General features: G+C 51.5%; 180 protein-coding genes, 3 tRNA genes, 1 rRNA gene and 1 other RNA gene. 94 read left to right on the forward strand and 91 right to left on the reverse strand.

Annotation, left to right across the window (positions count from 1 at the left end; all coding sequences use genetic code 11):
• Positions 1-22: 22 nt before the first annotated feature.
• Positions 23-355 carry a tRNA-binding protein gene (locus FEK42_RS06515; RefSeq protein ID WP_000450588.1) on the reverse strand — a complete coding sequence of 111 codons (333 nt, stop codon included), beginning with the start codon at positions 353-355 and terminating at the stop codon, positions 23-25.
• Positions 356-573: 218 nt separating this feature from the next.
• On the opposite strand from FEK42_RS06515, the gene ebgR reads away from it, so the two are divergent.
• From ebgR to fadH, 7 genes are all read left to right on the forward strand, one after another.
• Complete coding sequence (ebgR, locus tag FEK42_RS06520) at positions 574-1,557, forward strand: transcriptional regulator EbgR (protein WP_130210420.1); 984 nt, start codon at positions 574-576, stop codon at positions 1,555-1,557.
• A gap of 183 nt (positions 1,558-1,740) precedes the next feature.
• Positions 1,741-4,833, forward strand: coding sequence for a beta-galactosidase subunit alpha (ebgA, locus tag FEK42_RS06525; RefSeq protein ID WP_135492995.1), 3,093 nt, complete (start codon positions 1,741-1,743; stop codon positions 4,831-4,833).
• Positions 4,830-5,279 carry a beta-galactosidase subunit beta gene (locus tag FEK42_RS06530; protein WP_001219950.1) on the forward strand — a complete coding sequence of 150 codons (450 nt, stop codon included), beginning with the start codon at positions 4,830-4,832 and terminating at the stop codon, positions 5,277-5,279. Before ebgA ends, FEK42_RS06530 begins: the two co-directional genes overlap by 4 nt.
• 62 nt (positions 5,280-5,341) lie before the next feature.
• Positions 5,342-6,775: an amino acid permease gene (locus FEK42_RS06535; RefSeq protein WP_135492996.1), complete on the forward strand. Its 1,434-nt coding sequence runs from the start codon at positions 5,342-5,344 to the stop codon at positions 6,773-6,775.
• Between the two features lie 133 nt (positions 6,776-6,908).
• Positions 6,909-7,979, forward strand: coding sequence for a protein YgjJ (gene ygjJ / locus FEK42_RS06540; RefSeq protein WP_130210416.1), 1,071 nt, complete (start codon positions 6,909-6,911; stop codon positions 7,977-7,979).
• Positions 7,980-7,995: 16 nt separating this feature from the next.
• Positions 7,996-10,347 carry an alpha-glucosidase gene (gene ygjK / locus FEK42_RS06545; RefSeq protein ID WP_135492997.1) on the forward strand — a complete coding sequence of 784 codons (2,352 nt, stop codon included), beginning with the start codon at positions 7,996-7,998 and terminating at the stop codon, positions 10,345-10,347.
• Between the two features lie 225 nt (positions 10,348-10,572).
• Positions 10,573-12,591 (forward strand): NADPH-dependent 2,4-dienoyl-CoA reductase, encoded by a 2,019-nt coding sequence (gene fadH / locus FEK42_RS06550; RefSeq protein ID WP_135492998.1) that lies wholly within the window; start codon positions 10,573-10,575, stop codon positions 12,589-12,591.
• A gap of 110 nt (positions 12,592-12,701) precedes the next feature.
• Here the strand turns inward: fadH and higA are convergent, their stop codons facing one another.
• The 3 genes from higA to rlmG form a co-directional block, all read right to left on the reverse strand.
• Positions 12,702-13,118 (reverse strand): type II toxin-antitoxin system antitoxin HigA, encoded by a 417-nt coding sequence (gene higA / locus FEK42_RS06555; RefSeq protein WP_135490382.1) that lies wholly within the window; start codon positions 13,116-13,118, stop codon positions 12,702-12,704.
• Positions 13,115-13,429 carry a type II toxin-antitoxin system toxin HigB gene (gene higB, locus FEK42_RS06560; RefSeq protein WP_135492999.1) on the reverse strand — a complete coding sequence of 105 codons (315 nt, stop codon included), beginning with the start codon at positions 13,427-13,429 and terminating at the stop codon, positions 13,115-13,117. The genes higA and higB overlap by 4 nt, the downstream gene beginning before the upstream one ends.
• A gap of 284 nt (positions 13,430-13,713) precedes the next feature.
• Positions 13,714-14,850, reverse strand: coding sequence for a 23S rRNA (guanine(1835)-N(2))-methyltransferase RlmG (rlmG, locus tag FEK42_RS06565; protein ID WP_130210408.1), 1,137 nt, complete (start codon positions 14,848-14,850; stop codon positions 13,714-13,716).
• A gap of 84 nt (positions 14,851-14,934) precedes the next feature.
• Here rlmG and FEK42_RS06570 point away from each other — a divergent pair, with 84 nt between their 5' ends.
• From FEK42_RS06570 to sstT, 5 genes are all read left to right on the forward strand, one after another.
• Positions 14,935-15,438 (forward strand): M48 family metallopeptidase, encoded by a 504-nt coding sequence (locus FEK42_RS06570; protein WP_001295542.1) that lies wholly within the window; start codon positions 14,935-14,937, stop codon positions 15,436-15,438.
• A 76-nt stretch (positions 15,439-15,514) separates the two neighbouring features.
• Positions 15,515-16,207 carry a vancomycin high temperature exclusion protein gene (locus FEK42_RS06575; RefSeq protein ID WP_130210404.1) on the forward strand — a complete coding sequence of 231 codons (693 nt, stop codon included), beginning with the start codon at positions 15,515-15,517 and terminating at the stop codon, positions 16,205-16,207.
• A 78-nt stretch (positions 16,208-16,285) separates the two neighbouring features.
• Complete coding sequence (locus FEK42_RS06580; protein WP_130210402.1) at positions 16,286-17,272, forward strand: Gfo/Idh/MocA family oxidoreductase; 987 nt, start codon at positions 16,286-16,288, stop codon at positions 17,270-17,272.
• A gap of 282 nt (positions 17,273-17,554) precedes the next feature.
• On the forward strand, positions 17,555-18,520 hold the full coding sequence (alx, locus tag FEK42_RS06585; protein WP_001098819.1) for a TerC family membrane protein Alx: 966 nt from the start codon (positions 17,555-17,557) through the stop codon (positions 18,518-18,520).
• A gap of 445 nt (positions 18,521-18,965) precedes the next feature.
• Positions 18,966-20,210, forward strand: coding sequence for a serine/threonine transporter SstT (gene sstT / locus FEK42_RS06590; protein ID WP_135410483.1), 1,245 nt, complete (start codon positions 18,966-18,968; stop codon positions 20,208-20,210).
• Positions 20,211-20,213: 3 nt separating this feature from the next.
• Here sstT and FEK42_RS06595 read toward each other — a convergent pair whose 3' ends face one another.
• The 3 genes from FEK42_RS06595 to uxaC form a co-directional block, all read right to left on the reverse strand.
• Positions 20,214-20,765 carry a YgjV family protein gene (locus FEK42_RS06595; protein WP_131160926.1) on the reverse strand — a complete coding sequence of 184 codons (552 nt, stop codon included), beginning with the start codon at positions 20,763-20,765 and terminating at the stop codon, positions 20,214-20,216.
• Between the two features lie 241 nt (positions 20,766-21,006).
• Positions 21,007-22,494, reverse strand: coding sequence for an altronate dehydratase (gene uxaA, locus FEK42_RS06600; RefSeq protein WP_130210396.1), 1,488 nt, complete (start codon positions 22,492-22,494; stop codon positions 21,007-21,009).
• 14 nt (positions 22,495-22,508) lie between these two features.
• Entirely contained in the window at positions 22,509-23,921 is a 1,413-nt protein-coding gene (uxaC, locus tag FEK42_RS06605) for a glucuronate isomerase (protein ID WP_130210394.1), read from the reverse strand.
• 483 nt (positions 23,922-24,404) lie between these two features.
• Here uxaC and exuT point away from each other — a divergent pair, with 483 nt between their 5' ends.
• From exuT to FEK42_RS06660, 11 genes are all read left to right on the forward strand, one after another.
• Complete coding sequence (gene exuT / locus FEK42_RS06610; protein ID WP_130210392.1) at positions 24,405-25,703, forward strand: hexuronate transporter ExuT; 1,299 nt, start codon at positions 24,405-24,407, stop codon at positions 25,701-25,703.
• A gap of 129 nt (positions 25,704-25,832) precedes the next feature.
• Entirely contained in the window at positions 25,833-26,609 is a 777-nt protein-coding gene (gene exuR / locus FEK42_RS06615) for a transcriptional regulator ExuR (RefSeq protein WP_138211772.1), read from the forward strand.
• 344 nt (positions 26,610-26,953) lie between these two features.
• Complete coding sequence (gene yqjA / locus FEK42_RS06620; protein WP_064529586.1) at positions 26,954-27,616, forward strand: DedA family general envelope maintenance protein YqjA; 663 nt, start codon at positions 26,954-26,956, stop codon at positions 27,614-27,616.
• A 3-nt stretch (positions 27,617-27,619) separates the two neighbouring features.
• The gene (mzrA, locus tag FEK42_RS06625) at positions 27,620-28,003 is read left to right on the forward strand and encodes an EnvZ/OmpR regulon moderator MzrA (protein ID WP_130210390.1); all 384 of its coding nucleotides are present in this window, start codon (positions 27,620-27,622) and stop codon (positions 28,001-28,003) included.
• Between the two features lie 146 nt (positions 28,004-28,149).
• The gene (gene yqjC, locus FEK42_RS06630; RefSeq protein WP_130210388.1) at positions 28,150-28,518 is read left to right on the forward strand and encodes a DUF1090 family protein YqjC; all 369 of its coding nucleotides are present in this window, start codon (positions 28,150-28,152) and stop codon (positions 28,516-28,518) included.
• A gap of 37 nt (positions 28,519-28,555) precedes the next feature.
• Complete coding sequence (locus FEK42_RS06635; protein ID WP_130210386.1) at positions 28,556-28,861, forward strand: YqjD family protein; 306 nt, start codon at positions 28,556-28,558, stop codon at positions 28,859-28,861.
• Between the two features lie 2 nt (positions 28,862-28,863).
• A complete protein-coding gene (locus FEK42_RS06640; protein ID WP_130210384.1) occupies positions 28,864-29,268 on the forward strand; it encodes a phage holin family protein in 405 nt (134 codons plus the stop codon).
• Positions 29,258-29,557 (forward strand): YqjK-like family protein, encoded by a 300-nt coding sequence (locus tag FEK42_RS06645; protein WP_130210382.1) that lies wholly within the window; start codon positions 29,258-29,260, stop codon positions 29,555-29,557. The genes FEK42_RS06640 and FEK42_RS06645 overlap by 11 nt, the downstream gene beginning before the upstream one ends.
• A gap of 186 nt (positions 29,558-29,743) precedes the next feature.
• A complete protein-coding gene (locus tag FEK42_RS06650; protein ID WP_135488730.1) occupies positions 29,744-30,136 on the forward strand; it encodes a DoxX family protein in 393 nt (130 codons plus the stop codon).
• A 246-nt stretch (positions 30,137-30,382) separates the two neighbouring features.
• Positions 30,383-31,369: a glutathionyl-hydroquinone reductase YqjG gene (gene yqjG / locus FEK42_RS06655; RefSeq protein ID WP_135410484.1), complete on the forward strand. Its 987-nt coding sequence runs from the start codon at positions 30,383-30,385 to the stop codon at positions 31,367-31,369.
• Between the two features lie 283 nt (positions 31,370-31,652).
• Positions 31,653-32,021 (forward strand): DUF805 domain-containing protein, encoded by a 369-nt coding sequence (locus FEK42_RS06660; protein ID WP_130218283.1) that lies wholly within the window; start codon positions 31,653-31,655, stop codon positions 32,019-32,021.
• A gap of 33 nt (positions 32,022-32,054) precedes the next feature.
• On the opposite strand, the gene yhaJ is transcribed toward FEK42_RS06660, so the two are convergent.
• The gene (gene yhaJ, locus FEK42_RS06665; RefSeq protein WP_001041008.1) at positions 32,055-32,951 is read right to left on the reverse strand and encodes a DNA-binding transcriptional regulator YhaJ; all 897 of its coding nucleotides are present in this window, start codon (positions 32,949-32,951) and stop codon (positions 32,055-32,057) included.
• A gap of 104 nt (positions 32,952-33,055) precedes the next feature.
• Here yhaJ and FEK42_RS06670 point away from each other — a divergent pair, with 104 nt between their 5' ends.
• Positions 33,056-33,757: a pirin family protein gene (locus FEK42_RS06670; RefSeq protein ID WP_130210374.1), complete on the forward strand. Its 702-nt coding sequence runs from the start codon at positions 33,056-33,058 to the stop codon at positions 33,755-33,757.
• 21 nt (positions 33,758-33,778) lie between these two features.
• The gene (gene yhaL, locus FEK42_RS06675; protein ID WP_130210466.1) at positions 33,779-33,943 is read left to right on the forward strand and encodes a protein YhaL; all 165 of its coding nucleotides are present in this window, start codon (positions 33,779-33,781) and stop codon (positions 33,941-33,943) included.
• A 137-nt stretch (positions 33,944-34,080) separates the two neighbouring features.
• On the opposite strand, the gene cyuA is transcribed toward yhaL, so the two are convergent.
• The 9 genes from cyuA to tdcA all read right to left on the reverse strand — a co-directional run bounded on the left by cyuA (position 34,081) and on the right by tdcA (position 45,803).
• Entirely contained in the window at positions 34,081-35,391 is a 1,311-nt protein-coding gene (gene cyuA / locus FEK42_RS06680; protein WP_130210816.1) for a cysteine desulfidase, read from the reverse strand.
• 27 nt (positions 35,392-35,418) lie between these two features.
• Positions 35,419-36,750 (reverse strand): amino acid permease, encoded by a 1,332-nt coding sequence (locus FEK42_RS06685; protein ID WP_130210814.1) that lies wholly within the window; start codon positions 36,748-36,750, stop codon positions 35,419-35,421.
• Positions 36,751-37,027: 277 nt separating this feature from the next.
• Positions 37,028-38,392 carry an L-serine ammonia-lyase gene (gene tdcG / locus FEK42_RS06690; protein WP_130210812.1) on the reverse strand — a complete coding sequence of 455 codons (1,365 nt, stop codon included), beginning with the start codon at positions 38,390-38,392 and terminating at the stop codon, positions 37,028-37,030.
• Between the two features lie 69 nt (positions 38,393-38,461).
• Positions 38,462-38,851, reverse strand: coding sequence for an enamine/imine deaminase (locus FEK42_RS06695; protein WP_064529572.1), 390 nt, complete (start codon positions 38,849-38,851; stop codon positions 38,462-38,464).
• Positions 38,852-38,864: 13 nt separating this feature from the next.
• A complete protein-coding gene (gene tdcE, locus FEK42_RS06700) occupies positions 38,865-41,159 on the reverse strand; it encodes a 2-ketobutyrate formate-lyase/pyruvate formate-lyase (protein ID WP_130218293.1) in 2,295 nt (764 codons plus the stop codon).
• 33 nt (positions 41,160-41,192) lie between these two features.
• A complete protein-coding gene (gene tdcD / locus FEK42_RS06705) occupies positions 41,193-42,401 on the reverse strand; it encodes a propionate kinase (protein ID WP_130259083.1) in 1,209 nt (402 codons plus the stop codon).
• Between the two features lie 25 nt (positions 42,402-42,426).
• Positions 42,427-43,758, reverse strand: coding sequence for a threonine/serine transporter TdcC (gene tdcC / locus FEK42_RS06710; protein WP_130210806.1), 1,332 nt, complete (start codon positions 43,756-43,758; stop codon positions 42,427-42,429).
• Positions 43,759-43,779: 21 nt separating this feature from the next.
• Positions 43,780-44,769 (reverse strand): bifunctional threonine ammonia-lyase/L-serine ammonia-lyase TdcB, encoded by a 990-nt coding sequence (gene tdcB / locus FEK42_RS06715; RefSeq protein ID WP_135493000.1) that lies wholly within the window; start codon positions 44,767-44,769, stop codon positions 43,780-43,782.
• 95 nt (positions 44,770-44,864) lie between these two features.
• Complete coding sequence (gene tdcA, locus FEK42_RS06720) at positions 44,865-45,803, reverse strand: transcriptional regulator TdcA (RefSeq protein ID WP_130210820.1); 939 nt, start codon at positions 45,801-45,803, stop codon at positions 44,865-44,867.
• A gap of 314 nt (positions 45,804-46,117) precedes the next feature.
• Between tdcA and tdcR the strand changes: the two genes are divergently transcribed.
• Entirely contained in the window at positions 46,118-46,354 is a 237-nt protein-coding gene (gene tdcR, locus FEK42_RS06725; RefSeq protein ID WP_240780566.1) for a transcriptional activator TdcR, read from the forward strand.
• A 348-nt stretch (positions 46,355-46,702) separates the two neighbouring features.
• Here tdcR and rnpB read toward each other — a convergent pair.
• The 5 genes from rnpB to garP form a co-directional block, all read right to left on the reverse strand.
• Positions 46,703-47,079, reverse strand: an RNA gene (rnpB, locus tag FEK42_RS06730) — RNase P RNA component class A.
• A gap of 32 nt (positions 47,080-47,111) precedes the next feature.
• Positions 47,112-48,257 (reverse strand): glycerate 2-kinase, encoded by a 1,146-nt coding sequence (gene garK / locus FEK42_RS06735; protein WP_130219249.1) that lies wholly within the window; start codon positions 48,255-48,257, stop codon positions 47,112-47,114.
• A 95-nt stretch (positions 48,258-48,352) separates the two neighbouring features.
• Entirely contained in the window at positions 48,353-49,243 is an 891-nt protein-coding gene (garR, locus tag FEK42_RS06740; protein ID WP_130260155.1) for a 2-hydroxy-3-oxopropionate reductase, read from the reverse strand.
• Positions 49,244-49,272: 29 nt separating this feature from the next.
• Entirely contained in the window at positions 49,273-50,043 is a 771-nt protein-coding gene (gene garL, locus FEK42_RS06745; protein ID WP_135407948.1) for a 2-dehydro-3-deoxyglucarate aldolase, read from the reverse strand.
• Positions 50,044-50,058: 15 nt separating this feature from the next.
• On the reverse strand, positions 50,059-51,393 hold the full coding sequence (gene garP / locus FEK42_RS06750) for a galactarate/glucarate/glycerate transporter GarP (protein ID WP_064529564.1): 1,335 nt from the start codon (positions 51,391-51,393) through the stop codon (positions 50,059-50,061).
• 374 nt (positions 51,394-51,767) lie between these two features.
• On the opposite strand from garP, the gene garD reads away from it, so the two are divergent.
• The gene (gene garD, locus FEK42_RS06755) at positions 51,768-53,339 is read left to right on the forward strand and encodes a galactarate dehydratase (RefSeq protein ID WP_130204644.1); all 1,572 of its coding nucleotides are present in this window, start codon (positions 51,768-51,770) and stop codon (positions 53,337-53,339) included.
• 62 nt (positions 53,340-53,401) lie between these two features.
• Here garD and agaR read toward each other — a convergent pair whose 3' ends face one another.
• Positions 53,402-54,226: an aga operon transcriptional regulator AgaR gene (gene agaR / locus FEK42_RS06760; protein ID WP_130204642.1), complete on the reverse strand. Its 825-nt coding sequence runs from the start codon at positions 54,224-54,226 to the stop codon at positions 53,402-53,404.
• 248 nt (positions 54,227-54,474) lie between these two features.
• On the opposite strand from agaR, the gene kbaZ reads away from it, so the two are divergent.
• The 12 genes from kbaZ to FEK42_RS06820 all read left to right on the forward strand — a co-directional run bounded on the left by kbaZ (position 54,475) and on the right by FEK42_RS06820 (position 65,076).
• The gene (kbaZ, locus tag FEK42_RS06765) at positions 54,475-55,755 is read left to right on the forward strand and encodes a tagatose-bisphosphate aldolase subunit KbaZ (RefSeq protein WP_135493001.1); all 1,281 of its coding nucleotides are present in this window, start codon (positions 54,475-54,477) and stop codon (positions 55,753-55,755) included.
• A gap of 22 nt (positions 55,756-55,777) precedes the next feature.
• Positions 55,778-56,251 (forward strand): PTS N-acetylgalactosamine transporter subunit IIB, encoded by a 474-nt coding sequence (gene agaV / locus FEK42_RS06770; protein WP_001295547.1) that lies wholly within the window; start codon positions 55,778-55,780, stop codon positions 56,249-56,251.
• Positions 56,252-56,261: 10 nt separating this feature from the next.
• Positions 56,262-57,041 carry a PTS N-acetylgalactosamine transporter subunit IIC gene (gene agaW / locus FEK42_RS06775; RefSeq protein WP_000406209.1) on the forward strand — a complete coding sequence of 260 codons (780 nt, stop codon included), beginning with the start codon at positions 56,262-56,264 and terminating at the stop codon, positions 57,039-57,041.
• Complete coding sequence (gene agaE, locus FEK42_RS06780; RefSeq protein ID WP_001295548.1) at positions 57,031-57,909, forward strand: PTS N-acetylgalactosamine transporter subunit IID; 879 nt, start codon at positions 57,031-57,033, stop codon at positions 57,907-57,909. The genes agaW and agaE overlap by 11 nt, the downstream gene beginning before the upstream one ends.
• Before the next feature lie 17 nt (positions 57,910-57,926).
• Positions 57,927-58,361, forward strand: a complete 435-nt coding sequence (gene agaF, locus FEK42_RS06785) for a PTS galactosamine/N-acetylgalactosamine transporter subunit IIA (protein WP_130260160.1) — start codon at positions 57,927-57,929, stop codon at positions 58,359-58,361.
• Entirely contained in the window at positions 58,358-59,491 is a 1,134-nt protein-coding gene (gene nagA / locus FEK42_RS06790) for an N-acetylglucosamine-6-phosphate deacetylase (RefSeq protein ID WP_135493002.1), read from the forward strand. The genes agaF and nagA overlap by 4 nt, the downstream gene beginning before the upstream one ends.
• 349 nt (positions 59,492-59,840) lie before the next feature.
• Positions 59,841-60,995 carry an AgaS family sugar isomerase gene (locus tag FEK42_RS06795; protein ID WP_135493003.1) on the forward strand — a complete coding sequence of 385 codons (1,155 nt, stop codon included), beginning with the start codon at positions 59,841-59,843 and terminating at the stop codon, positions 60,993-60,995.
• Positions 60,996-61,007: 12 nt separating this feature from the next.
• Positions 61,008-61,868, forward strand: a complete 861-nt coding sequence (kbaY, locus tag FEK42_RS06800; protein WP_100774560.1) for a tagatose-bisphosphate aldolase subunit KbaY — start codon at positions 61,008-61,010, stop codon at positions 61,866-61,868.
• A 166-nt stretch (positions 61,869-62,034) separates the two neighbouring features.
• Positions 62,035-62,511, forward strand: a complete 477-nt coding sequence (agaB, locus tag FEK42_RS06805; RefSeq protein WP_135493004.1) for a PTS galactosamine transporter subunit IIB — start codon at positions 62,035-62,037, stop codon at positions 62,509-62,511.
• Between the two features lie 38 nt (positions 62,512-62,549).
• Positions 62,550-63,353: a PTS galactosamine transporter subunit IIC gene (agaC, locus tag FEK42_RS06810; protein ID WP_130204632.1), complete on the forward strand. Its 804-nt coding sequence runs from the start codon at positions 62,550-62,552 to the stop codon at positions 63,351-63,353.
• Positions 63,343-64,134: a PTS galactosamine transporter subunit IID gene (agaD, locus tag FEK42_RS06815; RefSeq protein WP_130204630.1), complete on the forward strand. Its 792-nt coding sequence runs from the start codon at positions 63,343-63,345 to the stop codon at positions 64,132-64,134. Before agaC ends, agaD begins: the two co-directional genes overlap by 11 nt.
• 174 nt (positions 64,135-64,308) lie before the next feature.
• Positions 64,309-65,076 carry a galactosamine-6-phosphate isomerase gene (locus FEK42_RS06820; protein WP_135493033.1) on the forward strand — a complete coding sequence of 256 codons (768 nt, stop codon included), beginning with the start codon at positions 64,309-64,311 and terminating at the stop codon, positions 65,074-65,076.
• A gap of 54 nt (positions 65,077-65,130) precedes the next feature.
• On the opposite strand, the gene rsmI is transcribed toward FEK42_RS06820, so the two are convergent.
• Complete coding sequence (rsmI, locus tag FEK42_RS06825) at positions 65,131-65,994, reverse strand: 16S rRNA (cytidine(1402)-2'-O)-methyltransferase (RefSeq protein WP_135493005.1); 864 nt, start codon at positions 65,992-65,994, stop codon at positions 65,131-65,133.
• A 64-nt stretch (positions 65,995-66,058) separates the two neighbouring features.
• Here rsmI and lpoA point away from each other — a divergent pair, with 64 nt between their 5' ends.
• Genes lpoA through dolP form a run of 4 tightly spaced genes read left to right on the forward strand, consistent with a single transcriptional unit; the run spans position 66,059 to position 69,643 of the window.
• Positions 66,059-68,095, forward strand: a complete 2,037-nt coding sequence (lpoA, locus tag FEK42_RS06830; protein WP_135493006.1) for a penicillin-binding protein activator LpoA — start codon at positions 66,059-66,061, stop codon at positions 68,093-68,095.
• Positions 68,053-68,448, forward strand: coding sequence for a YraN family protein (locus tag FEK42_RS06835; protein ID WP_130204624.1), 396 nt, complete (start codon positions 68,053-68,055; stop codon positions 68,446-68,448). Before lpoA ends, FEK42_RS06835 begins: the two co-directional genes overlap by 43 nt.
• Before the next feature lie 19 nt (positions 68,449-68,467).
• Positions 68,468-69,058, forward strand: coding sequence for a DnaA initiator-associating protein DiaA (diaA, locus tag FEK42_RS06840; RefSeq protein ID WP_001158034.1), 591 nt, complete (start codon positions 68,468-68,470; stop codon positions 69,056-69,058).
• Positions 69,059-69,067: 9 nt separating this feature from the next.
• Positions 69,068-69,643 carry a division/outer membrane stress-associated lipid-binding lipoprotein gene (dolP, locus tag FEK42_RS06845; protein WP_000646037.1) on the forward strand — a complete coding sequence of 192 codons (576 nt, stop codon included), beginning with the start codon at positions 69,068-69,070 and terminating at the stop codon, positions 69,641-69,643.
• A 101-nt stretch (positions 69,644-69,744) separates the two neighbouring features.
• On the opposite strand, the gene FEK42_RS06850 is transcribed toward dolP, so the two are convergent.
• Together FEK42_RS06850 and FEK42_RS06855 are read right to left on the reverse strand one after the other, a co-directional pair.
• Positions 69,745-70,785 (reverse strand): permease, encoded by a 1,041-nt coding sequence (locus FEK42_RS06850; RefSeq protein ID WP_135493007.1) that lies wholly within the window; start codon positions 70,783-70,785, stop codon positions 69,745-69,747.
• Between the two features lie 72 nt (positions 70,786-70,857).
• Positions 70,858-71,493 carry an NAD(P)H-binding protein gene (locus FEK42_RS06855; protein ID WP_000084526.1) on the reverse strand — a complete coding sequence of 212 codons (636 nt, stop codon included), beginning with the start codon at positions 71,491-71,493 and terminating at the stop codon, positions 70,858-70,860.
• Positions 71,494-71,620: 127 nt separating this feature from the next.
• On the opposite strand from FEK42_RS06855, the gene yhbO reads away from it, so the two are divergent.
• Complete coding sequence (gene yhbO / locus FEK42_RS06860; RefSeq protein ID WP_000037608.1) at positions 71,621-72,139, forward strand: protein/nucleic acid deglycase; 519 nt, start codon at positions 71,621-71,623, stop codon at positions 72,137-72,139.
• On the opposite strand, the gene FEK42_RS06865 is transcribed toward yhbO, so the two are convergent.
• Positions 72,119-72,562 (reverse strand): YhbP family protein, encoded by a 444-nt coding sequence (locus tag FEK42_RS06865; protein WP_130204618.1) that lies wholly within the window; start codon positions 72,560-72,562, stop codon positions 72,119-72,121. The genes yhbO and FEK42_RS06865 overlap by 21 nt on opposite strands.
• A 50-nt stretch (positions 72,563-72,612) precedes the next feature.
• Between FEK42_RS06865 and yhbQ the strand changes: the two genes are divergently transcribed.
• Complete coding sequence (yhbQ, locus tag FEK42_RS06870) at positions 72,613-72,915, forward strand: DNA damage response exodeoxyribonuclease YhbQ (RefSeq protein WP_135493008.1); 303 nt, start codon at positions 72,613-72,615, stop codon at positions 72,913-72,915.
• Here the strand turns inward: yhbQ and FEK42_RS06875 are convergent.
• Positions 72,902-73,405, reverse strand: coding sequence for an N-acetyltransferase (locus tag FEK42_RS06875; RefSeq protein ID WP_000908553.1), 504 nt, complete (start codon positions 73,403-73,405; stop codon positions 72,902-72,904). The two genes, yhbQ and FEK42_RS06875, sit on opposite strands and share 14 nt — an antisense overlap.
• Positions 73,399-73,923 carry an SCP2 domain-containing protein gene (locus FEK42_RS06880; protein WP_046081285.1) on the reverse strand — a complete coding sequence of 175 codons (525 nt, stop codon included), beginning with the start codon at positions 73,921-73,923 and terminating at the stop codon, positions 73,399-73,401. The genes FEK42_RS06875 and FEK42_RS06880 overlap by 7 nt, the downstream gene beginning before the upstream one ends.
• Before the next feature lie 208 nt (positions 73,924-74,131).
• On the opposite strand from FEK42_RS06880, the gene FEK42_RS06885 reads away from it, so the two are divergent.
• The 3 genes from FEK42_RS06885 to FEK42_RS06895 all read left to right on the forward strand — a co-directional run bounded on the left by FEK42_RS06885 (position 74,132) and on the right by FEK42_RS06895 (position 77,102).
• Positions 74,132-75,127, forward strand: a complete 996-nt coding sequence (locus FEK42_RS06885) for a peptidase U32 family protein (protein ID WP_059270998.1) — start codon at positions 74,132-74,134, stop codon at positions 75,125-75,127.
• An 8-nt stretch (positions 75,128-75,135) separates the two neighbouring features.
• On the forward strand, positions 75,136-76,014 hold the full coding sequence (locus FEK42_RS06890) for a U32 family peptidase (protein WP_135493009.1): 879 nt from the start codon (positions 75,136-75,138) through the stop codon (positions 76,012-76,014).
• 80 nt (positions 76,015-76,094) lie between these two features.
• Entirely contained in the window at positions 76,095-77,102 is a 1,008-nt protein-coding gene (locus FEK42_RS06895; protein WP_000130415.1) for an LLM class flavin-dependent oxidoreductase, read from the forward strand.
• A 117-nt stretch (positions 77,103-77,219) separates the two neighbouring features.
• Here the strand turns inward: FEK42_RS06895 and mtr are convergent, their stop codons facing one another.
• From mtr to FEK42_RS06955, 12 genes are all read right to left on the reverse strand, one after another.
• Positions 77,220-78,464 carry a tryptophan permease gene (gene mtr, locus FEK42_RS06900; RefSeq protein WP_138211773.1) on the reverse strand — a complete coding sequence of 415 codons (1,245 nt, stop codon included), beginning with the start codon at positions 78,462-78,464 and terminating at the stop codon, positions 77,220-77,222.
• A 153-nt stretch (positions 78,465-78,617) separates the two neighbouring features.
• Entirely contained in the window at positions 78,618-80,519 is a 1,902-nt protein-coding gene (deaD, locus tag FEK42_RS06905) for an ATP-dependent RNA helicase DeaD (RefSeq protein ID WP_130204606.1), read from the reverse strand.
• Positions 80,512-80,592, reverse strand: coding sequence for a protein YrbN (yrbN, locus tag FEK42_RS06910; RefSeq protein WP_010723222.1), 81 nt, complete (start codon positions 80,590-80,592; stop codon positions 80,512-80,514). Before yrbN ends, deaD begins: the two co-directional genes overlap by 8 nt.
• Positions 80,593-80,698: 106 nt before the next feature.
• On the reverse strand, positions 80,699-81,583 hold the full coding sequence (gene nlpI / locus FEK42_RS06915) for a lipoprotein NlpI (protein WP_000802080.1): 885 nt from the start codon (positions 81,581-81,583) through the stop codon (positions 80,699-80,701).
• A gap of 108 nt (positions 81,584-81,691) precedes the next feature.
• Entirely contained in the window at positions 81,692-83,827 is a 2,136-nt protein-coding gene (pnp, locus tag FEK42_RS06920) for a polyribonucleotide nucleotidyltransferase (protein ID WP_135493010.1), read from the reverse strand.
• Between the two features lie 244 nt (positions 83,828-84,071).
• A complete protein-coding gene (gene rpsO, locus FEK42_RS06925) occupies positions 84,072-84,341 on the reverse strand; it encodes a 30S ribosomal protein S15 (protein WP_000059470.1) in 270 nt (89 codons plus the stop codon).
• Between the two features lie 148 nt (positions 84,342-84,489).
• The gene (gene truB / locus FEK42_RS06930; protein WP_130204602.1) at positions 84,490-85,434 is read right to left on the reverse strand and encodes a tRNA pseudouridine(55) synthase TruB; all 945 of its coding nucleotides are present in this window, start codon (positions 85,432-85,434) and stop codon (positions 84,490-84,492) included.
• Positions 85,434-85,835 carry a 30S ribosome-binding factor RbfA gene (rbfA, locus tag FEK42_RS06935; protein WP_001040205.1) on the reverse strand — a complete coding sequence of 134 codons (402 nt, stop codon included), beginning with the start codon at positions 85,833-85,835 and terminating at the stop codon, positions 85,434-85,436. Before rbfA ends, truB begins: the two co-directional genes overlap by 1 nt.
• Before the next feature lie 163 nt (positions 85,836-85,998).
• Positions 85,999-88,671: a translation initiation factor IF-2 gene (gene infB, locus FEK42_RS06940; protein ID WP_130204600.1), complete on the reverse strand. Its 2,673-nt coding sequence runs from the start codon at positions 88,669-88,671 to the stop codon at positions 85,999-86,001.
• 24 nt (positions 88,672-88,695) lie between these two features.
• A complete protein-coding gene (nusA, locus tag FEK42_RS06945; protein ID WP_130204598.1) occupies positions 88,696-90,183 on the reverse strand; it encodes a transcription termination factor NusA in 1,488 nt (495 codons plus the stop codon).
• Positions 90,184-90,210: 27 nt separating this feature from the next.
• Entirely contained in the window at positions 90,211-90,663 is a 453-nt protein-coding gene (rimP, locus tag FEK42_RS06950) for a ribosome maturation factor RimP (protein ID WP_001300397.1), read from the reverse strand.
• Positions 90,664-90,869: 206 nt separating this feature from the next.
• Positions 90,870-90,946 (reverse strand) — tRNA-Met (locus FEK42_RS06955).
• Between the two features lie 347 nt (positions 90,947-91,293).
• On the opposite strand from FEK42_RS06955, the gene argG reads away from it, so the two are divergent.
• Positions 91,294-92,637: an argininosuccinate synthase gene (argG, locus tag FEK42_RS06960; protein ID WP_135493011.1), complete on the forward strand. Its 1,344-nt coding sequence runs from the start codon at positions 91,294-91,296 to the stop codon at positions 92,635-92,637.
• 276 nt (positions 92,638-92,913) lie between these two features.
• Here the strand turns inward: argG and FEK42_RS06965 are convergent.
• The 6 genes from FEK42_RS06965 to rlmE form a co-directional block, all read right to left on the reverse strand.
• Positions 92,914-93,000: transfer RNA gene (locus FEK42_RS06965), tRNA-Leu, on the reverse strand.
• Positions 93,001-93,014: 14 nt separating this feature from the next.
• A complete protein-coding gene (secG, locus tag FEK42_RS06970) occupies positions 93,015-93,347 on the reverse strand; it encodes a preprotein translocase subunit SecG (protein WP_001295556.1) in 333 nt (110 codons plus the stop codon).
• A 227-nt stretch (positions 93,348-93,574) separates the two neighbouring features.
• Entirely contained in the window at positions 93,575-94,912 is a 1,338-nt protein-coding gene (glmM, locus tag FEK42_RS06975; RefSeq protein WP_000071137.1) for a phosphoglucosamine mutase, read from the reverse strand.
• Positions 94,905-95,753, reverse strand: a complete 849-nt coding sequence (gene folP, locus FEK42_RS06980; protein WP_135490397.1) for a dihydropteroate synthase — start codon at positions 95,751-95,753, stop codon at positions 94,905-94,907. The genes glmM and folP overlap by 8 nt, the downstream gene beginning before the upstream one ends.
• Before the next feature lie 89 nt (positions 95,754-95,842).
• The gene (gene ftsH / locus FEK42_RS06985) at positions 95,843-97,777 is read right to left on the reverse strand and encodes an ATP-dependent zinc metalloprotease FtsH (protein WP_064529531.1); all 1,935 of its coding nucleotides are present in this window, start codon (positions 97,775-97,777) and stop codon (positions 95,843-95,845) included.
• A 99-nt stretch (positions 97,778-97,876) separates the two neighbouring features.
• On the reverse strand, positions 97,877-98,506 hold the full coding sequence (gene rlmE, locus FEK42_RS06990) for a 23S rRNA (uridine(2552)-2'-O)-methyltransferase RlmE (RefSeq protein ID WP_000145975.1): 630 nt from the start codon (positions 98,504-98,506) through the stop codon (positions 97,877-97,879).
• A gap of 126 nt (positions 98,507-98,632) precedes the next feature.
• On the opposite strand from rlmE, the gene yhbY reads away from it, so the two are divergent.
• Positions 98,633-98,926 carry a ribosome assembly RNA-binding protein YhbY gene (gene yhbY, locus FEK42_RS06995; RefSeq protein ID WP_001054420.1) on the forward strand — a complete coding sequence of 98 codons (294 nt, stop codon included), beginning with the start codon at positions 98,633-98,635 and terminating at the stop codon, positions 98,924-98,926.
• Positions 98,927-99,081: 155 nt separating this feature from the next.
• Here yhbY and greA read toward each other — a convergent pair whose 3' ends face one another.
• On the reverse strand, positions 99,082-99,558 hold the full coding sequence (greA, locus tag FEK42_RS07000; RefSeq protein ID WP_064529530.1) for a transcription elongation factor GreA: 477 nt from the start codon (positions 99,556-99,558) through the stop codon (positions 99,082-99,084).
• Positions 99,559-99,805: 247 nt separating this feature from the next.
• On the opposite strand from greA, the gene dacB reads away from it, so the two are divergent.
• The gene (dacB, locus tag FEK42_RS07005) at positions 99,806-101,239 is read left to right on the forward strand and encodes a serine-type D-Ala-D-Ala carboxypeptidase (protein WP_135493012.1); all 1,434 of its coding nucleotides are present in this window, start codon (positions 99,806-99,808) and stop codon (positions 101,237-101,239) included.
• A 185-nt stretch (positions 101,240-101,424) separates the two neighbouring features.
• On the opposite strand, the gene cgtA is transcribed toward dacB, so the two are convergent.
• The 4 genes from cgtA to rplU all read right to left on the reverse strand — a co-directional run bounded on the left by cgtA (position 101,425) and on the right by rplU (position 104,294).
• On the reverse strand, positions 101,425-102,597 hold the full coding sequence (cgtA, locus tag FEK42_RS07010; RefSeq protein WP_000673561.1) for an Obg family GTPase CgtA: 1,173 nt from the start codon (positions 102,595-102,597) through the stop codon (positions 101,425-101,427).
• Positions 102,598-102,612: 15 nt separating this feature from the next.
• On the reverse strand, positions 102,613-103,578 hold the full coding sequence (locus tag FEK42_RS07015; RefSeq protein ID WP_138211774.1) for a DMT family transporter: 966 nt from the start codon (positions 103,576-103,578) through the stop codon (positions 102,613-102,615).
• A 126-nt stretch (positions 103,579-103,704) separates the two neighbouring features.
• Positions 103,705-103,962, reverse strand: coding sequence for a 50S ribosomal protein L27 (gene rpmA / locus FEK42_RS07020; RefSeq protein ID WP_000940595.1), 258 nt, complete (start codon positions 103,960-103,962; stop codon positions 103,705-103,707).
• A 20-nt stretch (positions 103,963-103,982) separates the two neighbouring features.
• Positions 103,983-104,294 carry a 50S ribosomal protein L21 gene (rplU, locus tag FEK42_RS07025; protein WP_000271401.1) on the reverse strand — a complete coding sequence of 104 codons (312 nt, stop codon included), beginning with the start codon at positions 104,292-104,294 and terminating at the stop codon, positions 103,983-103,985.
• A 258-nt stretch (positions 104,295-104,552) separates the two neighbouring features.
• On the opposite strand from rplU, the gene ispB reads away from it, so the two are divergent.
• Both ispB and sfsB read left to right on the forward strand, forming a co-directional pair.
• A complete protein-coding gene (ispB, locus tag FEK42_RS07030) occupies positions 104,553-105,524 on the forward strand; it encodes an octaprenyl diphosphate synthase (RefSeq protein ID WP_130204586.1) in 972 nt (323 codons plus the stop codon).
• Positions 105,525-105,750: 226 nt separating this feature from the next.
• Complete coding sequence (sfsB, locus tag FEK42_RS07035; RefSeq protein ID WP_064529526.1) at positions 105,751-106,029, forward strand: DNA-binding transcriptional regulator SfsB; 279 nt, start codon at positions 105,751-105,753, stop codon at positions 106,027-106,029.
• A gap of 47 nt (positions 106,030-106,076) precedes the next feature.
• Here the strand turns inward: sfsB and murA are convergent, their stop codons facing one another.
• From murA to mlaF, 7 genes are all read right to left on the reverse strand, one after another.
• Complete coding sequence (gene murA, locus FEK42_RS07040; RefSeq protein ID WP_130204584.1) at positions 106,077-107,336, reverse strand: UDP-N-acetylglucosamine 1-carboxyvinyltransferase; 1,260 nt, start codon at positions 107,334-107,336, stop codon at positions 106,077-106,079.
• Positions 107,337-107,390: 54 nt separating this feature from the next.
• Complete coding sequence (ibaG, locus tag FEK42_RS07045; protein WP_010379217.1) at positions 107,391-107,645, reverse strand: BolA family iron metabolism protein IbaG; 255 nt, start codon at positions 107,643-107,645, stop codon at positions 107,391-107,393.
• Positions 107,646-107,804: 159 nt separating this feature from the next.
• Positions 107,805-108,098 (reverse strand): lipid asymmetry maintenance protein MlaB, encoded by a 294-nt coding sequence (mlaB, locus tag FEK42_RS07050; RefSeq protein WP_130204582.1) that lies wholly within the window; start codon positions 108,096-108,098, stop codon positions 107,805-107,807.
• Positions 108,098-108,733, reverse strand: a complete 636-nt coding sequence (gene mlaC, locus FEK42_RS07055; RefSeq protein ID WP_130204580.1) for a phospholipid-binding protein MlaC — start codon at positions 108,731-108,733, stop codon at positions 108,098-108,100. Before mlaC ends, mlaB begins: the two co-directional genes overlap by 1 nt.
• A gap of 18 nt (positions 108,734-108,751) precedes the next feature.
• Positions 108,752-109,303, reverse strand: a complete 552-nt coding sequence (gene mlaD, locus FEK42_RS07060; protein WP_130223776.1) for an outer membrane lipid asymmetry maintenance protein MlaD — start codon at positions 109,301-109,303, stop codon at positions 108,752-108,754.
• 4 nt (positions 109,304-109,307) lie between these two features.
• A complete protein-coding gene (gene mlaE, locus FEK42_RS07065; RefSeq protein WP_000925792.1) occupies positions 109,308-110,090 on the reverse strand; it encodes a lipid asymmetry maintenance ABC transporter permease subunit MlaE in 783 nt (260 codons plus the stop codon).
• 7 nt (positions 110,091-110,097) lie between these two features.
• A complete protein-coding gene (mlaF, locus tag FEK42_RS07070; protein WP_130204576.1) occupies positions 110,098-110,907 on the reverse strand; it encodes a phospholipid ABC transporter ATP-binding protein MlaF in 810 nt (269 codons plus the stop codon).
• 209 nt (positions 110,908-111,116) lie between these two features.
• Between mlaF and FEK42_RS07075 the strand changes: the two genes are divergently transcribed.
• The 12 genes from FEK42_RS07075 (at position 111,117) to yrbL (ending at position 119,935) form a co-directional block, all read left to right on the forward strand.
• Positions 111,117-112,094, forward strand: a complete 978-nt coding sequence (locus FEK42_RS07075) for a calcium/sodium antiporter (protein ID WP_130204574.1) — start codon at positions 111,117-111,119, stop codon at positions 112,092-112,094.
• A gap of 13 nt (positions 112,095-112,107) precedes the next feature.
• Positions 112,108-113,094 (forward strand): arabinose-5-phosphate isomerase KdsD, encoded by a 987-nt coding sequence (kdsD, locus tag FEK42_RS07080; protein WP_130204572.1) that lies wholly within the window; start codon positions 112,108-112,110, stop codon positions 113,092-113,094.
• Positions 113,095-113,114: 20 nt separating this feature from the next.
• Complete coding sequence (kdsC, locus tag FEK42_RS07085) at positions 113,115-113,681, forward strand: 3-deoxy-manno-octulosonate-8-phosphatase KdsC (RefSeq protein ID WP_130204570.1); 567 nt, start codon at positions 113,115-113,117, stop codon at positions 113,679-113,681.
• Positions 113,678-114,253 carry an LPS export ABC transporter periplasmic protein LptC gene (gene lptC / locus FEK42_RS07090; RefSeq protein WP_064529518.1) on the forward strand — a complete coding sequence of 192 codons (576 nt, stop codon included), beginning with the start codon at positions 113,678-113,680 and terminating at the stop codon, positions 114,251-114,253. The genes kdsC and lptC overlap by 4 nt, the downstream gene beginning before the upstream one ends.
• On the forward strand, positions 114,222-114,779 hold the full coding sequence (gene lptA, locus FEK42_RS07095) for a lipopolysaccharide ABC transporter substrate-binding protein LptA (RefSeq protein WP_064529517.1): 558 nt from the start codon (positions 114,222-114,224) through the stop codon (positions 114,777-114,779). Before lptC ends, lptA begins: the two co-directional genes overlap by 32 nt.
• A 6-nt stretch (positions 114,780-114,785) precedes the next feature.
• Positions 114,786-115,511, forward strand: a complete 726-nt coding sequence (gene lptB / locus FEK42_RS07100) for an LPS export ABC transporter ATP-binding protein (protein WP_000224099.1) — start codon at positions 114,786-114,788, stop codon at positions 115,509-115,511.
• Between the two features lie 47 nt (positions 115,512-115,558).
• Positions 115,559-116,992 (forward strand): RNA polymerase factor sigma-54, encoded by a 1,434-nt coding sequence (gene rpoN / locus FEK42_RS07105; protein ID WP_105281056.1) that lies wholly within the window; start codon positions 115,559-115,561, stop codon positions 116,990-116,992.
• A gap of 22 nt (positions 116,993-117,014) precedes the next feature.
• Positions 117,015-117,302 (forward strand): ribosome hibernation promoting factor, encoded by a 288-nt coding sequence (gene hpf, locus FEK42_RS07110; protein ID WP_001176602.1) that lies wholly within the window; start codon positions 117,015-117,017, stop codon positions 117,300-117,302.
• 117 nt (positions 117,303-117,419) lie between these two features.
• A complete protein-coding gene (ptsN, locus tag FEK42_RS07115; protein ID WP_135493013.1) occupies positions 117,420-117,911 on the forward strand; it encodes a PTS IIA-like nitrogen regulatory protein PtsN in 492 nt (163 codons plus the stop codon).
• Positions 117,912-117,956: 45 nt separating this feature from the next.
• Positions 117,957-118,811 (forward strand): RNase adapter RapZ, encoded by an 855-nt coding sequence (gene rapZ, locus FEK42_RS07120; RefSeq protein ID WP_000243741.1) that lies wholly within the window; start codon positions 117,957-117,959, stop codon positions 118,809-118,811.
• Entirely contained in the window at positions 118,808-119,080 is a 273-nt protein-coding gene (gene npr, locus FEK42_RS07125; RefSeq protein ID WP_000216792.1) for a PTS phosphocarrier protein NPr, read from the forward strand. The genes rapZ and npr overlap by 4 nt, the downstream gene beginning before the upstream one ends.
• 222 nt (positions 119,081-119,302) lie before the next feature.
• A complete protein-coding gene (gene yrbL, locus FEK42_RS07130) occupies positions 119,303-119,935 on the forward strand; it encodes a PhoP regulatory network protein YrbL (protein WP_135410502.1) in 633 nt (210 codons plus the stop codon).
• Here yrbL and mtgA read toward each other — a convergent pair.
• From mtgA to FEK42_RS07150, 4 genes are all read right to left on the reverse strand, one after another.
• Complete coding sequence (gene mtgA / locus FEK42_RS07135; RefSeq protein WP_135493014.1) at positions 119,932-120,660, reverse strand: monofunctional biosynthetic peptidoglycan transglycosylase; 729 nt, start codon at positions 120,658-120,660, stop codon at positions 119,932-119,934. The two genes, yrbL and mtgA, sit on opposite strands and share 4 nt — an antisense overlap.
• Entirely contained in the window at positions 120,657-121,310 is a 654-nt protein-coding gene (elbB, locus tag FEK42_RS07140; RefSeq protein WP_130223766.1) for an isoprenoid biosynthesis glyoxalase ElbB, read from the reverse strand. Before elbB ends, mtgA begins: the two co-directional genes overlap by 4 nt.
• A 229-nt stretch (positions 121,311-121,539) precedes the next feature.
• On the reverse strand, positions 121,540-123,876 hold the full coding sequence (arcB, locus tag FEK42_RS07145) for an aerobic respiration two-component sensor histidine kinase ArcB (RefSeq protein ID WP_130219189.1): 2,337 nt from the start codon (positions 123,874-123,876) through the stop codon (positions 121,540-121,542).
• Between the two features lie 95 nt (positions 123,877-123,971).
• Positions 123,972-124,901: a TIGR01212 family radical SAM protein gene (locus FEK42_RS07150; protein ID WP_130260175.1), complete on the reverse strand. Its 930-nt coding sequence runs from the start codon at positions 124,899-124,901 to the stop codon at positions 123,972-123,974.
• 675 nt (positions 124,902-125,576) lie between these two features.
• Between FEK42_RS07150 and gltB the strand changes: the two genes are divergently transcribed.
• The 3 genes from gltB (at position 125,577) to FEK42_RS07165 (ending at position 132,764) form a co-directional block, all read left to right on the forward strand.
• Complete coding sequence (gene gltB, locus FEK42_RS07155; RefSeq protein WP_135493015.1) at positions 125,577-130,037, forward strand: glutamate synthase large subunit; 4,461 nt, start codon at positions 125,577-125,579, stop codon at positions 130,035-130,037.
• A 12-nt stretch (positions 130,038-130,049) separates the two neighbouring features.
• The gene (gene gltD, locus FEK42_RS07160; protein WP_135490401.1) at positions 130,050-131,468 is read left to right on the forward strand and encodes a glutamate synthase subunit GltD; all 1,419 of its coding nucleotides are present in this window, start codon (positions 130,050-130,052) and stop codon (positions 131,466-131,468) included.
• Positions 131,469-131,651: 183 nt separating this feature from the next.
• Positions 131,652-132,764 (forward strand): PDDEXK nuclease domain-containing protein, encoded by a 1,113-nt coding sequence (locus FEK42_RS07165; protein ID WP_135493016.1) that lies wholly within the window; start codon positions 131,652-131,654, stop codon positions 132,762-132,764.
• A gap of 59 nt (positions 132,765-132,823) precedes the next feature.
• On the opposite strand, the gene nanQ is transcribed toward FEK42_RS07165, so the two are convergent.
• From nanQ to nanR, 6 genes are all read right to left on the reverse strand, one after another.
• Positions 132,824-133,288 carry an N-acetylneuraminate anomerase gene (gene nanQ, locus FEK42_RS07170; protein ID WP_135493017.1) on the reverse strand — a complete coding sequence of 155 codons (465 nt, stop codon included), beginning with the start codon at positions 133,286-133,288 and terminating at the stop codon, positions 132,824-132,826.
• Positions 133,285-134,160 carry an N-acetylmannosamine kinase gene (gene nanK, locus FEK42_RS07175; RefSeq protein ID WP_135493018.1) on the reverse strand — a complete coding sequence of 292 codons (876 nt, stop codon included), beginning with the start codon at positions 134,158-134,160 and terminating at the stop codon, positions 133,285-133,287. Before nanK ends, nanQ begins: the two co-directional genes overlap by 4 nt.
• The gene (locus tag FEK42_RS07180) at positions 134,157-134,846 is read right to left on the reverse strand and encodes an N-acetylmannosamine-6-phosphate 2-epimerase (RefSeq protein WP_135493019.1); all 690 of its coding nucleotides are present in this window, start codon (positions 134,844-134,846) and stop codon (positions 134,157-134,159) included. Before FEK42_RS07180 ends, nanK begins: the two co-directional genes overlap by 4 nt.
• A gap of 46 nt (positions 134,847-134,892) precedes the next feature.
• Positions 134,893-136,383: a sialic acid transporter NanT gene (gene nanT / locus FEK42_RS07185; RefSeq protein WP_135493020.1), complete on the reverse strand. Its 1,491-nt coding sequence runs from the start codon at positions 136,381-136,383 to the stop codon at positions 134,893-134,895.
• A 108-nt stretch (positions 136,384-136,491) separates the two neighbouring features.
• Entirely contained in the window at positions 136,492-137,385 is an 894-nt protein-coding gene (gene nanA, locus FEK42_RS07190; RefSeq protein ID WP_130260181.1) for an N-acetylneuraminate lyase, read from the reverse strand.
• Between the two features lie 122 nt (positions 137,386-137,507).
• Positions 137,508-138,299, reverse strand: coding sequence for a transcriptional regulator NanR (gene nanR, locus FEK42_RS07195; protein ID WP_135493021.1), 792 nt, complete (start codon positions 138,297-138,299; stop codon positions 137,508-137,510).
• Between the two features lie 380 nt (positions 138,300-138,679).
• Between nanR and dcuC the strand changes: the two genes are divergently transcribed.
• On the forward strand, positions 138,680-140,047 hold the full coding sequence (dcuC, locus tag FEK42_RS07200) for an anaerobic C4-dicarboxylate transporter DcuC (RefSeq protein ID WP_130204538.1): 1,368 nt from the start codon (positions 138,680-138,682) through the stop codon (positions 140,045-140,047).
• 43 nt (positions 140,048-140,090) lie between these two features.
• On the opposite strand, the gene sspB is transcribed toward dcuC, so the two are convergent.
• The 6 genes from sspB to zapE all read right to left on the reverse strand — a co-directional run bounded on the left by sspB (position 140,091) and on the right by zapE (position 144,635).
• Positions 140,091-140,588, reverse strand: a complete 498-nt coding sequence (gene sspB / locus FEK42_RS07205) for a ClpXP protease specificity-enhancing factor (RefSeq protein WP_064529500.1) — start codon at positions 140,586-140,588, stop codon at positions 140,091-140,093.
• 5 nt (positions 140,589-140,593) lie between these two features.
• Positions 140,594-141,232 (reverse strand): stringent starvation protein SspA, encoded by a 639-nt coding sequence (gene sspA / locus FEK42_RS07210; RefSeq protein ID WP_000257293.1) that lies wholly within the window; start codon positions 141,230-141,232, stop codon positions 140,594-140,596.
• A gap of 268 nt (positions 141,233-141,500) precedes the next feature.
• A complete protein-coding gene (locus FEK42_RS07215) occupies positions 141,501-142,295 on the reverse strand; it encodes a DUF695 domain-containing protein (RefSeq protein WP_135493022.1) in 795 nt (264 codons plus the stop codon).
• 156 nt (positions 142,296-142,451) lie between these two features.
• Positions 142,452-142,844, reverse strand: coding sequence for a 30S ribosomal protein S9 (gene rpsI / locus FEK42_RS07220; protein ID WP_000829818.1), 393 nt, complete (start codon positions 142,842-142,844; stop codon positions 142,452-142,454).
• A 15-nt stretch (positions 142,845-142,859) separates the two neighbouring features.
• Complete coding sequence (gene rplM / locus FEK42_RS07225; protein ID WP_000847559.1) at positions 142,860-143,288, reverse strand: 50S ribosomal protein L13; 429 nt, start codon at positions 143,286-143,288, stop codon at positions 142,860-142,862.
• Positions 143,289-143,507: 219 nt separating this feature from the next.
• A complete protein-coding gene (zapE, locus tag FEK42_RS07230; RefSeq protein ID WP_138211775.1) occupies positions 143,508-144,635 on the reverse strand; it encodes a cell division protein ZapE in 1,128 nt (375 codons plus the stop codon).
• 193 nt (positions 144,636-144,828) lie between these two features.
• Here zapE and zapG point away from each other — a divergent pair, with 193 nt between their 5' ends.
• The 3 genes from zapG to degS all read left to right on the forward strand — a co-directional run bounded on the left by zapG (position 144,829) and on the right by degS (position 147,906).
• Positions 144,829-145,227 carry a Z-ring associated protein ZapG gene (gene zapG, locus FEK42_RS07235; protein ID WP_010345273.1) on the forward strand — a complete coding sequence of 133 codons (399 nt, stop codon included), beginning with the start codon at positions 144,829-144,831 and terminating at the stop codon, positions 145,225-145,227.
• A 154-nt stretch (positions 145,228-145,381) separates the two neighbouring features.
• Positions 145,382-146,749: a serine endoprotease DegQ gene (gene degQ / locus FEK42_RS07240; protein WP_130204532.1), complete on the forward strand. Its 1,368-nt coding sequence runs from the start codon at positions 145,382-145,384 to the stop codon at positions 146,747-146,749.
• Positions 146,750-146,838: 89 nt separating this feature from the next.
• On the forward strand, positions 146,839-147,906 hold the full coding sequence (gene degS, locus FEK42_RS07245; protein ID WP_064529496.1) for an outer membrane-stress sensor serine endopeptidase DegS: 1,068 nt from the start codon (positions 146,839-146,841) through the stop codon (positions 147,904-147,906).
• A 62-nt stretch (positions 147,907-147,968) separates the two neighbouring features.
• On the opposite strand, the gene mdh is transcribed toward degS, so the two are convergent.
• Complete coding sequence (gene mdh / locus FEK42_RS07250; RefSeq protein WP_064529495.1) at positions 147,969-148,907, reverse strand: malate dehydrogenase; 939 nt, start codon at positions 148,905-148,907, stop codon at positions 147,969-147,971.
• Between the two features lie 434 nt (positions 148,908-149,341).
• On the opposite strand from mdh, the gene argR reads away from it, so the two are divergent.
• Together argR and yhcN are read left to right on the forward strand one after the other, a co-directional pair.
• A complete protein-coding gene (gene argR / locus FEK42_RS07255) occupies positions 149,342-149,812 on the forward strand; it encodes a transcriptional regulator ArgR (protein ID WP_064529494.1) in 471 nt (156 codons plus the stop codon).
• Between the two features lie 365 nt (positions 149,813-150,177).
• Entirely contained in the window at positions 150,178-150,441 is a 264-nt protein-coding gene (yhcN, locus tag FEK42_RS07260) for a peroxide/acid stress response protein YhcN (protein ID WP_000695690.1), read from the forward strand.
• A gap of 55 nt (positions 150,442-150,496) precedes the next feature.
• On the opposite strand, the gene FEK42_RS07265 is transcribed toward yhcN, so the two are convergent.
• The 4 genes from FEK42_RS07265 to aaeX all read right to left on the reverse strand — a co-directional run bounded on the left by FEK42_RS07265 (position 150,497) and on the right by aaeX (position 154,138).
• Complete coding sequence (locus FEK42_RS07265) at positions 150,497-150,769, reverse strand: barstar family protein (protein WP_001028998.1); 273 nt, start codon at positions 150,767-150,769, stop codon at positions 150,497-150,499.
• A gap of 252 nt (positions 150,770-151,021) precedes the next feature.
• Positions 151,022-152,989, reverse strand: a complete 1,968-nt coding sequence (aaeB, locus tag FEK42_RS07270) for a p-hydroxybenzoic acid efflux pump subunit AaeB (protein WP_138211776.1) — start codon at positions 152,987-152,989, stop codon at positions 151,022-151,024.
• A 5-nt stretch (positions 152,990-152,994) separates the two neighbouring features.
• Positions 152,995-153,927 carry a p-hydroxybenzoic acid efflux pump subunit AaeA gene (gene aaeA / locus FEK42_RS07275; RefSeq protein WP_130223742.1) on the reverse strand — a complete coding sequence of 311 codons (933 nt, stop codon included), beginning with the start codon at positions 153,925-153,927 and terminating at the stop codon, positions 152,995-152,997.
• A gap of 7 nt (positions 153,928-153,934) precedes the next feature.
• A complete protein-coding gene (gene aaeX / locus FEK42_RS07280; protein WP_000051841.1) occupies positions 153,935-154,138 on the reverse strand; it encodes a p-hydroxybenzoic acid efflux pump operon protein AaeX in 204 nt (67 codons plus the stop codon).
• Between the two features lie 182 nt (positions 154,139-154,320).
• On the opposite strand from aaeX, the gene aaeR reads away from it, so the two are divergent.
• Complete coding sequence (aaeR, locus tag FEK42_RS07285) at positions 154,321-155,250, forward strand: HTH-type transcriptional activator AaeR (RefSeq protein ID WP_130204526.1); 930 nt, start codon at positions 154,321-154,323, stop codon at positions 155,248-155,250.
• 79 nt (positions 155,251-155,329) lie between these two features.
• Here aaeR and tldD read toward each other — a convergent pair whose 3' ends face one another.
• The 8 genes from tldD to csrD form a co-directional block, all read right to left on the reverse strand.
• Positions 155,330-156,775: a metalloprotease TldD gene (tldD, locus tag FEK42_RS07290; RefSeq protein WP_135493023.1), complete on the reverse strand. Its 1,446-nt coding sequence runs from the start codon at positions 156,773-156,775 to the stop codon at positions 155,330-155,332.
• A 156-nt stretch (positions 156,776-156,931) separates the two neighbouring features.
• On the reverse strand, positions 156,932-160,732 hold the full coding sequence (gene yhdP, locus FEK42_RS07295; RefSeq protein ID WP_135493024.1) for an AsmA2 domain-containing protein YhdP: 3,801 nt from the start codon (positions 160,730-160,732) through the stop codon (positions 156,932-156,934).
• 66 nt (positions 160,733-160,798) lie between these two features.
• A complete protein-coding gene (gene rng / locus FEK42_RS07300; protein ID WP_000123197.1) occupies positions 160,799-162,268 on the reverse strand; it encodes a ribonuclease G in 1,470 nt (489 codons plus the stop codon).
• The gene (gene yhdE, locus FEK42_RS07305) at positions 162,258-162,851 is read right to left on the reverse strand and encodes a nucleoside triphosphate pyrophosphatase YhdE (RefSeq protein ID WP_130260185.1); all 594 of its coding nucleotides are present in this window, start codon (positions 162,849-162,851) and stop codon (positions 162,258-162,260) included. The genes rng and yhdE overlap by 11 nt, the downstream gene beginning before the upstream one ends.
• Positions 162,852-162,859: 8 nt before the next feature.
• On the reverse strand, positions 162,860-163,348 hold the full coding sequence (gene mreD, locus FEK42_RS07310) for a rod shape-determining protein MreD (RefSeq protein ID WP_130204518.1): 489 nt from the start codon (positions 163,346-163,348) through the stop codon (positions 162,860-162,862).
• Positions 163,348-164,418 carry a rod shape-determining protein MreC gene (mreC, locus tag FEK42_RS07315; protein ID WP_135493025.1) on the reverse strand — a complete coding sequence of 357 codons (1,071 nt, stop codon included), beginning with the start codon at positions 164,416-164,418 and terminating at the stop codon, positions 163,348-163,350. Before mreC ends, mreD begins: the two co-directional genes overlap by 1 nt.
• 65 nt (positions 164,419-164,483) lie before the next feature.
• Entirely contained in the window at positions 164,484-165,527 is a 1,044-nt protein-coding gene (gene mreB, locus FEK42_RS07320; protein ID WP_000913396.1) for a rod shape-determining protein MreB, read from the reverse strand.
• Between the two features lie 305 nt (positions 165,528-165,832).
• Positions 165,833-167,773 carry an RNase E specificity factor CsrD gene (csrD, locus tag FEK42_RS07325; protein WP_135493026.1) on the reverse strand — a complete coding sequence of 647 codons (1,941 nt, stop codon included), beginning with the start codon at positions 167,771-167,773 and terminating at the stop codon, positions 165,833-165,835.
• A gap of 151 nt (positions 167,774-167,924) precedes the next feature.
• Here csrD and FEK42_RS07330 point away from each other — a divergent pair, with 151 nt between their 5' ends.
• From FEK42_RS07330 to FEK42_RS07385, 12 genes are all read left to right on the forward strand, one after another.
• Complete coding sequence (locus FEK42_RS07330) at positions 167,925-168,899, forward strand: MDR family oxidoreductase (RefSeq protein ID WP_135493027.1); 975 nt, start codon at positions 167,925-167,927, stop codon at positions 168,897-168,899.
• Positions 168,900-168,996: 97 nt separating this feature from the next.
• Positions 168,997-170,001: a protein-methionine-sulfoxide reductase catalytic subunit MsrP gene (gene msrP / locus FEK42_RS07335; protein WP_130204510.1), complete on the forward strand. Its 1,005-nt coding sequence runs from the start codon at positions 168,997-168,999 to the stop codon at positions 169,999-170,001.
• On the forward strand, positions 170,002-170,601 hold the full coding sequence (msrQ, locus tag FEK42_RS07340; protein WP_135493028.1) for a protein-methionine-sulfoxide reductase heme-binding subunit MsrQ: 600 nt from the start codon (positions 170,002-170,004) through the stop codon (positions 170,599-170,601). It begins immediately after the preceding gene.
• Between the two features lie 395 nt (positions 170,602-170,996).
• The gene (accB, locus tag FEK42_RS07345) at positions 170,997-171,467 is read left to right on the forward strand and encodes an acetyl-CoA carboxylase biotin carboxyl carrier protein (protein ID WP_000354618.1); all 471 of its coding nucleotides are present in this window, start codon (positions 170,997-170,999) and stop codon (positions 171,465-171,467) included.
• Positions 171,468-171,477: 10 nt separating this feature from the next.
• Positions 171,478-172,827, forward strand: coding sequence for an acetyl-CoA carboxylase biotin carboxylase subunit (gene accC, locus FEK42_RS07350; protein ID WP_000884639.1), 1,350 nt, complete (start codon positions 171,478-171,480; stop codon positions 172,825-172,827).
• Between the two features lie 108 nt (positions 172,828-172,935).
• On the forward strand, positions 172,936-173,178 hold the full coding sequence (locus FEK42_RS07355) for a YhdT family protein (RefSeq protein WP_000381170.1): 243 nt from the start codon (positions 172,936-172,938) through the stop codon (positions 173,176-173,178).
• A complete protein-coding gene (gene panF, locus FEK42_RS07360) occupies positions 173,168-174,619 on the forward strand; it encodes a sodium/pantothenate symporter (RefSeq protein WP_135493029.1) in 1,452 nt (483 codons plus the stop codon). The genes FEK42_RS07355 and panF overlap by 11 nt, the downstream gene beginning before the upstream one ends.
• An 11-nt stretch (positions 174,620-174,630) precedes the next feature.
• Complete coding sequence (gene prmA, locus FEK42_RS07365) at positions 174,631-175,512, forward strand: 50S ribosomal protein L11 methyltransferase (protein ID WP_130260191.1); 882 nt, start codon at positions 174,631-174,633, stop codon at positions 175,510-175,512.
• Positions 175,513-175,840: 328 nt separating this feature from the next.
• Positions 175,841-176,806, forward strand: coding sequence for a tRNA dihydrouridine synthase DusB (dusB, locus tag FEK42_RS07370; RefSeq protein ID WP_001219652.1), 966 nt, complete (start codon positions 175,841-175,843; stop codon positions 176,804-176,806).
• A gap of 25 nt (positions 176,807-176,831) precedes the next feature.
• Positions 176,832-177,128, forward strand: coding sequence for a DNA-binding transcriptional regulator Fis (gene fis, locus FEK42_RS07375; protein WP_000462905.1), 297 nt, complete (start codon positions 176,832-176,834; stop codon positions 177,126-177,128).
• A gap of 84 nt (positions 177,129-177,212) precedes the next feature.
• The gene (gene yhdJ, locus FEK42_RS07380; protein WP_131160894.1) at positions 177,213-178,097 is read left to right on the forward strand and encodes an adenine-specific DNA-methyltransferase; all 885 of its coding nucleotides are present in this window, start codon (positions 177,213-177,215) and stop codon (positions 178,095-178,097) included.
• Positions 178,098-178,180: 83 nt separating this feature from the next.
• The gene (locus tag FEK42_RS07385) at positions 178,181-178,360 is read left to right on the forward strand and encodes a DUF2556 family protein (protein WP_010345321.1); all 180 of its coding nucleotides are present in this window, start codon (positions 178,181-178,183) and stop codon (positions 178,358-178,360) included.
• Between the two features lie 2 nt (positions 178,361-178,362).
• Here the strand turns inward: FEK42_RS07385 and envR are convergent, their stop codons facing one another.
• Positions 178,363-179,025: an acrEF/envCD operon transcriptional regulator gene (gene envR / locus FEK42_RS07390; RefSeq protein ID WP_130204500.1), complete on the reverse strand. Its 663-nt coding sequence runs from the start codon at positions 179,023-179,025 to the stop codon at positions 178,363-178,365.
• Positions 179,026-179,420: 395 nt separating this feature from the next.
• On the opposite strand from envR, the gene acrE reads away from it, so the two are divergent.
• The 7 genes from acrE to FEK42_RS07425 all read left to right on the forward strand — a co-directional run bounded on the left by acrE (position 179,421) and on the right by FEK42_RS07425 (position 188,738).
• On the forward strand, positions 179,421-180,578 hold the full coding sequence (acrE, locus tag FEK42_RS07395) for a multidrug efflux RND transporter periplasmic adaptor subunit AcrE (RefSeq protein WP_135493030.1): 1,158 nt from the start codon (positions 179,421-179,423) through the stop codon (positions 180,576-180,578).
• A gap of 11 nt (positions 180,579-180,589) precedes the next feature.
• Positions 180,590-183,694 carry a multidrug efflux RND transporter permease subunit AcrF gene (gene acrF / locus FEK42_RS07400; protein WP_130204496.1) on the forward strand — a complete coding sequence of 1,035 codons (3,105 nt, stop codon included), beginning with the start codon at positions 180,590-180,592 and terminating at the stop codon, positions 183,692-183,694.
• 251 nt (positions 183,695-183,945) lie between these two features.
• Positions 183,946-184,167: a membrane protein gene (locus FEK42_RS07405; protein WP_000825639.1), complete on the forward strand. Its 222-nt coding sequence runs from the start codon at positions 183,946-183,948 to the stop codon at positions 184,165-184,167.
• A 417-nt stretch (positions 184,168-184,584) separates the two neighbouring features.
• Positions 184,585-185,610, forward strand: coding sequence for an amino acid ABC transporter substrate-binding protein (locus FEK42_RS07410; RefSeq protein WP_130204494.1), 1,026 nt, complete (start codon positions 184,585-184,587; stop codon positions 185,608-185,610).
• Positions 185,611-185,677: 67 nt separating this feature from the next.
• The gene (locus tag FEK42_RS07415) at positions 185,678-186,859 is read left to right on the forward strand and encodes an amino acid ABC transporter permease (protein ID WP_135493031.1); all 1,182 of its coding nucleotides are present in this window, start codon (positions 185,678-185,680) and stop codon (positions 186,857-186,859) included.
• A 9-nt stretch (positions 186,860-186,868) separates the two neighbouring features.
• Complete coding sequence (locus FEK42_RS07420) at positions 186,869-187,972, forward strand: amino acid ABC transporter permease (protein ID WP_138211777.1); 1,104 nt, start codon at positions 186,869-186,871, stop codon at positions 187,970-187,972.
• Positions 187,973-187,979: 7 nt separating this feature from the next.
• Complete coding sequence (locus FEK42_RS07425; protein WP_000078344.1) at positions 187,980-188,738, forward strand: amino acid ABC transporter ATP-binding protein; 759 nt, start codon at positions 187,980-187,982, stop codon at positions 188,736-188,738.
• A gap of 63 nt (positions 188,739-188,801) precedes the next feature.
• Here FEK42_RS07425 and rrf read toward each other — a convergent pair.
• Together rrf and FEK42_RS07435 are read right to left on the reverse strand one after the other, a co-directional pair.
• Positions 188,802-188,917, reverse strand: a 5S ribosomal RNA gene (gene rrf / locus FEK42_RS07430).
• A gap of 39 nt (positions 188,918-188,956) precedes the next feature.
• Positions 188,957-189,032: transfer RNA gene (locus FEK42_RS07435), tRNA-Thr, on the reverse strand.
• Positions 189,033-189,058 lie beyond the last annotated feature (26 nt).

Consider the following 189,058-nt stretch of genomic DNA (forward strand, 5'->3'; position numbering starts at 1 on the left):
ACGACGTCGCCATCCGATCTATTTATACGATACGTACGCCCGCAGGCATCATCCGCTCCGGCGTTAACAGCACGCTTTCACTGCCGTCATCGGTTTCCGCACACAACAGCATGCATTCCGACGTTTCACCGCGCATTTTCGCTTTTTGCAGATTGCATAAGACCACCACCGTTTTCCCCATCAGCTCTTCTTCGCTGTAGTACGGCACCAGGCTGGTCACGGTTTGCAGCGTTTTTTCACCCACATCAACCTGTACGATGTACAGCTTGTCGGCGTTTTCATGGCGTTTCACTTCCACAATCTTTCCGACGCGCATTTCCAGACGTGCAAAATCAGCGTAAGCCACGGTTTCCATTGCTTCCTCCCTTCGAGTAAAATTTTACTAAACTATAGCAAAAGTTTTTCTCAATCCTGTAGGCTAAAAATGGAGAATGCAGGCGTGATCACATTCGTAAGCCGCTGTGTTACCGTTACAGCGTCAAAGAAACGCGCTTTATTTACTGAAAACAGGTGACCCGATAAGCACTTCCTCTACAATGGGGGCGCACATCAGGGAAAGTAAAAAAGGTAAACATGGCAACACTAAAAGACATCGCAATCGAAGCTGGCGTATCCCTGGCGACAGTATCCAGGGTCTTAAATGACGATCCGACATTGAATGTGAAAGAAGAGACGAAACATCGCATTCTCGAGATCGCCGAAAAGCTGGAGTACAAGACCAGTAGTGCCCGTAAACTCCAGACAGGTGCAGTCAACCAACACCATATTCTGGCTATCTACAGCTACCAGCAGGAGCTGGAGATCAACGATCCTTACTATCTGGCGATCCGCCACGGCATTGAAACCCAGTGCGAAAAGCTGGCGATCGAACTGACCAATTGTTATGAACACAGCGGCTTACCAGACATTAAAAACGTCACCGGTATTTTAATTGTCGGCAAACCCACGCCCGCCCTGCGCGCCGCTGCCAGCGCGTTGACCGACAATATCTGTTTTATCGACTTTCACGAACCCGGCAGTAATTACGATGCAGTAGATATCGATCTGGCACGCATCAGTAAAGAAATCATCGACTTCTATATCGATCAGGGCGTTAATCGCATTGGTTTTATTGGCGGCGAGGACTTGCCTGGCAAGGCGGATATTCGTGAGGTCGCCTTTGCGGAATATGGCCGACTGAAACAAGTGGTACGCGAAGAGGATATCTGGCGCGGCGGTTTTTCCAGTTCGTCGGGCTATGAACTGGCAAAACAGATGCTGGCGCGGGAAGACTATCCGAAGGCACTGTTTGTTGCTTCCGATTCCATTGCTATCGGCGTACTGCGGGCAATTCATGAACGTGGTCTGAACATCCCACAGGATATTTCGCTTATCAGCGTGAACGACATCCCCACCGCGCGATTTACCTTTCCGCCGCTCTCCACCGTGCGCATCCATTCCGAAATGATGGGAAGCCAGGGCGTTAACCTGGTGTATGAAAAAGCCCGCGATGGTCGCGCGCTGCCGCTATTAGTCTTCGTTCCCAGCAAATTAAAACTGCGCGGCACGACCCGTTAAATCCCCTTACACACTGTCCGGCAATCTTTTTTGCCGGACAGTGCTGCCGTTTATTTTCGTGATCCAGTTAAAGTAAATGCATTTACTCGCTACATTTTAGTAAAAATTTTACTAAACTCCCCAGCAATTACACAAACTACCATCACCATGAATGGTTCCGATTTCTCTCTACCGGGAGGCCCTATGAATCGCTGGGAAAACATTCAGCTCACCCACGAAAACCGACTTGCTCCGCGTGCGTACTTTTTTTCATATGACTCTGTTGCGCAGGCGCGTACTTTTGCCCGTGAAACCAGCAGCCTGTTTCTGCCCTTAAGCGGTCAGTGGAATTTCCACTTTTTTGACCATCCGCTGCAAGTACCAGAAGCCTTCACCTCTGAGTTAATGGCTGACTGGGGGCATATTACCGTCCCCGCCATGTGGCAAATGGAAGGTCACGGCAAACTGCAATATACCGACGAAGGTTTTCCGTTCCCCATCGATGTGCCGTTTGTCCCCAGCGATAACCCAACCGGTGCCTATCAACGTATTTTCACCCTCAGCGACGGCTGGCAGGGTAAACAGACCCTGATTAAATTTGACGGCGTCGAAACCTATTTTGAAGTCTACGTTAACGGTCAGTATGTTGGTTTCAGCAAGGGCAGTCGCCTGACCGCAGAGTTTGACATCAGCGCGATGGTTAAAACCGGCGACAACCTGTTATGTGTGCGCGTGATGCAATGGGCGGACTCCACCTACGTGGAGGACCAGGATATGTGGTGGTCAGCGGGGATTTTCCGCGATGTTTATCTGGTCGGAAAACAACTCACGCATATTAACGATTTCACCGTGCGCACCGACTTTGACGAAGCCTATTGCGATGCCACGCTGTCCTGCGAAGTGGTACTGGAAAATCTCGCTGCCTCCCCTGTCGTCACGACGCTGGAATATACCCTGTTTGATGGCGAACGCGTGGTGCACAGCAGCGCCATTGATCATCTGGCAATTGAAAAACTGACCAGCGCCAGCTTTGCTTTTACTGTCGAACAGCCGCAACAATGGTCAGCAGAATCCCCTTATCTTTACCATCTGGTCATGACGCTGAAAGACGCCAACGGCAACGTTCTGGAAGTGGTGCCACAACGCGTTGGCTTCCGTGATATCAAAGTGCGCGACGGTCTGTTCTGGATCAATAACCGTTATGTGATGCTGCACGGCGTCAACCGCCACGACAACGATCATCGCAAAGGCCGCGCCGTTGGAATGGATCGCGTAGAAAAAGATCTCCAGTTGATGAAGCAGCACAACATCAACTCCGTGCGTACCGCTCACTACCCCAACGATCCGCGTTTTTACGAACTGTGTGATATCTACGGCCTGTTTGTGATGGCGGAAACCGATGTCGAATCGCACGGCTTTGCTAATGTCGGCGATATCAGCCGCATTACCGACGATCCGCAGTGGGAAAAAGTCTACGTCGAGCGCATTGTTCGCCATATTCACGCGCAGAAAAACCATCCGTCGATCATCATCTGGTCGCTGGGCAATGAATCCGGCTACGGCTGTAACATCCGCGCGATGTACCACGCAGCGAAGGCGCTGGATGACACGAGACTGGTGCACTACGAAGAAGATCGCGACGCTGAAGTGGTCGATATTATTTCCACCATGTACACCCGCGTGCCGCTGATGAATGAGTTTGGTGAATACCCGCATCCGAAGCCGCGCATCATCTGCGAATACGCTCATGCGATGGGGAACGGACCTGGTGGGCTGACGGAATACCAGAACGTTTTCTATAAGCACGATTGCATTCAGGGCCATTATGTCTGGGAATGGTGCGACCACGGGATCCAGGCGCAGGATGACAACGGCAATGTCTGGTATAAATTCGGCGGCGACTACGGCGACTATCCCAACAACTATAACTTCTGTCTTGATGGTTTGATCTATTCCGATCAGACGCCGGGACCGGGCCTGAAAGAGTACAAACAGGTTATTGCGCCGGTAAAAATCCACGCGCTGGATCTGACTCGCGGCGAGCTGAAAGTCGAAAATAAACTGTGGTTTACCACGCTTGATGACTACACCCTGCACGCAGAGGTGCGCGCCGAAGGTGAAACGCTCGCGACGCAGCAGATTAAACTGCGCGACGTTGCGCCGAACAGCGAAGCCCCCTTGCAGATCACGCTGCCGCAGCTGGACGCCCGCGAAGCGTTCCTCAACATTACGGTGACCAAAGATTCCCGCACCCGCTACAGCGAAGCCGGACACCCTATCGCCACGTATCAGTTCCCGCTGAAGGAAAACACCGCGCAGCCAGTACCTTTCACGCCGAATAATGCGCGTCCGCTGACGCTGGAAGACGATCGTTTGAGCTGCACCGTTCGCGGCTACAACTTCGCGATCACCTTCTCAAAAATGAGTGGCAAACCGACATCCTGGCAGGTGAATGGCGAATCGCTGCTGACCCGCGAGCCAAAGATCAACTTCTTCAAGCCAATGATCGACAACCATAAGCAGGAGTACGAAGGGCTGTGGCAGCCAAATCATTTGCAGATCATGCAGGAGCATCTGCGCGATTTTGTCGTTGAGCAAAGTGATGATGAAGTGTTGATCATCAGCCGCACAGTTATTGCCCCACCGGTGTTTGACTTCGGGATGCGCTGCACCTACATCTGGCGCATCGCTGCCGATGGCCAGGTTAACGTGGCGCTTTCCGGCGAGCGTTACGGCGACTATCCGCACATCATTCCGTGCATCGGTTTCACCATGGGGATTAACGGCGAATACGACCAGGTGGCGTATTACGGTCGTGGACCGGGCGAAAACTACGCCGACAGCCAGCAGGCTAACATCATCGATATCTGGCGCAGCAACGTCGATGCCATGTTCGAGAACTATCCCTTCCCGCAGAACAACGGCAACCGTCAGCATGTCCGCTGGACAGCACTGACTAACCGCCACGGCAACGGTCTGCTGGTGGTTCCGCAGCGCCCAATTAACTTCAGCGCCTGGCACTATACCCAGGAAAACATCCACGCTGCCCAGCACTGTAACGAGCTGCAGCGCAGTGATGACATCACCCTGAATCTCGACCACCAGCTGCTTGGCCTCGGCTCTAACTCCTGGGGCAGCGAGGTGCTGGACTCCTGGCGCGTCTGGTTCCGTGACTTCAGCTACGGCTTTACGTTGCTGCCGGTTTCTGGCGGAGAAGCTACCGCGCAAAGCCTGGCGTCGTATGAGTTCGGCGCAGGGTTCTTTTCCACGAATTTGCACAGCGAGAATAAGCAATGAGGATCATCGATAACTTAGAACAGTTCCGCCAGATTTACGCCTCTGGCAAGAAGTGGCAACGATGCGTTGAAGCGATTGAAAATATCGACAACATTCAGCCTGGCGTCGCCCACTCCATCGGTGACTCATTGACTTACCGCGTGGAGACAGACTCCGCGACCGATGCGCTATTTACCGGGCATCGACGCTATTTTGAAGTGCATTACTACCTGCAAGGGCAGCAAAAGATTGAATATGCGCCGAAAGAGACATTACAGGTAGTGGAATATTATCGTGATGAAACTGACCGTGAATATTTAAAAGGCTGCGGAGAAGCCGTTGAGGTCCACGAAGGGCAAATCGTTATTTGCGATATCCATGAAGCATATCGGTTTATCTGCAATAACGCGGTCAAAAAAGTGGTTCTCAAAGTCACCATCGAAGATGGTTATTTCCATAACAAATAACAACTACGGCGGCAAAAGGAGTTTGCCACCACCTCTACCCTACTCATTTTCGGAGATGTGTTATGTCTGATACCAAACGTAATACAATCGGCAAATTCGGCTTGCTCTCGCTGACTTTTGCCGCCGTTTACAGCTTTAACAACGTTATCAATAATAATATTGAGCTTGGACTGGCCTCGGCACCGATGTTTTTCCTTGCGACGATTTTTTATTTTATTCCCTTCTGCTTGATCATCGCAGAATTTGTTTCGTTAAATAAAAACTCAGAAGCCGGTGTCTACGCATGGGTAAAAAGTTCGCTGGGCGGACGTTGGGCATTTATTACTGCCTATACCTACTGGTTCGTAAATCTGTTCTTTTTCACCTCGCTGTTGCCGCGCGTTATTGCTTATGCTTCGTATGCCTTCCTCGGCTACGAATATATTATGACGCCGATTGCCACCACTATTATTAGTATGGTGCTATTCGCCTTCTCCACCTGGGTTTCCACCAACGGGGCGAAAATGCTGGGGCCAATTACCTCCGTCACTTCAACGCTGATGCTGCTGTTAACGCTCTCCTACATTTTACTGGCAGGTACGGCACTGGTTGGCGGCGTACAGCCTGCCGATCCGATCACCGTTGAAGCGATGATCCCGAACTTCAACTGGGCGTTCCTCGGCGTTACCACCTGGATCTTTATGGCCGCAGGTGGCGCGGAGTCCGTCGCGGTGTACGTTAACGACGTCAAAGGCGGTTCGAAATCGTTCGTTAAAGTGATCATCCTCGCCGGGATTTTTATCGGCATACTGTATTCCGTCTCCTCAGTGCTGATTAACGTCTTCGTCAGCAGCAAAGAGTTGAAATTTACCGGTGGATCGGTGCAGGTATTCCACGGCATGGCGGCGTATTTTGGTCTGCCGGAAGCGCTGATGAATCGCTTTGTCGGTCTGGTGTCCTTTACCGCGATGTTCGGCTCCCTGCTGATGTGGACTGCAACACCGGTGAAAATTTTCTTCTCCGAAATCCCGGAAGGCATCTTTGGTAAGAAAACCGTCGAACTTAACGAAAACGGCGTTCCGGCGCGCGCGGCGTGGATCCAGTTCCTGATCGTCATCCCGCTGATGATTATCCCGATGCTCGGTTCCAATACCGTGCAGGATCTGATGAATACCATTATTAATATGACTGCCGCAGCGTCCATGCTTCCGCCGTTATTCATCATGCTGGCTTACCTGAATTTACGCGCCAAATTAGATCACCTGCCACGCGATTTCCGTATGGGCTCCCGCCGCACCGGTATTATCATTGTTTCAATGCTGATTGCGATATTTGCCGTAGGGTTTGTCGCTTCGACATTCCCGACTGGCGCGAATATTCTGACCATCATTTTTTATAACGTCGGCGGTATTGTTATCTTCCTCGGATTTGCGTGGTGGAAATACAGTAAATATATAAAGGGATTAACGGCTGAAGAGCGCCATATTGAAGCGACGCCAGCCAGCAATGTTGATTAAGCAGACTAATAAAAAATGAGCAGGCATTTTCCCTCTTCCTGGATGGGGAGAGGGAAAATAGTTTCTGCCTTTCTATTTTTATAATTACAACGATAAAAGGCTGTACTTTTTCTTTAGCTCATGGATTAACACAATGAAATTAATCACTGCACCATGCAGAGCATTACTTGCTCTGCCGTTTTGCTATGCCTTTTCTGCGATGGGCGAAGAAGTACGTCCGGCAGAACATGACGACACAAAAACACCCGCAATTACCTCAACATCTTCTCCTTCATTTCGTTTTTACGGCGAATTAGGGGTTGGTGGATATATGGATTTAGAGGGTGAGAATAAACATAAATACAGCGACGGCACCTATATTGAAGGTGGCCTGGAGATGAAGTACGGCTCCTGGTTCGGCCTGATTTACGGCGAAGGCTGGACCGTGCAGGCCGACCACGACGGCAATGCCTGGGTGCCTGACCATAGCTGGGGCGGTTTCGAAGGTGGGATTAACCGTTTCTATGGCGGTTATCGTACCAATGATGGCACCGAAATCATGCTCAGTCTGCGTCAGGATTCCTCGCTGGATGACCTGCAATGGTGGGGCGACTTCACGCCCGATCTGGGCTACGTCATTCCCAATACCCGCGACATTATGACCGCGCTGAAGGTACAGAACTTAAGCGGCAACTTTCGTTATAGCGTCACCGCCACACCTGCCGGACATCATGACGAAAGCAAAGCCTGGCTACATTTTGGCAAGTACGATCGCTACGACGACAAATACACCTATCCGGCAATGATGAACGGTTACATCCAGTATGACCTTGCCGAAGGCATCACCTGGATGAACGGTCTGGAAATCACCGACGGCACCGGACAACTCTATCTGACGGGCCTGCTTACCCCTAACTTTGCCGCTCGCGCCTGGCACCATACCGGACGCGCCGACGGGCTGGACGTACCGGGAAGTGAAAGCGGGATGATGGTGAGCGCCATGTATGAAGCGTTAAAGGGCGTTTATCTCTCCACCGCTTACACCTACGCCAAACATCGCCCTGACCACGCTGATGATGAAACCACCTCTTTCATGCAGTTTGGTATCTGGTACGAATACGGCGGCGGACGTTTCGCAACGGCTTTTGATAGCCGCTTCTACATGAAAAATGCCTCTCACGATCCCAGCGACCAAATCTTCCTGATGCAATATTTCTACTGGTAATAAGGACAGTAATCTCATGAAAATCAAAACTATTTTAACACCAGTAGCCTGTGCCCTGCTGATGAGTTTTTCCGCCCATGCCGCCAACGCCGACAATTATAAAAACGTGATTAACCGTACCGGCGCGCCGCAGTACATGAAGGATTACGATTACGACGACCACCAGCGTTTTAATCCGTTTTTCGATCTCGGAGCCTGGCATGGCCACTTGTTGCCAGACGGCCCGAACACCATGGGCGGTTTTCCGGGCGTAGCGCTGCTGACGGAAGAATACATCAACTTTATGGCCAGCAATTTCGACCGCCTGACCGTCTGGCAGGACGGCAAGAAAGTCGACTTCACGCTGGAGGCATACAGTATTCCCGGCGCGCTGGTGCAAAAACTGACAGCAAAAGATGTGCAGGTCGAAATGACTCTGCGCTTCGCCACGCCGCGCACGTCACTACTGGAAACTAAAATCATCAGCAATAAACCGCTGGATCTGGTGTGGGACGGCGAACTGCTGGAAAAACTGGAAGCGAAAGAAGGGAAACCGCTTTCCGATAAAACCATTGCTGGCGAGTACCCTGACTATCAGCGCAAAATCAGCGCCACCCGTGATGGCCTGAAAGTCACCTTTGGCAAAGTGCGCGCCACCTGGGATCTGCTGACCTCCGGCGAATCGGAATATCAGGTGCATAAATCCCTGCCGGTGCAGACTGAAATCAACGGCAATCGCTTTACCAGTAAGGCGCATATCAACGGTTCAACGACGCTCTATACCACCTATTCCCACCTGCTGACCGCTCAGGAAGTTAGCAAAGAGCAGATGCAAATCCGCGATATTCTGGCGCGTCCGGCGTTTTATCTCACCGCCTCGCAGCAACGCTGGGAAGAATACCTGAAGAAAGGATTAACCAATCCGGATGCGACGCCGGAACAGACGCGCGTCGCGGTGAAAGCAATCGAAACGCTCAACGGTAACTGGCGCTCACCGGGCGGCGCGGTGAAATATAACACCGTCACGCCGTCGGTGACCGGACGCTGGTTCTCCGGCAATCAGACCTGGCCGTGGGATACCTGGAAGCAGGCGTTTGCGATGGCGCATTTCAATCCGGACATCGCCAAAGAGAATATCCGTGCGGTCTTCTCCTGGCAGATCCAGCCCGGCGACACCGTGCGTCCACAGGATGTGGGCTTTGTCCCCGACCTGATAGCGTGGAACCTTAGCCCCGAGCGTGGCGGCGATGGTGGCAACTGGAACGAACGTAACACCAAACCCAGCCTTGCCGCCTGGTCGGTGATGGAAGTGTATAACGTCACCCAGGATAAAACCTGGCTGGCAGAGATGTACCCGAAACTGGTGGCCTATCACGACTGGTGGTTACGTAACCGCGATCATAACGGCAACGGCGTGCCGGAATATGGCGCGACCCGCGACAAAGCCCACAACACTGAGAATGGCGAGATGCTGTTTACGGTGAAAAAAGGTGACAAAGAAGAGACGCAGTCTGGGCTGAACAACTACGCCCACGTGGTGGAGAAAGGCCAGTACGACAGTCTGGAAATTCCGGCACAGGTCGCTGCGTCGTGGGAATCGGGCCGTGATGATGCCGCCGTCTTTGGTTTTATCGACAAAGAACAGCTGGATAAATATGTCGCTAATGGCGGCAAACGTAGCGACTGGACGGTGAAATTCGCCGAAAACCGCAGTCAGGACGGAACATTGCTGGGCTACTCGCTATTGCAGGAGTCGGTGGATCAGGCCAGCTATATGTACAGCGATAATCATTATCTGGCGGAGATGGCAACCATCCTCGGTAAGTCGGAAGAGGCTAAGCACTATCGCCAGTTGGCACAGCAGCTCGCGGACTACATCAACACCTGTATGTTCGACCCGACTACACAGTTCTACTATGACGTGCGCATTGAAGATAAACCGCTGGCGAACGGCTGCGCGGGCAAACCGATTGTTGAGCGCGGTAAAGGGCCGGAAGGCTGGTCGCCGCTGTTTAACGGTGCGGCAACGCAGGCCAACGCCGACGCGGTGGTGAAGGTGATGCTCGATCCTAAAGAGTTCAACACCTTTGTTCCGCTGGGAACGGCGGCGTTAACCAATCCGGCTTTTGGCGCTGATATCTACTGGCGCGGGCGCGTATGGGTGGATCAGTTCTGGTTTGGTCTGAAAGGGATGGAGCGTTACGGTTATCGTGATGATGCCCTGAAGCTGGCGGATACGTTCTTCCGGCACGCCAAAGGATTAACCGCCGATGGCCCAATTCAGGAGAATTACAACCCGCTGACTGGCGCACAGCAAGGCGCACCAAATTTCTCCTGGAGTGCCGCGCACTTGTATATGTTGTATAACGATTTTTTCCGTAAGCAGTAATTTGCAACGACTGGCGGATGCGGCGTTAACGCCTTATCCGCCCTACATGTGCAATTCCCCAGGCCGGATAAAACGCGGCAAGCGTTGCATCCGGCGTTACCACCGGGCGTATTCTTTTTGAATCCCATCACAAACCCCGCACTCCCCTTTTCCCTTTTCTCCGGCGACGGCTAAATTAGAACTCATCCGACCACATAACAATTATTTTACATACTGGACAATTTTATGAGCTACCCGTCGCTGTTCGCCCCGCTGGATTTAGGTTTTACCACGTTAAAAAACCGCGTGTTGATGGGCTCAATGCACACCGGGCTGGAGGAATACCCGGACGGTGCCGAGCGGCTGGCAGCGTTTTATGCCGAACGCGCCCGTCACGGCGTGGCGCTGATTGTCAGCGGCGGCATTGCACCAGATTTAACAGGCGTTGGCATGGAAGGTGGCGCAATGCTCAACGACGCCAGCCAGATCCCACACCATCGCACCATTACCGAAGCCGTACATCAGGAAGGCGGCAAAATCGCCCTGCAAATTTTGCATACCGGGCGCTACAGCTACCAACCGCATCTGGTCGCTCCCTCCGCATTGCAGGCCCCCATCAACCGTTTCGTTCCTCACGAACTCACCCATGAAGAGATCCTGCAACTGATCGACGATTTCGCCAGCTGCGCACAACTGGCGCGGGAGGCCGGATACGACGGTGTAGAGGTAATGGGTTCCGAAGGGTATTTGATCAACGAATTTCTGACGCTGCGCACCAATCAGCGTAGTGACCAGTGGGGCGGCGATTACCGCAACCGGATGCGATTTGCCGTAGAAGTAGTGCGTGCGGTGCGCGAACTTGTTGGCAACGACTTCATTATTATCTACCGACTGTCGATGCTCGACCTGGTCGAAGGCGGCGGTACTTTTGCCGAAACGGTAGAGCTGGCGCAGGCCATTGAAGCGGCGGGCGCGACCATTATCAACACCGGCATTGGCTGGCATGAAGCGCGTATTCCGACCATCGCCACGCCCGTGCCGCGCGGTGCCTTTAGCTGGGTCACGCGCAAACTGAAAGGCCACGTTTCGCTGCCGCTGGTGACCACCAACCGGATTAACGATCCGCAGGTTGCCGACGACATTCTCTCGCGCGGTGATGCGGACATGGTGTCGATGGCGCGACCGTTCCTTGCTGATGCCGAGCTGCTATCAAAAGCGCAATCGGGACGAGCCGATGAGATCAACACTTGTATTGGCTGCAATCAGGCCTGTCTCGATCAGATCTTCGTTGGCAAAGTCACCTCGTGCCTGGTGAATCCTCGCGCCTGCCACGAAACCAAAATGCCAATCCTTCCCGCCATGCAGAAAAAAAATCTGGCGGTAGTCGGTGCAGGTCCGGCAGGGCTGGCGTTTGCCATTAACGCGGCGGCGCGTGGTCATCAGGTAACGTTGTTTGACGCGCACAGCGAGATCGGCGGGCAATTTAATATCGCCAAACAGATCCCCGGCAAAGAGGAGTTTTACGAAACGCTGCGCTATTACCGCCGCATGATCGAAGTGACGGGCGTGACGCTAAAACTCAATCACACCGTGACGGCGGATCAGTTACAGGCGTTCGATGAAACGATCCTCGCTAGCGGGATCGTACCGCGAATTCCGCCCATTGACGGGATCAATCACCCGAAGGTGTTGAGTTATCTCGATGTACTGCGCGACAAAGCGCCGGTGGGCAACAAAGTTGCCATCATCGGTTGTGGCGGGATTGGTTTTGATACGGCGATGTATTTAAGTCAGCCGGGCGAATCCACCAGCCAGAATATCGCCGAGTTCTGTAATGAGTGGGGGATCGACAGTAGCCTGCAACAGGCTGGAGGTTTGAGTCCGCAAGGCATGCAGATCCCCCGTAGCCCACGGCAAATTGTGATGCTCCAGCGCAAAGCCAGCAAACCAGGACAAGGGTTGGGCAAAACTACGGGCTGGATCCATCGCACCACCCTGCTCTCGCGCGGCGTGAAGATGATCCCTGGCGTAAGTTACCAGAAGATCGACGATGAAGGGCTGCATGTAGTGATCAACGGCGAAACGCAGGTGTTAGCAGTGGATCATGTGGTGATCTGCGCAGGGCAAGAGCCAAACCGCGCGCTGGCGCAACCGCTGATTGATAGCGGGAAAACTGTGCATTTAATTGGCGGCTGCGATGTGGCTATGGAGCTGGACGCACGACGGGCGATCGCGCAGGGGACACGGCTGGCGCTGGAGATTTAAATCGTGCATTGAAGTGCCGGATGCGACGCTTGACGCGTCTTATCCGGCCTCGGGGTAACGTGCTGAACGTAGGCCGGATAAGGCGTTTACGCCGCATCCGGCAGGCCGCGTTAATCAATAAACAATGCAGGGGAAATGCCGAATCGCGTTGCCAGCTTTTTAGCGTGTTCCAGCGTTAATTTTCTCTTTCCGTTCAAAACGCGTGACACCATCGATTTACTGCCAATTTCCGGCAGATCAGAAAGGGTTAAACCGTATTGATCCATCAGTGTACGAATCACAGCAACACCGCCAGGCATGGCTTGAGCCATGGCATTAAATTCAGCAAATTCAGGCGCTGCCCCCTCCCACGCTGTGATTTTGGCACACACCAGATCCAGCAAGGGGTTTTCAGGATCGTTGAGCAGCAGATGATCGACCAGTTCCAGCGCCTGGACGTATTGTTCTTCGTTCTGGATACCCGCCAGAAAAGGTGCCACAGCGGTTAGCTTTTCTCCTGCTTGCAAGATGTCGGCAATCGCAATCATTTTTTCCCCTTAGTACGATGAACGGCGGTAAAGAAATCGTATTCTTTGTGCGTCATAACTTCACGTATGTAGCACTTTTGCGATTCAAAAAAGACCATTGCTACAACACGTAATTCATTGCCCCCAACATTGAAAACATAATGCTTATCCAGATATTTGAAGTTATCCAGAGATGGGAATACTGCTTTTAATGACTCAGGTTTTTTGAAATATCCCTTAGCAATCGTGTTCCCCAGAGCCACCAACTCCGTTTTATGTTGCGGGTATTTTTCCGCAGCATCTTTCAATGTTTTTTGAGTTATCAGGTGCATTCTTCATCACGTCCGTTGACAAATTGGCAATATGATAACACCCGTTGACAGATTGGCAACGGATGATTTTATCTGCGTGACGGAAGAATAAACGTTGAACAACGCTAAACAAGAGAATGCAGAGGATGGTGACTGGGATTTTTTGTTTTATGGAAGCGCGATTCCAGAACTGGGCAGACATTGCCGGATGCGACGCTTGCCGCGGCTTATCCGGCCTGGGGGTAACGTGCTGAACGTAGGCCAGATAAGGCGTTTACGCCGCATCCGGCAGGTAACTCCCAATCTTATCGACGGCGCCCCAGCTTCACTGCTTTCAGCACCACAAATTTATTATTCGTCGCAATAGTGGTGCAGTTGCCAAAAATTTTCTTCAGTTTATGGAAGTAATCCAGGTGACGGTTGGCAACGATATACAGCTCGCCGTTGATTTTCAGGCAGCGGCGGGCGTGGTGGAACATTTCCCAGGCGACGTTATCGGTTAGCGCATGTTGCTGATGAAACGGCGGGTTGCAGAGCACAGCATTAAAGCGGAAAGGCTCCACGCCGGAGAGCGCGTTGTTGATCATAAACTCGCAGCGATCCAACGCCTCTGGCATGTTGGTTTCGACGTTCAAACGGCTGGAAGCAACCGCCATCGGTGATTCATCGACAAACACCACTTTCGCCTGCGGGTTTTTATCAAGCAGCGTCAGGCCAATAACGCCGTTACCACAGCCGAGATCGACAATCTCCCCTTCGAGATTTTCCGGCAGATGTTGCATAAAGAAGCGCGCGCCAATATCCAGCCCGGTGCGGGAGAAGACATTCGCATGGTTGTGGATAGTCCAGTCAGTACCTTCCAGCTTCCAGCTAACGGTCTGCGGCGCATCGGCCAGCGGCGGTTCATTGAAAGTGCAATTAATCAGGCGCGCTTTTTTCCATGCCAGCGTGGTGGTGGTCGGGCCGAGCACTTTTTCGAACAGTTCCAGCGTGGAAGTGTGAATGTCACGGGCTTTGGCACCGGCAATAATGCGTGTTTCCGGCGTGACCACTTTGCGCAGCGCACGCAGTTGCTGTTCCAGCAATGCCAGTGTTTTCGGTATTTTGATCAGCACCACGCCCGGCTGTTGCGGGTAGTCAGCGGTGCTGTCAAGAAACTTCACGCTCGACTCATCAATCCCGTTGAGGCGTAAATTCTCGCGTGTCGCCAGTTCGCTGATGTATGAGTCGCCGATGCTGTACGGCTTATGTTCCGCCAGCGCACAGCTTAACGCGCCAAAAGCATCATTCAGGATTAACACCGGGCCGCGGATTTCTGTATCGTCCAACTGTTGCAGCAAATATTCATCCGCCGCTTCCCACGCCTGTAGCGGGTTAACGTCATCCGTCGCCGGAAAACGTTGTAGTGTCAGTGAACGGAAACCGTTGTCTAAGTGGCTCATCGGCCCTCCTGAATGATAAAATTTCGACGTTGCCCCTGAAAAGGGTGCGTGAGTATACCCTTTTTCTCTTTTTCGTGGGCGGTTATGAGCAATCTTACTTATCTTCAGGGTTATCCCGAGCAGCTGCTTTCCCAGGTGCGCACGCTGATTAATGAACAGCGTCTGGGCGATGTGCTGGCAAAACGCTATCCGGGAACGCACGACTACGCCACCGATAAAGCCCTCTGGCAATATACCCAGGATCTAAAAAATCAGTTTCTGCGCAATGCCCCGCCGATCAATAAAGTAATGTATGACAATAAGATCCACGTGCTGAAAAACGCGCTCGGGTTACATACCGCTGTTTCACGTGTGCAGGGCGGCAAGCTGAAAGCGAAGGCGGAGATCCGCGTCGCCACCGTGTTTCGCAACGCGCCAGAACCGTTTTTGCGCATGATTGTGGTGCACGAGCTGGCGCATCTGAAGGAGAAAGAGCACAACAAAGCGTTTTACCAGTTGTGCTGCCATATGGAACCGCAGTACCACCAGCTTGAGTTCGACACTCGCCTGTGGCTGACGCAACTGTCACTGGGACAAGACAAAATCTGAAAATGATCTCAGGCGCTATCTTTTCCTCCTTTAGCGCCTAAAATCGACCTCCCCTCTATCGTTAAGGATAACGACCATGCTGCGCGCATTCGCCCGCCTTCTTCGCCGTATTTGTTTTTCTCGCCGGACTCTCAAAATTGCCTGTTTTCTGTTGCTTGTGGCAGGCGCGACGATTTTTATCGCCGATCGGGCAATGGTCAACGCCAGCCAACAACTCACCTGGAGTGACGTCAACGCTATTCCGGCACGTAACGTGGGTTTATTGTTGGGAGCAAGGCCAGGTAATCGCTACTTTACCCGACGTATTGATACCGCCGCAGAGTTGTACCACGCAGGAAAAGTGAAATGGTTGCTGGTCAGTGGCGACAACGGACGTAAAAATTACGATGAAGCGTCAGGCATGCAGCAGGCTTTGATCGCTAAGGGCGTACCGGCAAAAGTGATCTTCTGTGACTATGCCGGATTCTCAACGCTTGATTCAGTGGTTCGTGCCAATAAAGTGTTTGGGGAGAACCATATCACCATTATCTCGCAGGAATTTCATAACCAACGCGCCATCTGGCTGGCAAAACAGTACGGCATCGATGCTATCGGGTTTAACGCGCCAGACCTGAATATGAAGCACGGTTTGTATACTCAGCTGCGGGAGAAACTCGCCAGGGTTAGAGCGGTGATAGACGCAAAAATCCTCCATCGTCAGCCAAAATATCTCGGGCCGTCGGTCATGATTGGTCCGTTTAGTGAGCATGGTTGTCCGGCGCAGAAATAATGCGTATCCGCGCACGTCGAAGATGAAAAAGGCGTGCTACATTGACGGCAGAATCCCTTTATGGAGTATCCACGCGTTATGATACGTTTCGCTGTGATTGGTACGAACTGGATCACTCACCAGTTCGTGGAGGCCGCACATGAGAGCGGTAAATATAAGTTAACCGCCGTCTATTCCCGCAGCCTTGAACAGGCCCAGCACTTCGCCAATGAGTTTTCTGTCGAGCATCTGTTTACGTCGCTGGAAGCGATGGCGGAAAGCGATGCCATTGACGCGGTGTATATTGCCAGCCCGAATGCCCTGCATTTTGCCCAGACGCAGCTTTTCCTTAGCCACAAAATTCATGTGATTTGCGAGAAACCGCTGGCGTCGAATCTGGCGGAAGTGGATGCCGCCATTGCCTGTGCGCGGGAAAATCAGGTGGTGCTGTTTGAAGCATTTAAAACGGCCTGCCTGCCTAACTTTCATCTGTTACGCCAGGCGCTGCCAAAAGTCGGCAAACTGCGGAAAGTCTTTTTCAACTACTGCCAGTATTCCTCGCGTTATCAACGTTATCTGGATGGTGAGAATCCCAACACCTTTAATCCGGCATTCTCTAACGGTTCAATTATGGATATCGGCTTTTACTGCCTGGCGTCGGCGGTGGCGTTATTTGGTGAACCGAAAAGCGTGCAGGCAACCGCCAGTTTGCTGGCAAGCGGCGTGGATGCCCACGGCGTGGTGGTGATGGATTACGGTGATTTCAGCGTTACGTTGCAGCACTCAAAAGTCAGTGATTCTGTCCTGGCGAGCGAGATTCAGGGCGAAGCGGGATCGCTGGTGATTGAAAAACTCTCTGAATGCCAGAAAGTCTGCTTTGTGCCGCGCGGCAGCCAGATGCAGGATCTCACTCAGCCACAGCATATTAATACCATGCTCTACGAAGCAGAGCTGTTTGCTGAACTGGTGGATGAGCATCTGATTAATCATCCGGGGCTGGCGGTTAGTCGCATCACCGCCAAACTGCTGACCGAGATCCGCCGCCAGACTGGGGTGATTTTTCCGGCAGATAGCGTAAAACAATAATGGTTACCGTAAAGCAGTGTAAAAGGCATGTAACAGACCATTGACTGGATGAATGGTCTGTCATACTTTGTTACCTGCAAAGGGGAGTAACTTCATTGTCGGTCGATCGTCATTACGATGTGTGAAAAACCACATCCGGTCACCGGGCAACCCGAAAGGAATACGCAGACGTATTCCTTTTTTGTTGTAAGTGAGACCTTGCCGGAAGGCGAGGTCTATGCATAAAAAGCAGCGGCTGACGTCTTCCGACGTTGGCCGTTTTTTTATGTGTAAGGAACTTCTATGAATACTGTCGGCACGCCGTTGCTATGGGGCGGATTCGCTGTTGTTGTCGCCATTATGCTGGCTATCGACCTGTTACTGCAGGGGCGTCGTGGCGCGCATGCCATGACCATGAAACAGGCTGCGGCCTGGTCGCTGGTGTGGGTGACCCTTTCGTTACTGTTTAACGCCGCTTTCTGGTGGTATTTAGTCCAGACGCAGGGGCGCGAAGTCGCGGACCCGCAGGCACTGGCCTTCCTCACCGGTTATCTGATTGAGAAATCGCTGGCAGTCGATAACGTCTTTGTCTGGCTGATGTTGTTCAGCTATTTCTCTGTTCCGGCGGCATTACAACGCCGCGTGCTGGTATATGGCGTGCTCGGGGCGATTGTTCTGCGTACCATCATGATCTTCACCGGTAGTTGGCTGATTTCGCAGTTCGACTGGATCCTGTATATCTTCGGCGCCTTCCTGCTGTTTACCGGCGTGAAGATGGCGCTCGCCCATGAAGATGAATCAGGGATTGGCGACAAGCCGTTGGTGCGCTGGCTGCGTGGTCATTTGCGTATGACTGACACCATCGACAACGAGCATTTCTTTGTGCGTAAGAATGGCTTGTTGTATGCCACGCCGCTGATGCTGGTGCTGATTCTGGTGGAGTTGAGCGACGTGATTTTCGCCGTGGATAGCATTCCGGCTATCTTCGCCGTTACCACCGACCCGTTTATTGTGCTGACCTCAAACTTGTTTGCGATCCTCGGCCTGCGTGCGATGTATTTCCTGCTGGCGGGCGTAGCAGAGCGTTTCTCGATGCTCAAATATGGTCTGGCAGTGATTCTGGTGTTTATCGGTATCAAGATGCTGATTGTCGACTTCTACCATATTCCGATCGCCGTTTCGCTGGGCGTGGTGTTTGGCATTCTGGTGATGACGTTTATTATCAACGCGTGGGTGAATTATCGGCATGATAAGCAGCGGGGAGAATGATTCGCTGTATATTAAGCCATTACTGGAGATAACTCATTCCAGACAAAGATGAGCTACTAATTATGTAATCGGCTTATAGCTCTTTACAAAAAGACCGCACGGGTGCAGGGGGCGGCAGCGATTGGCCGCCCCCTGCGCGCTCCCCGCGCCAGTGACTTTATATGGCATTGCACATTAAAGGAGCGCAACCGTTCTCATATTCCAAATTGTTTTGCCCATATGTCATCTAATCAGGCCTTAGTAGCCAGTCCTTCCCTCTGCTTATGTCAAACAAATGTAACTATTAAGTTGCAAAATATGACCTCTCTTTAAAATCCAGCATTTTTCGCTTCCCGAAGCTGTAACTTTCCTTATACTCGACTTAGCAAACACTTTGTTACATCCTGAAAGATGCGTCGACAGAACGCACCAGGGATGTGCGACAACACAACGAAAGGATCGAAAAATGACTACGCAACGTTCACCGGGGCTATTCCGGCGTCTGGCTCATGGCAGCCTGGTAAAACAAATCCTGGTCGGCCTTGTTCTGGGGATTCTCCTGGCATGGATCTCAAAACCGGCCGCTGAAGCTGTCGGTCTGTTAGGCACTTTGTTCGTCGGAGCATTGAAAGCTGTAGCGCCAATTCTGGTGCTGATGCTGGTAATGGCTTCCATCGCTAACCACCAGCACGGGCAGAAAACCAATATCCGCCCTATTCTGTTCCTCTATCTGCTGGGTACTTTCTCTGCCGCGCTGGCTGCAGTTGTCTTCAGCTTCGCCTTCCCTTCGACCCTGCATTTGTCCAGTAGCGCGAGCGATATTTCCCCGCCGTCAGGCATTGTGGAAGTGATGCGAGGGCTGGTGTTGAGCATGGTTTCCAACCCCATCGACGCCCTGCTGAAAGGTAACTACATCGGGATTCTGGTGTGGGCCATTGGCCTTGGTTTCGCTCTGCGTCACGGTAACGAAACCACCAAAAACCTGGTCAACGATATGTCGAATGCCGTTACCTTTATGGTGAAACTGGTTATTCGTTTCGCACCAATCGGTATTTTTGGTCTGGTAGCTTCAACGCTGGCAACCACCGGTTTCTCCACCCTGTGGGGCTATGCGCAACTGCTGGTGGTGCTGGTTGGCTGTATGTTGCTGGTGGCGCTGGTGGTTAACCCGCTGCTGGTATGGTGGAAAATTCGTCGTAACCCATTCCCGCTGGTGCTGCTGTGCCTGCGCGAAAGCGGTGTATACGCCTTCTTCACCCGTAGCTCGGCGGCGAATATTCCGGTAAACATGGCGTTGTGTGAAAAGCTAAATCTGGACCGCGATACCTATTCCGTTTCTATTCCGCTAGGGGCGACGATCAATATGGCAGGCGCAGCCATTACCATTACCGTGTTGACGCTGGCTGCGGTCCATACGCTGGGTATTCCGGTGGATCTGCCCACGGCGCTGCTGTTGAGCGTAGTTGCATCACTTTGTGCCTGTGGTGCATCAGGCGTGGCAGGTGGTTCTCTGCTGCTGATCCCGCTGGCCTGTAATATGTTCGGTATTCCGAACGATATCGCCATGCAGGTGGTTGCCGTCGGCTTTATCATCGGCGTGTTGCAGGACTCCTGCGAAACCGCACTGAACTCTTCAACTGACGTGCTGTTCACCGCAGCGGCTTGCCAGGCGGAAGATGCACGTCTGGCAAATAGCGCCCTGCGAAACTAATGCTTAGCCCCTTTCGTCTACGGCGGAAGGGGTTTTCTCCACTTTAAACGGATCAATTCCCCTTCTCTGCATACGCCAGAAACGAATGATGTTCAGGCCATTCATTAGCAGAAAACTACCCTCAATCATCGTGCCACCAATCGACCCGGCCCAAATGTTGTGAGTTAACCAGCAACAAGTAGAAAACCACATCACGCAGCGCATGGTCAGTCCTTTAAAGCGAAATAGCGCCCAGGTACTGACAATCGTGCCAATGACTGGCAGCAGCTCCATCGGATGATGGAACTTCGCCAGACCAACTCCTCCCGTCAGCACGATGAAGATCGCCATTATCCATAAACTACGGGTACGCAGAGTAATTAACGTACGGATAGCATTGAGGATTGAGCTGGCCCCCGCCGGGAAGACGCCCATCAGAAAAAAATGTACGCCAATAAATACGCTATAAATGGAAAGCTGAATTTTGAAGCGACGTTCATCGCGGTTGAAGAATGTTGTAATACCAATCAGAAAGGCGATGACACCCACGCCCTGGGCCAGCCAATACGCGGTCATGATAAATCCTTAGCAGGTATGGAAAAGCAAACGGCGCTTCGAGTTAGAAACGCCGCTTCAGATTGCTGACAAAGTGCATCTCATTTCTTGCCGGATGCGGCGTAAACGCCTTATCCGGCCTACAAGATCGTGCAACTTTACTATATTGCGAAGCGCATCAGGCAATTATGCGTTTATCAACAATCTTAAACGACGCTTCATATTATGAAACGCCGTTTTTTATTCACAACTTATTTCGACTTTACAGCGTTACGCCGCTTTTAAAGATCGCCAGTTCGCGGAAGTCGTTACGCTCGTTGCAGGTTTGCTTACCGTTGGCAAACTCAACGATGGTATCGATAAATTCTTCCAGCAACTGCGGCATCGCTTTACCGTGGATCAGCTGACCCGCGTCAAAGTCGATCCAGTGTTTTTTCTTCGCTGCCAGTTCGCTGTTGGTAGCGATTTTCACCGTCGGTACAAATCCGCCGTACGGCGTGCCGCGACCGGTACTAAACAGCACCATGTGGCAGCCCGCACCCGCCAGGGCGCTGGTCGCTACGGCATCGTTACCCGGTGCACTTAACAGGTTCAGCCCTGGTGTTTTCAAACGTTCGCCGTAGCGCAGCACGTCTACCACCTGGCTGGAGCCCGCTTTCTGCGTACAGCCGAGTGATTTATCTTCCAGCGTGGTGATACCACCCGCTTTGTTCCCCGGCGATGGGTTTTCGTAGATCGGCTGGTCATGGGCAATAAAGTACTGTTTGAAGTCGTTGACCATGGTGACCAATTTTTCAAACGTCGCTTCGTCACGGCAATGGTCCATCAGTAACTGCTCTGCACCGAACATCTCCGGTACTTCGGTCAGCACGGTAGTACCGCCGTTAGCGATGACGTAATCAGAGAAACGCCCCAGCATTGGGTTAGCAGTAATACCGGAAAGGCCGTCAGAACCGCCGCACTCCAGACCAAACTTCAGTTCGCTGAGTTTACCCGGCTCGCGCTTGTCATTGCGCATGACGTTATACAGCTGATGCAAATGCTCGATCCCGGCTTCAATCTCATCATCCTGCTGTTGGCAGATCATGAAATGAACGCGTTCAGGATCGATATCGCCCAGCGTTTCACGGAAAGCATCAACCTGGTTGTTTTCACAGCCCAGACCAATGACCAACACGGCGCCTGCGTTCGGATGACGCACCATGTTTTGCAGCATGGTGCGGGTATTAATGTGATCGTCGCCCAGCTGCGAGCAGCCATAGGTGTGGCTGAAGAGGAACACACCGTCAGTACCTTCAGCGTTGTTCGTCTCTTTCAAAAAACGGTTCTGGATCTGTCGCGCGATGCCGTTAACGCAGCCCACGGTCGGCAGGATCCACAACTCGTTACGCACCCCGACATCACCGTTAGCGCGACGATAGATCTGCACTTCACGATCTGCCGCTTGCGCAGGCAGATCCTGAAAATCAGGTTGATAGCGATACTGATCCAGATCGCTCAGATTCGTGCGCGTATTGTGGGCGTGAACGTGTTCCCCCGCCGCAATATCCGCCAATGCATAACCAATCGGTAGGCCATATTTAATGACGTTGGCCCCTTTTTCGATATCTGTTAACGCAAATTTATGTCCACGAGCAACATCCTGGCGCAGCGTTACGGTCTGGTTATCGACACTGATTTCAGTGCCTTCCGCCAAATCCACTAACGCGACCGCGACGTTATCCAGCGCATGGATCTTGATGTATTGCATATCAACCCCAGACCTTAGTTCAGTTCAATGGCGAAGTAGTCACGCGCATTGTTAAAGCAAATATTTCTCACCATCTCGCCCAGCAGGTTGATGTCCGCCGGTGCTTCGCCCGCTTCCACCCAGCGGCCAATCATCTGGCACAGAATGCGGCGGAAGTATTCGTGACGGGTGTACGACAGGAAGCTACGGCTGTCAGTCAGCATCCCAACAAAACGGCTCAGCAGACCGAGCTGTGCCAGTTGGGTCATCTGACGTTCCATACCGTCTTTCTGATCGTTAAACCACCAGCCGGAACCGAACTGCATTTTGCCTGGCATACCTTCGCCCTGGAAGTTACCGATCATGGTACCCAGTACTTCGTTATCGCGCGGATTCAGGCAGTAGAGAATGGTTTTCGGCAGCAGGTTTTCTTCATTCTGTTTGCTCAGCAGCTTAGACAGTTCTTCCGCCATCGGACGGTCGTTGATGGAGTCAAAGCCGACATCCGGCCCCAGCAGTTTGAATTGACGCAGGTTGTTATTACGCAGCGCGCCAATGTGGTACTGCTGTACCCAGCCGCGACGTGCGTATTCGGCGCCCAGGAATACCAGCACCGCAGTTTTGAACTGTGCGACTTCATGCTCACTCAGGGTTTCGCCTGCCAGACGACGTGCCAGGATGCTATCCAGTTCCGCTTCGTTCGCTTCGGCAAACATCACCACGTCCAGCGCGTGGTCAGACACTTTACAGCCGTGAGCGGCAAAGTGATCCAGACGTTTGGTCAGAGCAGTTTGCAGATCAGCAAAGCGACGAATATCGGTATCGGAAACTTCACCCAGCTTCGCCATGTAGTCGTTAAAGGTCGCCTGTTCAATGTTGAAGGCTTTATCCGGACGCCAGCTCGGCAGCACTTTGATGTTGAAAGAGCCGTCTTTGGCGATCTCTGCGTGATGTTCCAGAGAGTCGATCGGGTCGTCGGTGGTGCCGACCATTTTCACGTTCATCTGCTGCATGATGCCGCGCGCGGAGAATTTGTCCTGCGCCAGCAGTTCGTTACATTCGTTCCAGATTTCATCTGCAGTAGACGGAGACAGCAGTTTGCCAGTGATGCCAAACGGACGACGCAGTTCGAGGTGCGTCCAGTGGTATAACGGGTTACCGATCGTGTGCGGAACGGTCGCCGCCCAGGCATCAAACTTCTCACGGTCAGATGCATCACCAGTACACAGGCGCTCAGCAACACCATTGGTACGCATTGCACGCCATTTGTAGTGGTCGCCTTTCAGCCAGATGTCATACAGATTCTTAAAGCGATAGTCTTCTGCGATTTGCTGCGGCGGTAAATGGCAGTGGTAGTCGAAAATCGGCTGGTCTTTTGCGTAGTCGTGATACAGACGGCGGGCAAATTCAGTATCTAACAGGAAATCTTCAGTCATAAACGGAGTCATTATCGTCTTCCTCTCAACGAGTGAGCTAGCTTGCTTAGGGTGCGATGCTGACAAAGTTATCACACCAATTTCCAGAGCCCGAAGATATTTTCGTGAGTTAGATCAATAAACGTAGTTAAAAAAATTACTCTCAAAGTGGTAAATCCCTCTGCAAGCCGCGCCAGTTCTGGCTTCGCTCTCATCCAGTAATGCCCCTACAAATATTCCCACATTTGTGATGGCTCTCACCTTTTAAAGTTGTATGACAAGTTATCTTTCTGCCGTCGCGAATCATAAGTCGACGGAATGCAAATTGCCGATTCATTCATTTTTTAGATGAATTGGGTTGACCGGTACGGAAGCCGAATTAGCACGAAACTTTCATGGCAGCGTTCGGGGTGTACCGGTTTTTTTTTCGGTCATCCGGTCGTAACTAACATCCTCTGCCCCAGGCAGGATGATGACCGCGCTTATTGCGGATATAACAAAACGATGAGGTTTTACATGCGTAAAATTAAAGGGTTACGTTGGTACATGATCGCATTGGTGACGCTCGGCACCGTGCTCGGTTACCTGACGCGTAACACTGTGGCGGCAGCTGCACCAACTCTGATGGAAGAGTTAAACATCTCCACCCAACAGTATTCCTACATCATCGCAGCCTATTCTGCTGCATATACGGTCATGCAACCTGTAGCGGGTTATGTACTGGATGTTCTGGGGACGAAAATCGGTTACGCAATGTTTGCCGTGCTGTGGGCGGTATTCTGTGGCGCAACCGCACTGGCTGGTAGCTGGGGCGGTCTGGCGATTGCCCGTGGTGCGGTAGGTGCGGCAGAAGCGGCGATGATCCCAGCAGGTCTGAAAGCCAGTTCTGAATGGTTCCCGGCGAAAGAACGCTCCATCGCAGTAGGTTACTTTAACGTTGGTTCCTCAATTGGTGCGATGATTGCGCCGCCGCTGGTGGTATGGGCAATCGTCATGCACAGCTGGCAGATGGCATTTATTATCTCCGGTGCGTTGAGCTTTATCTGGGCGATGGCATGGCTGATTTTCTATAAACATCCACGCGACCAGAAACATCTGACCGATGAAGAACGTGACTACATTATTAATGGTCAGGAAGCCCAGCACCAGGTTGGCGCGGCGAAGAAAATGTCCGTTGCTCAGATCCTGCGTAACCGTCAGTTCTGGGGTATCGCATTACCGCGCTTCCTGGCTGAACCGGCCTGGGGTACTTTCAACGCGTGGATCCCGCTGTTCATGTTTAAAGTTTACGGCTTTAACCTGAAAGAGATCGCAATGTTCGCCTGGATGCCAATGCTGTTTGCTGACCTTGGTTGTATCCTCGGTGGTTACCTGCCGCCACTGTTCCAGCGTTGGTTTGGTGTGAACCTGATTGTTTCCCGTAAGATGGTGGTAACACTGGGTGCGGTACTGATGATTGGCCCAGGTATGATCGGTCTGTTCACCAACCCGTATGTCGCGATTATGCTGCTGTGTATCGGTGGTTTTGCTCACCAGGCACTGTCTGGCGCGCTGATTACCCTCTCTTCTGACGTGTTTGGTCGTAACGAAGTGGCAACGGCAAACGGTCTGACTGGGATGTCTGCATGGCTGGCAAGTACGCTGTTTGCGCTGGTTGTAGGTGCACTGGCTGACACCATCGGCTTCAGCCCGCTGTTCGCAGTACTGGCGGTGTTCGACCTGTTAGGCGCGCTGGTTATCTGGACCGTGTTGCAGAACAAACCGGCAATTGAGGTAGCGCAGGAATCACATAACGACCCCGCACCGCAACATTAACGCTAAATGTAAGTTTTAGTTTCCCTTCAAAGCCGCCTTCTCAGGCGGCTTTTTCACCACTGCGAGTAGAGCTAAGCTCGCAAAAGTGGTATAACAAATATAGTCTGCCGTATCATGCCTGGAGCGCATATGGAAATCACTGAACCACGCCGTTTGTACCAACAGCTCGCCGCTGACCTGAAAGAACGCATCGAGCAGGGCGTCTATCTGGTGGGTGATAAACTGCCCGCCGAACGTTTTATTTCTGATGAAAAAAACGTCAGCCGCACCGTGGTTCGTGAAGCCATCATCATGCTTGAAGTCGAGGGCTATGTAGAAGTACGCAAAGGCTCGGGAATTCATGTGGTTTCCAACCAGCCTCGCCATCAGCAGGCGGCGGACGCGAATATGGAATTTGCCAATTACGGTCCGTTTGAACTGCTCCAGGCACGTCAACTTATCGAAAGCAATATTGCCGAGTTTGCTGCAACCCAGGTAACGAAACAGGACATCATGAAACTGATGGCCATCCAGGAGCAGGCGCGCGGCGAACAATGCTTCCGTGATTCCGAGTGGGATTTGCAGTTTCATATTCAGGTCGCATTAGCGACGCAGAACTCTGCACTGGCTGCCATCGTAGAGAAAATGTGGACCCAGCGTAGTCATAACCCGTACTGGAAAAAGCTGCACGAGCACATTGATTCCCGTACCGTCGATAACTGGTGTGATGACCACGATCAGATCCTCAAAGCGTTGATACGCAAAGATCCTCATGCCGCCAAACTTGCAATGTGGCAGCATCTGGAAAATACCAAAATTATGTTGTTTAACGAAACCAGTGACGATTTCGAGTTCAATGCCGACCGCTATTTGTTCGCCGAGAATCCAGTCGTTCATCTGGATACCGTGGCCAACAGCAACAAATAAACTCCCATTTCTGACAGGCGCAGCAACGCGCCTGTTCGCTTTATCAGTAAGCGAAAAGTATAAAGTGTCAGCCTGTGTAAATCCTCTCGCCACCCTCCTCTGCAATCAGCAAAATCAGACTCCACGGACATGTAATTTTGATAACGAACAACGTTGACCTTTGTTACAATTAGATTCAATTTGAATTTATGCTATTAAATGTTTTCTTATCTCACGTTTTAACAGGGAATAGTTCAGGCCGTATTGGTGTCTCGACCCGCAATATATACAACAACAGCAATAACCTGACGGGTGTGCATCATTTAAAACCGGCGTGGCGTTAACCGATTCACCAGGAATAATGAATGGAACTTTTGACCCAATTGCTGCAAGCCCTGTGGGCGCAGGATTTTGAAACCCTGGCCAATCCGTCGATGATTGGCATGTTGTATTTTGTCTTGTTTGTGATTTTGTTCCTCGAAAACGGCTTGCTTCCAGCGGCCTTTTTACCAGGCGACAGCTTGCTGGTGTTGGTCGGTGTATTGATTGCCAAAGGCGCAATGGGTTACCCGCAGACTATTATGCTGCTCACTGTTGCGGCCAGCCTCGGTTGCTGGGTCAGCTACATACAGGGGCGATGGCTGGGAAACACCCGTACCGTACAAAACTGGCTATCCCATTTACCTGCGCACTACCACCAACGCGCACACCATCTTTTTCATAAACACGGTTTATCTGCGCTGTTAATTGGTCGCTTTATCGCATTTGTCAGAACATTACTGCCGACCATTGCCGGACTGTCAGGGCTGAATAACGCCCGCTTTCAGTTCTTCAACTGGATGAGTGGCCTGCTGTGGGTGTTGATTCTGACAACCTTAGGTTACATGCTCGGCAAGACGCCGGTATTTTTGAAGTATGAGGACCAGCTGATGTCATGCCTGATGCTGCTCCCGGTGGTACTGCTGGTGTTCGGCCTGGCAGGTTCTCTGGTTGTGTTATGGAAAAAGAAATATGGAAATCGGGGGTAAAGGATGCAAATACCTCGCATGTCGCTTCGCCAGCTAGCCTGGTTCGGCGCTGCTATATTGCTGGCTGGCACGCTGCTGCTGGCCTGGTCTGCGGTTCGTCAACAAGAATCCACGCTGGCGATCCGCGCCATTCATCAAGGGACGACGATGCCGGACGGTTTTTCCATCTGGCATCACCTTGACGCTCATGGAATTCCTTTCAAAAGCATCACACCTAAGAATGACACTCTGTTGATTACGTTTGATTCCAGCGATCAAAGCGCCGCCGCCAAAGCGGTCCTCGATAGAACATTGCCTCATGGCTACATCATTGCGCAGCAGGACGATAATAATCAGGCCATGCAATGGCTGACCCGGCTGCGGGACAATTCTCATCGCTTCGGATAACTTCCTGTTATCCGAAACATATCACTCACTTTGGTGATTTCACCGTTACTGTCTATGATTAATAAGGCGGTGGTTAATACCACCGCCTCGTTGTCTGGACAATCGTTCCTCTGTAATGGGTCCGAGTCACAATGGAAGGTTCAAGAATGAAATACCGCATCGCTTTAGCTGTTTCTCTTTTTGCTCTTAGTGTCAGTAGTTATGCCACTACCCTTTGTCAGGAAAAGGAGCAAAATATCCTTAAGGAGATCAGCTATGCCGAAAAACATCAAAACCAGAATCGTATCAACGGCCTGAACAAAGCCCTTAGTGAAGTGCGGGCGAATTGTTCAGATAACCAGTTGCGTGCCGATCATCAAAAGAAAATCGCGAAGCAGAAAGATGAAGTGGCAGAACGCAAGCATGATTTAGCCGAGGCGAAACAAAAAGGCGATGCCGATAAGATTGCTAAACGCGAACGGAAACTGGCAGAAGCGCAGGAAGAGCTGAAAAAGCTGGAAGCGCGCGACTACTAATCCCCAATAGTTAATACTTACTCACCTGGAGAAAACTATGTCGAAAGAACACACTACGGAACACCTGCGTGCTGAGTTAAAATCCCTGTCCGATACGCTGGAAGAGGTGCTTAGCTCCTCTGGCGAAAAGTCAAAAGAAGAGCTGAGTAAGATTCGTAGCAAAGCGGAACAGGCACTGAAGCAGAGTCGCTATCGTCTGGGTGAAACCGGTGATGCGATTGCTAAACAAACCCGCGAAGCGGCGGCGCGTGCCGATGAGTATGTGCGTGAAAATCCGTGGGCGGGAGTTGGTATTGGCGCAGCCATCGGCGTGGTGCTGGGCGTTCTGCTGTCGCGTCGTTAATTATGGCGGACACTCATCACGCGCAAGGGCCCGGTAAAAGCGTTCTGGGAATCGGGCAGCGAATTGTCACCATCATGGTCGAAATGGTGGAGACGCGTCTGCGGCTGGCGGTGGTTGAGCTGGAAGAAGAAAAAGCCAATATCTTTCAGCTTTTACTGATGCTCGGCCTGACGATGCTTTTCGCTGCATTTGGTCTTATGAGCCTGATGGTGCTGATTATCTGGGCAGTTGATCCGCAATATCGCCTGAATGCAATGATTGCCACCACTGTGGTGTTGCTGCTTCTGGCACTCATCGGCGGTATCTGGACATTACGCAAGTCGCGCAAATCCACCTTGCTGCGCCATACGCGTCACGAACTGGCAAACGATCGACAACTTCTCGAGGAGGAATCCCGTGAGCGGTAAAGTCGAACGTGAACAACGTAAGGCACAGCTGCTTCGTCAGATCCAGCAGCAACGGTTGGATCTTTCCGCCAGTCGGCGTGACTGGCTGGAGGCGACAGGCGCCTACGATCGTCGTTGGAATATGCTGTTGAGCCTGCGTTCCTGGGCGCTGGTCGGCAGCAGCGTGATGGCTATCTGGACGATTCGCCATCCGAATATGCTGGTCCGCTGGGCCAGGCGCGGTTTTGGCGTCTGGAGTGCGTGGCGTCTGGTTAAAACCACCCTCAATCAGCAACAGCTTCGCGGTTAAATTCCTCTCTGGCCGGAACTATTCCGGCCTTATCCCTCAAATTTTTTGAAAATTTTTGACAGTTTTCCTTGCTAACAATCACCATTCACTACGTTTATGCTTCTCTCCATCGACAGCAATGACGCTAATACCGCGCCCTTGCACAAAAAAACAATCAGCAGCCTGAGTGGCGCAGTGGAGAGTATGATGAAAAAATTAGAAGATGTTGGTGTACTGGTAGCGCGTATTTTAATGCCGATTCTGTTCGTTACCGCAGGCTGGGGAAAAATTACTGGCTACGCTGGTACTCAACAATATATGGAAGCAATGGGCGTCCCGGGCTTTATGCTGCCGCTGGTGATCCTGCTTGAGTTCGGTGGCGGTTTGGCAATCCTGTTCGGTTTCCTGACTCGCACCACCGCGCTGTTTACCGCTGGCTTTACACTGTTGACGGCGTTTTTATTTCACAGCAACTTTGCTGAAGGCGTCAACTCGCTGATGTTCATGAAAAACCTGACAATTTCTGGCGGATTCCTGCTGCTGGCGATTACCGGACCGGGCGCGTATAGCATCGACCGTCTGCTGAATAAAAAGTGGTAAGCACGCGCTATACTTAACGATAAAAAACGAGGGGGAAACTCCTCGTTTCAGATTGTTGACAAAGTACGCGTTGTTCATGCCGGATGCGGCGTGAACGCTTTATCCGGCTTACAAAAACATGCAAATTCAATATATTGCAAGAACCTCGTAGGCCTGATAAGCATAGCGCATCAGGCAGTTTTGCGTTTGCCATCAGTCTCAAACGAGGAGAAACGCTCCTCGTTTTTGCTATTGGAGGAGAGAAAAATGGGTCAACTGATTGACGGCGTCTGGCATGACACCTGGTACGACACCAAATCCACTGGCGGTAAATTTCAACGTTCAGCTTCCGCATTTCGTAACTGGCTCACTGCCGATGGCGCACCAGGCCCCACTGGCAAAGGTGGATTTGCCGCAGAGAAAGATCGTTATCATCTCTATGTCTCACTCGCCTGCCCGTGGGCGCACCGCACGCTGATCATGCGTAAACTCAAAGGACTGGAACCGTTTATTTCCGTTTCCGTGGTGAATCCGCTGATGCTGGAAAACGGCTGGACCTTTGATGACAGTTTCCCGGGTGCAACCGGCGACACGCTCTATCAACATGAATTCCTGTACCAGCTTTATCTCCACGCTGATCCACACTACACCGGACGAGTTACTGTCCCCGTGCTGTGGGACAAAAAGAATCACACCATTGTCAGCAACGAATCAGCAGAAATCATCCGCATGTTCAATACCGCATTTGATGCGCTGGGCGCAAAAGCGGGCGATTATTACCCCCCGGCTCTGCAAACTAAAATTGACGAACTTAACGGCTGGATATACGACACCGTAAATAATGGCGTCTATAAAGCTGGTTTTGCCACCAGCCAGGAAGCCTACGACGAGGCGGTGGTGAAAGTGTTTGAATCACTGGCGCGTCTGGAACAGATATTAGGGCAGCATCGCTTCCTGACGGGTAACCAGTTAACCGAAGCCGATATTCGCCTGTGGACCACGCTGGTTCGTTTTGATCCGGTGTATGTCACCCACTTCAAGTGCGATAAGCACCGTATCAGCGATTACCTGAATTTGTATGGCTTCCTGCGCGATATCTATCAGATGCCGGGAATAGCTGAAACCGTCAATTTCGACCATATCCGTAATCACTACTTCCGCAGCCATAAGACCATCAACCCAACAGGAATTATTTCGATTGGCCCGTGGCAGGATCTCGATGAACCGCACGGGCGGGATGTTCGCTTCGGTTAAACAAAGGCACCCTTCGTGGTGCCTCTGGTTGTTGGCTAAGTGCGTGTTGTTCATGTCGGATGTGGCGGGAACGCCTTATCTGACCTACAAAACATTGTACATTCAATATATTGTAGAACCCGCCCAGGCCAGATAAGCGTAGCGCATCTGGCGATTTTACGCTTGCCCTTATCCTTCACAGCGCCTTATTAATTCATCGAGATAATATTTACTGCAAATTCATTCATGTCTATTCTTAATTTGCTGCTTTAAAAACAAGTGATTGAGCAAAATTGAGGCAAAAATGGACTGGTATCTGAAAGTACTAAAAAATTATGTCGGTTTCCGGGGACGTGCACGGCGCAAAGAGTACTGGATGTTTATTCTAGTCAACATCATCTTTACGCTCGTGCTGGGGCTGCTGGATAAAATGCTGGGCTGGCAACGTGCCGGTGGCGAAGGCATCCTGACGACTATCTACGGCATTCTGGTATTTTTGCCGTGGTGGGCTGTACAGTTCCGTCGCCTGCATGACACCGACCGTTCAGCATGGTGGGTGCTACTGTTCTTAATTCCGTTTATCGGTTGGCTGATTATCATCATCTTTAACTGCCAGCCGGGGACACCAGGCGAAAACCGGTTTGGACCTGATCCAAAACTGGAACAGGAATAATAATTAAGCACCTTGTGAAAGGTGCTTTATAGATTATTTTCCAGCGAACAACTTTGGAATTTCCCGCAGACACCAGGATTTTGCTTCTCCCATACTGTCGCGACGCCAGGCCATAATAATATCGATTTCGCTGGTCGATTCCGGACTAACTACACGCAACCGTCCTTCAGCGATATCTTTTTCTACCATCGGGTACGGCATCGTTGCGACGCCAAGCCCTGCCAGCAATGCCTGACGTTTATCTTCAATGGTGCTGACCGTCAGGCGAGGTTGTTTATCCAGTAACTGTACGGTCAATACCGGGCGTTCACGAGCAGTATCTGCCACTGCAATTCCGCGATATTTCACGCGCGTAACTTCAGAAAGCGGTTCCGGCTCCTGATGAATCGGGTGATCAGGCGCTGCCACGTAGACGTTCATCAAGGTGTAAAGCTTACGAGAGTTGATCTCCGACGAGGAACGAAAATGCATATCCGGCGCGATAACAATATCTGCCCGCCCCTGTTCCAGCCGCTCCCACGCCCCCGCCAGCACTTCGGTGATGATTGCCAGTTGGGTATTGGCTTTAGCCGCCAGTTTGTCGATCAACGGGAAAAAGGCAGGTGTGGGCACCAGCGCCTCGGTCACAATGGTGAGATGCGTTTCCCAACCACGCGCGAGGGCTTCGGCATCGGTGGTCAGTTTATCTGCGGCTTCCAGCAGAACACGTCCTCGCTCCAACAACATCCGCCCGACATTGGTGAATTTGGTGCGATGGCCCGAGCGGTCAAACAGCACCACATCGAGCTCTTCTTCCAGTTTTTGCATGGTGTAGCTAAGCGCGGAAGGCACGCGTCCCAGCTCATCGGCCGCCGCCGCAAAACTACCACGGCGATCGATCGCATCCATAACCCTTAGTGCTTCCAGCGTTAATGCCCTTTCTTTGGCCATTTCGTTCTCATTCAGGAAATTTGAACATACCGGGCAGAATATCTGGCTAACAATGTAGCGTCCAGCCCCTTACCATAAAAGGAAGTAAAGAGAGGTCAAGAATTATGATTACTACCCGAACTGCCAGGCAGTGTGGACAAGCAGACTACGGATGGTTGCAGGCCCGGTATACTTTTTCCTTTGGACACTACTTCGACCCTAAATTGTTAGGCTATGCCTCCCTGCGCGTGCTTAACCAGGAAGTGTTGGCCCCAGGAGCCGCCTTCCAGCCACGTACCTACCCAAAAGTTGATATTTTGAATGTGATTCTCGACGGAGAAGCAGAGTATCGGGACAGCGAAGGTAATCATGTTCAGGCCCACGCCGGTGAAGCCTTATTGCTTTCTACTCAGCCGGGCGTGAGTTATAGCGAACATAATATCAGCAAGGACAAACCGTTAACGCGAATGCAGCTCTGGCTGGATGCCTGCCCGCAACGGGAGAATCCGCTGATTCAAAAACTGGCGCTGAATATGGACAAGCAGCAATTAATCGCCTCGCCAGATGGCGCGAAAGGTAGCCTGCAACTGCGCCAGCAGGTGTGGCTGCATCATATTGTGCTCGCCGAGGGAGAAAGCGCGAACTTTCAACTGCACGGTCCGCGTGCTTATTTGCAATCGATCCACGGTCAATTTCATGCGATTACGCATCACGAAGAGAAAGCTGCGCTGACCTGCGGTGATGGCGCATTTATTCGTGACGAGGCTAACATTACACTCGTTGCTGATTCCCCGCTGCGTGCTTTGCTGATAGATTTACCTGTCTAGTTTTTTTACAGGGAGAAGATGATGAGTAAAAAATCGGCGAAGAAACGTCAGCCAGTAAAGTCCGTTGCAGCGAAAGAAACCACCCGCGCTACCAAAAGTTTTGGCTATGAAGAGATGTTGAGTGAGTTGGAGGCGATAGTAGCCGACGCCGAAATACGGTTAGCCGAGGATGAAGCTACCGCATAAAAACAGATTGCCGGATGCGGCGTAAACGCCTTATCCGGCCTACAAAACCAACAAATTGCACAATCCGTAGGTCGGATAAGATGCGCCAGCATCGCATCCGGCATCAGGTACCAGGTATGACCTCCGAAATCCGGTGCTTACCTGGCCTTACTGGCCATAATCTCGATAATCTGCCGATCCGTTTGCTGCATTGAATGGCTTGCCAGCGCACACAGGTTGGCGATTGACTGCTCAACATCATGCGCCACAATCCCTTCATTGCCAGTCACGGCGGTATCATCCAGCGCCATTAACACCGCTTTCCACGCCGCCGACGCACTGGTCGAAACCTTCATCGCGCAACTGTTCGACGCGCCATCGCAAATCATACCGCTAACATCACCGATCATGCTGCTGATCGCCATCGAGATGGTTTCATAACGCCCATCCACCAGCCATGCCATCCCGGCGGCGGCGCCCATTGCGGCGGTCGTTGCGGCACACAGCGCAGACAAACGCGGTAACTGGTTATGGATATAAATCGCGCTCAAATGCGAAAGCATCAGCGCGCGCGCCAGCCGTTCATCATCTGCCCCGAAGTGTTCCGCGACCACCACCACGGGCATTGTCGCGGTGATCCCCTGGTTGCCAGAACCGGAGTTACTCATTGCCGGAAGCGTTGCGCCACCCATACGCGCATCGGATGCCGCGCTGGTACGAATCACAATTGACGAGGAGAGATCTTTCGCCAGCAAACCGCGTGCACACTGTTTTTCCAGCGTCGCGCCAATATGCAGCCCCCAGTTCCCACTCAAACCTTCCTGTGATAACGCGCAGTTTAACTTCGCAGAATCGAGAATAAAGCGGATAGCCTCAAACGGCACTTCATTGACGAACTTCAGGATCTCGGCCAGCGTCGTTCTGGAGAGCACCGCCAGCGGCGACTCTTGCTCGCCCTCTGCCACACACGCCTGCTGGGTAAAAACCACGCCATTGTGCGTCTCGATATGCACAATGTTGGTATGTCCGCCGACGATGGTGACACAAGCCCACTGCTCGCCGTTCCAGACTTTGGCGCGTGAGAAGAGGATTTCATCGCAAGGTTCCTGGATCTTGACCGAGACTTTCCCCGCCGCCAGCAACGCCTTGGCATCGGCAATTGCCTGCGCCGTTGCGTCTTTCAGCACTTCCAGCCCGGCGTTGGCATTTCCACCTAACGCCCCCAGCGCCGCGGCAATCGGCAGCCCCACCATTCCCGTACCGGGAACGGTGACGCCCAGACCGTTCTTCATCAGATTTGGCGAAACCCAGGCTTCTACACGTTCAACCGGACCTTCCAGTTCTGCCGCAGCAACCGCCGCCGCCAGCGCCAGTGAGATCGGTTCAGTACATCCCAGCGCCGGTTTTACTTCCTCCTGAACTGCAAGGATGTAACGCTGCCATAACGGATTTAGAGTCGAATCAAACATAATAAAAACCTTAAAATTTCAGGTAAATCATGAAAATGCCAGGAACGGAGAAACGCAAAGCAACAAACCGGTGACGATAATCAGGTACAGAGAGGCACCTTTGTATTTGTGCAATGCCGGTACTTTGTAAACCAACCACGCCGGGATCAGGCACCCTACCATGCCGAAAATCGGGCTACAGATAGAGGTAAAGCTCAACACTGGCGCATTCAGTACGATGGCGCTCCAGGCCAGTAAAATGGCGAAAATCATGATGCCGCGCTGAACGAGATTTTCGTTAATCTTCTCAGCTGGCATCTTGCGGCGCAGGATGTTCATTACGATCCCTTGCGTTGCTTCGCGAAAGCCTAAATAGACGCCAAAGAACGCTGTCATTACGGCAAAGATATTGAGGATGACGCTGACCACTTTCACCCATGCTGCACCGTCGCCGCTAATAAACTGTGCGGCAATCGCCAGCGCGGAAATATTCTGCTCGTAGGCTTTTACTGCCTCGTCATGTCCCATCGCCAGAGTGAACGACACTGCGTAGAAAAAGACGGTGACAAACAGGATCCCAAACGCAATGTTCATCGCCCGCAACGCTTTGTGTCGTGCTACTTCGATCGATTTTTCTCGCGAGCGATAGGAAATCACCATCGGGCTTAACGTCTGAATAAACAGAATCGAGGTTAAGGTAAACGGCAGTGTGATAATGGCGTTTTTCACCAGCAGCCCCAGCGGCGGCAGCGAACCTACGTTATACAGATGCCACATCCCGACCATCGATACACCCAGCGCCGCCACCACCAGCAGTTTGGTCAGCACCATGCCGGTCGAAATTTTGAATAACAGTTTCTCGCCGCGTGAAGAGATCGCTACCAGAATACAAATCAGTACCAGGCCATAAAACGGACTGTCAGACAGCAATCCTTCCGTCACGCCGAAAGTATGCAGATAGGAGGCGCTATCGTTAGTGATGGCGGTGGAGTAAACAAACATCCAAATAACCAGCATCACAAAGTAAAGTGCACCTAACAAAATGCCCCAGTTTTTACCCAAATAACCACTAATGACACTCGGGTAATCTTTACACTCTGGAGATTCCGCCAGCGTATTAATAAACAATCGCTGAAATAGATACATTGCCGGGTAGCCAATCACTGATGAGAGCAAAAATACCCACAATCCCATCAATCCGACCTGCACCGGGAGAAAAACTATCCCCGCGCCAATCGCCATCCCAATACTCATAATCACCCAACCGGTGTCGGTACTGTCGAATTTGATAGCTTCACGCCATTCACTTTCACTCATTCCAGCACGACCCGCCGGGGTCGAAGCGTCTGCAATGACGCCTTTATTCGTTGCAATTTCCATAAGTTCTCGCTCAATATTTTGTAGGGCTTATTATTTTTTTCGAGCCGCATCAAGGCGATACGCGGTCTACGTTTTTTTGCAGGCGAGTTATTAGAATGAAGAAATGATACGCGTGAGGTCAGAGAAAATCTTCACAATCAAGACTTTGAAATAGCAATTATGGATAATAATTTTCTATCAAATCAATCTTAGAGAAATAGTTATTCTCTATTTGCGGCAGATCACAATAAAAAAGGGTGCACATTTTGTGCACCCCAGTATAAACGCGGATGAGATATCAGCCGCAGACCACTTTAATGGCCAGTCCTCCGCGTGAAGTTTCGCGGTATTTATCGTTCATATCTTTGCCGGTTTCGTACATCGTCTCGATAACTTTATCGAGAGAAACACGCGGTGCGGAAGTGCGTCCCATCGCCATCCGCGCGGCGTTCACGGCTTTAACAGCATTAATAGCATTGCGTTCAATACACGGAATTTGCACCTGCCCGGCAACCGGATCGCAGGTCAGTCCCAGGTTGTGTTCCATAGCGATTTCCGCCGCATTGCACACCTGCGCCGGGCTGCCGCCCAGCAGTTCGGTTAACCCTGCCGCCGCCATTGAACAGGCCACGCCAATTTCGCCCTGACAGCCCACTTCCGCACCGGAAATGGAGGCATTCATTTTATACAGTGCACCGATAGCGCCAGCCGCCAGCAGAAAACGGGCAATGGAGCGCTCATTGAGCGGGCGGCGGAATTTATCGTAATAGGCCAGCACCGCAGGAATAATGCCGCAAGCGCCGTTAGTTGGCGCTGTCACAACACGCCCGCCAGCGGCATTTTCTTCGCTGACTGCCAGAGCAAACATATTGATCCAGTCGATCACGTTCATCGGATCGTTAGAGATATTGTCGCTGGAAACCAGCAAACGCCGCAGCGCCACCGCCCGACGTGGCACATTGAGCGGGCCTGGCAACACACCTTCGGTATTCATACCGCGTTCAATACCGTCATGCATCACCTGCCAGATACGCGAAAAACCAGCATCAATTTCGGCTTTGCTACGTAGCGCCAACTCGTTTTGCAGCATCAAACCAGAAATAGATAACCCGTTGTAATCACACATTTTCAGCAGCTCACCTGCTGAATGGAAATCGTAAGGGACGAGCGTTTCAACATCCAGTGACAAGCCGAATTGTTCTTCTTCGACAATAAATCCGCCACCGACTGAATAATAGGTTTTGCTTAACAGTTCTTCCTGCTTTTTCCACGCGGTAATACGCATCCCATTCTCATGACGGGGCAGCGTTTCCGCATGGAAAATAATGTTCTTTGCCACTGGGAAATCAACGACATGTGCGCCCGCTGCCACCGGCAACCTTCCGTTGCGCGTCACTAATTCCATAAATGCAGGTATCTCATCAATAACAACGTCCTGCGGACTATTTCCTGCCAGTCCCATGATGATAGCGATATCCGTGGCGTGACCTTTGCCCGTCAGTGACAACGATCCATAAAGATCGACCACAATGTGGCTCGTCGCGGTTAATAAGCCGCTCTTCTCCAGTCGATCAATAAAACTTTTTCCGGCATTCATTGGCCCCACGGTATGAGAACTGGAGGGACCAATCCCAATTTTGAAAATATCGAATGCACTAATCATATCCACACCCTCGGATTGCCGTTCGTGAAGAGGAGCGGAGCGACCCTGCGATCGCCCCGCTCAGGAGCTTTATGCGTTGCGTACCGCGATAGCTTCAATTTCCAGCTTCACATCTTTCGGCAAACGCGCTACCTGCACGCAGCTGCGTGTCGGGTAGGTCGCCTGATGCTCGTCAAAAAACTGCTTGTAGACTTCATTGATGGTGCCAAAGTCATTAAGGTCGGTAATGAACACCGTCATCTTCACGATATCGCCAACGGTCAGCCCGGCAGCAACCACGATCGCTTTGACGTTTTCCAGACTTAAACGCGCCTGATCTTTCACGTCCGCAGGGATCTCCCCGGTCTGCGGACAAACCGGAATTTGCCCGGAGGTGAATACCATACTGCCTAAATCAACGCCCTGAACATACGGGCCGATTGCGCCTGGCGCACGTTGCGTTTCGATAATCTTTTTCATACATCCTCCGGCATCAAAGCGCCTGGGTAAAGGTACGTGAAATCACATCCTGCTGCTGTTCACGGGTCAGTGCGTTGAAGCGCACGGCGTAGCCAGAGACACGGATTGTCAGGTTCGGGTATTTTTCCGGGTGCTCAATGGCATCCAGCAACATTTCCCGATTCATAACGTTGACGTTGAGGTGCTGACCACCTTCCACATCAGCTTCGTGGTGGAAATAACCATCCAGCAGGCCGACAAGGTTGGTTTTGCGTACCGGATCTTCTTTACCCAGCGCCGCAGGGACAATTGAGAAGGTGTACGAAATACCGTCTTTGGCGTAGGTGAACGGCAGCTTGGCAACGGAGGTCAGCGAAGCCACGGCCCCTTTGCGGTCACGACCGTGCATCGGGTTAGCACCTGGTGCGAACGGTGTACCGGCGCGACGACCATCCGGTGTGTTACCGGTTTTCTGGCCGTACACCACGTTAGAGGTGATGGTCAGAATCGACTGAGTTGGTACGGCGTTACGATAGGTTGGCAGGGCTTTAATTTTCTTCATAAAGCGTTCAACCAGGTCGCAAGCAATGCTGTCTACGCGCTCGTCGTTGTTGCCGTACTGCGGATATTCGCCGTCGATTTCAAAGTCCACCGCCAGGCCGTTTTCGTCACGGATTGGTTTCACGCGAGCATATTTAATTGCGGAAAGTGAATCCGTCGCCACCGACAGGCCCGCAATACCACATGCCATCGTGCGATAGACATCACGATCGTGCAGCGCCATCAGTGAGGCTTCGTAGCTGTACTTGTCATGCATGTAGTGGATGATGTTCAGCGCGCTGATGTACTGCACTGCCAGCCAGTCCATGAAATGGTCAAGGCTGCTCATGACTTTGTCGTAGTCCAGAACGTCGTCCATCAGTGGTGCTGTTTTCGGGCCGACCTGAATCTTCAGCTTCTCATCCACCCCGCCGTTAATTGCGTACAGCAGCGTTTTCGCCAGGTTAGCGCGTGCGCCGAAGAACTGCATCTGCTTACCAATCACCATCGGGCTGACGCAGCAGGCAATCGCGTAATCGTCGCTGTTGAAGTCAGTACGCATCAGATCGTCGTTTTCATACTGCAAAGAAGAAGTGACGATGGAGACTTGTGCCGCATATTTTTTGAAGGCAATCGGCAATGCTTCCGACCACAGAATGGTCAGGTTAGGTTCCGGTGCTGGCCCCATAGTGTGCAGTGTATGCAGGTAACGGAAGGAGTTTTTGGTCACCAGTGTGCGACCGTCCAGCCCCATCCCACCGATGACTTCCGTTGCCCAGATAGGGTCGCCGGAGAACAGCGAATCAAATTCCGGCGTACGCAGGAAGCGCACCATGCGGATCTTCATGATGAAGTGGTCGATCAATTCCTGCGCCTGCTGCTCGTTGAGCACGCCGGCTTTGAAGTCACGTTCAATGTAGATATCGAGGAACGATGCAGTACGACCCAGCGACATCGCGCCGCCGTTTTGCGATTTCACCGCCGCCAGGTAAGCGAAGTAGAGCCACTGCACCGCTTCCTGCGCATTTTGCGCTGGACGAGAGATGTCGAAGCCGTATTTCGCCGCCATTTCCTGAATCTGCAGCAGCGCATGACGATGTTCTGCCAGCTCTTCACGCAGACGGATGGTGGCTTCCAGATCTTGCCCTTTTTCCAGACGAGACTGGAGATCGGCAAATTGCAGTTCGCGTTCACGGACCAGATAACTGATCCCGTACAACGCCACGCGGCGATAGTCACCGATAATACGTCCACGGCCATAACCGTCCGGCAGACCAGTCAATACGCCAGATTTACGGCAGCGCAGCATATCCGGTGAGTAAGCATCAAATACGCCCTGGTTATGGGTTTTACGCAGATCGGTAAACACGTATTCAAATTCGCTGTCCATTTCACGGCCATAGGCGTGGAATGAACTTTTAATCATGTTGATGCCGCCAAACGGATGCAGCGCACGTTTCAGTGGCGCATCTGTTTGCAGGCCAACAATTTTTTCCAGCGGCTGGTTGATATAACCGGCATCATGGGCAGTAATGGTGGTGGCGATATTGGTATCGAAATCAACCGGCGCATGGGTCGCGTTTTCGATACGAATACCTTCCATCACCTTTTCCCACAATGCCGTGGTGGCTGGCGTCGCTTCAGCGAGGAAGGATTCATCCCCTTCATACGGTGTATAGTTATGTTGAATAAAATCGCGGACATTAATTTCGTTTTTCCAGTCCGTACCTTTAAAGCCAAGCCATGCGTCGGCGTACAGCTTATCGCTGGTATCAATATCTACCTTCATGAAAAATAATCTCTCTACAATACTTCAACTAAATTATGCAAATTCTGCGGGTGCTTTAACTTTGCCTAAATGAATTGCATCTAGCGCAATCATTTTTTCTTCATTAGTCGGAATAACGGCGCAAATTACGCGCGCATTTTCACTGGACACAATTCTTTCACCGTAAGCGTTAGAGCGATTATTCATTTCTGCATCAATCTCTACGCCTAATACAGTCAAATGTTCCATGACCAGACGACGAATTAAACTTGAATTCTCACCTATTCCGCCGGTGAATATAATTCCATCCAGGCGATGTAATGAGGCAGCGTGTCCGGCAATATGACGGGCAATTCGGTGAACAAACGTTTTAATTGCCAGTTGTGCACGTTCATGACCTTCATGCCAGGCTTTTTCCAGTACACGCAGGTCGGAAGAAAGACCGGAAATCCCCAATAATCCCGATTCTTTATTCACCACGCGTTCCAGATCGCTAAGACTCTGGTTGGTTTGACTGGCCACCCAGGACATCGCGCCGAAGTCGACATCGCCACTGCGCGTCCCCATCATCAGCCCTTCCAGCGGCGTCATACCCATTGAGGTATCCACACTCTGCCCGTTACGAACCGCGCAAATAGACGCGCCATTGCCAAGATGCGCCACCACCAGGCCGGAGTCTTCTTCCGCCAGATCCAGCAGAGAATGCGCACGCTGGGACACATAGCGGTGAGACGTGCCGTGGAAGCCATAGCGGCGCACACCCAGCTCTTCGTAATATTTCCACGGCAGGCCGTATAAAAACGCTTCCGGGGCCATTGTCTGGTGGAAGCTGGTATCAAATACCGCTACCTGAGTTACGCCAGGAAATAATTGCTGGGCCGATTCAATGCCACTTAAATTGGCGTAATTATGCAGCGGCGCCAGTGGAGAAACGCGACGGATATTATCAATGACTTCATCGGTAATAATGGCGGACTCGGTAAAAATACTGCCGCCGTGGGCGATGCGGTGGCCAATTAAGGCCACGCTGTCATTTAAATTCCGTTTTTCCAGTTCAAACGCAATTGCCTTCAGTGCACCTTCGTAGCTGTGGTGAGCCAGCGGTGCTGGCTCTCCTCCATTTACGGATAAGAATGCATTTTCCGAATTAATACCGTCGGCAATACCTGACATTAATACTTCACAGTTCGAGGCATCCAACACGGAAAACTTAATTGAAGACGAACCACAGTTAATAACCAAAACAACCGGAAATTCATTCATCTCTTTTCTCATCCTGAGTTACGGATTAAAACAGTTTGTATACGATGTTCAGGATGGTCAGCAGACCAATCACGGTAACAAACACGTTATCCAGACGACCACGGTATTTCGCCAGCGACGGCGCTTTACGGATGGCATACATCGGCAACAGGCACAGCAGTGAAGCGATAATCGGCGCGCCCATGGCTTCAATCAGGTCCAGAATGTTCGGGTTGGCGTAAGCAACTACCCAGGTGGAACCCATGATGAAGATCATGCTGATGGTGTTCAGTTTGCCGGAAGACACTTTCGTCTTATCGCCTTTGTAGCCGAACTTCAGTACCAGACCGTTCAGACCTTCCAGCGTTCCCAGATAGTGACCGAAGAAAGATTTGAAGATAGCAACCAGTGCGATAATAGAAGCGGCATATTCCAGTACGGTGGCGAACGTCGATTTCTCGCCGGACATGGAAGCAAAGTGGTTAGCCAGATAAGAAAGCACCGGAATGTTCTGTGCTTTTGCTTCCGCCATGTTTGCCGGAGACAGCGTAAACAGGCAGCTGAAGGCAAAGAACATGACCACGGCAACCATCAGCATGCTGGCACGGGAGATGATCTGTGAGCATTTCTGCTCGGTGAAGTCGCGACCGAAGTCTTTCTCATACTCTTCACGCTTAGAAACCACGAAGGAAGAGACGATTGGCGAGAAGTTAAAGGAGAAGACCATGATGGAAATCCCCAGCCAGACGGTAATCAAGATACCGTCATGACCGGTTAACGTCAGCGCACTGAGGTCAACTTGATCAATAACAGCAGAGTTCCAGTAAGGGATCAGTGACAGAGAAATCAGTACCAGGCTGGCGATAAATGGCCATACCAGGTAACTCATCACTTTAACCATCAGATCCTTACCAAACCAAATGACGAACGCCATCAGCAGCAGCAGGAACAGCGCCACGAAGCCGCGGTTTAACGCCGCAAAGCCAAGCTGGTTTTCCCAGAACGTCATAAAGGTGTTGGTAATGGTTACGCCATAAATCCACAACAGTGGGCAAATCGCGAAGAAGTACAGGAACGTGATGACTACGCCACCCGTTTTACCAAAGTGCTCTTCCACCGTTTCCGTAATGTTGCCGGAAGGGTTAGAGCCTGAAAGACACAGACGCGCCAGCGCCCGGTGGCAATAAAACGCGATGGGGTATGCCAATACCAACATCAGAAGAATCGGGATCAGTCCGCCAAAACCTGCGCGGATAGGGAAGAACAGCACGCCGGCACCAATAGCTGTGCCGAACAAACCCAACGTCCATGTGGTATCTGATTTACGCCAGGACGATTGTTTTGTCTGGCTGGATACAATGCTATCTGAAGTACTCATATCCTATCCTCAACGAGATGATTAAGCGTCAACGAAACCGGTAATTTGAGAGACGCGAGAAAGATCGATATTGCCGCCGGAAATAATGCTGACGGTTTTTCTGTTTTGAATATATTGGTCTAATTTACCGCTTAATAACGCAGCACATGCCAGAGCGCCTGCGCCTTCGGTGACGACTTTATTACGCTGAATTAAGGCAATCATACTGTTTCTGATTTCGTCTTCGCTGACCAGCACGATGTCATCGACTAATTCACGAACGATTTGGTAAGTTAAATTACCCGGGCGGGCGACATCACAACCATCCGCCAGGGTGCCGGTAGTTCGGTGCGTGGTTATTTCTCCCGAGTGGAAAGAAGCCGCCATGCCGTGAACGTTTTCTGATTGCACACCGATAACACGAATTGTCGGGTTAATAGATTTAATCGCTACCGCAATACCAGCAATTAAACCGCCACCGCCAATTGGCACAATCACATTATCGACATCATAGAGATCTTCCATAATTTCCAGGCCAATCGTTCCCTGACCGGCAATCACTTTCGGATCATCATAAGGTGGGATAAAAATACGGCCTTCCGTTTCGACAATTTCGCTAACTTTGGCGATGGTGTCGTTAAAGTTGTCGCCGTGCAGAACAACTTCACCGGAGTAGTCACATGTCGCCGCGACCTTGGATTTTGGCGCGCCTTTCGGCATTACCACTTTCCCGTCGATGCCCAGCATTGCGCAGGAGAGCGAAACCCCTTGCGCATGGTTACCCGCAGAACAGGCCACCACACCTTTGCGTTTTTCAGCATCGGTTAAAGAGCTTAATTTATTAAATGCGCCACGAATTTTAAATGAACCAGTACGCTGCATATTTTCAAACTTAAGGAATATTTCACCTTTGCAACGTTCACTAAAATAATTGGATCGAGGCATGCCTGTTTTATAAATTCGCCCAGCCAATCGTTGTTTTGCTTCGATAATGTCATCAATAGCAACCGGGAGATCGTATGTAATATGCATGATAAACCTCTTAACCTGAATTAAATATGTAGGTAACCGTAACCGACACCCGAGAAAAGACAGGTGGATTATTTATGTTTGAGAAAAACAAATAACTAATCAGCTTCTATTAATTGTCTTCGTCTACACCCATTATAAGATGAATACTCTTTGGCTAGTTCAACCAAAACCGATGCTGCTTTTTTAATACGATAATTTTTTGACCATACCGCGGCATATCGCGCCACGGGCAACGTTTCTTCAACCGGAATAGTAATAAATTGATTAGAACCAAAAGGTGAAGTCATATCACAAGGAATCACGGTTAAGAAATCAGCATTGAGAACAAGATTATAAATTGTCACGACTGAGTCGGTTTTAACGATGTTTTCAATACTGATGCCATTTCTTTGTAACGTGGTGAGAAGTTCGCTGTAGTATCCCATATTAGTTTGCGGCAACACCCACTGTTCGTTTTTCAACGACTCCAGCGTGGTAGTGCCGGTGCATGTTCGGGACTTGCTGGCCACCAGCACAAACTCGGACTCGAACAGCGGCTCAACATGCAAATCCTGAAGCTTCATCTCTGCACTTAACGTACCAATCGCAAAATCGAGGCGTCCGTCGCGGATAGCAGGTAAGAACGAGGACAACTGTGCTTCATACATTGAGACTTGCGCTCTCGGGAACACCTCTTTGAATTTGTTGATCATCCCGGACATAAAGGTAAAGCCAATTAGCGAAGGAAAACCAAATGAGACTTCCACCACGGCTTCAGAGGACATACCGCTTATCTCATTAACCATATTTTTCATTTCGCGGGTAATGGATTCGGAACGTGAGAGCAACAATTGACCGGCTGGCGTCAGCGTTACACCGGTATTTTTCCGTACCACTAATTCCACGCCAAAATAATCTTCAATATCGTTAATGATTTTACTTACAGCAGGTTGAGTTAAACCTAATTCTTTTGCAGCCGAGCCAATAGAGCCACTTCTGATGACTTCCTGAAAGACTACCAGGTGCTGCGTTTTAGGAAGAAGAATAGTGCTCATATCGGCCTGCATTAATTACCTCATTGACGACATGAAGTGTATCAAAATGGAATGAATAGGATATGTGCGACCACTCACAAATTAACTTTCAATTGCTTTCCAGGCATCTACTTAAATCAATATAAATTTTTAATATCAATAAGTTAACATAATAAAATCCGCGTAAAGCCTGACTTTTATCAAAAAACAAAGGGGGGGATAACCATATTTTATGGCGATAACAACACGCTTTATCTGGCTTATTAAAAAATGTCCTGCGACGATATTTCAAGCAAATATCGTGTATTTCTCAGTCGAATTTTAAGTTAAATTTAATGAGCAAGTTATCAAATTTTATTATAAACAAATCATATTTACAGGTAAATAATGCGCCGCGTCACATTTTTTCGCGGAATTTGTTGGTCACAAAACATCTATTTTATCAATATTTTAAAAAGTCGAATACAGATATTGATCATCTCGAACAATTGATTAACGTCAATTTTTACCATCATAGCAGGATGTCATTTTGTGAATGCAATCGTTTTCCATGGTTTCTGCTGTCATCATAATGCACGGATAGCATTTTGTGTTGATGATCACAAAACTAATAATTCATATTTGCAGGTAAGTAATCTCGGGAGACAAAAAGGGTGACGAAAAAAGAGTATTTATACTGAAAAAAAGAAACTGACCGATAAGCCGCTTTCTTTTGGGTATAGCGTCGTGGACAGTCATTCATCTTACTGCCGCGCAAAAGCAAAAAACCCGCCAGTTTGCACTGGCGGGTTTTCGTTGAAGAGGTGAAACTGACCGATAAGCCGCTTTCTTTTGGGTATAGCGTCGTGGACAGTCATTCATCTTACTGCCGCGCAAAAGCAAAAACCCGCCAGTTTGCACTGGCGGGTTTTCGTTAAAATAGGTGAAACTGACCGATAAGCCGGGTTCTGTCGTGGACAGTCATTCATCTAGGCCAGCAATCGCTCACTGGCTCAAGCAGCCTACCCGGGTTCAGTACGGGCCGTACCTTATGAACCCCTATTTGGCCTTGCTCCGGGTGGAGTTTACCGTGCCACGGACTGTTACCAGCCGCGCGGTGCGCTCTTACCGCACCCTTTCACCCTTACCTGATCCCACTCGCGTGGGCCATCGGCGGTTTGCTCTCTGTTGCACTGGTCGTGGGTTTCCCCCCCAGGCGTTACCTGGCACCCTGCCCTATGGAGCCCGGACTTTCCTCCCCTCCGCCCGTCTCCCCCGAAGAGGACGACGACGAAGCGGCGACTGTCTGGTCAGCTTCGGCGCGCAGTATAGAGGGTTTACACGCCCTTGTCACCCCGCGTTGCGCATTCCAATCGCCAGTGTTGCAGCAATATTGCGCGAAGCTCGGTAAATATTGTCATAAGCCCCGCTGAAAGCTTCATCCAGCGTAACAATACTGTTTAACACGCTGAATACAGCATCGATACCATGCTGGTGCACAACGCCAACATCCTTCGTAAGACTACCCGCAATACCAATTACCGGTTTATTGTATTTCTTCGCCACATTAGCCACCCCAATCGGTACTTTGCCATGGATGCTCTGGCTATCAATGCGCCCTTCACCGGTGATAACCAGCGTGCAATCATGAATATGTTCTTCCAGATTGAGCGCCGTCGTCACAATCTCAATGCCGCTCTTTAGCTCTGCGCCAAGAAAAGCCATCAACGCCGCGCCCATTCCGCCCGCCGCACCTGCACCGGGGACGTCTTTCACATCAACATGCAGCGATTTTTTGATGACATCAGCATAGTGAGAGAGATTCTTGTCCAGCTCGACAATCGTGGCTTCATTCGCCCCTTTTTGCGGGCCAAAGATCCGCGAAGCGCCACTGTCGCCCACCAGCGGATTGGTGACATCACAGGCTACGCGAATCGTACAATTCTTTAAACGTGGATCGAGGCCAGTGATATCAATGGTATTCAGAGTATTAAGACTGCCGCCGCCAAAGCCGATTTCATTGCCATTGGCATCGCTTAACTTCGCTCCCAGCGCCTGCATCATCCCTGCACCGCCATCGTTGGTGGCGCTGCCGCCAATGCCAATAATGATACTTGTTGCACCGCTCTCCAGCGCCTGCAGGATTAACTCCCCTGTGCCGCGTGAAGTGGTTACCAGCGGATCACGTTTTTCCGATGGCACCAGCGCCAGTCCACTGGCCGCAGCCATTTCGATAAACGCGGTTTTGCCGTCGCCGGAGATCCCCCAACTGGCATTCACTTTCTCGCCCAGCGGCCCTGTAACCCAGGCGTGACGTTCAGCCCCCTGGGTGGCAGCAATCATCGCTTCCACCGTTCCTTCGCCACCGTCGGCAACAGGAACAGAAACGTACTGTGCATCAGGAAAAATTTCCCGAAATCCTTTTTCTATCGCCTGCGCAACCTCGCTGGCTGATAAACTTTCTTTATAAGAGTCTGGGGCGATTACGATTTTCATATCTTTGCCTGTTACCACATGACGCCGGGGGCGTTTCTCTTATTCGGCCTGGATTCCAGGCCCGGATAGCAATAAGCCATCCGGGCACGACGTCATTAGCGAGTAACTTCGACTTTCGCCAGTTTTTCGTAGTAGCACGCAAGGGCGCTATGGTCTGCTGTTCCCAGACCATCGGCACGCAGCGCTTGCATCATCTCCATAACCGCAGCCGTCAGCGGCAGTTGCGCGCCAACGCCGTGGGAGGTATCCAGCGCATTCGCCAGATCCTTAATATGCAGATCAATACGGAAACCTGGCTTGAAGTTACGGTCCATCACCATTGGCGCTTTCGCATCCAGCACGGTACTGCCCGCCAGTCCACCACGAATTGCCTGATAAACCAGATCCGGGTTAACGCCTGCTTTGGTTGCCAGCGTCAACGCTTCTGACATCGCGGCAATATTCAGCGCCACAATGACCTGGTTGGCCAGTTTGGTGACGTTGCCTGCACCGATTTCCCCGGTATGTACCACAGACCCCGCCATCGCTTTCATTAAGTCATAGTATTTGTCGAAAATAGCCTTATCGCCACCCACCATCACTGACAGAGTGCCATCAATCGCTTTCGGCTCACCACCGCTAACCGGAGCATCAAGCATATCAATGCCTTTCGCTTTCAGCGCTTCGCTGATTTCACGGCTTGCCAACGGTGCGATAGAACTCATGTCGATCAATACCGTGCCGGGTTTCGCGCCTTCAATAATGCCATTTTCACCCAGCGCCACTTCTTTCACATGAGGAGAGTTTGGCAGCATGGTAATGATGACGTCGCACTGTTCAGCGATCGCTTTAGCCGTAGAAGCTGTTTCTGCACCTGCAGCAATCACTTCTGCGATAACTTCAGGGTTACGGTCAGAAACCACCAGCGAGTAACCTGCTTTCAGAAGGTTTTTACTCATTGGTTTACCCATAATACCCAGGCCAATAAAACCAACTTTCATAGTCATATCAATCATCTCTCTTGTTGCAGTGGTGGTTATTTTTTAAAGGTATCAGCCAGTTTCTGGGTAGCAGAGCGGAACACGCCGAGATCGCTACCAACAGCCACAAACGTCGCGCCCCATTCCAGATAACGACGCGCATCGGCTTCGACCGGTGCGAGGATACCGCTGGGTTTGCCGTGCGCTCTGGCACGGTTAAAAATATGTTGAATCGCTTTTTGTACATCCGGGTGTGATGCATTGCCGAGATGGCCTAATGCCGCAGCCAGATCGCTGGGACCGACGAAGATACCGTCTACACCTTCGGTAGCGGCGATGGCATCGACGTTATCTACGCCTTGCTGACTTTCAATCTGGACCAGAATGGTGATGTTCTTGTTCGACTGAGCGAAATAATCCGCCACGGTGCCAAACATATTGGCACGGTGAGAAACGGAAACGCCGCGAATACCTTCTGGTGGATAACGAGTAGATGCCACTGCTTGTACCGCTTCCTCTTCTGTTTCGACAAATGGAATCAGGAAGTTATAGAAACCGATATCCAGAAGACGCTTAATAATTACCGGTTCGTTGGTCGGCACCCGCACCACTGGCGCGCTGGGGCTACCTTTCAGGGCCATCAGCTGGGGAATAAATGTGGAGATATCGTTTGGCGCATGTTCGCCATCCAGCACCAGCCAGTCAAAGCCAGCCAAACCAAGAACTTCAGTGCTTATCGGGTTAGAGAGAGCTGACCAGCAACCAATTTGTATCTGTTTCGCGGCCAATGCGGCTTTGAATTTATTGGGAAAAATATCGTTATTCATCGCTTATACCTTTGCTTATTTCTGCAATTCCATACGTTTAATGTCGCCAACCACGAAGAGGTAGCAGACCATCGCCATCAGCGCCGAACATCCCACGAAGACCAGTGCCGCATTGAAGGAGTGCAGTTCACTTACCAGGTAACCAATCACCAGTGGAGTGACAATGGAGGCAACATTGCCAAAGACGTTAAATACGCCGCCACAGAGGCCAACAATCTCTTTCGGCGCGGTGTCAGAAATCACCGGCCAGCCCAGCGCACCAAATCCTTTGCCAAAAAAGGCCAGCGCCATCAGCATGACCACCAGCGTGGTGTTGTTGGTGTAGTTACATAAGATGATGGTGGAAGCCAGCAACATTCCCAGTACAATCGGTAGTTTACGAGCCAGGGTCAGTGACAAACCGCGTTTGATCAGATAATCCGAGAAGACACCACCGAGTACGCCGCCAGCAAAACCACACAGTGCCGGAATCGAGGCGACCAGGCCTACCTTCAGAATCGACATGCCTTTTTCCTGCACCAGATAAATCGGGAACCAGGTAAGGAAGAACCAGGTGATGGTGTTGATAAAATATTGTCCGAAAAATACACCCAGCATCATGCGGCTGGAGAGCAATTGCTTGATGTAATGCAGTTTGGGACCGCTTGCCACCGCACTGCCCGGCTTTTTGTGGTCCATATCAACCACCGCGCCATTTTCAGAGATAAACTTCAACTCTTCCGCGGACATGCGTGGGTGATCTGTCGGGTTATGAATCAACTTGATCCACAGCGCCGTCAGCACAAAACCAATCACTCCCATAACGGTAAAGACGTGCTCCCAGCCCCAGGCAAAAGTCAGCCAGCCAAGCAGCGGTGAGAAGAGCGCCAGCGAGAAATATTGCGCCGAGTTAAAGATGGCGGAGGCAGTACCACGTTCTTTCGTCGGGAACCAGGCCGCGACAATACGGGCGTTCGCCGGGAATGACGGCGCTTCCGAAAACCCCAGCATAAAGCGCATAAAGAACATGGAGATCCCAGCCCAGGCCAGCGGAAACATATCGACAAAGCCTTGCAGGAAGGTGAACAGCGACCAGAAAAAGAGGCTGTAAGTGTAAACTTTCTTCGAGCCAAACTTATCAAGCAGCCAGCCGCCGGGGATTTGCATCAGCAAGTAGGCCCAGCCAAAAGCGGAGAAGATGTAACCCATCGAAACCGCACTTAACTGCAACTCTTTTGCTACTTCGGTACCAGCAATAGACAGCGTTGCACGATCGGCGTAGTTAACGGCGGTAACAATAAAAATAATCAGTAATATTAAATAGCGGGTATGCACGCCTTTCTTTTTTTCGTCAACGGTGTCCAGAATCATTTTATTTACCTCGGGTACTTATGCTGATTTTTATTATTATGGGGAAGATGTTATTTATGAGTTTCATTTATGCCGTAATGACAATGAACTCGGGAATCAGTATAAGCAGCGCGAGAATAATAATCATTGTGCAAATGCTAATTTAATTAATACGATTTAAATATTATTTTGAGCATATGCACATAAGGTTGCGCGCTAAAGCACAGATTTACGCATTGCCTTGCCGGGCGGTACTGCAATCCCTGAAATGATTGACATTGATCACATTTCTGCGTTTAAACTCCTGACATTCTTATTTCACCCAATGAAGTCATTTATTTTTAAATGAGACCAGGTCCTCATTTTAATAGTCCCTGGCTGGAGAATATTGCACAATGGCCAACATCGAAATCAGACAAGAAACGCCAACTGCGTTTTATATAAAAGTTCACGACACAGATAATGTGGCAATTATTGTTAATGATAATGGCCTGAAAGCAGGAACGCGTTTTCCGGACGGACTGGAATTAATTGAACATATTCCTCAGGGGCATAAAGTCGCATTGCTGGACATTCCAGCTAATGGAGAAATTATTCGTTATGGCGAAGTGATTGGTTACGCCGTGCGCGCAATCCCACGCGGAAGCTGGATCGACGAATCAATGGTAGTACTACCGGAAGCGCCGCCGTTACACACGCTGCCACTGGCAACCAAAGTCCCGGAACCCTTACCGCCGCTGGAAGGTTATACCTTTGAAGGCTATCGCAATGCTGATGGTAGCGTGGGAACCAAAAACCTGCTCGGCATTACCACCAGCGTCCACTGTGTGGCAGGCGTGGTGGATTACGTAGTAAAAATCATTGAGCGCGATCTGCTGCCAAAATACCCGAACGTCGATGGCGTAGTGGGACTGAATCACCTGTACGGTTGTGGCGTGGCGATTAATGCTCCGGCGGCTGTAGTGCCAATACGTACCATTCACAATATTTCGCTCAATCCAAATTTTGGCGGCGAGGTGATGGTGATTGGCTTGGGATGCGAGAAATTGCAACCAGAGCGCCTGCTGGTCGGCACGGATGATGTGCAGGCTATTCCAGTAGAAAGCGCCAGCATTGTCAGCTTGCAGGATGAAAAGCATGTCGGCTTTCAATCAATGGTCGAGGATATTTTGCAGGTCGCCGAACGCCATCTACAAAAACTGAATCAACGTCAGCGAGAAACCTGTCCTGCTTCGGAACTGGTTGTCGGCATGCAATGCGGCGGCAGCGATGCATTTTCTGGCGTAACGGCAAACCCGGCGGTTGGATATGCGTCTGATTTACTGGTGCGCTGCGGTGCAACGGTGATGTTTTCAGAAGTAACGGAAGTGCGTGACGCGATTCATCTACTGACACCGCGCGCCATTAACGAAGAGGTCGGCAAACGGCTGCTGGAAGAGATGGAGTGGTACGATAACTATCTCAATATGGGAAAAACCGACCGCAGCGCCAACCCTTCGCCGGGCAACAAGAAAGGCGGTCTGGCAAACGTGGTAGAGAAGGCACTCGGCTCCATTGCTAAATCGGGTAAAAGCGCAATTGTTGAAGTGCTGTCGCCCGGTCAACGCCCGACTAAACGCGGATTAATTTACGCCGCGACGCCAGCCAGCGATTTTGTTTGTGGCACGCAACAGGTGGCTTCGGGTATTACCGTGCAAGTGTTTACGACCGGTCGCGGCACGCCGTATGGCCTGATGGCGGTACCCGTCATTAAAATGGCGACCCGCACCGAGCTGGCAAACCGTTGGTTTGATTTAATGGATATCAACGCAGGCACCATCGCTACCGGCGAAGAAACCATTGAAGAGGTGGGCTGGAAGCTGTTCCACTTTATTCTCGACGTCGCCAGCGGGAAGAAGAAAACCTTCTCGGATCAATGGGGATTGCATAACCAGCTGGCGGTGTTTAACCCGGCACCGGTGACCTGATATACTCATCATACTTCAAGTTGTATTATGCCCGATATCGCTTGTTTATCGGGCATAGTGAGTCACAGCGAAGACGCGTACTCCTCGACCAGAATCACTTCAACCCCAACCTTTCGCAGCCCTTCCAGGCTATCTGCAGGAATGCCTTTATCGACAATGATCATGTCGATCCGCTGGGTATCGATGATCTTATGTAGGCTGGAGCGGTTGAACTTACTGGAATCGGTGACTACGATGATCCGTTCCGCAACTTCGCACATCCGACGGTTTAAACGAGCTTCATCTTCATTATGCGTGCTGACGCCACGCTCCAGATCAATAGCATCTACGCCAAGAAACAGCATATCGAAGTGGTAATTTTGCAGCGATTGTTCAGCCTGATCGCCGTAAAAAGATTGCGACTGACGGCGCAAATGCCCGCCGGTCATCAGCAGCTCAACGCCTTCCGCTTCCAGCAAAGCATTAGCCACGTTCATACCGTTGGTCATCGCAATTACGTCAGTGTGCTTGCGCATCAGACGAGCAATCTCAAAAGTGGTGGTCCCGGAATCGAGGATCACCCGATGACCTGGCTGAATCAACTCAACGGCAGCTTTCGCAACGCTGCGTTTCATCGCCGTGTTGAGCGCACTTTTATCTTCCACTGATGGCTCGACTGACGGCGTCGTGCTATCGCAGATCAACGCGCCCCCATAGGCCCGCACAGCGATCCCCTGCTTTTCCAGAAACGCCAGATCGTTACGGATCGTCACAGTAGATACACCATACAATGCCGATAGATCATTAACTTGCACACTTCCTTGCTGGCGCAGGCGTTGAATGATCTGCTCTCGTCGCTCACTGGTGCCAGTCACTCGCTTCTCGCCTGAAGCGTCGGTATTACTCATAGTAAGTCCTTTCGTAAAACTTTCGTTTCATTTCGTTTTGCCTATTAACGCCTTTCTATTAAGCAATTGCAAGCCCACCTTGCCCATTGACGCAAGCTACGCTTGTTTCAGTGGCTTTCATTATGTTTCTTTTGTGAATCAGATCAGAAAACTATTATCTTTCGTTTTATTTTTATCTCACCATGTCGCAGTATCAATTGAAACAAAACGAAAGATTAAAGTTGCAGTAATCTGAACTGGAGAGGAAAGTGAAACATCTGACAGAAATGGTGAGACAGCATAAAGAGGGCAAAACAAATGGGATTTATGCCGTTTGTTCCGCACATCCGCTGGTGCTGGAAGCTGCAATCCGCTACGCCTGTGCAAACCAAACGCCGCTACTGATTGAAGCGACGTCCAATCAGGTGGACCAGTTCGGCGGTTATACCGGAATGACGCCAGCCGATTTTCGCGGCTTTGTTTGCCAGCTTGCTGACTCGCTGAATTTCCCACAGGACGCGTTGATTCTGGGTGGCGACCATCTGGGGCCAAACCGCTGGCAAAACCTGCCTGCCGCTCAGGCGATGGCCAATGCCGATGATTTGATTAAAAGCTACGTCGCGGCAGGATTCAAAAAAATTCACCTTGATTGCAGCATGTCCTGTCAGGACGATCCGGTTCCCTTAACCGATGGCATCGTTGCCGAACGCGCCGCTCGTCTGGCGAAAGTGGCGGAAGAAACCTGCCGTGAACATTTTGGCGAGGCCGATCTGGTGTATGTCATTGGCACCGAAGTTCCGGTGCCTGGCGGCGCACATGAAACCTTAAGCGAACTGGCGGTCACCACGCCGGATGCCGCCCGCGCCACGCTGGAAGCCCATCGTCACGCTTTTGAAAAGCAAGGTCTGAATGCCATCTGGCCGCGCATCATCGCGCTGGTAGTTCAGCCTGGCGTCGAATTCGATCACACCAACGTTATTGATTATCAGCCCGCCAAAGCGGCTGCCTTAAGCCAGATGATCGAAAACTACGAAACGCTGATTTTCGAAGCTCACTCTACGGATTATCAAACGCCGCAATCGTTACGTCAGTTGGTTATTGACCATTTTGCCATTCTGAAAGTTGGCCCGGCGCTGACCTTCGCCCTGCGTGAAGCTCTGTTCTCTCTGGCGGCGCTTGAAGAAGAACTGGTGCCAGCGAAAGCCTGCTCCGGTCTGCGTCAGGTACTGGAAAACGTGATGCTCGACCGCCCGGAATACTGGCAAAGCCACTACCACGGTGACGGCAACGCGCGTCGTCTGGCGCGTGGTTATAGCTACTCGGATCGTGTGCGCTATTACTGGCCGGACAGCCAGATTGATGACGCTTTCGCTCATCTGGTTCGTAATCTGGCGGATTCACCGATTCCGCTACCGCTCATCAGCCAGTATCTGCCGCTGCAGTACGTGAAAGTTCGCTCCGGCGAGCTGCAACCGACGCCACGGGCGTTAATTATCAACCACATTCAGGACATCCTGGCGCAGTACCACACAGCCTGTGAAGGCCAATAACCAAAACAAAGAGGAAGACGCTATGCCAAATATTGTTTTAAGCCGGATTGATGAACGCTTGATTCACGGTCAGGTCGGCGTTCAGTGGGTCGGATTTGCGGGGGCAAATCTGGTGCTGGTAGCCAACGATGAGGTTGCCGAAGATCCGGTACAACAAAACCTGATGGAAATGGTACTGGCAGAAGGGATAGCCGTACGTTTCTGGACGCTGCAAAAAGTTATCGACAACATTCATCGCGCCGCCGATCGACAGAAAATCCTGCTGGTTTGTAAAACACCCGCCGATTTCCTGACGCTGGTGAAAGGAGGCGTTCCGGTGAATCGCATTAACGTTGGCAATATGCACTACGCCAATGGCAAGCAACAAATCGCCAAAACGGTTTCTGTGGATGCGGGCGATATCGCAGCATTTAACGACCTGAAAGCCGCTGGGGTGGAATGCTTCGTTCAGGGCGTCCCGACAGAGCCTGCTGTGGACCTCTTTAAATTACTTTGAGGGATTCATCATGGAAATCAGTCTGTTGCAGGCATTTGCGTTGGGCATTATCGCCTTTATCGCTGGTCTGGATATGTTTAACGGCTTAACCCATATGCACCGCCCGGTGGTCCTCGGCCCGTTGGTCGGGCTGGTACTTGGCGATCTGCATACCGGTATTTTAACCGGCGGTACGCTGGAACTGGTGTGGATGGGGCTGGCTCCGCTGGCGGGCGCACAGCCGCCTAACGTGATTATCGGTACTATCGTCGGCACGGCGTTTGCCATAACCACCGGCGTGAAACCCGATGTCGCGGTCGGCGTAGCCGTACCTTTCGCGGTTGCGGTACAGATGGGGATTACCTTCCTGTTCTCGGTGATGTCTGGCGTGATGTCCCGCTGCGACCGAATGGCGGAGAACGCCGATACACGCGGCATTGAGCGTGTGAACTATCTGGCGCTGCTGGCGCTCGGCATCTTCTATTTTCTCTGCGCTTTCCTGCCTATCTACTTCGGCGCGGAACATGCAAAAACCATCATTGATGTCCTGCCGCAACGATTAATCGACGGCCTCGGCGTCGCGGGCGGCATCATGCCAGCAATCGGTTTTGCCGTGCTGCTGAAAATCATGATGAAAAACGTCTACATCCCCTACTTCATCCTGGGCTTTGTTGCCGCAGCCTGGCTCAAGTTACCGGTGCTGGCTATTGCTGCCGCTGCGCTGGCGATGGCGCTGATCGACCTGCTGCGTAAATCTCCTGAACCGACTCAACCTGCGGCACAGAAAGAGGAATTTGAAGATGGCATCTAATCAAACTACCCTGCCTAACGTCAGCGAAAATGAAGAAACATTGCTGACTGGCGTCAATGAAAACGTGTATGAAGACCAGAGCATTGGCGCGGAGCTGACGAAAAAAGATATCAACCGCGTCGCCTGGCGTTCCATGCTGTTACAGGCTTCTTTCAACTACGAACGAATGCAGGCTTCCGGTTGGCTGTACGGTCTGCTGCCAGCACTGAAAAAGATCCACACTAATAAACGCGACCTGGCGCGCGCCATGAAGGGGCATATGGGTTTCTTCAATACCCATCCGTTTCTGGTGACGTTTGTTATCGGCATTATCCTCGCGATGGAGCGTTCTAAGCAGGACGTTAACAGTATTCAGAGCACCAAAATTGCCGTCGGTGCGCCACTTGGCGGGATTGGTGATGCGATGTTCTGGCTAACGCTACTGCCAATTTGTGGCGGGATTGGTGCCAGTCTGGCGTTGCAAGGTTCCATCCTCGGCGCTGTGGTATTTATTGTGCTGTTCAACGTGGTACATCTGGGACTGCGTTTTGGTCTGGCGCATTATGCTTACCGTATGGGCGTGGCGGCGATTCCACTCATTAAAGCGAATACCAAAAAAGTCGGCCATGCTGCGTCTATCGTTGGGATGACGGTAATCGGCGCGCTGGTGGCAACCTATGTTCGCTTAAGCACCACGCTGGAAATCACGGCGGGCGACGCAGTGGTTAAGTTACAGGCTGATGTTATCGACAAACTGATGCCTGCCTTCTTACCGCTGGTCTACACCCTGACCATGTTCTGGCTGGTACGCCGCGGCTGGAGTCCGCTGCGCCTGATTGCAGTTACCGTGGTTCTCGGCATCGTCGGTAAATTCTGCCATTTCCTTTAAATACAATGAGGTATTAGATGTTAAGTATTATTTTGACAGGGCATGGCGGATTTGCCAGCGGCATGGAAAAAGCAATGAAGCAAATCCTCGGCGAGCAATCGCAGTTTATCGCCATCGATTTTCCCGAAACCTCAAGCACCGCACTACTTACATCGCAGCTTGAAGAGGCCATTGCCCAACTGGATTGTGAAGACGGCATTGTTTTCCTGACGGATTTGCTGGGCGGCACGCCGTTTCGCGTGGCTTCAACGCTGGCGATGCAAAAACCGGGCTGTGAAGTGATCACCGGCACCAATTTACAACTGCTACTGGAGATGGTGCTGGAGCGCGAAGGGTTAAGTAGTGAAGAGTTCCGTGTGCAGGCGCTGGAGTGCGGACACCGTGGGCTGACCAGTCTGGTGGACGAACTTAGTCGCTGCCATGAAGAATGTCCGGTCGAGGAAGGAATATGACACACGTTCTGCGCGCCAGAAGGCTGCTGACAGAAGAGGGCTGGCTTGATGATCATCAGCTGCGTATTGCTGACGGTGTGATCGCGGCAATCGAACCGATTCCACCAGGCGTGACTGAACGCAATGCGGAACTGCTCTGCCCCGCTTACATCGACACCCATGTGCACGGCGGCGCGGGCGTTGATGTGATGGATGACGCACCGGATGCGCTCGACAAGCTGGCAATGCACAAAGCGCGCGAAGGTGTCGGCAGTTGGTTGCCGACTACCGTAACCGCGCCGCTTAATGCCATTCATGCGACGCTGGCGCGTATTGCTCAACGTTGCCAACGCGGCGGACCTGGCGCACAGGTGCTGGGAAGTTATCTCGAAGGACCGTACTTCACGCCGCAGAATAAAGGCGCACATCCGCCGGATCTGTTCCGCGAGCTGGAAATTACCGAGCTGGATCAATTGATTACCGTTTCTCAGCACACTTTGCGCGTGGTGGCACTGGCACCGGAAAAAGAAGGGGCATTGCAGGCCATCCGCCATCTTAAACAGCAAAACCTACGGGTGATGCTGGGACATAGCGCAGCAACCTGGCAACAAACCTGCGCTGCGTTTGATGCTGGCGCAGACGGCCTGGTACATTGCTATAACGGGATGACGGGTTTACATCACCGCGAACCGGGAATGGTTGGCGCGGGATTAACAGACAAGCGCGCCTGGCTGGAACTGATAGCCGATGGGCATCATGTACATCCGGCGGCGATGTCGCTGTGTTGTTGCTGTGCGAAAGAGAGAATCGTGCTGATCACCGACGCGATGCAGGCAGCCGGGATGCCGGATGGTCGTTATACGTTATGTGGTGAAGAAGTGAAGATGCACGGTGGCGTTGTCCGTACCGCGTCCGGTGGGCTGGCGGGCAGTACGCTGTCTGTCGATGCGGCAGTGCGCAATATGGTCGAGTTGACGGGCGTAACGCCTGCGGAAGCCATCCATATGGCGTCGCTGCATCCGGCGCGAATGCTGGGTGTTGATGGTGTTCTGGGATCGCTTAAACCGGGCAAACGCGCCAGCGTCGTTGCGCTGGATAGCGGGCTGCATGTGCAACAAATTTGGGTTCAGGGTCAATTAGCTTCGTTTTAATTGTTTGCTCCGTTATTCGGCCTTCACTTCCCCCGTAAGGCCTTTCTTTTTCTTTCTTTTTAGGCTGCGTAGCGGTGTCGGATGCGACGCTAACGCGTCTTATCCGACCTACGGCGGTGATTGCCAGGCCGAATAAGGCGTTGACGCCGCATGCGGAAATCCCTTTTGCTTCCCTTGTCTTTTCTTTCAACGATCACAGATTTCGTTTTATTTCTTTTTTCTCCATTGAACTTTCAGTTTCTTTTCTATAGATTTTAATCAACGAAAGAAATCACCAAGTGAAATGAAACGAAAGGCTAACGAAAGCTACCACGCCGGAAGTCAAGTTCATCAGACTAAGGATTGAGTTATGTCAGAAAATTACACCCCTGCTGCCGCGACCACCGGTACATGGACCGAAGAAGAGATCCGTCATCAGCCTCGCGCATGGATCCGTTCCCTCACCAACATCGACGCGTTACGTTCCGCGCTCAGTAACTTCCTTGAACCGTTACTGCGCAAAGAGAATCTGCGGATCATCCTGACCGGAGCCGGAACCTCGGCATTTATCGGTGACATCATCGCGCCGTGGCTCGCCAGCCATACCGGTAAAAACTTCAGCGCCGTACCAACCACCGATCTGGTCACTAATCCGATGGACTACCTGAACCCAGCTCATCCGCTGCTGTTGATCTCCTTCGGGCGTTCCGGCAACAGCCCGGAAAGCGTTGCCGCCGTGGAACTGGCGAATCAGTTTGTACCCGAGTGCTATCACCTGCCGATCACCTGCAACGAAGCGGGCGATCTTTACCAAAACGCGATCAACAGCGACAACGCGTTTGCCCTGCTGATGCCCGCAGAAACACACGATCGCGGCTTTGCGATGACCAGCAGCATTACCACCATGATGGCCAGCTGCCTCGCGGTTTTCGCACCTGAGACGATCAACAGCCAGAGCTTCCGCGATGTGGCGGATCGTTGCCAGGCGATCCTGACCTCACTGGGCGATTTCAGCGAAGGTGTGTTTGGTTACGCACCGTGGAAACGGATCGTTTATCTCGGTAGCGGTGGCTTACAGGGCGCAGCACGCGAGTCGGCGCTGAAAGTGCTGGAACTAACGGCGGGTAAACTGGCGGCCTTTTATGATTCCCCGACCGGATTCCGTCATGGACCAAAATCGCTGGTCAATAACGAAACGCTGGTGGTGGTATTTATCTCCAGCCACCCTTACACCCGTCAGTATGATCTTGATCTGCTGGCAGAACTCCGCCGTGACAACCAGGCAATGCGCGTAATCGCCATCGCCGCGGAAAGTAACGATGTTATCGCCGCTGGCCCGCATATCATCCTGCCGCCATCCCGTCACTTTATCGACGTTGAACAGGCATTTTGCTTCCTGATGTACGCCCAGACGTTTGCACTGATGCAGTCGTTGCACATGGGCAATACGCCGGATACCCCATCCGCCAGTGGCACCGTAAACCGCGTGGTGCAAGGCGTAATCATTCATCCGTGGCAGGCATAAGAGGATCGCATTATGAGCATTATCTCCACCAAATATCTGTTACAGGACGCCCAGGCCAATGGCTACGCGGTGCCAGCCTTTAACATTCATAACGCCGAGACGATCCAGGCGATCCTCGAAGTATGTAGCGAAATGCGATCGCCAGTGATCCTCGCCGGGACGCCGGGGACCTTTAAACATATTGCGCTAGAAGAGATTTACGCTCTGTGTAGCGCCTATTCCACAACCTACAACATGCCGCTGGCGCTGCATCTCGACCACCACGAATCACTCGATGATATTCGCCGAAAAGTCCACGCAGGCGTACGCAGTGCGATGATCGACGGCAGTCACTTCCCATTTGCCGAGAACGTGAAGCTGGTGAAATCGGTTGTCGGCTTCTGCCACTCGCAGGATTGCAGCGTGGAAGCAGAACTGGGCCGTCTGGGCGGTGTTGAAGATGACATGAGCGTCGACGCCGAAAGTGCATTCCTGACCGATCCACAAGAAGCTAAACGCTTTGTCGAACTGACTGGCGTCGACAGCCTGGCGGTAGCGATTGGTACGGCGCACGGCTTATACAGCAAAACGCCGAAGATTGATTTCCAGCGGCTGGCGGAAATTCGTGAAGTGGTGGATGTTCCTCTGGTGCTGCATGGTGCCAGCGATGTCCCGGATGAATTTGTCCGCCGCACTATTGAGCTTGGTGTAACAAAAGTGAACGTTGCCACGGAATTGAAAATTGCCTTCGCAGGTGCGGTAAAAGCCTGGTTTGCGGAAAATCCGCAGGGTAATGATCCTCGTTATTATATGCGCGTCGGTATGGATGCGATGAAAGAAGTCGTCAGAAATAAAATTAATGTCTGTGGTTCAGCGAATCGAATTTCCGCGTAATCATTAATTTTATACGATTTTTCAGAATGCACTGCCCGATTAATATCGGGTAGTGCCTTAACGGCAAAGGAGATAACTAAACCTTAATAAATACATCAGTACAATATCGCAACAATAATATATTTAAAAAGATTATATTATTCAACTTTATGGTGAGGATTACACAATGAGCAGTCCAAATATTCTCTTAACCCGTATTGATAACCGTCTGGTTCATGGCCAGGTTGGCGTGACCTGGACATCCACTATCGGTGCGAATCTGCTGGTAGTCGTGGATGATGTCGTCGCTAACGATGATATTCAACAGAAATTGATGGGGATTACCGCAGAAACCTACGGCTTTGGCATTCGTTTCTTTACTATCGAAAAAACCATTAATGTTATCGGAAAAGCTGCGCCGCTTCAGAAGATCTTCCTGATTTGCCGTACGCCACAAACGGTACGTAAATTGGTAGAAGGTGGTATTGACCTGAAAGATGTCAACGTCGGTAATATGCATTTCTCGGAAGGGAAAAAGCAAATCAGCAGTAAAGTGTATGTCGATTCTCAAGATCTCACGGACTTACATTTTATTAAACAACGCGGCGTAAATGTTTTTATCCAGGACGTCCCCGGCGATCAAAAAGAACAAATTCCTGACTAAATTTAAAATCGCCTTAATATTGGTTTGAGGTAATAAAAATGCATGAAATAACCCTAATTCAGGGGCTATCCCTGGCGGCGTTAGTTTTCGTTCTGGGGATTGATTTTTGGCTGGAAGCCTTATTTTTATTCCGCCCGATAATCGTTTGTACCCTCACTGGCGCTATTCTCGGTGATATTCAGACTGGCTTAATTACCGGTGGTCTGACAGAGCTGGCTTTCGCCGGATTAACCCCTGCCGGGGGTGTTCAGCCGCCCAACCCGATTATGGCGGGTCTGATGACCACAGTCATTGCATGGTCTACGGGCGTTGATGCCAAAACGGCAATTGGTCTTGGCCTGCCGTTTAGTTTGTTAATGCAGTACGTCATTCTGTTCTTCTATTCGGCATTCTCATTATTTATGACCAAAGCCGATAAATGCGCGAAAGAGGCGGATACAGCAGCGTTTTCCCGACTTAACTGGACAACGATGCTAATTGTCGCTTTAGCGTATGCGGTGATTGCTTTCCTCTGTACTTACCTGGCGCAGGGCGCGATGCAGGCGCTGGTGAAGGCGATGCCCGCCTGGCTGACCCACGGCTTTGAAGTGGCTGGCGGCATTCTACCTGCCGTTGGTTTTGGTCTGCTGCTGCGCGTGATGTTCAAAGCGCAATATATCCCTTACCTGATCGCTGGTTTCCTGTTTGTTTGCTACATCCAGGTCAGCAACCTGTTGCCGGTTGCCGTGCTGGGCGCAGGCTTTGCGGTGTATGAGTTTTTCAATGCGAAATCCCGGCAGCAAGCGCAACCGCAGCCCGTTGCCAGTAAAAATGAAGAAGAGGACTACAGCAATGGGATCTGAAATCAGTAAAAAAGATATCACCCGTCTGGGCTTTCGTTCGTCGCTGCTGCAAGCGAGCTTTAACTACGAAAGGATGCAGGCGGGCGGTTTTACCTGGGCGATGTTGCCGATCCTGAAAAAGATTTATAAGGACGACAAACCGGGCTTAAGCGCAGCGATGAAAGATAACCTCGAATTTATTAATACCCATCCGAATCTGGTCGGATTCCTGATGGGATTGTTAATTTCGATGGAAGAGAAAGGGGAAAACCGCGACACCATTAAAGGCCTCAAAGTGGCGCTGTTCGGCCCAATCGCCGGAATTGGCGATGCGATTTTCTGGTTCACTTTGTTGCCGATTATGGCGGGAATTTGCTCATCATTTGCCAGCCAGGGAAACCTGCTGGGGCCGATTCTGTTCTTCGCCGTGTACCTGATTATCTTTTTCCTCCGCGTTGGCTGGACCCACGTTGGTTATTCGGTCGGCGTAAAGGCTATCGATAAAGTTAGAGAAAACTCGCAGATGATCGCCCGTTCGGCAACCATCCTCGGGATCACGGTAATTGGCGGGCTGATCGCTTCATATGTGCATATTAACGTGGTGACGTCGTTTGCTATCGACAGTACCCACAGCGTCGCTCTGCAACAGGATTTCTTCGATAAAGTCTTCCCGAATATTTTGCCGATGGCTTATACCCTGCTGATGTATTACTTCCTACGGGTGAAAAAAGCGCATCCGGTGCTGTTAATCGGCGTGACTTTTGTGCTTTCCATCGTTTGTTCCGCCTTCGGCATTTTATAAATAAAACGAGGCACTGCGTCTGGCGGTGCCTCAGATTGTTAACAAAGATCGCTTTGTTCATGCCGGATGCGGCGTTACCGCCTTATCCGGCCTACAAAATCATGCAAATTCAATATATTGCAGAAACGATGTAGGCCTGATAAGCGTAGCGCATCAGGCAATTTTGCGTTTGCCATCGGTCTGAGCATCGCACCTGACGGAGCCTCTTTACTTAAGGAATTTCATCCTGTGCAAATCCTTCAGCAAGTTGAAAACTATACGGCGTTAAGTGAACGCGCCAGCGAATATTTATTGGGTGTGATTCGTAGTAAACCGAACGCCGTGATCTGCCTGGCGACCGGAGCCACGCCATTACTGACGTATTATTATCTGGTGGAGAAAATTCACCAGCAGCATATTGATGTCAGCCAGCTGACCTTCGTCAAGCTCGACGAATGGGTGGATCTGCCATTAACCCTGCCCGGCACCTGCGAAACCTTCCTTCAGCAACATATCGTACAGCCGCTGGGGCTACGTGAAGACCAGTTCATCAGCTTTCGCTCTGAAGATATTAACGAGACGGAGTGTGAGCGGGTAACGAACCTGATTGCGCTCAAAGGTGGTATCGATTTGTGCGTACTTGGACTGGGGAAAAACGGTCATCTGGGGCTGAACGAGCCGGGAGAAAGCCTGCAACCGGCCTGCCATATCAGCCAACTTGATGCCAGAACGCAGCAACATGAAATGTTAATAACCGCGGGTCGCCCCGTAACCCGGGGGATCACCTTAGGACTGAAGGATATTCTCAATGCCCGCGAAGTTTTGCTACTGGTGACTGGCGAAGGAAAGCAGGATGCAACAGCGCGTTTTCTCACGGCTAAAGTCTCCACCGCTATCCCGGCTTCGTTTTTATGGCTGCATAACCATTTCACATGCGTGATTGATGAGATGTGTCGTCGTTAACTCGCCTGGTACAGGCGTTGTAGCTCTATTCCTGCTGCGACGCCTGTAATCAAATCACTCCCCTTGCTGCTCCAGCGCGTACTTATACAGCGCGTTTTTCTTCACGCCGTGAATTTCTGCTGCCAGCGCCGCCGCTTTTTTCAGCGGAAGCTCGGCCTGTAACAGCGCCAGCGTGCGCAGTGCATCGGCGGGTAAGTCGTCTTCCTGCGCCTTATGGCCTTCGACAATCAGCACCATTTCGCCTTTGCGGCGGTTTTCATCTTCCTTTACCCACGCCAGCAGCTTGCCAACGGGCGCGCCGTGAATGGTTTCCCAGGTTTTGGTGAGCTCACGTGCCAGCACCACGTAGCGCGATTCGCCCAATACCGCAACGATATCTTCCAGGCTATCTAACAGACGGTGGGTCGATTCATAAAAAATCAGCGTACGTGGTTCCGCTTCAATGGCTTTCAACGCATCGCGACGACCTTTTGATTTGGCAGGCAGGAAGCCTTCATAACAAAAACGATCTGATGGTAAACCCGCAGCGCTTAACGCAGTGATGGCAGCACATGGCCCCGGTAGTGGCACTATGCGAATCCCCGCTTCACGGCAGGTACGCACCAGATGGTAGCCAGGATCGTTAATTAGCGGCGTTCCAGCATCGGAAACCAGCGCAATGTTTTGCCCCTCTTGCAGCTTCGCCAGCAGCGTTTCGGCTTTTTGTTGTTCATTATGGTCATGAAGCGCGAACAACCGGGCGTTTATCCCAAAATGTTGCAGCAGTAAACCGGTATGACGGGTATCCTCGGCAGCAATCAGATCAACGGCCTGCAATACCTCAAGCGCACGCTGGGTAATGTCCGCCAGATTACCGATTGGCGTAGGTACAATATAGAGCTGGCCTTGAGAATTATCCGCCGATTGGTGTTGTTTCATTGTGTCGTCCGTATTGCCGATTTAATATTGAGCATTGCGTAAAAAAAATATCACTGGATACATTATGGTACCCTCAACATTTTCTCGTTTGAAAGCCGCGCGTTGTCTGCCTGTTGTTCTGGCAGCCCTAATTTTCGCCGGTTGTGGCACCCATACCCCCGATCAGTCCACTGCCTACATGCAGGGGACGGCGCAGGCCGATTCTGCCTTTTATCTACAGCAGATGCAGCAAAGCTCTGATGATACCAGGATCAACTGGCAATTACTCGCCATTCGTGCACTGGTGAAAGAAGGCAAAACCGGGCAAGCGGTGGAGTTGTTTAACCAACTACCGCAAGAACTAAACGATACCCAGCGTCGCGAGAAAACGCTGCTGGCGGTAGAAATCAAGCTGGCGCAAAAAGATTTTACTGGCGCACAGACCTTGTTGGCAAAAATCACGCCAACCGATTTAGAACAAAATCAGCAGGCGCGCTACTGGCAGGCGAAAATCGATGCCAGCCAGGGACGTCCTTCCATTGAATTACTGCGTGCGTTAGTCGCCCAGGAACCTCTGCTCGGCGCGAAGGAAAAGCAACAGAATATTGACGCTACCTGGCAAGCGCTATCGTCCATGACCCAACAGCAGGCGAATACGCTGGTGATTAACGCCGACGAAAATATCCTGCAAGGCTGGCTGGATCTGCAACGCGTCTGGTTTGATAACCGTAACGATCCCAACATGATGAAAGCCGGGATCGCCGACTGGCAAAAACGTTATCCGAACAACCCGGGCGCGAAAATGCTGCCAACACAGTTGGTAAACGTAAAAGCTTTCAAACCAGCGTCAACCAATAAAATCGCCCTGCTGCTGCCGTTGAATGGTCAGGCTGCGGTATTTGGTCGCACAATTCAGCAAGGCTTTGAAGCGGCGAAAAACATTGGCACTCAGCCAGTGGCGGTTCAGGTAGCTACCGCGCCTGCCGCTGACGTGGCAGAACAACCCCAGCCGCAAACCGTGGATGGCGTTGCCAGCCCGGCACAAGCCTCGGTTAGCGATTTAACGGGTGAAGAAACCGCAGCACAGCCGGTGCCTGTAAGCGCCCCTGCGGCAAGTACTGCGGCGGTAAGCACGCCAGCGAATCCAGCCGCAGAACTGAAAATCTACGATACCTCTTCGCAACCGCTTAGCCAGATCTTAAGCCAGGTTCAGCAAGACGGCGCGAGCATTGTGGTCGGTCCGCTGCTGAAAAATAATGTTGAGGAGTTGCTGAAGAGCAACACTCCACTGAACGTTCTGGCGCTGAATCAGCCGGAAAATATCGAAAACCGCGCTAATATCTGTTACTTCGCGCTATCGCCGGAAGATGAAGCACGCGATGCGGCACGTCATATTCGTGACCAGGGGAAACAGGCGCCGCTGGTGCTGATCCCGCGCAGTTCGCTTGGCGACCGCGTAGCAAACGCCTTCGCGCAAGAGTGGCAGAAATTGGGTGGCGGTACCGTTCTGCAACAAAAATTTGGTTCCATCAGCGAATTACGCGCGGGCGTGAATGGCGGCTCCGGCATCGCTTTAACGGGTAGCCCGATTACCCCCAGAGCGACAACTGATTCCGGCATGACCACAAACAACCCGACGCTGCAAACCACACCAACCGATGACCAGTTCACTAATAACGGTGGTCGTGTCGACGCGGTCTATATTGTGGCAACGCCGGGCGAAATCGCTTTCGTCAAACCGATGATCGCCATGCGTAACGGCAGCCATAGCGGTGCAACGCTGTACGCCAGTTCCCGCAGCGCACAAGGCTCCGCTGGCCCTGATTTCCGACTTGAGATGGAAGGATTACAGTACAGCGAGATCCCGATGCTGGCAGGCGGTAATCTGCCGTTAATGCAGCAGGCGCTCAGCGCAGTGAATAACGATTATTCGCTGGCTCGCATGTATGCAATGGGTGTTGATGCATGGTCGCTGGCAAATCATTTCTCACAAATGCGCCAGGTTCAGGGTTTTGAAATCAACGGTAATACCGGAGGTCTGACGGCTAACCCGGATTGCGTGATTAACAGGAAGTTATCATGGCTACAGTACCAACAAGGTCAGGTAGTCCCCGCCAGTTAACCACTAAACAGACTGGCGATGCGTGGGAAGTACAAGCGCGTCGCTGGCTGGAAGGCAAAGGACTGCGGTTTATCGCCGCTAACGTGAACGAGCGTGGCGGCGAGATCGATCTGATAATGCGTGAAGGCCAGACCACCGTTTTTGTCGAAGTGCGCTACCGCCGCTCTGCCCTATACGGCGGCGCGGTAGCCAGTGTGACCCGCAGCAAACAACACAAATTATTACAGACTGCCCGCTTGTGGCTCGCGCGTCATAATGGGAGTTTTGATACTGTGGATTGCCGGTTCGATGTGGTAGCCTTCACCGGGAATGAGGTTGAGTGGATTAAGGATGCCTTTAATGACCACTCATAATTAAGGTTTAAGGATTAGCGTGCAAGAAAGAATTAAAGCTTGCTTCACTGAAAGCATTCAAACTCAAATTGCGGCGGCAGAGGCGCTTCCGGATGCCATCTCCCGTGCAGCCATGACGCTGGTTCAGTCTCTGCTCAATGGCAACAAAATCCTCTGTTGTGGTAATGGAACCTCCGCTGCCAACGCACAGCATTTTGCTGCCAGCATGATCAACCGTTTCGAAACGGAGCGGCCCAGCCTACCTGCCATTGCACTAAATACTGATAATGTTGTCTTAACGGCGATTGCCAACGATCGCTTACATGATGAAGTGTATGCAAAACAGGTACGAGCGCTGGGTCATGCGGGAGATGTATTGTTAGCCATTTCTACTCGCGGTAACAGTCGCGATATCGTTAAAGCTGTTGAAGCCGCCGTTACGCGTGATATGACCATTGTGGCATTGACCGGCTATGACGGCGGTGAACTTGCAGGTTTGTTAGGGCCACAGGATGTGGAGATCCGCATTCCTTCGCATCGTAGTGCTCGCATTCAGGAAATGCATATGCTGACGGTAAATTGCCTGTGCGATCTGATCGATAACACGCTTTTCCCTCACCAGGATGATTAAGGAGAATACATGAAGGCATTATCGCCAATCGCAGTCCTTATTTCCGCGCTGCTGTTACAAGGTTGTGTTGCCGCTGCCGTAGTGGGTACCGCTGCTGTGGGTACCAAAGCCGCAACTGACCCACGCAGTGTCGGTACCCAGGTGGACGATGGTACTCTGGAAGTGCGCGTGAACAGCGCATTGTCGAAAGACGAGCAGATTAAGAAAGAAGCGCGCATTAATGTAACGGCCTATCAGGGCAAAGTGCTGCTGGTTGGGCAGTCACCAAACTCTGAACTTTCGGCTCGCGCCAAACAGATTGCTATGGGCGTAGATGGCGCGAATGAAGTGTATAACGAGATTCGTCAGGGCCAGCCGATTGGTCTGGGCGAAGCATCTAACGATACGTGGATCACCACCAAAGTGCGTTCGCAGCTGTTAACCAGCGATCTGGTGAAATCGTCCAACGTGAAAGTGACTACCGAAAACGGTGAAGTGTTCCTGATGGGGCTGGTGACTGAACGTGAAGCGAAAGCAGCGGCAGATATTGCCAGCCGGGTTAGCGGCGTGAAGCGTGTAACCACAGCGTTTACGTTTATTAAATAGCCGCTCTTGTAATGCCTGATGCGACGCTTGCCGCGTCTTATCAGGCCTACAACGATACAAAACGTAGGCCGGATAAGGCGCTCGCGCCGCATCCGGCATATTTAGAACAACAGCGCCAGCCCGCCGACAATCACTCCAGACACTGCCACCATCGCCCCCGTCAGCCATAAGGCTTTTGCCGGGAACGCTTTACGCAACATTATCAGCGACGGCAAACTTACCGCCGGGAGCGTCATCAACAATGCCAGCGCCGGAGCAGTTCCCATACCTGCCAGCATCATCGTTTGCACAATTGGAATTTCTGCCGCCGTCGGAATGACAAACAAGCATCCTGCTACCGCCATCGCCACCACCCACATCAGGCTGTTATCGACCGCACCATCAGCATGGGGGAATAACCAGACACGAGCGGCCCCCAACGCCAGTACAGCAAGGATATAAACCGGGATCGTGCTCCAGAAAAGCGTCCATAGCGCTCTGCCCCAGCGGCTAAAAAACCCGCCCTGCGATTCCGGTATGTCAATTTCGACCGGTGCCTGCGTTTGCGGTGTTTCACGCACCCATTTTTGCACCAGCGTCGCAATCAGCAACACCATCACCAGCCCCGCCACCAGACGAATCGCGGCAAAGCCCCAGCCGAGGACAAATCCCATAAACACCAGCGTCGCCGGGTTTAACAACGGATTCCCCATCCAGAATGCCAGCGCACCGCCCATCGACACTTGTTGGCGACGCATCCCCGCCGCGACCGGAGCCGCACAGCAGGTACACATCATACCCGGCAGCGAAAACAGCGTTCCCAGCAGCGTGCCGCGAAAGCGCGATTGCCCAAGCGTGCGCAGCAGCCAGTCACGCGGGATCAGCACCTGAATCAACGAGCCGAGGATCACACCCAGCACCGCCGCTTTCCATACCGCGAGGAAATAGATCATCGCGTAATCCCACGCCGCTTGCCACGGATTAGCATCCGCCTGCGCAAGGATAGATTTACCGATACTGTGGGTTTCAGCGGCAGTAAACGCTTTGCCGTAATAAAGTTGCCATTTCACATACCAGAGACCGGCAATGACAACGAGAAAGAAAAGCGCGGGTTTCCACCACTGAATGGGCGTTGCCGCCTGAGATGAAGACTGACCAGTCATAGCATTCCCCAGGAATAAGTTATGATAATTGAGCGCGTGAATATTACGCTCACCATCAATTCTTGGGAATAATTATTCAGCTCTTTTGCGTAATTCTGAAGAGCTTAAAATGGTCACACCTTCATGCTCTGGCCGCATCGCCTCTGCCAGCATGACCCGCGCCACGTCTCTCGCATCAATGGATTTCCAGTTACCGGGTAACAAACGGAACAGCGGCGCAAAAAGCGTTTCGTTCATCCGCTGTTTGCTACGATCGCCCAGCAACATCGACGGGCGAGCGATGGTTAGTTTCGGCCAGTTCTGGGCGATTAATGCTTCTTCCATCTCCCCTTTGACGCGGTTATAGAAAAACGGCGAGTGGGCATTGGCACCCATAGCACTAACCACCAGCATATGCTGAGCGCCCAGTCGCCGCCCGGTTAATGCGGTGTCCACAACCAGCGTGTAATCGGCATGAATAAACGCCTCTTTGCTCCCCGCTTCTCGCCGCGTGGTGCCGAGACAACAAAACACAATGTCGATGGGATCGGTGACCTGCGCCAGCGCGTCGGTCAGTTGCGGATCATGGGGATTAAACACGCCAGGCATATCGCCCAACGGGCGTCGCGTCGGCGCGGCTATGGCGTTAACTTTCGGTTCATTAATCAACATCCGCAGCAGGTGACCGCCCACCAGCCCCGTTGCGCCTGTAATCAGTACCTGACTCATCTTCGCTCCTTTACAGAATTGTCCGCCTTGCGCTCCCTGGTACATGCACCAGGCTTAATAGTCTACGAGGTAATTATCCCCGATCGTGAGAAATTCGCCTCATCCAATGCAACAACGCGGAGGAAACATGAGTAAGAAGATTGCCGTTTTAATCACTGATGAATTTGAGGATTCAGAATTCACTTCACCCGCAGACGAGTTCCGTAAAGCCGGACACGAAGTGATTACCATTGAAAAACAAGCGGGTAAAACGGTGAAAGGCAAAAAAGGAGAAGCCAGCGTGACCATCGATAAATCCATCGATGAAGTGACGCCAGCAGAGTTTGATGCCCTGCTGCTACCAGGCGGTCATTCACCGGATTATCTGCGTGGCGACAACCGTTTTGTCACCTTTACCCGAGATTTTGTGAATAGCGGCAAACCTGTTTTCGCCATCTGTCACGGCCCGCAGCTGCTGATCAGCGCCGATGTGATTCGGGGGCGCAAACTGACCGCCGTTAAACCGATCATTATTGATGTTAAAAACGCGGGCGCGGAATTTTACGATCAGGAAGTGGTGGTCGATAAAGATCAGCTGGTTACCAGCCGAACACCGGACGATTTGCCAGCGTTTAACCGCGAGGCGTTACGCCTGCTCGGTGCCTGAATTACGTAGCCAAATCATTTTTTTACCAAAGCCCAGCGTATTGTCGGTGAATTTGATTTCATCGAGCCGGATTTCCCACACCGGCGCCGACAGCATTCGGGCAACCGGAAAGCGACGATTGTACGCCTTGCGCGCGTGGTCGCTTTCCTCACCTTCCAGCCTGCGGATCTCGCCTTTAAACTGCACGCCACGGATTAACGCTACCGTTTTCGGCTGCCCGTTTACCGTTCCGGCAACCGCCGCCTGCGGCCCGCTCATCTGCGCGTGGCGCGTTTTTTCTTCCGTCAAAATGTAGAAGGCAACTTTCTGCGCATCAAAAAGATAAAAGGCATTAGCGCACCAGAGTTCCCCTTCCTGCTGCACACACCAGGTGACAACATGTTGTTTTGCCAGCCAACGGCTGATGGCGGTGAGTGTTTCCATTGCTGTTCTCTTTTATACTGTGGGCCAGACCTTAACATGTGACGCAGACGATGACACCCTGGTTTCTTTACTTGATCCGTACCACCGACAATAAGCTTTATACCGGGATCACCACGGATGTCGAACGCCGCTATCAGCAACATCAGAGCGGCAAAGGGGCAAAAGCACTGCGTGGGAAAGGTGAACTAACGCTGGCGTTTTCCGCGCCAGTGGGTGACCGTTCGCTGGCACTACGGGCGGAATATCGCGTTAAGCAACTGACCAAACGGCAAAAAGAGCGTCTGGTAGCGGAAGGCGCAGGGTTTGCAGAGCTATTAAGGAGTCTGCAAACCCCGGAGATTAAAAGCGATTGAAGTGATCGTGATACTCAACCAGCCCGGTTACGCCGTTCAGCGCGTCATCCGCTAAACGATGTACCTGGAAGGCGCTTTCAGTGCCCGGCCAGCGGCAACGCAGATCGTGATGCGCCGCCAGTTCAAAGCCGAAACGACTGTACAGCGCCGGATCGCCCAGCGTCACCACTGCGGCATAGCCGAACTCATTAAGCGAATCGAGTCCTTCATAGACCAGTTGGCGTGCCAGCCCCTGTCCACGGTATTTTTCATCAACCGCCAACGGAGCCATGCCGACCCATTGCAGGTCTTCGCCCTGCACATCTACCGGACTGAATGCCACATAGCCAATGACCTGACCTTCGTCATCTGTCGCCACCAGGCCCAGCGTCAGAAAGCCATCTTCACGCAGATCGTGAACCAGCTTCGCTTCCGCATCGCTTTCGAATGAACGACGCAGCAGGGCATCAATACCCGGCGCATCAATGGGAATTTCTACTCGAATTAGCATGGTTCACCTACCGATGTCTGTTTGGTTTCAGGCGCGGTTTTCATTCCCGCCTCAACAAAATCCGCCAGTTGCAGCAGCATCATACGTAAGGCTTTCGGCATCTGCTCCAGTTCAATGGCGTCCATCAGGTTTTTCACATACAGCCCCAGCTCCGTATCGCCTTCAATCATCAGCCGACGCTGGAAGAAGAGCGTGTCTGGATCTTGTTTACGCGCCGCAATCATCAGCAGATCGCTGGCGTCGGCACTAAAACTCACATCAGCTTGCGCGTTCTGGCTGACAACCAGTTTGCCATTCACCACCGAGGTAAACCATTGCAGGTCAATATCACGCACATGAATACTTAACCAGCGGCCTTCAAGAAACTCCAGCTCGCCGTCGTCCAGCGCCTGACGGAATTGCCAGCTTAAGACCTGCTCAAGAACCTGGCGTTTAAGCGCAAATGGCGTCAGTTTTACCGGTACACTCAACAGAGATGGCCCCAAATGCACAATGCGGGAACGCAGTTTATCCAACACGAGTTTTACTCCCTGCTTCAACAATCATCCTATTTTGCCATATTGGAAAAATAACATGGCGGTATAAATCAACAATTCCATATGAAATTGCTGCTACCACCAATACAACTTTAACTGCCTTAAATCAAAAATTGTCGCAGCAGGGTTAACTAAAATCCCAGTTCGTTAACATTTTTGCGCTTTGACTGCGCAACCTTCAGGAAAAATTATGGAGCTGCTCTGCCCTGCCGGAAATCTCCCGGCGCTTAAGGCGGCCATCGAAAACGGCGCAGATGCTGTTTATATCGGGCTAAAAGATGATACTAATGCCCGTCACTTCGCCGGCCTTAACTTTACCGAGAAAAAATTGCAGGAAGCGGTGAGTTTTGTTCATCAACATCACCGCAAACTTCACATCGCAATTAACACTTTTGCGCATCCGGACGGTTACGCCCGTTGGCAGCGCGCCGTGGATATGGCGGCGCAGCTGGGTGCCGACGCGCTGATCCTCGCCGACCTCGCCATGCTGGAGTACGCCGCCGAGCGATACCCGCATATTGAGCGTCATGTGTCAGTGCAGGCTTCGGCAACCAATGAAGAGGCGATTAACTTCTATCATCGCCATTTTGACGTTGCCCGCGTGGTGCTGCCGCGCGTGTTGTCGATTCATCAGGTGAAACAACTGGCGCGGGTTACCCCTGTACCGCTGGAAGTGTTCGCTTTCGGCAGCCTGTGCATTATGTCGGAAGGCCGTTGCTATCTGTCGTCGTATCTGACGGGGGAATCGCCCAACACCGTGGGCGCGTGTTCTCCGGCCCGCTTCGTGCGCTGGCAACAAACGCCGCAGGGGCTGGAATCCCGCCTGAACGAAGTGCTGATCGACCGTTATCAGGACGGCGAAAACGCAGGTTATCCGACGCTGTGTAAAGGGCGTTATCTGGTGGACGGCGAGCGTTATCACGCGCTTGAAGAACCAACCAGTCTCAATACCCTGGAACTGCTGCCGGAGTTAATGGCGGCAAATATTGCTTCGGTGAAAATTGAAGGCCGCCAGCGTAGCCCGGCGTATGTCAGCCAGGTGGCGAAAGTCTGGCGTCAGGCTATCGACCGTTGTAAGGCCGATCCGCAAAACTTCGTACCGCAAAGCGCGTGGATGGAGACGCTCGGGTCGATGTCCGAAGGCACGCAGACCACCCTTGGCGCGTATCACCGTAAATGGCAGTGAGAAAAGCAATGAAATATTCCTTAGGGCCGGTGCTGTGGTACTGGCCAAAAGAGACGCTGGAAGAATTTTATCAGCAGGCCGCAGCCAGCAGCGCCGACGTGATTTATCTTGGTGAAGCGGTATGCAGCAAGCGCCGGGCAACCAAAGTTGGCGACTGGCTGGAGATGGCAAAATCGCTCGCCGGAAGTGGCAAGCAGATTGTGCTCTCCACGCTGGCGCTTGTGCAGGCATCCTCCGAACTGGGCGAACTGAAACGCTATGTTGAGAACGGTGAGTTTCTGATTGAAGCCAGCGATCTCGGCGTGGTGAATATGTGCGCTGAGCGCAAACTGCCGTTCGTCGCCGGGCATGCGCTGAACTGCTACAACGCGGTGACGCTGAAAATATTGCTTAAACAGGGCATGATGCGCTGGTGTATGCCGGTGGAACTTTCCCGCGACTGGCTGGTGAATCTGCTTAATCAGTGCGATGAACTGGGCATTCGCAACCAGTTTGAAGTGGAAGTCTTGAGCTACGGTCATCTGCCACTGGCCTACTCCGCCCGCTGCTTTACCGCGCGTTCGGAAGACCGCCCGAAAGATGAGTGTGAAACCTGCTGCATTAAGTATCCGAACGGGCGCAACGTGCTGTCGCAGGAAAACCAACAAGTGTTTGTACTCAACGGCATTCAGACCATGAGCGGCTACGTTTACAACCTCGGTAACGAGCTGGCATCCATGCAGGGATTGGTTGATGTGGTCCGCCTGTCACCGCAGGGTACTGACACTTTCGCGATGCTCGACGCCTTCCGCGCCAATGAAAATGGCGCAGCGCCACTGCCGTTGACGGCAAACAGCGATTGTAACGGCTACTGGAAGCGGCTGGCGGGGCTGGAGCTGCAAGCCTAAGTATATAGCTCACTTTGTTAACAACGTTAACTACTCTTTAATGCAGTATTAAAGATTAATCGGTAACAAAGTGAGCTGTTATGACTGATAAAACCATTCCGTTTTCGCTACTCGATCTGGCCCCCATTCCCGAAGGTTCTTCAGCACGAGAAGCGTTCTCCCACTCTCTCGACCTCGCCCGTCTGGCTGAAAAGCGCGGCTATCATCGCTACTGGCTGGCTGAACACCACAATATGACCGGCATTGCCAGTGCTGCAACGTCGGTATTGATTGGCTATCTGGCGGCGAATACCACCACGCTGCATCTGGGTTCCGGCGGCGTGATGTTGCCTAACCACTCACCGTTGGTCATTGCCGAACAGTTCGGCACGCTTAATACACTCTATCCGGGGCGAATCGATTTAGGGCTGGGACGTGCTCCAGGTAGCGATCAGCGGACAATGATGGCGCTACGTCGTCATATGAGCGGCGATATTGATAATTTCCCCCGCGATGTCGCGGAGCTGGTGGACTGGTTTGACGCCCGCGATCCCAATCCGCATGTGCGCCCGGTACCGGGCTATGGTGAGAAAATCCCGGTGTGGTTGCTAGGCTCCAGCCTTTACAGTGCGCAACTGGCAGCGCAGCTTGGTCTGCCGTTCGCGTTTGCCTCACACTTCGCGCCGGATATGCTGTTCCAGGCGCTGCATCTTTATCGCAGCAACTTCAAACCGTCAGCACGGCTGGAAAAACCGTACGCGATGGTGTGCATCAATATTATCGCCGCCGACAGCAACCGCGATGCCGAATTCCTGTTTACCTCGATGCAGCAAGCCTTTGTGAAGCTGCGCCGCGGCGAAACCGGGCAACTGCCGCCGCCGATTCAAAATATGGATCAGTTCTGGTCGCCGTCCGAGCAGTATGGCGTGCAGCAGGCACTGAGTATGTCGCTGGTGGGCGATAAAGCGAAAGTGCGTCATGGTTTGCAGTCGATCCTGCGCGAAACCGACGCCGATGAGATTATGGTTAACGGGCAGATTTTCGACCACCAGGCGCGCCTGCATTCGTTTGAGCTGGCGATGGATGTTAAGGAAGAGTTGTTGGGATAGTGTGTTTTAACGCGGGAAGCCTTATCCGAGCTGGCAACGCTGTCCTACGTAGGCCTGATAAGCGAAGCACATCAGGCATTGTGTAGGCAGCAGACATGTCGGATAAGGCACCGCTGATTACTGATACACCGGCAGCAAATTAAAGCTCGATAAAATATGGATCAATGCGTTACCAACGCCAAACACCAGAATCAGCACAATCATCGGTTTGCCGCCCCAGACGCGGAATTTCGGGCTGCCAAAGCGTTTACGCGATGCGCGGGCCAACAGCGCCGGAACAATTGCCGCCCAGATGGTAGCCGCTAAACCGGCATAACCAATGGCGTACAGGAATCCGTTCGGGAACAGCAGACCACCAACGACAGGCGGGGCAAAGGTCAACAGTGCCGTTTTCAAGCGGCCCACAGCTGAGTCGTCGAAACCAAACAGATCCGCCAGATAGTCAAACAAACCCAGCGTTACGCCAAGGAACGAACTCGCTACCGCAAAGTTTGAGAACACGACCAGCAGAAGGTCCAGGCTACGGCTGTTCAGCACGCCGCTTAACGCCTGTACCAGCACATCAATATTACCGCCCTTCTCGGCGATGCCGATAAACTCCGGACGAGGGATGTTGCCCATCGTCGCCAGCAACCAGATAGTATACAGCGCCAGCGCCATCAGCGTACCGTATACCAGGCATTTCACGATGGTTTTCGGATCTTTGCCGTAATACTTCATCAGGCTTGGCACGTTACCGTGATAACCAAACGACGCCAGGCAGAACGGCAGGGTCATCAGCAAATACGGCGCATAAGATGCATTGCTTTCGGCGACGTTGAACAATGTCGCAGGCTGTACATGCCCCAGCAGGCTACCGAAGGTGAGGAAGAAGGTAATGACTTTCGCCCCCAGCACAATCGCCGTCATCCGGCTGACCGCTTTGGTGCTCAACCACACCACAAACGCCACCAACAGTGCAAAACCAAAACCCGCCGCGCGTGCCGGGACGTTCAGCGACATCTCCGCGAAGGTGTGATGCAGAATCGAACCACTGGCAGAAATATAGGCATAGGTCAGGATATAGAGCACAAAGGCAATGGAAATGCCGTTGACCACGTTCCAGCCTTTGCCCAGCAAATCTTTGGTGATGGTGTCAAAACTCGAACCGATCCGGTAATTCAGGTTAGCTTCCAGAATCATCAATCCGGAATGCAGCATGCAGAACCAAGTGAAGATCAGCGCCGCCATTGACCAGAAGAACCACGCACCGGACATGACCACTGGCAGAGAAAACATCCCTGCGCCAATAATGGTGCCGCCGATAATCACCACGCCGCCAAGCAGCGACGGTGACGTTTGGGTGGTGGTTAGTGTTGCCATGTGGGCTTCTCTCCAGTGAAAAATAGTGCGACTGCGTTGTTATGCATTGCACTGTACCAGTACACGAGTACAAAAGACAGAAAAAAAGCCCCGATTGTTAAAATCGGGGCTGTATATATTATTTTACAGATTGTGTTCGCTGTTCAGCGATGATTACGCATCACCACCGAAACGACGGCGACCGGTAGAGTCATCACGACGCGGTGCGCGGCCTTCACGACGTTCGCCGCTAAAACGACGACCATCACCACGACCACCTTCACGGCGTTCACCGCTGAAGTTACGACCGCCTTCACGACCACCTTCACGACGCTCGCCACTGAAACCACGACCACCGCCACGACGCTCACCGCCAGTATGCGGCTGTGCATCGCCCAGTAACTGCATGTTCATCGGCTTGTTGAGAATGCGAGTGCGCGTAAAGTGTTGCAGCACTTCACCCGGCATACCTTTCGGCAGTTCGATGGTGGAGTGAGAAGCAAACAGCTTGATGTTACCGATGTAACGGCTGCTGATGTCGCCTTCGTTAGCAATCGCGCCAACGATATGACGAACTTCAACACCATCATCACGGCCCACTTCAATGCGGTACAGCTGCATATCGCCAACGTCACGACGTTCACGACGCGGACGATCTTCACGGTCGCCGCGCGGGCCACGGTCGTTACGATCGCGCGGACCACGATCATCACGGTCACGGAATTCACGTTTCGGACGCATCGGCGCATCTGGCGGAACAATCAGAGTACGTTCACCCTGTGCCATTTTCAGCAGGGCGGCTGCCAGAGTTTCGAGATCCAGCTCTTCACCTTCTGCAGTCGGCTGAATTTTGCTCAGCAGTGCGCGGTATTGATCCAGATCGCTGCTTTCCAGCTGCTGCTGTACTTTAGCGGCGAATTTTTCCAGACGGCGTTTGCCCAGCAGTTCTGCGTTCGGCAGTTCTACTTCCGGAATAGTCAGCTTCATAGTACGTTCAATGTTGCGCAGCAGACGACGCTCGCGGTTCTCAACGAACAGCAGCGCGCGGCCAGCACGACCCGCACGACCGGTACGACCGATACGGTGAACGTAAGACTCAGAATCCATCGGGATATCGTAGTTAACCACCAGGCTGATACGCTCAACGTCCAGGCCACGGGCCGCAACGTCGGTCGCAATCAGGATGTCCAGACGACCATCTTTCAGGCGTTCCAGTGTCTGCTCACGCAGCGCCTGGTTCATGTCACCGTTCAGCGCGGCGCTGTTGTAGCCGTTACGCTCAAGAGCTTCAGCCACTTCCAGAGTCGCGTTTTTGGTACGAACGAAGATAATCGCCGCATCAAAATCTTCCGCTTCCAGGAAACGTACCAGTGCTTCGTTTTTACGCATGCCCCAGACAGTCCAGTAGCTCTGGCTGATGTCAGGACGGGTCGTTACGCTGGACTGAATGCGCACTTCCTGCGGCTCTTTCATAAAGCGGCGGGTAATGCGACGAATCGCTTCCGGCATGGTTGCAGAGAACAGAGCGGTCTGATGACCTTCCGGGATCTGCGCCATAATGGTTTCAACGTCTTCGATGAAGCCCATGCGCAGCATTTCGTCAGCTTCATCCAGAACCAGACCGCTCAGTTTAGAGAGGTCCAGAGTGCCACGTTTCAGGTGGTCCAGCAGACGGCCCGGAGTACCGACAACGATCTGCGGCCCCTGACGCAGGGCGCGTAATTGCACGTCATAACGCTGGCCGCCGTACAGGGCAACCACGTTTACGCCGCGCATGTGTTTAGAGAAATCCGTCATTGCTTCAGCAACCTGTACCGCCAGTTCGCGGGTCGGTGCCAGCACCAGAATCTGTGGTGCTTTCAGCTCAGGATCAAGATTCTGCAGCAGAGGTAAAGAGAATGCTGCAGTTTTTCCGCTCCCCGTCTGGGCCATACCCAGAACGTCGCGGCCATTCAGCAGATGTGGAATACACTCTGCCTGAATTGGAGATGGTTTTTCGTAACCCAGATCGTTAAGGGCTTCAAGGATAGGAGCCTTCAGGCCCAGATCTGCAAAAGTGGTTTCGAATTCAGCCATGTAGTACGTGTGCCTCAAAATTAATGGCGGCCAGTCTACATAACTCATCATGAAATTGATCAGCAATTTTCATTGAAAAGTGTGAACCGGCTCAAAGTAGGTGTATTAACGAACAACAACGCCCTCACCCGTTAAGGTGATGGCAATCAAATAAGATTACGGGCTGATGTGTACGTCAGCTATTGCTGGTCCGATTCTGCCAGGTCATCTTGGTCCTGGCCCAGGAGCGATAATTCCAACAATGCGTATCGGTGCTCAACAAAGTTATGAACGTTGTTGGCAACCGCCAGTTTGAACAGTGCCGTGGCGCTGTCCAAATCCCCCAGACTTAGGTAGTACTTACCTAAATAGAAGTTGGTTTCACTGAGATGCTCAGCGAGCGAGGTGTTATCCGTTGCGTCCGCCTTGAGCCTTTCCATTAACGTTTGTTCGCTAATGTTGCCCAGGTAGAACTCGACAATGTTCCATCCCCACTGTTCCTTGTCCGATTTTTCGAAGTGCTGTTTCAACACTTCTTTAGCCTGCTTCTCATCGAGCTTCTGCTCGGCGAGATAAAGCCACAGACTACGGAAAGGATCATTGGGATCGTCTTGATAAAACGCCAGCAGATCATCTTGCGCTAACTTGTCACGACCGCCGTAATATAATGCGATCCCGCGATTCAAGTGCGCGTAGTTGTAAGTTGGATCAAGCTCAAGTACAGAATCAAACGCTTCATAGGCAGCATCAAAATTGCCTGCCTGCGTTAAATATATGCCTAAGTAATTGAATACTTCAGGCATATCTGGTCGGATTGCCAGCGCTTGCGAAAAATCGTTACGCGCTAATGCCCTCAGACCGAGACTATCATACAACACTCCGCGCTCATATAAAAGCTGTGCGCGTTCGTCATCGGTTAAAGCCCGACTGGCAAGGATTTGTTCCATACGTGCCAGAATCACTTCCTGCTGTAAAGTCGGTTGCAATGGTACCGCGAGGACTTCACTTTTACGCCAGGAAGTATTACTGCATCCTGCAAGCGTAAGTGCTGTCGCAACGAAACACCAGCGCAAAAAAGGCTTCATTTCCCACTCCCGAAGACCACGGTTGAATGAACGTCCTGTTCCCGGTTGCTAACAAGGCGTCCTGCCCGGTTAAAAGCCCCCCGCCGCAGCGGAGGGCAAATGGCAACCTTACTCGCCCTGTTCAGCAGCCGGAGATTCCGGTGCTGCAGCAGGTTGAGACTGCTCAGTCGCTTCTTTAATGCTCAGACGGATACGGCCCTGGCGATCAACTTCCAGAACTTTCACCGGTACTTCCTGACCCATCTGCAGGTAATCGGTCACTTTCTCAACGCGTTTGTCAGCGATTTGAGAGATGTGGACCAGACCTTCTTTACCGCCACCAATGGCAACAAATGCGCCAAAGTCAACGATACGGGTCACTTTACCATTGTAGACGCGGCCCACTTCGATTTCTGCAGTGATCTCTTCGATACGACGAATTGCGTGTTTCGCTTTCTCGCCATCGGTCGCTGCGATCTTCACAGTACCGTCATCTTCAATTTCGATGGTGGTGCCTGTTTCTTCGGTCAGAGCACGGATTACAGAACCGCCTTTACCGATAACATCTTTGATCTTGTCCGGGTTGATCTTGATGGTATGGATACGCGGTGCGAACTCAGAGATATCGCCACGCGGCGCGTTGATCGCCTGTTCCATTACACCCAAGATGTGCAGACGCGCACCTTTAGCCTGGTTCAGTGCAACCTGCATGATCTCTTTGGTGATACCTTCAATTTTGATATCCATCTGCAGTGCAGAGATACCGTCGCGGGAACCCGCAACTTTGAAGTCCATATCGCCCAGGTGATCTTCGTCACCCAAAATGTCAGACAGTACAACGTAGTTGTCGCCTTCTTTCACCAGACCCATCGCGATACCCGCAACAGCGGCTTTGATCGGCACACCTGCGTCCATCAGCGCCAGAGACGCGCCGCACACGGAAGCCATAGAAGAGGAACCGTTGGATTCGGTGATTTCAGACACAACACGTACGGTGTACGGGAATTTGTCCATATCCGGCATTACTGCCAGCACGCCGCGCTTCGCCAGACGACCGTGGCCAATTTCACGACGCTTCGGAGAACCGACCATGCCGGTTTCACCTACGGAGTACGGAGGGAAGTTGTAGTGGAACAGGAAGGTGTCAGTACGTTCGCCCATCAGTTCATCAAGAACTTGCGCGTCACGTGCAGTACCCAGCGTTGCGGTAACCAGCGCCTGCGTTTCACCACGGGTGAACAGCGCAGAACCGTGAGTACGCGGCAGCACGCCAGTACGCACATCCAGACCACGGATCATATCTTTTTCACGACCGTCGATACGCGGTTCGCCTGCCAGTACGCGGCTACGAACAACATTTTTCTCGATAGCGTGCAGAATTTCACCCAGTTCGTTTTCGTCCAGGGTTTCATCTTCAGCAAGCAGCGTAGCGATGGTTTCAGATTTGATGACATCAACCTGCGCATAACGCTCTTGTTTGTCGGTGATGCGGTAAGCATCGCTCAGACGAGCTTCAGCCAGTGCAGCAACGCGCGCGTTCAGCGCTTCGTTTACCGGCTCCGGCTGCCAGTCCCAACGCGGTTTACCGGCTTCTTTCACCAGTTCATTGATGTTCTGAATAACAACCTGCTGTTGTTCATGACCGAACACTACTGCGCCCAGCATCTGGTCTTCGCTCAGCAGTTCAGCTTCAGATTCAACCATCAGTACAGCGGCTTCAGTACCCGCAACAACCAGATCCAGTTTGCTCTCTTTCAGCTCGTCCTGAGTCGGGTTCAGTACATACTGGTCATTGATGTAACCTACGCGGGCAGCACCAATCGGGCCATTGAACGGAATACCAGACAGAGACAGTGCTGCGGAAGCACCAATCATCGCGACGATATCTGGGTTAACCTGCGGGTTAACAGAAACCACGGTGGCGATAACCTGAACTTCGTTGACGAAGCCTTCCGGGAACAGCGGGCGAATCGGGCGGTCAATCAGACGCGCGATCAGGGTTTCGCCTTCGCTTGGGCGGCCTTCACGACGGAAGAAGCTACCCGGGATACGACCAGCAGCGTAGGTACGCTCCTGATAGTTAACGGTCAGTGGGAAGAAGTCCTGACCTGGTTTGGCTTTTTTCTGGCCGACAACGGTAACAAATACCGCGGTGTCATCCATGCTAACCATAACAGCGGCAGTGGCTTGACGCGCCATCATGCCGGTTTCCAGAGTCACGGTGTGTTGGCCGTACTGGAATTTACGAACGATCGGATTAAGCAATGTAATACCCTTTTCTTTCTTAGACAGCACCTTACGGTACTGGTGTTAATACCCGATCTTCTGCGCATCCTCGCGACTAATGACAACCCTAACCCAGCCAAATGTGGGTAAAGCCTCTCATTAGCCGCGCGAACCTCTGCAACGGAAGATCATTCATAGCAACAATACATTAGTTTCCAGTGAATTGCTGCCGTCAGTTTGAAAAAAGGGGCCACTCAGGCCCCTTTTCTGAAACTCGCAAGAATTAGCGACGCAGACCCAGGCGCTCGATGAGCTGGGTGTAACGTGCTACGTCTTTACGTTTCAGGTAGTCGAGCAGTTTACGACGCTGAGAAACCATGCGCAGCAGACCACGACGGCTGTGGTGATCTTTTTTGTGCTCTGCAAAGTGACCCTGCAGGTGGTTGATCTGTGCAGTCAGCAGCGCTACCTGAACTTCGGTAGAACCGGTGTCGTTTTCACCACGACCAAACTCAGAAACGATTTTAGCTGTTGCTTCAGTACTTAGAGACATTTTAAAACTCCAAAGTATATAGAATGAAAGGACGCCGATCTCTAATTCAGCGATCCCAGTGTACGTTACGCAAAGTGTTAAACAATTTACGCGACGTTAAGCGGCAGTATTCTACTCGTAGCGACCTGTTATCGCAAGATGGTTAACATTACGCCGGATATTCAACCACCAGGCGACGAGGCGCAACGCGGCCTTCATCGTCAATTTCACCCATACCGATAAACTTGCCATTCTCACCTTCTGTAACACGAACCAGTCCTTCCAGCGGCGCACCAGATGTACGAACTGGATTACCATTTTTGAAGTAAACAGAAGACGTTAACGGAAGATTCACCACCGGATAGTCCGAAGCTGGACTGTCCATTGGCATCAGTAATGGATCAAGTAACTCCGCAGCCGGAATATCCTGCTGTTCAGCTTGCTCAACAAGTTCACGCAGGTGCTCCAGGGTCACCATCCGTTCAACCGGATATTTACTTACCGCCAGACGGCGCAGGTAAATAACATGCGCGCCACAGCCGAGTTTTTCACCCAGGTCGTCAACGATAGTGCGGATATAAGTGCCTTTTGAGCAGTGAATTTCCAGCTCCAGCTCATTGCCTTCATGGCGAATAAACAGCAATTCATAAACGGTAATCGGGCGCGCTTCACGTGGAACTTCAATGCCCTGACGCGCGTATTCGTACAGTTTTTTGCCCTGATATTTCAGTGCTGAATACATCGAAGGGATCTGTTCGATATCGCCACGGAAAGTATCCAGCGCCGCCGCCAGTTGCTCTGCACTAAAGGTTACCGGACGCTCCTCAACGATTTGTCCATCTGCGTCAGAAGTATCGGTACGCTGTCCAAGACGCGCAATCACCCGATAGCGTTTGTCGGAGTCCAGCAGATACTGGGAAAACTTCGTCGCTTCCCCGAGGCAAATCGGCAACATGCCAGTTGCCAGCGGGTCCAGCGCACCGGTGTGTCCGGCACGGTTGGCGTTATATATACGTTTCACTTTTTGCAGCGCATCGTTGCTGGACATACCCTGCGGTTTATCCAGCAACAAAACGCCGTTAATGTCGCGACCGCGACGACGAGGACGACTCATTAGTCCTCCTTGCTGTCGTCCGGGTTAACACGACGTTCTTCGTCATGTTTGACCACGCTGGTCACCAGATTTGACATACGCATCCCTTCAACCAGTGAGTTGTCGTAGAAGAAGGTCAGTTCCGGCACGATACGCAGACGCATCGCTTTACCCAGCAGACTGCGGATGAAACCAGAAGCTTCCTGCAACGCTTTGATGCCCGCTTTAACCGCGTCTTCATCTTTGTCGTTGAGGAACGTCACATATACTTTGGCATACGCCAGGTCACGAGACATTTCGACACCGGAAACGGTGGTCATCATGCCCAGACGAGGATCTTTAATTTCACGCTGCAGGATGAGAGCGATCTCTTTTTGCATTTCCTGCGCTACGCGCTGCGGGCGACCAAATTCTTTCGCCATAATAAATTCTCCTGACAAAAAAGGGGCTGTTAGCCCCTTTTTAAAATTAATTTCAGGTGGAAGGGCTGTTCACATAGGCCTGATAAGACGCGCCAGCGTCGCATCAGGCAATCCATGCCGGATGCGGCGTAAACGCCTTATCCCGCATGGAACCCTAAAAACCTTAAGCGATGGTACGTTGGATCTCGATAATTTCGAATACTTCGATCACATCGCCAGTGCGGACGTCGTTGTAGTTCTTAACGCCGATACCACATTCCATACCGTTACGGACTTCGTTAACATCATCTTTGAAGCGGCGCAGGGACTCCAGCTCGCCTTCGTAGATAACCACGTTGTCGCGCAGAACGCGGATCGGGTTGTGACGTTTAACCACACCTTCGGTAACCATACAGCCTGCGATGGCACCAAATTTCGGCGATTTGAACACGTCACGAACTTCCGCCAGACCGATAATCTGCTGTTTCAGTTCAGGAGACAGCATACCGCTCATCGCCGCTTTCACTTCGTCGATCAGGTTATAGATGACGGAGTAGTAACGCAGATCCAGGCTTTCCGCTTCAATCACTTTACGTGCAGAGGCATCAGCACGAACGTTAAAGCCAACCAGGATGGCGTTGGACGCCGCAGCCAGGGTGGCGTCGGTTTCGGTGATACCACCTACACCAGAACCGATGATCTTCACTTTAACTTCGTCAGTAGACAGTTTCAGCAAGGAGTCGGAGATCGCTTCCACAGAACCCTGCACGTCTGCCTTCAGGACGATATTCACTTCGTGAACTTCGCCTTCGGTCATGTTGGCGAACATGTTCTCGAGTTTAGATTTCTGCTGACGAGCCAGTTTAACTTCGCGGAATTTGCCCTGACGGTACAGTGCAACTTCACGTGCTTTCTTCTCGTCACGTACAACGGTAACTTCATCACCCGCAGCCGGAACACCGGACAAGCCGAGGATTTCCACCGGAATGGACGGACCCGCTTCCAGCACTTCCTGACCCAGTTCGTTACGCATCGCACGAACACGACCGTATTCGAAGCCACACAGAACGATATCGCCCTTGTGCAGAGTACCTTCGCGTACCAGCACAGTAGCAACCGGACCACGGCCTTTATCGAGGAAGGATTCGATAACCGCACCGCTCGCCATCCCGTTACGTACGGCTTTCAGTTCCAGGACTTCAGCCTGCAGCAGGATAGCATCCAGCAGTTCATCAATACCGGTACCCGCTTTTGCAGATACGTGTACGAACTGGCTTTCGCCGCCCCACTCTTCTGGCAGGATGCCGTACTGAGAGAGTTCGTTCTTAACGCGATCCGGATCGGCTTCTGGCTTATCGATTTTGTTCACAGCAACCACCACCGGAACACCCGCCGCTTTCGCGTGCTGGATAGCTTCGATGGTCTGCGGCATTACGCCGTCGTCTGCAGCAACAACCAAGACTACGATGTCCGTTGCCTGCGCACCACGTGCACGCATTGAAGTAAACGCGGCGTGCCCCGGGGTGTCCAGGAAGGTGATCATGCCGTTTTCAGTTTCAACGTGGTATGCACCAATGTGCTGGGTAATGCCGCCCGCTTCGCCAGAGGCCACTTTCGTTGAACGAATGTAGTCCAGCAGAGAGGTTTTACCGTGGTCAACGTGACCCATGATGGTCACCACCGGCGCGCGCGGTTCAGCCGCAGCACCTGTGTCACGGTCGCTCATTACCGCCTCTTCCAGCTCGTTTTCACGACGCAGGATAACTTTGTGGCCCATCTCTTCGGCTACCAGCTGTGCGGTTTCCTGGTCGATAACCTGGTTGATGGTTGCCATTGCGCCCAGTTTCATCATCGCTTTGATGACCTGAGAGCCTTTAACCGCCATCTTGTTAGCCAGTTCGCCAACGGTGATGGTTTCGCCGATCACAACGTCACGGTTAACGGCCTGAGCTGGCTTCTGGAAGCCCTGCTGCAGCGAAGAACCTTTACGTTTTCCGCCTTTACCGCCACGTACCGCTGCACGCGCTTCTTCGCGATCAGCTTTTGATTCAGCGTGTTTGTTGCCTTTCTTCGGACGCGCTGCTTTCGCGTTACGACCACGGCCACGGCCGCCTTCGACTTCACGATCGCTTTCGTCTTCTGCCTGACGGGCATGTTGAGAGGTAGTAACGTGATAATCGCTGGAATCTTCAGTTGGTTCCGCGTTATCAGTCCATTTATTTTCTTCCGCCATACGACGTGCTTCTTCAGCAACGCGACGTGCTTCTTCTTCGAGTTTACGACGCGCTTCTTCTTCAGCTTTACGCTTGAGCTCTGCAGCTTCCTGCTCACGGCGGGCTTTTTCAGCCTGGGCGGTTTTAGTCATATCGTCTTGTTGATTGCTCACTTTGTCTTTTTCCGCAGCTTCACGTTTCGCTTGTTCAGCGGCTTCACGTTTAGCTTGTTCTGCGGCCTCACGTTCAGCTTTTTGTTGCGCCTCGCGTTTGGCCGATTCTTCTGCCTCACGACGGGCTTGCTCTTCCGCTTCACGCTGCGCTTGCTCTTCCGCCGCAAGGCGCTCGGCCTCTTGCGGGTCACGTTTCACAAAGGTGCGTTTCTTGCGGACTTCGATTTGTACCGATTTGCTTTTTCCACCGGTACCAGGAATGTTAAGGGTGCTGCGTGTTTTACGCTGCAGCGTTAATTTGTCCGGCCCTGAATTTTTCTGGTTCAGGTGGTCAATTAAAGCCTGTTTCTCTTGTGCGGACACAGAGTCGTCAGCAGACTTCCGGATACCTGCATCAGCAAATTGCTGTACCAGGCGTTCCACGGAGGTCTGTCGCTCTGCGGCCAGCGTTTTAATCGTTACATCTGTCATGCTGTTCCTTCCTGCTACAGTTTATTACGCTTCGTCACCGAACCAGCAAATATTACGGGCAGCCATAATCAGTGCTCCGGCTTTTTCGTCGGTCAACCCTTCGATATCAGCCAGATCATCAATGCCCTGTTCGGCGAGATCTTCCAGCGTACAAACGCCACGGGCGGCCAGTTTGAATGCCAAATCACGATCTATCCCTTCAAGGTTCAGCAGATCGTCAGCCGGTTTGTTATCACCGAGGCTTTCTTCCTGGGCCTGTGCAATGGTGGCCAGTGCATTTTTAGCACGCTCACGCAGTGCTTCAACGGTCGGCTCATCAAGGCCTTCGATTTCCAACAGCTCTTTCATCGGCACATAGGCCAGTTCTTCCAACGTTGAGAAACCTTCTTCTACCAGGACAGTCGCGAAGTCTTCGTCAATGTCGAGATAACGGGTGAAGGTGTCAATCGCTGCATGCGCTTCCGCCTGATGCTTAGCCTGCAGGTCGTCAACGGTCATCACGTTGAGTTCCCAACCGCTGAGCTGCGAAGCCAGACGCACGTTCTGACCGTTACGGCCAATCGCCTGCGCCAAGTTACCGGCTTCAACGGCGATATCCATGGTGTGTTTATCTTCATCCACCACGATAGAAGCAACGTCTGCCGGTGCCATCGCATTAATCACGAACTGCGCCGGATTATCATCCCACAGAACGATATCGATACGCTCGCCGCCCAGTTCAGTAGAAACCGCCTGAACACGCGCGCCACGCATACCTACGCAAGCACCTACCGGATCGATACGTTTATCGTTGGTTTTCACCGCGATTTTCGCACGAGAACCCGGGTCGCGAGCCGCTGCTTTAATTTCAATCACTTCTTCGCCGATTTCTGGCACTTCAATGCGGAACAGTTCGATCAGCATTTCCGGCTTGGAACGGGTAACGAACAGTTGCGCGCCACGCGCTTCCGGGCGAACGGAATAAAGCACGCCACGAACGCGGTCGCCAGGGCGGAAGTTTTCACGCGGCAGCATATCTTCGCGCAGGATCACGGCTTCAGCGTTGTTGCCCAGATCCAGAGAGATGTTGTCGCGGTTTACTTTTTTCACCACGCCGGTGATGATTTCACCTTCGTGTTCACGGAACTGATCAACCACCATCGCACGTTCGGCTTCACGCACTTTCTGCACGATAACCTGTTTTGCCGTCTGGGTGGTGATACGGTCAAAGGTAACAGACTCAATCTGATCTTCAACGTAATCGCCCAGGTTCAGGCTTTCATCTTCATAACGTGCGGCTTCAAGGGTGATTTCCTTGGTCGGCTGGGTGACTTCATCAACAACTAACCAGCGACGGAAGGTGTCAAAATCACCGCTTTTGCGATCGATCTGTACGCGGACGTCGATCTCTTGTTCATATTTTTTCTTTGTTGCTGTCGCCAGCGCGCTTTCCAATGCTTCGAAAATCTTCTCGCGAGGTAGCGCCTTTTCATTGGATACGGCTTCAACTACAGCCAAAATTTCTTTGTTCATCGCGGGCTTTTCACCTCATCCAGACTATTAAAAGTGGGGAACCAGGTTCGCCTTCTGGATATTACTCAGCGCGAACACTTCATCTTTACCTTCGACGGTAACTGTGATCATTTCACCGTCTACCGCTTTGATAACGCCCTGCCATTTACGACGGTTTTGTACCGCCATACGGAGAACCAGAGTCACCTCTTCTCCGACAAAACGGGCGTAGTGTTCAGCCGTGAACAGTGGGCGATCGAGACCCGGTGAGGAGACTTCCAGGTTATAAGCAACGGTGATGGGATCTTCAACATCCAGCACAGCACTTACCTGGTGGCTCACATCAGCACAATCATCAACATTGATGCCATCTTCACTATCAATATAGATGCGCAGTGTGGATGTGCGACCGCGAATAAACTCGATGCCAACCAGCTCAAAACCCAGGGCCTCAACTGGCGCAGTAATCATCTCTGTTAATTTTTGCTCTAATGTGGACAAGCCCACCCCCAAGACATAAAAAAAGGGCCTAAAGCCCAGTTATTCTGTAGTCAGATAACAAAAAACCCCGATAAATCGGGGCTTTATATAACTGAACCCTATAACCGCAACTGCGGTCTGGAGCACTTTCCAGAAGGATTTTTTCAAATCCCACTACGAAGGCCAAAGTCTTCACAGTATATTTGAAAAAGAACTCTAAGGGAAAGTGGTTGCGGGGGCCGGATTTGAACCGACGACCTTCGGGTTATGAGCCCGACGAGCTACCAGGCTGCTCCACCCCGCGCCTGAAACGTGGCAAATTCTACTCGTTTTGGGTAAAAAATGCAAATACTGCTGGGATTTGGTGTACCGAGACGGGACGTAAAATCTGCAGGCATTATAGTGATCCACGCCACATTTTGTCAACATTTATTGCTAATCACATGAATGAATATCCAGTTCACTTTCATTTGTTGAATACTTTTGTCTTCTCCTGTTCTCCCTTAAGCGCATTATTTTACAAAAAACACACTAAACTCTTCCTGTCTCCGATAAAAGATGATTAAATGAAAACTCATTTATTTTGCATAAAAATTCAGTTAGAGCGGAAATCCAGGCTCATCATCAGTTAATTAAGCAGGGTGTTATTTTATGACGACGATTCTCAAGCATCTCCCGGTAGGTCAACGTATTGGTATCGCTTTTTCTGGCGGTCTGGACACCAGTGCCGCACTGCTGTGGATGCGAAAAAAGGGAGCGGTTCCTTATGCATATACTGCAAACCTGGGCCAGCCAGACGAAGAGGATTACGATGCGATCCCTCGTCGTGCCATGGAATACGGCGCGGAGAACGCACGTCTGATCGACTGCCGCAAGCAGTTGGTCGCCGAAGGTATTGCCGCTATTCAGTGTGGCGCTTTCCATAACACTACTGGCGGCCTGACCTATTTCAACACGACGCCGCTGGGCCGCGCCGTGACCGGCACCATGCTGGTTGCTGCCATGAAAGAAGATGGCGTGAATATCTGGGGTGACGGCAGCACCTATAAAGGAAACGATATCGAACGTTTCTATCGTTACGGTCTGCTGACCAATGCTGAACTGCAGATTTACAAACCGTGGCTTGATACTGACTTTATTGATGAACTGGGCGGCCGTCATGAAATGTCTGAATTTATGATTGCCTGCGGTTTCGACTACAAAATGTCTGTCGAAAAAGCCTACTCCACGGACTCCAACATGCTTGGTGCAACGCATGAAGCGAAGGATCTGGAATACCTCAACTCCAGCGTCAAAATCGTCAACCCGATTATGGGCGTGAAGTTCTGGGATGAGAGCGTGAAGATCCCGGCAGAAGAAGTCACAGTACGCTTTGAGCAAGGTCATCCAGTGGCGCTGAACGGTAAAACCTTTAGCGACGACGTAGAAATGATGCTGGAAGCTAACCGTATCGGCGGTCGTCACGGCCTGGGCATGAGCGACCAGATTGAAAACCGTATCATCGAAGCGAAAAGCCGTGGTATTTACGAGGCTCCGGGGATGGCACTGCTACATATCGCTTATGAACGTCTGTTGACCGGTATTCACAACGAAGACACCATTGAGCAGTATCATACACATGGTCGTCAATTGGGCCGTCTGCTGTACCAGGGGCGTTGGTTTGACTCCCAGGCGCTGATGCTGCGTGACTCTCTGCAACGCTGGGTTGCCAGCCAGATAACAGGTGAAGTGACGCTGGAACTGCGTCGCGGGAACGACTACTCGATCCTCAATACCGTCTCTGACAACCTGACCTATAAAGCAGAGCGTTTGACCATGGAGAAAGGCGACTCTATGTTTACGGCTGAAGATCGTATTGGTCAACTGACCATGCGTAACCTGGATATTACCGATACCCGCGAGAAGCTGTTCGGTTATGCCAAAACTGGACTGCTCTCCTCCTCCGCCTCTTCGGGCGTGCCGCAGGTGGAGAATCTGGAAAATAAAGTTAAGTAATCTCAGAGCTTTCATGCTAAAGGCCGCCGATGCGGCCTTTTTTACGACCAATATAATGTGATCGCGCATAACGATTTAGATGTCTGTTCCAGCAAAGCTGGCCAATGTCATGAGTTGATTAATATCGCTTGTCGCATGCAAAACTGAAGCTGAACGAACTATTGCGCCGATTCGTTTGACGTTCGAAAGACTACGGAAATTGATCAAGTTGATGACATTCAGGACGGGTCATTAAAACGAAAAAATGACGCTTTTCAGCGTCTCTTTTCTGGAATTTGGTACCGAGGACGGGACTTGAACCCGTAAGCCCTATTGGGCACTACCACCTCAAGGTAGCGTGTCTACCAATTCCACCACCTCGGCACGGATACTACTTTTTAGTTCGGGATATCGCTGGTCGGCTTAGCCGGAGCAGCTGGCTGAGTTTGTTCGGTTTTTGCCGGCGCACTCAGGTTTTCCCATTCGCTACCTTTATTGGTTTTGTTGCTGTTGATGTTACCCAGCACCAGACTGATGATGAAGAATAACGTTGCCAGCAGCGCCGTCATGCGGGTCATGAAGTTACCAGAACCACTTGAACCAAACAGCGTAGCGGAAGCGCCTGCTCCGAAGGAGGCTCCCATATCAGCGCCTTTACCTTGCTGCAGCATGATCAGACCTACAAGGCCAATTGCTACAATAAGGAAAACTACTAAAAGAGCTTCGTACATAATCAACCTGTTCCTTGCGGAGTTGCCGCGTACCAATGCTTCAACCAATAAAGCGGGAGTTTTTAATCTTTCCCACTGAAGCGGGTGTGAATACTAACCAAAGCGAATGACCTTCGCAAGGGCAATTTTATTGCATTGTATCAACTGCGGAAAAAAACAGCAAAACCGATGTACTTAAGAAGAACAAAGGCGACAATCGCCGCCTTTTTAGCCAGTTAGCTATCGAATTAAACGGCTTTTACCGCGTCAGCGATGCGATGCGCAAATTCGGTTACCTGCGCTTCGTCTTCACCTTCTACCATCACGCGAATTAACGGTTCGGTGCCGGATTTACGCAACAGCACACGTCCACGGCTACCCAGCGCCGCTTCAACTTCTGCGGTCACAGCTTTGACTGATTCATGCTCAAGCGGATCGCCGCTACCTGCGGTGTAACGCACGTTTACCAGAATCTGCGGGAACATTTTCATACCACTGCAAAGGTCGTGCAGGCTCATATGGTTACGCGCCATCGCCGCCAGGACCTGCAAACCTGCAACAATGCCATCACCGGTGGTGGTTTTATCCAGCAGGATCACATGACCGGAGTTCTCGGCACCGATGCGCCAGCCTTTCTCCTGCATTTTTTCCAGTACGTAGCGATCGCCCACTTTCGCACGAGCAAATGGAATACCTAACTGTTTCAGCGCCAGTTCCAGCCCCATGTTGCTCATCAATGTACCCACCGCGCCACCACGCAGCTGGCCCTGACGAAGACCTTCGCGCGCGATGATATACATGATCTGATCGCCATCGACTTTATTGCCTTCATGGTCAACCATAATCACGCGGTCGCCGTCACCGTCAAAGGCGATACCGAGATCTGCTTTTTCAGCCAGTACGCGCGCCTGTAACGCACGAACATCAGTTGCGCCCACTTCGGCATTGATGTTTACGCCGTTCGGCTCACAACCGATAGCGATAACATTCGCTCCCAGCTCGCGCAGCACGTTCGGCGCAATGTGATAAGTCGCGCCGTTGGCGCAATCCACCACAATTTTCAGTTCGCTCAAACTAAGTTCATTCGGGAACGTGGCTTTACAAAATTCGATATAGCGCCCCGCAGCATCAACGATACGGCTGGCTTTACCCAGTTCTGCCGAATCAACGCAGCTGATCTCTTTTTCCATTTCAGCTTCAATGGCTTCTTCAACTGCATCCGGCAGCTTGGTGCCGTCAATAGAAAAGAATTTGATCCCGTTATCATAGAATGGGTTATGTGATGCAGAAATTACAATCCCAGCTTCGGCGCGGAAGGTACGCGTCAGATAAGCCACGGCCGGTGTTGGCATTGGACCGGTAAAGAGCGCGGAAAGACCGGCAGCCGCCAGACCCGCTTCCAGCGCCGACTCCAGCATATAGCCAGAAATACGGGTGTCTTTACCGATAATAATCTTGCGGGAACCATGACGTGCCAGCACTTTACCCGCAGCCCACCCCAGCTTAAGCACAAAATCAGGCGTGATCGGCGCATCCCCAACACGACCACGAATCCCATCGGTACCGAAATATTTACGATTACTCATAGCGTTTGTTTTCCTTTGCAGACAGAGTGGCTTCCACCACTCGCATCGCTTCTACGGTTTCTTTGACGTCATGAACACGAATAATGTGCGCGCCTTGCATTGCGGCAATGACCGCACAGGCCAGACTACCGCTCAGGCGCTCGGACGGCCCCACGTTCAACAGCTGTCCAATCATCGATTTTCGTGACATACCCACCAACAGCGGCAGGTTGAAATGATGAAATTCAGCCAGACGCGCCAGTAATGCATAGTTGTGATGGAGATTTTTACCGAAACCGAATCCGGGGTCGAGCAACAATTTCTCTTTTGCGATACCAGCCTGTTCGCAGCGTGCTATTTGCTCAACAAAGTAGCGATTTACCTCGGCAAAGACATCGTCATACTTTGGTGCTTCCTGCATGGTCTTTGGGTTTCCCTGCATATGCATCAGGCAAACTGGCAAACCAGTTTCAGCGGCAGCTTCCAGGGCGCCGGGTTCGGAAAGGGAGCGGATATCATTAATGATGTGAACGCCTGCTTTCGCTGACTCACGGATCACTTCCGGTTTGGATGTATCAACCGAGATCCAAACTTCAAATCGTTGCGCAATTGCCTCAACGACTGGAATAACACGCTGCAACTCTTCTTCAACGCTCACTTCCGCAGCCCCTGGACGTGTGGACTCGCCGCCAACGTCAATGATCGTTGCGCCAGCATTGATCATCAGATTCGCATGTTTCACCGCATCAATCAGCGAATTATGCGTGCCGCCATCGGAGAAAGAATCAGGCGTGACGTTGAGGATCCCCATTACGTGAGGATGGCTAAGGTCCAGTGAAGTGCCCTGGGCAAAGAGTTTCATGGTGTTATCCCTGGTATGAATTGATAAGAAAAAACCCCGGAGCACGCCCCGGGGTTTTCGGTACAAATACAGTCATCTGATGCGGGAACTTACTTGTCGCCTAACTGCTCTGACATGGTGTTACCCGGGTTCGGCGTACGCGGTTCATCAACCGGACGCGGAGCCTTTGGACTACCATTGTCGCCAGAATTGTTAGAAGCGCCTGGTTCTTCCCAGCCCGCTGGCGGGCGTACATCGCGACGTGCCATCAGGTCGTCAATCTGCGGTGCATCGATGGTTTCATATTTCATGAGCGCATCTTTCATCGCATGCAGAATATCCAGGTTGTCGTTCAACAACTGACGCGCACGATTGTAGTTACGCTCAATCAGTAACTTCACTTCCTGGTCGATGATACGCGCAGTTTCATCGGACATATGTTTCGCTTTCGCCACGCTACGACCGAGGAACACTTCACCTTCTTCTTCCGCGTACAGCAGCGGACCAAGTTTTTCGGAGAAGCCCCACTGAGTCACCATGTTACGTGCCAGGTTGGTCGCAACTTTAATATCGTTGGACGCACCGGTAGAAACATGTTCCGGCCCGTAGATGATCTCTTCTGCCAGACGACCACCGTACAGCGTAGAAATCTGGCTTTCCAGTTTCTGACGGCTGGCGCTGATTGCGTCGCCCTCAGGCAAGAAGAAAGTCACACCCAACGCACGTCCGCGCGGGATAATCGTCACTTTGTGCACCGGATCGTGTTCCGGCACCAGACGACCGATAATCGCATGGCCTGCTTCGTGGTATGCAGTCGATTCTTTCTGCGCTTCCGTCATCACCATGGAGCGACGTTCCGCACCCATCATGATTTTGTCTTTCGCTTTTTCGAACTCAACCATCGACACAACGCGTTTGTTGCCACGAGCAGCGAACAGTGCCGCTTCGTTCACCAGGTTCGCCAGGTCAGCACCGGAGAAACCAGGAGTACCACGGGCAATGATTGCCGCGTCAATATCTGGTGCCAATGGTACGCGACGCATGTGAACTTTCAGGATCTGCTCACGACCGCGAACATCTGGTAAGCCAACCACAACCTGACGGTCGAAACGGCCAGGACGCAGCAGCGCCGGGTCCAGAACGTCCGGACGGTTAGTCGCGGCGATAACGATGATACCTTCGTTACCTTCGAAGCCATCCATCTCAACCAGCATCTGGTTCAGAGTCTGTTCACGTTCATCGTGACCACCGCCCAGACCTGCGCCACGTTGGCGGCCTACGGCGTCGATTTCATCGATAAAGATGATACACGGTGCCGCTTTCTTCGCCTGTTCGAACATGTCACGAACACGGGATGCACCCACACCGACGAACATTTCTACGAAGTCAGAACCGGAGATAGTAAAGAACGGAACTTTCGCTTCGCCTGCAATCGCTTTCGCCAGCAGCGTTTTACCGGTACCCGGAGGACCGACCATCAGGACGCCTTTCGGGATCTTACCGCCGAGTTTCTGGAAGCGGCTCGGCTCGCGCAGATACTCAACCAGTTCAGCAACTTCTTCTTTTGCTTCGTCGCAGCCCGCAACGTCAGCAAAGGTCGTTTTGATCTGATCTTCCGTCAGCATGCGCGCTTTGCTCTTACCGAACGACATGGCACCTTTACCACCGCCGCCCTGCATTTGACGCATGAAGAAGATCCAGACACCAATCAGCAACAGCATCGGGAACCAGGAGATGAAGATAGAAGCCAGCAGGCTTGGCTCTTCAGGCGGTTCACCGACAACCTTGACGTTCTTGGTCAGCAGGTTATCCAGTAACTTCGGATCCTGAACCGGAATGTAAGTGGTATAACGGTTACTATCTTTCTTGGTAACGTTGATTTCACGTCCGTTGATACGCGCTTCACGAACCTGGTCGTTATTGACCTCTTGTAGGAAGGTAGAGTAATCCACCTTACGTCCATTAGACTCGCTGGGCCCAAAGCTCTGGAATACTGACATCAGCACAACGGCAATGACCAGCCAGAGTATTAGGTTTTTCGCCATGTCACTCAAGGGATTAACCTCTTATTACAACTGTGTTAAAAACAGCGTCAGGATACTCTATATCCAGCATCTTTCAAACTTTCGTCTGAAATCTCCCGGTTAGGGTTTACGCCCGGTCGCTACAATATACACTTCCCGCGAACGTGCACGAGAAGAGTCCGGCTTACGAACTTTGACCTTCGTAAACAGGGAGCGAATTTCCCTTAGATACTCATCGAAACCTTCGCCCTGGAACACCTTCACTACAAAACTGCCACCTGGCGCTAATACATCACGACACATTTCTAGCGCCAGTTCCACCAGATACATGGCACGGGGGATATCCACCGCCGGTGTTCCGCTCATGTTTGGTGCCATATCGGACATGACAACCTGGACTTTGCTGTCGCCTACGCGCTCCAGCAGTGCTTTCATCACCAGTTCATCACGAAAATCGCCCTGAAGAAAGTCCACACCAACGATAGGATCCATAGGTAAAAGATCGCAAGCGATGATACGGCCTTTGCCGCCAATTTGGGTGACCACATATTGTGACCAACCACCTGGCGCAGCACCAAGGTCGACAACCGTCATTCCCGGTTTAAAGAGTTTGTCACTTTGCTGTATTTCATCAAGTTTAAACCAGGCACGGGAACGTAACCCCTTTTTCTGTGCCTGTTGAACATATTTATCGCTAAAGTGTTCCTGAAGCCAGCGACTGGAGCTGGCAGAACGCTTCTTACCTGTCATTTAACTTTCCCATTGGGATAACTCATCGTAACCAATTGCGTAAATTTTTACGCGCCTATTTGGCGATATATGGGAGATGGCGGTAGAATGACCCGTTTTCAATCCCAACGTAAGCAAAAAAATACGATGAATCTGAGTACTAAACAAAAACAGCACCTGAAAGGTCTGGCACATCCGCTCAAGCCAGTTGTTCTGCTTGGCAGTAATGGTTTGACCGAAGGGGTGCTGGCCGAGATTGAACAAGCGTTAGAGCACCATGAACTCATCAAGGTGAAAATCGCCACTGAAGATCGCGAAACTAAAACCTTGATCGTGGAAGCTATCGTGCGCGAAACCGGCGCCTGTAATGTACAGGTCATCGGTAAAACGCTGGTGCTTTATCGTCCAACTAAAGAACGTAAAATCTCGCTGCCACGCTAAGATTATCCTAAAGTTACACACATTTGCTGTGTAAAACGAGGGATTTTCCGCAAGCAGGAGAGCAAAATGCCACGCTCTGTTCGTTGATAAAAGGCCGCAGAGCGGCCTTTTTCCTTTCTTTACAATACATCAACATTTTGAGTATTGGGTAATTCTTACAGGTATTCCACCTTAATTACTTCAAATTCTACATCGCCGCCCGGCGTTTTGATGACCACTACATCATCTTCTTCTTTGCCAATCAGTCCACGAGCGATAGGCGAGTTTACAGAAATCAGGTTCTGTTTAAAGTCAGCTTCGTCATCGCCTACGATGCGATAGGTCTGTTCTTCATCAGAATCCAGATTCAAAACCGTCACGGTAGCGCCAAAAATCACGCGACCATTGTTTGGCATTTTGGTGACATCAATTACCTGCGCGTTCGACAGCTTGGCTTCGATATCTTTGATACGGCCTTCGCAAAAACCCTGCTGCTCACGCGCAGCGTGGTATTCGGCGTTCTCTTTCAGGTCGCCATGCTCACGCGCTTCCGCGATAGCAGCAATGATTTCAGGACGGCGCACAGATTTCAGAAAATCCAGCTCTTCGCGTAATTTTTCAGCGCCGCGTAAGGTCATCGGAATAGCTTGCATTTGTTATACCTCTTGAATATTCCTGATGGGGAGAGTCTCCACTCGCCCCGGCTGTTCGGCATGCCCGGCACAACTCCTCGTCGGGGCCAGAAGCAAAAAAATACCGACCCGGGAACAGGTCCCAGGCCAGCAATAATTCACATTTTGATAGTCATTTTACCCTGAAGTTCCCGAAGGGTCATCGTTTACTTTATAGGGCGTTGCGCCGTAGTATGACGGCTCGATTCCAGGTTGTTAGCGCGAGATTATGCGATTTTCCAGATTTATCATCGGATTGACCAGCTGTATAGCGTTCAGTGTTCAGGCCGCGAATGTTGATGAGTACATTACTCAACTCCCCGCTGGCGCCAACCTTGCCCTGATGGTGCAAAAAGTCGGCGCGTCTGCCCCCGCTATTGATTACCATAGCCAGCAAATGGCGCTGCCCGCCAGTACGCAGAAGGTGATCACTGCGCTGGCGGCGTTGATTCAACTTGGCCCCGATTTTCGTTTCACCACTACACTTGAAACCAAAGGCAATGTGGAGAACGGCGTACTCAAGGGTGACTTAGTGGCGCGATTTGGTGCCGATCCGACGCTAAAACGTCAGGATATTCGTAATATGGTGGCGACCCTGAAAAAATCAGGCGTCTCCCAAATCGATGGCAATGTGTTCATAGACACGTCCATTTTTGCCAGTCACGATAAAGCCCCCGGCTGGCCCTGGAACGATATGACACAATGCTTTAGCGCCCCGCCTGCCGCCGCCATTGTTGACCGCAATTGCTTTTCCGTCTCGCTCTACAGTGCCCAAAAACCCGGTGATATGGCCTTTGTTCGCGTGGCCTCTTATTACCCTGTGACTATGTTCAGCCAGGTACGCACTCTCCCCCGAGGTTCAGCCGAAGCGCAATATTGCGAGCTGGATGTGGTGCCAGGCGACCTTAACCGCTTTACGTTAACCGGATGCCTACCACAACGTTCAGAGCCGCTACCGTTGGCTTTTGCCGTACAGGATGGCGCCAGCTACGCCGGAGCGATTCTGAAAGATGAGTTAAAACAGGCAGGCATTACCTATTCCGGCACGCTACTGCGACAAACGCAGGTTAACGCCCCAGGAACGGTGGTTGCCAGTAAACAGTCGGCCCCTTTGCACGATCTGCTTAAGATTATGCTGAAAAAGTCCGACAACATGATCGCCGATACCGTCTTTCGCATGATTGGTCATGCGCGCTTTAATGTCCCGGGGACATGGCGTGCCGGGTCAGATGCCGTGCGTCAGATCCTGCGTAAGCAGGCGGGTGTGGATATTGGCAACACGATTATTGCAGATGGTTCGGGGCTTTCACGGCATAACCTGATTGCACCAGCCACCATGATGCAGGTGCTGCAATACATTGCCCAACACGACAATGAGCTTAACTTTATCTCAATGCTACCTTTAGCAGGCTACGATGGTTCGTTGCAGTACCGTGCAGGTCTGCATCAAGCGGGCGTAGATGGTAAAGTTTCAGCGAAAACAGGTTCGTTGCAGGGCGTGTATAACCTGGCAGGATTCATCACCACAGCAAGCGGGCAACGAATGGCGTTCGTACAATATCTTTCTGGTTATGCAGTAGAACCCGCGGATCAGCGTAATCGCCGTATTCCGTTGGTACGTTTTGAAAGCCGTTTGTATAAAGATATTTACCAGAACAATTAGTCAAAAAGAAACCCCGGCACATGGCCCGGGTTTCAGATTATTGACAAAGTGGGCTTTGTTTATGCCGGATGCGGCGTGAACGCCTTATCCGCCCTACAAAATCGTGCAAATTCAATATATTGCAATCCCCTTGTAGGCCTGATAAGCGTAGCGCATCAGGCTTATTTGGCATTGGTCATCAGTGATTAACGCTTGTAAATGAACTCAACGCCTTCTTCGTCGTCTTCGTCCCAGTCGTCATCCCAGTCTTCATCATCCTCTTCAGCAATCTCTTCAAGCTGCTGACGGTGATAATCATCCCACATGAATTCGACTTTCTCAGGCTGTTTCGCTTCTTCTGCCTGCACGACCGGGTTTTCAATGATAAAGGTCATCACATCCCAGCAGAGATCTTTCACGCCCAGTCCGCTCGCCGCAGAGATCAGATAATATTTATCTTCCCAGCCCAGCGCCTCAGCGATCGCTTTCGCTTTCTCTTCAGCTTCTGCTTTATCCAGCAGGTCGATCTTGTTGAAGACTAACCAGCGTGGTTTCGCCGCCAGATCCTGGCTGTATTTTTCCAGCTCGCTGATAATAATACGCGCGTTTTCAACTGGATCGGTGCCGTCAATCGGATCGATATCGATGAGGTGCAACAGGACGCGGCAACGTTCCAGGTGCTTCAGGAAGCGAATGCCCAGACCTGCGCCTTCCGCAGCGCCTTCAATCAACCCCGGGATATCAGCAACAACGAAGCTCTTCTCGTTGTCCATACGTACCACGCCCAGGCTTGGTACCAGAGTGGTAAACGGATAGTCCGCTACTTTCGGTTTAGCCGCCGAGACAGCGCGAATAAAGGTCGATTTACCCGCGTTTGGCATCCCCAGCATACCGACATCAGCCAGCAGCATCAGCTCCAGCAGCAGCTCGCGCTTATCGCCCGGCGTACCGTTGGTTTTCTGCCGTGGTGTACGGTTAACGGACGATTTGAAACGGGTATTGCCCAGACCGTGCCAGCCGCCCTTGGCAACCAGCAGACGCTGACCGTGTTTGGTCATATCGCCCATGGTTTCACCGGTACCCTGGTCGATTACACGCGTACCTACCGGCACTTTAATCGTCACGTCTTTACCGCGCTTACCGGTACAATCGCGGCTTGCGCCGTTCTGACCGCGCTCTGCACGGAAAGATTTTTCAAAACGATAATCGATAAGCGTGTTCAGGTTCTCGTCGGCTTCCATCCATACGTCACCACCGTCACCGCCGTCGCCGCCATCCGGGCCGCCTTTCGGAATATATTTTTCGCGGCGGAAGCTCACGCAACCATTACCGCCATCACCTGCAACGACCAGAATCGATGCTTCATCAACAAACTTCATTTTATTCTCCGTAAATCATTCGCCTACGCGGGGTTGCGATACCACCGTTGTATGCTTACGTAATCCGCCCCAAATACGATGACCAATGGCGGAATACATCGCGCCCGCAACCACGACAAACGCACCGAGATAACCTAAAAGGTTTAACATCGGTCTGGCGAAGAAATCGGGCCAGGCCAGTGATAAAAGATCTGAAAAAAACAGCGTAAACAGTGGGGTGAGCGTGATGATCGCGCTCACCTGCGCTGCCTGCCAGCGAGCCATCGCTTCCGCCAGGGCGCCATATCCTACCAAGGTATTCAGTCCGCAAAAAATTAAACATGCGAGCTGCCAGTGGCTAAGCTGCGCTATCACCCCTGGCTTTGCCAGAGGGAAGAGCGCAATTGTACATAAAGTGTACAGTAAAAACAGAATCTGCGGTGAGGCCAGCCGACGCAATAAAACCTTTTGCGCCACGCCATAACTCACCCAGACCGTCGCAGCACCGACCCCAAAGATAACTCCCCAGGTATAATCGGTGAGCTTTGTAAATATCTCGACCAGACTGGTATTAAAAAACATCACCAGGCCGCTCAGGAGCATCAATGCCCCTACAACCTGAGTGCTGCGCATTTTCTCTTTCAGGATAAATACGCTGGCAACCATCATGCCAACCGGCGAGAGTTGCCCAATCACCTGCGAAGCGGTCGGGCTCAGGTATTGCAAGGATGAGCTGAACAGGATGAAGTTCCCAAACAGCCCGGCGGTCGCCACTGCCAACAAAATCAACCAGCGTGGCTTACGAAACACGCGTAATGGCGGCAACCTCTTCTTCACCGCAAGAATGGCACCAAGGCCAATACTCGCCATCAAGAAACGGTAAAACACGATTGTCGGAGGTTCCATCACCTCCAGCACCTGCTTCATTGCGATTGGCAACGCCCCCCAGCAAATTGCTGTGGTGAGCGCCAAAAGAATGCCAATGCCTGCCTGCTGCTTCATACCGTATTCCCTGCAAAGCGCATTTGCGGATTAACGTCGCACCATGCGCATTTTTACCGGTTATCGAATGTAAAAAGCCCCGCAACGTGTTGCGGGGCTTTCATCCGTTACCGGGACGCGAAAAACTTATTCAGCTTCGATGCTGATAAATTTACGGTTTTTCGGGCCTTTAACTTCGAATTTCACTTTACCGTCTGCTTTAGCAAACAGAGTGTGGTCACGACCGCAACCTACGTTAGCGCCAGCGTGGAATTTGGTACCACGTTGACGAACGATGATGCTACCCGCCAGAACGGATTCGCCACCGAAACGCTTAACGCCCAGGCGTTTAGCTTCTGAATCGCGACCGTTACGTGTGGAGCCGCCAGCCTTTTTATGTGCCATTTGAAATCTCTCCTCAGGTCTTAGGCGCTGATGCCAGTAATTTTCACATCAGTGAACCACTGACGATGGCCCTGCTGCTTACGATAGTGTTTACGACGGCGAAACTTAACGATTTTAACTTTCTCGCCACGACCGTGAGCAACAACTTCAGCTTTGATTACGCCGCCATCAACGAAAGGAACGCCGATTTTGACTTCTTCACCGTTTGCGATCATCAGCACTTCAGCGAACTCAACAGTTTCGCCAGTTGCGATGTCCAGCTTTTCCAGGCGAACGGTCTGACCTTCGCTTACTCGGTGTTGTTTACCACCACTTTGGAAAACCGCGTACATATAAAACTCCGCTTCCGCGCACACCTTTTCAATGATTCAGAGTGCGCTATAAATATTCACAATAGGGCGCGAATATTACGCAAAACGCACGCCTTTGACAAGTGCTACAGTCAATACACGAAGAAAAAAAACACAACTTGTACGGTAACGTTTATCTGTGCCATTTTTTCAGTACAATCACTCTATATTCCTAACCATAAACCCTAAGTTGCCTCTGTTCACAGTAAGGTAATCGGGGCGAAAAGCCCGGCTTTTGCGATGAATTTAGAAAAAATCAATGAGTTAACCGCGCAAGATATGGCGGGTGTTAATGCAGCAATTCTCGAGCAGCTTAATTCCGACGTCCAACTGATCAATCAGTTAGGCTATTACATCGTCAGCGGCGGCGGTAAACGTATTCGTCCGATGATTGCTGTACTGGCTGCACGAGCTGTTGGCTATGAGGGGAATGCACATGTCACCATTGCTGCCCTAATTGAGTTTATCCACACGGCGACCCTGCTACACGACGACGTTGTGGATGAATCAGATATGCGCCGAGGTAAAGCTACCGCCAACGCCGCTTTTGGTAACGCTGCCAGCGTGCTGGTAGGCGATTTTATTTATACCCGTGCGTTCCAGATGATGACCAGCCTCGGCTCGCTCAAAGTGCTGGAAGTGATGTCAGAGGCTGTAAACGTCATCGCGGAAGGTGAAGTTCTGCAACTGATGAACGTTAACGACCCGGACATCACCGAAGAGAACTACATGCGTGTTATTTACAGCAAAACCGCACGTCTGTTCGAGGCTGCAGCCCAGTGTTCCGGTATTCTGGCAGGCTGTACGCCGGAAGAGGAAAAAGGCCTGCAAGATTATGGTCGTTACCTCGGCACGGCTTTCCAGCTGATCGACGATTTGCTCGATTACAATGCCGATGGCGAACAGTTGGGCAAAAATGTCGGTGATGATCTGAACGAAGGTAAACCGACGCTGCCGCTGCTGCATGCGATGCATCATGGCACACCAGAACAGGCACAGATGATCCGTTCCGCCATCGAACAAGGGAACGGTCGACATCTTCTGGAACCGGTTCTGGAAGCAATGAACGCTTGCGGCTCTCTGGAATGGACACGTCAGCGTGCGGAAGAAGAAGCAGACAAAGCCATTGCTGCATTGCAAGTGTTGCCGGATACCCCATGGCGAGAGGCGTTAATCGGCCTCGCACACATCGCTGTTCAACGCGATCGTTAATCCCTTCCTGTTATCCCGCGTACTGCGCGGGATAATTCTAATAAACTCCAAAAAACCCTCAATCAATCGCAAAATTGTCTGAAATATAGATAACTTATCTTAATATATTCTGAATATTCGCACTCCTTACAGGAACTTTTTAGAACAATGCGCCATCAGGAGTATAGTGGCGTTACCCGGAGTGCATGTTCTGAAAGTAAGCGACTAACTTAAGGAGTGAGGAAAGATGGAGAATAATTTTATTGACTGGCATCCCGCCGATATCATTGCGGGTTTGCGGAAAAGAGGAACGTCAATGGCGGCGGAATCTCGCAGAAATGGTTTGAGTTCCTCGACACTGGCGAATGCATTATCGCGTCCCTGGCCGAAAGGAGAGATGATTATTGCAAAAGCATTAGGAACTGATCCCTGGGTTATCTGGCCATCACGCTATCATGACCCGCTGACCCATGAGTTTATCGACAGATCGCAGTTGATGCGCAGCTACACCAAACCGCAAAAATGAGTAGCCTGGCGGTAGCCCCGCGAACGGGGCTGCCAGCTATCGGACGATTACTCGCCTTTCACACGCTCAATGTTAGCACCAAGCGCGCGAAGTTTGTCTTCAATGCGCTCATAGCCACGATCGATATGATAAATACGATCAACAACCGTAGTACCTTCTGCAATGCAGCCAGCCAGCACCAGACTTGCTGAAGCACGCAGATCGGTTGCCATTACCTGTGCGCCGGAAAGTTTTTCAACACCGTGACAAATAACGGTATTGCTTTCAATTTCAGCATGCGCCCCCATACGACTCAGCTCAGGTACGTGCATAAAGCGGTTTTCAAAGACCGTTTCGGTGATGAATCCGGTTCCTTCTGCCACCAGGTTCAGCAGCGTGAACTGGGCCTGCATATCGGTCGGGAACGCCGGATGTGGCGCGGTACGCACGTTAACAGCCTTCGGACGTTTGCCATGCATATCCAGGCTAATCCAGTCTTCGCCGACTTCGATGTCCGCTCCAGCGTCACGCAGTTTCGCCAGCACGGCGTCCAGAGTATCTGGCTGAGCGTTACGGCAGATAATTTTGCCGCGAGAGATCGCCGCCGCCACCAGGAAGGTGCCGGTTTCGATGCGGTCAGGAAGCACACGATAGACACCGCCCCCCAAGCGCTCCACACCTTCGATGACAATACGATCGGTACCCTGGCCGCTAATTTTCGCGCCCAGCGTAACCAGGAAGTTCGCGGTATCGACGATTTCCGGTTCACGTGCCGCGTTTTCAATAATCGTGGTGCCTTCCGCCAAGGTTGCAGCACACATAATGGTCACGGTTGCACCAACACTGACTTTATCCATCACGATGTGCGCGCCTTTCAGACGGCCATCGACGGAAGCTTTAACGTAACCTTCTTCCAGTTTGATGGTCGCGCCTAATTGCTCAAGGCCGGAAATATGTAAATCAACCGGACGAGCGCCAATCGTACAACCACCAGGCAAAGAAACCTGCCCCTGACCAAAACGAGCCACCAGCGGCCCAAGCGCCCAGATAGAGGCACGCATGGTTTTAACCAGATCGTAAGGCGCGCAGAAGACATTAACGTCACGGGCATCGATACGCACAGAACCATTACGTTCTACTTTGGCGCCAAGCTGGCTAAGCAGCTTCATTGATGTATCGACGTCTTTCAGTTTCGGGACGTTCTGGATCTCCACCGGTTCTTCCGCCAGCAGTGCAGCGAAAAGGATAGGCAGAGCAGCATTTTTAGCGCCGGAAATTGTGACTTCGCCCTGGAGCTTCGTTGGCCCCTGAACACGAAATTTATCCATTTAGTATGTTCTCAGTTAACAATTCATATCCGCTACCGGCGTATCGCCCATAGCTCAAAAGCCGTTCAGTTTGCGATCACGCGCCCACTCCGCAGGGGTATACGCTTTGATCGACACAGCATGAATGCGGTTATCCGCAATATATTCCATCAGCGGACCGTAAACCGTCTGCTGTTTTTTAACCCGGCTCATGCCATCAAACATCTCACCCACGGCAATAACCTGAAAGTGGCTGCCATCGCCGGAAACGTGGACTTCCTGGAGGGAAAGAGCGTTCATCAGCACGCTCTGAATTTCATTATTTTCCATGGGATCTTCATTCATCAGTTAATAAACCAGCGAAACATCTTAGAGCAAAGTTGCGCTGTCATAAATAAGCAAAAAGCCTTGCTGATTAATCAGACAAGGCTCGACTTACTGGTAGGTTTGCCGGACTGGCGGGTAACGCCTTATCCAGCCTGAAAAAAATTAACGAGGCAGAACATCAGACGGCAAATTATACAATTTTGCCAGGGTATACACCTTGTCGTTTACCCCCTGAAGCGTCACGCTGTTGCCTTGCTTTTTCGCCAGATCGATCAGATGGAGCAGCAACGCCAGTCCACCCGTATCAACGCGGGACACTCGACTAAGATCGATGCGGGTAATCCCCCTCACCGCTTCGTCACGCATTTCCCACAGCGGCAGCAGAACGTCCTGATCCAGCTCTCCGGTCAATACCAGGGTGTCACCCGTCTGCATCCAGCTCAGTGACTCGCTCATTATTTTTTCTCTTCCAGGGTGATTTTCTGTTGAGAAATAGACTTCAGTTGTGCGGTCAGACCATCGATGCCTTTCGTGCGCAGTAAAGTCCCCCACTCATTTTGTTTCGTGGTGATCATGCTGACGCCTTCGGCAATCATGTCATAAGCCTGCCACTTGCCAGTCTGAGAGTTTTTACGCCACTGGAAATCGAGACGTACCGGTGGACGGCCATTCGGGTCAATAATGGTGACGCGGATAGGCACAATGGTTTTATCACCCAACGGCTGTTCTGGCGCAATCTGATAGGTCTGACCGTGATACATCGCCAGCGCCTGACCGTAAGCCTGCTTCAGATACTCATGGAAAGCGGCAAAGTAGGCTTCACGCTGGGCTGGGGTCGCGCTTTTGTAGTACTGACCCAGTACCAGCGCACCGGCGTATTTTATCTGTACGTATGGAAGCAGTTCCTGATCGACGATGGTACGCAGGTAATCAGGATTAGCCCGAATTTGCGATTGTTCATTCTTCAGGCGATCGAACGTTTTCTGTGCCGCCTCGTCCATCAGCTTATACGGATTGGTCTGATCTGCCGCGGTTGCCGCACTCAGAGGTGCAATCATTAGCAAAGCGACCATCATTAAACGTTTAAACATGCGTCGGTTCTCCTGAAATTATTTCGTTGTACCCACAGGTTCAGTGGTTTCATTATTACCTGGCGCAGCGGCTGGCGCATCGCCACTATTCTTATTGTCATCGCCTTTACTGCCGTAAAGGAACTGACCAATGAGATCTTCCAGAACCATCGCAGATTTGGTGTCCTGAATCGTATCCCCCTCTTTCAGAATAGCAGTCCCCAGTTCCGGGTCTTCAAAACCGACGTTTAATGCCAGATATTGTTCCCCAAGCAAACCGGAAGTACGAATGCTCAACGAACTGGTATCAGGAATGTGGTTATAACGTTGTTCAATTTCCAGCGTCACGCGCGGTAGATAGGTTTTCGGGTCCAGCGTAATATCTGCAACCCGGCCGACGACAACACCACCAATACTGACCGGAGAGCGCGCTTTCAGGCCGCCGATATTATCGAACGTCGCATAAAGCGTATAGGTCGGTTCAGTTCGCATTGACGTCACGTTTGCCGCTTTCAGGCAAACAAACAGCGCCGCCAGCAGTGCTGCTAATAAAAAGATACCCACCCAAATTTCATTTTTTTTCGTTTGCATGAACTCAATTCCCAAACATCAATGCGGTCAGCACAAAATCCAGCCCCAGAACGGCCAGAGACGAGTGGACAACGGTACGAGTGGTTGCCCGGCTAATCCCGGCAGAGGTCGGGATGGCGTCATAACCGTTAAACAGCGAAATCCACGTCACCGTAATAGCGAACACCACGCTCTTAATCAGACAGTTGACCAGATCCATACGCCAGTCGACGGCGTTTTGCATTGCCGACCAGAAGAACCCACTATCAATGCCTTTCCAACTGACGCCAACCAGCGATCCGCCCCAGATCCCCACGGCGACGAAAATTATCGTCAGCAGCGGTAGTGAAATTACCCCAGCCCAGAAACGTGGGGAAATGACGCGGCGCAGTGGATCCACGGCCATCATCTCCATGCTGGAGAGCTGCTCTGTGGCGCGCATCAAACCGATTTCCGCAGTTAACGCCGAACCGGCACGTCCGGCAAACAGCAGTGCTGCGACCACCGGCCCCAGTTCGCGCAGCAGCGACAAGGCCACCAGCATCCCCAGACTGGTTTCCGCACTATAAGTGGTCAGTACCAGATAACCTTGCAGACCCAGCACCATTCCGATGAACACGCCAGAAACCACAATAATCAGCATCGACAGGACGCCGACATTATAGAGCTGACGCACCAACAGCGGCGCATGTTTGCGAAATTCCGGTTTGCCGACCAGCGCATTGAATAACATTAACCCGGCTCGCCCGAACGTTCTCAGGGTTTTAATCCCTTTATGTCCGAGCGACGCCAGCGCATTTAACAGCATGAGTGGCTTAACTCCCTGGTAAAAGATCAGCGTGATAATCGCCGGCAGGATAGCGGAACGGAACTGGTCCGTCAGCAATCCCGTCCAGAAACTGACGTACGCGAGGATCAGGATTCGCCTGCAACGCCTGGGCGCTACCGTGAGCGACAATCTTTTTGTCTGCCAGGATCCAGGCGTGATCAGCGATACTTAAAACTTCCGGCACATCGTGAGAAACCACCACACAGGTTACGCCCAGCGCGCTGTTCAGCTCGGAAATCAGCTTCACCAGGACGCCCATAGTGATGGGATCTTGCCCAACAAACGGCTCATCAAACATGATGAGATCCGGCTCCAGCGCAATTGCACGCGCCAGCGCCGCACGACGCGCCATCCCGCCAGAAAGCTCCGATGGCATAAGTTTGGCCGCTCCGCGCAGCCCAACGGCTTCCAGCTTCATCATCACCGTGCTATGCAGCAACGGCACGGGAAGGTGGGTATGCTCGCGCAGTGGATAGGCGACGTTGTCAAAAACGTTCATATCGGTGAACAGCGCTCCAGACTGAAACAACATGCTCATCCGTTTACGCACGGTATACAGGCGCGAACGAGACATCGCCGGAATATTCTCACCATCAAAAAGGATCTCACCGTGATCTGGCGCGATTTGCCCACCAATCAGACGGAGTAGCGTCGTTTTACCGATGCCTGATGGCCCCATAATCGCCGTGATCTTCCCTCGCGGCACGGTCAGGGAAATATTATCGAAGATGCAGCGATTGCCACGCGTAAAACTGACATCGCGCATATCGACTAAATTCGCCACAGACTGCTCCATAATTCACCCTTTGTCTTGCGTTGATTTTCTAAGCATGGCGCTCAATTTAACCTTGAACCCAACATATTTACAGAATATTACCCGCCGCGGTTAGCGAAAGCTGGCATTTGTTTTACTTTTTAGCCGCATAAAGTCAAAATTAAGAATTCATTACGGCTTTCTGAAAATCTTCAGCGGACCGGCGAGTATACCTGAAGAAAGGACGTTAGATGCTTTTAGCTACGGCACTGTTAATTGTTGGTTTACTTTTGGTCGTTTACAGTGCCGACCGTCTGGTATTTGCCGCCTCTATTCTTTGCCGCACTTTTGGCATCCCACCGCTGATCATCGGCATGACGGTGGTCAGTATTGGTACGTCACTTCCAGAAATAATCGTTTCGCTTGCCGCGTCGCTGCATGAACAACGAGATTTAGCCGTCGGCACAGCACTCGGCTCAAACATAATCAATATTTTACTGATCCTCGGTCTGGCTGCGCTGGTGCGCCCTTTTACCGTACATTCCGATGTTCTGCGCCGTGAATTACCATTAATGTTATTAGTCAGTGTGGTGGCCGGTTCCGTACTCTATGACGGACAACTTGGTCGCAGCGATGGTATCTTTCTCCTCTTTCTGGCTGTGCTATGGCTGCTGTTCATTGTTAAACTTGCACGTCAGGCAGAACGTCAGGGGACTGACAGCCTGACCAGAGAACAGCTTGCAGAGCTACCGCGCGAAGGCGGTTTACCTGTCGCGTTTTTATGGCTCGGCATTGCATTGATTATCATGCCGGTAGCAACGCGGATGGTGATTGACAACGCCACCGTACTGGCGAATTACTTTGCCATCAGCGAGTTGACTATTGGTCTGACGGCAATCGCTATCGGCACTAGTCTGCCGGAACTGGCAACCGCGATAGCAGGTTTTCGCAAAGGTGAAAACGACATTGCTGTCGGTAATATCATTGGCGCAAACATTTTTAATATTGTCATCGTGCTGGGTTTACCCGCGCTGATAACGCCCGGGGAGGTTAACCCACTGGCGTACAGCCGTGACTGCAGCGTGATGCTGTTGGTCAGTATTATTTTTGCGTTGCTATGTTGGCGACGCTCCCGGCAATCTGGCCGTGGTGTTGGGGTATTATTAACAGGCGGATTTGTCGTATGGCTGGCGATGTTGTACTGGTTATCGCCAATACTCGTTGAATAACTGGAAACGCATTATGTCGCACGTAGAGTTGCAACCGGGTTTTGACTTTCAGCAAGCAGGTAAAGAAGTCCTGGCGATTGAACGTGAATGCCTGGCAGAGCTTGATCAATACATCAATCAGAATTTCACGCTCGCCTGTGAAAAGATGTTCTGGTGTAAAGGTAAAGTCGTGGTCATGGGAATGGGTAAATCGGGACACATTGGGCGCAAAATGGCAGCAACCTTTGCCAGCACCGGTACTCCGTCATTTTTCGTCCATCCCGGTGAGGCCGCACATGGCGATTTAGGCATGGTCACCCCGCAGGACGTGGTCATTGCGATTTCTAACTCAGGTGAATCCAGCGAAATCACGGCCTTAATCCCGGTACTCAAACGCCTGCATGTACCGTTAATTTGCATCACCGGTCGTCCGGAGAGCAGCATGGCACGCGCAGCAGACGTGCATCTGTGTGTTAAAGTAGCAAAAGAAGCTTGTCCGTTAGGGCTGGCACCAACCAGCAGTACTACCGCGACGCTGGTCATGGGAGATGCGCTCGCCGTCGCCTTGTTGAAAGCGCGCGGCTTTACCGCCGAAGATTTTGCACTTTCGCATCCAGGCGGCGCACTTGGTCGTAAACTTCTGCTTCGCGTCAGCGATATTATGCATACGGGCGACGAGATCCCGCATGTCAAGAAAACGGCCAGCCTGCGCGATGCGCTGCTGGAAGTCACCCGCAAAAATCTTGGTATGACCGTCATTTGCGATGACAATATGATGATTGAAGGCATCTTTACCGACGGTGATTTACGCCGTGTCTTCGATATGGGCGTGGATGTCCGTCAGTTAGGTATTGCCGATGTGATGACGCCAGGGGGAATTCGTGTACGTCCTGGCATTCTGGCCGTTGAGGCGCTGAACTTAATGCAGTCCCGCCATATCACTTCCGTAATGGTTGCCGATGGCGACCACTTACTCGGTGTGTTACATATGCACGATTTATTGCGTGCTGGCGTAGTGTAAAGATTCAAGGATAAACAACAATGAGTAAAGCAGGTGCGTCGCTTGCGACCTGTTACGGCCCTGTTAGCGCCAATGTGATGGCAAAAGCAGAGAACATTCGTCTGCTGATCCTCGACGTTGATGGCGTATTGTCAGATGGTCTGATTTATATGGGTAACAATGGCGAAGAGCTGAAAGCGTTCAATGTTCGTGACGGTTACGGTATCCGCTGTGCGCTCACCTCTGATATTGAAGTCGCCATCATTACTGGACGAAAGGCTAAACTGGTAGAAGATCGGTGTGCAACGTTAGGGATCACCCATCTGTATCAGGGGCAATCAAACAAGCTTATCGCCTTTGGCGATCTGCTGGAAAAACTGGCGATTGCGCCAGAAAACGTGGCTTACGTTGGTGATGATCTTATCGACTGGCCAGTGATGGAAAAAGTGGGCTTAAGCGTGGCCGTAGCCGATGCGCATCCGCTATTGATTCCGCGCGCTGATTACGTGACGCGCATTGCTGGCGGTCGTGGCGCGGTTCGTGAAGTTTGCGACTTATTACTTCTGGCGCAGGGCAAACTGGATGAAGCCAAAGGGCAATCGATATGAGTAAAGCCAGACGTTGGGTTATCATTGTGCTATCACTGGCGGTTCTGGTGATGATCGGCGTTAACATGACCGAGAAAGACGATACCGCCCAGGTGGTCGTCAACAACAATGATCCCACCTATAAAAGCGAGCATACGGACACGCTCGTCTATAACCCAGAAGGAGCCCTAAGCTATCGATTGATTGCTCAACACGTTGAATATTATTCCGATCAGGCCGTTTCGTGGTTTACGCAACCCGTACTTACCACGTTTGATAAGGATAAAATCCCGACATGGTCGGTTAAAGCAGATAAAGCCAAGCTAACCAATGACCGGATGCTCTATTTATATGGACACGTTGAAGTCAACGCACTCGTGCCGGACTCTCAACTTCGCAGAATCACGACGGATAACGCGCAGATCAATCTGGTGACGCAGGATGTTACCTCTGAAGACCTCGTCACGTTATACGGAACAACATTTAACTCCAGCGGTCTGAAAATGCGCGGCAACTTACGCAGCAAGAATGCCGAGCTGATTGAAAAGGTTAGAACATCCTATGAAATTCAAAACAAACAAACTCAGCCTTAATCTTGTGCTTGCCAGCTCACTTCTGGCCGCCAGCATTCCGGCATTTGCCGTTACCGGAGATACTGACCAACCGATCCACATTGAGTCGGACCAGCAATCTCTTGATATGCAAGGCAACGTGGTTACCTTTACCGGTAATGTCGTTGTGACTCAAGGCACCATTAAAATTAATGCCGATAAAGTAGTCGTCACCCGTCCGGGTGGTGAACAAGGCAAGGAAGTGATCGACGGTTACGGTAACCCGGCCACCTTCTATCAAATGCAGGATAACGGTAAGCCAGTCGAAGGCCATGCTTCCCAGATGCATTACGAACTGGCAAAAGATTTTGTCGTTCTGACGGGTAATGCTTATCTGCAGCAGGTCGATAGCAATATTAAGGGCGATAAGATCACTTACCTGGTGAAAGAGCAGAAAATGCAGGCTTTCAGTGACAAAGGTAAGCGTGTGACCACCGTTCTGGTGCCGTCACAGTTGCAGGACAAAAACAACAAAGGCCAGACCCCGGCGCAGAAGAAGGGTAATTAATTCGTTATGGCAACTTTAACTGCAAAGAACCTTGCAAAAGCCTATAAAGGCCGCCGCGTGGTGGAAGACGTCAGCCTGACCGTCAACTCCGGGGAGATTGTCGGTCTGCTGGGGCCAAACGGTGCCGGTAAGACGACCACTTTCTACATGGTCGTTGGCATTGTGCCGCGCGATGCGGGCAACATTATTATTGATGACGACGATATCAGCCTTCTGCCGCTGCATGCGCGTGCGCGTCGCGGTATCGGCTATTTGCCGCAGGAAGCCTCTATTTTCCGTCGCCTCAGCGTTTACGATAACCTGATGGCGGTACTGCAAATTCGTGACGACTTATCCGCTGAACAGCGTGAAGATCGCGCGAACGAGCTGATGGAAGAGTTCCACATTGAGCATTTACGCGACAGCATGGGGCAATCGCTCTCCGGTGGTGAACGCCGTCGTGTAGAAATTGCGCGCGCACTGGCTGCGAATCCGAAATTTATCCTCCTCGATGAACCATTTGCCGGGGTTGACCCGATCTCGGTTATCGACATCAAACGTATCATTGAACACCTGCGCGACAGCGGCCTGGGCGTGCTTATCACCGACCATAACGTGCGTGAAACGCTGGCTGTTTGTGAACGCGCTTATATCGTCAGCCAGGGGCATTTAATCGCTCATGGCACGCCGACAGAAATCTTACAAGATGAACATGTTAAGCGTGTATACCTTGGGGAAGACTTCAGACTCTGATAGGGTAGAAGTTTGCGACGTTTTAGCAGGAGAGTACGATTCTGAACATGAAGCAAGGTTTGCAACTCAGGCTTAGCCAACAACTGGCGATGACGCCTCAGCTACAACAGGCGATTCGTCTGTTGCAGTTGTCCACGCTGGAGCTTCAGCAGGAGCTACAGCAGGCGCTGGAAAGTAATCCATTGCTTGAGCAAATCGACACTCATGATGAAATCGACACTCACGAAACGCCAGACAGCGAAACGCTGGATACCGCTGACGCACTCGAACAAAAAGAGATGCCGGAAGAGCTGCCGCTCGATGCCAGTTGGGATACCATCTACACCGCCGGTACGCCATCAGGCACCAGCGGTGACTACATCGACGATGAGCTGCCGGTCTATCAGGGCGAAACGACGCAGACCTTGCAGGATTATCTGATGTGGCAGGTCGAGCTGACACCGTTTTCCGACACTGACCGCGCTATCGCCACCTCCATAGTCGATGCCGTTGATGACACCGGTTATCTAACCGTCCCGCTGGAAGATATTCTCGAAAGTATGGGCGATGAAGAGATCGACATCGATGAAGTTGAAGCAGTCCTGAAACGGATCCAGCGTTTTGATCCGGTCGGTGTGGCGGCGAAAGATCTGCGTGACTGTCTGCTGATCCAACTTTCCCAATTCGATAAAACCACGCCGTGGCTGGAAGAAGCTCGACTGATCATTAGCGATCATCTCGATCTGCTGGCCAATCACGACTTTCGCTCATTAATGCGCGTCACGCGTCTGAAAGAAGATGTGCTGAAAGAAGCCGTCAATCTGATCCAGTCACTCGATCCACGCCCCGGCCAGTCGATCCAGACCGGTGAACCGGAATATGTCATCCCTGATGTGCTGGTGCGTAAGCATAACGGCCAGTGGACGGTTGAACTGAACAGCGACAGTATTCCACGTCTGCAAATCAACCAGCATTACGCCTCAATGTGCAATAACGCACGTAACGATGGCGACAGTCAGTTTATCCGCAGTAATCTGCAGGATGCTAAATGGTTGATTAAGAGCCTGGAAAGCCGTAACGATACGCTGCTGCGCGTCAGTCGCTGTATTGTTGAACAACAGCAAGCCTTCTTTGAGCAAGGCGAAGAATATATGAAACCGATGGTGCTGGCTGATATCGCCCAAGCCGTCGAGATGCATGAATCGACGATATCTCGCGTGACCACGCAAAAGTACCTGCATAGTCCACGAGGCATTTTTGAACTGAAGTATTTCTTTTCCAGTCACGTCAATACCGAAGGGGGTGGCGAAGCCTCTTCCACGGCGATTCGTGCACTGGTGAAGAAATTAATCGCGGCGGAAAACCCAGCGAAACCGTTGAGCGACAGCAAGTTAACCTCTTTGTTGTCAGAACAAGGTATCATGGTGGCACGCCGTACTGTTGCGAAGTACCGAGAGTCTTTATCCATTCCGCCGTCAAACCAGCGTAAACAGCTCGTTTGACCCAACCGATAAGGAAGACACTATGCAGCTCAACATTACCGGAAATAACGTCGAGATCACCGAGGCCCTGCGCGAATTTGTCACCTCAAAGTTTGCCAAACTTGAGCAATATTTTGACCGAATCAACCAGGTTTATGTTGTTCTGAAAGTGGAGAAAGTCACCCACACCTCAGATGCAACACTGCATGTTAACGGTGGCGAAATTCATGCCAGCGCGGAAGGTCAGGACATGTACGCCGCCATTGATGGCTTAATTGATAAGTTGGCACGTCAGCTAACCAAGCATAAAGATAAATTGAAACAACACTAATTGTCCGGGCAATTAGCAAGTGCATGGCGGCCTGTTGTATGGCACAACAGGCCATTTGTACGGTTAATGCTCCGAATCTGCCCCACTGTTTGAGTGGGCAGATTCTTAGGTGAAATTATGACAAATAATGATACAACTCTACAGCTTAGCAGTGTTCTTAACAGGGAATGTACGCGAAGCCGCGTCCACTGTCAGAGCAAAAAACGCGCCCTGGAAATCATCAGCGAACTGGCGGCAAAACAACTTAGCCTGCCACCGCAGGTGGTTTTTGAAGCTATTCTGACGCGGGAAAAAATGGGCAGTACCGGTATTGGTAATGGCATTGCCATTCCGCACGGCAAACTGGAAGAAGATACCCTACGCGCGGTTGGCGTTTTCGTTCAGCTAGAAACACCCATTGCTTTTGATGCCATCGATAACCAGCCGGTAGACTTACTTTTTGCCCTGTTGGTACCCGCAGACCAAACCAAAACGCACCTGCACACTCTTTCGCTGGTCGCGAAACGTCTGGCGGACAAAACTATCTGCCGCCGTTTACGTGCAGCCCAGAGCGATGAAGAGCTGTATCAAATCATTACGGATACCGAAGGTACTCCGAATGAAACGTAGTTATTCTGTAATGTCTCTTTTAGACGTTGTGAGGAGAAACAGTACATGGTACTGATGATCGTCAGCGGACGTTCAGGGTCAGGCAAATCTGTCGCTCTGCGGGCGCTGGAAGATATGGGTTTTTACTGCGTGGATAACCTTCCCGTAGTGCTGTTACCCGATCTGGCTCGGACTCTGGCCGATCGCGAGATTTCTGCCGCCGTCAGCATTGATGTCCGCAATATGCCAGAGTCGCCAGAAATATTCGAACAGGCGATGAGCAATCTGCCTGATGCTTTCTCACCGCAACTCCTGTTTCTCGATGCCGATCGTAACACGCTGATTCGTCGTTACAGCGATACGCGCCGCCTGCATCCGCTTTCCAGCAAAAATCTGTCGCTGGAAAGTGCTATCGACAAAGAAAGCGATCTGCTGGAACCGCTGCGTTCACGGGCGGATCTGATTGTCGATACGTCTGAAATGTCCGTTCATGAACTGGCAGAAATGCTGCGTACCCGCCTGCTGGGTAAACGCGAGCGTGAACTGACAATGGTCTTTGAATCCTTCGGCTTCAAGCACGGTATTCCTATCGACGCGGATTACGTCTTTGACGTACGTTTCCTGCCGAACCCACACTGGGATCCGAAACTGCGTCCGATGACGGGCCTTGATAAACCTGTCGCCGCATTCCTCGATAGGCACACAGAAGTACACAATTTTATCTACCAGACGCGTAGCTATCTTGAGCTATGGTTACCTATGCTGGAAACCAACAACCGTAGCTACCTGACGGTCGCCATTGGTTGTACTGGCGGGAAACACCGTTCGGTGTATATTGCAGAACAGTTGGCTGACTACTTCCGCTCACGCGGTAAAAACGTCCAGTCACGCCATCGCACGCTGGAAAAACGTAAACCATGACCGTCAAACAAACTGTCGAAATCACTAACAAGCTGGGCATGCATGCCCGGCCTGCTATGAAACTGTTTGAATTAATGCAGGGTTTTGACGCCGAAGTGCTTTTACGTAATGACGAAGGCACCGAGGCTGAAGCCAACAGCGTTATTGCGCTGTTGATGCTGGATTCTGCCAAAGGACGACAGATTGAAGTCGAAGCGACCGGTCCGCAGGAAGTTGAGGCGCTGGCCGCCGTCATCGCCCTCTTTAACTCAGGTTTTGACGAAGATTAATCTTCGTCATTCCGACACTTAATTCTCCCAGACACGCCCCTTCCGCCCTAACGTACGAAAAAAGTACAACCCCCAAATATCCCAATTTCTCGCAAATTGTACATTTCGTGCGCTTTTCTGTAAGTATAAAACCTTAAGAAAACCTTAAAAAAGCTTGTTTAGGTTTTGTTTAAGTTAAGCCCTCATACTGGAGACGGTCAGAAAATACCTCCAGGAGATGGCATGATTCGCTTATCTGAACAAAGTCCCCTGGGCACCGGAAGACATCGAAAATGTTATGCGCATCCGGAAGATGCCCAACGCTGTATTAAAATTGTCTACCACCGTGGCGACGGTGGTGATAAAGAGATCCGCCGTGAGTTAAAGTACTATGCACATCTTGGTCGTCGTTTGAAAGACTGGAGCAGTATTCCGCGCTATCACGGTACGGTTGAGACTGATTGCGGAACCGGTTATGTCTACGATGTGATTGCCGATTTTGATGGCAAACCGTCTATTACACTGAGCGAATTTGCTAAACAATGCCATTACGAAGAAGATATCGCGCAACTGCGTCAGTTATTGAAACAGTTAAAGCGTTATTTGCAGAATAACCACATCGTGACGATGTCGCTGAAGCCGCAGAATATTCTCTGCCACCGCATCAGTGAGTCAGAAATTATCCCCGTCGTCTGTGACAACATTGGTGAAAGCACGTTGATTCCATTGGCGACCTGGTCGAAGTGGTGTTGTCTGCGTAAGCAAGAGCGGTTGTGGCGACGTTTTATCACTCAACCGGCGTTAGCTGTTGCTCTGCAAAAAGAGGCGCAACCGCGTGAAAGCAAAAAGCTCTCCCTCACCTCGCGCGAAGCCTAATACAGCTGGTGTTGTTGCATAAACGACTCACCGCCTAACTGATGCATTTGCTGCAAAATCCACGCCTGACGGCTACGCACGTAGCCCGAAGGTGCAGTAACTTTGAAACGAAGTGGATTGGGTAATACAGCCGCCAATAACGCTGCTTCCGAACGGGTAAGTTTGCTGGCGGATTTATGGAAATAACGCTGTGCCGCTGCCTCGACGCCAAACACACCGTCGCCAAATTCGACGACATTCAGGTAAACCGTCAGGATGCGTTTTTTGCTCCAGACCGTTTCTATCCCCAGTGTTAATCCGGCTTCCAGCCCTTTTCGTACCCAGCTTCGCCCATCCCACAAAAAGAGATTTTTGGTTGTCTGCTGCGAAATTGTTGATGCGCCGCGAATGCGGTTTTCATTGCGCTCGTTGTGCGCCAGGGCTTTCTCAATGGAAGCGACATCAAAACCCCAGTGCTCGGGAAATTTCTGATCTTCTGCGGCAATCACCGCCAGCCCCATCCACGGCGAGATTTGATCCATACTGACCCAGTCAGAATGCGCCACGTAACGAAAGTTACCGTGCAGCCAGGCACTTAGCTGACGCTCGGCCATCACCGCAGAGAACGGGACTGGCGCTATACTAAACAGCGCTATACCCCCGCCCCAGAGCACAAAGAGGACAATCGATAACCGCAGAATGAAACGGCGAACGAAACCGAACGCCGTTACGCGGCGTTTGCTCATTCCGCCAGAACCAGTACGCGGGAAACCAGCTTATCAATGCCACTTGCTGCTTCCGCAATGTTCTGTGCCAACATATACGCAGGCGTGGTAACAATCTTATTGTCTTCATCAACGACAATATCATCTACCGGACATGGCACATGCTCCGCGCCCATATCTTCCAGCACTTCTGCGGTATCGATATCAGTACCGATAGTCAAACGCAGCGGGAAATTGAAGATTTTCGGCAACATTGCCGGGGCAATGCACATAAAGCCAAGCGGTTTTCCGGCCTGATGCATTGCCTGCGCCAGCGCCTTTAACTCACGGTCCACGCTGCATTCACTGCCAAGACTGGCAAAATCACTCAAATTCTTTGCCGCGCCAAATCCACCCGGCACAATTAACGCATCCAGTTCGGCGGCATCAGCCTGTGCCAGAGGGCGGATCTCACCACGCGTAATACGCGCCGCTTCAATCAACACATTGCGCGTTTCCGCCATTGCTTCACCGGTTAAATGGTTAATGACATCAACCTGCTGCTTATCTGGAGCAAAACAAACTGCCTGCGCGCCGCTGCGAGATATCGCTAATAACGTCAATACCGCTTCATGAATTTCAGAACCGTCATAGACGCCGCATCCGCTCAGAACTACGCCAATTTTCTTCATTGTGATCATCCTTTCCCAATTGACTGAAAAACATTAATTTTTTTAATAAAAACGCTACGCATCACACATTTAACTGATTCATGTAACAAATCATTTAAGATTTGCTATCTTAACTGCATGCGGCCTGAAAAACAGTGCTGTGCCTTTGTTACTTATCATAAAAAATTACGGCGCAGCCAAGATTTCCCTGGTGTTGGCGCAGTATTCGCGCACCCCGGTTTAGCCGGGGTCATTTTTTAGCGGCTTTTGCCACCCACGCTTTCAGCACTTCTACGTCGTGACGCCACTCTTCTTTCATCTCTTCAATCCATTCACCAACATTATCTTCCCACGCAGGAAGATCGGGAGACTGAATTTGCTGACCCAGCTGTTGTAGATGGCGTAACCCCACAGAACCCGCTGCGCCTTTGATTTTATGTCCTTCCTCAACGATGCCTTTTTTGTCCTGTGCCGTCAGGTTCGACTCCAGTACGCTGACATAGCCCGGCATCATCTTCTCAAACACGGCCAACCCGTCGGTAATCAACTTCGGTCCTACAAGTTCGAGATACTGTTCCAGCATGGGAATATCGAGCAATGCTTCTGATTTACCACTCTCTTCTGTCGTCACCGTGCTCTCCTCATCATCCTGGGTATCCCAGAATTTCTTGATCATCGCGGTTAGCGCCGGAACAGAAAGCGGCTTACTCAGCACATCATCCATTCCAGCATTGAGGTACTCTTGTTTATCTTTCAGCACGTTGGCGGTTAAGGCCACCAGCGGTGGTAAATCTTCACGCGGATAACGCTTCGTCAGTTCGCGTGATATATCCAGCCCGGTCATATCTGGTAACTGAATATCCAGCAATACAAGGTCGTATTCGCCCGGCTTAAACATCTCCAGTGCTGCCTTACCAGACATCGCCACATCAACGCTGTTGCCCAGTTTTTCCAGCACCGAACGGGCAACGATGACGTTCAGCTCAATGTCCTCTACCAACAGCACATTCAGCGCCGGTAAAGGCATATCATCTTCGTCAAACGCATCATCCACTTCTTCCGCCACCGACGGCGCGTGGATCGTCAGGGTAAAGGTAGAGCCTTTACCTTGTTCGCTGGTGACAGTGATATCACCGCCCATATTTTTCGCCAGTCGACGAGAAACCGCCAGGCCAATACCCGTACCGGTTGCAGGTTTGCCACCGTGGCTGTCTTTCACCTGATAATACATGGCGAAAATTTTATCCAGTTCATTCTGTGGAATACCGATGCCGGAGTCTTCCACTTCAAAATGCAGCATGTCGCCTTCGTCATAACGTACGCGAACAGTCACCTGGCCCTTCTGGGTAAATTTCACAGCGTTACTGATTAAGTTCCACAGGATCTGGCGTAAGCGAGTCCCGTCGGTAATCACCTGATGCGGCAGCGGCAGTGTTGGTTCAAGAACAAAGCGCAAGCCTTTTTGTTGCGCCTGCAGTGCGGAGAGGTTTTCCAGATCGGCCAGGAAGCTGGTGAAATCAACCGGCTGGTTATCGAGCTGAACTTTACGTCGCTCCATCTTATCCATATCAATAATATCGTTGAAGATATTCCCCAAAGTGATGGCGGAAACATGGATAGTTTTGAGATATTTTTCCTGCTCGGCGGTGAGCTCTGTATCCAGCAGAATTCGGCTTAAGCCGACGATACCGTTCAGCGGCGTACGCAACTCATGACTGATGGTGGAGATAAAGGTTGTTTTGTCGCGGCTGGCGCGTTCTAGCGCATCCTGATAACGCTTACGCTCGGTAATGTCGCGGCCGAACCCCATCAAGCCGTGGCGTTTACCCACGCGGTCGTAGTACGGCACTTTACGGATTTCAAAGCAGGCTTTGCGTCCATCCGGATAATCCAGCCACTGCTCATAGGTCAGTGACACATTATGACGGAACACCTTCTCGTCGGTTTCAATGACTTTCGCTGCGGCTTCCGGCGAGTAAACGTCCGCAGGTTTCAAATGCACCAACTGTTTTTCGCTTTTCCCGGTCAGCAGTTCCATCGCACGGTTACAGCCGGAAAACTCTTTATCTTCGTTACGGTAAAAAACCAGATCGGGTGAAGCATCAAGGAAAGAACGTAAGAACGAAGATTGTTGTTCGAGTTGAATTTGCGTCTCTTCGCGCTCTTTGATTTCAATTTTCAGCTGACCGAAGGTTTCCTGCAGTTCTGCTTCTGCTTTTTCACGAACGGCGATTTCCTGATTTAGCTGGGCAATATTATCTTTTAACTGAACGTTGAGGCTTAGATCGCGCTCGCGCATCTCCTCCAGCTTTTGTACCAGACGTGACAGGCGTTGCCGTGACTCCTCGAGTTGCTCAACGACTACCGAAAGAAAGTAGACCGCCCATGGCGTAATCAACAAACCAAAGAAAATAGAGCGGATAACATCAATGCTTTCGACCTGACCATGCAGCACCATGGTTACCGCCATTTGTACCACAATGGCAAGAACGACGAGGGCCAGCGCCAGCAACATTGAGAAGCGCACCAGACCTAACTTCATCATCAGGTCAACATAGTACTGCGCCAGCAGACGAATTTGCTTCATTAGGGGATTCCTTCACGACAACCTGCCCCAATAATACCCAATTCTGACAGTTACGTTATAAATTGTGTGAGAAATGCGGAATTCCCCTCAATAGCCTACGCCGTTGGAGGTAGCCACGGACGTCCCAGCGCCGATCCCTGTACGCCATGTTCAGTAAGATAGCGATCCAACTCAACCATACCCGTCCAGCGATTTTCACACCATAGCGGTGCAAGTAGCGTCGGGCGACGGGCGCTGGCGGAAATGCGGTGGTAGATAACTTCCGGCGGCGTATGGCGAATCATTTCTCCGGCAGTGAGCGTGTAATCTTCCAGTTCGATACCGTTCAAACGCCCCGCTTCCCAGGCTTTCGCCATAATGCTGCCTTTCACAATATGCAGCGGATGCAGTTTTATGCCGTCCACGCCGGTTTCAACCACTCGCTCCAGCGTTTGCAAACATTCAGCCTGCCCTTCGCCAGGCAGGCCGACAATTAAGTGAGAACACACCTTCAGCCCGCGCTCACGCGCCAGCTGCGTCGTGCGCTGATAGCAGGCAAAATCATGACCGCGATTGATGCGATGCAGCGTTTTGTCGTGTGCGGTTTGCAGCCCCAGTTCCAGCCACACTTCATAGCCCTGGTCTTTATATTCGCAAAGCAGATCCAGCACCGCATCTGGCACGCAGTCCGGGCGCGTACCAACACACAAACCAACGATATTGGCCTGGCTTACCGCCTGTTGATACATAGAACGCAGCACCTGAACTTCCGCAAAGGTGCTGGTATACGCCTGAAAGTAAGCCAGATAGCGTTTCGCGCGGTTAACTAAATTCGCCTGGTGCGCCAGTTGCTCGGCAATGGAACGATGTTGCTGCGCTTCATCGGCAAACGAGGCAACATTACAGAATGTGCAGCCGCCACGCCCGATGGTACCGTCACGGTTAGGGCAGCTAAAACCGCCGTGCAGCGTCAGCTTATGCACCTTTTGCCCATAGCGCCGGGTGAGATCACCACCAAACATATTGACTAATTTCTGTAACTGCATAATCTGATAGACCGCGCCTTGAAAAGAGGCCAAAGCCTGCCATTTTTAGCTCAATTCGGCGATGACTTGGATCAATCGTCCCGGCTTGCTTTTATCAACTGCATAATCAATCAAAATTACCGAAATTTCATGCATAATCACATAAATCACTTTTGCTTATCTTGTGTCAGATTTTTTTTATCTCCTTATGGATTTTAGGCAAAAACAGTAGCATGAAACGTCATTACCAATTAAGGCAGTATAAAATGCTGGTTTTCTCGTCAGTTCAAGGCAGGATAAGGGTTAACACGCCTTAATGACAGTCAGGAATTGGCTGTTTCTCTAACGACGTCCCTTTTAGCCTTAAATAGAAAATATATTTTAATTTCAGATAATTAATAAAGAATTTTGCGCTAAAGCACATTTTTGTACCAATAAGCTTGCCATTTGACCTGTATCAGCTTTCCCGATAAGTTGGAAATCCGCTGGAAGCTTTCTGGATGAGCAGCCTGCTCATCATATTTATGCAGTAATTGAGATCCCCTCTTCACCGTATTAACCGATGCGAAAAGGACAACAAGGGGGCGAATGCGAGGCGCGCGTATGACACGCAAACCCCGTCGCCACGCTCTTTCTGTGCCCGTGCGTAGCGGTTCGGAAGTGGGGTTCCCGCAGAGCCTGGGGAGGTTCACTGATATGTTGTACGATAAATCCCTTGAGAAGGATAACTGTGGTTTCGGCCTGATCGCCCACATAGAAGGCGAACCTAGCCACAAGGTAGTGCGTACTGCAATACACGCACTGGCCCGAATGCAGCACCGTGGTGCGATTCTCGCCGATGGTAAAACCGGTGACGGTTGCGGCCTGCTATTACAAAAACCGGATCGCTTTTTTCGCATCGTTGCGCAGGAGCGCGGCTGGCGTTTAGCAAAAAACTACGCCGTCGGGATGCTCTTCCTGAATAAAGATCCTGAACTCGCCGCTGCCGCACGCCGCATCGTTGAAGAAGAGCTGCAACGCGAAACCTTGTCGATTGTGGGCTGGCGTGATGTCCCCACTAACGAAGGCGTGCTGGGTGAAATCGCCCTCTCTTCTCTGCCACGCATTGAGCAAATTTTCGTTAACGCTCCGGCTGGCTGGCGTCCGCGTGATATGGAGCGCCGTCTGTTTATCGCCCGCCGCCGCATTGAAAAGCGTCTCGAAGCCGACAAAGACTTCTACGTCTGTAGCCTGTCGAATCTGGTGAACATCTATAAAGGTCTGTGTATGCCGGCAGATCTGCCGCGCTTTTATCTGGATCTTGCGGACCTGCGTCTGGAATCTGCCATTTGCCTGTTCCACCAGCGCTTCTCCACTAACACCGTACCGCGCTGGCCGCTGGCGCAGCCGTTCCGCTATCTGGCGCATAACGGCGAGATCAACACCATTACCGGTAACCGCCAATGGGCGCGCGCCCGTACCTATAAATTCCAGACGCCACTGATCCCTGACCTGCACGACGCCGCGCCGTTCGTCAACGAAACCGGCTCCGACTCCAGCTCAATGGATAACATGCTGGAACTGTTGCTGGCTGGCGGGATGGATATCATCCGCGCCATGCGCCTGTTAGTACCACCCGCCTGGCAGAACAACCCGGATATGGACCCGGAACTGCGTGCCTTCTTTGACTTTAACTCCATGCATATGGAGCCGTGGGATGGCCCGGCGGGCATCGTGATGTCTGACGGTCGTTTTGCCGCCTGTAACCTTGACCGTAACGGTCTGCGTCCGGCGCGCTATGTCATCACCAAAGATAAGCTCATCACCTGCGCCTCTGAAGTCGGTATCTGGGATTATCAGCCTGACGAAGTGGTCGAAAAAGGCCGCGTCGGGCCAGGCGAACTGATGGTAATCGACACTCGCAGTGGGCGCATTCTGCACTCGGCAGAAACCGATGACGATCTGAAAAGCCGCCATCCCTATAAAGAGTGGATGGAGAAAAACGTCCGCCGTCTGGTACCGTTTGAAGATCTGCCCGATGAAGAAGTAGGTAGCCGCGAACTGGACGACGACACGCTTGCCAGCTACCAGAAACAGTTTAACTACAGCGCGGAAGAGCTGGACTCTGTAATCCGTGTGCTGGGCGAAAACGGCCAGGAGGCGGTCGGTTCGATGGGCGACGACACTCCATTCGCCGTGCTCTCCAGTCAGCCGCGCATTATTTACGACTATTTCCGTCAGCAGTTTGCGCAGGTAACTAACCCACCAATCGACCCGCTGCGTGAAGCGCACGTTATGTCGCTCGCCACCAGTATCGGTCGTGAAATGAACGTCTTCTGCGAAGCAGAAGGCCAGGCGCACCGTTTAAGCTTTAAATCGCCGATTCTGCTCTACTCCGATTTCAAACAGCTCACGACGATGAAAGAGGAGCACTACCGCGCAGATACGCTGGATATCACCTTTGACGTCACCAAAACCACGCTCGAAGCGACGGTCAAAGAGCTGTGCGACAAAGCCGAAAAAATGGTACGTAGCGGCACCGTATTGCTGGTGCTTTCCGACCGGAATATCGGCAAAGATCGCCTGCCGGTTCCGGCCCCGATGGCGGTTGGCGCGATCCAGACCCGTCTGGTCGATCAAAGTCTGCGTTGCGATGCCAACATCATCGTCGAAACCGCCAGCGCCCGCGATCCGCACCATTTCGCCGTGTTGCTGGGCTTCGGCGCGACGGCTATTTATCCATACCTTGCCTATGAAACGCTGGGCCGCCTGGTAGACACTCAGGCGATTGCTAAAAATTATCGTACCGTGATGCTGAACTACCGTAACGGCATCAACAAAGGCTTGTACAAAATCATGTCCAAAATGGGCATCTCCACCATCGCCTCTTATCGCTGCTCGAAACTGTTTGAAGCGGTCGGCCTGCACGATGATGTAGTGGGCCTGTGCTTCCAGGGCGCGGTCAGCCGCATTGGTGGGGCAAGCTTTGAAGACTTCCAGCAGGATCTGCTGAATCTGTCGAAACGTGCCTGGCTGGCGCGTAAGCCCATCAGCCAGGGCGGCCTACTGAAATATGTGCACGGCGGCGAATACCACGCCTACAACCCGGACGTGGTGCGCACGCTGCAACAGGCGGTCCAGAGTGGCGAGTACAGCGACTATCAGGAATACGCGAAGCTGGTTAATGAGCGTCCGGCAACAACGCTGCGCGATCTGCTGGCAATTACGCCGGGTGATGAAGCGATCAACATTGCTGATGTTGAACCGGCAAGCGAACTGTTTAAACGCTTCGATACCGCTGCAATGTCTATTGGCGCATTAAGCCCGGAAGCCCACGAAGCGCTGGCAGAAGCGATGAACAGCATCGGCGGTAACTCGAACTCCGGTGAAGGTGGTGAAGACCCTGCCCGCTATGGCACCAACAAAGTGTCGCGCATCAAGCAGGTGGCTTCCGGTCGATTCGGTGTTACTCCGGCGTACCTGGTCAATGCCGACGTCATTCAGATTAAAGTCGCCCAGGGCGCGAAGCCGGGTGAAGGCGGTCAGTTGCCGGGCGATAAAGTCACGCCTTACATCGCCAAACTGCGCTATTCGGTGCCGGGCGTGACACTGATCTCCCCGCCGCCGCACCACGATATCTACTCTATCGAGGACCTGGCGCAGCTGATTTTCGACCTCAAGCAGGTCAACCCGAAAGCGATGATCTCCGTAAAACTGGTGTCCGAACCGGGCGTCGGTACCATCGCGACTGGCGTGGCGAAAGCTTATGCCGATTTAATCACCATCGCAGGCTATGACGGCGGTACGGGGGCAAGCCCGCTGTCGTCGGTGAAATATGCAGGCTGCCCCTGGGAGCTGGGGCTTGTTGAAACACAACAGGCGCTGGTTGCCAATGGTCTGCGTCATAAGATCCGTTTGCAGGTTGATGGCGGCCTGAAAACCGGCGTTGATATCATCAAAGCGGCGATTCTCGGCGCAGAAAGCTTCGGCTTTGGCACTGGCCCGATGGTGGCGCTCGGCTGTAAATATCTGCGTATTTGCCACCTGAACAACTGCGCCACGGGTGTAGCAACTCAGGATGACAAACTGCGTAAGAATCACTATCACGGCCTGCCGTTCAAGGTGACGAATTACTTTGAGTTTATCGCCCGTGAAACCCGCGAGCTGATGGCACAGCTGGGGGTAACGCGTCTGGTGGATCTGATTGGCCGTACCGACCTGCTGAAAGAGCTGGACGGTTTCACCGCCAAACAGCAGAAGCTGGCGCTGTCGAAGCTGCTGGAGACCGCCGAACCGCATCCAGGTAAGGCACTCTACTGCACCGAAAACAACCCGCCGTTTGATAACGGCCTGCTGAACGCGCAGTTGCTGCAACAGGCGAAACCGTTTGTCGATGAGCGCCAGAGCAAAACCTTCTGGTTCGATATTCGCAACACCGACCGTTCTGTTGGCGCGTCGCTTTCAGGCTATATCGCCCAGACGCACGGCGATCAGGGACTGGCAGCCGATCCTATCAAAGCGTACTTCAACGGCACCGCAGGCCAGAGCTTCGGCGTGTGGAATGCGGGCGGCGTAGAGCTGTATCTGACGGGCGATGCTAACGACTATGTCGGTAAAGGCATGGCGGGCGGCTTAATCGCCATTCGTCCTCCGGTTGGCTCGGCCTTCCGCAGCCATGAAGCAAGCATTATCGGCAACACCTGCCTGTATGGCGCGACCGGTGGTCGTCTGTATGCCGCAGGCCGCGCGGGTGAACGTTTCGGCGTGCGTAACTCCGGTGCTATCACTGTGGTAGAAGGTATTGGCGACAACGGCTGTGAATATATGACGGGCGGTATTGTCTGTATTCTGGGTAAAACCGGCGTTAACTTCGGTGCGGGTATGACCGGCGGCTTCGCTTACGTTCTCGATGAAAGTGGCGATTTCCGCAAACGCGTTAACCCGGAACTGGTCGAGGTCTTAAGCGTTGACGATTTGGCTATCCATGAAGAGCATCTGCGTGGTCTTATCACCGAGCATGTGCAGCATACCGGTTCTCAGCGTGGTGAAGAGATTCTGGCAAACTGGTCAACCTTCGCCACTAAATTTGCGCTGGTTAAACCGAAGTCCAGTGATGTAAAAGCACTGCTGGGTCACCGTAGTCGTAGCGCAGCAGAGTTGCGCGTGCAGGCGCAGTAAGGGGTAGCAACAATGAGTCAGAATGTTTATCAATTTATCGACCTGCAGCGTGTTGATCCGCCAAAGAAACCGCTGAAGATCCGCAAAATTGAGTTTGTTGAAATTTACGAGCCGTTTTCCGAAGGCCAGGCCAAAGCGCAGGCTGATCGCTGCCTGTCGTGCGGCAACCCATACTGCGAGTGGAAATGCCCGGTACACAACTACATCCCGAACTGGCTGAAGCTCGCCAACGAGGGGCGTATTTTTGAAGCGGCGGAACTGTCGCATCAGACCAACACGCTGCCGGAAGTATGCGGACGTGTCTGCCCGCAAGACCGTCTGTGCGAAGGTTCCTGCACCCTGAACGATGAGTTTGGCGCGGTGACCATCGGCAACATTGAGCGTTATATCAATGATAAAGCGTTCGAAATGGGCTGGCGCCCGGATCTGACAGGCGTGAAACAGACCGGTAAAAAAGTGGCGATTATCGGCGCAGGCCCGGCGGGTCTGGCGTGTGCGGATGTCCTGACGCGCAACGGCGTAAAAGCGGTCGTCTTCGACCGTCACCCGGAAATCGGCGGCCTGCTGACCTTCGGTATTCCGGCCTTCAAGCTGGAAAAAGAGGTAATGACGCGCCGCCGTGAAATCTTCACTGGCATGGGCATTGAGTTCAAACTCAATACCGAAGTGGGTCGTGACGTACAGCTGGACGATCTACTGAACGATTACGATGCTGTATTCCTTGGCGTCGGGACTTATCAGTCAATGCGCGGCGGGCTGGAAAACGAAGACGCCGATGGCGTGTACGCAGCGCTGCCGTTCCTCATCGCCAACACCAAACAGTTAATGGGTTTTGGTGAAACCCGCGACGAACCGTTTGTCAGCATGGAAGGTAAACGCGTGGTGGTACTTGGCGGTGGCGACACTGCGATGGACTGCGTGCGCACGTCTGTACGCCAGGGGGCGAAGCACGTTACCTGTGCCTATCGTCGTGATGAAGAGAACATGCCAGGTTCCCGCCGCGAAGTGAAAAACGCGCGGGAAGAAGGTGTTGAGTTCAAATTCAACGTCCAGCCACTGGGGATTGAAGTGAACGGCAACGGTAAAGTCAGTGGCGTGAAAATGGTGCGTACCGAAATGGGCGAACCGGATGCCAAAGGCCGTCGCCGCGCGGAGATTGTGGCAGGTTCCGAACATATCGTTCCGGCAGATGCGGTGATCATGGCGTTTGGCTTTCGCCCGCACAGCATGGAATGGCTGGCAAAACACAGCGTCGAGCTGGATTCCCAAGGCCGCATCATCGCCCCGGAAGGCAACGACAACGCTTTCCAGACCAGCAACCCGAAAATCTTTGCTGGCGGTGATATCGTCCGTGGTTCCGATCTGGTGGTGACCGCTATTGCCGAAGGTCGTAAGGCGGCAGATGGGATCATGAACTGGCTGGAAGTTTAAACTCTGCCCCAGCGCCGCCTCCTCAGAAAAGAGTCGGCGCTGAAATTCTCCTTTCTTTCTGGAAAACGCCTCGCATAATCTGAAGAAAACCAATGTAATACGCTCATCTCGATTGTTACTGGTAGATGCCAGGCGTATAGCTGATTCCATTATTTAACACAGCGCCATATAAAGGGAAAGATAATGGAATCGCTCTCATTTCAAACCACCGCAGGCTACCAGCAAATCCACGACGGCATTATTCACCTGGTCGATAGTGCCCGGACGGAAACGGTACGTAGTGTTAACGCGTTAATGACCGCGACGTATTGGGAAATTGGCCGACGGATTGTCGAATTTGAACAAGGTGGTGAGGCTCGGGCCGCGTATGGTACGCAGCTAATCAAGCGGCTATCAAAGGATTTAAGCCTAAGGTATAAGCGTGGATTTTCCACCAGGAATTTATGGCAGTTTAAGAATTTTTATATTTGTTTTCAAAGAATTGAAATTGTGCAGACACTGTCTGCACAATTCACCCCCACAATTCTCCAGACTGTGTCTGGAGAATCTTGCCATTTAGCGCAACTCGCCAAATCCTTCCCCCTGCCCTGGTCCACTTACGTCCGTTTGCTTTCTGTTAAAAAAGCTGATGCTCGCAGCTTTTATGAGAAAGAGACACTCCGCTGTGGCTGGTCTGCTCGTCAGCTCGAACGACAAATTGCGACCCAGTTTTATGAGCGGACACTACTGTCATATGACAAATCAGCCATGCTGCAACAACACGCTCCTGCCGAGACGCATATTCTTCCGCAGCAGGCGATACGCGATCCCTTTGTGCTCGAATTTCTGGAATTAAAAGATGAATACTCAGAATCTGATTTTGAGGAGGCGCTGATCAACCACCTGATGGATTTCATGCTGGAACTTGGGGATGATTTTGCCTTTGTTGGTCGACAACGAAGGTTACGCATTGATGACAACTGGTTTCGGGTCGATCTGTTGTTTTTCCACCGCCGTTTACGCTGCCTGCTAATCGTCGATCTAAAAGTGGGCAAATTTAGCTATAGCGATGCCGGACAAATGAATATGTATCTCAACTATGCCAAAGAGCACTGGACGCTACCGGATGAAAATCCGCCCATCGGTCTGGTTCTCTGTGCAGAGAAAGGAGCCGGAGAAGCACATTATGCTCTGGCAGGTTTGCCTAACACCGTTCTGGCAAGTGAATATAAGATGCAGCTACCTGATGAGAAACAACTCGCGGATGAACTCGTTCGAACACAGGCGGTGCTAGAGGAAGGCTATAGACGCCGTTAATTTCAGCGGTTTCGAATTCTGCAGACGGTGTCTGCAGAATCTTTAAAACGAACTAAGTTTTAAGCCATTAAATCAGCCTTAACCTTCACCACAACCTTTTTAATCTCACCAGGTTCGCCAACAACGCATCCCGGTTTATGCGGTTCTCCTGGCATAAACACGGCGAACATTCCCGGTTTCAGGATGATGGCTTGCTCGTTCTCAATGGTGCTGCAAAGCTGGTAATCATCATCATGGTGGAACTCTTCACACTGGTGCGCAGTGCCTGCCATGCCAAACAGAATCCGTTCCTCACCGTTTAATAACAGCTGGATATCAATGTATTGCTCGTGCAATTCCGCTTTTTTCTCGACGGGCGATTGAGTGTTAAACGTCATGACATTCATAAAGATATTGTCGCCCTGTAATTCGTAACGACCCGGTGTTTTTTCTTGCGGTCTGGCAGCTAATGCCAGCGTTAATGCGTCCTGTAACGCAGGATGTAACCCGGCAGACGGTAATGACTGTACTTCACCCATCATCATAATATTTCTCCCTGGGCCAACAGCGCGGCCCCAAGTAAACCTGCATCATGGCGGTAGTGCGCCGCCAGTAAATCAACATGAAATGCCGCTGGCTCCTGCGCCAGATACGTTTCCACCAGCGCCAGATACCCTTCTGCCAGACCAACGCTGCCACCGACCACTACGCACTGGCAATCAGTTGTGGCTTTAATATCAGCGATCAGCCTTGCAAGCGTACGTGAGGAGCGGTGAATCAGTTGCTGCGCCTGCTCGTCGCCCTGCCCGGCGCGCGTGAAAATGGTTTTCGCATCCGCGCCAGCCAACTCCCCCTGCGCTGCCGCTGCAATGCCGCGACCAGAAGCAATCGCTTCCACGCAACCTGTGCGTCCACAGCCGCAGACTGGACCGTGTGGATCGGCCAGCGTATGCCCGATATGCCCCGCCAGACCACCAGGGCCGGTCAGCAACTTGCCGCCGCTCACTACACCGCCGCCGACGCCAGTGGAAACGGTGATAAACACCATCTCGGTTACATCGCCTTCCAGCGCCTGATACTCCGCCCATGCTGCGGCCTGCGCATCATTAATGGCAATGGTCGGCAAATCAGTAAGTTGCTCCAGCGTTTTGACTAACGGAAAGTGTAGCAATCCACCGAGATTATGCGGATTCAGCGCCAATAAGCTGCCGTCGCGAATAATTCCGGTTGAAGCGATAGCAACCCGCTGCGCATGAGCGTGTAACGGGGAGACTAATGCGGATAAGGCATCACGCAGCGCCTGCGGCGTCTGGCTGGCAGGCGTAGGAAGTTCTCGGCGATCGCGGATCTGCCCATCAGCGCCAATCAGCGCAGCGGCAAGTTTAGTACCGCCGATATCAATCGCCAGAGTGGTCATAGCACCGCCTTTTTCATCGCTGTGTTGTACCACTGACAAATGTGTTCAAGACGTGTGATAGCAGAACCGACCGTCACCGCCCACGCGCCGTGGCGCATTGCGTCTGCCGCCTGGGATGGCGTGTTGTAACGCCCTTCGGCAATCACCCGACATCCGGCGTCGCTTAATGTCTTCACTAGTGCCAGGTCTGGCTCTTCCGGCGTTTCTGGCGTGGTGTAACCCGAAAGCGTGGTGCCAATAATTTCGGCGCCCAGCTTTTGGCTTGCCAGGGCGTCTTCCGGCGTTGAGCAGTCGGTCATCGCTAGTAAACCGTGATGGTGAATACGTGCCAGCAGCGTTTCAACAGGCACCGGACGCGGTCGGTCGGTGCCGTCAATCGCGATAATGTCTGCGCCCGCCTGCGCCAGCGCATCAACATCTTCAATATAGGCCGTGATGCGTACCGGAGAATCCTCCAGATCGCGTTTCACAATCCCGATAATCGGCACACTCACCACCGCACGCGTGGCTTGCAGATTTGCCACACCTTCGATGCGAATGGCAACCGCACCCGCCTGCTCTGCCGCTAATGCCATGGCAGCGACGATTTCCGGTTTATCGAGTGGGCTGTCAGGCACCGGCTGGCAGGAGACAATCAGGCCACCGTTGGCAGCGATTTTTTGATCCAGTTGTGCAAGTAACGACATACTTCTTCCCTTAGCAAAAGGCCCGGCACATGGCTGGGCAACAGGATTAACTTTTGGTTTTGACTAAATCGTTTTTGGCACCGCCAAACGGCACGGCACCGCTGAATGGTTTGCCGTCGATAGCGTCATGAGTACGCAACGCTTCCGGGCGCAACCAACGCTGAACGCGAGAAGGCATATCCAGCCCAATCAGCAGGATCACCACGAACGTCAGACTGAACGAAAGCGATCCCAGTGCCGTCCCCAGATCCAGACGTTGAGCAATCAGCGCACCAATGATCGGCGCCAGTGCGCCGCCAAGTGCGCCAACGTTATAGGTAAAGCCCAGGCCCGCTGCACGCTGGTCGGTATCGAAATAACCGCCAATCAGTTTCGGTAAGATCCCGGAGATCCCCTGACCGAGCATTTGCTGGAAGAACAGTAACAGACCAAGTACCCAGACGTTTGCGCCGCCAATCGCAAATACCGGAATAATCAGCAATTGCGAAGCTAACAGGCTACAAACATAGGCTTTGCGCGTTCCCAGCCAGTCACCGAGGAAGCCGCCGACACAGCACCCCACCGCCGCCCCAAAGCCGCTAAAGAACAGCACATTGGCGACAGTATGCGGGTCATAAGCAAGATCGGTTTTCAGATATGTTGGCAGCAGTGCCTGAATCGGCCACGAGTAGAGGAAAGCAAATAACACAACCACCATCAGCATTATGCCTGTTGGCCAGCGTTTGCCCGTACTCTGTACCATAAAGCTGATAAAGATTGCGGCGCATAACAGCCCGAGAACAGCGACGATTGCGGCATTTTGCAGGTTACCGGCGAAGCAGAACCACAGCGCAGTAGCCGCCGCCAGCGTCATCACGATATTGGCGATGCGATGTTCACCACGGTAGAGAATATCCACCATCGTGCGCACCGGTGCTTTGCCCCCGTGTTTCTCTTTCCAGTCTTCCGCTTCCGGGATGTTTTTCCGCAACCAGAGAGCAAAGATGATCGGTAAGATGCCGATAAAGAACAGTGCACGCCAGCCCCAGACCGGGACTACCAGACTATAGACCTGGGCGGCAACGACAGCCCCCACAGAGAAGCCGGAAATCAGAAAACCACTGGCTTTATTACGCAGGTGTTTTGGCCAGCTTTCAATCACATAGGTGGCGCTGGAACCGTACTCACCCGCCATTCCCATGCCTATCACCAGACGAGCGATAAACATAGTGATGTAGCCAGGCGCGAAGCCGCAGGCCAGCGTCCCGACCGAGAAGAGAACGATACTGGTGACCATTGCCAGACGACGCCCGTAGCGGTCGCCCATAGCGCCAAGCATCAGGCCGCCGAACCAACGAGAGATGAAGGCTGCGGAGATCAGACTTGCCGCCTGTACCGTTGTCAGCCCGAATTCACCTTGTACTTCAGTGAGTACCAGGGCAATTAAAACGAAATCAAAACCATCAAGCAGATATCCCAACCAGGCAGCGGAAAATGCCCGCCATTGCGCACGATTGAGATGGCGATACCACGGGATATTCTGGGTTGTAGTACTCATTGTGAGTCTCCCGCGGTGGGCGATGCCCACACGCTTTGGTATGAAAATTGTAGGGTACAGATGCGCTTATTTCCCCTCACCCGGTAGGGGCGAGCGAGGGGAAAGAACTCACCCGCGCTCTTGCATCAACTGCTGGGCAAGCGCCTTCAGTTCTGGCAGATATTTTTCATCAACCGGACCAAACGGTTTACGGCACAGCGGAACAGACACCACATCCATATAGTGCAGGACGGTTTTCAGGCCACGGAATACGCCAGTTTTAATCAGCAAATCAATGACTTTGTTGCACTCAGTTTGCAGTTTCTGCGCGGTCTGGATATCACCTTCTTTCAGCGCCTTCACGATACCCTGATAGCGCCAGCCCATAATGTTGTAAGTGCTGCCGATACCGCCGTCTGCGCCCGCCAGCAGGCCGGAAGCGAAGATTTCGTCGTAACCGTTATAGAGCACCAGATCCGGATGCTCGCGACGGATCTGCTCCATCTGATAGAGATCGCCAGAGGTCTGTTTCAGTGCACCTACGCCAGGTAACGTAACCAGTGTATTGATCTGATCCAAAGTCAGTTTTACCCCGCTCAATGCCGGAATGTTGTACACCACCATCGGCAAACCATCCGCCGAGTCAATGATTGCCCGATAGTGATCGCAGTGTTCTTCAAAGCTGAAAGGATAGTAGAACGGCGTAACGGCGGAGACGGCATCGAAGCCATAACGTTTGGCTGAAGCCGCAAGCTGTTGGCTTTCAGCAGTACTGACGCAACCTACGTGAGCGATTAATTTAATCTTGCCTTTCGCCTCTTCGGCGACGATTTCCAGTACCTGTTCACGCTCGGAAATGCTCTGCACAAAGGCTTCGCCTGTCGAACCCCCCACGTACAAACCGTCGATGCCCTGCTGAATATTGAACTGAACCAGGCGGCGCAGACTCGCTTTGTCCAGTGCTTGTTGTTGGTCAAAAGGAGTCAGGAGTGCGGCCATCACGCCGCGTAAATTCGTTGCCATAAATACCTCTGAAGTGATGCTTGTCTGTTGAAACGATATACCTTTATACCTGTTATACCAGATCAAATAAGCAACACATCATACAGAACGCTTATAATGCGATCTGCTTCACTAAAGTGGCATTATTTCTTTTTGTGGATGGTTTGGCCGAAGGCGTGCCAGGTGGCAGAAACGCTGTTGAGATGCGATTGCAACGCGCGATCGGCTTCGTCGGGATCGTGGCGGCGGATCGCGCCAACGATCGCAATATGTTGTTGATAGCTGACGTTATTATGCTCATGCAATGCCTGATCGGCGACCGTTGGGCGCGCGGCGATCAACCAGTCGAGCAAGGCAACGTGGATTGCCTTAAAGATCGGATTACCCGGTATCTCCGCCAGTACGCGGTGGAAATCAACGTCTGAACGAATGAACGCGGCATTGTTATCCAGCGACTGACTGTTGATTTCCAGGGCTTTTGCCAGCAAATCGATTTGTTCATCGGTGGCATGTTCAGCCGCATAGCGCACCAGGCTGGACTCAAAGAACAGACGTAACTGTTCGAAATGGGCTATCCCTCCTGGATGAGAAAGGAAATCTTTCGCCATACCGGACAGCTCGCCGATGATAGTGTCCGCAGAAGGACGCGAGACGCGAGCGCGCTCACCGTTATTTATTTGCACCAGACCTTTACGCTTTAACGCCGCCAGCGCTTCACGCACCGAAGGACGCCCGACGTTAAAGAACGCCATGAGTTCGCGCTCAGACGGCAACTGCTCCCCTTCGCCAAACTCGCGGCGGCGGATCATCTGCTCCAGCTCTTCTTCCACCATTTCGGAGAGTTTTTTACGCGCCAGCGGACGGCTACGCAAGTTGCGACCAATTGCAGGTGAAGAATCTTCGTTTTGCGAATCAAATGCGTTCATAAGGCCCATTCTTTAAGGTCAGTGTGATTAACATCATCAATGACATCCTATCACAGGAATGAAAGCAGGGTGAAACGAAGGGTTTTACTCTTCGTACACCATCATTATCGTAATTAATTTAATAATTAACTTTTGCGAAAAATAAATATAACGCAGATAAAAACATCCCCGCCAAATTATTTACAAGAATATTCATAGACATTATGAATATTATGAATGTATTCTTGCGAAATAATCATAAATGTATATTTTATAATGAAAAACCCTCTTTATTACGATTAAAAAATTCGACACCAACACCATAAATAGCCTTGTAAAAAATATAACATCATTGTTTTCAATCTGCCGTTACTGGGATTGACCATATTCTTTTGACACGGAGTTGAACAATGTTCGGCATAATTATTTCTGTCATCGTGTTAATAACGATGGGCTATTTGATCCTTAAAAATTACAAACCACAGGTGGTGCTGGCCACAGCGGGTATCTTCCTGATGATGTGTGGTGCCTGGTTAGGGTTTGGGGGTGTACTCGACCCCGCCAAAAGCAGCGGCTATTTGATCGTCGATATTTATAATGAAATCCTGCGCATGCTGTCCAACCGCATTGCCGGGTTGGGGCTGTCGATTATGGCGGTGGGCGGTTATGCCCGTTACATGGAGCGCATAGGAGCCAGTCGGGCGATGGTGAGCTTGTTAAGCCGCCCGTTAAAGCTCATTCGCTCACCGTATCTCATACTGTCGGCAACTTACGTCATCGGTCAAATCATGGCGCAGTTTATTACCAGCGCCTCCGGTCTGGGTATGTTGCTGATGGTCACGTTATTTCCGACGCTGGTGAGTCTGGGAGTAAGTCGCCTCTCTGCGGTGGCGGTTATCGCGACCACCATGTCTATTGAATGGGGAATTCTGGAAACGAACTCCATTTTTGCCGCCCAGGTAGCGGGAATGAAAATCGCCACTTACTTCTTCCACTATCAGCTACCGGTCGCCTCTTGTGTCATTCTCTCAGTGGCAATCTCCCACTTTTTCGTGCAACGCGCTTTTGACAAAAAAGATAAAAATATCAATCACGAACAGGCGGAGCAAAAGGATCTCAACAATGTTCCACCGCTCTATTACGCCATTTTACCGGTGATGCCGTTAATCCTGATGCTCGGCTCGCTGTTCCTCGCCCACGTTGGGCTGATGCAGTCAGAACTGCATCTGGTGGTGGTGATGTTACTGAGTTTGACGGTGACGATGTTTGTTGAGTTCTTCCGCAAGCATAACTTGCGCGAAACAATGGACGATGTGCAGGCGTTTTTTGACGGCATGGGTACGCAGTTTGCCAACGTGGTAACGCTGGTGGTCGCTGGTGAAATATTTGCGAAAGGCTTAACGACGATTGGCACCGTTGATGCGGTTATCAAAGGCGCAGAGCATTCTGGCCTTGGTGGCATTGGCGTGATGATTATTATGGCGCTGGTAATTGCCATTTGTGCCATTGTGATGGGCTCCGGCAATGCGCCATTTATGTCATTTGCCAGCCTTATTCCGAATATCGCTGCTGGACTGCACGTACCTGCGGTAGTGATGATTATGCCGATGCACTTTGCCACAACGCTGGCGCGTGCGGTTTCGCCGATTACTGCGGTAGTGGTAGTAACTTCAGGAATAGCAGGCGTTTCGCCCTTTGAAGTGGTGAAGCGGACTGCGATCCCCATGGCAGTCGGATTCGTGGTGAATATGATTGCCACAATTACGCTATTTTATTAAGCCCTTAAAACGACAAAACAGGCCACCTGGGCCTGTTTTTGTTTTACTTCACAACGCGTAATGCCGGGCGACCACCACGTGGCGGTTGCGGCGGTTCATCATCAGGATGATTATCATCATCGCGATCTGGCTTATCGCCATCAATGACCGACATAACGGTTTCATTATCTGCCGATACATCTTCATCATTCATGATGCTGGCATCTTCGTCGTAGGCAGCTTCAGGCTCGAACATCGTGCCTGCGCCATTTTCACGGGCGTAGATAGCCAGCACAGCAGCCAGCGGTACTGAAACTTGCCGCGGGATACCGCCAAAGCGCGCGTTAAAGCGCACTTCATCATTCGCCAGTTCCAGGTTGCCGACCGCACGCGGAGCAATGTTGAGTACGATTTGCCCGTCACGTGCATATTCCATAGGAACCTGCACGCCAGGGAGCGTCACATCCACCACCAGGTGCGGCGTGAGCTGGTTATCCAGCAACCACTCATAGAATGCACGCAGCAGATAGGGACGACGTGGTGTTAGCTGTGACAAATCCATACAGATTAACTCCGGCCCAGACGCATTTCACGTTCAGCTTCGGTTAAGGAAGCAAGGAAAGAGTCACGCTCAAAGACGCGGGTCATATAGCCTTTCAGCTCTTTCGCACCCGGGCCGCTGAACTCGATGCCCAGTTGCGGCAGACGCCACAGCAGCGGAGCAAGGTAGCAATCGACCAAGCTGAACTCATCGCTCAGGAAGTACGGCTTCTGACCGAAGACCGGCGCAATAGCCAGCAGTTCTTCGCGCAGTTGCTTACGAGCGGCATCCGCTTCAGAGGCTGAACCGTTGATGATGGTGTTCATCAGCGTGTACCAGTCTTTTTCGATGCGGTGCATGTACAGGCGGCTTTCACCGCGAGCTACCGGGTAAACAGGCATCAGTGGCGGATGCGGGAAACGCTCATCCAGGTATTCCATAATGATGCGAGATTCCCACAGGGTCAGCTCACGATCCACCAGGGTCGGAACGCTCTGATTCGGGTTGAGGTCAATCAGATCCTGAGGCGGATTGTCCTTTTCCACGTGTTCGATCTCGAAACTTACACCTTTTTCAGCCAGCACGATGCGGACCTGATGGCTATAGATGTCAGTAGGACCGGAAAACAGCGTCATTACCGAACGTTTGTTGGCAGCGACAGCCATGAAAACCTCCAGGTATAGTCAGAATTTTTACTGCTACCAGCCACCAGGTGGCCAGTCAGAAGTTGTGTTACCCAGTAAGGAACGACTCTCTTTGTTCGAAAAACAAACAAAAAATGAGCAATACCCGACATTTGGGCAGAAAATTGGATGATAGTTTACCAGATTTTGCGACCTTTGTGGTGAGTCGATGCCTGAAATGGGGAAAAAGAGATGTTCCTTAGTCTGAAATGCTTGACTTAATCCCCACCAGAAATGTTGTCTACCTCTTTTACGCCGTTGCTATCGGTGCGCCCCAGCCATCAAAACTACCGCCATGTTTTTCAGCCAAATCGGTAAGCTGGCATGTAATATCGGTCATCTGCCATTGTTCAGGAGCATCAGTGTTCGTAAATGACGCCATATACCCTGGTTGTTGGTCGTTCATCCGAATGCTCACCAGCGTAATGCCATATGGCAATTTCGTCACGTCCTCCGCAAAGGCACGGGTAGCAGCTTCTGTCGGCAATGTCGCGTAGTAATCAATGGTGCGTGGAAGAGTCAAATCGTCACCATGTTCCAGCAGCCCACGGCATACGCGGGCATCGTGTATCCAGTTCCAGTCATATTTCGACGGGTACAGGAACTGGCGATAGTAATTTCCGTTATCGTTTTTACTCATACTATAGCTGCAAGAGACTTCCGGGCCACCCGCGAGCAATTTATCCAGCGTTCTTTCCCAGTCCAGATCTTTTTCCGACTGGAAAACAAAATCGCGCCAGCCTTCTTGTGTTACCACCCCCACCAACCAAATCGGTAATGCCTTGCCCCTCTCCTCAAGCCAGTCCTCTATACGATTTAAACGTTGTGTTTCATCAGGCTGCGGTAAACCGTTTTCATAACAATGGGTATAACGCACACGAAAGAACCATGTGTGGTTAAGTCGATCAAATCTTTCATCCTGAACGGCGCCGATATCAACACGTATGCCCGTGACATGGTCATCCACTGTTGTAATAAAGAACTCCCATTTATTCGACAACGTTAAAGATTCTTTCTTGTTAAACAATGCATTAAATAATCCCATCGCGATATCCTTTTCTACAGTACGTGGAAAATACTATTAAAAAGAGAATAATGCTGAAGGGAGAGGGAAAAGAGGCTGGAATCGGACTTTAGCCATAAAAAAACCCGCCGAAGCGGGTTTTTTTCGCAAATTGTATTCTGCCGAAGCAGAAAGCAATTAACGTTTGGAGAACTGCGGACGACGACGTGCTTTACGCAGACCGACTTTCTTACGTTCAACCTGACGAGCGTCACGAGTAACGAAGCCAGCTTTACGCAGTTCAGAACGCAGGGATTCGTCGTACTCCATCAGAGCGCGGGTGATACCGTGACGGATCGCACCAGCCTGACCAGAGATACCACCACCTTTAACAGTGATGTACAGATCCAGTTTCTCAACCATGTCGACCAGTTCCAGCGGCTGACGAACTACCATGCGGGCAGTTTCACGACCGAAGTACTGTTCCAGAGAACGTTGGTTGATAACGATTTTACCGTTGCCCGGTTTGATGAAAACGCGAGCTGCGGAACTTTTGCGGCGACCAGTGCCGTAGTATTGATTTTCAGCCATTGCCTATAATCCCGATTAGATGTCAAGAACTTGCGGTTGCTGTGCCGCGTGGTTGTGCTCGTTACCCGCGTAAACTTTCAGTTTACGGAACATAGCACGACCCAGCGGGCCTTTTGGCAACATGCCTTTAACCGCGATTTCAATCACACGCTCAGGACGGCGAGCAATCATCTCTTCAAAGGTCGCTTGTTTGATACCACCGATGTGACCGGTGTGGTGATAGTACACTTTGTCAGTACGCTTGTTGCCGGTTACAGCAACTTTGTCAGCGTTCAGAACGATGATGTAATCACCGGTATCTACGTGCGGAGTGTATTCCGCTTTGTGCTTACCGCGCAGGCGACGAGCCAGTTCAGTAGCCAGACGGCCCAGAGTTTTACCGGTCGCGTCAACAACATACCAGTCGCGTTTTACGGTTTCTGGTTTAGCTGTAAAAGTTTTCATTAAAAGCTTACCCAATAAATAGTTACACGTTGGTGAACACCCAAACGTCTTCAATTGTTGAGGTTCACACGACAAAGTCCGGCAAACCTACCCCTTCGAATAGCCTATGCCAGCACACAAAAAGTTTCGGGAAAAAAAACTTTCTTGTAACGTGGGGTCGCAGGATTATAGAGAAGTCGGGGTCAAAGATCGACCCCTTTTTGTGATTTATGGCAGGTTTTACCCCGCCAAATGCTCGCGCTTCAAATACTCTTCGCTCTGCATCTCTTGTAGACGTGACAGGCAACGCTGGAACTCAAACTTCAGTCGCTCGCCCTGATAAATTTCATACAAAGGCACTTCTGCGCTCACCACTAATTTGACATGGCGCTCGTAAAACTCATCCACCAGCGCAATAAAACGTCGCGCTTCGCTCTCCATCAACCGCGTCATGACTGGCACATCAAACAACATCACTGTGTGAAAGAGGCGTGAGAGCGCTATATAGTCATGCTGGCTGCGGGCATCGACACACAAGGTGGTAAAAGAGACGGCAAGCGTCTGATTCTCAACGCCCATTGTCGCCAGCGGTCGATGGTTGATTTCTAACGTCGGTGAATTTTCGCGTTTCGCTCCCGCCAGCACCAACCAAAGTTTATCCATTTGCGCACGGGTTTCATCATTGAGCGGCGACAGCCATAAATGCGCCTGGGTAAGCGTTCGTAGTCGATAATCGACGCCTGCATCGACATTCATTACATCGCAATACTGTTTAATGGCGTCGATAGCCGGTAGAAAACGCGCTCGTTGCAGGCCATTACGATAAAGCTCATCAGGCGGAATATTTGACGTTGCGACCAGCGTTATTCCGCGAGCGAACAGGGCTTTCATTAAACCGCCAAGCAACATGGCATCGGTAATATCCGAAACAAAAAATTCATCAAAACAGAGGACATCGGTTTCTGCTTTGAAGCGATCGGCAATAATTTCCAGCGGGTCAGTCTGCCCCTGTAATGCAGTCAGTTCTTCATGCACGCGCAGCATAAAACGGTGAAAGTGCAGGCGCTGTTTCCGCTCACCCGGCAAACTTTGATAGAAAAGGTCCATCAGCCAGGTTTTCCCGCGTCCTACACCGCCCCACATATATAAGCCACGCACCGACGCACTGCTTGCCTCTTCGCGCTTACCCCACAGTTTACCGACTCGCGCCATTAACCCACTCGCCCTCGCAGTGGGCGGCGTGCTGTTGATTAATTCCTGGTAGATAATCTCCAGCCGACTGACGGCCTCTTTTTGTACGTCGTCAGGTTGATGGCTGCCCTCATTGAGCGCCTTCAGGTATTGCGATGTCGGGGTAACGCTTTGCATGATGTTCTTGTTATTCCTTGAATAATCGGTGTGCCGTTGTTCACGGTTGACGAAAAAAAGGCCGTTCTACACTACGCGATATGCAGTCGGGATTCCACTTCTGTGGAATTAACGGTTATAGTGGCATAATCAGCCGCAGGCATGGAGCCTGAAGCCAACACCCTACGGAAACAAAAGACAACGGGAGATGTTCATGACCTGGGAATATGCGCTAATTGGGTTAGTCGTCGGCATCATTATTGGTGCTGTGGCCATGCGTTTTGGTAATCGTAAACTACGCCAGCAACAGGCGTTGCAGTACGAACTGGAAAAAAATAAAGCTGAACTGGACGAGTATCGCGAAGAGTTGGTTAACCACTTTGCCCGCAGCGCGGAATTACTGGATACCATGGCGCATGACTATCGCCAGTTGTATCAACACATGGCGAAAAGCTCCAGCAGCCTGCTGCCGGAACTGTCCGCAGAAGCAAACCCGTTCCGTAATCGTCTGGCTGAGTCTGAAGCCAGCAACGATCAGGCACCGGTGCAGATGCCACGCGACTATTCTGAAGGCGCATCTGGCCTGCTGCGCACTGGCGCAAAGCGCGACTAATTTATTTTGCGGGCGCAGCCATTGCGCCCTCCTCTTCTCTCCCTCCCCGACTATCATTTAATCTGGTGTCTCATTGTTAGCCGTCTGAAAATTCAATAACATCAAACTGTTTTGAATCTCTTTTTCTTATCATTCAGGTACGAGAGCAGGAATAATGAAAAAACAAACCCAGCTGTTGAGTGCATTAGCGTTAAGTGTCGGGTTAACTCTCTCGGCGCCGTTTCAGGCTGTCGCGTCGATTCCCGGCCAGGTTGCCGGTCAGGCGCCATTGCCCAGCCTGGCCCCGATGCTGGAAAAAGTGCTTCCCGCGGTGGTAAGCGTGCGAGTTGAAGGGACTGCCAGCCAGGAACAGAAAATCCCGGAAGAATTCAAAAAATTTTTTGGCGATGATTTACCGGATCAACCTGCGCAACCCTTTGAAGGTTTAGGCTCCGGTGTCATCATCAATGCCAATAAAGGTTATGTGCTGACCAACAATCACGTCATCAATCAGGCACAGAAAATCAGTATTCAGCTCAATGACGGACGCGAGTTTGATGCGAAGTTGATTGGCAGCGACGACCAGAGCGATATCGCCCTGCTACAAATTCAGAATCCGAGCAAATTAACGCAAATCGCCATTGCCGACTCCGACAAACTACGCGTCGGTGATTTTGCCGTCGCGGTCGGTAACCCGTTTGGCCTTGGGCAAACCGCGACTTCAGGCATTGTTTCCGCATTAGGTCGCAGCGGGTTAAATCTCGAAGGTCTGGAAAACTTTATCCAGACCGATGCTTCCATTAACCGGGGTAACTCCGGCGGTGCGCTGTTAAACCTTAACGGCGAGTTGATTGGTATTAACACCGCAATTCTTGCCCCTGGCGGCGGTAGCGTCGGGATTGGCTTTGCTATCCCCAGCAATATGGCGCGTACCCTGGCGCAGCAACTTATCGACTTTGGTGAAATTAAACGCGGTCTGTTAGGCATTAAAGGTACCGAAATGAGTGCCGATATCGCCAAAGCGTTTAATTTAGATGTGCAACGTGGCGCGTTTGTCAGTGAAGTACTGCCTGGTTCTGGCTCGGCGAAAGCGGGCGTAAAAGCAGGCGATATTATTACCAGCCTCAACGGTAAACCGCTCAATAGCTTCGCCGAATTGCGTTCCCGCATCGCCACCACTGAACCTGGTACTAAAGTGAAGCTTGGCCTGTTACGTAACGGCAAGCCGCTGGAAGTGGAAGTGACGCTTGATACCAGCACATCGTCTTCAGCCAGTGCAGAGATGATTACACCGGCGCTGGAAGGCGCAACGTTGAGTGACAGTCAGCTAAAAGATGGCGGAAAAGGCATTAAGATCGACGAAGTTGTCAAAGACAGCCCCGCCGCTCAGGCAGGTTTACAGAAAGATGATGTAATTATTGGCGTGAACCGCAATCGGGTGAACTCGATTGCTGAGATGCGCAAAGTACTGGCAACCAAACCGGCAATTATTGCCCTGCAAATCATGCGCGGTAATGAGAGCATTTACCTGCTAATGCGTTAATGTCATAAACCGGGCATCAGGCTGACGTGTGATGTCCGGTTAACTCGTGATATGCTGCTGCCGTTCCCTTTTTTAATGACGCCTCCATCATGTTTGTGAAGCTCTTACGATCCGTTGCGATTGGATTAATTGTCGGCGCTATTTTGCTGGTTGCCATGCCTTCGCTGCGCAGCATTAACCCGCTTTCCACACCGCAATTCGACAGTGCCGACGAGACGCCTGCCAGTTATAATCTGGCGGTCCGCCGCGCCGCGCCAGCGGTGGTAAATGTCTATAACCGTGGTTTGAACACATCCTCACACAACCAGCTTGAGATCCGTACGCTAGGGTCAGGTGTGATCATGGATCAACGTGGTTATATCATTACCAATAAACATGTAATCAACGACGCCGATCAGATCATCGTCGCCTTACAGGATGGTCGTGTATTTGAAGCGCTGCTGGTTGGCTCTGATTCACTGACCGATCTGGCGGTGCTCAAAATTAATGCCACTGGCGGTTTACCCACCATTCCAATCAATTCTCGTCGCATACCGCACATTGGCGATGTAGTGCTGGCGATCGGTAACCCGTACAACCTCGGGCAAACTATTACCCAGGGGATTATCAGCGCCACGGGTCGCATCGGCCTGAACCCGACCGGGCGGCAAAACTTTCTGCAAACCGATGCATCCATTAACCACGGCAACTCCGGCGGCGCACTGGTGAACTCGCTGGGCGAACTGATGGGCATCAACACACTGTCGTTTGATAAGAGTAACGATGGCGAAACTCCAGAAGGCATCGGTTTTGCCATTCCCTTCCAGTTGGCAACCAAAATTATGGATAAGCTAATCCGCGATGGACGTGTTATTCGTGGCTATATCGGTATTGGCGGCCGCGAAATCGCACCATTACACGCGCAAGGTGGTGGTATCGATCAACTGCAAGGGATTGTGGTTAATGAAGTGTCACCTGATGGCCCGGCGGCTAATGCCGGTATCCAGGTCAACGATCTGATTATCTCGGTGGACAACAAACCTGCAATCTCCGCTCTGGAAACAATGGATCAAGTGGCAGAAATTCGACCAGGTTCGGTGATTCCGGTGGTGGTGATGCGTGACGATAAAAAACTGACATTGCAGGTCACTATTCAGGAATATCCAGCGACCAATTAAGTCGTGCGCTCAAAACAAAAAACCGGAGACGTTGCTCCGGTTTTTTATTATTCGTTAATCAATTACTTATTAACGAACTCTTCGCCCAGGGCGATATCTTTCTTCAGCGTATCCAGCATTCCTTCCAGCGCGTTCTGTTCAAATGCGCTCAGAGTACCGATGGATTTACGCTCTTCTACGCCATTTTTACCCAGCAGAAGCGGTTGAGAGAAGAAACGAGCATACTGGCCGTCACCTTCAACGTAGGCACATTCAACGACACCTTTTTCGCCTTGCAACGCACGAACCAGAGACAGGCCGAAGCGTGCAGCTGCCTGGCCCATGGACAGGGTTGCAGACCCGCCACCGGCTTTCGCTTCAACCACTTCCGTACCCGCGTTCTGGATACGTTTGGTCAGATCAGCAACTTCCTGCTCGGTAAAGCTTACGCCAGGAACTTGAGACAGCAGCGGCAGAATGGTAACGCCAGAGTGACCGCCAATAACCGGAACTTCAACTTCACCCGGCTGTTTGCCTTTCAGTTCAGCGACAAACGTATTAGAACGGATGATATCCAGCGTGGTGACGCCAAACAGTTTATTCTTGTCATACACACCCGCTTTCTTCAGCACTTCCGCAGCGATTGCTACCGTGGTGTTTACCGGGTTTGTAATGATACCGATGCACGCTTTCGGGCAGGTTGTCGCAATTTGCTGTACCAGATTCTTCACGATACCGGCGTTAACGTTAAACAGGTCGGAACGATCCATCCCTGGTTTACGCGCTACACCTGCGGAGATTAGAACCACATCAGCGCCTTCCAACGCAGGGGTCGCATCTTCACCAGAAAAACCTTTGATTTTCACAGCAGTAGGGATATGGCTCAGGTCGACGGCCACACCGGGAGTGACTGGAGCGATATCATACAGGGAGAGTTCTGAACCTGAAGGCAGTTGGGTTTTTAACAGTAATGCAAGCGCCTGGCCAATACCGCCAGCAGCGCCGAGGACTGCGACTTTCATCCTAAACTCCTTATTATATTGATAAACTAAGATATGTTGCTCCGCTGCCGCGACCTTAATCCACAAATTAACAGTTTACAATGACCACTTCTCAAGAATGTGTAGTCACGCAAATTTGGCGTTTATGCATTTAATTGACGTAATCAGGAACCTAACTTACGTAATTAACAGCCGCTTATGCATCAGAGCAACATTCCAACAGGTGGTGACAATATACCCTACCGTTCAGCCAAAACAACATCAATTTGATAACAATTAATTTACTTTTAAGCGGAATTTGCGCGCCGTGACGCAGGCATGTTTCTCAATCACGAAATTTGATAAAATCCCGCTCTTTCATAACATTATTTCAGCCTTCTCCAGGGCAGACTGTTTGCATAAAAATTCATCTGTATGCACAATAATGTTGTATCAACCACCATATCGGGTGACTTATGCGAAGCTCGTCTAAGCAAGAAGAATTAGTTAAAGCGTTTAAAGCGTTACTTAAAGAAGAGAAATTTAGCTCCCAGGGCGAAATCGTCGCCGCATTGCAGGAGCAAGGCTTTGACAATATTAATCAGTCTAAAGTCTCGCGGATGTTGACCAAATTTGGTGCTGTACGTACCCGCAATGCAAAAATGGAAATGGTTTACTGCCTGCCAGCTGAACTGGGCGTACCAACCACCTCCAGTCCGTTGAAGAATCTGGTGCTGGATATCGACTACAACGACGCTGTTGTTGTAATACATACCAGTCCTGGCGCGGCGCAGTTGATTGCGCGTCTGCTGGACTCTCTGGGCAAAGCAGAAGGTATTCTTGGCACCATCGCAGGTGATGACACCATCTTTACCACCCCTGCTAAAGGTTTCACCGTCAAAGACCTGTACGAAGCGATTTTAGAGCTGTTCGACCAGGAGCTTTAATCTCTGCCCCGTCGCTTCTGGCGGCGGGGAAAATATTGCATTCTCCATTCATCGCCCTGTTTCCCCCTGCCATTCATTTAACGAATGGTGCGTTTTATAGCGACAAAACATTCACACAACGAATACACAGAGCAAAAAACGCACATTTTGCAAAAACACATATCTTATTGAAATGAATGTTATTTCCACTAAACACCCGTATTTTTAATTCACTTTTGTTATAAAAATTAATCTTTTTAACAATTCTCCCTCAATAGAAACAGTTAGCGTGGTATTAATTAGCTCAATAATTAGTGTATACTTAATTTTGTGATATGGGTCACGAAACAAAGGCCCAGCTAAAAGATTATGTCGAGGTAAAAATCATGAAAATCAAAACCACTGTTGCTGCATTAAGTGTGCTCTCTGTCCTCTCTTTCGGTGCTTTCGCTGCCGATTCCATTGATGCTGCACAAGCTCAAAATCGTGAAGCCATCGGCACCGTGTCCGTCAGCGGTGTAGCATCTTCTCCAATGGATATGCGTGAAATGCTGAACAAAAAAGCGGAAGAGAAAGGCGCGACTGCTTACCAGATTACCGAAGCGCGTAGCGGCGATACCTGGCACGCCACAGCTGAACTGTACAAATAAACCCTCATCGTCTTGTCCGACGACATTGCCCCCGGTTTGGGGGCTTTTTTTTGCGCTAGTGACGAACATTAAAACGCAAATGCCCTTCCAGCTCTTCCTCCGCCTCATCAAACAGCAATATTAACGCGCCAAAACGCCGACGCGTTTTTTCTCCCAGATGAACAAATTCGATCTCCAGCGGTAGCGGCAGAACATCGTTCATTAATACATCCCACAGTGAGTCGAGATCGCGCACCTTATCTTTCGCCAGACCAAAGGTTTGGCGAAAGTCGCGATAAAAGTCCTCCTGACTCTCAATCTCATCAAAATCAAAGCTATAGATATTCATCTGTTGCCACCGTCACGTTTCGCGGCGAGTTCTGCCGTTCATCGCTAAGTATAGACATGAAAAAACCGACGCTTTTGGCATCGGTTTCTGATTACTGACAAAGTGCACTTTGTTCATGCCGGATGCGGCGTGAACGCCTTATTCGGCCTACCAGGGGGTGCAAATTCAATATAGGCCTGATAAGCGTAGCGCATCAGACAATTTGGAGTATGTCAGCAATCTCAACCGACACCTTTTGGCGTCGGCTTTGACTTAATTATCGGTTAGCGCGTGCTGGTATTTATGCAGCATACCGGTAAGCCGATGCACCGGTTCCGTGACCTGCGGCGGCGCTTGCCAGATGCGTAGTTTTTCCTGGTAGATATCCAGTTCTTCCAGCAACTGACCGAAGTAACGACGGCGTTTGTCATCGCTGCGGGCAGAAATCACGTGGTCCGCTGTGCGGCGCATTTGTCGGTGAAATGCCGATAAATCATCATTCACGGGTATCGGCGCATCACGCAATCGCTGGTGAGCGATAATCATCGTTAACGCCAGGCGAAACTTCGGCAAATCGCCGGGAAATTTATTCATCAGCAAAAACAACTGCTGATAAAGCGCTGGCAGATGGTTCTCTTTACGCCGGGCGACATTGGTGGTCATCGCGGAAACAGCGGCAGAAACAAACTGATTAAGCAGCACGCGTCCTGTCCTGTCGCGCGATTTATCCCGCACCAGTAGAATGACGATGAACGCCAGCACACAGCCCACGATTTGCCCCAGCGCGCTATCGAGAAACTGACTGAACTGAAAGGTCATCGGGTTATCCAACACGATAATATTAATCGTACTGGCCAGCGCGCCCATCGATCCCAACCGCCGTTTCTGCACTTCAATACCAAGGAAAAATCCCAGCACCGCCAGGCTAAGGCACAGCAGCAACATACTCTGTTGGGTATTGGGGATAATCACCAAAAAATAGAGCAGCCCTAACGGTAGCGCAGCTACCGTGCCGTAGATAAAGTCGATCGCCACCATGCGTGGATTAGGTAAACGCATTGCCAGCGACGTTACGACGGCAATCATCACCATTGCGCCACTGCCGGAGGTCCATCCGGTCCACAGCCAGAACAAAGTCCCCAGCATGCAGGACAGCGTGGTACGCCAGAAGTTGACCATTGCATGATGGCGCTCGGCGGATTCTACTTTTACTTCCGGCTCACCTTGCAGGATCTCTTCTTCAGTGGCGTTAATTTTGGTGTTACTGATAACGCCTCGCTTGAGCAACTGATAACGCGTTGCCGCCGCAACCCAGCTATAAATAGTGATGGGTGTTTCACGTTCCCCGGTCCAGGCAATCACTCGCCGCAGGCGTTTTAGCTGCTTATGGACGTCCTGCGCAGTTTCTACCGGCGTGTCAAAAAATTCGCGGAAGGTATCAGTGATCAACTCCGGGCGCGAGTTCTGAATGAGATAAGTTTCGCAGGACTGGGTGATCAGCGTCAGCGACAACGTGTTGATCGCTTTTAAACGCCGATTGGCACGCGCCCAGCGGGAAGATTCCATGTTCAGATTGCTACGCATCCCTTGCAGCGCCGTGGTGCGGCGAACCAGGTCGCCCCAGGCCTTATCAACAATCTCGCCATCACCATGTTTGATGCATAATTGCATTAGTTGATATTGCGCCACCAGCAAACTTTCCAGCTCTCGATCCACTTCTTGTTTGATCGATCGTGGAGAAAAGAGCAGATCCGCCACAATAGCACACACAATACCAATGACGATTTCACTACAACGTTCAACGGCAAACTGCGGCGTCAGCAGCGGTTCTGGCTGAACGGTGATCACAATGATCAGCGCTGTATAACCGGCAAGCCCCCACGCATAGGAGTTCTCTACTCGTACCAGCGAGGAGAGCCAGGTACAAAAACCGGCCCAGATACAGCACACCAGAATCATCAACAATGGTGCACGGATCATCGCAATAATGATCACCAGCCCGGCAATACAACCGATAAATGTACCGATGATGCGCAAAAAGCCGCGATAGCGGATGGCACCAGAGTACGGTTCGCCACCGGCGGCAAAGGCAGGACCGGCGGCAACAATCGCCGCAGTCAGAACAGCCCAGCGTGGTGTTTCAAGCTGAAAATGAAAGCCAACAAACAGCGCCAGCACAATGGCGGTCGCCAGTTTTACCGCGAAGCGAATATGTTGGTTAGCAATGGAGAAAATACCCATCGTGATTAACCAAACTCACGCAGGCGATGGGCCATTTTACGGAAGAACGAATCCTGACTTTCATCGCGATCTTGTTTACCCGTAACCACCACAGTAGCGGTAGTCCCCGCAGGCCAGATGTTATCTTGCTGGTTGTCGAGACGAATACGTACCGGGACACGTTGCGCCAGACGCACCCATTCAAGGTTGGAATCGATGGTCGCCATCCCTTTGTCATCACGCGTACTGCTGGCGTTAGTGACCCCAGCGGCAACACTATCGACAGTCCCTTTCAGCACTTTATTGCTACCAAGCGGCGTAATTTCTGCGCGATACCCAGAACGTACCCCTTCCAGCTTGGTTTCTTCCATATAGGCCAGCACATAGAAGGAGTTCTGTTTCACCAGCGCTACAGCCGTTGAACCACGCGTAATAAATTCACCGGTATAGACGTTGAGGTTGGTCACCCAGCCATCTGCTGGCGCGCGGATCACAGTACGTTCAAGATCCAGTTTTGCCAGATCGCGGGTTGCCTGAGCTTTCGCTAACTGATGCAGGACCGTTTGCAGCACGTTATTGGCCTGGTCTATCTCTTCGCGAGACATCGCCTGTATGCCGAGACGGTTGCGACGTCCAGCTTCCTGGCGTTTTTCCTGCGCCAGTACCTGATAATAGGCAACATCAGCTTCCGCTTCTTCGAGGGCCTTTTGGTAGCGTGGCTGGTCGATGGTGAACAGTACCTGTCCTTTTTTCACCAGCTGGTTATCATGAACATTCACTTGGGTGATGAGTCCGGAGACATCCGGCGCAATCGCGACCACATCGGCGCTAAAGCGCGCGTCACGCGTCCACGGAGATTCGGTGTAATAGACCCAGGCATTAAAAATTGCGATGAAGGCCAGAATGACTAATACGACCGTGATGGCCGTACGGGAGAATTTTCTTATTAGCGTTTTCACTTCAACCTCAAACGAACAGTCGCGATATCAAATAAAACAAACAGCAATAGAGCGCGGTGTTGAACAGCGCCGGATGCCAGACGAAGTCGTAGATACCTGTTGGCACAAGGACCCGGCGCACCAGCCAGAAAATCGCCAGTGATAAAAGCAATTCGAAAAATATCGGTGGGAAGGACAGCCCAAACACCACGATAACGGGAAACAGACTCATGTTGACCTTGGTTGTATAGAGAGAGCAGGTGTTATTATTTTCAGCATCTGTCGCCGCAGAGAAGGGCATAGAAAGCCGGGCGAGAGCAACATTGCTGTAGATTGATATTTAATATATTAGCGTAACTGTTATGCTGTTATCTATATTATGTGATCTAAATCACTTTTAAGTCAGAGTGAATAATGGAACGACTAAAACGCATGTCGGTTTTCGCCAAAGTGGTTGAATTTGGTTCGTTTACCGCCGCCGCCAGACAGCTTCAAATGAGCGTTTCATCTATCAGTCAGACGGTGTCTAAACTGGAAGATGAGTTGCAGGTAAAGTTGTTAAACCGCAGCACACGCAGCATTGGCCTGACCGAAGCAGGTAGAATTTACTACCAGGGCTGCCGTCGGATGCTCCATGAAGTGCAGGATGTCCATGAGCAACTGTATGCCTTCAATAACACGCCTATCGGGACGCTGCGCATTGGCTGTTCTTCAACTATGGCTCAAAATGTTCTCGCTGGGCTGACGGCAAAAATGTTGAAAGAGTACCCTGGTTTAAGCGTCAATCTGGTTACCGGAATTCCTGCACCCGACCTGATTGCCGACGGTCTGGATGTCGTGATCCGCGTCGGCGCGTTGCAGGATTCCAGCCTGTTTTCCCGCCGTCTGGGGGCGATGCCGATGGTGGTGTGCGCCGCTAAAAGCTATCTCACACAGTATGGCGTACCGGAAAAACCCGCCGATCTAAGTAGCCATTCATGGCTTGAGTACAGCGTGCGTCCGGACAATGAATTTGAACTGATCGCGCCAGAAGGGATCTCGACTCGCCTCATCCCACAAGGACGGTTTGTCACTAACGATCCAATGACGCTGGTGCGCTGGTTAACGGCAGGCGCTGGGATCGCGTATGTACCGCTGATGTGGGTGATCAATGAGATCAATCGTGGGGAGCTGGAGATCCTGCTGCCGCGTTATCAGTCGGATCCACGCCCGGTTTATGCACTGTATACCGAAAAAGATAAGCTGCCACTGAAGGTGCAGGTCGTGATCAACTCACTGACGGATTATTTTGTCGAGGTCGGTAAGTTGTTTCAGGAGATGCACGGGCGCGGGAAAGAGAAGTAATTCATGTGCGTGCCGGATAAGGCGTTTACGCCGCATCCGGCAACCAATGCCTGATGCGACGCTTACTGGCCTGGATAGATTACGCGGTACCGCCAACGGTCAGGTTGTCGACTTTGAGCGTCGGCTGGCCCACGCCAACTGGCAAACTCTGCCCTTCTTTACCACAGACACCCACGCCGTTATCCAGTTTCAGGTCGTTGCCCACCATCGAAATTTGCTGCATGGTTTCGATACCGGAACCAATCAGCGTTGCGCCTTTCACCGGTTTCGTCACTTTACCGTTTTCAATCAGATACGCTTCTGAGGTGGAGAAGACAAATTTGCCGGAGGTGATATCCACCTGACCGCCGCCGAAGTTCGGCGCATAGATGCCATACTCGACGGATTCAATGATTTCCTGCGGCGTCGATTTACCCGGCAGCATGTAGGTGTTGGTCATACGCGGCATGGGCAGGTGTGCATAGGATTCACGACGACCATTACCGGTCGGCGCCATACCCATTAAGCGAGCGTTGAGTTTATCCTGCATGTAACCTTTCAGGATCCCATTTTCAATCAGCACGTTGTACTGACCCGGCGTACCTTCGTCATCAATCGCCACCGAACCACGGCGATCAACCATCGTGCCATCATCCACTACCGTACACAGTTCAGATGCTACCAGTTCGCCGACCTGGCCACTAAAGACCGAAGTGCCACGGCGGTTGAAGTCGCCTTCCAGACCGTGACCTACCGCTTCATGTAACAACACGCCCGGCCAGCCTGCGCCAAGTACTACCGGCATGGTGCCCGCTAGCGCGGCAACGGCAGAAAGATTGACCAGCGCCATACGAACTGCTTCTTTCGCCCATGCATCCGCACGGACTTCACCGTCGAGATCGGCAAGGAAAAATTCATAACCAAAACGACCGCCGCCGCCGCTGGCACCGCGTTCGCGTTTACCATCTTCTTCGACCAGAACGCTTACTGAGAGGCGCACCAGTGGACGCACATCTGCCGCCAGGGTGCCGTCGGTGGCCGCAACCAGAATTAATTCATAGACGCCACTGAGGCTGGCAGTCACTTCCTGTACGCGTTTGTCGGCCTCACGGGCAACTTTATCGACGCGACGTAAAATATCCAGTTTCTCCTCGCGACTCATACTTTGCAGCGGATCAAGCGAGGTATACAGCGGGCTATGCTCTACCGCGCCCAACGTCTGTACTTTGCCATCGCCACTGTCACGGACAATGGTACGCGCCGCTTGTGCGCTCTGTTCCAGGGCCAGCAGGCTGATTTGGTCGGCGTAAGCAAAACCGGTTTTTTCACCGCTGACTGCACGCACGCCAACGCCCTGATCGATGTTGTAAGAACCATCTTTGATAATGCGGTCTTCTAAAACCCAGGATTCGTGATAGCTCGACTGAAAATAGAGATCGCCGTAATCGAGGCGACGTTCGGCCAGTTGACCGAGAATCGCGAACAAATCCTGATGTTTCAGGCCGTTCGCCGCTAGCAATTGTTCACTTACCAGGTTCAGACTCATCGTTTTTGTTACTCGTTAGTTACTTCGGTAGAGGATTTTTTTACGGCTGCCGGATGCGGCGTGAACGCCTTATCCGGCCTACGGTTATGTTCCGGCTCGTTGGCCTTTGGCAACGATTATCTAATGAGATTGGGGCAATTACGCGCCATCGTCAAATCATTGCGCTTTTTCTTTACGCGGTTGGCGCAATACTTCGTTGATTTGCGGAGCGTCCAACGGACCAGAAATGTGGTAGCGCAAAATGGAGACTTTGCTCCACAGCGGCCCCAGCACTTTACTGGCAGCAAACACCGCCGCACCGACAATGGGGTTAACCGCAAAGGCCGCAGCCACACCCACCGTCGCGGAAATTTCTGGTGCGACAACCGCCTCCATATTCAGATCGCGGCGTACCAGATTTACCGACCCTTTCATGGCGATATCCGCTTCCAGTCCATCCACCAGCGTGTCATCAGTGTGCATAACACCGTCTTTAATCCACGCCGTGCTGCGAATGGAGTCAAAATAGAAACCTTCGCCAAAGGTATCCCTGAAATCAAAGCGCAGCTTTCGCATCAGAGCATCGACGCTCAATAAGCGCAGCAATTGCCCGGCATGTCCGGTGCTGATGTCGGTAATTTCACCTTTGCCCAGTTGAGTATGGATGATGCCATTCAACGTTGCCTCATCCGGCTGCCACGGCGTTTTCCGCCAGTGTAAATCGTAGTCCACATTAAATGACGACTGGCGTATTGGCGTCGTGACACCAAAAAATTCAGCAGCGGCATCAATTTTCTGCCCGCGTAATTTTCCTTTCAGCGAGGTACGTTCATTCCCCGGATTGTTAACCCATTCCCCCTCGGCAGTAAGCCGCGAGAAACCGGTATCAATCAGTCCATTAGCCAGCGTTAACGTATCGCCAGAAATGGTGATATCGCTGTCGATGCGACCGAATTTTTGCCCCCAGAACCAGCACTCTGCGCAACGTATTTGCGCATCCGGCCAACCACGGAAGCTAATGCGCTCCGTAGTTGGGAAAGGTGACGACGGCGTGGTGTCACCACTGGTTTTCGCCACGCTGGGGTTGTAATAGAGATATTTAATCGTCGCCAGCCACGGCGCGTTATTGCGCATTGCCAGCGTAGCGTTGATTTCACGTCCTTGCGCCTCGACCTGAGTGCCATTTGCCATCGGTTGCGAAACAATACTCAGGTTATTCCATTGCTGATTTCCCAATGACAACGCTGGCGTACGCAACGTAATGTGCTGGGGAAAACTCACCGCACTACCGACTTTATCCGTCGCGCCTTTCTGGAAAAGCGCCAGCCACTCGGCACCATCCATCGATGGCATATTTAACTCAACACCGCTTTGTTCCGGTAACGGTGGAAGCGTTTTACTGTCTGCCGCCCAGATAGCGCGATCGAGCGTCAGTTTTTGACCGAGCAACCAGCGGCTGTTGAAATGGTTATCCGCGCCAGCCTGTCCGGTTAATTCAAAGCTATTGAGGCTGCCATCGACCTTAATATTAACCGGCAGCGGTTCGCCAGCAGGTTTGGCTAACGGCGATGGTAAGTGACTGCTCACATTCTTCAGATCACCGTTCAGTTCTACGTTATACGTTGCGCCAGCATGATAAGGCAGCTCAATGCCCACTTTGCCATCCCAGGCCACGCTGCCGCTTAACGCTTCATTCACCGCTTCAGGCAGAACGTCAGTTTTCGCTGGCTGCCAGTTACCGTTGAGATTCACCGCGACCTGGTAGGCTTTCGCCCCTTCTTTGGTGGAAAAACCCACGTTCAGTGGCTGATTAAACCAACTTGCTGTCAGTGGTTCGCTTTGCAGATCGCCATTGATAAAGCTGAATTTACCGCTCAAATTTTTCAGTGTGCTATCAAGTGGTTTGATAAACAGACTGTTATTACGCAGCGTCACTTCGCCTTTCGCTGTAACCAGTTCGCCGTTCAATGGGATATCGAGATGTAAGCGAGCATTCACATCGCCGTCGAGCTGGAGTTCTTGCAGGGTTGCTCCCAGAGAGTCTTTCAGCGGCGTCTCATCAAAGTAAGGACCAACCGCTTTGCCCGGACCTTTAATGTCAGCATCAATCAGCAATTTTTCTTTCGAGTAGTCAGGGATCACTGCGGTGAGATTACTCGCGCGCACGCCGCCCAGATTGACACCATCGGTTTTCATCCATAAACCGTCGTTTATGAAGTCCAGTTCAATATCGAGATTAGTTAACGCTGGCCAGTCCGGCTGGAAGGCAAACTTCGCGTTACGCAGCGGCACCAGCACCTCAAACTGACCTTCGTTGTGTTTATAGGGGAAGAGTTGCGGATTGCCGCCATAAACCAGCGTCGCGTTATCCGCTTCACCGCCCTGAATTGCGCCACTTAAGTAATCGACTAACTCTTTCCCCATCAGATTTTCTGGGAAATAGCGCCACGCTTGTGAACCATCATCGGTGCTGATACCCGCCAGAATGCCCAGCCAGGGTTCATCATTAGTCGGTTGCAGGTAGCGGAAACCGCCACGTGCATGGACGGCTTTGGCTTTAACATCAATGTTGCGGCCATCAAGCTGGAACCCTTTGTCGTTATTCAGCCAGCTTAGGGTCGCCTTACCGTCAGCAATTTCCAGCGGTGCGCGGAAAACTGTTTCGTAAGGCATTTTCGCCTGTTTCATGGACGCGGTCAGTAAACCATTTTCTACACTACCGGAAAGCGTCCCGGAGAAATGTTCCGCGCCCGGCAGTAATTTCCATTGCTTCCAGGCCAGATCGCTCCACGATGCCTGAAAGCGAGTCTTGTCTGCTGCCTGAAGCGGGATATCCAGCGCCAGGGTGTTGATCTTGCCGCTCGGTTGCGTAGACCGCCAGATGTCGCCCAGCGCAGGTGAAAGTTTTGCTGCCAGCGGACGAATACCTTCCAGCCCCGCCAGTTCCAGATTGCTGGCGCGAATCCGCAGTTCGTCACTGCGTTTATTATTCTTTCCACCAACATCCTGTTCCGGTATCCAGGCCAGCGTCAATGCCCCACTCGGCCAGCGTTTGCCATCCATCGTGATGCGGGTATCAGGAATAGAAAACTGCCAGCCGGGATGTTCACGCGTAATGTGTGCGGTGAGATTATCTACCGCCAGTGAATGCGTTTGCTTCTCGCCCAACCAGCTGGCACCGCCCTGTTTCAGCCAGACGTCACCGCCGGTTACATCGCCTTTGTCGATCGTCATCCAGCCTTCGAGGGAGAACTGCGCCGTTTCCAGCGCAATGTTGTCCTGCATCCATTTGCCCAGCCACGGCTTCAGGTCAATATCATCAGCCTGCAACCAGACGCGACCGTTGCTTAACAGCCCTTCGTCATCACGCAAATCCATGCGAACTTGCATCACGCCGTGCTGCCCGGTGAGGCTGGAGAGACTTACCTGGCCTTCCGCACGGTGTCGACGCGGATTGTTAAGCCAGGTGAGTTGCGGGATCGCCAGTTCGGCGCGCTGACCGGATGGCGTGAGGAAACTGACTTCGCTGTCGCGGAGATCGAAGTGATCAAACTGACGAAGAAACAGGTCGCTGATGTGGCTGGCTTCCAGACCATCATTACCACCACCGCTGGTGATGGGCGTATTGGTGCGGAAACGCAGTTGCCAGAAAGTCAGATCGCGAAACTGCCAGCGCATATGCAGCAGGCTCTGCCAGACATCCAGCGCCAGAGTGACGCGTTTGACAGAAAACTCACCGCCATCTTTCAGCTCCGCGCGAATGTCGCGCGCTTCAAGCGTGGGGCCAAAATTCTGCCAGCTGGCGTAAAGCTGGCTGGCTTCTACCGGCATGCCGGTAGCGGATTCAATTTTATTGAGGATTTCTGGACGCCAGGCATCAAGATGCGGCAAAGCAATACGCAGGCCGCTGACCAGCAGCGCAGCGATCACAACGAGCGCGGCTCCAGTAAGCAGTAAAATCCCCGGCAATCGCCTCACCCGTCACTCCTTGTCTGCTAAAAATGTGACTCAAAAAACTTTGCCGGATGGCGGCCCAGCATTTGTTTACATCATGACAACGTCAAACTGCTCCTGGTTGTAGAGCGGTTCGATTTGTACTTTAACCTGCTTACCCACAAAAATTTCCACTTCCGCCAGCGAGTGCGACTCTTCACCTTTCAAGGCCTCGGCAACTGCCGGAGAAGCATAGACCAGAAAACGGTCAGAGTCGTAAGCATGGTGCACGCGAACAATCTCGCGCATGATTTCATAGCATACCGTTTCCACGGTTTTCACCGTTCCGCGACCGTGGCAAGTTGGGCATTCGTTACACAGTACGTGCTCAATGCTTTCGCGGGTGCGTTTACGCGTCATTTCCACCAGCCCCAGCGCCGAGAAGCCGTTAACGCTGGTTTTCACCCGGTCTTTGCTCAGCGCCTGTTCCAGCGAATGCAGTACGCGGCGACGGTGATCCTCATTATTCATGTCGATGAAATCAATGATGATAATTCCGCCCAGGTTACGCAACCGTAACTGGCGAGCAATGGCCTGCGTCGCCTCAATATTGGTATTGAAGATGGTGTCGTCCAGATTGCGATGACCGACAAACGCCCCGGTATTGATGTCCACGGTGGTCATCGCTTCGGTCTGGTCGATAATCAGATAACCGCCAGACTTCAACTCAACTTTGCGTTCCAGCGCCCGCTGAATCTCGTTTTCGACGTCAAAGAGATCGAAAATCGGCTGGCGCCCCGTGTAATGCTCCAGCTTGCTGGTCATCTCGGGGATGTATTCCGAGGTGAACTCAAGTAATGCTTCGTAAGTCAACCGTGAATCAACGCGAATGCGGTCCAGCTCGGCATCGGCAAAATCACGCAGCACACGCTGCGCCAGCGCCAGTTCACCGTACAGTTGATAACGCGTCTGTGGGCGCTTTTTACGCTCCATGACTTTGGTCCAGACACGCTTCAGATAAGCGGCATCGGAGGCTAGTTCAGCTTCGCCTACACCTTCTGCCGCGGTACGGATGATAAATCCGCCCTGCTCGTCGCAATACTCGGCGACCACTTTTTTCAGGCGTTCACGTTCGGATTCACTTTCGATACGTTGGGAAACCCCAACATGAGACGCTCCTGGCATAAACACCAGATAGCGAGATGGCAGCGTGATATCCGTGGTCAGGCGCGCGCCTTTGGTACCAAGCGGATCTTTCACTACCTGTACCATCAGATCTTGCCCCTGACGGACCAGTTCCGAGATGTCACGCACCGTAAATTGTTTTTGTTCCTCACCTGCCACACATTCGGTGTGCGGCATGATGTCAGAAGCGTGTAGAAACGCAGCTTTATCCAGCCCAATATCTACAAAAGCCGCCTGCATACCCGGAAGTACGCGACTTACACGACCCTTGTAGATATTGCCTACTATTCCGCGTCGCGCCTCACGTTCAATATGAATTTCCTGCAGAATACCGCCATCAATATACGCCACTCGTGTTTCCGAAGGCGTTACGTTTACCAACAATTCAGCCGTCATGTTTATCCCTTTTCTCACGCAGTGCGTTAAAATTACTCAATAATTCACACGTTTCAACCAGCGGTAAGCCGACTACGGCGTGATAGCTGCCATTTATCTTCCTGACAAAACAACCACCAAGCCCCTGAATACCGTATGCACCTGCTTTATCTAACGGTTCACCGCTGGCGACATAGCCCGCGATATCTTCATCTGTTAACGTTCTGAAAGTCACATCGGTCACCACCAGGCAATCGAGAATGTACTGGCTGTCGGCCATCGCCACTGCCGTCATTACCTGATGGGTCTGCCCCGATAATTTGCGCAACATCTGCACCGCATGATCGGCATCGCGCGGTTTCTCCAGTACTTCGCCGTTCAGAATCACAATAGTATCCGCCCCCAACACCGGGAGATCCTGCGCCGTTTGCGCGACGCCCGCCTGAGCTTTCTCGCGCGCCAGACGCACAACGTATTGCTGCGCGCTCTCCTGCGGAAAGCGTTGCTCCTCAATGCCCGTAACGATACGTTCGAAGGAAACGCCAAGTTGCGCAAGTAACTCCTGCCGACGCGGAGAACCGGAAGCTAAATACAGAGAAGTCATAGAAACCTTTATTGCACTGCAAACTGCTGACGAATTTTGCGCATCAGCATGAAAATCCACGGCCAGAGCACGCCATTGACTACACTACTCCAGAACACTTCCGGTCTGAAAGAGACGTTGATCACTAAAAACTCTGCCCAGAAAACAATAATATCCACAACCAACGAAAGCAACATGACGACCAGCGCCTGCTGCCACAATGCCAGATTACGGAAAAGCTGGAATTTCAGCGCGACCAGATAAGCAATGATACTCATCGATAACGCCCGTACACCGAGCGTGGAGCCACTGATCAGATCCAGTATGGCACCCATCACAAAACCTGTGCCCACATTTACGCGATGGGGCAAGGCGAGGCTCCAATACAATAAGATGAGCAAAACCCAGTTAGGCCGGAAAACGATAAGATTATCCGGCCAGGGCATAATTTGCAGTAATAACGCAATGAGGAAAGAGAGCCAGATAACCCAGCGCCCCTGGCTACGATAGCTCGCCACTATTGCCCTCCTGGCGTACGCGCAGGTGGTTGAGTACCACTCTGCGGCGACGTAGCCCTTTGTGGAGAGCGGTCAGCGGCAGTACCTGTTGCAGGTTGCTGCGGGCTTGGCTGGGTAATTCCCGTTGCCGGTTCAGGCAGTTTTGGCCCCATTGCATCTGGCGAAGGCAATACCTGCGGCATCATTTGCATCAGGCGTTCATTAGCAACACGATGCACCTCTTCCGGCGTCATCGGGTTGGCCCCGTTACGATCCGCCCCCCACAACAGAAGCAGATAACGTAAACGTTGCAGTCCCGCAGTCGGACGCGCCTGAATCACGGTATATGCGCGCTGGGTATCGAGTTTCACGGAAGAGACAACCGCCACCGGATAACCTTCCGGGAAACGACCGCCCAGACCTGAAGTCACCAATACATCACCAACACGAATATCAGTATTCGCTGGCAGGTGCTCAAGCTGTAAATCATCAGTACAGCCATTACCTGCCGCGATAACGCGGATATCATTACGCAGCACCTGAATCGGCAGCGCATGGGTCGCGTCGCAGATCAGCAGTACGCGGCTGGTCAGTTTTGCGACCGCCACCACCTGGCCGACCACACCTTTATCGCTAATGACTGGCTGGCCTTCGTAAACACCGTTGACACTGCCTTTGTCAATAACAACCTGATCGCTGTACGGATCGTTAACAGTAGAGATAACCTGGGTCACCATTTTCTGTTCGTCCTGACGCAGCGGAGAACCCAGAAGCTCACGCAAGCGCGCGTTCTCCTGTTTATATTGTCCCAGCATCAGCAGATCGCTGTTTTTCAGCAGCAACTCCTGACGTAACGCCCGGTTTTCAAGTTCTAGTTGGTCACGCGAGGCCAGCGTCTGCGATACGCCATCCAGCAATTCACGAGGAGCATTGGAAATAAAGTAGAAAGGACTGACAGCGGTATCCATATAGGTACGGATTTGACTGAAAGTCCCCAGGCGGCTGTCGGCAATAATAATGCCGAGCGCCACCAGCACCGCCAGAATAAGGCGAATCTGTAGCGACGGGCCACGGCTAAAAATTGGCTTCATAAGTTATGCGTATTCTCGTATCAGACCAGGCAGGATAAACAAACGCTTCCCCTGCCTGCATCCGATTACTCTTCGCTGAACAGGTCGCCGCCGTGCATGTCGATCATTTCCAGCGCCTTGCCGCCACCGCGCGCCACACAGGTCAGCGGATCTTCAGCAACAACGACTGGAATGCCGGTTTCTTCCATTAATAAACGGTCAAGGTTACGCAGCAATGCGCCACCGCCAGTGAGCACCATTCCGCGCTCAGAGATGTCGGAAGCCAGTTCCGGCGGACACTGTTCCAGCGCAACCATCACTGCGCTAACGATGCCGGTCAGCGGCTCTTGTAGCGCTTCGAGGATTTCGTTGGAGTTCAGCGTAAAGCCGCGTGGAACGCCTTCAGCCAGGTTACGACCACGAACTTCAATTTCACGCACTTCATCGCCCGGATAAGCCGAACCGATTTCGTGTTTAATACGCTCTGCTGTCGCTTCACCGATCAAGGAACCGTAGTTACGACGAACATAGTTGATAATGGCTTCGTCGAAGCGGTCACCGCCGATGCGTACAGAAGAGGAGTAAACCACGCCATTCAGCGAGATTACGGCAACTTCAGTAGTACCACCGCCGATATCAACCACCATGGAACCGGTCGCTTCAGAAACCGGCAGACCGGCGCCAATTGCCGCGGCCATCGGCTCTTCAATCAGGAACACTTCACGGGCGCCAGCGCCCTGCGCGGATTCACGAATTGCGCGGCGTTCAACCTGGGTTGCGCCAACCGGCACACAGACCAGAACGCGCGGGCTTGGACGCATAAAGCTGTTGCTGTGCACTTGCTTAATGAAGTGCTGGAGCATTTTTTCAGTCACGAAGAAGTCAGCGATTACGCCATCTTTCATTGGGCGAATAGCAGCAATATTGCCCGGCGTACGGCCCAGCATCTGCTTCGCGTCATGACCTACTGCAGCCACGCTTTTTGGTGAACCGGCACGATCCTGACGAATGGCCACAACGGAAGGCTCATTCAATACGATGCCTTGTCCTTTTACATAAATGAGGGTATTCGCAGTACCCAAGTCAATGGACAAGTCATTGGAAAACATGCCACGAAATTTTTTCAACATACTAAGGGATAATCCTGAAAGCTGGGGCGGAAAAGAAAATCCGCTTACTTTACCAACCACACGCAGCAGCGACAAGGCGCAAAAATCATCTGCTACGGTGAAAATTAGTGCAGTTCGTTTCCTTTGTTACAAATCTCTGCCTGAGTCCAGATAAGGCTAAATGCGTCAACAGCATTCCTCGCCTGTTTGCAACTGCGTAAGGTCATTCATCTGCATATGTGCTGCAACAATCTGGCGAGCAGATAAGCACACTCCCACGAAACGCAGCGCGCGTTATTCTACGTGAAAACGGATCAAACGGCAGGTTAAACCGAGTATCTTTGTGAATATTTTTTCACGTTAGTATCAAGTGGCTGTGAGGACGCGAAAAAATCCCCCTGGCCACCCAAAACCCCGCGCTGAATCAGGGTCTGCCACTCGCTTCGCGAACGTACGCCAGTCGCGTAAACCTGGGTGTTGGTCCCGGAACAGGCTTCTACCATGCTCTGAACCAACAATTGGTTTTCCGTTCGCTTCTCAATATTTCTTACCAGCCCCGGATGAAGCTTGAGTAATTCGACATTCAGTTCTTTGATCCAACTGGTACTTACCAGCGTCAATCCAGCCTGGTTAACGGCAACTCGAACCCCTAAAGCATTCACCAAACGAATGACAGATTGCAAGCGACCGATATGTTGACCAACATCAGCCTCTGCAAGTTCAATAATTATGCGTTTTCGTTGTGATTTTTCACACTGCATCAACGTATCGCGCAGCCAACGCTGGAAACGCGGGCGGATCAACGACTCAACGGTCACCTGAATCGCCAGATTTTCTTGCGGCCAATAGCGTAACAGCGGGATGAGACGACTGATTTGCAAGCGGTCATACTCTTCCGATAAACCAAACTGCAACACCATCGGCATATATTCCGCCGAGCTTACCTCTTCATTACCATCAAAGATGCGACACATAATTTCGCGATGATGAACCTGCCCTTCCCGGGTGACCGCAGGTTTTTGATAAAGCCTGGGACCGCCACGACTCAACATTTGTTCGATTAGCGTACGCCAGCGAACATTGCCGCGCCCTTTTTCTGGTAATGAGTCATCGTAAATCGCCCAGCTATTACCCCCCTGTAATCCCGCATTACGCGTGGCGGATTCGGCATGGTCCATCACTTGTTCTGTTTCCTGGCCGCTACGCCAGGCACAGATGCCGATATGAATCATATCTTCACGATCGAGCATTTTATTGCTCGGTAAGGTATCAACCGCTTTGATCAACTGCCCGGCAATGCTCTCCGCCTCTTTTAAAGTCCGATGCGGCAACAGCGCGGCAAAATCGCTACGGTGATAGCGCGCCAGCAGTGCACCTGGATAGCGCATCATAAATGTCGACAGCAGATTCGTCAGAGTGAAGAACTGTTCTTCGGCCTGGCTGTGTCCCCACGTGTCGCTCAACATATTGAAATCAGGTAGACGGATCATCATCACGATCCCGTGAGTCCCTACCTTCTCTTGATCTTCCAGCAATGTAGCCAACTGGTTGTCGAAAAAGAGACGGTTATTGAGGCCGGTTTTGATGTCCTGCGCGGCGTAAGAGCGAATCAGCGTATCAAGACGGCTGTGCTGTTCACGCGCATTCTGAATTTCTGAAAGCAGCATATCCAGCGCACTGCTGGTTCCTGGCGGCCATTCATAGATGGAGCCAAGCACATTCGGCCCACGCTCCCCGTTTAAGATACGCGCCGAGCGAGTTTCCAGTAGTTCTTGCCCGGCAAGTTGCCGCTGCAACCAGCGTACTGCAAGGAAGAGCATAATAATAATAAAACCAATTGCCCCAGTGAGCGGCGCGGTGGTCATCAGCGAGTGAAAATAGTTTCCCATCGGGTCCTGATAAACCAGATGTAGCGACATTCCTGGATGTTTAACTAACGGAACGGTCAGTTCGCGAAACAGATCGCTGGTACCAACAGGGCGGTAACTCCCCTGGCGGAAAAGGGTATAAACCTGTTTGTTATTGTGTAACAGGTCCACGCGAACGATATCTGCTGACATCATCAGTTCACTGATTTGTGGCCTCAGCGAGCTGAAATCAGACGACACCAGATGCGTATCGATCGCCGTCGCCACCGCCTGAACGCGATGGCTAAACTTATACTGAATCGCGTTATAGAAACTTAACGAGCAGCCCATCAAAGTCACAAAGATCGTTAACCCGGTGAGCAGCGTGACAAAGGCCGAAAATTTCGTCGTTAATCTCATCCTTGTGTTAACTCCGATAGTGAGGAAGCGGGCATACTAGCAAATCAGATTTATCTCGCAATTTATTGCGCTTCATCGACTTTGCTTTTCAATTAGCGAGTATAGTCTTCAGAAATTATTTTCCAATCCATCATGCACATGAGGACTTCTTATGCAGGCGTTACTTTTAGAACAACAGGACGGCAAAACCCTCGCATCTGTACAGACTCTGGACGCAAGTCGCCTGCCGGAAGGCGATGTGACGGTCGATGTCCACTGGTCGAGCCTGAATTATAAAGATGCGCTGGCAATAACCGGTAAAGGAAAAATAATCCGCAATTTTCCGATGATTCCTGGCATCGACTTCGCCGGAACCGTACGCGACAGTGAAGATCCTCGTTTTCATGCTGGTCAAGAAGTGTTACTCACGGGCTGGGGTGTTGGTGAAAATCATTGGGGCGGGCTGGCAGAACAAGCGCGCGTAAAAGGCGACTGGTTGGTTGCCATGCCGCAAGGTCTGGACGCGCGTAAAGCGATGATTATTGGTACTGCTGGGTTTACCGCCATGCTGTGCGTGCTGGCCCTGGAAGATGCCGGTATTCGTCCAGAAGATGGCGAGATTGTGGTAACGGGCGCCAGCGGCGGCGTTGGTAGCACTGCCGTGGCGCTGTTGCATAAGTTAGGTTATCAGGTGGTTGCTGTTTCCGGTCGCGAAAGTACCCATGGATATCTGAAAAGTTTAGGTGCCAGCCGAATTCTGCCGCGTGATGAATTTGCTGAATCCCGTCCACTGGAAAAACAGCTTTGGGCCGGGGCGATTGACACCGTGGGCGACAAAGTGCTGGCTAAAGTGCTGGCGCAAATGAACTACGGCGGCTGCGTGGCGGCCTGTGGTCTGGCGGGTGGTTTTACTCTGCCAACCACCGTCATGCCATTTATTCTGCGTAACGTTCGCCTGCAGGGCGTGGATTCGGTGATGACGCCACCAGCACGCCGTGCGCAAGCCTGGCAACGTCTGGTTGCCGATTTACCGGAATCATTCTATACCCAGGCGGCAAAAGAGATTTCACTGGCTGACGCACCAAAATTTGCCGAGGCCATTATTAACAATCAGATCCAGGGCCGTACGCTGGTAAAAATTAACTAAGCGTTAGCATAAAATAATTTACATATCGTTAACGAATTTTAGCAGCACTTTGACATTCTCCCTGCCATAGTAATCATGAGCATACCGGGAGTCTGTTATGAAAAAAATTCGTCAACTTACAGAAGCCGATGTCACTGCTGAATCGGCTTTTTTTATGCAACGTCGGCAAGTTTTGAAAGCATTAGGCATCAGCGCCGCCGCCCTCTCTATACCAAATGCCGCCCACGCGGATTTACTTGGCTGGTTCAAAGGGAACGATCGCCCGCCCGCGCCTGCCGGAAAACCCCTGGAGTTCAGCAAGCCTGCTGCCTGGCAAAATAACCTGCCACTGACACCGGAAGATAAAGTTTCCGGCTACAACAATTTCTATGAATTTGGGTTGGATAAAGCAGATCCCGCCGCGAATGCTGGCAGCCTGAAAACCGATCCGTGGACGTTGAAAATCAGTGGTGAAGTCAGTAAACCGTTAACCCTCGACCACGATGCGCTAACCCGTCGATTCCCGTTAGAAGAGCGGATTTACCGGATGCGCTGCGTGGAAGCGTGGTCGATGGTGGTGCCGTGGATTGGTTTTCCGCTGCATAAACTGCTGGCGCTGGCAGAGCCGACCAGCAACGCGAAATACGTCGCTTTCGAAACAATTTATGCACCGGAACAAATGCCCGGCCAGCAGGACAGGTTTATCGGCGGCGGTCTGAAATATCCCTATGTAGAAGGATTACGTCTCGACGAAGCAATGCATCCGCTCACACTGATGACCGTCGGCGTCTACGGCAAGGCGCTACCGCCGCAAAATGGCGCGCCGATACGCCTGATTGTGCCATGGAAATATGGCTTTAAAGGCATCAAGTCGATAGTGAGCATTAAGCTGACCCGAGAACGCCCACCTACCACCTGGAATCTTTCGGCCCCCAACGAATACGGCTTTTACGCCAACGTTAATCCGCATGTTGATCACCCTCGCTGGTCGCAGGCCACTGAGCGATTTATCGGTTCAGGTGGCATCCTGGATGTGCAACGCCAGCCGACACTGCTATTTAACGGCTACGCCGATGAAGTCGCGTCACTTTATCGCGGACTGGATCTACGGGAGAACTTCTAAGTGCGTTTGACTGCAAAACAGGTTACCTGGCTGAAATTTTGCCTGCATCTTGCCGGATTTTTGCCGTTTGTCTGGCTGGTTTGGGCAATCAATCATGGCGGGCTAAGTGCCGACCCGGTGAAAGATATTCAGCATTTTACCGGTCGGACTGCGCTGAAATTTTTATTGGCGACGTTGTTAATTACCCCGCTGGCGCGCTACGCTAAGCAGCCATTATTGATACGCACCCGCCGCCTGTTAGGTTTATGGTGTTTCACCTGGGCGACGCTGCACTTAACCAGTTATGCATTACTGGAACTTGGCGTGAACAACCTGGCGTTATTCGGTCAGGAATTAATCACCCGACCTTATTTAACCCTGGGTATTATCAGTTGGTTGATTTTGCTTGCTTTAGCATTCACGTCTACACAAGCGATGCAGCGAAAACTAGGCAAACACTGGCAACAGTTGCATAACTTCGTCTATCTTGTCGCGATCCTGGCCCCCATACATTATCTGTGGTCAGTGAAGGTTATCTCACCGCAGCCGATCATTTACGCCGGGCTGGCATTACTGCTTTTAGCCTTACGTTATAAGAAGTTCCGTCAATGGTGGCGCTAATTTCGTGAACTGTGCGGCTTATTGCAAATTACGCGACGTTGAAAGTTATTTACATGTTAGCTGTTGATTATCTTCCCTGATAAGACCAGTATTTAGCTGCCATTTGCTACGAAATCGTTATAATGTGCGACCTCGTTCTCCCTGAGGCAGCTTTTAAACTGCTGAAAAGGTGACAATGGCGCAACGAAGGTATATTTTGTTTTTTGCCGGAGGATAGCAGCAAATCGCTGCACAATGTCCGTCAAGTCTCACATTGACACTCTGGGGCAAAATAGACCGGCGTCCCGGCCTGCTGGAATTTACCGCTATGCATACAGCTGTCGGGGCATACGCTTTACAGACGGCGGTGAAACGCCTGTCACAATCACACTAAACAAAGAGTACGGAACCCACTCATGGATATTCGTAAGATTAAAAAACTGATCGAGCTGGTTGAAGAATCAGGCATCTCTGAACTGGAAATTTCTGAAGGCGAAGAGTCAGTACGCATCAGCCGTGCAGCACCTGCCGCAAGTTTCCCGATGATGCAACAAGCTTACGCTGCACCAATGATGCAGCAGCCAGCTCAATCTAACGCAGCCGCTCCGGCGACCGTTCCTTCCATGGAAGCGCCAGCAGCAGCGGAAATCAGTGGTCACATCGTACGTTCCCCAATGGTTGGTACTTTCTACCGCACCCCAAGCCCGGACGCGAAAGCGTTCATCGAAGTGGGTCAGAAAGTGAACGTGGGCGATACCCTGTGCATCGTTGAAGCCATGAAAATGATGAACCAGATCGAAGCAGACAAATCCGGTACTGTGAAAGCAATTCTGGTCGAAAGTGGACAACCGGTAGAATTTGACGAGCCGCTGGTCGTCATCGAGTAACGAGGCGAACATGCTGGATAAAATTGTTATTGCCAACCGCGGCGAGATTGCATTGCGTATTCTTCGTGCCTGTAAAGAACTGGGCATCAAGACTGTCGCTGTGCACTCCAGCGCGGATCGCGATCTAAAACACGTATTACTGGCAGATGAAACGGTCTGTATCGGTCCTGCTCCGTCAGTAAAAAGTTATCTGAACATCCCGGCAATCATCAGCGCCGCTGAAATCACCGGCGCAGTAGCAATCCATCCGGGTTACGGCTTCCTTTCCGAGAACGCCAACTTTGCCGAGCAGGTTGAACGCTCCGGCTTTATCTTCATCGGCCCGAAAGCAGAAACCATTCGCCTGATGGGCGACAAAGTATCCGCAATCGCCGCGATGAAAAAAGCAGGCGTCCCTTGCGTACCAGGTTCTGACGGCCCGCTGGGCGACGATATGGATAAAAACCGCGCCATTGCTAAACGCATTGGTTATCCGGTAATTATCAAAGCCTCCGGCGGCGGCGGCGGTCGTGGTATGCGCGTAGTGCGCGGCGATGCTGAACTAGCGCAATCTATCTCCATGACTCGTGCGGAAGCGAAAGCTGCTTTCAGCAACGATATGGTTTACATGGAGAAATACCTGGAAAATCCTCGCCACGTCGAGATTCAGGTGCTGGCTGACGGTCAGGGCAACGCTATCTATCTGGCGGAACGTGACTGCTCCATGCAGCGCCGCCACCAGAAAGTGGTCGAAGAAGCGCCAGCACCGGGCATTACCCCGGAACTGCGTCGCTACATCGGCGAACGTTGCGCTAAAGCGTGTGTTGATATCGGCTATCGCGGTGCAGGTACATTCGAGTTCCTGTTCGAAAACGGCGAGTTCTATTTCATCGAAATGAACACCCGTATTCAGGTAGAACACCCGGTTACTGAAATGATCACTGGCGTTGACCTGATCAAAGAACAGCTGCGTATCGCTGCCGGTCAGCCGCTGTCTATCAAGCAAGAAGAAGTTCACGTTCGCGGCCATGCGGTAGAGTGCCGTATCAACGCCGAAGATCCGAACACCTTCCTGCCAAGCCCGGGCAAAATCACCCGTTTCCACGCGCCAGGCGGTTTTGGCGTGCGTTGGGAGTCTCATATCTACGCGGGCTACACCGTGCCGCCGTACTATGACTCAATGATCGGTAAGCTGATTTGCTACGGTGAAAACCGTGACGTGGCGATTGCCCGCATGAAGAATGCGCTGCAGGAACTGATCATCGACGGTATCAAAACCAACGTTGATCTGCAGATCCGCATCATGAATGACGAGAACTTCCAGCATGGTGGGACTAACATCCACTATCTGGAGAAAAAACTCGGTCTTCAGGAAAAATAAGACTGCAAAAGCGTCAAAAGGCCGGATTTTCCGGCCTTTTTTATTACTGGGGATCGACAACCCCCATAAGGTACAATCCCCGCTTTCTTCACCCATCAGGGACAAAAAATGGACACTCGTTTTGTTCAGGCCCATAAAGAGGCGCGCTGGGCGCTGGGGCTGACCCTTTTGTATCTGGCGGTATGGTTAGTAGCTGCTTACTTACCTGGCGTTGCCCCCGGTTTTACCGGCTTTCCGCGCTGGTTTGAGATGGCCTGCATCCTGACGCCGCTGCTGTTTATTGGACTGTGCTGGGCGATGGTGAAATTTATCTATCGCGATATCCCGTTGGAGGATGACGATGCAGCTTGAAGTGATTCTACCGCTGGTCGCCTATCTGGTGGTGGTGTTCGGTATCTCTGTTTATGCGATGCGTAAACGGAGCACCGGCACCTTCCTCAATGAGTATTTCCTCGGCAGCCGTTCCATGGGCGGTATTGTGCTGGCGATGACGCTCACCGCGACCTATATCAGTGCCAGTTCGTTTATCGGCGGGCCAGGCGCTGCTTATAAATACGGCCTGGGTTGGGTATTGCTGGCGATGATTCAGCTTCCTGCAGTCTGGCTTTCGCTCGGTATACTCGGCAAGAAGTTCGCGATTCTTGCGCGCCGCTACAATGCGGTGACGCTGAACGATATGCTGTTTGCCCGCTACCAGAGTCGTCTTCTGGTGTGGCTGGCGAGTTTGAGTTTGCTGGTTGCGTTCGTTGGTGCGATGACCGTGCAGTTTATCGGCGGTGCGCGTCTGCTGGAAACCGCGGCGGGTATTCCTTATGAAACCGGGCTGCTGATTTTCGGTATCAGTATTGCGTTATATACCGCCTTTGGCGGCTTTCGCGCCAGTGTGCTGAACGACACCATGCAAGGTCTGGTGATGCTGGTTGGCACCATTGTGCTGCTGGTCGGCGTGGTACATGCCGCTGGCGGCTTAAGCAACGCGGTAGAGACGCTGCAAACCATCGATCCACAGCTGGTTACGCCACAAGGTGCTGACGATATTCTGTCACCTGCCTTTATGACATCGTTCTGGGTACTGGTGTGCTTTGGCGTTATTGGCCTGCCGCATACTGCGGTGCGCTGTATCTCTTATAAAGACAGCAAAGCAGTGCATCGGGGGATCATCATCGGGACGATTGTAGTCGCAATCCTGATGTTCGGTATGCACCTGGCCGGAGCGTTAGGTCGGGCGGTGCTCCCCGATCTCACCGTACCGGATCTGGTGATCCCGACGTTAATGGTAAAAGTGCTGCCACCGTTTGCTGCCGGGATCTTCCTGGCTGCACCGATGGCCGCGATCATGTCGACGATCAACGCCCAGTTGCTGCAAAGTTCCGCTACGATCATTAAAGATCTCTATCTGAATATCCGTCCGGATCAAATGCAAAACGAGACGCGTCTGAAGCGGATGTCGGCGGTGATTACGTTGATTCTCGGCGCGTTGCTGCTGCTTGCCGCCTGGAAGCCGCCAGAAATGATCATCTGGCTGAATTTGCTGGCCTTCGGTGGGCTGGAAGCCGTTTTCCTGTGGCCGCTGGTGCTGGGTCTTTACTGGGAACGCGCCAACGCCAAAGGTGCGCTAAGTGCGATGATCGTTGGCGGTGTGCTGTATGCCGTGCTCGCGACCCTGAATATTCAGTACCTGGGCTTCCACCCTATCGTGCCCTCGTTACTGCTAAGTTTGCTGGCTTTCCTGGTCGGAAACCGTTTCGGTACTTCCGTCTCGCAAGCTACCGTTTTGACTACTGATAAATAAAGAGTTTTGCCATGCCTTGGATCCAACTGAAACTGAACACCACCGGCGCGAACGCTGAAGATCTTAGCGATGCGCTGATGGAAGCGGGTGCCGTGTCCATTACTTTTCAGGATACCCACGATACGCCGGTGTTTGAGCCGCTGCCGGGCGAAACGCGCCTGTGGGGCGACACCGATGTGATTGGTCTGTTCGATGCTGAAACCGACATGAATGAAGTCGTGGCGATTCTGGAGGATCATCCGCTGCTCGGCGCAGGCTTCGCGCACAAAATCGAACAACTGGAAGATAAAGACTGGGAGCGCGAATGGATGGATAATTTCCACCCAATGCGCTTTGGCGAACGTCTGTGGATCTGCCCAAGCTGGCGTGATGTGCCAGACGAAAACGCCGTCAACGTGATGTTAGACCCGGGCCTGGCGTTTGGTACGGGGACTCATCCAACCACCTCTCTGTGCCTGCAATGGCTCGACAGCCTCGATTTAACCGGTAAAACGGTCATCGATTTTGGCTGTGGCTCCGGCATTCTGGCAATCGCGGCGCTGAAACTGGGCGCAGCAAAAGCCATTGGTATTGATATCGATCCGCAGGCCATTCAGGCCAGCCGCGACAACGCCGAACGTAATGGCGTTTCTGACCGTCTGGAACTCTACTTACCCAAAGATCAGCCTGAAGCGATGAAAGCCGACGTGGTGGTCGCTAACATCCTCGCAGGCCCGTTACGTGAACTGGCACCGTTAATCAGCGTCCTGCCGGTTTCAGGCGGCTTGCTGGGCCTTTCCGGTATTCTGGCAAGCCAGGCGGAGAGCGTTTGTGAAGCTTATGCCGACAGCTTCGTTCTGGACCCGGTCGTGGAAAAAGAAGAGTGGTGTCGCATTACTGGTCGTAAGAATTAACCGCCAGAATGCGGCATAGTGATGTAGAGAGAAGTGCGAGCAACGTCACAAAAGGCACGTAATTTTGCTGATTATTTAGGCAAGTTTGCGTGCCAAAATTTTCATTCATAAAGAAAAATTGAGAACTTACTCAAATTTCTTTGAGTGCGAATTTTAATCACTTATTTCTAATGTGATGATTTTTATGATTAATTATTCCGCCGAGTTCATTTTAAATGCAATTCTTTGATCCATCTCAGAGGATTGGTCAAAGTTTGGCCTTTCATCTCGTGCAAAAAATGCGTAATATACGCCGCCTTGCAGTCACAGTATGGTCATTTCTTAACTCATGCGCATCGGACAATATCAGCTCAGAAATCGCCTGATCGCAGCGCCCATGGCTGGCATTACAGACAGACCTTTTCGGACGTTGTGCTACGAGATGGGAGCCGGATTGACAGTATCCGAGATGATGTCTTCTAACCCTCAGGTTTGGGAAAGCGACAAATCTCGTTTACGGATGGTGCACATTGATGAACCCGGTATTCGCACCGTGCAAATTGCCGGTAGCGATCCGAAAGAAATGGCAGATGCAGCACGTATTAACGTGGAAAGCGGTGCCCAGATTATTGATATCAATATGGGTTGCCCGGCTAAAAAAGTGAATCGCAAGCTTGCAGGTTCAGCCCTCTTGCAGTACCCGGATGTCGTTAAATCGATCCTTACCGAGGTCGTTAATGCAGTGGACGTTCCTGTTACCCTGAAGATTCGCACAGGCTGGGCGCCGGAACACCGTAACTGCGAAGAGATTGCCCAACTGGCTGAAGACTGTGGCATTCAGGCTCTGACCATTCATGGCCGTACACGCGCCTGTTTGTTCAATGGAGAAGCTGAATACGACAGTATTCGGGCAGTTAAGCAGAAAGTTTCCATTCCGGTTATCGCGAATGGCGACATTACTGACCCGCTTAAAGCCAGAGCTGTGCTCGACTATACAGGGGCGGATGCTCTGATGATAGGCCGCGCAGCTCAGGGAAGACCCTGGATCTTTCGGGAAATCCAGCATTATCTGGACACTGGGGAGTTGCTGCCCCCGCTGCCTTTGGCAGAGGTTAAGCGCTTGCTTTGCGCGCACGTTCGGGAACTGCATGACTTTTATGGTCCGGCAAAAGGGTACCGAATTGCACGTAAACACGTTTCCTGGTATCTCCAGGAACACGCTCCAAATGACCAGTTTCGGCGCACATTCAACGCCATTGAGGATGCCAGCGAACAGCTGGAGGCGTTGGAGGCATACTTCGAAAATTTTGCGTAAACAGAAATAAAGAGCTGACAGAACTATGTTCGAACAACGCGTAAATTCTGACGTACTGACCGTTTCTACCGTTAACTCTCAGGATCAGGTAACCCAAAAACCCCTGCGTGACTCGGTTAAACAGGCACTGAAGAACTATTTTGCTCAACTGAACGGTCAGGATGTTAATGACCTCTATGAGCTGGTACTGGCTGAAGTAGAACAGCCCCTGTTGGACATGGTGATGCAATACACCCGTGGTAACCAGACCCGTGCTGCGCTGATGATGGGCATCAACCGTGGTACGCTGCGTAAAAAATTGAAAAAGTACGGCATGAACTAATTCAGGTTAGCTAATTGCTTGATTAAAAGGCGCTACTCGGCATGGGGAAGCGCCTTTTTTATAGGTGTCGCAAAGGGAGTGACCATGAGAACAGGATGTGAACCCACCAGGTTTGGCGACAATACAAAGACCATTATCCACGGTGATGCATTAGCTGAACTTAAAAAGATACCCGCAGAAAGTGTCGATCTAATCTTTGCTGACCCACCTTATAACATCGGTAAAAATTTCGATGGCCTGATCGAAGCGTGGAAAGAAGATCTGTTTATTAACTGGCTATTTGAAGTGATTACAGAGTGCCACCGCGTTCTGAAAAAACAGGGCAGCATGTACATCATGAACAGCACGGAAAACATGCCCTTTATTGACCTCCAGTGCCGCCAACTTTTTACTATCAAAAGTCGCATCGTCTGGTCGTATGACAGCTCCGGCGTTCAGGCAAAAAAATATTACGGCTCCATGTATGAACCCATCCTGATGATGGTGAAAGACGCAAAGAACTACACATTTAACAGCGATGCTATTCTGGTAGAAGCCAAAACCGGAGCACAGCGTGCATTAATCGACTATCGCAAAAATCCCCCACAACCTTACAATCATCAAAAAGTGCCAGGTAACGTCTGGGATTTTCCACGCGTACGTTATTTGATGGATGAATATGAAAACCATCCGACGCAAAAGCCTGAAGCTTTACTGAAGCGCATTATTCTCGCCTCTTCTAACCCTGGCGATGTCGTTCTCGATCCGTTTGCTGGTAGCTTCACCACCGGTGCCGTCGCCATCGCGACCGGGCGAAAATTCATTGGTATTGAGATTAACAGCGAGTACATCAAGATGGGGCTACGCCGACTGGAAGTCGCGTCACATTACTCCATGGAAGAGCTGGCGAAAGTGAAAAAAAGAAAGACCGGCAACCTGTCAAAACGAAGCCGGATCAGCGAAGTTGACCCCGATCTCATTGCAAAGTAAAGGAAGTGTAAGCCTGGTTTTCAGATTATTCATTTCGTGTATATTTCCTGCCAGACTTGGTTAAACATGCACAGGCTCAGGTAATGATTCGCAAGTATTGGTGGCTCGTCGTTTTCGCTGTCTCCGTTTTTCTGTTTGATACCTTACTGATGCAGTGGATTGAACTACTGGCAACAGAAACAGACAAATGTCGCAATATGAACTCGGTTAATCCGCTAAAACTGGTTAACTGTGACGAACTGGATTTTCACAATAGAATGTAACTTTATACGATACCTAATTCATTTGTTTTATGAATTAATTTCGTTATGTTTTCATCTGGCATAAACATTCTTAATACATTATCGACTAATGCGGGTGCTTGTTTATAAAGATCGTAACCCGCTATATTCATTAACCAGTTTTGAACAATACCGCTGAAGGCGCCATCAATAATAATCATTACGACGTCTAAGTCGAGGCTTTTAGCTATATCCCCCTGTTGCTGACATGCTTGTAATACTTCACGCAAAATCTGTGGATTAAAGCCCATCTTTTCCCGTATTACTGCCTCGGCCAGCATTTCATCACTAAATTCACACTTGTGATATAAGATTTGCAGTAACGCCTGCTGGCGGGGAATTTCGGCAATATATTGCAAGCCAACAATCAGTTTTTCACGCAATTGCAGGAAAGGATCATGTTCTAACCCTTCCGTTAAACGTTCCTGGATTAACTCACGCAATGAAGGCTGTTGCAGCCACATCTCGTTAAACAGTTGAGCCTTGTTTTCGAAGTGCCAATAGATTGCGCCACGCGTGACGTTGGCGGCGTCGGCGATGTCATTGAGCGTCGTCTTGCTTACGCCATACTGCGCAAACTGGGCGATGGCGGTTTCAATCAGTTCTTGCCTGGTCTTCAGGGCTTCAGCTTTGGTTCTTTTTGCCATGATTAATCATTCAGGGAATAAATATATTCGACATAAGGGAAACAACGAGAAGTAATGTATCACCTAATTTTTATTTATACGAGAAACCAATTCCCGTCTGCTATCAATCGTCAAATAATCAAAGTCTATTGTTTGACGATAATATATTTACTTAATAAATGTATATTTCACTTTGCGTTAAAATGCTGCCATTCTTTTCAACTCACATCAAATGAGAACATTAGAATATTAATCTATTTTTGTGTTTAAGTGCCTTGAATAGCGACTATTCATAACTATTCCTTACATCGCCGGACGATAATTTGTAGGATAGCGAACTGTATTTTTATTTCTGCGAGTTAACGCGTTGCCTTTTTCTGGCTAATAACGCGCTTTTGGTTTTTTGAGGAATAGTAATGACGAAACATGCCAGGTTTTTCCTCCTGCCCTCCTTTATCATGATCTCCGCAGCGTTAATTGCGGGTTGTAACGATAAGGGAGAAGAGAAAGCTCACGTCGGTGAACCGCAGGTTACCGTTCATATTGTGAATACTGCCCCGTTAGAAGTTAAAACTGAATTACCAGGCCGTACTAATGCTTTCCGTATTGCCGAGGTTCGCCCACAGGTTAGCGGGATAGTGCTGAATCGTAATTTCACTGAAGGCAGCGATGTGCAAGCTGGCCAGTCCCTGTACCAGATCGATCCAGCCACTTATCAGGCAAGTTATGACAGCGCGAAAGGCGACCTGGCGAAAAGCGAAGCTGCCGCATCCATCGCGCATTTGACGGTAAAACGTTATGTTCCGCTTGTGGGTACGAAATACATCAGCCAGCAGGAGTACGATCAGGCGATTGCTGATGCTCGTCAGGCCGATGCTACCGTCATAGCCGCAAAAGCCACGGTCGAAAGCGCCCGCATCAATCTCGCTTATACCAAAGTGACTGCGCCAATTAGCGGGCGTATCGGCAAATCTTCGGTGACCGAAGGTGCTCTCGTCACTAACGGGCAAACGACCGAACTGGCGACTGTCCAGCAACTCGATCCTATCTATGTCGATGTGACCCAATCCAGCAACGACTTCATGAGACTGAAGCAGTCCGTAGAGCAAGGTAGTTTGCATAAGGAAAACGCCACCAGCAACGTAGAGCTGGTCATGGAAAACGGTCAAACCTATCCCCTGAAAGGCACGCTGCAATTCTCTGATGTAACCGTTGATGAAAGCACCGGCTCCATTACCCTGCGCGCGGTTTTCCCTAACCCGCAACACACACTTCTGCCAGGTATGTTTGTGCGCGCACGGATTGATGAAGGTGTACAACCTGACGCCATTCTTATCCCGCAACAGGGAGTTAGCCGCACGCCGCGTGGTGACGCTACCGTGCTGATTGTTAATGATAAAAGCCAGGTTGAGGCGCGTCCTGTTGTCGCCAGCCAGGCCATTGGCGATAAATGGCTGATTAGCGAAGGACTAAAAGCGGGTGATCAGGTCATTGTCAGCGGCCTGCAAAAAGCACGCCCGGGAGAGCAGGTTAAAGCCACTACCGATACCCCCGCAGATACTGCGTCGAAGTAAGGCAATCTGATATGGCAAACTTTTTTATTCGACGACCAATATTTGCATGGGTGCTGGCCATTATTCTGATGATGGCGGGCGTACTGGCGATCCTACAATTGCCCGTCGCCCAGTATCCAACCATTGCCCCGCCCGCTGTTTCTGTGTCGGCAAACTATCCGGGCGCTGATGCGCAAACCGTGCAGGATACGGTGACACAGGTTATCGAACAGAATATGAACGGCATCGATAATCTGATGTATATGTCCTCCACCAGCGATTCAGCCGGTAGCGTGACAATTACTCTCACCTTCCAGTCCGGGACCGATCCAGACATCGCGCAAGTGCAGGTACAAAACAAACTTCAACTCGCCACACCGTTGCTGCCGCAGGAAGTCCAGCAACAGGGTATAAGTGTCGAGAAATCAAGTAGCAGCTTTTTGATGGTGGCTGGTTTTGTTTCTGATAACCCAAGTACCACGCAAGACGATATTTCCGACTACATCGCCTCTAACGTCAAAGATACCATTAGCCGTCTGAACGGCGTTGGCGACGTGCAACTGTTTGGTGCTCAGTACGCTATGCGTATCTGGCTCGATGCCGATCTGCTGAACAAATATAAACTCACATCGGTTGATGTCATTAACCAGTTGAAAGTACAGAACGACCAGATTGCGGCCGGTCAGTTAGGCGGCACGCCGGCATTACCAGGACAGCAGCTAAACGCGTCGATTATTGCCCAGACACGGTTAAAAGATCCGGAAGAGTTCGGCAAAGTCACCCTGCGCGTGAACAGCGACGGTTCGGTAGTGCGGCTGAAAGATGTCGCACGGATTGAACTCGGTGGTGAAAACTATAACGTTATCGCCCGTATCAACGGCAAACCCGCGGCTGGCCTCGGTATTAAACTGGCAACGGGAGCTAACGCACTTGATACCGCAAAAGCCATCAAGGCCAAACTGGCAGAATTGCAGCCGTTCTTCCCACAGGGAATGAAGGTTCTTTACCCTTATGACACCACGCCTTTCGTCCAGCTTTCTATCCAGGAAGTGGTGAAAACGCTGTTCGAAGCCATTATCCTGGTATTCCTGGTGATGTATCTGTTCTTGCAGAACATGCGGGCGACATTGATACCCACCATTGCTGTACCTGTCGTGTTGTTAGGGACGTTTGCCATACTCGCCGCTTTTGGTTACTCCATCAATACGCTAACGATGTTCGGGATGGTACTTGCCATCGGGCTTCTTGTTGATGATGCGATAGTCGTTGTAGAGAACGTCGAGCGCGTAATGATGGAGGATAAACTCCCCCCCAGAGAAGCGACGGAAAAATCGATGTCGCAAATCCAGGGTGCGCTGGTAGGTATCGCGATGGTACTGTCGGCGGTGTTTATTCCGATGGCATTCTTCGGTGGCTCAACAGGGGCAATTTATCGACAGTTCTCTATCACTATTGTTTCAGCAATGGCGCTTTCAGTACTGGTTGCGCTGATTCTCACCCCCGCGTTATGTGCAACATTGCTGAAACCAGTCTCTGCCGAGCATCACGAAAATAAGGGTGGTTTCTTCGGCTGGTTTAACACCACTTTCGATCATAGCGTTAATCACTACACCAATAGCGTTGGCAAAATCCTCGGTTCCACAGGGCGATATTTACTGATCTATGCGCTGATTGTCGCCGGAATGGTAGTGCTGTTTTTACGCCTCCCTTCTTCTTTCTTGCCGGAAGAAGATCAGGGTGTCTTCCTGACCATGATCCAACTGCCCGCTGGTGCGACGCAAGAGCGGACACAAAAAGTACTGGATGAAGTGACGGATTACTATCTGAAGAACGAGAAGGCGAACGTTGAAAGTGTTTTTACAGTCAATGGATTTAGCTTCAGCGGTCAGGCGCAAAACGCCGGGATGGCCTTTGTCAGCCTTAAACCGTGGGAAGAGCGCAGTGGCGAAGAAAATAGCGCGGAAGCGGTAATCCAACGTGCCAAAATGGAACTGAGTAAAATCCGCGACGGTTTTGTCATTCCATTCAATATGCCAGCCATTGTTGAACTGGGTACGGCAACAGGTTTCGACTTTGAGTTAATCGATCAGGCGGGTCTTGGTCACGATGCCTTAACCCATGCCCGCAACCAATTGCTTGGCATGGCGGCGCAACATCCTGAAAGCTTAGTCAGTGTGCGCCCCAATGGCCTGGAAGATACTGCGCAGTTCAAACTTGAAGTTGACCAGGAAAAAGCACAGGCATTAGGCGTTTCGCTTTCTGACATTAATCAGACCATTTCTACGGCGTTAGGCGGGACGTATGTCAACGACTTCATCGACCGTGGCCGCGTGAAAAAAGTATATGTTCAGGCGGATGCCAAATTCCGTATGCTGCCAGAAGATGTCGATAAACTTTATGTCCGCAGTGCCAACGGCGAAATGGTGCCATTCTCCACCTTTACCACTTCACATTGGGTATATGGTTCTCCGCGTCTGGAACGCTACAACGGTCTACCTTCTATGGAGATTCAGGGGGAAGCCGCGCCAGGCACCAGTTCCGGCGATGCGATGTCGCTAATGGAAAGCCTCGCCTCACAACTACCTAACGGAATCGGTTATGACTGGACGGGGATGTCGTATCAGGAACGCTTGTCAGGCAACCAGGCCCCTGCTCTGGTAGCCATTTCATTCGTGGTCGTTTTCCTGTGCCTTGCAGCGCTCTATGAAAGCTGGTCAATTCCTGTCTCGGTTATGTTGGTCGTGCCGTTAGGGATTGTCGGCGTGCTGCTGGCGGCGACACTCTTTAATCAAAAAAATGACGTTTATTTTATGGTGGGCTTGTTAACGACAATTGGCTTATCAGCTAAAAACGCTATTTTGATTGTTGAGTTCGCCAAAGACCTGATGGAGAAAGAGGGGAAAGGTGTTATTGAAGCAACGCTGATGGCCGTACGTATGCGTCTTCGTCCGATTCTGATGACATCACTCGCCTTTATTCTCGGCGTATTGCCGCTGGCTATCAGTAATGGTGCGGGAAGCGGCGCGCAGAACGCGGTAGGGATTGGAGTCATGGGCGGCATGATTTCCGCAACATTACTGGCAATCTTCTTCGTCCCTGTGTTCTTTGTGGTGATCCGCCGTTGCTTTAAAGGGTAAATTTAAAACACAAAGGCGTTTTCGGACGCCTTTTTAATTTGCAGTTAAAACTATAAAAATTAATGAGTTAATGATTCACTAACTTTTGAATTGAGTGCATTCATTCTTTCTCCCTTCATTATTTTTACAATTAACATAATTTGTCATTATTCATCTCGCAAGAATTATAACTCCCGGTGATAAAATGGAATTCAGTACGTTAATAAGAAAGTTAGCTTATTAAGCGGTAGCGTTATTACTGAGGTAACACCATGAAAAGATTAATTCCTGTCGCATTGCTCACCGCATTGCTGGCGGGCTGCGCTCACGATTCACCCTGCGTTCCGGTTTATGACGATCAGGGCCGTCTGGTTCACACCAATACCTGTATGAAAGGTACGACTCAGGATAACTGGGAAACTGCCGGGGCTATTGCTGGCGGGGCAGCGGCTGTTGCTGGCCTGACGATGGGGATCATCGCTCTGTCGAAATAACTGAACAGGGCGCGGAGTTCCGCGCTCTCTTTAACGGTACAGAATCTCACCGTAAGATAAAATACAACTATATTCGGCTAGCTTATTCCCTTTTAATTTAGCATTTTATTTCGAACTGTCGAAATAACACATCCATTAGTTTTTACCCTCATTTAAAACACATGCTCACGCTAACAATCATTATCCTGCTTAGTAAAATGCGAATAAATATTTTGCGCTAAAATGTGGCGTATGTTTCATTTTCGCACCATTGCGGGGCGATGTTTTTATTATTTCCTGTCTACACTCAGCTTATTGCGACACGGAATCGTGCGCAAAAACTGGCACTACTTTTGCTTATAAAAGGATGGCCACAGACAGGTAAAAGACGTTTCCCAAACGTCCTATAACGATAATTTTCGCCTCACAGGAAGCATTATGAAAAAGATGATGATAGCCACACTGGCTGCCGCCAGCGTGCTGCTTGCCGTTGCAAATCAGGCGCATGCTGGCGCGACACTTGATGCCGTAAAGAATAAAGGGTTTGTTCAATGTGGGATCAGTGACGGATTACCTGGGTTCTCTTATGCCGATGCAGACGGTAAGTTTTCAGGTATTGATGTAGATGTTTGTCGTGGTGTTGCCGCTGCTGTATTTGGCGACGACACGAAAGTGAAATATACCCCACTCACAGCAAAAGAACGCTTCACCGCTTTACAGTCAGGAGAAGTGGATTTGCTCTCCCGTAATACGACCTGGACTTCATCCCGCGACGCAGGAATGGGAATGGTATTTACTGGCGTCACTTATTACGACGGCATTGGCTTCCTGACGCACGATAAAGCGGGATTAAAAAGCGCGAAAGAACTGGATGGCGCAACCGTCTGTATTCAGGCGGGGACTGATACCGAACTTAACGTCGCCGATTACTTCAAGGCAAACAATATGAAGTACACGCCAGTGACTTTCGATCGCTCTGACGAATCAGCAAAGGCTCTGGAATCTGGCCGCTGCGATACGCTGGCCTCGGATCAGTCGCAACTGTATGCCCTGCGGATCAAATTAAGTAATCCTGCCGAATGGATTGTCCTGCCAGAAGTTATCTCTAAAGAGCCGCTTGGTCCGGTCGTCCGTCGTGGCGATGATGAATGGTTCTCTATTGTGCGCTGGACGCTTTTCGCCATGCTGAATGCTGAAGAGATGGGCGTTAACTCGCAAAACGTTGATGAAAAAGCGGCTAATCCAGCTACGCCTGATATGGCGCATCTGCTGGGTAAAGAGGGCGATTACGGCAAGGATCTGAAGCTGGATAATAAATGGGCTTACAACATCATCAAACAAGTGGGTAACTACTCGGAAATTTTTGAGCGTAATGTAGGTTCAGAAAGCCCGCTGAAAATTAAACGTGGGCAAAATAATCTCTGGAATAACGGCGGTATTCAGTACGCGCCGCCCGTGCGTTAAGTCGGTGTGAGGTAACGGGCGTCGCTACGGCGGCGCTCTCTTCAGCGTTATGGTTTCCGAGGTTTATATGCCCCATCGCCGCTCAACCGTTAAAGGCTCACTCTCCTTTACCAACCCTACGGTTCGCGCCTGGTTATTCCAGATCCTCGCCGTTGTTGCCGTCGTCGGCATTGTTGGTTGGTTATTTCACAACACCGTGACGAATCTAAACAATCGCGGCATTACATCAGGATTTGCCTTTCTGGATCGCGGCGCAGGCTTCGGGATCGTCCAGCATTTGATCGATTACCAGCAGGGCGATACCTACGGACGCGTTTTTATTGTCGGCTTACTCAATACGCTACTGGTTTCAGCATTGTGTATCGTATTCGCATCTGTCCTGGGCTTCTTTATCGGTCTGGCGCGACTTTCGGATAACTGGCTGCTACGAAAGCTTTCCACAATTTATATTGAGATCTTCCGTAATATTCCCCCGCTACTGCAAATCTTCTTCTGGTACTTTGCCGTGTTGCGCAATTTGCCCGGACCGCGGCAGGCAGTGAGTGCGTTTGATCTCGCCTTTTTGAGCAATCGTGGGCTCTATATTCCGTCGCCGCAGCTGGGAGATGGATTTATTGCGTTTATCCTGACTGTTGTTATTGCTATAGCCATTTCTGTTGGACTATTCCGTTTTAATAAAACGCACCAGATAAAGACCGGACAACTGCGCCGTACCTGGCCTTGCGCCGTTGTGTTGCTCACTGGTTTACCTTTACTGGCGCAATGGCTTTTTGGTGCGGCACTGCACTGGGATGTTCCGGCGCTACAAGGGTTTAACTTCCGCGGCGGGATGGTGCTTATCCCTGAGCTGGCAGCTTTAACGTTGGCGCTTTCAGTTTATACATCTGCATTTATCGCCGAGATTATTCGCGCCGGGATCCAGGCAGTGCCTTATGGTCAACATGAAGCTGCCCGCTCGCTGGGATTGCCCAACCCAGTTACGCTACGCCAGGTCATTATTCCCCAGGCACTGCGAGTGATTATTCCGCCGTTAACCAGCCAGTATCTCAACATCGTCAAAAACTCCTCTCTTGCCGCCGCTATCGGCTATCCCGATATGGTTTCGCTGTTTGCTGGCACCGTGCTGAACCAGACGGGGCAAGCCATCGAGACGATTGCCATGACGATGTCGGTCTATCTGATTATCAGCCTGACTATCTCGCTGCTGATGAATATCTATAACCGCCGCATCGAGATCGTTGAACGCTAAGGAGTCATGATGACAAAAGTATTGCTGTCTCATCCCCCGCGCCCGGCGAGCCATAACTCAAGCCGCGCTATGGTGTGGGTGCGCAAAAACCTGTTCTCCAGCTGGAGCAATAGCCTGCTGACTATTGGCTGCTTATGGTTGATGTGGGAACTGATTCCACCGCTGCTGAACTGGGCTTTTTTACAGGCAAACTGGGTTGGTTCAACGCGTACCGACTGCACAAAAGCCGGTGCCTGTTGGGTCTTCATCCACGAACGATTCGGCCAGTTTATGTATGGGCTTTACCCGCACGACCAGCACTGGCGAATTAACCTGGCATTACTGATTGGCCTTGTTTCTCTCGCACCAATGTTCTGGAAAATACTCCCGCATCGCGGTCGCTATATTGCGGTATGGGCGGTTATCTACCCACTGATTGTCTGGTGGCTGATGTATGGCGGTTTTCTTGGTCTGGAGCGGGTTGAAACCCGGCAATGGGGCGGGCTGACACTGACGTTGATTATCGCATCTGTTGGGATTGCTGGGGCGCTGCCGTGGGGGATCTTACTGGCATTAGGCCGCCGCTCCCATATGCCGATTGTGCGTATCTTATCGGTCATTTTTATCGAGTTCTGGCGTGGCGTACCGCTGATTACCGTACTGTTTATGTCTTCGGTCATGCTGCCGCTCTTTATGGCGGAAGGCACCAGTATCGACAAACTGATTCGTGCGTTGGTCGGCGTGATCCTGTTTCAGTCAGCATATGTTGCAGAAGTCGTGCGAGGCGGATTGCAGGCATTGCCCAAAGGGCAATACGAAGCGGCGGAGTCGCTGGCCTTGGGTTACTGGAAAACGCAGGGGTTGGTTATTCTGCCACAGGCACTGAAGCTGGTGATTCCTGGGCTGGTAAATACCATCATCGCACTATTCAAAGACACAAGTCTGGTGATCATCATCGGGTTGTTCGATCTTTTCAGTAGTGTGCAGCAGGCAACCGTTGATCCCGCCTGGCTAGGTATGTCCACAGAAGGGTATGTTTTCGCCGCACTGATCTACTGGATCTTCTGCTTCAGCATGTCACGTTATAGCCAACATCTGGAAAAACGTTTTAACACCGGGCGTACACCGCATTGAGGACACTATGAGCCAAATTTTACTGCAACCTGCTAACGCGATGATTACGCTGGAAAACGTCAATAAATGGTATGGGCAATTCCATGTTCTGAAAAATATAAATTTAACCGTGCAACCGGGAGAACGAATAGTACTGTGTGGACCTTCTGGTTCCGGGAAATCGACAACCATTCGTTGTATTAATCATCTGGAAGAACACCAACAGGGACGGATCGTGGTGGATGGCATCGAGCTTAACGAAGATATTCGCAATATTGAGCGCGTCAGGCAGGAAGTGGGAATGGTCTTTCAGCATTTCAATCTCTTCCCACATTTGACCGTTTTACAGAACTGTACCCTGGCGCCAATTTGGGTGCGTAAGATGCCGAAGAAAGAAGCTGAAGCTCTGGCGATGCATTACCTTGAGCGGGTGAGAATTGCCGAACATGCACAGAAGTTTCCCGGGCAGATTTCTGGTGGTCAGCAGCAACGCGTTGCCATAGCACGTTCACTTTGTATGAAACCAAAGATCATGCTGTTTGATGAACCTACGTCGGCGCTCGATCCGGAGATGGTAAAAGAAGTGCTGGATACGATGATTGGGCTAGCGCAGTCAGGCATGACGATGCTGTGCGTAACACATGAAATGGGATTTGCGCGAACTGTCGCTGATCGAGTGATTTTTATGGATCGCGGAGAAATCGTGGAGCAAGCTGCACCGGATGAATTTTTTGCGCATCCTAAATCGGAGCGTACGAGGGCATTTTTATCGCAGGTTATCCATTAAGTTGTACATGGATTCGAAACGCAAAAAGGCCATCCTTTCGGATGGCCTTTCGCTTGATTTGATGTCTGGCAGTTCCCTACTCTCGCATGGGGAGACCCCACACTACCATCGGCGCTACGGCGTTTCACTTCTGAGTTCGGCATGGGGTCAGGTGGGACCACCGCGCTACTGCCGCCAGACAAATTCTTTTCTAATCTGCCGAACTTTAACCTAAAAAGTGGTGCTGATACCCAGAGTCGAACTGGGGACCTCACCCTTACCAAGGGTGCGCTCTACCAACTGAGCCATATCAGCACGCTAAATTTGATGCCTGGCAGTTC

Source organism: Escherichia sp. E2748, from assembly GCF_005781125.1.
Classification (GTDB): Bacteria; Pseudomonadota; Gammaproteobacteria; order Enterobacterales; family Enterobacteriaceae; genus Escherichia.

Bases quoted from the DNA above. Each gene is read 5' to 3' on its own strand.
- FEK42_RS06515 (WP_000450588.1), bottom strand. From the start codon at position 355: ATGGAAACCGTGGCTTACGCTGATTTTGCACGTCTGGAAATGCGCGTC.
- ebgR (WP_130210420.1), top strand. From the start codon at position 574: ATGGCAACACTAAAAGACATCGCAATCGAAGCTGGCGTATCCCTGGCG.
- ebgA (WP_135492995.1), top strand. From the start codon at position 1,741: ATGAATCGCTGGGAAAACATTCAGCTCACCCACGAAAACCGACTTGCT.
- FEK42_RS06530 (WP_001219950.1), top strand. From the start codon at position 4,830: ATGAGGATCATCGATAACTTAGAACAGTTCCGCCAGATTTACGCCTCT.
- FEK42_RS06535 (WP_135492996.1), top strand. From the start codon at position 5,342: ATGTCTGATACCAAACGTAATACAATCGGCAAATTCGGCTTGCTCTCG.
- ygjJ (WP_130210416.1), top strand. From the start codon at position 6,909: ATGAAATTAATCACTGCACCATGCAGAGCATTACTTGCTCTGCCGTTT.
- ygjK (WP_135492997.1), top strand. From the start codon at position 7,996: ATGAAAATCAAAACTATTTTAACACCAGTAGCCTGTGCCCTGCTGATG.
- fadH (WP_135492998.1), top strand. From the start codon at position 10,573: ATGAGCTACCCGTCGCTGTTCGCCCCGCTGGATTTAGGTTTTACCACG.
- higA (WP_135490382.1), bottom strand. From the start codon at position 13,118: ATGATTGCGATTGCCGACATCTTGCAAGCAGGAGAAAAGCTAACCGCT.
- higB (WP_135492999.1), bottom strand. From the start codon at position 13,429: ATGCACCTGATAACTCAAAAAACATTGAAAGATGCTGCGGAAAAATAC.
- rlmG (WP_130210408.1), bottom strand. From the start codon at position 14,850: ATGAGCCACTTAGACAACGGTTTCCGTTCACTGACACTACAACGTTTT.
- FEK42_RS06570 (WP_001295542.1), top strand. From the start codon at position 14,935: ATGAGCAATCTTACTTATCTTCAGGGTTATCCCGAGCAGCTGCTTTCC.
- FEK42_RS06575 (WP_130210404.1), top strand. From the start codon at position 15,515: ATGCTGCGCGCATTCGCCCGCCTTCTTCGCCGTATTTGTTTTTCTCGC.
- FEK42_RS06580 (WP_130210402.1), top strand. From the start codon at position 16,286: ATGATACGTTTCGCTGTGATTGGTACGAACTGGATCACTCACCAGTTC.
- alx (WP_001098819.1), top strand. From the start codon at position 17,555: ATGAATACTGTCGGCACGCCGTTGCTATGGGGCGGATTCGCTGTTGTT.
- sstT (WP_135410483.1), top strand. From the start codon at position 18,966: ATGACTACGCAACGTTCACCGGGGCTATTCCGGCGTCTGGCTCATGGC.
- FEK42_RS06595 (WP_131160926.1), bottom strand. From the start codon at position 20,765: ATGACCGCGTATTGGCTGGCCCAGGGCGTGGGTGTCATCGCCTTTCTG.
- uxaA (WP_130210396.1), bottom strand. From the start codon at position 22,494: ATGCAATACATCAAGATCCATGCGCTGGATAACGTCGCGGTCGCGTTA.
- uxaC (WP_130210394.1), bottom strand. From the start codon at position 23,921: ATGACTCCGTTTATGACTGAAGATTTCCTGTTAGATACTGAATTTGCC.
- exuT (WP_130210392.1), top strand. From the start codon at position 24,405: ATGCGTAAAATTAAAGGGTTACGTTGGTACATGATCGCATTGGTGACG.
- exuR (WP_138211772.1), top strand. From the start codon at position 25,833: ATGGAAATCACTGAACCACGCCGTTTGTACCAACAGCTCGCCGCTGAC.
- yqjA (WP_064529586.1), top strand. From the start codon at position 26,954: ATGGAACTTTTGACCCAATTGCTGCAAGCCCTGTGGGCGCAGGATTTT.
- mzrA (WP_130210390.1), top strand. From the start codon at position 27,620: ATGCAAATACCTCGCATGTCGCTTCGCCAGCTAGCCTGGTTCGGCGCT.
- yqjC (WP_130210388.1), top strand. From the start codon at position 28,150: ATGAAATACCGCATCGCTTTAGCTGTTTCTCTTTTTGCTCTTAGTGTC.
- FEK42_RS06635 (WP_130210386.1), top strand. From the start codon at position 28,556: ATGTCGAAAGAACACACTACGGAACACCTGCGTGCTGAGTTAAAATCC.
- FEK42_RS06640 (WP_130210384.1), top strand. From the start codon at position 28,864: ATGGCGGACACTCATCACGCGCAAGGGCCCGGTAAAAGCGTTCTGGGA.
- FEK42_RS06650 (WP_135488730.1), top strand. From the start codon at position 29,744: ATGAAAAAATTAGAAGATGTTGGTGTACTGGTAGCGCGTATTTTAATG.
- yqjG (WP_135410484.1), top strand. From the start codon at position 30,383: ATGGGTCAACTGATTGACGGCGTCTGGCATGACACCTGGTACGACACC.
- FEK42_RS06660 (WP_130218283.1), top strand. From the start codon at position 31,653: ATGGACTGGTATCTGAAAGTACTAAAAAATTATGTCGGTTTCCGGGGA.
- yhaJ (WP_001041008.1), bottom strand. From the start codon at position 32,951: ATGGCCAAAGAAAGGGCATTAACGCTGGAAGCACTAAGGGTTATGGAT.
- FEK42_RS06670 (WP_130210374.1), top strand. From the start codon at position 33,056: ATGATTACTACCCGAACTGCCAGGCAGTGTGGACAAGCAGACTACGGA.
- yhaL (WP_130210466.1), top strand. From the start codon at position 33,779: ATGAGTAAAAAATCGGCGAAGAAACGTCAGCCAGTAAAGTCCGTTGCA.
- cyuA (WP_130210816.1), bottom strand. From the start codon at position 35,391: ATGTTTGATTCGACTCTAAATCCGTTATGGCAGCGTTACATCCTTGCA.
- FEK42_RS06685 (WP_130210814.1), bottom strand. From the start codon at position 36,750: ATGGAAATTGCAACGAATAAAGGCGTCATTGCAGACGCTTCGACCCCG.
- tdcG (WP_130210812.1), bottom strand. From the start codon at position 38,392: ATGATTAGTGCATTCGATATTTTCAAAATTGGGATTGGTCCCTCCAGT.
- FEK42_RS06695 (WP_064529572.1), bottom strand. From the start codon at position 38,851: ATGAAAAAGATTATCGAAACGCAACGTGCGCCAGGCGCAATCGGCCCG.
- tdcE (WP_130218293.1), bottom strand. From the start codon at position 41,159: ATGAAGGTAGATATTGATACCAGCGATAAGCTGTACGCCGACGCATGG.
- tdcD (WP_130259083.1), bottom strand. From the start codon at position 42,401: ATGAATGAATTTCCGGTTGTTTTGGTTATTAACTGTGGTTCGTCTTCA.
- tdcC (WP_130210806.1), bottom strand. From the start codon at position 43,758: ATGAGTACTTCAGATAGCATTGTATCCAGCCAGACAAAACAATCGTCC.
- tdcB (WP_135493000.1), bottom strand. From the start codon at position 44,769: ATGCATATTACATACGATCTCCCGGTTGCTATTGATGACATTATCGAA.
- tdcA (WP_130210820.1), bottom strand. From the start codon at position 45,803: ATGAGCACTATTCTTCTTCCTAAAACGCAGCACCTGGTAGTCTTTCAG.
- tdcR (WP_240780566.1), top strand. From the start codon at position 46,118: ATGAGCAAGTTATCAAATTTTATTATAAACAAATCATATTTACAGGTA.
- garK (WP_130219249.1), bottom strand. From the start codon at position 48,257: ATGAAAATCGTAATCGCCCCAGACTCTTATAAAGAAAGTTTATCAGCC.
- garR (WP_130260155.1), bottom strand. From the start codon at position 49,243: ATGACTATGAAAGTTGGTTTTATTGGCCTGGGTATTATGGGTAAACCA.
- garL (WP_135407948.1), bottom strand. From the start codon at position 50,043: ATGAATAACGATATTTTTCCCAATAAATTCAAAGCCGCATTGGCCGCG.
- garP (WP_064529564.1), bottom strand. From the start codon at position 51,393: ATGATTCTGGACACCGTTGACGAAAAAAAGAAAGGCGTGCATACCCGC.
- garD (WP_130204644.1), top strand. From the start codon at position 51,768: ATGGCCAACATCGAAATCAGACAAGAAACGCCAACTGCGTTTTATATA.
- agaR (WP_130204642.1), bottom strand. From the start codon at position 54,226: ATGAGTAATACCGACGCTTCAGGCGAGAAGCGAGTGACTGGCACCAGT.
- agaV (WP_001295547.1), top strand. From the start codon at position 55,778: ATGCCAAATATTGTTTTAAGCCGGATTGATGAACGCTTGATTCACGGT.
- agaW (WP_000406209.1), top strand. From the start codon at position 56,262: ATGGAAATCAGTCTGTTGCAGGCATTTGCGTTGGGCATTATCGCCTTT.
- agaE (WP_001295548.1), top strand. From the start codon at position 57,031: ATGGCATCTAATCAAACTACCCTGCCTAACGTCAGCGAAAATGAAGAA.
- agaF (WP_130260160.1), top strand. From the start codon at position 57,927: ATGTTAAGTATTATTTTGACAGGGCATGGCGGATTTGCCAGCGGCATG.
- nagA (WP_135493002.1), top strand. From the start codon at position 58,358: ATGACACACGTTCTGCGCGCCAGAAGGCTGCTGACAGAAGAGGGCTGG.
- FEK42_RS06795 (WP_135493003.1), top strand. From the start codon at position 59,841: ATGTCAGAAAATTACACCCCTGCTGCCGCGACCACCGGTACATGGACC.
- kbaY (WP_100774560.1), top strand. From the start codon at position 61,008: ATGAGCATTATCTCCACCAAATATCTGTTACAGGACGCCCAGGCCAAT.
- agaB (WP_135493004.1), top strand. From the start codon at position 62,035: ATGAGCAGTCCAAATATTCTCTTAACCCGTATTGATAACCGTCTGGTT.
- agaC (WP_130204632.1), top strand. From the start codon at position 62,550: ATGCATGAAATAACCCTAATTCAGGGGCTATCCCTGGCGGCGTTAGTT.
- agaD (WP_130204630.1), top strand. From the start codon at position 63,343: ATGGGATCTGAAATCAGTAAAAAAGATATCACCCGTCTGGGCTTTCGT.
- rsmI (WP_135493005.1), bottom strand. From the start codon at position 65,994: ATGAAACAACACCAATCGGCGGATAATTCTCAAGGCCAGCTCTATATT.
- lpoA (WP_135493006.1), top strand. From the start codon at position 66,059: ATGGTACCCTCAACATTTTCTCGTTTGAAAGCCGCGCGTTGTCTGCCT.
- FEK42_RS06835 (WP_130204624.1), top strand. From the start codon at position 68,053: ATGGCTACAGTACCAACAAGGTCAGGTAGTCCCCGCCAGTTAACCACT.
- dolP (WP_000646037.1), top strand. From the start codon at position 69,068: ATGAAGGCATTATCGCCAATCGCAGTCCTTATTTCCGCGCTGCTGTTA.
- FEK42_RS06850 (WP_135493007.1), bottom strand. From the start codon at position 70,785: ATGACTGGTCAGTCTTCATCTCAGGCGGCAACGCCCATTCAGTGGTGG.
- FEK42_RS06855 (WP_000084526.1), bottom strand. From the start codon at position 71,493: ATGAGTCAGGTACTGATTACAGGCGCAACGGGGCTGGTGGGCGGTCAC.
- yhbO (WP_000037608.1), top strand. From the start codon at position 71,621: ATGAGTAAGAAGATTGCCGTTTTAATCACTGATGAATTTGAGGATTCA.
- FEK42_RS06865 (WP_130204618.1), bottom strand. From the start codon at position 72,562: ATGGAAACACTCACCGCCATCAGCCGTTGGCTGGCAAAACAACATGTT.
- yhbQ (WP_135493008.1), top strand. From the start codon at position 72,613: ATGACACCCTGGTTTCTTTACTTGATCCGTACCACCGACAATAAGCTT.
- FEK42_RS06875 (WP_000908553.1), bottom strand. From the start codon at position 73,405: ATGCTAATTCGAGTAGAAATTCCCATTGATGCGCCGGGTATTGATGCC.
- FEK42_RS06885 (WP_059270998.1), top strand. From the start codon at position 74,132: ATGGAGCTGCTCTGCCCTGCCGGAAATCTCCCGGCGCTTAAGGCGGCC.
- FEK42_RS06890 (WP_135493009.1), top strand. From the start codon at position 75,136: ATGAAATATTCCTTAGGGCCGGTGCTGTGGTACTGGCCAAAAGAGACG.
- FEK42_RS06895 (WP_000130415.1), top strand. From the start codon at position 76,095: ATGACTGATAAAACCATTCCGTTTTCGCTACTCGATCTGGCCCCCATT.
- mtr (WP_138211773.1), bottom strand. From the start codon at position 78,464: ATGGCAACACTAACCACCACCCAAACGTCACCGTCGCTGCTTGGCGGC.
- deaD (WP_130204606.1), bottom strand. From the start codon at position 80,519: ATGGCTGAATTCGAAACCACTTTTGCAGATCTGGGCCTGAAGGCTCCT.
- yrbN (WP_010723222.1), bottom strand. From the start codon at position 80,592: ATGAAAATTGCTGATCAATTTCATGATGAGTTATGTAGACTGGCCGCC.
- nlpI (WP_000802080.1), bottom strand. From the start codon at position 81,583: ATGAAGCCTTTTTTGCGCTGGTGTTTCGTTGCGACAGCACTTACGCTT.
- rpsO (WP_000059470.1), bottom strand. From the start codon at position 84,341: ATGTCTCTAAGTACTGAAGCAACAGCTAAAATCGTTTCTGAGTTTGGT.
- truB (WP_130204602.1), bottom strand. From the start codon at position 85,434: ATGAGTCGTCCTCGTCGTCGCGGTCGCGACATTAACGGCGTTTTGTTG.
- rbfA (WP_001040205.1), bottom strand. From the start codon at position 85,835: ATGGCGAAAGAATTTGGTCGCCCGCAGCGCGTAGCGCAGGAAATGCAA.
- infB (WP_130204600.1), bottom strand. From the start codon at position 88,671: ATGACAGATGTAACGATTAAAACGCTGGCCGCAGAGCGACAGACCTCC.
- nusA (WP_130204598.1), bottom strand. From the start codon at position 90,183: ATGAACAAAGAAATTTTGGCTGTAGTTGAAGCCGTATCCAATGAAAAG.
- argG (WP_135493011.1), top strand. From the start codon at position 91,294: ATGACGACGATTCTCAAGCATCTCCCGGTAGGTCAACGTATTGGTATC.
- secG (WP_001295556.1), bottom strand. From the start codon at position 93,347: ATGTACGAAGCTCTTTTAGTAGTTTTCCTTATTGTAGCAATTGGCCTT.
- glmM (WP_000071137.1), bottom strand. From the start codon at position 94,912: ATGAGTAATCGTAAATATTTCGGTACCGATGGGATTCGTGGTCGTGTT.
- folP (WP_135490397.1), bottom strand. From the start codon at position 95,753: ATGAAACTCTTTGCCCAGGGCACTTCACTGGACCTTAGCCATCCTCAC.
- ftsH (WP_064529531.1), bottom strand. From the start codon at position 97,777: ATGGCGAAAAACCTAATACTCTGGCTGGTCATTGCCGTTGTGCTGATG.
- rlmE (WP_000145975.1), bottom strand. From the start codon at position 98,506: ATGACAGGTAAGAAGCGTTCTGCCAGCTCCAGTCGCTGGCTTCAGGAA.
- yhbY (WP_001054420.1), top strand. From the start codon at position 98,633: ATGAATCTGAGTACTAAACAAAAACAGCACCTGAAAGGTCTGGCACAT.
- greA (WP_064529530.1), bottom strand. From the start codon at position 99,558: ATGCAAGCTATTCCGATGACCTTACGCGGCGCTGAAAAATTACGCGAA.
- dacB (WP_135493012.1), top strand. From the start codon at position 99,806: ATGCGATTTTCCAGATTTATCATCGGATTGACCAGCTGTATAGCGTTC.
- cgtA (WP_000673561.1), bottom strand. From the start codon at position 102,597: ATGAAGTTTGTTGATGAAGCATCGATTCTGGTCGTTGCAGGTGATGGC.
- FEK42_RS07015 (WP_138211774.1), bottom strand. From the start codon at position 103,578: ATGAAGCAGCAGGCAGGCATTGGCATTCTTTTGGCGCTCACCACAGCA.
- rpmA (WP_000940595.1), bottom strand. From the start codon at position 103,962: ATGGCACATAAAAAGGCTGGCGGCTCCACACGTAACGGTCGCGATTCA.
- rplU (WP_000271401.1), bottom strand. From the start codon at position 104,294: ATGTACGCGGTTTTCCAAAGTGGTGGTAAACAACACCGAGTAAGCGAA.
- ispB (WP_130204586.1), top strand. From the start codon at position 104,553: ATGAATTTAGAAAAAATCAATGAGTTAACCGCGCAAGATATGGCGGGT.
- sfsB (WP_064529526.1), top strand. From the start codon at position 105,751: ATGGAGAATAATTTTATTGACTGGCATCCCGCCGATATCATTGCGGGT.
- murA (WP_130204584.1), bottom strand. From the start codon at position 107,336: ATGGATAAATTTCGTGTTCAGGGGCCAACGAAGCTCCAGGGCGAAGTC.
- ibaG (WP_010379217.1), bottom strand. From the start codon at position 107,645: ATGGAAAATAATGAAATTCAGAGCGTGCTGATGAACGCTCTTTCCCTC.
- mlaB (WP_130204582.1), bottom strand. From the start codon at position 108,098: ATGAGCGAGTCACTGAGCTGGATGCAGACGGGTGACACCCTGGTATTG.
- mlaC (WP_130204580.1), bottom strand. From the start codon at position 108,733: ATGTTTAAACGTTTAATGATGGTCGCTTTGCTAATGATTGCACCTCTG.
- mlaD (WP_130223776.1), bottom strand. From the start codon at position 109,303: ATGCAAACGAAAAAAAATGAAATTTGGGTGGGTATCTTTTTATTAGCA.
- mlaE (WP_000925792.1), bottom strand. From the start codon at position 110,090: ATGCTGTTAAATGCGCTGGCGTCGCTCGGACATAAAGGGATTAAAACC.
- mlaF (WP_130204576.1), bottom strand. From the start codon at position 110,907: ATGGAGCAGTCTGTGGCGAATTTAGTCGATATGCGCGATGTCAGTTTT.
- FEK42_RS07075 (WP_130204574.1), top strand. From the start codon at position 111,117: ATGCTTTTAGCTACGGCACTGTTAATTGTTGGTTTACTTTTGGTCGTT.
- kdsD (WP_130204572.1), top strand. From the start codon at position 112,108: ATGTCGCACGTAGAGTTGCAACCGGGTTTTGACTTTCAGCAAGCAGGT.
- kdsC (WP_130204570.1), top strand. From the start codon at position 113,115: ATGAGTAAAGCAGGTGCGTCGCTTGCGACCTGTTACGGCCCTGTTAGC.
- lptC (WP_064529518.1), top strand. From the start codon at position 113,678: ATGAGTAAAGCCAGACGTTGGGTTATCATTGTGCTATCACTGGCGGTT.
- lptA (WP_064529517.1), top strand. From the start codon at position 114,222: ATGAAATTCAAAACAAACAAACTCAGCCTTAATCTTGTGCTTGCCAGC.
- lptB (WP_000224099.1), top strand. From the start codon at position 114,786: ATGGCAACTTTAACTGCAAAGAACCTTGCAAAAGCCTATAAAGGCCGC.
- rpoN (WP_105281056.1), top strand. From the start codon at position 115,559: ATGAAGCAAGGTTTGCAACTCAGGCTTAGCCAACAACTGGCGATGACG.
- hpf (WP_001176602.1), top strand. From the start codon at position 117,015: ATGCAGCTCAACATTACCGGAAATAACGTCGAGATCACCGAGGCCCTG.
- ptsN (WP_135493013.1), top strand. From the start codon at position 117,420: ATGACAAATAATGATACAACTCTACAGCTTAGCAGTGTTCTTAACAGG.
- rapZ (WP_000243741.1), top strand. From the start codon at position 117,957: ATGGTACTGATGATCGTCAGCGGACGTTCAGGGTCAGGCAAATCTGTC.
- npr (WP_000216792.1), top strand. From the start codon at position 118,808: ATGACCGTCAAACAAACTGTCGAAATCACTAACAAGCTGGGCATGCAT.
- yrbL (WP_135410502.1), top strand. From the start codon at position 119,303: ATGATTCGCTTATCTGAACAAAGTCCCCTGGGCACCGGAAGACATCGA.
- mtgA (WP_135493014.1), bottom strand. From the start codon at position 120,660: ATGAGCAAACGCCGCGTAACGGCGTTCGGTTTCGTTCGCCGTTTCATT.
- elbB (WP_130223766.1), bottom strand. From the start codon at position 121,310: ATGAAGAAAATTGGCGTAGTTCTGAGCGGATGCGGCGTCTATGACGGT.
- arcB (WP_130219189.1), bottom strand. From the start codon at position 123,876: ATGAAGCAAATTCGTCTGCTGGCGCAGTACTATGTTGACCTGATGATG.
- FEK42_RS07150 (WP_130260175.1), bottom strand. From the start codon at position 124,901: ATGCAGTTACAGAAATTAGTCAATATGTTTGGTGGTGATCTCACCCGG.
- gltB (WP_135493015.1), top strand. From the start codon at position 125,577: ATGTTGTACGATAAATCCCTTGAGAAGGATAACTGTGGTTTCGGCCTG.
- gltD (WP_135490401.1), top strand. From the start codon at position 130,050: ATGAGTCAGAATGTTTATCAATTTATCGACCTGCAGCGTGTTGATCCG.
- FEK42_RS07165 (WP_135493016.1), top strand. From the start codon at position 131,652: ATGGAATCGCTCTCATTTCAAACCACCGCAGGCTACCAGCAAATCCAC.
- nanQ (WP_135493017.1), bottom strand. From the start codon at position 133,288: ATGATGATGGGTGAAGTACAGTCATTACCGTCTGCCGGGTTACATCCT.
- nanK (WP_135493018.1), bottom strand. From the start codon at position 134,160: ATGACCACTCTGGCGATTGATATCGGCGGTACTAAACTTGCCGCTGCG.
- FEK42_RS07180 (WP_135493019.1), bottom strand. From the start codon at position 134,846: ATGTCGTTACTTGCACAACTGGATCAAAAAATCGCTGCCAACGGTGGC.
- nanT (WP_135493020.1), bottom strand. From the start codon at position 136,383: ATGAGTACTACAACCCAGAATATCCCGTGGTATCGCCATCTCAATCGT.
- nanA (WP_130260181.1), bottom strand. From the start codon at position 137,385: ATGGCAACGAATTTACGCGGCGTGATGGCCGCACTCCTGACTCCTTTT.
- nanR (WP_135493021.1), bottom strand. From the start codon at position 138,299: ATGGGCCTTATGAACGCATTTGATTCGCAAAACGAAGATTCTTCACCT.
- dcuC (WP_130204538.1), top strand. From the start codon at position 138,680: ATGTTCGGCATAATTATTTCTGTCATCGTGTTAATAACGATGGGCTAT.
- sspB (WP_064529500.1), bottom strand. From the start codon at position 140,588: ATGGATTTGTCACAGCTAACACCACGTCGTCCCTATCTGCTGCGTGCA.
- sspA (WP_000257293.1), bottom strand. From the start codon at position 141,232: ATGGCTGTCGCTGCCAACAAACGTTCGGTAATGACGCTGTTTTCCGGT.
- FEK42_RS07215 (WP_135493022.1), bottom strand. From the start codon at position 142,295: ATGGGATTATTTAATGCATTGTTTAACAAGAAAGAATCTTTAACGTTG.
- rpsI (WP_000829818.1), bottom strand. From the start codon at position 142,844: ATGGCTGAAAATCAATACTACGGCACTGGTCGCCGCAAAAGTTCCGCA.
- rplM (WP_000847559.1), bottom strand. From the start codon at position 143,288: ATGAAAACTTTTACAGCTAAACCAGAAACCGTAAAACGCGACTGGTAT.
- zapE (WP_138211775.1), bottom strand. From the start codon at position 144,635: ATGCAAAGCGTTACCCCGACATCGCAATACCTGAAGGCGCTCAATGAG.
- zapG (WP_010345273.1), top strand. From the start codon at position 144,829: ATGACCTGGGAATATGCGCTAATTGGGTTAGTCGTCGGCATCATTATT.
- degQ (WP_130204532.1), top strand. From the start codon at position 145,382: ATGAAAAAACAAACCCAGCTGTTGAGTGCATTAGCGTTAAGTGTCGGG.
- degS (WP_064529496.1), top strand. From the start codon at position 146,839: ATGTTTGTGAAGCTCTTACGATCCGTTGCGATTGGATTAATTGTCGGC.
- mdh (WP_064529495.1), bottom strand. From the start codon at position 148,907: ATGAAAGTCGCAGTCCTCGGCGCTGCTGGCGGTATTGGCCAGGCGCTT.
- argR (WP_064529494.1), top strand. From the start codon at position 149,342: ATGCGAAGCTCGTCTAAGCAAGAAGAATTAGTTAAAGCGTTTAAAGCG.
- yhcN (WP_000695690.1), top strand. From the start codon at position 150,178: ATGAAAATCAAAACCACTGTTGCTGCATTAAGTGTGCTCTCTGTCCTC.
- FEK42_RS07265 (WP_001028998.1), bottom strand. From the start codon at position 150,769: ATGAATATCTATAGCTTTGATTTTGATGAGATTGAGAGTCAGGAGGAC.
- aaeB (WP_138211776.1), bottom strand. From the start codon at position 152,989: ATGGGTATTTTCTCCATTGCTAACCAACATATTCGCTTCGCGGTAAAA.
- aaeX (WP_000051841.1), bottom strand. From the start codon at position 154,138: ATGAGTCTGTTTCCCGTTATCGTGGTGTTTGGGCTGTCCTTCCCACCG.
- aaeR (WP_130204526.1), top strand. From the start codon at position 154,321: ATGGAACGACTAAAACGCATGTCGGTTTTCGCCAAAGTGGTTGAATTT.
- tldD (WP_135493023.1), bottom strand. From the start codon at position 156,775: ATGAGTCTGAACCTGGTAAGTGAACAATTGCTAGCGGCGAACGGCCTG.
- rng (WP_000123197.1), bottom strand. From the start codon at position 162,268: ATGACGGCTGAATTGTTGGTAAACGTAACGCCTTCGGAAACACGAGTG.
- yhdE (WP_130260185.1), bottom strand. From the start codon at position 162,851: ATGACTTCTCTGTATTTAGCTTCCGGTTCTCCGCGTCGGCAGGAGTTA.
- mreC (WP_135493025.1), bottom strand. From the start codon at position 164,418: ATGAAGCCAATTTTTAGCCGTGGCCCGTCGCTACAGATTCGCCTTATT.
- mreB (WP_000913396.1), bottom strand. From the start codon at position 165,527: ATGTTGAAAAAATTTCGTGGCATGTTTTCCAATGACTTGTCCATTGAC.
- csrD (WP_135493026.1), bottom strand. From the start codon at position 167,773: ATGAGATTAACGACGAAATTTTCGGCCTTTGTCACGCTGCTCACCGGG.
- FEK42_RS07330 (WP_135493027.1), top strand. From the start codon at position 167,925: ATGCAGGCGTTACTTTTAGAACAACAGGACGGCAAAACCCTCGCATCT.
- msrP (WP_130204510.1), top strand. From the start codon at position 168,997: ATGAAAAAAATTCGTCAACTTACAGAAGCCGATGTCACTGCTGAATCG.
- accB (WP_000354618.1), top strand. From the start codon at position 170,997: ATGGATATTCGTAAGATTAAAAAACTGATCGAGCTGGTTGAAGAATCA.
- accC (WP_000884639.1), top strand. From the start codon at position 171,478: ATGCTGGATAAAATTGTTATTGCCAACCGCGGCGAGATTGCATTGCGT.
- FEK42_RS07355 (WP_000381170.1), top strand. From the start codon at position 172,936: ATGGACACTCGTTTTGTTCAGGCCCATAAAGAGGCGCGCTGGGCGCTG.
- panF (WP_135493029.1), top strand. From the start codon at position 173,168: ATGCAGCTTGAAGTGATTCTACCGCTGGTCGCCTATCTGGTGGTGGTG.
- prmA (WP_130260191.1), top strand. From the start codon at position 174,631: ATGCCTTGGATCCAACTGAAACTGAACACCACCGGCGCGAACGCTGAA.
- dusB (WP_001219652.1), top strand. From the start codon at position 175,841: ATGCGCATCGGACAATATCAGCTCAGAAATCGCCTGATCGCAGCGCCC.
- fis (WP_000462905.1), top strand. From the start codon at position 176,832: ATGTTCGAACAACGCGTAAATTCTGACGTACTGACCGTTTCTACCGTT.
- yhdJ (WP_131160894.1), top strand. From the start codon at position 177,213: ATGAGAACAGGATGTGAACCCACCAGGTTTGGCGACAATACAAAGACC.
- FEK42_RS07385 (WP_010345321.1), top strand. From the start codon at position 178,181: ATGATTCGCAAGTATTGGTGGCTCGTCGTTTTCGCTGTCTCCGTTTTT.
- envR (WP_130204500.1), bottom strand. From the start codon at position 179,025: ATGGCAAAAAGAACCAAAGCTGAAGCCCTGAAGACCAGGCAAGAACTG.
- acrE (WP_135493030.1), top strand. From the start codon at position 179,421: ATGACGAAACATGCCAGGTTTTTCCTCCTGCCCTCCTTTATCATGATC.
- acrF (WP_130204496.1), top strand. From the start codon at position 180,590: ATGGCAAACTTTTTTATTCGACGACCAATATTTGCATGGGTGCTGGCC.
- FEK42_RS07405 (WP_000825639.1), top strand. From the start codon at position 183,946: ATGAAAAGATTAATTCCTGTCGCATTGCTCACCGCATTGCTGGCGGGC.
- FEK42_RS07410 (WP_130204494.1), top strand. From the start codon at position 184,585: ATGAAAAAGATGATGATAGCCACACTGGCTGCCGCCAGCGTGCTGCTT.
- FEK42_RS07415 (WP_135493031.1), top strand. From the start codon at position 185,678: ATGCCCCATCGCCGCTCAACCGTTAAAGGCTCACTCTCCTTTACCAAC.
- FEK42_RS07420 (WP_138211777.1), top strand. From the start codon at position 186,869: ATGACAAAAGTATTGCTGTCTCATCCCCCGCGCCCGGCGAGCCATAAC.
- FEK42_RS07425 (WP_000078344.1), top strand. From the start codon at position 187,980: ATGAGCCAAATTTTACTGCAACCTGCTAACGCGATGATTACGCTGGAA.